Genomic DNA, 229,388 nt, shown 5'->3' with positions numbered 1-229,388 from the left:
GTCCATCCTCGACTCGCTGTCGCTCCTGTACGAGCAACAGCGCGAGGAGTCGCGCGCCCAGGCCGCCTGGCGCCGGGAGGTCAGCGAGCGGCTGGCCGCGCTGGAGCGGACGCGGAAGGAGCCGTCTCCGTAGGCCCCCGCCGGGTGCGGGCGGCCCGCGCGAGCACGCCGCGCAGCTCCGTGGCCTGGGTGTCGAAGTCGCGCACCTGCTCGCGGTGGGGATTGCGGTAGCCGGACAGCCGCTCCGGCGCGCGCAGCAGGGCGCGCAGGGCCGCGCGGAAGCCCTCGGTGTCGCCGATCGGCACGACGTTGCCGTTGACGCCCTCGACGATGTCCTCCACCACGCCGCCCGCCTCGGTGGTGACGACCCAGATGTCGCGCGAGAGCGCCTCGCGCACCGTCATCCCGAAGCTCTCCTTCCACAGCGAGGGCATCACCAGCACGTCGATGTCCCCGAGGAAGTCGTCGATGCCCCGCTGCTCGTAGGGCGGCACGATCTCCACCCGCCCGGCCACCTTCCACTCCGCCGCGTGGATGGACGAGGAGCCCAGCCGCAGCTGGATGTCCGTCATCACCAGCGTGTAGTCGCGCTCGGGAATCCCCGCGAGGATCTCCTGGAGCCAGAAGTAGCCCTTGTGCACGGCGCGGCCGCCCAGGTACGCGATGCGCGGGCCCCCTCGGGTGCTCCGTGCGGGACGCGGACGCGCGGGGCGCAGGACCCCGTTCTTGTTCACGGAGATGCGCTCGGGCGCCACGCCGTTGGCGACGTAGAGGTCGCGCTGGAAGGCGCTCGGCGCGAGCAGGTGCGCGGCGTTGTCGAGCACCCGGCGCAGCGCGTAGGTGCGCTCGGAGGCGAAAGCCGGATCCGGCACGCACTTGGAGCACACCCGCAGGTCGATGCGCTTCTGGCCGCAGTAGACCCCGTCATCGCGCACCATGAACTGCTTCTCGCACAGCCACCACGCGTCGTGCAGGGTGATGACATAGGGGATGCCCTCCTCGTCACAGGCGCTCGCGAGCGAGGCGCTCAGCTTCTGGATGGAGTGGAAGTGCACCACGTCCGGGCGGACGGCGCGGAGCGCCTGGGCGAACAGCTCGCGCATGCGCGCGTTCTCGTGGTCCAGCGCGCGGGGGCCCCCGTGGGGCACCTGCACCGCGATGACGGGCAGCCCCTCGGCCTCGTAGCGCACCACGTCGTACGCGGACAGCTCCGACTTCCAGATGCCCGTGAAGATGGTGACCTCGCACGCCTCGCGCTGGAGCCGCGTGGCGAGCTGCTCGGCGACGATGGTGGCGCCCCCGAAGCTCAGCGGCGCGAACAGCAGGTTGACCGACAGCACCTTGAGCGCGTCCGGAGAAGGCGTGGGCAGTTCGGCCAGCACGGGGCGCAGGCTCCGCGCGGCGAGCGTGTCCGGGTGGTAGCGCGCCAGCACGTTGCGGTGGGCCGCCTCGCCCATCTGGCGGCGCGCCTGGGCGTCCTCGACGAGCCGCGACAGCGCGGCGACCCACTCCGCGCGCGAGTGGGCGATGACCCCGTCCTGGCCCTGGGAAATGACCTCCCGGAACGGCCGGGCGCCCGAGGCGACCGTGGGCACCTTGAAGAGCGAGGCCTCCAGGTACTTGATGTTGCTCTTGGCGTCGTTGAAGACCGTGGGCTCCAGAGGCGCGAGGCTGATCTGCCACGAGGCCAGCGCGCGCAGGTAGTCCTCCACCCGCAGGAAGGGGATGCGGAAGATGCGCTCGGCGAAGCGCTCGAACGCGGGGGGCGGCGTGAGGAAGCCGTGCAGGGCGAGCCGCACCTGGGGGTAGCGCTCCATGACCTCGAGCAGCGCGTCCGCCGCCACCAGGAAGTCCGCGTCATGCGCCCGGGAGCCGCTGCCGTACCCGATGGTCACGGTGTGGGGATCCACGGCGGGGGGCCTGCGCTCCAGCTCGGCCGCCAGGGCCAGGAGGCGCTGGTCCAGGCCGTTCTCGAGGAGGTGGAGGTCTCCGCCCACCACCTTCCGCATGCACTCGGCGAGGGTGGCGGTGCTCGCGATGGCCCGGTCGCACTGGCGCAGGGCCTCGCGATACAGCCGCGCCCCGTTCAACACCTGGGCGGACTCCTCCGGGGGCAACGTCTTGAGGTTTCCGTTCGCCTGGTACGCCTCGACGTCGAAGACGAGGTCATCCACCTCGAAGAAGAGGGACAGCCCGAGCCGCTTCGCCTCCTCGATGAGCCCGACCACCGGAGGCAGCGCCGGGGTCCGGTAGAAGATGACCAGGCCATGCAGTTGCAGCGCCGCGCGGCAGGCGGCGGTGTCCCCCCAGGGCAGCACGGTGACTTCATGGCCCAGGGACTGGAGCAGCTCGGCCTTCTGGTCCACGCGGTAGCGCTTGCACTGGGGCAGCGACAGCTCGGCGATGAGCAGCACCCGGCGGCCCAGGCTCGCGCGGGACACCTGCGTGAGGGGCTGGGACCAGGGCACGTCGGACGCCGCCGCCCGCTCGGGAGCCGGCGCCGCGACGGCCTCGGCGGGGGGACGGGACGGCCGGGGAAGGCCTCGGGTCAGCGCGGACAGCACCCGCTTGCCGCGCTGGTACAGCGCGCCCCGGCGGCTGTCCGGAGGCAGCACCCGCTCGCGCGCCTGCCAATAGCGACGCACGATCTTCCAGCCCATGCTCCCGTGGATGGATTGGATCTCCTCGCGCTGCTCGCGCGCGAGCGTCTCGAGCTCCGCGACCTGCGCGGTCCGGGCCTGGAGGACGGTCTCGCGCCGACCCAGCTCCTTGCGCACCGTCTGGAGCTCGGTGAGCGCGGCGCGCTCGGACAACCGGGCCCCGAGCGCGTGGAAGAAGGTCCGCAGCCGCGCGGCCTCGTCGGGCGAGGCCTCCACGAAGGCCCTCACGCCCTGGGGCATCCGGGCACCCACGGCGAGCAGGCCCAGGCCCGCGCCATCGGGGAAGGCGAAGTGGGGATGACGGACCGAGAGCGCGGTCCACTGCCGTGAGGCCTCGGACCCCGGCACGGAGATGCCGGGGAGCACCACGAGTCCCGAGGCACTCAACCGAGGCAGCCCCACGGACAGGTCCTGGGCCTCCTCGACGTCCAGGAGGTCGATGTCCTGGGGGAGCCGCGCGGTGGTCGCGGAGACGAACGCCTCGCACGCCGTGCCCGTGCCGAGCTCCTCCACGGCCTGGCGCAAGGCGCTGGAGAGCACGCCCTCCCCCGCCCCCAGCGTCACGAGCGACCGCGGTCGGACGAGGTCCACGAGCAGCAGGGCGAAGGGCAGGTGCGCGTTGCCGGCGGGGTCGCTGCTCAGCCGTCGGGGCACCGACAGACAGATCGGATGATCCAGGGGATTCACGGGTCAGGATCTCCAGGGCCGCTTCACCCGGGGCGGCCAGGCGAGTCCATGGTCGCCCCGTTCGAGGGTGAGGTTGGGGTTGTAGAAGGGATCGTCCTGGAACCAGGCCGGCCACCGCGCACGCAGGGCCGCGGCCTCCTGGGGGAAGACGCCCACGGACGTGTCGTGCTGGCGCAGGGTCGCCACCGGGGTCCACAGGACGCGGTAGCCGCGCTCGCGCAGCCGCAGGCACAGGTCCACGTCGTTGTACGCCGAGGGGAAGCGCTCGGCATCGAAGCCGCCCACCGCCTCGAACACGGCGCGGCGCATCACCAGACAGGCGGCGGACACGGCGGAGAACTCCTGCTGCACGCTGCCCCGCTCGACATAGCCCCCCTGCCCCCGGGCGAGTCCCGCGTGGGAGGAGGCGACCGCGCCGCCCACGCCCAGCAGCAGCCCGCCATGGTGGAGGGTGTCATCCGGCGCGAACAGCCGCGCGCCCACGGCGCCCACGTCCTCCACCAGCGCGCGCGCCACCAGGGGCTCCAGCCAGTCCGGGGTGAGGATCTCCACGCTGTCCTGGAGCCACACCCATACCGTGCCCTGGGCGCGCGCCGCCGCCGCGTTGAGGCGGGCCGAGTCCTGTCCCGCCCCCTCCACCTCGATGAGCTCGAACGGCGACCAGGTGCTCCGCGCGAGGCTGTCGTGCAGCGCGCGGGTCCGGACCCCCGCCCGGGAGGACACGATCAGGCTCACGAGCGGACGCGGCTCGGGCAGCGGGTAGACCGAGGCATGCAGCTTGCCACTCTCGCTGGGCGCGTGCTGGATGCGCCCGTCACCGACGCGGGCGTAGTGCTCCGTCAGGGCGCGGCGCGCGGCCCGGGTCGCGTAGTCCTTCTCCCCGAGCGACAGCGCCGTGGATCCGGGGATGGCGCGCCAGTGGTAGAGCACCAGGGGGATGTGCCGGATGTGCGAGGCGGGCACCCGCTCCACCACGCGCAGGGCGAGGTCGTAGTCCTGGCTGCCCTCCACGCCCGTGCGAAAGCCCCCCACCTCGCGCACGAGGGACGTGCGGTAGACGCCCAGGTGGCTGATGAGGTTCTGCGCGCGGAACAGCTCCAGGTTCCAATCCGGCTTGAAGTAGGGATCGAAGCGGCGGCCCTGGGTGTCGAGCTTGTCCTCGTCGCTGTAGAGCACGTCCGCGTCGGGGTGGGCGTTGAGCTCCTCGACGACGCGGTAGAGCGCGTGCTCCGGCAGCAGATCGTCGTGGTCCAACAGGGCGATGAACTCCCCCCGCACGAGCGCGAGCGCCGAGTTGGACGCGGCGGAGATGTGCCCGTTCTCCGGACGCACCACGTAGCGGATGCGGGCGTCCTTCGCGGCGTACTCGGCGAGCACGGCCTTCACGTCGGGGGAGCGCGAGGCGTCGTCCGCGATGCACAGCTCCCAGTTCGGGTAGAGCTGCTGGCGCACGGAGTCCAACGCCTCGCGCAAGAGCGACGCGGGCGTCTCGTACGTGGGCATCACCACGGAGATCAACGGTTGGAGGGACAGGCCTTCCAGCCGACGGCGGATGGCGGCGCGGTCCGTGTCGTCCAGCGTGTCGTACTGGCGGACCCATTCCTCGTAGCTCTCCAGGGGCCGCTCCCCCCGGGACTTCTCGCGCAGGGTGCGGACGACGCCCTCGGGGCCCTGGGTGCGCAGGACGCCCCACCACTTGCGCGCCGCGCGCGTCAACCGCTCCGGGTCGGACGCCAGCCGGGTGAGCATCGGCAGCGCCAGCCGCAGCGAGGCCTCGGCATGCCCCACCTCCCAGACGCTCACGCGCTCCACGGAGAAGCGCAGGGGACGACTGGCCACGCCCAGCCGGAGCGCGTCCACCTGGGCGGGCAGGTGCACCAGGGCCCGCAGCAGGCCGTGTGTCGGGGGCGGCAGTCGGATGACCTCGGCGCTCGTGGCGCCCGTCACGAAGAGCAGCGGCGCCTCCTCCGTCTCCCCTTCTCGCCGCAGGATCAGCTCCAGCCACACCCACCCCGAGGGCAGCGCACGGCGCGAGGAGCGCAGCGCGACGGTGGGCTGGCTTCCGGTGGCTTCCCACGCGAAGTCCGAGGCTCCGGGTCGGGCCACCACGTCGCTCGCGGGCTGGACCTCCAGCACGTGCCGGGTCCGCGAGAGCGTGCGTCCCAGTTCCTGGAGCACCTCCGGGCCACGTGTCATGACGAGCGCTCCGTCCGGGCCAACGCGACGCCCCCCGCCGAGTCCAGGGACAGGTTGGGGTTGTGGAAGGGATCCCGGGCCACCGCGGGCGACGAACGCCCGGCGCCATCGACGCGCGGCAGTCCGCACCACATGAGTCGGGCATAGGGCGTCTGGAGTCCCCGCGGGCCCTCCCGCGTCACGCGCAGGCAGAACGCCACGTCCGCGCCGACCATGGGCAGGCGCTCGTCGAAGCCCCCCACCCGCTCGAACACCTCGCGCCGCACCGTCAGACACGCGCCGTCCACGGCGAGCACGTTCCGGGTCCAGTGCGAGCCCCCCAGGGCCGTGAGTGAGGGATCCGGCAGGCCCGCGAAGGGCGCCACACGCTGGCCCTCGGCGCCGAGCCAGAGCCCTCCACCTTGAAGGCGTCCCGAGCCATCCACGAGGCGGGCCCCCACCACGCCGATGTCCGGCCGCAGGGCTTGCGAGGCCAGCTCCTCGAGCCACCGGGGCTCCAGGGGCCGGTAGCCCGGCTGGAGGAACACCAGCACCTCGCCTCGCGCCGCGCGGGCCAGGTGGTTGGCGGCCACCGTCAGTCCCGGTTCGCGGGCGGGGGCGATCCGCCGCAGCCGCGGCTCCCCATCGGCGACGGCTCCCGCGCACAGCACCACCTCCAGCAGGGGCCAGTCCGTGCGCGCGAGCAGCTCCCGCGCCTCCGTCTCCGTCTCCTCGTCCGCCTCCTCGGAGAGCAGGAGGATCGACACGCGGGGCGGCTCCCTGAGCAGCGGGCGCACGCGGTACACGCCGGGCGCCTGGGTCTCCACGTGGGCCGGTTCCCCCAGACGCCGCAGGTGCTCGAGCACGGCCCGGCGGCCCGCGTCGGACGCGGCGGGCTTGGCGCTGGAGTCGAGGGAGGTCGAGCCCGGCATGGCGCGCCAGTGGTAGAGCACGCGCGGCAGGTGCGCGACGCGCGCGGTGCGCTCCACCAGCCGCAGGATGAGGTCGTGGTCCTGCGCGCCCTCGAAGCCCGTGTGCACGCCGCCCACCTCGCGCACGAGCGAGGCGCGCACCACGAGGAAGTGGCAGAAGTAGTTCACCGAACGCAGCAGGTCCGGCGAGAAGTCCGGCTTGAAGTAGGGGTTGAAGCGCCGGCCCTCGAGGTCGATCTTGTCCTCGTCCGAATAGAGGACGTCCGTGTCCGGGTGGGCCTCCAGGTGGAGGGCGACCTCCGCGAGGGCATGGGGCGCCAGCTCGTCGTCGTGGTCGAGGAAGCCCACGTAGTCCCCCGTGGCGAGCGCCAGGGCGGCGTTGCTCGCCTGGGCGATGCCGCCGTTGCGGACCAGGGGCTCGAAGCGGATGCGCGGCTCGGCGCGGGCGTACGCCTCGGCGATGCGCCGCACCTCGGGGTCGCGCGAGCCATCGTCCACGAGGCACAGCTCCCAGTGCGGATAGGACTGGGCCCGCACGGACTCGATGCACGCGCGCAGCACCTTGGCGGGGGTCTCGTAGGTGGGGGTGATGAGGCTGATCACCGGTCGGCGCGAGAGCGAGGCCACGGCCGCGGCGGCCCGGGCGATGTCCGCGGGCTCCCGCTCGCGCCACCAGGCCTCGTACGCCTCCGCGGAAGGCATCCGCAGCTCCGGCCGCGACTCACCCATGAGGCGGCGCAGGCCGCGCACACAGGCATGGTTGAAGGCGATCTGCCGGCGCAGCATCTCGCGCCAGAGCGGCCGGGAAGCGCGCAGCCACCGAGGCCCCTCGACGGCGGCGAGCACATCGCACCCCGCCTCGAGGGCCCGCAGCCGCTCGCCCCCCAGGGCCTCTCGCGGAGGCCACGCGGTACCCGCGTCCGCCAGCCAGCGCAGCACCTCCAGGTTCCAGCGATGTTGGGCCTGGAGCAATGGGCTCAACCCATGGAGCAGCACCGCCTCGGAGGCGCGCCAGTCCGTGGGATCCGCCAGGGGCGTGAGACGCGCCCAGCCGCTGCCAGCCCACCGGTGCCCGGGCTCGGACAGCAGGGCCGCCAGGGCGGTGTTGAACCGGACCTGGGGCGCGAGCAGCACGTGCGCCAGGGGCCCGAGGGCCTGTCCCACGCCGCGCTTGGCGAGGGTGATGACGGGGCCCAGGCGCGCGCGATGCGACGAGGGAACGTCGAGTCCGCGCACCTCCGCGAGCTGGGACAGCTCGTGCTCTCCTGAATCACTCATCGCCGCCGTCCTTGGGCCGCGGAACGCAGGGCGCCGTGCAACCAGGGCAGGCCCTCGCGCAGCCGGGTGTTGAGTTCATCCACCACGCGGTGCACGCGGCCCCGGCTGAGCGCGCCCTCGGCCCGGGCGTGGGCGAGCGTCTCCACCAGCGTGGACAGGGGCAGGAGCATGCGCATCGAGGGCGCGAGCGCGCGGAGCGCGGGAGGTGTCTCCGACAGGGAGCGGACCTCGCAGGTGGCGATCCCCTCGGCGAGGAACACGGGCGGGAACAGGCCACACAACCGGGGCAGCAGCGCCTCGGGCTCCAGGGACAGCGGCCCCACCCGCGTCCGATCGATCACCAGGGCTTGCAGGAGCTCGGGCTCGGCCAGCAGGTGGGCGGTGTCCGGCCGCTCGCCGAGCGGAAAGGGCCGCTTGCCCTCGATGTAGGGCGGACGTCCGGACAGGCCGGGGCGGCAGGTGGCGCGAAAGGCCCGCGCCAGGGCCCAGCCGGCCGTCCCCTGCCCGAGCGTGTCGAGGAGCCGCGCGTAGTGCCGGGGGTAGACCACGCTGCCCGCGTCCAGGAAGGCGAGGTACTGGCCCCGCGCGCCCGCGAGCGCCTCCCGGGCCGTCCCGTACCGTGTGGTGGTGAGCCCCTCGGGCAGCGGTGTCCCGGAGGAATCACCCACGAGGAGCACCTCCACGGCGGCGTGGTCCTGGCACGCCAGGGAGAACAGCGTCTCGTCCAGGCTGCCCGGGTGCTCGGACCGCGTCGCGTCCACCACGACACTCAAGCGCCCGGGCACGAGCGCCGGAGCCTCCACGCGGGCCTCGGACATGGGGGCCACGGCGTAGAGGAGCAGGTCCGCCTCGGCCGACGCGCTCAACTGGGTGAGGAGCGCGCGCAAGGACTCCTCGGTGTCGCTCGCCAGCCCCGTGCTGCCGGGCGGAGCGGGCCGGGCCTCACGCCCCCGCACCTCGAAGCCCTCCGCGCGCAGGAGCCGCGTCACCTCGACGTCCGAGGGCCCCGCGCGTCCGGGGGCCTGTCCGAGCAAGGTGGCCAGCAGTCCGGCGGCGCCTCCCGCGTTCCAGAAGCCCCACAACACCTCGGCTCGGGGCGCCGCCAGGCGCAGCGTCTCCAGCCACGTCGCGAGCGGCCACGCGGAGTGCGCGGGCAGCACCACGTGCGTGGGCGCGAAGCGCTCCAGGGACGCGCGGGCGTCGGGGGGGAGCGCCTCGGTGGGCCCCTCGGTCAGCACGAGCCGGGGACACGCCCGGGCCTCGAGCGCCGCGACGAGCGCGGGAGTCGACGCCATCAACGCCACCCGGCTGTCCGGCGCCACGCGCGCGAGGACCCAGTCGTGCAGGTGGGTGCTCAACGCCGCGGAGGCGTCACGTCCTGGAGAGGTCTTCACCACCGGGCCTCCGCGAAGTCGAAGAGGTGCTCGAAGTCGGCGATGCGCCGCACGGCGCGATCCACGCGCGCCACGGGCGGCTCCGCGAAGGGCGCGCCGCCCAGCTCGCGGTACTCCCGGAGCCGCGCGCGCATGAAGCGGGCATCGCCATACTTGGCGCCCAGGAGGGCGGCGCTCCGGCGCACGCTCAGCTCCCGGGTGCGGCTCGTCTCGCGTGTCACGGTGTAGTGGTGCACGAGCGCCTCGGGAGCCAGCCGCACGGAGAAGCCCGCGGCCCGCGCGCGCCAGGACAGGTCCACGTCCTCGCAATACATGAAGAAGCGCTCGTCGAAGCCGCCCACCGTGGCGTACAGCTCGCGGGTGATGAGCAGCACGCAGCCGCTGCACCACGGCGTCTCGTGCGTCACGGGGTCGTAGCGCTTGGGGTGCTCATCGGGAAAGAGCCGGGCCTCCACCAGGCCCGTGCGAGGCTGTCGGGACACCTCGGCCACCAGCTCCGCGAGGCCCCGCGGATGGAGCACGCCATCCGGATTCACGCAGACGTAGGCGCGCACCTCGGGCGAGGCGAAGGCCCGCGCCATCATCCGGTTGTGCGCGGCGCCAAAGCCGAGGTTCTCCCCGGAGAAGTGGTAGTCCGCCGTGGGCAGCAGACGCAGGAGGGGCTCGCGCAGCGTGTCGCGCGGCGAGTTGTCCCACCACACGCACGCCAGGGACGGCGTGCCCGGCTGCGCCTGGCAGCGCGCGAGCGAGTCCAGGAGGCGTTGCAGCTCCGAGACCGGATTGTTGTAGAGGACAACCCCCACGCGCAGCGCCCCCGACACGGCGGCGCCTGGGGAAATCTCGGACGCGCCATCGGCGCCCCTGTGGAGCCCGTCCCCAGTGGAGCCAGGCGAGCCAGCGAATGGACACACCGCGTGAGGGGGAGAAGGCGACGCCTGGGGCTCGGGGGACGCGGGACGCTTCATGGACGCGTCCCTCTACTACCACCGGCCGCGAAGCCGCCAGCGTGATGCGGTTCACAGGTGAGCGCGCATGCACCCGCATCGCGTCATGCATGCTCGCCTCCCATGCATCCAGCACGACGAGCGCACGCGGCTCGCTCGCCATCGCGTGCCGAGGGAAACAGCGCATGAGGAAGAGAGAAAAATTCGCGTGGAGGTGCCCGCTTCTCGGGCGACTTGACGCCTCACCAGCGAGAGGGGGTACCTTGATGCGCTACGGGCTTTCGTATAGTTGCCTAGGCCGCCGCCGTCCACATGCCCGTTGACTGGACGGCCCTTCCCAGTTTCGCTCAGGAGTATGCATTTGAACTCCGTCAACCCTCGCCTGAGCATTGGCGTGGTTCTTTATCGGAACAGCCGCAGGCAGCTTCAACAGCTTCTCTGTTCGGTTGAGCTGAACCGTGCCGCCGCTGGCTGTCCGCCCTTCGTGCTGGACTTCATCGACAACTCGCCGGACGCCTCGCTGGAGGCGGTCGTGCGGGAGCTCGCGCCGCAGGCCGGCTATTCGCACTCGGGGAGCAATCTGGGCTTTGGCGCGGGACACAACGTCCTGATGGCGCGGGCATTCCAGGACGCCGACGTCGGCTACTACCTGTGCGTCAATCCCGACTCCGTCCTGCACCCGGACTGCCTCGCGGAGCTGGTGGCCGAGGTGCAGCGGCAGCGGCGGCCCGGGCTGGTGGAGGCGCTCCAGTTTCCGGACGAGCACCCCAAGGTCTACGATCGGCAGACGCACCTGACGCCGTGGTGCAGCGGCTGCGTGCTGCTCATCACCCGCGAGCTGCACGCCGCGGTGGGCGGCTTCGACGAGAACTTCTTCATGTACTGCGAGGATGTGGACCTGTCGTGGCGTGCGCGCGCGAACCGGTTCAGCATCAGCATGGCGCCCAAGGCCCTGGCGCATCACTACGTGGGCAACCGCCCGGACAGCCTCAATGGGCGGCTGATGTTGCTCAAGAGTGGCTCGTACCTCGCGCACAAGTACGGCAACGAGCCGATGCACCGCGCGTGGGTGAACGAGTACCTCAAGAGCGGAGGCGAGCCCTTCATGACGCCCTCCACGCCGGCGCCGACGGCCGAGATGATGAAGGTGGCGGATTTCGCCCACCTGTTCCACATGGCGGAGGTCCGCTGGTGAGTCCCGTGCAAATCGTTCCGGAGCTGAAACGAACCGACGTGCCGGCGGGCCCGTCCGACAGCAACGTGGTGCCCGCCACGCCCTTGCACCGCGCGGTGTTGGAGCAGGTGCGTGAGGGCGCGCGCGTCGCGCTCATCGGCGCGGAGGCGGCGCTGCACCAGGCGCTCGTGCAGCACGGGTGCCCGGTGCTGTCGCTGGGCCTCAAGGAGCTGGCGGCCGCGCTGCCGCAGGGCGGCGCGAGTGGCGCGGCGCAGGAGCTGGGCGCCTTCCGCGCGGACGTGGTGGTGCTCGCGGAGAACTGGGTCGAGACCGGTGAGGCGGAGAGCTTCCTCGCGCAGCTCGTGGCGCTGACGCCACGGGCGGAGCTGGCGGTGCCCTTCTACAACACCGCGTCGGCGAGCGTGCTGATGGCGTCGCTCACGGGACAGGTGCCGCCGCGCGGCCTGACCGAGGAGCAGCTCACGCGCTGGCTCGCCACGGCGGGCGTCCGGGTCCACCAGCGGCGGGTGCTCGAGGCCTCGCGGCTCCAGGGGGCGCTCGCGCGCGACTCGGAGCGGGCGATGCGCAACCTCTTCCTCCAGCTCAACCCCCGCAGCGCGGATCACCAGGTGCTCTACTGGGGACAGCCCACGCAGCGGCCCATCGCCCTGCCCTCGCGCGAGCTGGTGCCCGGCCTCTTGAGCATCGTCATCCGCAACCACTCGCGCGATCGGCTCAAGTTCCTGGACCACGCCATCTTCGCGCTGTCGTGCCAGGAGCACGAGTCGCTGGAGATCGTCATCGCCACCCAGTGCCAGGACGTCCTGGTGGTGGAGGAGCTCAAGGCGCTGCTGGAGAAGTACCGCCCGTTGGGCCGCTTCACCTATCAGGTGGTGCACGAGCCCGCGGACACGGACATCCGCGCGCGGCTCATCAACAAGGGCGTGGCGGCGGCGCGGGGCCAGTACCTCGCGTTCCTGGACGATGACGACGTCGTCTACCCCCAGCACTACGCGGAGCTCATCCAGACGCTGCGCGGTGGCAACGCCGCCTGGGCGGTGGGACGCATCCGCCGGGCCTTCTTCGACACCGGCCCCCGTGGCGAGCTGTTCTGCCGCTACAAGGACGAGTTCCAGCGTGGGGACACGTTCAACCTGGGCAAGCTCGTCCACGACAACTACATCACCTGCCACGCGTACGTGTTGGATCGCCAGCGGCTGGGCAGCTTCCAGATCAGCTTCCCGGAGGAGCTGTCCCTGCACGAGGACTACAGCTTCCTGCTGCGGCTGTGCGCGCTGTTCCGGCCGGTGTTCTCGCAGAAGGTGCCCAGCTGCGAGTACCGGATGCGGGACGATGGCTCAAACTCCATCCTCCATGGCAGCGCCTCGGAGAGCGCGTGGCGCGAGAAGCAGCGCAACTGGACGCTGTCCACGGTGCTCAAGGACGCCACCAAGCGGCACCTGCAGGTGTTGATGACGGAGCAGGAGCTCCAGGACGACCTCGAGCGCGCGCACCAGCAGGCGCAGCAGGTGGGCATGGAGCTCGCCCGGCAGCAGCTGCTCAACGAGGTGCAGGGGCCGCTGCGCTTCCGCATCATCGACAAGGCCAACACGGTGCTCAAGAAGCGCGGCGCGCGGGTGCACGGCGTGCTCAAGACCGTGCTCAAGACGTTCGTCTGACGCCCCGCGCCGCTCCCCGTCCCGCGTGTGGCGCGGTGACGGGGAAGGCCGTCGGGGACGGCGTCAGGACGCGGAGATGCGCGCCCGCTCCGGCTGGGCGTCCTCCACCACCCAGCGGTGCGCCGGGCGGAAGACCCCCTTCTCCCCATGCTCGGACACCACGGAGAAGTGGCACTGGCTCTTGGGCCCGGGCGCCGCGTCTCCCGCCGCCTTCACCTGCACGGCGAGCACGTAGTCCCCACCCAGGAGCTCCAGCCGCTCGAGGATGAAGCGCACCCGGCCCTGGGTGGGCAGGCGCGCGGGCAGCACCACCGCGTCCAGGCGCGTGCTGGTGGCGTAGAGCAGCTTGCCATCCGTGTGCTCGAGCGAGACGTCGAACTCGGCGTCCGCGCACCCCTCGCGGGCCGCGTAGTCGATGAGGACCTCGGCGGACTGGCCCGGCGACACGTGGCGCAGCTCCACGCCCGCCGCGTCCACCAGCCGCACCCCGAGCAGGCTCACCCGGGCCTCCGCGTCCGGGACCGCGCCCGGGGCCGCCGCGGAGGGCACGTCGGGCAGGCGGCCCGTGTCGCCCTTGGCCAGCGCGGGGGGAATGAAGGTGACGTCCGCGGCCTCGGCGAGCGCGATGGCCTGGCGGTACTCGTCGGCGACCTCGGCCGGCGTGCCCACGCGGCGGATGCGGCCGCCATCGATCCACGCCGCCATGTCGCACCAGCGCTCGACGGTGCCCAGGTCGTGCGTCACCAGGACGATCGTCTTTCCGCGCTCCTTGAACTCCGTCATCTTCGCGAGGCTCTTCTTGGCGAAGTGCTGATCCCCCACGGCGAGGATCTCGTCGATGATGAGGATGTCGGGGTCCACGTACGTGGCCACGGAGAAGGCCAGTCGCATGTACATGCCGCTGGAGTAGGTGCGCACCGGCTCGTCGATGAAGTCGCCCAGCTCGCTGAAGGCGATGATGTCATCCATCCGGGCGAGCGCCTCGGCGCGCGTCATGCCGAGGATGATGCCGTTGATGAGGATGTTCTCCCGCCCGGAGAAGTCCGGGTGGAAGCCGGCGCCCAGGTCCAAGAGCGCGGAGATGCGCCCGTTGACATCGATGGTGCCCGTGGTGGGCGAGTAGATGCCGGTGATCAGCTTGAGCAGCGTGCTCTTGCCCGAGCCATTGCGACCGAGGATGCCCACGGTGCGACCGCGGGGGATGGTCAGGTTGATGCCGCGCAAGGCCTCGATGAGGCGCATCTCCCCGGCCTGACGCTGGCCGCGGATCCAGCGCACCAGCTCCGACTTGAAGGTGGTGTACTCGCGACGGATGGTGCTCTTGCGGAAGCTCTTGACGACATCGCGGATGACGATGGCGTTGGGGTTGTCTGCGGCGCTCATGGGGCTAGATGGACTCGGCGAATTCTTCACGGCGGGCTTCGAACACCAGGGAGGCCAACCAGAGGAGGCCAACCGCCCCCACCATCAGCGCCATCAGCGGCCAGGGATTGGGCAACTGGTGCTCGTAGAAGATCGACTGGTAGGACGTCACCAGGATGGCCATGGGGTTGGCCAGCGTCATGACGGCCCGGTAGGGCTCGGGGATCGTCGAGGCCGGGTACAGCACGGGCGTGAGGAAGAAGAACATCATCAGCACGTTGCTCACGATGTGCTGCAGGTCCCGGAAGCGCACGTTGAACGCCGAGACCATGTAGACCACGGCCAGGGTGAAGCACAACTGGCAGGCCATCACCACGGGGAACACCACCACGTGCCAGGTGGGGTACTCGCCGAAGAACAGCCCCAGGCCCACCATCAACGGCAGGGACAGCACGTAGTTGCACAGGTTGGTGACGACCACCGTCGCCGGGAGCACCTGGGCGGGAAAACGCACCTTGGTCATCAGGTCGCGCCGATCACTGATGGCGCTCGCGCCGGCGTTCAGGGAGCTGGAGAACCAGTTCCACGGCAGCAGCCCCACGAACATGAAGTAGGTGTAGTGCGGGAGGTTCTGGCGCATGTAGACGCTGAAGAGCAGCGAGTACACGAGCATCTGGAGCGTGGGGTTGAGGAAGGTCCAGAAGAACCCCAGGACCGAGCCACGGTAGCGTGCCTTGAGCTCGCGCTGGACCAGGCTGAACAGAAGGCCGCGGTACTGGTAGAGCTCACGGAAGTTGCGAAGCATGTTGGCGGCATCCATACCGCAGCGCCACGCTCGGGGCGAGGCCAGCCGTGCGAAGAGCAAGGACCGCCTCCCTTCCTCGCCCTCCCACCACCCGGGGGCCCGCCCGCCAGGACGTCCACGCGCGGAGGCCAAAACAAAAAGGCCCCCTGGTTTCCCAGGGAGCCTTGGTGTGACTTGGAGCGGGAAAAGGGATTTGAACCCTCGACCCTCGCCTTGGCAAGGCGATGCTCTACCGCTGAGCTATTCCCGCATCAGCACGAGTGAAATGGAGCGGGAAAAGGGATTTGAACCCTCGACCCTCGCCTTGGCAAGGCGATGCTCTACCGCTGAGCTATTCCCGCTTCAGAAGAGAGTGAGGTGGAGCGGGAAAAGGGATTTGAACCCTCGACCCTCGCCTTGGCAAGGCGATGCTCTACCGCTGAGCTATTCCCGCGCTCCGTCACTCGTTCCGCCTCTCGCCGGGCCTCGTAGCCCCGTCGAAAGTGAGGCGGGTATACCGTCCGACCCTGGGGGCGTCAAGCCTTCTGTTCATCCCCACCACCCCGCCGCGCGAGCATCGACAGGAAGGCGCGGAAGTAGACCACGGCGCTCCACACGGAGAAGGCCGCCGAGAGGTAGACGAGCACCTGGCCCACCTTGTTGAAGTCCACGGGCGACGCGTAGATGAGCCAGTCCACCGTGTGCTCGTAGTGCACGCACAGCGAGATGATGCCCACGAGTTGCAGGGACGTCTTCCACTTGCCCTCCTGCCCCGCGGCGATGACCATGCCCTCGTTGGCCGCGATGGTGCGCAGGCCGCTGATGATGAACTCGCGCGCGAGCAGCACGACCACGATCCAGGCGGAGATGCGCCCCAGCCGCACCATCATCACCAGGGCCGCCATGGCGATGAGCTTGTCGGCCAGGGGATCCATGAACTTGCCCACCACGGTGATGAGGTTCCAGCGGCGCGCCAGGTAGCCGTCCACCACGTCCGTGATGGAGGCCACGGCGAACACCGCCGCCGCCAGGAGCGACGAGAGCGGATCCGCCGCGTAGAGCAGCCACACGAACAGCGGGATGAGCAGGATGCGCCCGAGCGTCAGGATGTTGGGCAGGTTCCAGAACTCCTGCACGAGCACGCTGGGCTTGCGGTTGGCCCGCTTGCGGGCCCGTTCCCGCACCCGCTCCTCCTTCTTCTGCCGCCTGTGTGCCGCTCGATCCATGACGCCGCTTTCTATCGGACTGGCAAGGTAATGAGGGCAAATCCTTCACCGCTCAGTTGCACGGCGACGCTCGAGGCGGACGCCGCGCCCGGCAGGGGGACGACCTCGGGGGTGACCCGGCCCTGCCACCCCACCAGGTGGTCCATGGGCACCGTCACGGGGAACTCCGCGCTCACCGCCACCGAGCGCAACGCCCCCTGGAAGGCCAGCACCACCCGGCCCTGCCCCCGCAGGTAGACCAGCGCCAGGTCCGGCGCGACGGTGGAGGGCATCTTGCCGTTCTCGAACGCCACCACTTCCTCGAACGCGAAGACGCACTCCTCGCGCACGTAGACGCCCGCGTCCCCCAGGTCCACCCCCAGGAACGAGTGGGCCTCGGGGGACTCGAGGAAGAGCACGCCCCGGCCGCTCACGCGCGTGAACTGGCCCGCGCCGTCGCCGAAGGGCTCGTCCGTGGCGCGCCCCCGGAAGCGCTTGCGCTCCGGCTCGAACTCGAGCTGGCCACTGAAGGCCACCAGCCCCTCCAGGCGCGTGAGCAGCTCGCCCTCCACGAACACCGAGAAGCTGCCCGGACCCAGGCGGAAGCGGTGCGCGGGGTTGGCCCCCGCGAGCGCCAGCGCGGGCGTCAGGTCCGTCAGCAGGGGGATGTCCCGAGCGGGCCGGGGCGCCGGGGCCCGCCGGGGCAACTCCGGCGCGGCGGTGTCCAGGACCGATTCCGGCGGGGGCGGGGCCGGCGGCACGGGCGCGGGCGGAGGCCGGGGGGGAGGCGGGGGCGCCGCTTCCACCGCGTCCTCGTCCCCTTCCTCGTCGAAGCGCAACTCCTCTGAATCGGACGGGTCCGGGGGCGGGGCGGAGGCGGCCGGCATCTCGTCCAGGCCGAACTGCGCGCCCCACTGGCCCTCGCCCGGGGGCGTCTCGCGGCGCGAGGACGGCGCCAGCGCGGGCCGCGACGGCTTGGGCACGCGCTCGCCCGCGATGGCCTTGGCCATCTTCTCCGCGAGCGCGGCGTTGCCCGATTGCAGGAAGTGGTGCCGGGCCCGGCCGTACTCCCCCGCCTGGGCGAGCGCGAGCCCCAGGTAGTTGTGCGCCTTCTTGTGATCCGGCTGCAGATCCGTGGCCGCCTCGAACTCGCGCATGGCGCGCTGCAGGGCGTTGGTCTTGAGGTACACGAGCCCCAGGTTGACGCGCAGGGTGGCGTCCACGGGGTTGTCGCGCACGAGCGCCTCGTAGACCTCGGCGGCCCGATCGAAGTGGCCCAGCTTGAAGTAGGCCAGGCCCAGCAGGTTGCGGCCCTTCTCGTTCCTGGGCTGGAGCTGGTGGGCCCGCTCGAGCAGGACCCGGGCCTCGTTCAGCAGGCCCTGGGCGAGCATCTCCCCGCCCTGGTAGAGCTGCTTGAGGAACTCCTCGTCAACGGGGCTCTTCGGCCCCCGCCCCGTCACGCGCGTCGTCGCCATCGGAATCCGTCTCGCGGGGCTCGTCCTTCGTGAGCCGCTCGCGCTCTTTGTAATGGGTGTAGAGCTGGAGCACCTTGCGCACGTAGGCCTGGGTCTCCGCGTAGGGAGGCACCTGGCCCCCGTACTTGCGCACGGCGTCGGGGCCCGCGTTGTACGCGGCCACCATCTTCACCATGTCGCCCTCGAAGAGGTTGGCCAGCACGCGCAGGTAGCGCACGCCGCCCTCGATGTTGTCCCGGCTGTCGAAGATGTCCCGGACGTACATCTCCGAGGCCGTGGCGGGCATGAGCTGCATGAGCCCGCTGGCGCCCTTGTTGGACAGGGCGTTCGTATTGAAGTTGCTCTCCGCGTGCATGATGGCGCGCACCAGCGCGGAGGGAATCCGGTAGCGCGCCGCGGCGGCGACGATGTGCGACTCCAGCTCCGGGGGCGTGCGCGAGCGGCCACGGGCCGGGGCACTCGGCGGGGGCGCCGCGGAGAAGGTGCCCTTGAGCTTGCTCGCCTTCTTGGAGCCCGGCGGCGGCACGTTCGTGTAGACGATGGTGCCGTCCTTCTCCACGTACCGGTAGATACCACCCTCGGCCCAGGCGCCCAGGGGCGCGAGCAGCACGGCGAACAGGAGCGGGAATGAGAGGACACGCATGGCGGCCATGCAACCTTAGTCCCGCGCCTGAAAGTCCTCAAGAAATCGCCTTGTTTCCAGTACTTACAGCCAGTAAGGCTGTCACACATGCCCCATCGCTTCGACTTCCTCGTCCTGGGCAGTGGTGTGGCGGGTCTCTCCTTCGCCCTCCAGGCGGCCCGTCACGGCTCCGTGGCCGTGCTGTGCAAGCGGGAGCCCCAGGAGAGCAACACCGCGTACGCCCAGGGTGGAATCGCGAGTGTGTTGTCCCCCACGGACTCGTTCGAGGCCCACATCCGGGACACCCTGGAGGCGGGCGCCGGCCTCAACCACCTGGACGCGGTGGAGGTGACGGTGCGCGAGGGGCCCGAGCGCATCCGGGAGCTCGTGACGCTGGGGGCGGACTTCAACCGGCGCGCGAGCGGGGAGTTCGACCTGACGCGCGAGGGCGGCCACTCCGAGCGCCGCATCGTCCACTCCGGTGACATCACCGGCCGCGAGGTGCAGCGCGCGCTGCTGGGCGCGTGTGCCGCCCAGCCGAACATCACCTTCTTTCCCAACACCGCCGCGATCGATCTCATCCTCGATCGGCGCAAGGCGCCGGGGGCGCCGGGCCGCTGCCTGGGCGTGTACGCGCTCATGCCGTCTGGCCGCATCGAGAGCTTCCTGGGCAAGAGCACGGTGCTGGCCACGGGGGGCGCGGGCAAGGTGTACCTGTACACCTCCAACCCGGACGTGGCCACGGGGGACGGCGTGGCCATGGCCCACCGGGCGGGCGCCGCGGTGGCCAACATGGAGTTCTACCAGTTCCACCCCACGTGCCTCTTCCACCCCGAGGCCAAGAGCTTCCTCATCAGCGAGGCGCTCCGGGGCGAGGGCGGCAAGCTGCGGCTGCGCGGGGGGGCGCCGTTCATGGACCGCTACCATCGCCTGGGGGAGCTGGCGCCGCGCGACGTGGTGGCGCTCGCCATCGACGCGGAGCTCAAGCGCACGGGCGACGACTGCGTCTACCTGGACATGACGCACCTGGGCCGCGCCTACCTCATGGAGCGCTTCCCCAACATCTACGCCACCTGCAAGGCCTTCAACATCGACATGGCCGTGCAGCCCATCCCCGTGGTGCCCGCGGCCCACTACATGTGCGGCGGCGTGGTGACGGATCTGCACGGGCGCACCACCCTGCCCGGCCTCTTCGCCATCGGCGAGGTCGCCCATACCGGCCTGCACGGGGCCAACCGGCTCGCGTCCAACTCGCTCCTGGAGGGGCTCGTCTTCGGCCACCGCGCCGCCGCGGCGTGCGCCGAGGAGGTGCGCAGCCTGTCCTCGCCCCCGGAGGATCCGCCGGACTGGGACGAGGGCAGCGCGGTGGCCTCGGACGAGAGCGTCGTCGTCACCCACAACTGGGACGAGATCCGCCGCCTCATGTGGAACTACGTGGGCATCGTCCGCACGGACAAGCGCCTGATGCGCGCGCGCCGCCGGCTGGAGCTGCTGCGCGAGGAGATCCGCGACTACTACTGGCGCTTCAAGGTGACCCAGGACGTGATCGAGCTGCGCAACATCTGCGAGGTGGCCACGCTCATCGTCGACTGCGCCAGCCGCCGCAAGGAGAGCCGCGGCCTGCACTCCACGCTCGACTACCCGGGCCTGGACGACCACGCCCGCCAGGACACCGTGGTCCGCCGCGCCCTGTGAGGACTCCATGACCCTCCGCTCCGTCTGTGTCTTCTGCGGCTCGCGTCCGGGCCAGCGACCCGAGTACCTCGAGACCGCGCGCGTGCTGGGCGCGGAGATCGCCCGGCGCGGGCTCACGCTCGTCTACGGCGGCGCGAACGTGGGCCTGATGGGCGCGGTGGCGGACGCGGCGCTCGCCGGGGGGGGCCCGGTGGTGGGCGTGCTGCCCGAGGCGCTGCGCTCCCGGGAGATCGCCCACCCGGGGCTCACCGAGCTGCACCTGGTGGACTCCCTGCACACGCGCAAGGCGATGATGGCCGCGCGCGCCGATGCCTTCATCGCCCTGCCCGGCGGCGTGGGGACCTTCGAGGAGCTGTTCGAGATCACCACCTGGGCGCAGCTCGGCCTGCACCACAAGCCCATCGGCCTGCTCAACGTGGCGGACTTCTACGGCCCGCTGCTCACGCTCATGCGGCGCGCGGTGGACGAGGGCTTCGTGCCGGAGGCGCGCGCCCAGCCCTTCGTGCACGACACCTCGCCCGTGGCCCTGCTGGAGCGGCTGCTGGTCGCCGGGCAGCCCCTCACGCCCGAGCAGCCCGTCTTGCGGCCCGACCAGCGCTGAGTCAGTGCGCGAACACGCGCATCTCCACCCGGCCGAGCGAGGACGCCAGTCGCAGCACCACGCGCTCCGTGCCGGGGGGAATGACGAGCTTGCCGTCCGCGAGCAGCGTGGGGAAGCGCACGCGGTAGCCCACCCAGAACACGCCCGTGGCGGGGTAGTACGCGCGCATCTCCATGTCCGCCCGGCCCACGCGCTCCACGCTCACCGGGCGGACCGCGCCCGTGGAGGTGACGAGCTCCACGTTCCAGATGGACGAGGGCCGATCGAAGTCGTCGTAGTGGTAGTCGTAGACGTGCACGCCGAGGAAGAACTCGTGCGTGTCACCCGCCTGCGCCAGCTCCTGCGCGAGCCGCGCGGGCACCTCCTCCACGGGCAGCGCCTTGAAGAGCGCCTGGCGCTGGAGCCGCGCCTCGCGGAAGGCCGGCGTCTGCAGGGTCGCCGTGGCGAAGAGCACGGAGTCGAAGCCCTTGTAGATCTCCCCGCCGTCCGTGTAGCGCGCCAGGATGTCCCGGTACGTCTGCTCCTGCAGCTCGTTGCGGAGCACGGGCGCGGACTCTCCCACCCAGGGCGGCGTGGAGACACAGCCCGAGAGCGCCAGCAGCAGCGCCCCGAGCCCCAACCGCGTCCTCATGGAATGAAATCCTCGCGGGTGAACAGCGTGAACAGCCGGTGCCCGGACGCCTCGACCGCCTCGCGTCCACCCTCCAAGCGATCCACCAGGGCGAAGGCGCCCAGCACCGTGAGCCCCTCGAGCCGGGCCCGCTCGATCGCCTTGAGCGTGGAGGCGCCCGTGGTCACCACGTCCTCGAGGATGGCCACCGGCGCGCCGGGAGCCAGGGCCTTCATGCCCTCGATCCACTGGCCCGTGCCATGCCCCTTGGGCTCCTTGCGCACGATGAAGGCGTGCAGGGGCGTCTGGTCCAGATAGCTCGTGAGGCTCACCGCCGAGGCGAGCGGATCCGCCCCCAGCGTGAGGCCGCCCACCGCCACGGCCGTGGGGGCCTCGCGGCGCACGGCCTCGAGCAGCAGCCGGCCGATGAGGTAGTGCCCCTCGGCGAGCAGCGCCGTGCGCTTGCAGTCGATGTAGAAATCCGACTCCTTGCCCGACGAGAGCATCACCGTGCGCCGCTCGAAGGAGCGCTCGGTGAGCAGCCGCAACAACCGATCCCTGTCAGACGACGCCGTGGTCATGGATCACAGTCTTTCCAGCCACGCCACCAGGTCCGAGGAGTAGCGCAGCTGGGTGAGCAATTCCTGCTTGCGCGTCTCGTCGAGGTCCGAGAACACGTCGGCCAGCAGGGCCAGGTCCTGATTGATGTCCACCAGGCGTTGGGTGGCCTCCACGGCGAGCTCGTCCGCGTCGACCTCCTCCTCCACCGTCTCGGGCGCCAGGGCGTCATCCGTGGCCAGCGCCTTGTCCAGCATGTCCCGGGCGATGGGCGTCAGCCGGCCCTCGGCCTCGAGCTTCGCGCGCTGGGCCTCCAGGTCCTCCCGGTCCACCGGCGAGGCATGGATGGCGGAGGCGAGCGCCATGAGCAGCGCGTCCTCGTCGGACAGGTCCGTGTGCAGGCGGGCGAGGACGCGGTCGCGCTTGAGGAAGCGCAGCGCCGCCACACGCCGGAACCCGGAGATGATCTGGAAGCGATCCGGGGGCTTGAAGCGCACGTCCACGGGGGACAACTGTCCCAGGCGCGCCAGATCCGTGGCCAGCGCGGTCAATTCGCCCACGGGACGGATCTGCAAGGACGTGTCCTCGTCGATGCGCTCCAGGGGAATGTGGGCGGGCGCCACGTGACCGCGCCGGGGAACGGGCACGGGCTCGGGGGAGACCACGGGGACGGGCACGGGCTCGGGGGAGACCACGGGCGCGGGTTCGCTCGCGGCGGCCACGGGGGCCTCCGCGGGGGCGGGCGGCTCCGCCGGAACGGACTCTGCGGGCGCACCGGACGGGACGTCCGCGGCCTCTCCGGACGGCGGCTCCGCCTGGGGGCTGGGCTCGCCGTTCACCTCATCGGCTTTGTTCTCGGCGTTCATGGCGTTCACTCGGCACCCCGGGGTGGGCCCGGCGCCGGGCACCCTCGCCCGACGCCTGGCGCCGCGCTAGCGGCCCTTCTTCTTCACCACGACCTTCTTCCGGGCACCCTCGGCCACCGTGGGCGGCAGCGGTGCGGCGGAAGGAGGCCGGGGCGGCTCGGGACGCGTGGGCTCCGCGGCACGGGCCGCGGGGGGCGCCGGAGGAGGCGGCGGGGCCGGACGCGTCGCGGGCGTGCTCGGCGCCGCGGGGGGCGTCGGGCGCGCCGGAGCGGCGGCGGTGGGGCGCGCGGGCGGCGCGACCGGAGCCGCCGGGCGCGTGGCGGGCAGCGCGGGGCGCGCGGGCACGTTGGCCCCCGGACGCACCGTGGGCCGCGTCACGGCCGCCGGCCGGGGCAGCGCGGGGCGCTCGGCGGGCACCCGGCCCGGCTCGACCTCGCCCATGTCCACGCGGCCGCGGAAGCTCGCGCCGTCCACGATGATGACGCGCGGGGCGTGGATGTCGCCCACCATGCGGCCCTCGCGGGTGAGCTCCACGCTCTCGGTGGCGTTGATGTTGCCCACCACCACGCCGCTGATGATGGCGTTTCTCACCGCCACGTTCGCCTTCACCACGCCCGTGGGCTCGACGATCAGGGTGCGGCTGAGCGTGAGCTCACCCTCCACCCGACCGCGCACGGTCAAGTCCTCATCACCCGTCAGCCGACCGCTGATGAGGATGGATTGGCCCACCACGGTGTTGTCCACGGCCCCGGAGGCCAGTTCCTTCACGGTGGCCAAGGATCAGCGCTCCTTCGGGATGTCCATGTCGACGTTGCCCTTGAACGAGGCGCCGTCGGCGATGAGGATGCGCGGGGCCTTGATGTCACCCACCACGCGGCAGTCCGTCTTGAGCTCCACCTTGTCGGTGGCCGCGATGTTGCCGGTGACGCGGCCCGCGATCTCTACGTTCTGCGTCTCGATGTCGGCCTCCACCACGCCACTGCCCTCGACGTAGAGGCTCTCGCGCAGAGAGATCTTGCCCTTCACCGTCCCCTGGATGACGAGATCCTCGTCGCCGGAGATTTCCCCATCGATGACAATGCTCGAACCGATGACCGTATTCGCCATGAGTCGTGTCCACCCCTCCCGAGGCGTGCTGCGGGCCGTGAAGCCCGTTTAGATGTCGTCCGGCCTAGATATCGTCCGGCAGCTTCACGTCCATCTCGATGGAGCCGTTGAACACCGCCCCATCCTCGATGACCACGCGCGGGGCCTTGATGTCCCCGGCGACCTTCGCCGACGCGTTGATGGCCACCCGGCCCGACGCGTCGATGTTGCCACTCGCCTCGCCGTTGATGGTCAGCTCCTCGGCGCGGATGTCCGCCTGCACCTTGCCGGTGCCCTCGATGGTCAGGTGGTTCTTCAGGGCGATCTGCCCCTCCACCCGTCCCTCGATGATGAGATCCCCACCCCCGGTCAGATTGCCCCGGATGATGATGCCCTTGCCGATGATGCCCGTCTGATCGCCCTGTGCCATGCGGTGCCCCTCGGAGGTGCCCTCGCCCATCGAAAACGCGTGCGGTGAGAGTCCAACCTACGTCAGAGATGTTCGGAGATCCAGTTAGAGACGTCCTGGAAGACCTGCTCCTTGCCCAGCTCGTTGAGCGGCTCGTGGCGCATGCCAGGATAGGATTTGTACACCTTGTCGCGAGCGCCCACGGCGTCGAAGAAGGCCCGGCCGTTCTCCACCTTGGCCACGCCGTCCTCCGCCCCGGTGAAGAGGAACAGGGGCAGTTGCAGGCTCGGCGCGAGCGCGAGCACCTTCTCCTGCGCCTGGGTGGACTCGATGAACCAGCGCGGGGTCGCGATCCGATTGTAGAGCGGGTCCTGACGTGCCTCGCGCTGCACGGCCTCGTCCCGGCTGAGCTGCTCGGGGGTGAGCTCCGTGGGGATGGGCGCCCAGGGCACCACGCGCGCGAGCAGCCGCGCCGCCAGCAGCTTCACCTTGGGCGGCGTGAGGGCGAGCTTGAAGTAGGGAGAGGAGAGCACCAGGCCGCTGAGCCCCTCGAGCCCGCCGCGCGCCCGCAGGTGCACGGACATGAGCGCGCCGTGGCTGTGGCCCATGAGGAAGAGCTTGCCGCCCTCGGTGGTGGAGCGCACGCGCTCCCAGAACGCGCTCAAGTCATCCAGGTAGTCGGGCCACGTGGCGCAGTAGCCGCGGCGTCCGTCCGCGCGGCCATGGCCCCGGTAGTCGAGCGCGTGCACCGCGAAGCCCTGGGCCGTGAGCGCCTGGAAGGTCGGGCGGTAGCGGCCCGTGTGGTCGCCATAGCCGTGCACGAACACCACGTGCGCGCGAGGCTGCTCGGGCCGCTCGGACATCCAGTACAGCCGCAGCCCATCCCTGCTGGTGAAGAAGCCCTCGTCGAAGCGCGCCATGGCGACCGAGGACATTAGCGACCCGGAGCACCCGTGGGTAGCATCTTTAGCTTCCGCTCGATGAGCGTGCGCTGATCCCGAGGCTCGGCCGCCTCGGGCGTGCGCGCGAGCACCTCCAGCGCGCGCCTCCAGGCCCCCGCCGCCTCGTCCGGACGCGCGGCGCGCTGGTAGGCGTCACCCAGGTGCTCGAGGATGACGGGCTCCTCGGGCTCCAGCTCCGCCGCGCGCGCCAGGGCCTGCACCGCGCGCGCGTAGTCCCCCCGCCGGTAGTGGATCCACCCCAGGGAGTCGAGGAAGGAGCCCGTGTCCGGACGCAGCGCCAGCGCGCGCCGCACCAGGCGCTCCGCCTCGGCGAAGTCCCGGCCCCGTTGGGCCAGCAGGTACCCGATGAAGTTGAGCGCCGCGGGGTGATCCGGCTCCATCCGCAGCACGCTGCGCATCCAGGTGAGCGCGCCCGCCTCGTCCCCCTGCTCCAACAGCACCGTGGCGAGCACGTAGCGCGGCGCGGGATCCCGGGGCGTGCGCGAGACCGCCTCGCGCAGCACGTCCAGGGCCTGCTCGGCGCGGCCCAGCCGCTTGAGCGTCCCGGCGAGCGCCTCCAGCAGCTCTGGCTGGGCCCCGCGCGCGTTCGCCTCGCGCAACAGGGTCAGGGCCGGCTCGGACTCCCCCGCGCGCTCCAGGGCCCGGGCCAGTTGGATCTCCCGCTCGGTGTCCCCCGGACGCTCGGCCAGGGACGCCCGCAGCAGGGCCAGGGCCCGCGCGTGTTCTCCCGCCTGGGACAGGCAGATGCCCTCCCGGGAGCGGGCGTCGGAGGCGAGCGACGCGGTGTCCGGCACCTCCGCGTAGGCGGCGGCCGCCCGGGCGAAGTGCCGCATCCGCTCGTGGACGAGGCCCGCGGAGAAGGACAGGCGGGCCGAGCCTCCCCTGCCCTCCCGGGCCGCGTCCAGCACCGCCAGGGCGGCGTCGCTGTCATGCGCGGACAGGAACACCAGCGCCACCCGCACCGCCAGGTCCGAGTCGCCCGCCTGGGCGAGCAGCCGGTCGAAGTACGCGCGCGCCCGCACCGAGGAGCCGCCGCGCAGGGCGAGCCGGCCCGCCGACTCCAGCATCGCCGCGTTGTCCGGGTCCCGCTCCAGGGCCCGGGCGAGCGCGTCCTCGGCCTCCTTCAGCGCGCCCGCCTTCTCGTGCAGCCGCGCGAGCACGTTCAGGGACTCCACGTCCCCGGGATCCCGCTCCAGGGCCCGCGACAGCATCCGCCGGGCCCGCTCCGCGTCTCCGCGCTCCGCCAGGGCCAGTCCCAGCTGGCGATAGCCCGAGATCTCCCCCGGCAGGGCCCGGGCGAGCTGCTCCACCACGAGCACCGCCTGGGCGTGGGCCCGCGCGTCCAGGTGGAGCTGCGCGAGCAGCAGATAGGCCTGGGGCTCGCGCGGCTTGAGCCGGATGGCCTGCCGCAGCTGGACCTCGGCGCGCGCGGGCCGCCGCGCCTCCAACAACACGCGCGCGAGCACCATGCGGCCCGGGTAGTAGCGGGGATGCAGCGCCACCACCCGCCGCAGCTCCGCCTCGGCGCGCACCAGGTCCCCCACCAGCGAGTACTCCTCGCCCAGGTGCGTGAGCAGGTAGGGGTTGCCCTCGTCCGTGGCCAGGGCCAGGCGCAGCGCATCCGCCGCCTCGTGGTGCCTGCCCTCCAGGCTGAGCAGCTGCGCCCTCAGGTCGTGCGCGTAGCTGGCGGGAGAGACCTGCTTGTCCGTCACCGCAGCCGCGGCGATGGCCTCGCGCATCGCCGTGCGGTCCACCGGGGCCCGGCGCGGCGCGGACATCGCGGTCGCCGCCCATCCGAGAAGGACCAGCAGCGGCACGGCGCGGGTGTGAAGTCGCGAGGGACGCACACCCATGACTCTACTACGATTTCACGCCCGTCCCGGAGCGCCCAGTCGCTCCAGGATGCGGTCCGCCGACTCGCTGTCGTGGCTCACGTCCGCCACCGCCGAGCGGTAGTCCATGCCCGTCTTCTTCTCGACATCCGGCAGCAGCCGGCTGATGGCGTTGCGTGCCGCTTCAACATTGCACTCCGGCAGGATGACACCGAGCACCCCGTCGCCCAGGTGGCCGAGCAGATCCTGGGTGCGCAGGCGCGCGCGCATCACGTCCGGCAGGCCGAGCAGGGCCTCGTCCATCACGGGGCGATCCGGGCGGAGCACCGCGAGGCTCACCGGTCGGCTGTAGCGTCGGCCCCGGCTCACCTCGTGCTCCAGGCGCAGGAGCAGGCCGCGACGATCATAGAGGCCGGTGATGGGATCGTTGCCGCTGCGGCGCGTGACGGACGAGGTGCGCTCCAGCTCCGGCTCGGCCTTCTTGAGCTTGAGGGCGCGCTCGGTGCGCACGAGCAGCTCCATCGCGTTGAAGGGCTTGCTCATGTAGTCCACGGCCCCGAGGTTGAGCGCGCGCACCTTGTCGGCCACGCCCTGGTGGGCCGAGAGCAGGATGACGGGAATGCCCGCCGTGTCCGAGGAGGACTTGAGGGCCACGGCGGCATCCAGGCCGTCGAGCTTGGGCAGGAACACGTCCATCACCACCAGGTCCGGCTTGCCCGAGCGGGCCCGCGCCAGACCCTCGGCGCCATCGCGCGCCACGTCCACGCGGTAGCGCGAGCGCAGCACCTCCACCAGCACCGCGGCGATCTCCGGCTCGTCCTCCACCACCAGGACCCGTGGCTGCTCGGTCGTGTCCTTGTTGGGCAGGTTCTGCACGGCGCGGCTGACTTCCTGCGCCAGCGGCAGGGTGAAGATGAAGGCGGCGCCCCCCTCCGGCGGAGCCTCGGCCCAGATCTCCCCGCCGTGCAGCTCCACGAACTCCTTGCAGATGGCCAGACCCAGGCCCGTGCCGCCCCCCGCCTTGGCGCCGCTGCGGTAGCGGTCGAACACCAGGGGCAGCTCCTCCGGGGGAATGCCCTTGCCGTCGTCCTGCACCACGATGCGCGCCACGTCGCCGTCCGGCCGCGCCAGCCGCGAGGTGCGCACCACCACCTGACCCGCGTCCTTCGCGTGGTGGATGGCGTTGGTGATGAGGTTCTGCAGCACCTCGTGCAGCTTGAGCTCGTCGCCGATGAGCATCATGCGCTCGGTGGCATCCGCGCGCAGCGACACGCCCCGCTCGGCGGCGAGGATCTCCAACTCCGTGACGCTCTCCTTGCACAGGACCGAGATGTCCAGCACGCGCGGCTCGATGGACAGGCGCGCCACGTCGCCCTTGCCCCGCTCCAGCAGCGACTCCACCAGGCTGAGGATCTTCCGGCCCTGGCGGATCATCGCCTCGGCCGACTGCTTCTGCAGCGCGTCCAGCTCGCCTTCCAGCAGCAGCCGGCCATGGCCCAGCAGCACCTGCAGGGGCGCGCGCAGATCATGGCTGCACACGGCGATGATCTCGTCCTTGAGCCGGTTGAGATCCTTGAGCCGACGGTTGGCCTCGGACAGCTCGCGGTAGCGCTCCACGTACGCGAGCTCCAACTCGTCGCGCTTCCTCTTGAGCGCGGTGTGCATGCGCGCGTTGCGGATGCAGTTGGCCAGCGCCGCGCCCACCGCCTGGGCGAACTCCTGCTCGTCGCGGTTGAAGCCCTCCGAGCCGTGGGAGATGCGCAGGAAGAGCGCGCCGAGCAGCTCGTCATGGCACACCAGGGGCTGCACGAGGATGGAGCGCACCCCGAGCGAGGTGATGGCCGGGCGCACCTCGGCCATGAGCGGATCCTCCTGCGCCTCCTCCACCAGCACCTGCTTGCGCGTCTCCAGGGCGCGGCGCAGCTCGGGATAGCGCGCCAGGTCCATGTCCAGCGACAGGCCCGGGCTCTCCATGGTCGCCACCACGGTCACCGAGGTCGCGTTGCCGTCCTCCACCAGCACCACCGAGCAGCGGTCCGCGTTGATGACCGCGCCCACCTTCTCCACCGCGAGCCGGAGGATCTCCTCCAGCTCGAGCGAGCTCGTGGCGGCCTGGGTGATCTCCAACAGCCGCTGCATGCGGTTGCGCGTGCGCTCCATCAGCCGCCGCTCGCGCAGCGCGGAGTCCAGCCGCGTGGAGAGCTCCTCCAGGCTGCGCACCCAGTCGTCCGCGGGCAGCTTGCGCAGGGACTCCGAGCGCGAGCGCGTCAGGTCCGCCAGCACGCGCAGTTCACGCAGCAGGGGCTCGCGGCGCACGGCCTCGAGCGCCTCGAGGGCCTTCTTGCCAGTGGCCGACACCAGCACGGCGTCCGGCCGGGCCGACTCCGCCAGGCGCGTCAGCTCCTGGAGATCCTCGGTGAGTACCCACTGGTAGCCCACGTGCGACAGGTGGGCGAGCAGCACCTGATTGGCCTCGCGCGCGCCGATCACCAGCACGCAACCGCGCGACCCCGCGAGCTCCGCCCTCAAGGCGTTCCTCCCAAAGTCCGGACCCGCGATCCAAGCGTGTGAATCGACTGGAGATGTTCCCACGAAGCGTCAGCCATCATGCGCGGCCCGAATCATGCCGTCGAAGTGCTTTGGGGGCCAGCCTGTCCGACGTCCATGGGGTCGTTCTGGCTCTTTCCCCCGCTCTCCGTGCGGGCATCCCGGACCCGTCCGACAAGTTGGTTCTCCTCCCGCTCGCCCACCGCCCTACTTTCGGGGTGGGCCCGCGCCAGCCTACCTCACGGAGCCACGCGTCTCGCGCACCCGGAGCGCGGCGCCCCGTTATGATGCCGGGACATGACCGTCCCGGCGTCCGAGGAGAAAGCGAAGCAGCAGGAGAGCCCCGTCGGACACGGCATGGACTGGCTCCTGGGCGGAGGCGAGATGGGCGCGCTCATCCGCTCCATGGACTGGTCGCGCACCCCCCTCGGTCCCGTCGAGCGCTGGCCCCAGAGTCTCCGCACCACGGTGAGCCTCTGTCTGTCCTCCACCTTCCCCATCCTCATCGCCTGGGGCCCCGAGCGCATCCAGATCTACAACGACACCTACCGACCCATTTGCGGTGCAAAGCATCCGCACTCCATGGGCCAGGCCTTCAACGAGTGCTGGGCCTCGGCGCTGCCCGCGGTGGGCTTCGTGGTGGACCGGGCCCAGGCGGGCACCGGCTCCTACCTGGAGAACCTGCCCATGGTGCTCGACCGCCATGGCTACCTCGAGGAGGCCTTCATGACCTTCTCGTTCAGTCCCATCCGGGATGAGTCGGGCAAGGTCGGCGGGCTCTTCCACCCCATCACCGAGACGACCGACCGGATGCTCAGCGCCCGCCGGACCCAGGCGCTGCAACACCTGGCCGCCCGGCTGGGCAATGCGCGCTCCATGCCGGAGCTGGGCGAGCGGCTCACCCAGGTGGGCACCGAGCTGGCGTCCGACCTGCCCTTCCTCCTGCTCTACCAGTTCGACGAGGCGGGCACCCACGCCCAGCTCCTGGGGAGCACGGGGCTCGTGCCGGGCAGCGTGGCCTGCCCCGAGCGCCTCGACCTGGGGCCCGGCGCCATGCCCGTCTGGCCCGTGGACCACGTGCGCGAGAACCGCCAGCGGGAGCGGCTGATGGAGCTCGGCAAGCGCTTCTCCGCCTGGACGTGTGGCCCGCACGAGGAGCCGCCGCACACGGCGATGCTCCTGCCCATCCATCCGGTGGGTGCCCCGGCCCCCACGGGCTGCCTGGTGGCGGGCGTCAGCGTGCGGCGGGCGTTGGACGCGCCGTACCAGACCTTCTACGAGATGCTGGAGACCACGTTCACCAACGCGGTCACCAGCGTGCGCGCCTACGAGGAGGAGCAGAAGCGCGCCGCGGCGCTCGCCGAGCTGGATCGCGCCAAGACGACCTTCTTCTCCAACGTGTCCCACGAGTTCCGCACGCCGCTCACGTTGATGCTCGGCCCGCTGGAGGACTCGCTCACGGACGACGCCGACCCCCTCAGCCCGGGTCAGTCCCAGCGCCAGCAACTCATCCTGCGCAACGGCTCGCGTCTGCTCAAGCTCGTCAACTCCCTGTTGGACTTCTCCCGGATCGAGGCGGGCCGGGTGAAGGCCACCTACCGGCCCACGGATCTCTCGCGCCTCACGGTGGACCTGGCCAGCGCGTTCGAGTCCGCGATGACGCGCGCCGGGCTGCGCTACATCATCACCGTGCCCTCCCTGCCGGAGCCGGTCTACGTGGACCCGGACTTCTGGGAGAAGATCGTCCTCAACCTCATCTCCAACGCCTTCAAGTTCACCCTCCAGGGCGAGGTGGAGGTCCGGCTCACGCGACTGTCCCAGCGCGTGCGGCTCACGGTGCGCGACACCGGCTCGGGCATCCCCGAGTCCGAGCTGCCCCGACTGTTCGAGCGCTTCCACCGCGTGGAGAGCACCCGGGGCCGGACCTACGAGGGCACCGGCATCGGGCTCGCGTTGATCCAGGAGCTCGTGAAGCTGCAGGGGGGCTCCTTCTGGGTGCAGAGCGTGGAGGGCGAGGGCAGCTCCTTCCATGTCGAGGTGCCGCTGGGCCATGCCCACCTGGAGCCCTCGCTCATCGGCGCGGTGAAGCCCCCCACCGCGCCCACCATGACGTCGGCCTTCGTGGAGGAGGCCCTGCGCTGGCTGCCCGATGCACCCGCGGCCGTGCCCCCTGCCGCCCCGGGCGCGGCGCCGCTGCCGCGGGACGCGCGCTCGACCCAGGAGGCCGTGGCGATGCCACAACTCACCCGGCCCACCATCCTCGTCGCCGACGACAACGCGGACATGCGCGGCTACATCAAGTCCCTGCTCGAGCGCGCCAACGACGTGCGGACCGTGGCCGACGGCGAAGCCGCGTACGAGGCGGTGGTGGAGTTCGCCCCCGACCTCATCCTGAGCGACGTGATGATGCCGCGGCTGGATGGCTTCGGCCTGCTCGAGAAACTGCGCGCCGATCCCAGGACGCAGTCCGTGCCCTTCATCCTGCTGTCCGCGCGCGCGGGACCCGAGGCCCGCATCGAGGGGCTCCAGGCCGGCGCGGATGACTACATGGTCAAGCCCTTCAGCGCGCCGGAGCTGCTGGCCCGCATCGACAGCGCCATCCGGCTCGCCCGCGAGCGCACCGCGCGCGAGCGCGCCGCCGACGATCGCGTCAAGCTCGAGCAGCAGCTCATCGGCATCGTCAGCCACGACCTGCGCAGCCCCATCTCCGCCATCCTCATGTCCACGCAGCTGCTGCTGCGCCGGGTGGACCTCGACGAGAAGCTCACCAAGGTGATTGCCCGCATCCAGTCCAGCGCCGAGCGCACCAACCGGATGATCCGCGACCTGCTCGACTTCACGCAGGCCCGGCTGGGCGGCGGCCTGCGGGTGGAGCGGGCCCCGGCCGCCCTCGAGGACATCGTCTGGCATGCCGTGGAGGAGGTGAAGCTCGCCCATCCCGATCGGGCCATCGCCTTCGAGGCGGGGGAGATGCTCATGGGCGAGTGGGACGGGGATCGCATCGCCCAGATGGTCGTCAACCTGGTGACCAACGCGGTGAAGTACGGCACCCCGGGCAGCGAGGTGCGCGTCCACATCGGCCGGGACGCGGACGCCGCCCTGCTGACGGTGCACAACCAGGGCGAGCCCATTCCCCCGGAGCTGCTGCCCCTGCTCTTCGAGCCCCTGCAGCGGGGCGCGCGGGGCGTGGACAAGACGGGCCGGAGCATTGGCCTGGGGCTCTTCATCGTGGATCAGATCGCCCAGGCCCACGGTGGCACGGTCGGTGTGCGGTCGAACGCCCAGCGAGGCACCACGTTCATGGTCCGGCTGCCGCACGGACGCTGACGCGGCGAGCCCTGACAGGAGCGGGGGCTCCTGACCTAGAGTGGACCCCACCATGTCCTCTCGAACCTTCTCCTGGGCCATCCATGCCCCGGCCCTGCTGCTGACCGGGGTCGCGCTCGCGTGCAACACCCCCCCGCCCATCACCGTCCCGGAGCCTCCCCAGGTCTCGCTCCAGCTCGCGGAGACGAACACCGTGGGCACCCGCTTCAAGTTCGCGGTCAGCACCTCCGGCTGCGATCAGGTGCAGCGGCTGGAGATCTTCGACGACGGCCGGTCCATCAAGGCGGTGCCCTACACGAGCACGCCCACCCAGGTGACGCTGAGCACGGACGAGCTGTCCTACCGCAAGGGCATCTCGGCGCCCCTGTCCCTGAGCGCGACCGTGACCTGCGCGGATGGCCGCACCAACTTCTCCCAGGCGCAGCTGGCCACGTTCTTCCCCGTGGAGGAGGTCGTGGAGCCCTCCTCCAGCACCTCTCAGGTGCTCCCGCCCTACTTCGTCGCCGAGGGCACGGGCAACGACGTGACCTTCATCGGCTGCGCCATGCAGGGCAACGTCGGGGTGCTCTACCGGGTGAAGAAGAGCGACCCCAACAACCCGACGCCCCTGGAGCTGGACTTCCCGTGTGACGCGACCACGCTCATCACGGACCGCAAGCCCGCGCTCACGGGCCTGCGCTGGGTGTGGACGCGGGACCAGGGCGTGCTCGCCATCAAGTCGGACTTCTCCCGCGCCTACTCCTACAAGGGGGCGATCAAGAACGTCGTGGTGGGTCCCGACGGCAGCGCCCTCATCTACGACGTCGTGCAGATGCAGCTCGTCAGCCCCGCGGGCACAGAACTCTGGCGCTCGACCATCACGGGGGACGAGAACTTCCTGCCCGGCACCATCGCCGGCGAGCCCATGGTCCGCACGGGAGGCCTCAGCACGGGCACCATCGTGGTGCCCATCAAGGACGACGACGTCAACGCCACCAACGTCCTGGTCGCCGTGCTGGAGTACAAGTCCGGCAAGCTCACCGCGACCTACACGATGGACGCCCTGTCGCTCGACGCGCCCTTCTGGACGGCGTTCGACGACACGGGCTCGGTGCTGTACCTGGGCACGCAGCAGGGGGACTCGGCCGTCGTCCGGGCGTGCGCTCTGGGCAAGTCCAAGCCGTGCGTGGCCTCCGAGCCGGGGACCCGCTTGTGGATCACCACCCAGGTGCTGCAGGGCCCCCCGGCCGCGTTGATTCCCTACAACAACAACGCGCGCCTGGCCGTCGTCAACGCGAACCAGACCTGGTTCCTCGACGTGCGCAACCTGCCGGGCAACAAGGCCACCCAGGGCGGGGTCGTGAACAAGGATCAGGCGTCCCTCAAGCCCAACGGCGCGCTGGTGGCGCGCTTCGTCCAGCCGGGTCCGGGCAACGCCTTCTACCAGTTCAACAGCGCCATCGGCACGGACGCGACGCCGGACCCCTACCCCGTGGAGATCATGGCCACGGAGGAAGCGGAGAAGGGCCTCCTCTTCCGCTACCAGGTGCAGGGCGACAGCCTCTACGGCGCGGTGGACGACTCGGGGGCGCTCTGGATGCGCGTGGGCCGCAAGCTCGTCAAGCCGCTGCCGCTCGCGCGCTACCGGCAGCTGCGCGAGAAGCCCTGAGCCCCCCCGCCCCTCGCCTCACCGGGTGGACGGGGAGCCATCGACGACCGGCGAGGGCCCCGCGAAGGGAAGCCCCTCGGTCTGGGTCGTCAAGGGCCCCTGCCCCGTCCACCCGAGCAATCCCGTGGCGGACTTGATGAGGTAGTGCACCGGCTCGCCACCGCGCTCGGGCACCGACGCGGCCAGCACCTCGATGGTCGTTCCGGGCGCCAGGTTGGCGATCGCCGTCGTGTCCTCGCGGCTGTGGGCGAGCGGAAAGCTCTGCTTCACCCGGGCCAGCTTGCCCACGTAGTAGAGGGGCTGGGGCACGCGCCGCACCGACCACGTCTTGCGGTCCAGCGCGTACTTCTCCGTGCGGTTCCAGAAGCCCATCCAGATCTGCGACAGGACGATGCCGTTGCCCTTCACCTCGCCCAGGGAATGGACCTCGCCCAGGGGCTTGATCGCCTTGCCGTCGAAGCCGAAGAGGAAGATGCGCTTGTCGCCATCGGTGAAGCCGGACGACACGGCCACCTCCTTCCACTTGTCGCCCCCCTCCAAGAGATCCACGACGTCCAGGGCGCCGCCCTGAAGTCCGGTCTCCGGCGAGGCGAAGGTGGCGCCGCCCACCTGGAGCGTGAAGGAGCCCTTGTCCTCGTGCCATTTGAGGGTGACGGCCTCGGGCTTGCCATCCCCGTCCAGGTCCACCTTCCGGTTCATCGCGGGCTCTGCGGCCCAGGCCGGGACGGAGCACAGCACGGCGGAGAACAAGGCCAGGAGTCGGGCTTTCATGGAGGGACCTCGGGACGTGAAGAGGACGGGCCCATGGTAATCACGCCCCGGCGGTGCGTGCGGGGTGCCTTCCCCGCGGATGATGGCGCCCCTACAGTGGATGGCCCATGGGCCCAGGAGAGATGAAGTGGGGGTGACGAATGTGGTGTTCGATTTCGACGGAACGCTGGTCGACTCACGCGCGGTCGCCATCCGCATCTACAACACGATCGCCGAGCGCGAGGGGTATGCCCTCCTGAAGGCCGAGCAGTTGGAGGAGCTCCGCGGCCTGTCCCTGCGCGAGCGGTGCACGCGCATGGGGGTGTCGCCGCTGCGCCTGCCGGGGCTGGTGACCCGGGTGCTCAAGGACTACCGCGGTGTCGTCCACGAACTCGCCCTGCACGAGGGCATCGTCGAGGTGCTCCAGCGGCTGCGCGAGCGGGGGCTGCGCTTGAGCATCCTGTCCACCAACGACGAGGCGAACATCCGCGCCGTCCTCGAGCGGCATGGGCTCGCGGACTGGGTGGCCGGCATCCACAGCAGCAACCGCGTGTTCGGCAAGGCCCGGCTCTTGCGCGGCCTGATGAAGCGCGACGGGCTGTCGCGCGAGGAGCTCGTCTACGTGGGCGACGAGTGCCGGGACGTGGAGGCCTGCAAGGAAGCGGGCGTGAGGGTCATCGCCGTGCGGTGGGGGTATGACGCCCCCGCGCTGCTCGAGCGGGCCGGACCGGATGCGCTCGTGGAGCACCCGGCGGAGCTGCCCGCGTGCCTGGAGCGCCTGGCCGCGTGAGCGGGCCTCAGGCCTTGTCGGCGACGAGCAGGGCCTCGACGTTGCCCGCGGGGCCCGGGACGGTGGAGTCCATGATGCCCCGCACGGCGAGCCCCTGGGCGCGCACGAAGGCGGACACGGCGTCGATGGCCTCCTGGCGCGCGGCCACGTCCCGCACCACGCCGCCCTTGCCCACCCGGTCCGGGCCTACCTCGAACTGCGGCTTCACCAGCGCCACCAGCAAGCCCCCGGCCTTGATGAAGGGCAGCACCGCGGGGAGCACCTGCGTGAGGGAGATGAAGCTCACGTCGATGACCACCACGTCCACGGGCTCGGGCAGATCCTCGGCCGTGAGGTAGCGGGCGTTGACGCGCTCGCGCGAGCGCACGCGCGGGTCCGTGCGCATCTTCTCGTGGAGCTGGCCGTAGCCCACGTCGATGGCATGCACCCGCACGGCGCCCTCCTGCAAGAGGCAGTCGGTGAAGCCCCCGGTGCTCGCGCCGATGTCCGCCGCCACCCGGCCGCGCATGTCCAGGCCGAAGCGCTCGATGGCGGCCTTGAGCTTCAAGCCGCCTCGGGACACGTACGGGAGGACCTCGCCCTTGAGCCGCAGCTCCGCCTCCACCGCCACCAGCGAGCCGGGCTTGTCCACCCGCTGGTCCCCCACCACCACCTGGCCGGCGAGGATGAGCGCCTGGGCCTTGGTGCGCGACTCGGCGAGCCCCCGCTCGACCACGAGCACGTCGAGCCGTTCCTTGCGCGGCTTCATGAGGCCCGCTCCTCGGCGAGCAGCGCCAGGGCCGCCTGGCGGAACCCCGCGGCGTCCAGGCCCAGCTCGGCCCGTTGGACGCGCGCGTCGCCGTGCGGCACGAAGGTGTCCGGCAGGCCCAGCAACGTCACCCGGGCGGACACCCGCCGCGCCGCGAGCAGCTCCAGCACCGCGCCGCCCAGGCCTCCGTGCGTCGTCCCCTCCTCGGCCACCACCAGATGGCCGCACGCGGCGGCCTCCAACACCGCCGCTTCGTCCAGCGGGGACACGACCCGCGCGTCCAGCACGCTCCAGTCCGGCTCCTCCGCGGCGGCCTCCCAGGCCGACAGGGCGAAGGGCCCGAGGGTGATGAACGTCAGGCGGGCCCGGGGCGCCCGCTTCACCCAGCGCGCGCCCGTCACCCGCTCGTGCGAGGCCCCGAGCGACTCGGGCAGGGACTCGGGCAGCGTGCCCCGGGGAAACCGGATGAGGCTGGGGCCGTCCAGGGCCAGGGCGGTGGCGATCATCCCCGGCAGATCCTCCCCCGTCACCGGCGCCAGGAGGGCGAGCCCGGGAACGGGCCGCAGCGAGGCCACGTCGTAGGCGCCCTGGTGCGTGGCGCCATCCGCGCCGACGAGCCCCGCGCGATCCACGGCGAAGAGCACCGGCAGCCCGGGCAGGCACACGTCGTGGATGATCTGATCGTACGCGCGCTGCAGGAAGGTGGAGTAGATGGCGCACACCGGCCGGAGCCCCGTGGCGGCCAGTCCGGCGCAGAAGGTGACGGCGTGCTGCTCGGCGATGCCCACGTCGAAGACGCGCTCGGGGTAGCGCCGCTGCAAGGCCACCAGCGCGCTGCCCTCCAGCATGGCGGGCGTCACCACCACCACGCGGGCGTCGCGGGCCATGAGCGTGTCCAGCTCGCTGGCGAAGGCCTCGCTGAAGGTGCGGTGGCCGCCGCGCGAGCGCACGAGCTTGCCGTCCCGCCACTCGTAGGGCCCCATGGCGTGGCCGCGCGTGCGCAGATCCTCCTCGGCCGGGGGAAAGCCCCGGCCCTTCTGGGTGAGCGCGTGCACCACCACGGGCCGGGACGAGGCCCGCGCCTCGCCGAGCACCCGCAGGAGCGTGCCCAGGTCATGTCCGTCCACGGGCCCGAGGTAGGCGAAGCCCAGGCCCTCGAAGAAGCCCCGGGTCTCGGGCGTGCGCAACAGGGCGGGAATGGCGCCCACGTTGGCCGAGATGGACATCTGGTTGTCGTTGAGCAGCACCACGAGCGGCAGGTGCGTGCCCCCCGTGTTGTTGAGCCCCTCGAAGGTGAGCCCTCCGGTGAGCGAGCCGTCGCCCACCACCGCCACCACGTGGCCGGGCAGGCCGCGCAGGCGCCGGCCCTGGAGCATGCCGAGCCCCGCGGAGACGGCGGTGCTGGCGTGACCGGCGGCCAGGGCGTCGTAGGGGCTCTCGCGCGGATCCAGGAAGGGCGCGATGCCCCCCGCCTGGCGCAGCGAGTCCATGCGCTCGCGCCGCCCGGTGAGCAGCTTGTGGGCGTACGTCTGGTGCCCCACGTCGAAGACGAGCGCGTCCTCGGGCGTGTGGAAGACGCGGTGCAGGGCGACGATGAGCTCCACCGCGCCGAGCGAGGCCCCGAGATGGCCGCCCACGCGGCCACACACGGAGACGATGTCCTCGCGCAGCTCCTCGCACAGGCGGGGCAGCTCGGACTCGGGCAGCGCCCGGACGTCCTGGGGCGACTGGATGCGCGGCAGGAGCCGCTCCGTCACGAGGTGCGCTCCACCGAGTAGCGCGCGAGCGCCGCCAGCGGACCGTCCTTGCCCTCCAGGGGCGCCACCGCGTCGATGGCCTCGGCCACCTTGCGCGCCGCGAGCTGACGGGACTCCTCGAGCCCCAGCACCGCGGGGAAGGTGAAGCGCCCCGCGGCGGCATCCGCGCCCACGGGCTTGCCGAGCGAGGACGCATCCCCCGTGACGTCCAGCACGTCATCGGCGATCTGGAAGGCGAGCCCTACCGCGTCCCCGTAGGTGTCCGCGCGGCGCAGCGCGTCCTCTCCGCCGCCGGCCGCGAGCACGCCCATGCGGCACGCGGCGCGGATGAGCGCGCCGGTCTTCAGCCGGTGCATGCGCGTGAGGTAGTCGATGTGGGCGGGGCGATCCTCGGCGATGTCCAGCATCTGCCCGGCCACCATGCCCCACGAGCCCGAGCCCGCGGCGAGCTCGCGGCAGAGCGCGGCCCGCACCGGCTCGGGACCTCCGGCCACCAGGGCGAAGGCGTCGGTGAGCAACGAGTCGCCGGTGAGGATGGCAATGGCCTCGCCGTAGACCTTGTGGTTGGTGGGGCGGCCCCGGCGCAGGTCGTCGTCATCCATGGCCGGCAGGTCGTCATGCACGAGCGAGTAGGTGTGGATGTACTCGAGCGCGCACGCGCAGTCCTCCACCACGCGCGACACGGTGCTCTGCTTGAGCACGGCCTCGGCGAAGCCCAGGCACAGCACCGGCCGCAGCCGCTTGCCGCCCGCCAGCAGCGAGTAGCGCATGGCCTCGAGCAGGCGCGGGGGCACGTGGGCGGCGACTTCCTCGGTGCGCGAGAGCAGCAGGGCTTCCACGCGCTGCTGCTGCGCGTTCAGGTAGGCGTCCAGATTGAAAGAAATCATGTCAGGGCACGTCGGGTGAGGGCGTGGGAATGAGCTGGCGCAACCGGGCGATGAGCGCGTCCAGATCCAGGGGCTTCACGAAATAGTCCGCGGCGCCCACCTCCGCGCCACGACGCTTGTCCTCCGGCTCCCCTCGCCCACTGATGAAGACGATGGGGATGTCGCGGAAGTCCTCGTTCTTCTTCACGGCCTTGCACAGCTCGAAGCCATCGATCCAGGACATGTTCACGTCCATGAGGATGACATCGGGCCGCTTGAGCTGCAGGGAGGCGATCAGCCGCAGGCCGTTGGCGGCGGCGTTGACCTCGAATTCCGATTCGAGGGCGAGCGTGAGCAGCTCCCGGGTGTCGCGATCATCGTCGACGATGGTGACCTTGGGCTTCGACATGGATGGACCGGGCGACCTCTTCCCAAGACAACACTAGAACGGCACGTCGTCCTCGGGAGGTGCGGCATTCCGGGACGCTGGGGCGCTGCTGCGTGATGGAGCGGCCGGGGCGGCGGTCGCGGGCGTGGGCGGCTTCACCCCGGTCTGCAGGGGCACCACCACGTCCTGACCGTCCTGGCTCAACAACTCCTCGATGCGCTTCTCCGCCGCGTTGAGGAGCTGCTCGCCCCGGCGGACCAGCTTGATGCCCTCCTCGAACGATTTGAGCGAGTCCTCGAGCGAGAGGGTCCCGCCCTCCAGCCGGGCCACCATCTCCTCCAGACGCTGCACCACGTCCCCGTACTGCTCGGGAACGTCCTCCGCCGCCTTGCCCCTGCTGTCCTTCGCCACGGCCAGTCCACCTCGAAAAAAAGAGCCGTGGGACTCTAGTGGAGCACCCCCCTGGGGTGCCAGCACAGAGCGGAGGGACACGTCAGCAATCCGTCGGACCCTTCACCGCGGTGACCGTGGCCTCGATTTCCTCGCATGACTGGAGAGTCCGGGCTCCGGCGCTCGCGAAGCGGATGCCGAGCACGTCTCCCGGGACGACATCCGCCACGGAGCGCACCACGCCCCCGTCGCGCCGTCGCAGGGCCACCGCGTAGCCGCGGGACATGACCTTGAGCGGGCTCAGGGCATCCAGCTGTCCGCCGAGCCGCTGGAAGTGGCCCAGGGCATGCGCGAGGGAGTCCTTCTGCAGCGCCACCAGGCGGGTGCGGTGCTCGGTCAGCCGGGCACGCAGCTCCGCCACCCGGGCCATGGGGGACACCCGCTCCAGCCGCAGCCGGGCCTGCGCCGCCTGGGCGCGCCGGGCCGCCACGTCCGCCCGCAGGGCATCCTTGAGACGCGCGGACAACTGCGCCAGCCGCGCCCGCTGCTCGGCGAGCCGGGCCTGGGGCCGCTGCCGCTGCAGGTGATCGCCATGGGCCTTGAGGGTCTCGCGCCGCTGCCGGAGCACCTGCCGCATGGCGCGCGTCATGGCGTCCTCGGCATCCGCCAGGCGCAGCCGCTCGGTGCTCAGCCGCCGACGGGGATCCACCACCCGCGAGCGCAACAGGCCCAGCTCGCTCCGGGCCTCCAGCACCTGCCGCTCGGCGGCCTTGCGCAGGCGCACCGACCAGGTGGCCAGCGTGTACTCCATGTCCTGGAGCACGGGCGCCAGGCGCTCCGCCGCCGCGCTGGGCGTGGGGGCACGCCAGTCCGCCACGAAGTCCGCGATGGTGAAGTCGATCTCATGCCCGATGGCGGAGACGACCGGCACGGGCGAGGCGAAGATGGCGCGCGCCACGCGCTCCTCGTTGAACGTCCAGAGGTCCTCCTTCGAGCCACCGCCCCGCGTGACGACGATGACGTCCACGTCCGTGCGGGCCAGCTGCTCGATGCCGCGCGCCACGTCCTCCGCCGAGCCCTCGCCCTGCACGCGCGCGTCGCGCAGCAACACCGACAGGCGGGGATGCCGGGCGTGCAGCACGCGCAGGAAGTCCTGCAGGGCCGCGCCCGTCCGGCTCGTCACCACGCCGATGCGCCGGGGCACCAGGGGCAGGGGCCGGGGCGCGCGCTTGCGCTTGTCCCCGATGAGCCCCTCCGCGGCGAGCCGCTCCTTGAGCTGCTCGAAGGCGAGCGCCAGCGCGCCCTCCCCCTCCGGCTCCATCTTGAAGGCGATGAGGCTGTAGCGTCCGGCGGGCGCGTACACGTCCACGCTGCCCTCGACCACCAGCGCCAGACCATCGCGCAGGTGGAAGCGCAGCCGCGCCGCCTGCGAGGCCCACATCTTCACGTCGATCGCCGCCTCGGCGTCCTTGAGCGTGAAGTACAGGTGGCCGCGTGCATTGGCGCCCCGGAAGCCGGACACCTCCCCGCGCACCATCACCCGGGGAAAGCGCGACTCGAGCGTCGCCTTGAGCTGCTGGGTGAGCTCCCCCACGCTCAGCACCGTGCGGGTGGGCGCGGCCCGGACGGGCGCCCCCGGCAGGGGGGCGAGCGCCGAGGACACGTCTGGCAGTTCCGCCGGAGGAAGCGGCGCCGGGCGGGCCGGGACGGGCTCGGGTGGCGCCGGCCTGGCCGCCACGCTCTGGCTTGGCGCCCCGAAGAGATCCCCCTGCTCGGCGGGATTCGCCGGCGGGGACTCGGTGGTGCCTCGCCGCTTCTTCATCGCTGGAGCTTCTCGACCCAGACCTTCGCCTTCTGGTGCAGCTCGTCGTCCGGAGGCGTCATGTTCACGACGTCCCGGAACTTGGGCAGGGCATCCTCGGGCGTGCTGTCCTTGATGGCGTAGGCGCTCCAGTAGACGTCCTTGGCCTTGCCGCGCATCTCGGTGACGATGGCGGTGGCGCCCACGTGGGAGGGATCCGCCTGGAGCGCGCGCTGGGCGTTCTCCATGGCGCGGCCCCACTGGCCGGCCACCTTGGCCGAGGACGCCATCTTGTAGAAGAGGTTGGCGGCGCGCTTGCCCGCGTTGCCGATGAGCTTGCTGCCGCGCCCGTTGGTGATCTTCTTGTCCAGATCCATCAGGCGCGACAGGCCCTTCACGTCCAGCTCCTCCACCTTCTTGTAGAGGTTGCCGAAGTCCGTGAGCGACGTCATGAGCGCCTTGCACTGGGGCGCCTTGGCCGCGCAGGCGTTGGCCATGGCCATGGCGCCGTTGAGGTCCCCATCGCGGTAGCGCTCCACGGCCAGGTCCCAGGGCTTGGCGGCGGGCGTCACCACGGGAGGAGGCGGCGGCGCGTCACGGATGCCGATGAGCCGAGCGGCCTGCTCGTTGATGACCTTGGCGTCGCGGTGGTTGGGGTTGGCCACCAGGATGTCGTCGGTGATGGCCTTGGCCTGATCGATCTGCTTCTGCTCCAGCATGCTCAGCGCGTCGCGGGCGCGCTTGTCGGCCTTGTCCTGGAGCGCGCGGCGCAGTTGCGCCATGCTCTCGAAGAGCTGGGTGTCCCGGCTCACCTTGGCGAGCGAGGTGGCGGCCGGGCCGAGCTGATCCTTCTCCAGCGCCGCCTTGGCCGCGTCGATCGCCGCCTGGTTGGGGATCTCCTTCTCGACGCGCGTGAGATAGTCCTGCAGCTGCGGGTGCTCCGGCTGCGCCTCCTGGAGCTCGAGCAGACGCGTCTTGGCATCCGCCCACTTGCCGTCGCGGATGAGGTTCTTGGCGTCCTGGAACATGCCCTCGATCTGCTCGCGCTCTTCCTGGGCGGCCAGCGCCTTGACCTGCGACGCCTCGGCGTCCTGCTGCTGCTGCACCTTGATGGCGATGAGCAGGCCCACGAGCAGCACGAAGACGCCCGCGGAGATGATCACCAAGCGCTTCTTGCGCTTCTGCGCCTCGGGATCCGGCGCCGCGGCGCGCCCGCGCGCCGAGCGGATGCGCCCCTCGGGCCGGGCCGTGGGACGGCGCGGTGCGATGGCCTCACCCGCCCCCGGAGCCTCGTCCTCGGCGGGTGCCGGCGCGGGCGCCGCGGGCGCGGAGCGGCGCGCCGGACGCGAGGCCGGCGCCGGAGGCGGCATCGGCATCATCATCGTGGCGTTGGAGGCGTCGTTGAACGTCAGCTCCGTGTCGCCCAGCGTCAGCACGCTGCCCGAGGACAGGGGCGTCTCGTCGGTGAGCGGCTCGCCGTTGAGCAGGGTGCCGTTGCCCGAGCCGAGATCATTCGCCGTCCAGCCCCCGCCCAGGCGCCGGATGAGCACGTGCTTGCGCGACACCGAGGTGTCCGGGATGCAGATGGGGTTGTCGTTGGAGCGGCCAATGACGTACTCCCCCTCCTCCAGCCCGAACTCCTGTCCCTCGCAAGGACCCGCCGTGCACACCAGCTTGGTGCCCGAGATGGGCAACGTGTCCGGCGCGGACGGGGCCTTCACGGAAGGGCGCTGCCGTGTGACGCCCGCGGGGGGCCCATCCGACGAGGAAGCCGAGGAAGGACGACGGCGAGTGGGGGGAGAACCGTTCGACATGGGGGGTCACCACTTCAGTGAAGCAACGAAGACGAGCCTAGAGCTCGTATTGGTTGGCTTTCTCGATCGACAGATTGTGGCAGCGATGGGAGGGCGTGGGGAAGGTCCGGTTGATGTCCTCCAATACCAGGGCCGCCCGCGTCATGTCCTTGAACTGGATGTTCCGTTGGAAATCCAGCAACAACTGTCCGCACTTGCGGTCCAGCTCCACCGAGATCTCGGCGAGCATGTGGCGGACGTCATCGTAGAGGTCGGGCTTCTCGTCCAGGGCCTCGAGGGTGATCCACGCCGAGCGGTAGTTCTCCCAGGCGAGCAGCAGGTTCTCCGGTCCCACGACCCGGCGGTCATAGTAGCTGCGGGCCCGACGGGCGGTGGTCCGCGCGGCCTCCAGGAGCTCCTGGGGCGGCAGGTTGGGCACGGGGATGACCTCGATGCGCAGGTTCCAGATGCGCCAGCTGTCCTCGCCGGGGGGGTTGCGCACGTTGTCGAAGAGGACCCGGTTGCCCTCGCCCCGCTTGAGCATGCCGGGGGTGAGGATGAGCTGCACCTCGCGCTCGGCGGTGTTGACGGTATCCGGAGGCACCCAGCCCACGTTCACCGCGTTGACCGCGATGGACACCTCGTCCTTGGAGATGCCGCTCGCGTGGTAGCGGATGACCGCCACAGCGCGCGTGGGAGACACGAAGTCGAACGTGAACTCCTTCTCGTTGGGCTGGTTCCAATCCACGCCCTCGCCCAGACCGAAGGAGTCCTTGAGGACCTTGACCGTGAGGTCCACGGGCTCGTCTCCCTTGAAGCGCTGCTCGATCTTCGGCTTGAAGACGATGACCAGCGCCGCGAGCATGCCCACCAGCAGGCCTCCGACCAGCAGGCCCACGATGCTCTTGCCCTTGGCGGACATGTCGCCCCACCACAGCGACAACTGACCGCCCAGCGTCTCGCCCGCCTCGCGGCGGCGGCGGGCCTTGTCGGAAGCGGACAGGGCGGAGCCCGCGTCCGGAGCGGAGGGCCGCGAGGCCAGGGCCCGCCCGCTGGCCGAGGCCTTCACGGGGGCCGACGACGCGGGCTTGGCCGCCTTGACGGGGGCACGAGGCCCGGAGCGGGCCAGCGCCGCGCTCCCCGGAGGCAGCGTCTCCTTGTCGTGCACGGACTCCGTGGAGCGCGAGGGACGCGCGGGCACCTTGGGCGTGGCCTTGGACGGCGGGCGCTCGGGCGCCATGCGGATGACGGTGGCCTCCGACGCGGGCGGCTCGGCCTTGGGCGGGGGGCGCTCGGGCGCCATGCGGATGACGGTGGCCTCCGACGCGGGCGGCTCGTCCTCGGAGGACGGACGCTCCCCGTGCGCCGGGGCCCGGAACACGGCCGTCCGCTCGGACCTGCCCGCGGACTCGGACTCGGGTGGAATCGAATCGGGGTCCGAGGAAGGCGCCAGCATGTCGTCGTCGGTGCCCATCACCGACGGGGCTTCCTGACGACCACCCCGACGCGGGGGTAGCTTGGTGTCTTTCTCGCTCATGGCCGGCCCTGGAAAAAAAAACGGAGCCCACGTGGGAGCGACGTCCCACGTGAGTCCCTTGACGATGATGCGCGTGTCCGGCGTGCGCCTACGCGGAGGCGGTGATGTCGCCGAACATGAACTGGAACACGATCGGCCCGAAGAGCACCAGGAACACTGTGGGGAAGATGCACGCGATGAGCGGGAAGAGCATCTTCACCGGGGCCTCACCCGCCAGCTTCTCGGCGCGCTGGGTGCGGTCGATGCGCAACTGGGTGGACTGGATGCGCAGCACCTTGCCCAGGCTGGTGCCCATCTTGTCCGCCTGCACGAGCGCGGTGACGAACGTGGTGAGCGACGGCAGATCCACACGGGCGATCATCGCCTTGAGGCACTCCTCGCGCGTCTTGCCCATCTTGAGCTGCTTGAGGACGATCTGGAACTCCTCGCGCAGCGGGCCCACCTTGCCCTTCTCCACCACCTTGGCCAGCGCGCCCGTGAAGTCCAGACCGGCTTCCACCGACAGCGTCAGCAGGTCCAGGCTGTAGGGCAGCGCGCGGGAGATCTGCAGGTGGCGCTTCTTCACCTGGTCGTTCACCCAGATAAGCGGGTAGTACATGCCGAAGAGCGCGAACAGCAGCGACCAGGCCAGGTTCTCCCCCACGAAGTTCACCAGGATGAGGCCCATCAGCAGGCCGACCACCGAGGAGACCTCCTGGAGGGCCATGATGTCCTCGGGCTTGAACGCCTGGGGCTCACCCGCCTTGATGAGCTTGCGGCGCATCTTGGACTCGTAGCCCGGCCACATGATGCGGCGGTTCATGGCGCCCAGCTTGCGGATGGCCACCGAGCCCATGCCCGACATGCCACCGGCCGACTCGTCCTGCACCTCGGCCACGAACTGGGAGAAGTAGTTCTGGTAGATGCCGAAGCCGAAGAAGCCCACCGACGCCACGACCATCAGCGCCGAGCCTCCCATCAACGTTTCCGTCAGGATGTCGCTCACGGAGTGTCCTCAGATGTCGATGTTGACGATGCGCCGGATGATGAAGATGCCCAACAGCTCCATGATGGCGATCACGGTGACGAGCACGTAGCCGAACCAGTGGTCCATCATGGGCTCCATCAGGTCGGGGCGCATGTAGTTGAGCACGAGGCCGAGGATGGCCGGCATGGCCGCCACCACCCAGCCCTGCAGCTTGCCCTGGGAGGTGAGCGCGTCGATCTTGCCCTCGAGCCGGAAGCGCTCGCGGATGACGCTGGAGATGGTCTCGAACATCTCCGCCATGTTGCCGCCCAGCTGCCGGGCGATGTTCGTGGCCACCACGACCAGTTCCAGGTCGTCACTGCCCACGCGGCGGCCCATGTTGATGAGGGCCTCTTCCAGCGGCACGCCGAGCTTCACTTCCTTCACGAACAGCCCGAACTCCTGCGACAGGGGCGGCTGTGCCTCACGCGCCACGTGCTCGATGGCCTGGGGGAACGTGAGACCGGCCTTGAAGGCGTTGGCCATGGCCTGCAGCGCGTCCACCAACTGCACGTTGAACTTCTTGATGCGGCGCTTGCGGTAGTGCTTCACCAGGATGATCGGCAGGAAGAAGCCGAAGATCGTGCTGAGCACGCACAGGATGGGGTTGAAGATGATGTACGACAGGATGCCCAACAAACACATGCTGGCGATGTTGAGCACCAGCAACTGACGGGCATCGATGAAGAGGAACATGTCGCTCAAGTCGTTCATCGACTTGACGACGTAGCGCTCCTGGTACTGCTCGTAGGCCTTCGCCAGCACGGTGAAGATCACCAAGCTGAAGAAGAAGACCGATCCGGTGACGAGGAGGAGGACGATTCCGGCCAACATGGGCGAGGACTTCCTTCAGCGGCGGGGGAAGGACAACGACGCGGACGCGCTCAAGGCGACGACGCCGCGCTCTTCTCGGTCGGGTTGCCCTTGATGATCTGGATGATCTCGCGGCGCTTGGCCTCGAGCACGCGCGTGCGCTCACCCGACAGCAGCGTGGTGATGGTGGCGCGACCCCGCTCCTCGATCATGTCCACGTCGTCCTCGTTGCGCAGCGACAGCGTGAGGCTGCCGAGCTCCGCGGCCAGGGTGAGGATCTCCGCCTCCTCGGGGATGACCATGAGCGTGATGTTGTTGTACTCGCGCTGGTTCTCCGGGATGAGGTTGACGTTGGTGGTGCCCGTCACCTTGCCGGTGGCCAGCACGATGACGTTCTGCAGGAGCGTCACCGCCACGTTCTCGTCCGTCTGCGGGTCGCGGAAGGTGCCGATCACGTCCACGTGATCGTTGGGGCGCACCCAGCCGCCCACGGACGTGGTGTTGCGCGCCTCGATGGCGACCGCGCGGACCTTCTTCTGCACCTTGGTGGACAGGCGCTCGGCGGCCTTGGTCGTCTCGAACTGGCTCCAGAGCAGCGCGTCACCCGTCTGCAGCGCCACCAGCACCTTCTGGCCCACCACGTAGTTGGCCGAGTCGGGCTTGACCACCGAGGACGTCACGAACTGCTCGGGGACCTGTCGCTGGCTGATCATGTCGAAGGTGATGACCGTACCCTCGGGGATGTCCTGGGTGGCCACGACCACTGGCACCAGGTTCCAGCCCCTGCGCACATCGGCTTCCTTCTTCTTGATCGCGGACCACGCGATGAGTCCGGCAAGCAGGCCCAGGCCCAATGCGATGAAAAGAGGAGTCTTGCCCTTCAACATGTCTCGAGGACCTCCAACGGAATGGGGGGCGCCCGGGGCGCGGAAGGCTGGATGTGCAGGACGGCGCTGCAAGCTGGGGGCCCGGGGCACCAGCGGCCCGTGATGTTATCCAGTAGTCAGGGAAAGTGTCAAAGTCATGCCGCCGTGGTTGGCAGCTTGCTTCCGAGTGACGTCTTGTCGTGCCCCCTCGGATGAGGGCAGGATGCGGCTCCCTCTCCCGGCGGCGTCCACCTGACCGATACCCTCTTTCCGAGGGATGTCGCTACATGGAGGTATCCATGAGTGAACATCCCCCCCCGCCCCGGCAATCTGGCCAAGCAGCGGTCGAGTCGGCGCTGGTCCTTCCGTTGATGGTGTTCCTCGGCCTGGGGCTCATCCAGCTCACGATGATGCAACAGGCGAAGCTGATGACGGAGTACGCGGCGTACTCCGCGGCCCGCACCGGCATCGTGTGGAACGGCAACAACGAGCGCATGCACGACGCGGCCATCGTGGCGCTGCTGCCCACCATGGGGCGCACGGACGACATCCTCAACCTGGGCAAGACGTGGGCGATCGCCCAGGCCTACGACCAGGCGATGCAGCTGCTGGCCTGGCCGAACAAGAACTCGGTGGTGCCCGCCACGGTCAACGGCTCCAACCTCTTCGGCCAGGTGCGCGTCGATACGGTGAGCCCCTCCTGGTACTCGCCCATCCAGAGCGTGTGGAAGCTGCGCTCGGGCCACAACTGGAAGGAGCTGGACTTCGACGGCCCGGACACCTACCCCGAGGTGCCGGAGCTCGAGTCGAAGATCGCCAAGTTCTTCAACCTCCCCCTGCCGGACAATGGCGAGGAGGTCTACCGCAAGGCCACCGTGCTGAGCATCCGCGTGCGCTACTGGTACGAGCTGCGGGTGCCCTTCGCCAACTGGATCATCTTCACCGCGTGGTGGGCGGCCAACGCCGGTGTGTCGCTCGGCGGCGCCATCTACAAGCCCACGCTCAACACCCGGGTGAGCATGACCAACCAGCAGGGCGGCATGAACCAGGTGGCCATGGCGCCGGTGCGGGGGCTCGCGCACGAGCGCGGCTACAACACGCTCTACCGCCTGGAGATGACGGTGCTCTGGGGCCTGGCCACCGGCAGCATCCCGCTGCTCTCGAGCGTCATCGGCAAGCGCTACTTCATCCCGCTGACGGCGACGTACAGCATGCGGATGCAGTCCAACTTCTACTACAAGTGGTTGATGCACCTGAACCCGGATTGGGGCCTGTAACATGGTGACTCGCGCATTGCGACGCGGCCTTCGGCGCCAGGAAGGCCAGGCCCTCGTCCTCGCCTGTCTCCTGATGTTCATCCTGAGCATCGCGCTCATGACCACGGTCAACATCGGGCACAGCGTGCACGAGCGCATCCGCCTGCAGAACACGGCGGACGCGGCGGCCTACTCCACGGCCGCCATGGAGGCGCGCGCCTTCAACTTCTACGCCTTCACCAACCGCACCCAGGTGTCGCACTACGTGTCGGCGATGATCTGGCAGTCCACGGACTCGTTCCTGTTCTCCGTGCAGGCCTTCCTCACGGACATCTACGGGTTCATCCGCACCATCGGGCCGTGCTTCCCCAAGGACAGCCGCAGCGGGGTCATCTGGCCGGTCGTCTGCGCCGTGCTCGACAACCTGCCCTACGTGGGCGTGGTCATGAAGGCCCTGGATGCCATCGTCTCGGTGCTCAAGGGCATGCTGCTGGTGCTCAAGCCCATCCTGGACTTCGCCGACCAGATGATCGGCAGGGTGATCATCCCGGCGCACCGGGTGCTCAATTCGGTGATGGCGGGGGCGGCCACCGCGGTGATGTTGTCCACCTCCACCTATGTGCTCGGCACCTCCAACGCCATCATCCAGGCCAATGATCCCAACGTGAACTCCAAGGCGTCGCAGGCCATCACCGGGCTCATCAACCAGTGCCTCTACAGCCGGTCCCACTACGACGAAGCCAACGGCAAGCCGCTGAGTCCCGCCAACCCCATGAGCGCGCTCGACCCCGCGGCGCGCAACGAGGACGACAAGGTGGCGCGCGCCAAGCGCGTCATGGGCGGCATCACCAACGCCACCCGCTACGCCTGCAACAAGGGCGACGTCAGCCTCTGCCCGGAGACGCTCGTCACCGACCGGCGCCTGGGCAAGCTGCTGCCCATCCCGGACTGGCTCAAGCCCATCGAGATCCTGCTCGACGCGATCCCCAAGTGGGGCCAGACGCGCTTTCTCACCTACCGGCTCGGCTACGGCGACATCAACGAGGGCACGAGCAAGTCGAAGGCCAAGGGCTGGAACAAGATCCGCGAGCACCGGGACCTGCCCGACAAGCCCATGGGCATGATCGCCCAGGGTGACGTGTTGGCCTCGGACGATCCGTACTACATCAAGCTGGGACCCTCCTCGCTGGCCGGCGCCATCAAGAATCCGTTCAGCTGCCCCCAGTACCCCGGGCTCCTGGACAAGCGCACCTGGCGCAAGTGCTATGGAGACCCGCGCGAGGATCGCGACAGCACGCTCAAGACGAGCATCTGGGCCATGAGCCGCGGCGACTACCGCAACAAGGGCATCCACTGGCGGGTCGTGTTCCCGGGAGAGGCCAAGAAGAAGCCCGACAAGGACGTGGGCATGTACCAGTTCGACTTCTGCCCCCTGCCGGGCATCGGCTCGTTGTGCTTCCCGAAGATCGACGTGTTCGTGGCCAACACGCACATCGACAAGAACGACAACAACCACCCCTGGGAGGGCATCGTCCCGTTCCCCCACTTCGAGCCGGGTGACTACGCCAACGACTGCGCCGTGGGGGCCTTCGCCAAGGCCAGCACCGGCAACATGGCCTCGCGCGAGCACGACTTCAATCAGCCCTCCACCTGGGTGATGCTCAACAAGAACACCCAGCAGTTGCACAACACCCAGGCCGACGCCACCGGGGCCACCCACAACAGCCCGGGCCTGCTCAACTCCACGGGCAAGGTCTCCTTCTCGCTGGGCGCCGCCGGCACGGAGACGCTGGACCTGGACAACGATCGCAAGAAGTTCTTGGGGTTCGCCGAGGGCATGAACGTCATCTCGCGCGGCCAGACGTACTACCACCGGCCGGGCAACTGGGCCGAGCAGCCCAACTTCTTCAACCCCTACTGGCGGCCTCGTCTCGCGGCCGTGTGGCAGGGCAAGAACTCCCTGCCGCTCATCAACCAGATCTCCAATGCCCTGCCGGCCGCGGTCAAGGACGCGCCCGCCAAGATCATCACCCACTAAGGCCCGCCATGCTCCGCTTCGGTCTTCATCGCACCCGACGTCGCCAGCGCGGCGGTGCCATGGTCGAGTTCGCGCTCGTGGCGCCCATCCTGGTGTCCATCCTCTTCTTCAGCATCTATCTGACCGACATCATCCGGGCCAAGTACAAGCTCCAGGAAGCCAGCCGCTACGTCGCGTGGGAGATGAGCAGCTACACGCTGAGCGACTTCGGCAGCGCGAACCACGATCAGGCCTTCCAGACCGCCCTGGACTCCGCCAAGCAGGAGGCGACCTCGCGCTTCGACGACCTCGACTCGGTCGACGTCGGCAGCAAGTTCGGCACGCTCCTGAGCGCCTCCGCGCCCGAGGTGAAGGTCACCAACCAGGCCGTGGCGGGCATCGACCTGAGCGCCGTCACCAGCGGGGGCGGCAGCGCCGGCCAGCCCCTGAACTACCTGTTGGATCACTTCAAGTTCAACACCAAGGGGCAGGTGGAGGTGGAGCTCACCAGCAGGCTCTCCGCCAACAACCTGATGCCGCGCGGCTACCTGCAGAAGGAGCAGGGCGGCTTCTACACGGTGGACAATTGGGGCGGGCGGGACCTGCGCAACATGTCCATCAAGAACCGCTACACGCTCATCGCCAACGGCTGGCACCTGCCGGACGGCGGTGACGCGGTGATGAGCGACAAGCGCGCGGGCGACCACAAGGGGGGCGGCACCCGGCACGGCATCGCCCTGCAGGTGGATCGCATGAAGTTCCTGGGCGCGGGCAACTTTCTGGCGGACACCAAGCTGGACCGCGTCACGAAGGTGTTCGACTTCGCCTTCCCCGCCTTCTTCGGCACCTTCGTCACGGCGCACAACTACAAGCCCTCGCCCAGCGGCTCGCGCGGCTGCAACAAGGATCAGCACACCGCGTCCGTCGGCCTCAACAACCTGCAGGAGATCCCCGGCCTGGACGACACGGACATCGACAAGAACCAGCGCTGCTTCGACACCGCGCCCTTCCGTGACACCCAGACCTATTCGCGCTCCCTCTACAAGAACATCTTCGAGGCCCGGGGCGAGCACTTCATGGGCTGCAAGAAGGCCATGGCCGACATGCCCAACAGCCGCGGCACCGGTGAAGGCACGGGCCGGGACAAGAACGAGCAGAAGATCACGTGCGAATAAGCGTCCTGTTTCTCGTGCTCCTGGGGCTCTGGGCCCGCCCGGCCCTGGCCGAGCAGGAGCTCGCCGTCTACCCGGGCACCGTCCACACCCGCATCGGCAACGACCTGGTCATCGGCGGCGAGTACCACCGCATGGCCTACTTCACCACCAAGGACTCCATTGCCCAGGTGGCCAGGTACTTCCACGACCTGTGGACCCGCCAGGGCTACCCGGTCGTCGTGGAGGGGGACTTGAAGGACGAGGCCGTGGTGGCGGCCTTCTACACGCGCGAGGGCCTGCAGCGCGCGATCGTGCTGCGCAAGCACATGGGCAAGACCGTGGGCTTCAGCGTGCTCAAGGACATGTGGCTGTACGAGAAGCCGTCGGATGCCCACAAGCCGCCCTTCGTGAAGATGGAGAACTCGCTCTTCAGCTCGGACGTGGGCTCGCGCGACGAGGCGGGCGCCACGCGCAGCCGGACCGAGATCGTGGAGCGCGGAATGGATGCCGTCCGCCAGGAGCTGACCGCGAAGCTGACCGCCCTGGGCTTCAAGCTGGTGCGCGAGTCCGGCGGCAAGCTGGATGGCCAGCGCACCGTGGTGCTCGAGTACGCACGCGGCGCCGAGCAGACGCTCACCACCCTGGTGGAGCTCGACGAGACCCAGGTGGCCGTGTCCCAGTCGTGGGTGGGCACGGATCGTCCCGACGGCATGCCCAACCAGGACGCCGTCCAGCGCAGCCGCGAGGAGGCGGCGCGCGCCAGGCCCCAGGGAAAGAAGCCATGAGGGCGCTGGTGTGCGCGCTGGCCGTGGTGTTGATGGGCGCCGCGCCTCCGCCTCGGATGGGCCGCGAGGGCCGCATGCTCTTCGAGGCCGCGCCGGAGCGGCTCGCCGCCCAGGTGGGCGAGTGGGTGACGTACCAGCTCGACGGCGGTCCCCAGCAGGGCTTCGTGCGCCTGGCCATCGTGGGCGAGGAGAAGGACGCCAAGGGCCGCGACGCGGTGTGGCTGGAGATGGAGTTCGGCAAGCACTGGGAACTCAAGTCCCCCCTGGCCCAGTTCCGCATGTTGGTGACGCGCGACGTGGGCGTGAGCCAGGAAGGCGTGTCCCGGCTGTTCGTCACCCAGGGCTACGAGAAGGTGCAGGAGGTGGATGCCACCGCCCTGCCCTTCTTCTTCAAGCCGGGCGAGGGCGAGGCTCCCGCGTCGCGCGGGCCCGCGCCCGCCGCCGTGGACTCGCTGCCCGCCGGCGCGGACACGACGGTGCTCCGGGGCAAGCCCTCGCGGCTCATGACGCTCGCGGGCACCGTGACGGCCGAGCCCATGGAGGTCCGCTACCGCCAGCTCGTGCTCAAGCGCTACTGGCTCAGCCGGGAGGTGCCCGTGCTGCACCTGGCGAAGATCGAGTTTCCGTCGATCAAATATGCCCTGGAAATGCGAGACTACGGCGTGGACGCCAAGCCCCGCATGGTGCTCCCCGCTCCGACCGACAAGAAGATCACCCTGGAGCCCGGGACGGCCACGCCCGTGCTCCCCTCGCAGCTCTTCCCGGCCACGCCGGACTCCGCTCAGGACAAGGACCCCCGCCCATGAAGACGCCCGTCCGCCGTCCCAGGAAGACCTCTCGCCGTGTCCGCCGAGGACAGGCCATGGTCGAGTACTCCTACATCAACTACGTGCTCGCGATGGGTCTCATGCTGGGCCTGACCATCAACTTCGGCTCCGGTGAGCAGAAGGTGAACATCATCCACGCCTTCATGCGCGCCTATCAGGTCTACTACGACTCGTTCTACTTCGTGCTGAACCTGCCGTTCCCGTGAAGCCCGCGACTCCTCCCGTGGCGGCCGACACCTCGGCGGCGCTGCGGCTCGTGCATGGCATCCTCTTCGGCGGCTTCACCGCCATCACCGTCGTGGTGGGCGCCCCCGAGTTCGAGCAGCTCCTGCGCGCCTTCCAGCAGCCGTTCATCGCGGGCCTGCCGCCCCGCTGGACGGTGATGATGGCGGTGCTCGTGGCGCTCGTCGGCATGGGCGTCATCCTGATCCAGGCGCTCCGCCGACGCAGCGCCCACGTGGCCTGGTCCGCCCTCGTCCTCGGCGCCTTGAGCGTCGTGCTGTGGAGCGATCGCGAGGGGCCCGTCCCCGGACGCAACTCCCACGCCGCCAACCTGAAGATCCTCCAGACGGCGCGAGCCCTGCACGGGCTCCAGGTGCCCGAACTGCAGAGCCGGGGGCACATCGGCGAGGACCTCGAGTCCTGGCGCGCGGCGCTCCAGCAGACCACCCATGGCGAGTTCACGACCGTGTACTCGAACGTGTTCGAGGCCATGCCCTACTCGATCGTCCAGGTGGCCGCGCCCGACACGCTGCCCGAGGAGCTGTCCCCCGGCACCCTGGTGCTCTACGTGATGAAAGGCGGGCTCGCCTACGAGCTGCAGGCCATCGGCATTTCCCCCGAGGGACAGCCCTGGCGGCTCGAACAGTCGACCGATCACGAGCCCGTCGTCTTCCGCGGGGCCTTCAACCCGGAGATCGACATGCGGGCGCCCGCGCCGTAGCGCACGCCTGGGTGGCTACGGGAGCAATTGCTCGTCGATGAGGCGCTGGGCCTGCCGGGCCTCGTTCGAGTCCGGGGCCTCCAACACCACGCGCCCACAGGACTTCATCGCCTGGTCGTGCTGGCCCAACGCGGCCTCCGCCTGGCACAGCCGGAAGAGGATGGACACGTCCCGGGAGCCCGCGGCCACGGCGCTCCGGAGGGAGACGACCTCCCGCTCCCACGCCTTGCGCTGGGGGGCCGCTTCCGCCCGCCCCCGAGACGCTTCCACGGAGGCGCCCGGGGACTTCATCTCCGGAGCGGCGGCGGCGGCGACAGGCGCGGGTGGCGGCGGCGGCGGGGCCTCGGCCATCATCAGGGCGTCGGACGAGTCCTTGTCGCGGGCGGGGAGCGCCGCCGAGGTCTTGCTGGACGCGGGCTGCTGGCGTGCCGCGGCGGTCGGCTCCGCCGCGCGCTTCTTGGCGGGAAAGCCTCCCCCACTGCCATAACCCTCGGCCTCGTCGTCGGACGCCGCGCGGTTCAACCCGAAGAGGCCCTTGGACGGCGCGCCCCGCGAGGGCAGGGCCTTGGCCAGGGGCTCGACGCGCTGCTGCTCGCGAACGCGGTTGTCGTAGCGCGTGTGCCGCTCGCTGACCTCCTCGGAGACCCGAGGCGACTGCGGGGCCGCGGGAGCCGGAGCGGCGGCCATGGCGGACTCGGCCTCGCGCTGCGCGCTGACGGGGACCGCGGGGGCGGCCTGGAGGGACGGGGGCGACAACTCCTGATTCGTCCGGACGACCACGAGGCCCACGACGCCCAGGGTCGCCACGCTCAACGCGGGCGCCAGCAGGCGGCGCCACCAGCGCGGGGTGGGCTCGGCGCCGGTGGCGGAGCGGCGCGCGGACTGCTGCGCGTAGGCCAGCAAGGACTCCAGGCCCGCGTCGGGCGCGGAGACGCGGGGCAGATGGGACATGGTGCCCCGTACGCTCCGGATGTCCCTCAGGGTCGCCGTACAGCGCGAGCACCCTTCGAGGTGCTGCTCCACCAGCACCGCCTCGGCGCGGGGCAGCTCGTCATAGGCGAAGTCCAGCAGACGGTCCTCGTGTGCGTGGGTGCTCTGGGTCTTCATCCCGCCACCGTCTTTCCGTCCTCGGCCAGATCTCCGTCCACACCCAACTCCGCCAGGCGTCGCCGCAGGCCCTCCAGGGCATACCGCATGCGGCTCTTCACCGTGTTCTCGGGCACGCCCGTGACCTCGGCGATCTCCTTGAAGGGAATGCCGTTGTACTCGCGCAGCACGAACACCTCGCGCTGCTCCTCGGGGAGACCCGCCAGCGCCCGCTCCAAGAGGGGCCGCACGCGGACGTTGTAGGCACCCCGCTCGGGACTCGGTCCCTCGTCGGCGAGGGTCGCTCCCAGCTCCCGTCCCTCATCCATCTCGCCACCCGCCGAAGGAGCATCGAGCGAGGCCGTCTGCCGGTAGCTCTCTTTACGCGCGCTGTCCACGCAGAGGTTCCTCGCGATCGTATAGAGCCAGGTGGTGAATTTCGCCCGCGTCTCGTACTCGGGAGCGCTGCGCACCACCTTCAACCACGTTTCTTGAAGGACATCTTCCGCCCGTGCACGGTGTCCGGTGAACCGGAGGATGAAGTTGAAGACCGGCATCCGGTGCCTGTGCACCAGGGTCTCGAACGCACGGACATCTCCCGCCCGGAAGGCGAGCATCAACCGTTCGTCTGAGATTTCCGGTCCCACCACTCCCCCAATCAGGGCCCCGTACCCTCCCGCTTCCCACGAGCGTCTTCAACGAGCCGGGGCCGATTCGGGTCTACGCTTTCGCGAGGCGCGCGTAAGTGGTGAGAATGACAGGGCGTGGAGCGGCTGTCACGCCTCACGCCTCACGGTTTGGAGCCGCGGGCCGAGGCGATCAGAACGGGAATCGCGACGACCGCCACCAGTGCCGCCTGCCATACCAGGACGGGTGGCAGGGGCTTCTGGACATGGATGAACAGGGAGCGGCCGAGCGCCAGGCCCAGCAGCACCCCGGTGAGGGTGCGCACGGCGTTGGAGCCGGACCGAGGGCGGAAGCGACCCACCGCCCAGTCCACCACCGCGGGCAGGGTCAGCCCCAGCACGACGGGAATGTCCCAGGGCCAGGCCAGGGGGGCGCGCAGCTTGAACAGGCCCACCAGCGTGGCCAGCAGGACCGGATAGGTGCCCAGACACCGGGCGCAGACGCGGACCCCTCCGAGCACGTAGGTGCGGTTGTACTCCTCGGCGTGATGGTGGCTGAGCCAGAACACCCTACCCTCCTCCCTTCGGCGGGCGCGCGTCGTCCTCCACGAGGAAGCACGCGGCGGTATGTCCGTTGTCCAGTGTGTACAGCGGGGGGCTCTCCCGTCGGCAGCGCTCCATCGCGTGGGGGCACCGCGGGTGGAAGGCACACCCCGGCGGGGGCGCGAGCGGCGAGGGCACATCCCCCTTGAGGAGGATGCGCGCGCGGGGATGGTCGGGGTCGGGCACCGGCACCGCCGACAGCAGGGCTTGCGTGTAGGGGTGACGAGGCGCGCGGTAGAGGTCCGCCGCGTCCGCCAGCTCCACGATGCGGCCCAGGTACATCACCGCCACGCGGGTGGAGACGTACTCCACGATCTTCAAGTCATGCGCGATGAAGACGTAGGTGAGCTCCAGCTCGCGCTGCAGGTCCACCAGCAGGTTGACGATCTGCGCCTGGATGGAGACGTCCAGCGCGCTGATCGGCTCGTCGGCGATGATGAGGTCGGGCCGCAGGGCGATGGCGCGCGCGATGCCGATGCGCTGGCGCTGGCCTCCGGAGAACTCGTGCGGCTGTCGGTCCAGGGCCTCTCGCGGCAGCCCCATCCACTCCAGCAGCGTGGCGACCTTCTCCTCGCGCTCCCGGCCCCGCTCCAGGCCATGGATGGCGAAGGGCTCGCCCAGGATCTCTCGCACGGACATGCGGGGGTTGAGCGAGGCGTACGGATCCTGGAAGACGAGCTGCATGCGCCGCCGCAAGGGGCGCAGCTCGCGCTGGGACAGGCCCGTCAGCTCCCGGCCCTCGAACTGGATGGAGCCCGCCGTGGGCTCCACGAGCCGCAGCAACGTCCGGCCCAGGGTGCTCTTGCCACAGCCGCTCTCGCCCACCAGCCCGAGCGTCTCGCCCCGCCGCACGTCGAAGCTGACGCCATCCACCGCCTTGACGTGACCCCGCACCCGCCCGAGCAGTCCCCCTCGCACGGGGAAGTGCGTCTTCACGTCCCGGACTCGCAGCAGGGGCTCGTCACTCATGGCGCGGGAACCGGGTTGTGGCAGGCGGCCTCCTGGCCGTCGCGTTTGGACTCCAGGACGGGCTCCACCCGCGCGCAGACGTCCAGCGCGCGCTCGCACCGGTCGCGGAAGCGGCAGCCTCCGGGCCACTGGCCCAGGCTCGGCACCATGCCCGGGATCGTCTTGAGCCGGGGGCGCTGCCCGGGCGCCGCGTCCCCCTGGAGCGAGGGGATGGAGCGCAGCAGGCCCGCCGTGTACGGGTGTGCCGGCTGACGGAACAGGGGACGTACCGGGGCGCGCTCCACCACGCGGCCCGCGTACATCACCACCACCGCGTCACAGCTGCCCGCCACCACGCCCAGGTCGTGCGTGATGAGCATCACCGCCATGCGCCGCTCCTGCTGCAGTCGCTTGAGCAGCTCGAGGATCTGCGCCTGGATGGTGACGTCCAGCGCCGTGGTGGGCTCGTCGGCGATGAGCAGTTCCGGCCCGCTGGCGAGCGCCATGGCGATCATCACCCGCTGGCGCATGCCCCCGGAGAGCTGGTGCGGGTAGCTGTCCACGCGCTGCTCGGGCGCGGAGATGCCCACCTGCCGCAGCATCTCCACCGCGTGCTCGCGCGCCGCCGAGCGCGACAGGCCCAGGTGCAGTCGAGTGCCCTCGGCGATCTGCTCGCCCGCCGTGTAGACGGGGTTGAGCGACGTCATGGGCTCCTGGAAGATCATGGACAGGTGGCGCCCGCGCAGCCGGCGCATGCGCGCCTCCGGCAAGCCGAGCAGCTCCTCGCCCTGGAAGCGGATGCTGCCGCCCTCCACGCGGACCGGCGGATCCGGCACCAGGCGCATCACCGACAGGGCGGTGAGGCTCTTGCCACAGCCGCTCTCCCCCACCACCCCGAGCGTGCCGCCCGGTGGAATGGAGAACGACACGTCGTCCACGGCCCACACCGGGCCCGCCTCCCGCCACAGCCGGGTCTTGAGTCCACGAACATCCAGCAGGGGCTCGGCCATGGGCGCGGCGCTACTTGCGCGACAGCTCCTCGAGGAACTCCTCCTCGCGGATGAGGCGCTTGCGGATGAGCAGCCGGATGAGGCTGGCCACCATGCGCGCGGGCTTCACCTTCTCCGTGTGCAGCTCCGCCTCGGCGCCATCGGCCATGCGCTCGATGTCCTCGAGGACCTTCAGGTCGTCCTCGGAGATGTCGGGCAGCTCCGGACGGGGCGTGGGCTGGGGCGCGCCCTTGGCGGCGCCGCCGAACACGACCACCGGCACGCCGCCCTTCTTGTGCGAGGGGGGCGGCGTCGCGGGCAGCGGCGTCTGCTCGTCGTCGGGCTCGCCCAGGAGTTCGTCGAGCACCTCCTCGCTCTCCTGCGGAGGCGGCGGAGGCGCCGGCGTCGAGGCCCGGCCCTTCTGGGCATGCTTGGGCGTGATGAGGGTGATGGAGTCGTCGTCGTCGGAGAAAGGCGGCGGCGCCGGGGGCTTGGGCTTCAAGGCGGACCTCGTCGAGGAAGGGGTCAGATCCCAGTCCATCAGGGGCAGATCGGATGCGGCTTCGCTCGGGCCCGGGGCCGGCGAAGCATGCCAGTGGCCTCCGGCCACGCTGGCGTTGCCGTGCTCGATTTCCATGGGCTCGCTGGCGTCGTCGTCCAGGTCGACCCCGGCCACCACGCGGCCGCTGACCAGATCCAACACCTGATCCAGGTCATCCTCGGACGCCACGTGCACGCGAATGGGCTTGTTGAGTTGGAAGCTCAGCTCGTCCACGAGCGAGAGATCCGACGGATCGTCCACCGCCACGTGCAGCCGCTCGCTGCGCCCTTCCCGCTCCAGCAGGAAGGGGACGATGCGGTGCTCGACCTGGAAGTCGATGGGCACGAGCGCGCGCACGTCCGCGGGGATGTCCGAGAGTTGGACGAACGGCAGGTTCGCCTGACGCGCCAGGGCCCTGGCCACCTCGGTGGACGAGGCGAAGCCCAGGGTGACGATCACCGAGCCCAACCGCTGGCTGTTGCCGCGGTGGCGCTGCTGACCGAGCGCCGTGCGGATCTGCTCCGGATTGACCGCACCGGATTCGAGGAGCAGCTCACCGATCTTCTTACGCATGCGAGGTCCGAGGGGTGAGGGGACGGCTAACGCTTGACCTTCGCCAGATACTCCTCGCGGGTGAAGACGCCCTTCTCGATGAGCAACTCCACCATGGCCTTGAGGGCCGCGACCTCCTTGCGCTGCACTTCCTCCACGCTGCGCAGGAGCTCCACCGGGCTGCCGCCGCCCGAGCCGCCCCGCACCGTGGGGGTCTCGCGCGAGGGCACGGGCACGGGAGCGGGCGGGGGAGCCGGCGCGGGCGCGGGGGCCGGCACCGGATCCTTCATGTGGCGCACCACGGTGCGGCCGTGCGAGTCCACCACCTTGAAGTTGGTGTCCGCGTCCTCCAGCTCGCTCACCTCATCGTAGAAGCGCGCCATGGCCCGGGCGATGGCCGTGCGGCCCGCCACGTTGGGCACGATGCGGCACTTGGTGATGGCGCGCAGCTCGTCCAACTGCCGCACGTTGAGCGGGTCCGCGATGGCCACCACGAGCGTCTTGCCATCATCGCGCAGCTGCATGGGCAGCAGGGCGAAGTCGCGCGCCGTCTGCACGGGCACCCGGTTGAGCACGTGCTTGGGGATGTCCTTGAGGGCATCCAGGTTCACCGCCGGGATGGCGAGCTGCTTGGACAGCGCCCGCACCAGGATGTCCTCGGACACGAGGTTCATCCGCACCAGGATTTCTCCCAGCTTGCCGCCCCATTTCGCCTGCTCCGCGAGCGCCGCCTTGAGCTGGCCCTCCTGGAGCACGTTCGCCTTGATGAGCAGTTCGCCGAGTTTGATCTGTGCCATGTCGCTAGTCGTGGGAGCCCGAACGGACCCGCCGGTCCGGGCACTGTACCTGAGAATCCAACGGTTGCTGAGTTCTTGATCTGCCCGGTCACGAGCCCGGTGCGGCAGGGGGCAATGCGACCGGAGGCAGTGCCTGCCCCCCCTCGTCCACGTCGACCACGGGCACGCCCTCGGGCGCGGAGAGATCGAAATGAGTGAGATCCGGGGATTGGTCGAGCGTGACAGAGGTGTAGCGCAGGCCCAGGGAGGTCTCGGCCGACTCCGCCACGAGCTTCACCTCGTGGGGGAAGACCCCGTCCCCATGGGGCTCGAAGCGCGCGTAGTCCAGGCCGTAGGCGCGCGTGCCCTGGACGCGGCTGCTCACCACGCGCAGGTAGCGGGGGTGGATGTGCAGCACCTGGGACACGGCGCCCGTGTGGAGGGTGAGCGCGTAGAGGCCCTGCTTCTCGTCGAGCGCGAGCTCCATCCGCTCCGCGGGGATGAAGGGCACCCGACCGAGCATCACGGCGACGAGTTCCTCGCTCGGCAGGGCCACGGGCAGGAAGCGAGAGAGGTTCCGGGGCGTGGCGGGCCCCTGGTAGTGCTTGTTCTCCTGGTACTGCGTCAGCCCGAAGCGCTGGCCGTCGGTCACCAGGGTGGCGATGGGGCGGTTGAAGAAGTCGAACATGTCCACGCGCAGCAGGCCTGGTCGGCTGACGGCCAGGAAGGCCGAGACGGTGCCCGAGCCCTGGGGCGACTCGACGCGGATCTTCCCGTCGCCCTTGAGGGTGCTGGTCGTGTCCTGGGCGGCGCGCGTGAGGCGCAGCAGCTCCTCGGCCTCGGTGATGCGGCCCCGGGGGCCGAAATCCATGCGCTTGGGACAACCTGAACAGATGAGGGCCAGGAAGATTGCGGCGGCGGCGCGGTTCATGGCTTAAGTCTCGCGCCCGGCGAACTCCCTGGCCACTTCCGTATGAGCCTTTCCGACATCCTCCATTACCTGCGCATCGGCGGCTTCACGCTCGCCCTTCTCCTGTTGGCTTCCACGGTGGCGCTGGTGGTGGCCGTCGAGCGGATCATGACCCTCTGGGGCGTGAGCGAGCGCTCGCGGCTGCTGGCGGACACGGTGCACAAGCACCTGCTGCGCGGCGACATCGCGGCGGCCCGCTCCGCCACCGAGCGCTCGGACGCCGCCGTGGCGGACATGTTCCTGGCGGGCTTCACCCGGCTCGAGCGCACGCGCGGCGGAGGCGAGGGCCTGGAGTCGGCGGTGGAGCGCGAGCGGGCCCAGGTGGGCATGCGGCTGCGGCGCAACCTGTGGCTGCTGGCCACCATCGGCTCGCTGACGCCCTTCGTGGGCCTGTTCGGCACCGTGGCCGGCATCATGAAGTCCTTCAAGGACCTGGGCCTGGACGTGGCGGGCGGAGGCACGGGCGGCACCGGCGCGGTGATGACGGGCATCTCCGAGGCGCTGGTGGCCACCGCGGTGGGCATCCTCGTGGCCGTGCAGGCCATGGCCTTCTACAACTATTTCCAGGCGCGGCTGGCGCGGGTGCTCGTGGAGCTGCGCCTGCTCGGGGACGAGTTCGTCGAGCTCTTGCGCGAACGGCCCCTGACGCTGCCCGCGCCCTCCCCCACTCCGCCGCCCGCATCCTCCCCCGCGCAGGACTCCTGAGGACTCTTCCATGGCGATGGGCAAGGCACCCGGGGACGGCGAGGGCGGCGAGGACGTCGGCTTCGCGGAGATCAACATCACCCCGCTCACCGACATCTTCCTCGTGCTGCTCATCATCTTCATGGTGACCAGCTCGGTCATCGTCCAGCAGGCACCCAGCGGCGGGGCCCAACAGGGCCTCAAGGTGAACCTGCCCAAGGGCGGCGCCACGGACGTCACCGCGCGCGCCACGGACCTGTCCGTGGCCATCCTGTCCGACGGGCGCTTCGTGCTCGGCGGCAACGTGGTGAGCGAGGACGAGCTCAAGCGCACCTTCGCCGAGGCCCACCAGAAGGATCCGGACACCGTCGTCATCGTCCAGGCGGACGAGGGCGTGCCCCACGGCACGGTCGTGGTGGTGATGGAGCTCGCCAAGAGCGCCGGCCTGGGCCAGCTCGCCATCGGCGTGCGCGAGAACCCCTGAAAAGAAAAACCCCGCCGGTCTCCCGGCGGGGCTTAGCGGACCCGAGGGGCCGTGTGTCGGACTAGACGGCCCCGAACGCCTCGAGCGAGATGTCCACGGACGAGGTGTCCTCGGTGGCCATCAGGCGCGCGGCCTGCTCCACGTTGGGCAGCACGTTGCGGGCGAACCACAGGGCGCTCCACTTCTTGCCCTCGTAGAAGGCCTTCTCGTCGCCCGTGGCGCTCGCGCCCACGCGCTCGGCGATGACGGCCGCGTCCAGCAGCAGCCAGCCCACCGCCAGCTCGGACATCATGTTGAGGAAGCGGTTGGCCGACAGCGGGATGAGGTTCACCTTCGCGGCATCCTGCGACCAGCCGAGCACCGCCATGGCGCTCGCCATCACGCCCTCCTGCGCCGCGGCGAGCAGCTTGACGGACTCGCCATAGACCTTGTGCTCGCGGTGGGCCTCGATGAACGCGCCCACGTCCGACATGAACTGCTGGAAGTGCGCGCCACCGGCCTGGCCCATCTTGCGGCCCACGAGGTCCATGGCCTGGATGTGGTTGGTGCCCTCGTAGATGGAGAAGATCTTCGAGTCGCGCGTGTACTGCTCCACCGGGTAGTCCTGGCAGTAGCCGGCGCCGCCGTACACCTGGATGGCCTGCGAGCACAGGCGGTAGGACTGATCCGAGCCGTAGGACTTCACGAGCGGGGTGAGCAGCTCCACCTGGCCGCGGTGGTAGGCGGCCTGATCATCGTCCTTGCCCGAGAGCTGGTGCGCCTTGTCCGTGTGCATGGCCAGCTTGATGATGAGCGCGCGGATGCCCTCCACGTGGGCCTTCATGTCCAGCAGCATGCGGCGCACGTCCGCGTGCTCGATGATGGCGGCGCGGGGCGCGGTCGGGTCCTTCCACTTGTTCATGGGGGCGCCCTGCTTGCGGTCCTTCGCGTAGTCGAGCGCGTTGAAGTACGCGGCGCTCGCGAGCGACAGGCCCTGGATGCCCACGGCGATGCGCGCGCCGTTCATCATCTTGAACATCTGGCTCATGCCGACGTTCTCGATGCCGCCCACGAGCTCGCCCACACACGCGTCGTTCTCGCCGAAGTTGAGCACACAGGTGGCCGAGGCGCGGATGCCCATCTTGTGCTCGATGGAGCCCAGGGACACGTCGTTGGAGCCCTCGACGGTGCCGTCCGGCTTGACGCGCAGCTTGGGCACGATGAAGAGCGAGAGGCCCTTGGTGCCGGGCACCGCGCCGTCGATGCGCGCGAGCACCAGGTGCACCACGTTGGCGGACAGATCGTTGTCACCGCCGGAGATGAAGATCTTCGTGCCGCGGATGTTGTAGGTGCCGTCCGCGTTCTTGCGCGCCGTCGTCTTGGCCGCGCCCACGTCCGAGCCCGCCTGCGGCTCGGTGAGGCACATGGTGCCGCTCCAGGCGCCGTTGAGCATGCGCTCGACGTAGAGCTTCTTCTGCTCGGGCGTGCCGCACTCGGCGAGCAGCTCCGCGGCGCCGAAGGACAGGCCGGGGTACATGTTGAACGCGGAGTTGGCGCCCGAGAGGATCTCCTGGATGAGCACCTGCAGCATCATGGGGCCGCCCTGGCCACCGTGCTCCGGGCTCACCGAGACCGTCATGAAGCCCTGCTCGTAGAGCTTGTTCCACGCGTCCTTGAAGCCCTTGGGCGTGATGACGGCGCCGTTCTCCACCCGGCAGCCCTCGCGATCACCCGTGGAGTTGAGGGGCCCGAGCACGTCCTTGGCGAAGCGGTACGTCTCGTTGAGGACGGCCTTGGCCTCGTCCGGGCCCCAGGCGTCGAACGGGGCCTGTCCGACGACCTGGCCGAAGCCGAACTGCTCGAACAGCGTGAAGAAGACTTCGCGGAGGTCGGTCTTGAAGGTGTTGATACCGGCGGACATGGCTCTTCCCCGTACGTGAAGGGCGCCCGGCCGGACGACGTGCGTGAGCCAGGCCCCGAGTGGGATGCGGGGAAGGTTACGTCGATTGATTCTGGAGTCAACCGAGATTGACACCTCGCGTTGGAGGGGTGCCAGAAGACCTCCCCCCCGGGACTACCGCGAGTGAAAAATCCCCTACTTCGAGGCCTTCTTCGTGGCGTCCGGGGCCACGGCCGTCTTGGCGGCGGGCTTGGACGTCGTCTTCTTGCCGGACAGACTGCCGCCCTTGGTGTCGTCCTCCTCGCCCGGGGGCGCGGCGGTGGCGGAGGCCTGCAGGAGGCTCTCGCGCGGCACGTCCACGACGATGGGGGACTGGCCGGAGCGCTGCCGGTTCTCGTCCTCGAGCGAGTAGAAGAGCTGGATGACGGAGCTGCCCTTCATCACCAGCTCGCCCTTCTGGTTCTCCGCCCAGAGGTCCACCTCGACGAAGTAGCGGCCACCCTCGCCGTGCCGGTCGCTCACGCGGCCCTTGCACACGACGGTGTCGCCCGGCCACACCATCTTGATGAAGCGCACGTGGTAGCGGCGCAACTGCCCGCCGCGCGCCCAGTCACTGATGAGCTGGCCGAGCATGCCCATGATGAGCATGCCCGGGGCGTAGACGGACGGCATGCCCACGCTCTTGGCGTACAGCTCGTCCACGTGGACGGGGTTGAAGTCGCCCGAGGCGCCGGCGTAGCGCGACAACTGCACGCGATCGATGGGGGCCTTGGCGAGCGCCGGCAGCTCGTCACCGACACGAATGCCTTCGAAGTACAACTTGCGCGCGGGCATCACGAATTCTCCTTGGCGGCGCGGACGATGAGGGTGCGGCGGGCGCGGAAGACGAGGTTGCCCTCTTCATCGCGGCCCTCGTCCTCGATGACGGCGACATCCATCTTGCCCGCGGGGCCCGTGCGCTCGAGCACCTCGGCCACGCGCGTGGCGACGAAGATGCGGTCGCCGGCGAAGATGGGCCGCTCGTACTCGAACGACTGCTCGGCGTGCAGCAGGCTCTTGATGCCCACGCCCAAAAGCTCGCGCAGGTCCGCCGCGGAGCTGAACGAGGCGGGGAACGTGGGCGGGGCCACCACCGTGGGGTAGCCCGAGGCGCGCGCGTACTCCTCGTCGTAATAGATGGGGTTGTAGTCGCCGAGGGACTCGGCGAAGCGCCGGATGGCGCCCTTCTCCACCTCGTTCAGGAATGGCGGTGAGGCCCGGCCAATCGCATTCTTGTCCAGCATGTCCCTCTCCCTTTAACGACCGGCCGGAAGCTCGAGCACGGTCAAAAGACCGGCCTCGGCGGCCGTTACGCGCGGGGCGGCGTTCACCAGCATGTGTGCGGCTGCCCGGTCGCCAGGCACCCCCCCGCGAATGTCCACGACCAGCTTCGGCTCCGCTTCGATCTCGATGCGGTCGCCGGGATCATCCGCGCCCACCGCGATCGTCAACTCCAACCGGACGCGCTCCTGTCCCTCCTCCAGACCCACCGCGGACTGGAAGATTCCCGCCACCCGTCCCTTCTTCACGGGGAAGGCCCCGCCGGAGATGTCCTCCTCGGCGAACACCGGGACGATCTCCTCCTCGAAGTCGTCACAGTCCAGGCCCAGCCCGAGCGCGCACAAGGCCGCGCTCTCCACCAGCCCCACGTGGCCCAGTTGATCCCGGTCCACCAGGGCGAAGAACTCATCCTCGGTCAGGCCCGCGCCCACCTTGCGCTGCAGCGACTCGCGCCGATCGCGCGCGTCCACCACCCGCGTCACCGTGGCATGACGCACCGGCCCGCACGCCTGGCCCACCGTGGCCACCAGCCGATCCATCACGAAGCCCGGGTTGACGCCCGTGCCCAGCACCGCCACCCCGGCCGCCTGCGCCGCGTCCTCCAGCTTCTGCGCGAGCTCCGGGTACTTGAGGAAGGGGAAGGCGAGCTCCTCGCAGGTGGACACCACCGACATGCCCAGGCCGATGGCCTCGAGCAGCTGATCCATCACCTGCGCGAGGCGGGAGCCCGTGGCATGCAGCAGCACGACACCCTTGCGCCGCCCCACGGCGGCCTCCAGGGTGCCGACGACCTTGCCCTTCACTCCTGCCACCCCCAGCACTTCCGACAAGGGGCGTCCCACCAGTTGGGGGTTGGCGTCGATCGCGCCGAGCAGCTCCACCTCGGGCGACTGTTGGGCGGCCCTGGCGATCTCCTGCCCGATGACTCCCAACCCCATGACCACCACCGGGACCGGCCCTGCGGAGGCTCTAGGCATCGGAGAACTCTCCAAATATCAAGGAGTTACGACCCATATCGCGGGTCCCGCGCACCATAGACCACCCCCAGCCGGACAGGCAAGCGGCTCGTGAGGTGGGCCGCACCCGGGTGTGCAGAAAGGGCAAAAGTTCCAAGGGCTTGTCAAGCAAGCAGGAACACGTGGCGCCCATGCAGAGGGTGTGACCTTTGGGGGGGAAGCCGTGTATAACCGGCACCGTTCTTCAACGTCTGTTCTTCACTCGGTTTGGGAGGCTGTATTCATGGACCGCATCCTCGTGGTGGATGACGATCCGCTCATTCTGGCCGCGCTCTCGCGCATCCTCCAATCGGAGGGTTATGAGGTCATCACGCACACGGATCCCGCCCAGGCCGCCAAGGAGGAGGGCTTCCAGGTCGTGCTGACGGACTTCATGATGCCGCTGCTCAACGGCGTGGAGCTGTTGCGCACCCTGCGCGAGAAGAACCCAAGAGCGGTGCGCCTGATGCTCACGGCGGCGGCGGACTTCCGCACGGCCTCGGAGGCGGTCAACCGCGGCGAGGTGTTCCGACTGCTCGGCAAGCCGTGGTCGCTCAGCGAGCTGACGAGCGCGGTGCGTCAGGCCATCGAGCACTTCCGGCTGGTGGAGTCCAACGAGCGGCTGACCCGGGAGGTGGCGGAAAAGAACGCCGAGCTCACGGCCATCAATCGCGACCTGGAGCGCATGGTGGTCGAGCGCACCAACGGTCTGCTCGACGGCCTCATCAGCGCGCTGGACTACCGCGACACCGAGACCCAGTGGCACTCGCGTCGCGTGTCGCTCTACTCGCGCCGCATCGGCGAGGAGATCGGCCTGACGCCCACCCAGTTGGAGGTGGTGGAGCAGGGCGCGCTCCTGCACGACATCGGGAAGATCGGCGTGAGCGACACCATCCTGCTCAAGCCCGGCCCCCTCTCCCCCGAGGAGTGGGTGGAGATGCGCAAGCATCCCGAGTACGGCTACAAGATCCTCGCGAAGATGCCCTACCTGCACGACGCCTCGCTCATCGTGCTGCACCACCAGGAGCGCTGGGACGGCAAGGGCTACCCGCAGGGGCTCAAGAGCCGGGACATCTCCATCGGCGCGCGCATCTTCGCCATCGCCGACACGGTGGACGCCATCACCTCGGACCGCCCGTACCGCAAGGGCCGGCCCATGTCGGTGGCGCGCGACGAGATCAAGCGCTGCTCGGGCACGCAGTTCGATCCCGAGGTGGCCGAGGCCTTCCTGCGCATCCCCGATGCCGAGTGGCAGCGCATCCGCAAGAAGGTCGAGGACATGGAGAACGCCGAGAACGCCCTCTGGGCGGGCTTCACCCCCGGCAAGGTGCCCAGCCGCGTCGCGAGCTGAGCCCTCCCCCGTCGTTCAAGGCCCATGGCTCAGGGCCAGCTGATCAGGGCGACACCTCGACGTCGATCAAGGTGTCGCCCTCCAGCAGGGCATCCACCACGGCCATGCCGCCCGTCACCTCGCCGAAGGCCGTGTAGCGGCCATCCAGGTGCGGCTGGGGCGCGTGCGTGAAGAAGAACTGGCTGCCGCCCGTGTCCTTGCCCGACAGCGCCATCCCCAGCACGCCCCGACGGTAGGCCCGGCGGGTGATCTCGCAGCGGATGGAGTAGCCCGGGCCCCCTTCCCCATCGCCGCGCGGGTCTCCCCCCTGCGCCACGAAGTCCGGCACCACGCGGTGGAAGCCGAGCCCCCGGAAATACCCCCGCCGCGCGAGCGTCACGAGGTTGCCCGACGTCCTCGGCGCACCTGCGTCCAGCGCCACGGTGAAGTCCCCCTTGCGCGTGCGGAAGGTGAGCGTGGTGCCCGGCGCCGCGGGCTCGGGGGAGAAGACGTCATCGGGCAGCGCCTGGTGCGGGGCCCGCACCGGCTGGCCCGTGAGTGACGTCAGCGCCGCGGCCGCCACACGGCGCACGTGGGCATGCGGATGCGTCAGCCAGGTGCGCAGCGCCGGCTCAGCGTCCTTGCCCGCGAGCGCCACCCAGCCCTGGGCCACGGGCTCGGCCAGATCCGGCTCCCCGGGGACGCGGTCCACGAGCGCGCGGACCTGGGGCAGCGCCCGTGCGTCCTTCAACGCGCCCGCGGTGCTCGCCGCCGACGCCGCCACCACGGCATCCGCCCCCGAGAGCAAGGCGCGCACGGGCTCGGCGGCCTCGGGCACGGGATGGGCCGCCACCACCGCGAGCGCCGCCAGCCGTACCCGCGGCTCCGGATGCGTCAGGTGGCGCACCGCGACCGCCGCGCCCGCCGCCGACGGGGCGCGCGCCACCTCCTGGAGTCCCAGCGCCAGCCGCCACGCCTCGGGGGGCTCGCGCTCGCCACACCGCGGCGTCTCCTCGAGCGTGCCCCGCTGGCGATCCATCGCCGCCGCCAGCCGGCAGTCCAGGTTCAGCAGATCGCCCCGGGCCACGTCGGACGCGGCCCGCGGCAGGGCCTCGCGCAGCGCCCGCCGCAAGGTCGGCCACACCCGACGCCCCGCCTCGGGAAGGCCCTGCTGCGCGAGCGCGAGCAGCGCGTGCCCCGCGGCGGCGTCTCCGCGCGCCACCCGCTCGGCCCGCGGAGCCAGGCGCTCCAGTGAATCCAGGGCCGTGCAGTCGCCCATGCACCGCGCCGCCAGCTTCGCGAGCGCGCGAGACGCCTCGGCCGCCACGCGCGGCACCTCGTCCTCGAGCCGCGCGGCCACCACCGCCGCGTCTTCCGGCCCGCCCAGCTCCCCCAGGCCCTTGACGCACAGGGCCCGGATGTCCGGCGACGCATCCCCCAGCCCACGCCGCAATCCCGGCAGCGCGTCCGCCCGCTTCGCGTTCGCCAGGAGGTAGGCGCCCCCGTAGCGCGAGGTCTCGGGCTGGGCGGCGCGCATCAGTTCGCCGGCCCGCGCGAGGGGCGGCTTGTCCAGGAGGGCCCCCTGGCGCATCGCCACCCCGAGCGCGAGGGCCGCCCGACCCGCGAGCTCTCCCGGGCCATGCGCCAGCCGCGCGCCCAGCCGCGCCACCGCGTCCGGCGTGGCGAGCCGACCCAGCGCCTCGAGCAGCGTGAGCCGCGTGTTCACGTCCGCCTCCGTCGCCTCCGCGGCGAGCAGCGCGCGGGTCATCCGGGCCTTCTCCTCCGGCACGAGCGGCTCCCAGGCGAGGGCCATCACCCCGAGTCCAAACGCGGCCTCCTCACGCACGGACACCGCGGGGGCCTTGAGTGCCTGGACGAACACCTCGAGCGTGGAGGGCTCCTGGATGCGGGCCAGGGCCCGTAGGGCGCGCACGCGCACCTCGGGTGAGCCCTCGGAGGCCAGGGCCACCAGCCGCCCCTCACCCAGCGAGCGGTGATCCTCCCAGCGCGCGATGGACTCGAGGGCGGCGGACTCCCGCTCGGCGGCGGGGATGGAGCGGACACAACCCGGGAGCACGAGACCCCAGAGACACCCGAGGACACGCGCGGCGCGAGGAAGGGACATGGGGTCGGCGCGTAGGCCAATTCCTCGCGAAAATCCAGGGGTTAGGTTTTTCTTGGCGTTTGACTTGCGGTGCGCGCGCACCGGAAGATGGACGGCGCGTTCCCGCTTCAAGGAGCACCGGTCCTGAACTGCCCCGGCTGTAAGACGCAGGTCGCGGATGGCACCGCCATCTGCCCCTCGTGCGATTACATCATCGACTCTTCCTTCATCTCGTCGGACACCTCGGATGGCGAGTCGTCCGGCGCATCGCGCAAGCAGGGCGGCGCACCGAGGACGGCCCGTCCCGCGCGCGCCGGCAGTGGTTCCCGAAGCGCCGCGCCCTCCGCGAGGGCCCGTCCCGCCGCGCCCGAGCCCGACGCGGAGCCCGCGCGGGACGACGCCACCAACATCCGCTCCGCCGAGGAAATCCTGCGCAACGCGCCGCCGCGCGCCGCCCGTCCGGCCTCCGCACCGCGTGCCGCCGCGGGCGCCGCAAGCCGGCCCGCCCCCCGTCGGCAGGCCGATGACGACGAGGCCGACGCTCCCTCCTCGCGCCGCTCGAGCTCCGGCCCGGTGGAAGATCCCGAGCAGGTCGTCGCCGACTTCCGGGAGTTCGTCGGCGAGCTGAGCCGCGCCGATCGCATCGCCTTCTGGAGCGCGCTCGTCGTCGTCTTCTCGTCCGTCATGCCCTGGGTGGAGACGGCCGAGGACGGCGAGAACCTGGGCCTGCTGAGCCTGGGCTTCATCTGCGTGCTGCTGTCGCTCGGCGTGATCGGCGCGCTCACGGTGCGCGCGCGCAAGCTCCTGCCCCAGCTCAACGCGCTCGCCCCGTGGCTGACCCAGTTGTTCATGTCCCTCGTGTGCCTCGTGTGGTGCCTCATCTTCATGAAGCTCTCGTACGACGCCACCGAGGTGCCCTCGCCCATCGGCAACTCCACCATCACCAACTCCGCGCCCGTGTTCGGCGCCTACCTGGGCCTGCTCGGCTCGGTGGGCAGCCTCGTGGGCACCCTGCTCGGCCTGAAGGAGAAGCCGGCTTGACGACCCCGCCGTCCTCCCCGGCCTCCCCCGCCCTGGAGCGACTGCTGGGGGCCCTGGGCGCCACGGTGCTCGGCCAGTCCCACGTGGTGGCGGACCTCGTCACCGCGTTCCTCGCCCGGGGCCACGTCCTGCTGGAGGGCGTGCCCGGCGTGGCCAAGACGCTCACCGCGCGGGGCATGGCCTCGGCGTTGGGCCTGGACTTCACCCGCGTGCAGTTCACCCCGGACCTGATGCCGAGCGACATCCTCGGCACCCACGTCTTCCGACCCCAGGAGGGCGCCTTCCACCTGGTCAAGGGCCCCATCTTCACCGAGGTCCTGGTGGCCGATGAGATCAACCGCACGCCGCCCAAGACCCAGGCCGCGCTCTTGGAGGCCATGGAGGAGCGGCAGGTGACACTCGATGGCACCACGCACCCCCTGCCCGCGCACTTCTTCGTGGTGGCCACGCAGAACCCGCTGGAGCTCGAGGGCACCTATCCCCTGCCCGAGGCCCAGCTCGACCGCTTCCTCATGCGCGTGCGCGTGGGCTACCCCGCGCCCGAGGCCGAGCTGGACATGGTGCGCGCCTTCCACCAGCGCCAGGGCCGCGCCGCCCGGGTGGAGCGCGTGCTCGACACGGCCACGCTGCTGCAACTCCAGGAGCGCGCGGCGAGCGTGGCCTGTGACGAGTCCGTGCTCGCCTACACGGTGCGGCTCATCCGCGAGACGCGCGCCAACCCCCGCGTGCGCCTGGGCGCCTCGCCGCGCTCGGCCCAGGCCCTGCTCGCGGCGGCCAAGGCCCGCGCCACCCTGCACGGCAGCGACTTCGTCACCCCGGACGACGTGAAGGCCGTGTGCCCGAGCGTGCTCAACCACCGCCTGCTGCTCAAGGCCGAGGCCGAGGTGGAGGGCCTCACCGCGGACGACGTGCTGCGCCAGACGTTGGAGCGCGTCCAGGTTCCCCGGTGACGTCCGGCCGGCCCGTCCCCTCGGGACTCGCCGTGGCGCTCGTGGCGCTCGCGCTCGTGCCCGCGGCGCTCGCCGTGGCGGGCCCCGCCTTCCTCGGGCTCGCGCTCGCCCTGGACGTGGCCGTGCTCGCGCTGTGCGTGGCGGACTTCCTCGCCGCGCCGCGCGCCGCGCACGTGGCGGTCCGGCGCGAGGTGGAGCCCGTGCTGTCCTCGGGCCTCGCCAACCCGGTGCGCCTGGTGCTGGAGCTGCGCGGCCCCAAGGCCCTGCGCGGCCTGGTCCGGGACGAGGTGCCGCCGGGCGTGGACGCGCGGGGCCACCAGCAGGCCTTCGCCCTCTCGCCCCAGGCCTCCGAGGCCACGTGCGCCTATACGCTCACGCCCTCGGCGCGGGGCGACCTGCGCCTGGGCGACGTGCACCTGCGCCTCATGGGGCCCCTGGGCCTGTGCGCGCGGCAGGTGCGCGTGGCCGCCGCCCAGGAGGTGAAGGTGTACCCGGACCTCACCGGGCTCACGCGCGAGGCGCTCGCGCTCACCCTCGCGTCGGACGCGCCCGCCGAGCGCACCCTGCGCCGCGCCGCCGAGGGCCGGGAGTTCGAGTCCCTGCGCGAGTACCGCGCGGGGGATGATCTGCGCTCGGTGGACTGGAAGGCCACGGCCCGGCGCGGCCGCACCACCGTGCGGGTGTACCAGCCCGAGCGCAACCAACCCGTGCTCCTGCTGCTCGACTGCGGGCGCCACATGGCGGGCCGGGTGGAGGGCCGCCGCAAGCTGGATCACGCCGTGGACGCGGCCCTGCGCCTGGCCAAGGTGAGCCTGGACGCGGGGGACCAGGTGGGCGTGCTCGCCTTCGCCCGGGACGTGCGCGCCTTCCTCCCGCCGCGCAAGGGCGGCGAGCACCTGCGCCTGCTCACCGCCGCCCTCTACCGCGCCGAGGCCGCGCTCGAGGAGAGCGACTACGGGCGCGCCTACGACTTCGCCTTCGCGCGCTCCTCGCGCCGCTCGCTGGTGGTGCTCTTCACGGACCTGGTGGACCCCGACGCCTCGGGCACCCTGCTCTCGCGCACCCTGGCCCTGCGCCCCCGCCACCTGCCCGTGGTGGCCTCGCTCCTGGACGAGGATCTCCAGCGCGCCGCCACCCACGTGCCCCCCACCCTGTCGGACGCCTACGCGCGCCAGGCCGCGGTGCGCCTGGAGGAAGACTACCAGCGCACCACCCTCACGCTCCGGGACGCGGGCGCACTCGTGGTACGCGCTCCCGCGCGGGGTTTTGGCGCCGCGGCCGTCAATACCTATCTGCATGTAAAAACGCGCGGCCTGCTGTAGCGCCACGCTTCCGACGAAAAAGCGTGCCAAGCGTTCCGAGGCCGATTTTCCGGCCTCCGCGAAGACCCCCTTTACACGCGCGATTGCGTCAACAAAATGGCCGCCCATTCGTGCTACACGCCTGTGTGAGCACGCTCGAACGGACGGAGACAGGCGCTTGGCGGAGGTGAGGGAGTTCAGGGAGCTGCGGGTGGTGGCGGACGCGGCGGCGGTGATCGCCTCGGCGGAGGACGCCCCCAGCGAGGAGTCCGGTCGGCAGGCGTTGACGCCCTTCCACGAGCGGCTGCTCGCGGAGGAGCTCACCATCAAGAGTTCGGACTCGCGCGAGCGGCTGGCCGGGGCGCTCGCCGAGGCGCGCGTGGACCTGAACCCGCACCAGCTCGAGGCGGCGTGCTTCGCCATGGACTCGCTGTCGCGCGGCGGCTGCATGCTCGCGGACGAGGTGGGCCTGGGCAAGACGATCGAGGCGGGCATGGTCATCGCCCAGCTCATGGCCGAGGGCAAGACGCGCATCCTCATCCTCGCCCCGGCGGTGCTGCGCGCGCAGTGGAACAGCGAGCTGCGCGAGAAGTTCGACCTGGAGTCCGTCATGGTCGACGGCCGCACCGTGCGCGCCACGGGCAACTGCTTCGATCAGCCCTACCCCGTCATCTGCTCGCACCCCTTCGCCGCCAACAAGGCCGCGCTGGTGTCGGAGATTCCCTGGGACGTGGTCATCATCGACGAGGCCCACCGCCTCCGCAACGCCTACAAGGCGGGCCACAAGACGGGCCAGGCCCTGCGCGCCTCGCTCCAGGGTCGCCCCAAGCTGCTGCTCACCGCCACGCCCCTGCAGAATGACTTGATGGAGCTGTTCGGCCTGGTGACGCTGCTGGACGAGCAGATCCTCGGCCCCGAGCACGCCTTTCGCAGCCGCTACCGCCTGGAGGGCGAGACCGGGGGCCTGCCCGGGGACGCCGCCAGTGAGCTCAAGGAGCGGCTCGCCCCCGTGGTCCAGCGCACCCTGCGCCGCCAGGTGCGCGAGTACGTGCGCTACACCAACCGCCGCTCCATCGTGGAGGACTTCGCGCCCTCGCCCGAGGAGCACGACCTCTACGAGAAGGTGAGCGAGTACCTGCGCCGCTCCGAGGTCGCCGCGATCGAGCCGGGCAAGAAGACCCTGCTCACGCTGTGCTACCGCAAGCTCCTGGCCTCGAGCACCTACGCCATCGCCCCCACCTTGCGCCGGCTGAGCGAGAACCTCACCAAGCGCCTGGAGGCCGCGCGCCTGGGCCAGCGCGCCCTGGGCTTCTTCGAGCCCGAGGAGGCCCGTCAGTTCGCCGAGGACGGCGAGGACTGGCAGGACGGCTCCTCCTCCTCCGCCGACAAGCCCGTGAGCCTCCGCACGCTCGAGAACGAGATGTGGGAGCTCAAGCAGTACGCGGACCTGGCCGACTCCATCAAGGTGAACGCCAAGGGCGAGGCCCTCACGCGCGCGCTGGATCGCACCTTCAAGGTGATGAAGGGCCAGGGCTGGCCGGAGAAGGCCCTCATCTTCACCGAGTCCAAGCGCACCCAGCAGTACCTGTGCACGCTGCTGTCCCAGAACGGCTACGAGGGGAAGATCTCCCTGCTCTCGGGAGACTCGGGCGGCGGCCCCGAGGAGCGCCGGGCGCTCGTGTACGAGTTCCGCGACAAGACGCAGATCCTCATCTGCACCGAGGCGGGCGCCGAGGGCCTCAACCTCCAGTTCTGCAACCTGGTGGTGAACTACGACCTGCCCTGGAACCCGCAGCGCGTGGAGCAGCGCATCGGCCGCTGCCACCGCTACGGCCAGCAGCGCGACGTGCTCGTCATCAACTTCCTCAACCGCCGCAACGCCGCGGACGCGCGCCTGTACGAGCTCCTGGAGAAGAAGCTCAGCCTGTTCGACGGCGTGTTCGGCGCGTCGGACGAGATCCTCGGCGCGCTGGAGAGCGGCGTGGACTTCGAGCGGCGCATCTTCGACATCTACCAGTCCTGCCGCCACCCCAACGACATCAACGCCGCCTTCGACAAGCTGCGCTCGGACATGGAGGGCCGCATCAGCGAGCGCATGACCGAGGCGCGCTCGGTGCTCATGGAGCGCTTCGACGGCGACGTGCGCCGACGGCTGCGCATCGCGGGCGCGATGACCAAGGAGGCGCTGGAGAAGCGCCAGCAGGGCGCGCGGGCGCTCACGGGCTCGGTGCTCGGCAGCAACGCCTCGGGCCGGCTCCAGGTGGCCAAGGCCGCCTACGCCGTGCGCGACCGCACCCACGACGCCATCAACTACCTGCGCCTGAACGCCGCGGGCCTGCCGGCGAAGATGGCCCGGCTCGCCGGCCAGGAGGGCTGGTGGTTCGTCTACAAGTGCGAGACGACGGGCCTCAAGGCCGAGGAGCGCATGCTGCACCTGGTGCTGCTGCTCGAGCGGGACGGCAAGGGCTTTCGCGCCCTGCCCCTGGCGGACGGCGAGCACTTCATGAAGCTCGTGGGCGAGGAGGAGGCCCGCCTGCGTCCGCCCCCGGTGTCCGTGTCGCTCATGCAGGAGCAGGCCCTCATGGCCGCCAAGGACGAGGTGCTGCGCGCCGCCGAGCGCCGCAACGCCCTGGAGCTGGACGTGGCGCGCGAGCGCGCGGACCGCTACGCCGAGGACTGTCTGCTGGAGTCGCGCGAGGCCGTGGAGCGGGCGCGCGCGCACTGGCAGGAGGCGCGCCGTGAGGTGGGCTCGTACGAGGACCCGTCCGAGCGCATGAAGGCCCGGGCCCACGCCGAGCGCATGGAGCGCGAGTACCGCAAGAAGCTGGCCTCGCTGCGCAACGAGGAGGAGAAGCGCTACGCGGCCAAGGATCGGCAGATCTCCGACCTCATCACCAAGTCCAAGGTCACCGAGAAGCGCTCGCTCATCGCCTCCGCGTACTTCTGGCTCGTCTAGGGTCGGCGCTCTCTCACGCCCGTCCGGACCCGGATGCCCTACGATGTGGGGCGCTGGGACGAACACCCAAGGGACGAGTGATGACCGAGAGCAAGGCGAAGCCCAAGGCCAGGAGCACGTCGGCCGCCCGGAAGACCACGCGGAAGACCGCCACCCCGAGCCGACCCCTGAAGCGCCCCGCGCCCACCACGGCGAAGAAGGCGAGCACGGGGCAAGCCTCCGGAGACGCCGCGTCCCAGCGCATCGACCAGCGCATCCGAGAGCTGGGCGGATGGCGCGGCGAGACCCTGGCCCGCATGCGCGCGCTCATCCAGGAGGCCGTGCCCGAGGTGCTCGAGGAAGTGAAGTGGAGGGGTACCCCGGTCTGGTCCCTTGACGGCATCCTCTGCACCGGCGAGTCGTACACGAAGGCCGTGAAGCTCACGTTCGCCCAGGGCGCCAAGCTCCCGGACCCCTCGGGCCTCTTCAACTCCAGCCTGGAGGGCAACACGCGCCGGGCCATCGACCTCCCCGAGGGCGCCAAGGTCAACGCGCGCGCGTTCAAGGCGCTCGTGAAGGCCGCGGTGGCCCTGAATGCCGCCTCGAAGAAGAAGGCCAGGCCCACGGCGAGCAAGGCCCGGCCGGTGAAGCTCCTGTCGGGTGGCAATCCGCAAATCGCCAAGGGGGATGGCGACGCCCCGGTGCAGGCGTACCTCGCCGCGATGCCGGGCTGGAAGCGTGACGTCGGGCAGAGGCTCGACGCGCTCATCGTGCGGAGCGTGCCCCACGTGCGCAAGGCGGTGAAGTGGAACTCGCCCTTGTACGGCACGGAAGGTGGCTGGTTCCTGGGGCTCCACGTCTTCGCCCGCTACATCAAGGTGAGCTTCTTCCGAGGCGCGTCCCTGCGACCGGTTCCCCCCGGCCCCAGCAAGGATCCGAACACGCGCTACCTCGACCTCCACGAAGACGATGCGTTCGACGAGAAGCAGGTGGCGGCCTGGGTGAAACAGGCCGCCGCATTGCCCGGCGCGAAGCTGTGAGTGCCCTCCGAGATCGAGTGGGCTACTCGAACGTGACCTTCACGTCGTAGGCGCCGCTGGTCCACGAGGTCGCGAGGTACCAGGTGCCAGCGGGCGGGTCGGTATAGGTACAGCCCTGCGAGATGCCCGGACCCGTCGATGAACAGACGTACTTCGTGCTCGACGCGGGCTTGAGGTTCTGGACGTACAGCGCGACCCGCCCCGGGTCGCTCGCCGTCTCCGTGGGACCCCGCGTGGAGAACGTCAGCTTGCGCGCGCCGGTGGGCACTTGAATCCGGAACCCCTGATCGCCGGTCAACTCCGCCACGGCCACGCCATTCATCAACGAGGGATGGGTCGTGTCCGCGTTCCACGAGGTGATGCCCGCGACGACGGTGACCTGCGTTCCCCAGGAGGCGGACGCGGGCGTGCGAGACCTGACCGACACGAGCCGCTGCCCCTTGGGGCCGCCCAGGACGAAGGGATGCGGACAGAGCGTGAAGGGGCCAGACGTCGTGCAGGAGAGGTGGCTGTTGACGCCCACGTCCGCGAAGCGCACATCGGTGGGCGCGTTCACCCCCGCCTGCACATCCACCCGCATCATGTCGCTGCTCGAGGGGATGGTGACGGAGAAGACCTGCGTCTCGTTGGGACCGAGGTAGATGTTGGGCACGGGCGTGCCGAGCGTCAGGGGAATGACTTCCTGGGCGACACCGTGGCGCGCGGTCAGCACCCCGTCCTTGAAGTCCGTCTCGCCCTCGACCCGGATGAGCCACGTTCCGGGGGTCGGGTTCTCGATGACACAGATCTCCAGGTTGGTGGAGGACTGGCTCCGGCAATCCGCCTCGGACAGCGTCGGACGGGCCCCCTGACGGATCGCGAGGTTCGCATTGCCACGACCTCCCGACAGCCCCACCATCAGCCGGTTCTTGCCCGGCGGCACCTCCACCTGGAAGTACTGGACGGAGCCCAGGCTTCCCTTGAGGGCCACCACGTTCTCTCCGTTGCCCAGCGTCCTCACGCCCTCCCCCGGCGTCGTCGCCAGGGTCGTGAGCAGACGGGCATTCGCGAAGCTTTCCGTCCCCCGGACCGCGACGTACCAGGTCCCCGGCAGCGGATGGGCGAACTCGCAATCCTCCTCGTTGTTGGGATGCATGGAGGCACAGTCATAGGTCGTCCCCGGGGCCTCGCCGTGTTTCACATACAGGTCCGCGTTTCCCGTGCCGCCCGTGAGCATCACCCGGAAGTCGCTGAGGCCCGGCGGAACCTCGACCGTCCACACCCGCTCACCGCCCGGCGCTCCACCAAACGGTGGTTCCTCCAGACCCGGCGTCAGACCTGGAAGGGTGGAGCTGGTCGTCGCCCGGACGATGCCGTCGAACGCGGACGCACTGGCCACCAGCACGTACCACGCCCCCTCTTGGGGCTGCTCGATGAGACAGGACTGTCCGGGTGGAGCGTCGTTGTAGGTCCATGCCGTGGCCTTGCAGGTGAACTGGAACGTCGCGGGGGCCTCTCCGTAACGGACGTAAAGCTGCGTCTGGGTGGCGCGCGGGAAGGCATGGTCCACGCGCAAGTGTGTCTGGCCCGCCGGCACGTCGAGCCGCCAGTACCGGAACTCCCGCGGAACGCCCGAGGTGAAGGCCTCGGGAACGCCATCCGTCAGGGCGGCGACGGGCCCTCCCCCATACCCCGCGGTCAGGGAGCCAAAGACAATCCCCGACGTGTAATACACCGTGACGTAGTAGCGCCCGGCCTGGGGGCGGTACAGCGTGCAGGGAGATCTGCAACCGTCGCTGAAGTGGGTCGACCAGGCCCCGTACTTCACCATGGCCCAGTTGTTGTGCTCGGACGCGAGCGTGAAGGTGGCCTCCGTCTGTCCCTCCGGGACATCGACGACGTAGTACAGCCGCTCGGAGCTGTATTGCAGTGACGTGTCCTTCCACAACGCAGACACGGAGGGAACGCCCGCGGAGAAGCTCAGCCCGGAGAAGGTCGTGTAGCCACGCACCAGGATGAACCAGGTGCCCGGTGCCGGAGACGGGAACGTGCAACCCGACCCACACGAGGTGCCCTCCCCTCGCTTGGGTGACACACCCTGCTGGACGAACACCTCGGCGAGGCCCGTCTGTTGTGTCGTCCGGACATTCAGGAAGGGCATGCCCGCGGGAACGCTCAAGGAATAGTATCGGTCTTCCATCGTCCCGCCGGAGAGGCCCGTCACCTGCTGGTGGTTCTGCAGCACCGTCACCGTTCCGCTGCCCGTGCTGGCCACCACGCGGGCCGTCAGGTTCAACCCCGAGAAGACATTCGTCGCCCGGAGCACCACGTACCAGGTGCCCGCCTTGGGATTGTCGATCGTGCAGGAGGCGCCGCCGCTCGTCGGCGCGGTGGCGAGACAATCCACCGCCGCGCTGCCAGGGTACGGATCCGAGGGCTGCACGGACAACGCTCTCACGACGCTCGAGGTCTCCACCGCGAGCCGGGCCTGACCCGTCGGGACGTTGAGGGTGTAATAGAGCAGATCATCCCGAGAGGCGCTGATGCCCGTCACCGTCTGCCCTGACGAAAGCGTCACGGTGGGTTTCACGGTCCCCGTCACCGAGGCCATCAACTGATTGCCCGAGACCTGATTCGACAACAGGACGTAGTAGCGACCGGATCTGGGCTTGAAGATGTCACACGCCGCCCCGACGCAGTCGTGGAGCGTCTCGGTGGGGCGGGCCCCGAACCGGGCCTTCACCAGGCTGTTGCCTGTCACCTGGAACTGAAGCCTGCCCTTGGCCGCCGGGACATCGACGAAGTACATCGTCGGCTTGTTGGTCGTCGCGGACACCACGGTGTTGGGGAACAGCGGCAGGGGCTGGTTGAAATAGACCACCAGCTTCGCGTTCGCATACGCCGAGGATCCCTCGACCCTCACGCTCCAGGTGTCGGCGACCGGTGATGGGACGTTGCACCGTTCCTCGTTGGAAAAGCCGCGGGAACTGCAATCGTAGACAGTGGAGGTGGGAATCTCGCCGCGCCGGATGGCCAGGTGCGCATTGCCGGTTCCGCCCGTCAGCGCGAAGGAGACCTCCGTCAGCCCCGCTGGAACCCTGACCTGGAAGTAGGTCAGCGAAGACGCATCGCCGCTGACGGTGACGGGGACTCCGTCCAACAGCTCCGCTCCCGGAAGCGTGACGACACCGGCCTGGTGGGCTCCGGATTCCAAAGGCTCGGCGGAGGGTCCGAGGGCTTCACCACAGCCCATCAGCAACATCCACAACAGTCCAAGAACGCGGGCATCGTGGCGGCGCGCAGGCATGTCTTCCATCCTGGGACCTTCCGGTCCGGTAGGGACGATGAGACATTTTCACGGAGAGTCTGACATGGAGGCAGGCGCCTCCGCCGACAAGGCGATGCCGAGCTGACCGGCCCAGTACAGCAGCATGATGGGGTAGCCCGCCCAGGCCGTGGGGTGGACGAAGAGTTGGATGGCGAGCCCGCCATCGCTCGTGGCGAACGCCAGGGCGCCGGCCAGCGCCAACCCTTGCGCGCGCGGCGTCAGTCCCGCCCCGCCCCACAGGGCCGCCGCGCGCCACATCATCGTGCAGATGACGACGACATAGGCCGCCACCGGCGGTGCCAGGTCTCCGAGCCGAGGCCAGAGGAACGCCGTCGCCCCCATGGCGAACAGCGCGAAAGGCAGGCCCCGCGCGAGGGCCGGCGCGCGTGTCACCGAGAGGAAGGCGGCCACATAGGAGACATGGGCGAGCAGGAACGCTCCCAGGCCCGGCAGGAACAGGCGGGGAAACTCCAGCAACAGGTCTCCGGCCAACGAGAGCACGAGCCCCCCGAGGACCCGCCGCGCATAGCGCGTGGACGCGGGCCCCAGCCACAGCATCAGGCAGACGATGGGAATGCCCTTGACGCCCAGGCGCAGCGGAGCGTTCGCCAGCGCGATGCCCAACAGGTAGAGCCCTCCTCCCAGGACGCCCGCTGCCATGAGAATCCGGGTCCTGCCCTCCCGCGTCATGCGCATGCGCGCATCCTAGCCACGCGGTCACCGCCTGACGGGGCGATCCGCGTGCTTGACATCCCATAAGCCCAAACTTATGCGTGCACCCATGACCTCTTCCACCCGACACCCCGCCGACCGCCACGACCTGATTCGCGTCCAAGGCGCTCGGGAGAACAACCTGAAGGACGTCAGCCTCGACATCCCCAAGCGGCGGCTGACGGTGTTCACCGGCGTCTCGGGCTCGGGCAAGTCGTCGCTGGTGTTCAGCACCATCGCGGCCGAGTCCCAGCGGCTGATCAACGAGACCTACAGCACGTTCGTGCAGAACTTCATGCCGACGCTGGGCCGGCCCGAGGTCGACGTGCTGGACGGACTGACGACCGCCATCATCGTCGACCAGGAGCGCATGGGCGCCAATTCCCGCTCGACGGTCGGCACGGCCACCGACGCCAACGCGATGCTGCGGGTGCTCTTCAGCCGCCTCGGCCAGCCGTACATCGGCCCGTCCAACGCCTTCTCCTTCAACATCCCGTCGGTGCGCGGGGCCGGGAAGATTTCCATCGAGAAGGGCGAGGGAAAGACCGAGGAGCGCGTCTTCACGTCCGTGGGCGGCATGTGCCCGCGCTGTGAGGGCATGGGCTCGGTCTCCGACATCGACTTGTCGCGGCTCTACGACGACAGCAAGTCCCTCAACGAGGGTGCCCTCACCATTCCCGGCTACACGGCGGATGGCTGGCTCGTGCGCATCTTCGGCGCCTCGGGCTTCGTCGACCCGGACAAGCCGATCCGGGACTACACCCCCCAGGAGCGCCAGGACTTCCTCTACAAAGAGCCGACCAAGGTGAAGGTCGAGAAGATGAACCTCACCTACGAGGGCTTGATCCCGAGGATCCAGAAGTCGTTCCTGACCAAGGACGTCGACGCGATGCAGCCGCACATCCGCGCGTTCGTGGAGCGCGCGGTCACCTTCGCCCCGTGTCCCGAGTGCGGTGGCACCCGGCTGAGCGAGGCCGCCCGCTCCTCCAAGATCAAGGGCATCCACATCGCCGAAGCCTGCGCGATGCAGATCAGCGACCTGGCCGCGTGGGTGCGCGGTCTGGACGCGCCGAACGTCGCGCCCCTGCTGGCCTCGCTGCGGCACACGCTCGACTCGTTCGTGGAGATCGGGCTGGGTTATCTCAGCCTGGACCGGCCGGCGGGCACCCTGTCGGGCGGTGAGGCGCAGCGCACCAAGATGATCCGTCACCTCGGCTCGTCGCTCACCGACGTGACCTATGTCTTCGACGAGCCCACGGTCGGGCTGCACCCCCACGACATCCAGCGGATGAACGATCTGCTGCTGCGGCTGCGCGACAAGGGCAACACCGTTCTCGTGGTCGAGCACAAGCCGGAGTTGATCGCGATCGCCGACCACGTCGTCGACATCGGCCCCGGCGCGGGCACCGCGGGCGGCCAGGTGGTCTTCCAGGGGACCGTCGAGGGCCTGCAAGCCAGCGGCACGCTCACCGGGCGCCACCTGAACGACCGGATCGCCCTGAAGCCCTCGGTGCGCAAGGCCTCGGGGGTGATGAAGGTGCGCGGCGCCCGCTCCCACAACCTCAAGAACGTGGATGTCGACATCCCGCTCGGCGTGCTGGTGGTGGTGACGGGCGTGGCCGGGTCGGGCAAGAGCTCGCTCATCCACGGCTCGGTGGGGACCCAGGAGGGCGTGGTGTCGGTGGATCAGGCGCCCATCCGCGGCTCGCGGCGCAGCAACCCGGCGACGTACACCGACCTGCTGGAGCCCATTCGCAAGGCGTTCGCGAAGGCCAATGGCGTGAAGCCCGCCCTGTTCAGCGCCAACTCCGAGGGCGCCTGTCCGACCTGCAACGGCGCCGGGGTCATCTACACCGACCTGGGCATGATGGCCGGCGTCACCACGGTCTGCGAGGAGTGCGAGGGTCGGCGGTTCCAGGCGTCGGTGCTGGAGTACCGCTTCGGCGGCCTCAACATCGCCGAGGTGCTCGATCTGCCGGTCGCGGACGCGGTCGGCTTCTTCGGCACCGGCGAGGCGCGCACGCCGGCCGCGCACGCGATCCTGCGGCGCATGGCCGACGTGGGACTCGGCTACCTCCGGCTCGGACAACCGCTCACCACGCTGTCGGGCGGAGAGCGGCAGCGGCTCAAGCTCGCCACGCACATGGGCGCCGAGGGCGGTGTCTACGTGCTCGACGAGCCGACCACCGGCCTGCATCTGGCCGACCTCAAGCAACTGCTCGGCCTGTTGGACCGACTGGTCGACTCCGGCAAGTCCGTCATCGTGATCGAGCACAACCAGGCGGTGATGGCGCACGCCGATTGGATCATCGACCTGGGGCCGGGCGCGGGCCACGACGGCGGGCGGATCGTGTTCGAGGGCACCCCGGCCGCGCTGGTGGCGGCGAAGTCGACGCTGACGGGCGAGCACCTGGCGGCCTTCGTCGGCGGCGCGCCGAAGGCCAGCCCCAAGGCCCGCGGACAGCGCACCTGAAATGCTTGTGTGGAGCTTATTTCTGGTATTCAATTTATTCCAGTTTTTGCCCCACCCCTTGAAAGGAAGTGCCATGAAGAAGCTGACGTTCGCCCTGGTCATGACGGGAAGCCTGCTGACGGCGTGTGGCCCCGAGATGGAGGGCGAGAACCTGTCCGGGGAAACGCCGGACATGACTGCGGAGACCGCGGAGACCGCGGAGACCGCGGACACCGACGGCAAGGTGACGGCCATGGCCACGACCTGGCAGACCTACAAGTACATGCACTGCGCGTCGTTCGGTCAGTCCTGTTACAACCTCATCTACTCGAAGGACTACTGCGCCAACTACACGGGCAACAACAACAACGCCCAAGGCGTCGCCTGTTCGGTGCCCGGGACCTACTGCTGGGTCGTCACCCAGGACTGGGCCGTCTCCTACCAGTGCAAGTAGTCAGCTCACCCGCCCTCCCGGCAGCACCTCGAGCTCGACGAGAATCTGGCGCAGCTCGGCGACGTGCTCGGGAGGGAGCGCTCGCAGTGGGGCCCGGAGCGGCCCCACCGTGGTCCCCATCAACTCCAGGGCCGCGGTGATGGCGCGCGGCAGGCCGTGCGCGACGATGAACCGCAGCAACGGCAGCTGGCGATAGAAGCTCCGGCGGGCCCCGGCGAGATCGCCTCGCTGGATGGCCTCGTAGAGCTCGAGGTTGAGCTTCGGGATGATGTGGGGCGCGGCGGTGCACCAGCCGCGCGCCCCCGCGACGAACGCCGCCAGCGCCAACGGATTGCTGCCGTTGTAGAAGGCCACGTCCTCGCCGCACAGCTGGACGAGCCGGTGCATGCGGTTCACGTCGCCGGTGCTCTCCTTCACCATGGTGACGTTGGGAATCTCGAGCAGTCGGGAGATGACGTCGGGGCTCAGGTCGAGGCCCCCCGTGGCGGGGTTGTTGTAGGCGGCGATCGGCGTGGAGATGCCCCGGGCCACCGCGTCGAAGTGGCCGACGATTTCCGCGTCGCTCAGCTTCCAGTAGCTCATGGGGATGATCATCACCGCGCTGGCGCCGAGCTTCTCGGCGTGCCTGGCGTGGTGGAGGGTCCGCTCCGTGGTGAGACTCGACACCCCCACGAGCGTGGGCACGCGTCCCGCGACCCGCTGGATGACCACCTCCGCGACCTGCTCCCGCTCCTCGTCGGAGAGGTACGGCAACACGCCGGTGCTGCCCAGGGGCGCGATCGCGTGGACGCCCGCCTTCACCATGTCATCGACGATCCGGCCGAGCAGGGCCTCGTCGACGCGACCGCTCGTCGTGAACGGCGTGATCGGATAGGCCACGATGCCTTTGAGCGGGGCGTTCACGCGGCACCCCCTTCCGTCTCGTGGTTCTTGTCGAAGAACTCGTCGCCGCGGTCCGGCACCTCCTCGCGCAGCGCCACGCCCCCCATGTTCTGCAACATCGGAGCGTTCTCACACGCCAGGTACCGCGCCCGGCCCTTGCCGGTGTTCACGTGGTTGTGCCACGCCCACACGGGCACGTACACGGCGTCGCCCGCCTTCCAGGGGATCCGCTTCCCACCGACGTACGAGTACCCCTCGCCCTCGAGCACGAACAGGATCGTCTCGTAGGTGTGACGGTGACGGTTGGAGGACTGGCCAGGCTCCAACCAACCAATGGTCATGCTGAGGGCATGCGAGGGCAAGTCCACGAAGAACACCGGATGCTTGCGCGCCTTCGAGTAGTCGCCGTGCTGGCCCGCGCTCTCGACGGCGGGATGGGCGAGCCTGTCTGGCATCACCACCCGGGGTCGGGGCGGGGTCTTGTCGAAGTCGGCGGAATGAAATGTGTCGGCCATTCTTGGCTCCAGGGGTTGGGGCGTGTCGTGACGCGAGTCCGTGTGTAGCCAGAAGCTGGACCCCCCGAATCCTCCAGAATCGAAATGGGCAGGGGTCCAGTTGGTGGAGGCATGGCGGGGCTTGCTTGCCATTGAGCGAGCGCTCGCGTCGCGGCAGCCTGGACCCATGGAACGCTCCAGAAGCACCCGGACCGAGGGTCCAGGGCAGCGCCCGTGGCGGTTCGATTTCGCGCTCGAACACGACGGGACGGTCTCCCGGCAGACCCAGCTCACGCGCGCCATCGTTCGTGAAATCCAGCGCGGGCGGCTTCAACCGGGCGCGATGCTGCCCGGCAGCCGCACGCTGGCCGACCAGCTCGGCGTGAACCGGAAGGTCGTCGTGGCGGCCGTCGAGGAGCTCGTGGGCCAGGGCTGGCTCGAGACCCGTCCGGCCTCGGGGACACGGGTGGCCGCGTCCCTGCCCCGCTCGGCGGTCGCCGACGTGGAACTCCCCCCACCGCGCAAGACGGGCCCGAGCCGCCGGGAGGCGCCGTTCGTCTCCATCACCGATGGCCTGCCCGACCCGCGGCTCGCGCCGCTCACCGAGCTGTCGCGCGCGTACGCCCGGGCGCTCCGCTCCGTTCACCGGACGGCGGTGGGCTACGGAGACCCCGCGGGCGATCCAGGCCTGCGCGAGGTGCTCTCCGGCTTCGTCAACCAGGCGCGCGGCCTCTCCACGACCCGTGACGAGGTGTTCCTCACCCGAGGGGCCCAGGGCGCGCTGGGCCTCTATGCGCTGGCGATGCTCGGCCCCGGCGACGTGGTCGCGGCGGAGGTGCCGGGATACGCGCCCGCGTGGCGCGCGTTCGAGTTCGCGGGAGCCCGGGTCACCCACATCCCCATCGACGGGGATGGCCTGAGAACCGACCTCCTCGAGAAGACGGCGCGACGGCTGGCGGGCAGGTTGAAGGCCGTCTACGTGACGCCGCACCACCAGTACCCCACCTCGGTCGCCCTGGCGCCGGAGCGGCGGATGAAGCTGTTGCAGCTCGCCGAGCGCTTCGACTTCACGGTGCTCGAGGACGACTATGATTACGAGTACCACTTCGAGGGCGAGCCCTTGCTGCCGCTCCATGCGACCGGCGGCTCGCGGCACGTCGTCTACATCGCGTCCCTCTCGAAGCTGTTGGCACCGACGGTCCGGCTCGGCTACCTCGTCGCCTCGGACGCGTGCATTCGCAAGCTGAGGGAGATACGGGCGGTGCTCGAGCGGCAGGGCGACACGGTCCTCGAGCGCGCCATCGTCGAGCTGTTCGAGGACGGGACCATCCAGCGCCACGCGCGGCGGGCACGCCGCACCTACAAGGCCCGCCGGGACCACCTTCACGCGAGGCTGAGCGCCCTGCCCTCCCTGCGCGAGCACTTCGAGTACACGGTGCCCGCGGGGGGACTGGCGCTGTGGTTGAAGCTTCGCCGGGGGAGCGCGGAGGCCCTGGTGGCGCGCGCCCGCGAGGAGCGGCTGCTCATCGCGCCAGGCTCGACCCACCTCCCAGTGGGGCCCTTGGACGCCCTGCGCTTCGGGTTCGCCGCGCACGAGCCGGACGAGCTCTCGCGCATCTGTGACGCGCTCGCGCGCTGTGTCTCGCGGTGAACCCGCGCCTTGACAACTTAGGAGTCCTAACTCAGTATCTTCCCATCATGACCGACCGGCGTCCCCCGTACTTCGACGCGCACACCGAGCCCGTCGCCACGCGCATCGCCACGGGTCTGCACAAGATCGGGCTGGCGATGAAGCAGCAGGCCTGGCAGCAGGCGAACGAGGAGGGCCTCTCCGCGACCCAAGGGCAGATCCTCGCGGCGCTGGTGGGGCATGGCCCGCTCACCGGCACGGAGCTGAGCGAGCGCCTCGGGGTGACGCTGCCGACCATCAGTGACTCCGTGCGCGTGCTCGGCACCAAGCAGCTCGTGACGAAGTCGCCGGATCCGCGTCATCCGCGAGCGAGCCTGCTGACGCCCACGGAGAGGGGGGCCGCGCTGGGCGCCCGCGCGCGGTCCTGGCCGGAGTTCATGGCGGAGGCCGTCGCCGACCTGGCTCCCGAGGAGCAACGCGCGTTCTTCGCCGGGGTCATGAAGATGATCCGCTCGCTGCAGGAGCAGGGGCTCATCCCGCTCAGCGGCATGTGTGTCACCTGCAAGCACTTCCGCCCGAACGTGCGTCCGGGAGCCTCCCCTCACCACTGCGCGCTCGTCGATGCGCCGCTGGCGGGAGAGCAACTTCGCCTCGATTGCCCAGAGCAGGTGCGCGCGGAGGACACCGTGCGCCAGCAAGTCTGGGAGCAGTTCTTGCGGCGCGGCTGACGCCCTACCCGCCCCCCCTGCCTCACCCCGGTTTCCGCGGCCCTGCTGGCCGACGGCGAAAGCGGAGCTTTGCTCCAAGGAGGAACATCCATGAACAACATCCCCGGCTATACCCTCGGCACCCCGTCGCTTCCGCGCTCACCCGTCACGCTCGCCGACTTCGAGCAGATGAAGGCGAGCACGCTCCTCGGAGACGAGGACCTGAAGTCCCTCCGGATGTCGCACGACATCGTGAAGGACCACGTCGAGGAGATCCTCGATGTCTGGTATGGCTTCGTGGGAAGCCAGCCCCACCTGCTCGCCTCGTTCACCGGCAAGACGAATGGAAAGCCCCTCGGGGACTACCTCGGCGCCGTGCGCAAGCGCTTCGGTCAGTGGATCCTCGACACGGCGCGCGCCGAGTACGACCAGAAGTGGCTCGACTACCAGCACGAGGTCGGACTGCGCCATCACCGCGTGCAGAAGAACCAGACGGATGGCGCGCCGTCGACCGACATCGTCCCGTTCCGCAACCTCTTCGCGCTCATCTTCCCGGTGACCTTCACCCTGCGGCCCTTCCTCGCCAAGAAGGGCCACTCGAGCGAGGACGTCGACAAGATGCACGCGGCGTGGCTCAAGTCGTGCCTGCTGCAGGTCACGCTCTGGAGCCACCCCTACGTGAAGGACGGTGACTTCTAATGGCGCCCCAACCCGCCCCCGCGTGGCACACGACGGACTGGCTCAACACCCCGAAGCCCCTCTCGCTCGAGCAGCTTCGCGGACAGGTCGTCCTCCTCCATGCGTTCCAGATGCTCTGCCCCGGATGTGTCTCGCGGAGCATTCCCCAGGCCCAGCGTGTCGCCGAGGCCTTCGCCGGGGCCCCGCTCGTGGTCGTGGGCCTGCACACGGTCTTCGAGCACCACGAGGCGATGAAGCTCGCGTCGCTCAAGGCGTTCGTCCACGAGTACCGCATCCGCTTCCCCGTCGGCGTGGACGCGCCCGACCCCGACGGAGGCGCCATCCCCCGGACGATGAAGGCCTATGCGATGCAGGGGACGCCGACCACGCTGCTTATCGACGCACAAGGCCGGCTGCGGCGCCACGTCTTCGGCGCCCACGACGACCTGCTGCTCGGCGCCGAGATCCAGACCCTGCTGCTCGAGGCCCGTGACGTCTCGCTCGACCGACCGCGTCCCGAGCCGGTGGCGCCGGCCCCGGGCTGCGATGCGCAAGGGTGCGCGCTGCCCACGCGCGGCTGACACGCGTCCCCCCTCTCCAGAATCCTCGGCCTTTCGCGCCGCGACATGATGCCGCACCCGGTCCGTCCCCTAGGGGCCATGCGTACCGGGTGGTATCCCTCGCGAGGAGAGGAGACCTCATGAAGAACTTGGCGGAAGAGTGGACGCGGCGGTTGCTCGTCGATGCGGGCGTGCGCGAGGGCATGCGCGTGCTCGACATCGGTTGTGGCGGAGGCAACGTCACCTTCCTGGCGGCGGAGCTCGTCGGGGCACGGGGGCACGTGGTGGGCCTCGATCGGGACGCGGCGCCACTCGAGGCGGGACGCCAGCGCGCCCGCGAGCTCGGGGTGACGCATGTCGACTTCGTGTGCGCCGACCTGGGCTCACCGTTGGAGGGGCACGGGCCATTCGACGCGGTGATTGGACGGCGCGTGCTGATGTACCAGCCCGACGCGGTGGCCTGCCTCACCCGGCTCGCCGCCGTGCTGGCGCCCGGGGGCCTCATCGTCCTGCAGGAGCATGACGCGACGGCGATGCCCGTGTGTCAGCCGGAATTGCCGCTGCACCGCCAGGTGAGCGGCTGGATGTGGGAGACCGTCGCGCGCGAGGGCGCGGACCTGCGCATGGGCCTGCACCTCGCCCCGGCGCTGGAGAAGGCCGGGTTCACGGTCGAGCGGGTCCGCGCCGAGGCCACCGTCCTCACGCCCACGCAGTCGCACCCCATTGGCCACATCCTGCGCGCCATGCGCGGGCGCATCGTGGAGAAGGGGGTCGCGACCGAGGAGGAACTCGCGCTGGACACGATCGACGCGCGGCTCGCCGAGGAGCTGCGGACGGCCCACGGCACCTGCCTCTGGGAGATGGTGTTCGGCGCCTGGGCGCGAAAGGCCGGCTGAGCTCAGAAGGTGCCGGCCAGGCCCACCGCCGCGCCCCGGGACGAGAAGCTCACCAGGGGCTGGATCGTCCGCGGCTTCCCCCCATGCTCGGTGACCTCGTAGCCGATGATGGCGCCGAGCATCATGAAGGGCATGGGGATGAGGACGGACATGAAGAACGGGCCCAGGTGCTCGTAGCCGATGGAGGCGTTGATCAGCAGGCCCGCCGCGCAGCCCACCAGAGCACCCAGGAAGGGTCCCGCCCACCGCGCTTCGCCGCCCATGAGCTGTCCAGGGATATAGGCCCCCAGGGCCACGGCGCTCCCGAAGGGGACGAAGAAGGCGGCGTAGGTCAGGGACGTGTTGTCCGCGAGCATGCGGGCCCCGCTCGCGGCGATGAGTCCGACGAACGTCCCCACGAACTGGCCCACGAGGACGCCGCCCATCTCCGCCAGGATGCGCAGCACGGCGGGGGGGCGTTCGGACGCGTCCAGCAACCGCGCGGACTCGGGCACGAAGGACTCGCTCGGCGCCTCCGTCGTCTCCGCGGGAACGTCCTCGTCGGCGGGCGCTTGCCCCGCGAGGCTCGGGAGCGGAACGAGCAGCAGCAGGGACAGCAGGGACCACAGGAGAAGGGTCGGGACGACACGCGCTTGAGGGATCATGCCCGGGCCCCTTTGCAATCCATGCGCCGACACACCGTTCCCCTCGGAAACGAGGCCGCCGCGACCTGGGCGTGGCCCGTCCCGCTCCACTCCATGCATGACACGGATGACCCTAGCCCCGACCATCGGTGAAGCACATGCAGTGCGGGAGCGCCACGAGAGCGGAGCAGTCCCACTCGGCCCGGCCGTGCGGATAAGCTCGTGCACACCATGAAGCTCCACCTTTGTCTCCTCTGCGCCGTCCTCCTTGCCCTGCCGGGCTGCTTCATCGTCCGTCATGATGCCCACAGACCTCACAAGGACGACCGGGACCGGCCCGGTTGCCGGCCCAGTGAGTACTGGGATGGGCACCATTGCCGACACAAGGGCAAGGGGAAGGGCGCGCGCAAGCACGACCACTGACGGGTCCGCCCAAGGCCCGGACCCCGCGCATGACCCGGTGAACGCGTCCCCTGGGCCACTCACGTTCTCTGACGCCCTCTCGGGGCACTGTCATCTCAGCCCGCGGGCGCCCTCAATTCCCGGCGGAGGATCTTCCCCACGTTGCTCTTGGGCAGCTCGGCGCGGAACTCGATGAGCTTGGGCCGCTTGTAGCCCGTGAGCTGCTCCCGGCAGAACGCCTGCAATTGCTCCTCGGTGAGCGCCGCGTCCTTCTTCACCACGAAGAGCTTCACCGCCTCGCCCGAGCGCTCGTCGGGCACGCCCACGGCCGCCACCTCCAGCACGCCGGGGTGCGCGGCCACCACGCCCTCGACCTCGTTGGGATAGACGTTGAACCCAGACACGAGGATCATGTCCTTCTTGCGGTCCACGATGCGCAGGAAGCCGCGCTCGTCCATGACCCCGATGTCGCCAGACTTGAGGAAGCCGTCCGCCGTCATCACCCGGACCGTCTCCTCCGGGCGGTTCCAGTAGCCCGCCATCACCTGGGGGCCGCGGATGCAGATCTCCCCGGGCTCGTGCAGCGCCACGTCCCTGCCCTCGTCATCCCGCAGGGCGACCTCGGTGGACGGCAGTGGCATGCCGATGCCTCCGGAGAACTCCGGGGCGGTGACCGGATTGCTCGCCACCCCGGGCGACGTCTCCGTCAGGCCATAGCTCTCGATGAGCGGCACGCCCGTGAGCGCGAACCACTTCTCCGCCACCGCCCGCTGCGCCGCCTCGCCTCCGGTGTTGGCGATGAGCAACTGGGACAAGTCCAGCCGGCCCAGCTCCGGATGGTGGAGGAGCGCGTTGAAGAAGGTGTTCACCGCCGGCAGCACATGCAGGGGCCGCCCCGCCAGTGTCTGGATGATGCCCGCCAGGTCCCTCGGGTTGGGGAGGAGGATGTTCAGCGCGCCCAGCCGCATGCCCAGCAGCGCGCAGTTGTTGAGCGCGTAGATATGGTAGAGCGGCAGCACGCACACGAAGGTCAGGGGTTGATCGGGCCGCTTGCGCAAGGCGGGCCGCAGCCAGGCCTCGGTCTGCGCCAGGCTCGCGAGGAGGTTGCGGTGCAGCAGCATCGCGCCCTTGACCACGCCCGTGGTGCCGCCCGTGTATTGGAGGAAGGCGACGTCCTCTGGCGATACCGGAACGGGCGTGAATGACAGCGATTGGCCCTCGGCCAGCACCCGCTCGAAAGGAATGGCCTCGGGCAGGACGGAGGCACTCCCCGGCGCGCCCGCGGAGACCGTCACCACGTGCCGCACGGCCGTGCGCCCCTGGACCTTCTGGAAGGTGGGGACGAAGGCCTCCAAAATGACGAGCGCCACCGCCCCGCTGTCCTGGAGTTGGTACTCCAGCTCGCGCGGGGTGAAGAGCGGGTTGACGTTCACCACGGTGCAGCCCGCGCGCAGGAGGGCCGCGACCCAGACGGGATAGGCCAGGGTGTTGGGCATCATGAGCGCCACGGCCGCGCCTCGCCCGAGCCCCCGGGCCTGAAGCCACGCCGCCACCTGGCGTGACCGGGCGTCCAGCTCGCCGTAGGTCAGGGATTGGCCCAGGCACTCGAACGCCGGACGCTCGGCGAACTGGTGGAAGGACGCCTCCAGGAACTGGACGAGCGAGGTGGAGCGCGCACCGTCGATCTCAGCGGGAACTTCCGGGGGATAGTGATTGAGCCAGCGCTTCTCCACGTGGGGATCTCCTTGCCACTCCGAGGGCGTCGGATGATGGCACAGGCCGCCTGCTCTCCGAGAGAGCTGGTGAGAATGGCCGGGCCAACGGAAGGAGCGGTCGTTACCTTGCCTTCATGGCCGCCGCTCGACCCGTCCGACCGCCCTGGAAGTCTGGCTTCGTGCTCGTGTGCAAGAAGTGCTCGGGCAACGACAAGATTGATCTGCGCAAGTGGCTCGAGCACAAGCTGCGCGCCGAGGGGCACGAGGATGACGTGCACATCCTCAAGATGAGCTGCATGGACATCTGTCCCAAGGCCCGCGTCATGGCGGTGATTCCGCCGGGCCAGGGGGGCTCCACGGGCGGCTGCTATGCGGTGGATCCCGTGAGCGAGCGGGAAGATTTCTACCAGCAGATCCTGAAGATTCTTCCGGACACCCTGCCGGACACCCACTAAGCCCTTCAGGGTTTCAGCCGGACCTTTTCAACCGCACCCACGTGGCGCCCCATCCGCCATCGGCCTCGGAGGCGGACCGGAACGACTCGACCTCGGGCAATCGGGGGAGCAGCGTCTGGACCGTGCGCCGCAGCGCGCCCGTGCCCTTGCCGTGGATGATGCGGATGTCCAGCACGCCCGCGTCCCGGCACGCCCGCAGGTACTCCGTCACGACGTCCTTCACGTCCTGGGGGCGGAAGAGGTGCAGGTCCAGGGTCCCGTCCAGAGGCAGCGCGACCGGCGCCTCGGGGTCGAAATCGTCGTCGGACCCGTCCCTGTCCTCCTCAACGCCCACGGCGCGCGCGCTCTGACTCGTCGTGACGACGCAGTGCTTCCTGCCGCCGCCGCTCCAGCGCGCTCTGATACTCGCTCTCCAAGGTGGAGACCTCGCTACGCAGGGCGGAAAAATGTTTACGCACGTCTTCCCAGCTATCTCCCGCTCGCACGGTTTGGGCCTGGGACTCGACCCCCGAGCCGGCACCACCGGCCGCTGCCATGCGTACCACCATCGCCGCGACTAGGACCGATTTCATGCTTCTCCCTTGAAGCAAGCCGCGTGCCAATGGTCAGAGCTGTTGAGGGCCCCACGAGCGAAGCGTACCCCGGGACGGAGGGTGATCAAGAGCCCACACCCGGAGTGTTTCGCCTACGCGACATGACGCTCCGCGCAAGCTGCACGGCGGTGAGGGGCGCGCTGCCCTCGGCCTTGTTGTTCAGGGTGATGAAGACCGGCCGGCCCAGGTTGAGCGCGGCGGTGGCCACGCGGGCGAGTCCCTCCCGGGTCCTCGGGTCCTCGTCCACCAGGCGGTCGAAGGGGAAGTAGCGCTTCCTCGCCTCCTCGTAGTCCAGGTTCGGCGGCAGCATCCACCGGGCGACCAGCGCGGGGCCCTGGAGGGCCCGGAGGCGCACCGCCTGCTTCTCCACGGGGGGAAGGTTCTTCCACACGGCCAGCACCGGCGCCGCCCCCACGTCCGCGAGCGCCTGGGCCAGGGCCTCGGTCATCAGGGCCTCGTTGCGCACCTCGACGGCATAGAGCGGCCCCCGGGGCAGCGCCGCGAGGAAGGCGTGCAGCCGCTCGATGAAGGGGGCCGCGCCGCCCAGTTCCTGCACGTCCTGCGGCGGCAGTTGGAAGACGATGGGGCCCGCCTTCTCCCCCAGGCCCTCCACACACGGCGCCACCACGAGGTCCGTGGCGTAGGCGGCGTCCAGGAAGCGCTCGTTGGGCTGACCTCGCACGTCGCCATAACGCGCGTGCAGCGGCCAGCGGGCGAGCGTGCAGGCTTCATGGGCCTTCACGAGGAAGCGGAAGCCCTCGGGCACCTGGGCGGCGTACTCCGCGAAGGTGGTGGCCGGGATGGGGGCGTAGAACGTCCGGTCCACCCCCACGGTGCGCAACACGGGGTGCCGGGCGTAGGCCGCGAGCCCCTCCCGGGACAGGCGCGCGGGCGTGGCCTCCCGGTCGTAGACGAGCCCCGACCAGCCCGGAAAGGTCCAGGAGGACGTGCCCAGGAAGAGGCCCGCGGGCAGCCCCTGCCCCAGCGCCTGGACGTCCTCGGGCTGCCCGGCGGGCCCCACGGGCTCGCCCCGGCTCCGGCGGCCCTTGGGCCCCCCGGGGCTGGGCGCTCCGGTGAAGAGATCGAGTTGGGAAGGATCCTGCTCGGCCATGGCGCGCTCCTCGTGACTCTATTTCTAGAGTACGGCGGAACGGCCAGACTTCCAAGGTTCTCTCGCGGGAAACACGTCGGGACGGGCGCGCGGCGCACGCGTCCCCTGGAGGGCGGGCGGGAGGGCGTGGGGTCAGGCGCCGCCGGAGCGGTCCGCCGCCACGCCGCGCACGGTGTGCACCGCGGCGTCCACCTCGGCGAGGATGCGGCGGGCGTGCGAGAGGAAGGCCTCGCCCGCGGGCAGCAGGCGCATCCCCCGGGCGGTGCGCTCGAAGAGCGGCGCGCCCAGTTCATCCTCGAGCGCCAGGATGTGACGGCTGAGCGGCGGCTGGGACAGGTGGAGCCGGCGCGCGGCACGGCCCACGTGGCCTTCCTCGGCCACCGCGACGAAGGATTGGATGTGCGTGAGGCTCACGCGTCCAAGTCTAACCGCTTCCCGGTCCCCCCGCCTCATGCGCATCCAGCATTGGACGCCGGGCGCGGGGCGCGGCCACCGTGGCGCCATGGGCATTCCATTGATGAAGGACGGAGAGGTCGAGCGGCTGCGCCTGGCGGGCCGGGCGGCGGCCGGGACGCTCGCCTACGTGGCGTCGAGGCTGGCACCGGGCATCACCACGGCGGACATCGACGGGTGGGTGCGCGAGGACACGGCCCGGCGGGGCGGCACCCCGAGCCAGCTCGGCTACAAGGGCTTTCCGGCGGCCGTCTGCACGAGCCGCAACCACGTGGTGTGCCACGGCATCCCCCGCGCGGACGAGCGGGTGGGCCCCGGGGACATCCTCAACGTGGACGTCACCACGTGCCTCCATGGCTTTCATGGCGACACCTCGGCCACGTTCCTCATCGGCGAGGTGTCCGACGAGGCCCGGCACGTGGTGGACGTGGCGCGGCGGTGCCGGGACGCGGGCATCGCCGTGGTGCGCCACGGGGCGAAGCTCGGGGACATCGGCGCCGCCATCCAGGAATTGGCCCAGCAGGAGGGCTGCAGCGTGGTGTCCGAGTTCGGCGGCCATGGCATCGGCCACCAGATGCACGGGCCGCCCCATGTGTCCCACGTGGGCAAGAAGGGCACGGGCATCACCCTGCGCTCGGGCATGGTCATCACCATCGAGCCCATGGTGAACCTGGGCCGCGCGGGCATCCGCCTGCTGCCGGACGGGTGGACGGTCGTCACCGAAGACGGCCGCCTCTCGGCGCAGTTCGAGCACACCGTGCTCATCACCCGCGAGGGGTGCGAGGTGCTCACCCCGACGCCCGAGGACTTCCCGGGCGCGTGAGGTAGAAGGGGCGGCATGGACCTGCGCTTCATCGACCCCGCCCACCCCCTCTATCCCCAGGAGTTGGAGCTGCGCTACCAGGTGCTCCGGGCGCCGCTCGGCATGGATCGCGCCTCGGTGAAGTTCCCCTTCGACGCGCAGAGCCTGCACCTGGTGGCCGTGGAGGGCCCGCCCGAGGCCCTGGAGGTGGTGGGCTGCGTGCTCTTCCACCCCGAGGGCCCCCACACCGGGCGGCTCTTCCAGATGGCCGTGAGCCCCACGCGCCAGCGAGGGGGCCTGGGCGCGCGGCTGGTGCGGCACCTGGAGGAGGCGCTCCGGGCGCGCGGCATCCAGGAGGTGACGATGCACGCGCGCGCCCACGTGGCGGGCTTCTACGGCACGCTCGGCTACGCGGTGTACGGCGAGCCGTTCGTGGAGGTGGGCATCCCCCACGTCCACATGCGGCGGCGCCTGGACGCCGCGCCCTGAGTCACGGCGTGCCCACGAGCTCGCGCACCACCTGCAGCATGCGCGAGAGCGTGAAGGGCTTGGGCACGAAGGCCGTGCACGGCAGGTGCTTCCAGAACGAGGGCGGCGCCGCGCTCATCATCACCACGGGCACCGCGCTCAGCCGCGCGTCCTGGCGCATCGCCGCGAGCAGCTCCGGCCCGTTCATCGACGGCATCATGTAGTCGAGCAGCACCAGCGCGGGCAGCTCCTCCGCCATGCGGTCCAGGGCCTGGCGGCCGTTGAACGCCACCTGGACGCGATAGCCCTCGTCCTGGAGGAGATCCCTCAAGGCCTCGGCCATTCCGAACTCGTCATCGACGATGAGAAGCGGGCCCATGACCTATTGGCCCCGCGGGAGGAACGGAGACCTGGCGACTCCCGTCAGAAGCTGCTGCCCCTCCTCGAGCACGGGCCCCACCTCCAAACCCGTCGATCCGATCAACAGCTCGCGGAAGGACGGATCGTAATCACTGGTGCGCATCTTGAGCACACACACGAAGCGCCGCAGCTGGGCGTTGAGCTCCACGGTGCGCAGGTAGAGGGTGTTCTCGGCCACCATCGACAACCCCTGGAGCGGGAAGCGCAGCTGGGGTCCGAAGGCGGACGGCGTCTCCGCGGAGAACAGCAGGGTCACGTCCCGCTGGCGGCACTCGCTCACCAGCGCCGCGAGGAAGCGCACCACCCGGTCCCGCTGGCTCGCGGCCTTCTGGAGCGCGTCGTACCCATCCAGGAAGAGCCGGCGCACCCGGCGCTCGCGCACGAGCGTCAGCAATTGCGTGCCCAGCTTGTCGAGCAGGTTCTCGGTGGGCGGCCGGAAGCTCACCTCGAACGTGCCCTGCTTCATCAGGGGCAGCAGGTCCACGCCAATGCCGCGGGCCTGCTCGATCATGCGCGTCGGGGAGTCGTAGAAGGCGAAGTAGTGGCTGAGCTCCCCCCGGCGGGCGCCTTCCGCGAGGAAGTTCACGCCCAGCAGCGTCTTGCCTCCACCCGGGGGACCGAACAGGAGCGTGGTGCTCCCCGAGGCCACGCCGCCCTGGAGCATCGTGTCCAGCCCCGGCACGCCGAACGGCCGCCGCAGCGAGGGCGGCTGCTCCTCTCCCCCGATGTCCGCCACCATGCTCTCCAGGCGCGGGTAGACGACGAGCCCATCGGCGGTGATCTCGAAGCCGTGCCGGCCGAGCAGGTGGGGGCCGCCCCGGAACTTGCGCACGTACAGCTCGCGCCGCGTGCGCACGCCCTGGGTGCGCTGCTGCAGCACGATGAGGCCATCCACCATGGTGTGCTCGGCCCGCAGGCCCTTGCCCGCCCCCGTGGTGAGGATGAGCGTGGTGCACTCCAGCAGGTGCGTCACCACCTGGAGGCTGTGGATGAAGCGCTTGAGGGCCTGCGGCGACGACGCCACCTCCTCCGCGGCCACCAGGCCATCGAGCACCAGCAGGGACGCGCCCCGAATCCGGATCTCCTTGCGGATGAGCTCCAGCAGGGCCTCCAGCCCACCGTCCTCCAGCGCGTTGAAGGCGCTCACGTAGGTGACGGTGTCGGGAATGCGGTTGGTGTCGAAGAAAGACAGCGTGTGCATGTTGGAGACGAGCTCCGCGTGCGACTCGGCCAGCAGCGTGACGTACAGCACCCGCTCGCCCTGGCGGATGTGATGGAAGCACGTCTGGTTGGCGAGGATCGTCTTGCCCGCTCCTGGCAGTCCCATGACCATGTACGTCCGGCCCCGGAGGAAGCCCCCGTGGAGCACGGTGTCGAGGCCGGGAATACCCGTGGAGATCCGTTGCCTCGGCCCTGGACCACCTGCAGTCATCGCTCTTTCTCTTTCTGGCTCAACGCGCTGGGACCCCTGGCGCTAGCACAGCTTGCTACCTGGGAACAGGGTGTTGACGAGCCCTGAACACAACAAGGGCATACCCCCCGCGACCCCACCGTCTGATGCCCAACTCGGCGAGGGAGCATCCGCCTCCCACGCCATGGGCACTGGTAAGGCCAAGGGCGAGGAGGAGCCCCCATGTCCGGTCCCTTGAGTGAGTCCGAGTTGGAGCACATCCATGCCTACTGGCGCGCCGCCAACTACCTGTCCGTGGGGCAGATCTACCTGCGCGACAACCCGCTGCTCACCCGGCCCTTGAAGCTCGAGGACATCAAGCCCCGGCTGCTGGGGCACTTCGGCACCACGCCCGGGCTCAACTTCATCTACGTGCACCTCAACCGCGTCATCCGGCGGCACCAGGCGCGGATGATGTACCTCATCGGCCCGGGCCACGGCGCCCCCGGCATCATCGCCAACACCTTCCTGGAAGGCTCCTACACGGAGACCTATCCCAACATCGAGCGCAACGCGGACGGGCTCAAGCGGCTGTTCCGCCAGTTCTCCTGGCCCTACGGCGTGCCCAGCCACAACGCCCCCGAGGTGCCCGGCTCCATCAGCGAGGGAGGGGAGCTGGGCTACTCGCTGCTGCACGCCTACGGGGCGGCGTTCGACAACCCGGACCTCATCGTCGCGTGCGTGGTGGGCGATGGCGAGGCGGAGACGGGTCCGCTCGCGGCCAGCTGGCACTCGAACAAGTTCCTCAACCCCATCACGGATGGCGCGGTGCTGCCCATCCTCCACCTCAACGGCTACAAGATCGCCAACCCCACCCTGCTCGCGCGCATCGAGCCGGACGAGCTCGAGGCGCTCTTTCGCGGCTACGGCTACCACCCTTATGTCCTGGAGGGCAGTGATCCCCAGGACATGCACTCGCGCATGGCCGAGGTGCTCGACACGATCCACCAGGAGATCCGCGACCTCCAACGCCAGGCGCGCGAGCGCAACGACCCGACCCGGCCCCGCTGGCCGATGCTCATCTTGCGCACGCCCAAGGGCTGGACCTGTCCCGCGGTGGTGGACGGCAAGCCGGTGGAGGGCACGTGGCGCGCCCACCAGGTGCCGCTCGACGAGGTGCGCACCAACCCCGAGCACCTGCGGCTCCTGGAGGAGTGGCTGCGCAGCTACCGGCCCGAGGAGCTGTTCGACGAGCGGGGCACCCTGCACGAGCACCTGGCGGAGCTGGCCCCCAAGGGCCGGCTGCGCATGGGCGCCAACGTCCACGCCAACGGGGGCCAGCTGCTGGTGCCGCTCGCCCTGCCCCACTTCCGCGACTACGCGGTGGCCGTGGACACGCCCGGCGCGGGCGAAACGAGCGCCACGAAGGTGCTCGGCGGCTACCTGCGCGACGTCATGCGCGAGAACCTGCCCCAGAAGAACTTCCGCATGTTCGCCCCGGACGAGAACGCCTCCAACCGGCTCCAGGACGTCTACGCCGCGAGCGGCAAGCGGTGGAACGCCCGCTACGAGGACGTGGACGAGTCCCTGTCCGTCGACGGCCGGGTGATGGAGGTCCTCAGCGAGCACCTGTGCCAGGGCTGGCTCGAGGGCTACCTGCTCACCGGCCGACACGGGTTCTTCTCCTGCTACGAGGCGTTCATCCACATCATCGACTCGATGTTCAACCAGCACGCCAAGTGGCTCAAGTCCGCGAAGGACCTGGCCTGGCGCGCGCCCATCGCCTCGATGAACTACCTGCTGAGTTCCCACGTGTGGCGGCAGGATCACAACGGCTTCTCCCACCAGGATCCAGGCTTCATCGACCACGTGGCCAACAAGCGCGCGGACACGGTGCGCATCTACCTGCCCCCGGACGCCAACACCCTCTTGTCCGTGGCGGACCACTGCCTGCGCTCCAAGAACTACGTGAACCTCATCATCGCGGGCAAGCAGTCCGCGCCGGTGTGGCTGGACATGGTGAGCGCGGTGCGCCACTGCTCGCTGGGCATCGGTGTCTGGGATTGGGCCAGTCACGAGGGCGAGGGCGAGCCGGACGTGGTGATGGCCTGCGCGGGCGACGTGCCGACCCTGGAGACCCTGGCGGCGGTGACCGTGCTGCGCGCGTGGGCGCCGGAGCTGACCGTGCGCGTCGTCAACGTGGTGGACCTGTTCACCCTGGAGCCCGTGTCGGGCCATCCGCACGGCCTCAATGACTGCGACTTCGACCGGCTCTTCACCCGGGACCGGCCCGTCATCTTCGCCTTCCACGGCTACCCCACCATCATCCACAAGCTCACCTACAACCGGGCCAACCACGAGAACTTCCACGTCCACGGCTACAAGGAAGAGGGCACCACCACCACGCCCTTCGACATGACCGTGCTCAACGACCTGGACCGCTACGCGCTCGCCTTCGACGCCATCCGCCGGGCCCACAACACGAAGCACCGCGAGGCCGAGGCCGAGCAGCGGCTGTCCGAGGTGCGCCAGCGGCACAAGCTCTACGTCTCCGAGCATGGCGAGGACATGCCGGAGGTGCGCGACTGGAAGTGGACGGCGCGATGATCCTCGTCATCAACAGTGGCTCGTCCTCGCTCAAGTTCGGCCTCTACGACGGCGCGGCGACGCCCGCCCGCCCCGTGTTCAAGGGGGTCGTGCGGGGCATTGGCGGCGCCCAGGGCTCGCTCGACCTCCAGGACGCGAAAGGCCAGGCCGTCGCCCAGGAGTCGGCCCGCTTCGCCACCCAGGAGGACGCCTTCCGGCGCGTCGCGGAGACGCTGGACACATTCGGCCACCCCACGCCGTCCGCGCTGGGCCACCGCGTCGTGCACGGCGGGCCCCACCTGCTCGAGCATCAGGCCCTGACGGACGACGTGCTCCATGTCCTGGAGGAGGCCACCCACTTCGCGCCCCTGCACATCCCCCCGGCGCTCACCCTCATCCGCGATGCGCGCGCGCGCTATCCCGGCGTGCCGCAGTTCGCCTGCTTCGACACGGCCTTCCACCGCACCCTGCCCGAGGAGGCCGCCGTCTATCCCCTGCCCCGCGCGTACCGCGAGCAAGGCGTGCACCGGTACGGCTTCCACGGCCTGTCGTACGAGTCCATCGTGCGGCAGCTCGAACCCCGGGTGCCGGAGCGCACCGTGGTGGCCCACCTGGGCAGTGGCGCGAGCCTCGCCGCACTCCACCAGGGCCGCTCCGTGGACACGTCCATGGGCTTCACCCCCACCGGCGGCATCCCCATGGGCACGCGCTCGGGAGACCTGGACCCCGGCGTGCTGCTGTGGTTGCAGCGCCAGGCCCATCTGGACACCGCCGCCCTGGAGTCCCTGGTCAACCACGACGCGGGCCTGCACGCGCTCTCGGGGGGCACGAGCGACCTGCGCGCGCTCTCCCAGGCGGCCCAGGGGGGAGACGTCCAGGCCCGGCTCGCCCTGGACGTCTTCACGCGCGCCATCGCCAAGACGGTGGGCGCCTACGCGACGGTGCTCGGGGGCATCGACCTGCTCGTGTTCACCGGGGGCATCGGGGAGAACAGCCCCGAGGTGCGCGAGCGGGTCCTCGCCCGGCTCGCCTTCCTGCGCATGGACGTGCGCGTGCTCCCGAGCGACGAGGAGGAGCGGATCGCCCACCACACGCACCGGCTCGCTACTCACTCGGCTCCTCGGTGTTGATGAGCTCCGGCGGCTTCACGGGCTCCAGCGTGCGCACCTGCGCGCGCACCGGCCGCCTGGCGCGCTCGTAGGCCTGGAGCTTCTGGGGCTCGCCCGTGGTCAACGCCCGCTCCACGGCCGCCAGGACCCGCACGTCCAGCCAGCCCTCCTCGCCATCCGGCTCCGGATCCCGGTTCTCCAGCACGCATTGGGAGAAGTACTCCGTCTCCCCGCCGAACTGCTCCGTCGGGCGGTGGCTGCGCTGGTCCTTGTTGCCGCCGATGACGGTCCGGTAGGCGATGCCCTGGTCCGGCCCGTACATGTACGCCGGGGACACCTCCACCGAGCCCTTGTCCCCGACGAGCTCGTAGCGCTGGGACGTGCTGTGGCTGTAGCTCACCACGAACTGGGCGAGCCGCTCCCCCGGGAACTTGAGCGTGACGGACACCACATCGTCGAAGTTCATGTGCCGCTCGGAGATGCGCAGCCCCGTGGCACGCACCTCGATGGGCTCGGCGCCGAAGAGGTTGCGCACGGCGTTGATGGGATAGGGCCCCATGTCCGGCACGGGTCCCGCCCAGTAGCCGCTGTGCGCCCGGTGGTTGGACTCACGCACCATTTGAGAGAACGTCGAGTTGAACAGGCTCACGCGGCCGAACTCCCCGGCCCGCACCCGCTCGATGAGCTCCACCGTGCCCGGCTCGAAGTGCAGCCGGTAGGCGACCATCAACTTCGCGCCCGACTTCTTCGCCGCCGCCCGCATCGCCTGGCAGTCCGCCTCGCTGGTGGCCATGGGCTTCTCCAACAGCACGTGGATGCCCGCCTCGAGCGCGGGAATCACGTAGGGCGTGTGCAGGTGGTTGGGCGTGGCCACGTAGACGGCGTCGCACTCCCCGGAGGCCAGGAGCTTCGCGTAGTCGTCATAGTGATAGCTCTTCAGCCCGTACTTCTTCGCCAGCCGGTCCGCCTTGACCGGGTCCCCCGTCACGAGCGCGGTCATCTCCGAATTCCGCGTCCGCGCGATCCCCGGCATGAAGGCCATCTGGGAGATGGAGCCTCCCCCCACCACCGCGTAACGAACCCTGGGCCCCTTCACCTCGCGCGCCATACCGCCTCCTGGGGAAAAGAACGTTCCACGTCAAAGGTAGGGATGCGCCCCCCCAGGAGAGGCGGGGAGGTGTGTGCCCTTCGCTCGTCCGCTCGAACGCCGCCCCGATATGTCGGCCCGCGCCGGACGTTCCCGGGTCCAAGCGGACATGTCCGCCGGGAGGGCAGCCCAGATGCGGATGTGGAGTGTCGTGCTCGTGGGACTCGTCTCGCTGGCCTGCGGGTGCGCCGCGGGCTTCAAGGAGCTGGAGATTCCGGAGGAGGAGGCCGTCTACGACGCCCCCCTGGAGGAGATCTGGCCCGGGGTCCGCCAGTTCTTCACCGACAACCGACTGTCCTTCCGCGAGGACACGGGCAACTTCCGGCTCCAGACGGAGTGGCGCGAGGAGTTCGGCGGCTCGCGGGTGGCGGGCTTCTGGCACCGCTACCTCGTGGTGGGCCAGCGCGAGACGCCCACCCGCGCCAAGGTGTGGGTCATCCGCGTCACCCGGAGCGCCAACCAGACGCTGTCCCGGGCGGGCCGCGAGCTGGACTGGGGCATCAGCCGGGCCGTGGGCTCGGCGGGTGGCGGGGGCAGCGGCGGCCCCGGGGGCTCGATGCTGAGCATCGAGGATCTGGCGGACAACACGGACAAGCCCGTGGGCGACATCGCCATCATGAACGGCTCGGCCCAGAGCTCGCGCGACCTGGTGATGGAGTGGAAGGTCCACCGGGCGGTGGCGCCCCTGCTCGCGAAGCAGGAGACGGCGGCCCCGAAAACCCAGACCCAGACCCTGTCGCCGCCCGTGCCCCCGCCGTCCCTGGCGGTGGAGTGCGGACAGTCCATCATCGGCCTGTACGCCCAGGCCAAGGCGGGCCACGTGCTGCTGTTGGGGGAGCTGCACGGCACCCAGGAGGTGCCCCGCTTCGTCGCCCAGGCGGCCTGCCAGAGCGCGTCCAATGGCCTGCCGGTGACGGTGGGCCTGGAGCTGCCGGTGGAGCACCAGGAGCGCGTGGCCGCGTTCGTGCGCAGCGCGGGCATGCCGGAGGATCTCGCCCGGCTCATGGAGGCGGACTTCTGGCGCAACCCCTACGCGGACGGGCGGAGCAGCGAGGCCATCGTCAACGTGCTGGAGCAGCTGCGCCGGCTGCGGGCCCAGGGCCAGGACGTGGACGTGTTCGCGTTCGACCACCCGCTGCTCAAGGGTCAGCCCCACGAGGACCGGATGGCCGGGACGGTGCTCGCGCGGCTCCAGGCGGAGCCCCAGCGCCTCTTCCTGGTGGTGACGGGCAACATCCACGCGCGCACCACGCGGGGCGTGCCCTGGGACAAGGACTTCCAGCCCATGGGCGCGCGGGTGGCCCAGGCACACCCCACCGTGGTGGGGCTGGACGTGGCCTACGCGAGCGGCACGGCGTGGATCTGCTCGGTGGAGGGCGCCCGGCAGAAGCTCGCGTGTGGCGAGCGCCCGGCCAAGGGCAAGGACAACGGGGACCGCTTCTTCGTGCACCTGTTCGGCAAGCGCAGCCGGGACGGCTACCACGGCGTCTTCTACGTGGGGCCCATCACCGCCTCCCCCCCGGCGGTGCGGTGACGGGCCCGGGCGCTCAGGGCGCGGTGGCCAGGACGTGGGCGCCCGTCCAGTCGCGGCGCAGCGTGAGCCACGCCCGCCGCGTGCTGGCGTCATACGAGGCGAAGTAGTCCGCGTCCGCCTGGAGCGTCACGCCGTCCAGGGTCAGCCGCGCGGGGACCGCGTCCAGGCCGCGCACGAGGAAGGTGGGGTTCTTGAGCGTGCCCGCGGCGGCGTTGAGCGTCACGGAGAAGGCCCCGCCCGAGGCGGCCTGGAGCTCGTGGACGCCGTACGTGCTGTTGTAGCCGGACAGCGCGTAGTTCACGGTGTCGGTGCGGCCCACGCCGCCCGGCCCCTGGGCCACCACGCTGCCCTGCGTGGCGGTCAGGCGCGAGCCGAGCAGGCGCTCCACCTCGGTCACCTGCGTGTCCACCGTGCCCGCGCTCTGGCGGCCCATCACCATGAACACCGAGTAGCTCTGGTAGGGGTGGCCCACGCCCATGCTCTCGTAGCCGTAGCCGTAGTAGGACGCGCTGCCCACGGCGCCGTACATGAGGCCCCAGGCGAGGCGCTTGCTGCGCGTGGGCTGGGTGTCGCTCATCTCGTACTGGCACAGCTGGTAGGGCCAGTTCCAGTTGGGCGGCATCATCCACGAGCCGAAGACGTCGGACTCGGCGCGGTTCTCCGAGACGTGGCCCCAGTTGTTGTGGAACCAGGTGCCGCCCGTGTTGTGCTGCATCCAGTCGAGCGTCTGCACGATGCCCATCTCCGCGTCGGCCGAGCGCGACCAGGCCCCGGCGTAGGGCACCACGTTGAGCTGCGTGTAGTCCCACTTGCTCTGGGCGGTGAGCGGCTCGTCGCGCGAGAAGAAGCGGCGCTTGTCGCCCCACTTCACGCCATCCACCCAGGCCTGCGTGCCATCCCCGTCCCAGGCGATGTCACCGTAGGGCGTGCGCGAGTCCGCGCTGAAGTTCATGCCCCCGGGGCCCGCGGCGCTGCTGTCGAAGGTGACGGCGTAGACGGGGTGGTCGCGCCCCGTGGCGAAGAACCACTGCACCGTCGTCTTGACCGGGATGCCGCCGATGGGAATCTGCCAGGTGAACTCGTGCACCGCGTGGTGCCGGCCCAGGAAGACCTGGCGGTAGTTGCCCGGGATGTTCGAAGACGTGCGCACCGAGCCATCCCCGCCGTGGCTCACCACATACCCCCAGCCGTTCCACACCCAGCCCGGGCCGGAGCTGGCCCCCGTGCCCGTGGACACCCGCTCCTGCTGGCCCACCCGGTAGCGGAACTGCCGCAGCATGCCGCCGTGGCTGCCGCCCGGGTCCATGCCGGTGTTGCGCGTGAGCACCGCCGCGCGCGGCTCGCCCCGCGCGTCCAGCCACCGGTAGACGTCCGAGTTGTACTGGCCGGGCTGCTCGTTCGCCCAGGTCAGCGGCGCCCAGGTGGCGGCCGCGGGCGGCTCGGGTGGCTCCTCCACCGGCACGATGGGCTCGTCGGTGGGAAGCGGCTCGTTCGTCGGTCCGGGAAAGGGCGGCGGCAGCGGGATGTCCACCGCCAGGCCCGCCGAGGCCGTGGGCGCCGTGGGCGCCTCGGCCCAGGCGGACCCGGCGCAACCCGTCAACACCCACAGCGATACGCGAGCCCAACGGCCAACAACGGGACGACTCATCATGGGGGGTCCTTGTCTGTCTTGGAGCGGCGAACCGAGGGGGAAACGGCACGCGGCGGCACTGCTCACCACGTGACAAGTCAACCACCGCAACCCCGGAAGTCAAAACAAACCAGATTAGGCAATTATTATACATTGGGCGGAAAGCGCCCCCCTCGGGGGTGCCCGCTCGCTCCCTGGATGCGCAAGGTGTGGGGCGACATGCGCGTCTCGACTCCCCTGCCCCTCACCCGGGTGCTGCTCTGGGCCTGCCGAGGCGGCCTGTGTGCCTTCCTCGGGCTCTACACGCTGTGCGCCGTGTTCAACATGCAGCTGGGCTACCAGGGCAACGCCAACAGCGACCTGACGGCCCTGGTGTGGCGCGAGTTCCGGGGGGACGTGCTCCGGCAGGTGGCGCGGCTGCTCACGGCCCACACGGTGCTCGGGCTGCTCGCGGGGCTCCTGTTCGGTCTGGGGGCGTGGGGCGCGCGGGCCGAGCGGCGCGCCCGGGTGTTCCTGGGCGTCTTCGGCGCGAGCCTCGTCCTCGCGCTGCTCGCCTGTCTGGGGGACATCGCCCAGCACCCGCACCTGTATGCCGCCACGCTCTACGAGCGGGCCGCCTGGACGAAGGCCGTGCTGCTGCGCGTCAGCGGCACCGAGCCCGCGCCCTGGCGCGCCGGGGCCTTGCTGCTCGTCGCCTCGGGGCCTGTCCTGGCCTGCTGGCGCGTGCTCGCCCACCGTGACCCCGCGTGGGAGGGACGGCGGCTCGCGCGCCCGTTGGGCGTGATGGTGGTGGGCGCGGTGGTCGCGGGGCTGCTCCTCGCGTGGAATCCCGCCCCCGTCGCGGCGCCGACGCGCTCCCGGCCCAACCTGCTCATCCTCGCCTCGGACGGGCTCCGGCCGGATCACCTCTCGGGCAATGGCTATCCCCGGCCGACGTCGCCGAACATCGATCGGCTGCTGCGCGAGGGCAGCCAGTTCGAGCAGACGCTCATCCAGATTCCGCGCACGGGCCCCTCGTGGACCACGTTGCTCAGCGGCCAGTGGGCGGGCCAGCATCCCATCCGCCACACCATGGTGGGCCCCGAGGCCCGTGCCGCCTCCTTCCCCACGCTCGCCACCGCGCTGGGCGAGGCCGGCTGGCGCACGGCGGTGCTGTCCGACTACGCGGGGGACATCTTCTCGCGCCTGCCCCTGGGCTTCGCGCACGTGGAGGCCCCGGCCTTCAACTTCCCGGACCTCATCCGCCAGCGCATGCTCATCACCCAGGTGACGCTCCTGCCCTGGACGGCGCTCGTGCCCGCCTTCTTCCCCGAGCGTCAGCAGTTCCCCGAGCTCACGGATACGAGCCCGCTCGCGGCGAGCACCCGGCGCGCGCTGGACGACTTCCAGCGGGACGAGGCGCCCTTCGCGCTGCTCGTCTTCGCCTCGGTGACACACTTTCCCTACGCCGCGCCCCACCCGTACGAGGGCCGCTTCCTCGCGCCGGGCGAGCGCGGACCCTGGCGCTTCGGGGCCACGCCCCAGATGGAGCCCGCGCCCGCGCCCCCGACGCCCTCGGACGTGGCGGCCCTGGTGGCCAACTACGACGCGGGCGTGCTCGCCTTCGATGCCTTCGTGGGGCGGACCCTGGAGGAACTGGAGCGGCGGGGGCTCGCGGACAACACGCTGGTGGTCATCCTCTCGGACCACGGCGAGCACCTGGAGGAGAGCGACCGGGGCCTCGGCCATGGCGAGCACCTGTGGGGCTCGGAGGCGCTGCGGGTGCCCTTCATCCTGCGCTGGCCGGGCCAGGTGGCCGAGGGCCGCACGCTCCCCACCCGCGCGCGGGCCATCGACGTGGCGCCCACCGTGCTGGAATTGCTCGGCGTGCCCGCGCCCGCGCGCTTCCAGGGCCGCTCGCTGGCCGCGCAACTCGTGCCGGGCGGCGCGGTGCCGGAGGTGGAGGACCTGCCCGCGCTGCTGGAGACGGACATCTGGTTCTCCGACCGGGATGGCCAGCGCTACCAGGATTACCGCCTGCCCTATCCCTGGCTCTACGAGAGCATGACGGTGGACAAGGGCACGGGGGACATCCACCTCAAGCCCGAGTGGGAGGCGACGGTGGAGAAAGCCAAACACCGGGGCCTCTACCTGGGCCGCTGGAAGCTCTTGGAGTTGCCCACGCCCGGGGGTTTGCGCGTGGAGTTGTATGACGTCCAGGCGGACCCCGAGGAGCGCGACGAGGTCTCCGACCGGCACCCCGAGGTCGTCGCGTCCCTGCGCGCCCGGCTCCACCGCGAGCGCTCGTGGGATAGGGCCGACAGGAATTGAACACGTGAGCTTCCGCCCTCCATGACCCGTCCCTACCCTGCCCACCGGGCCGGAGAGGGACACATATGCGAGGGTTGTGGATCGCACTGGGATTGAGCGCCGTACTGGGTTGCACCCGAAGCACGGTGGAGGAGCCCCGCGCGCCGGACGTCTCGCCACCCCTCGTCACGGAGGCACCGCCAACTCCCGTCACGCCCTCCCCGGAGGCGCCTCCCTCCTCCTGTGCGCCGCACACCTGCGCGTCGGGCAGCGGCCTCTGCGGGGTCGTGTCCGATGGCTGCGGCGGCATGCTCGACTGTGGCGCCTGCGCTCCTCCCGCTACGTGCACTCCCCAGTCGTCCTGCGGTGGACTCGGCAGCAGCCGGTTCTGTGGCCTCGTGACGGACAACTGTGGCGGCACCCTCGACTGTGGCACGTGCTCGGGCTCGCAGAAGTGCGGCGCCGCCGAGGGCTCGCCCAACACGTGTGCCACCCCGCCGGCCCTGGCCTCCTGCACCGGCCTGGCGCCCATCGCGGACCTGGAGCCCATCAGTGGGGGCGTGCGCGGCGTGCGCCAGTGCTACGGCGGCTGGTGCACGAGCAACGGCTACATGGGCCGCGACAGCGTCACCGACCTGTGGGGCTTCGGCGACGACGATGTCTGGGCCGTGGGCAATGGCCTGGCGCTGCACTGGGAGGGCTCGTCGTGGCGCCAGGTGGAGCTGCCCGGCTACCAACGCCTCCAGGCCGTCTGGGGCGCGAACTCGCGGGATGTCTGGGCCGTGGGCGCCGAGGGCGTGGTGTCACGTTGGGACGGGACGCGCTGGCGCCGTCTGGACTTCACCTCGCGGGAGGATCTGACCGGCGTGTCCGGCACCTCCGCCGAGGATGTCTGGCTCGTGGGCCCCAACCTCGCGCTGCACTGGGATGGCCAGACCCTCCGCGAGACGCCCGGCTGGACGCCCGTCGAGCCGGAGTCGCACGCGGACGGCACGCCCTTCACCACCCATGTCTGGGCCCTGGGTCCCCAGGACGCGCTGGCCGCGGGCGGTGATGTCTGCCAGCGCTGGAATGGCCAGACGTGGTCGCGGACGGACTGTGGCGTGAAGGGGGCCCGGGATGTGTGGGCCAGCGGGCCCGACGACATCTGGGTCGTGGGGGGGCTCTACCAGGACTACGGCTCGGTCAGCTCCACCCGCTCGCACTGGGACGGACAGCGCTGGACGGCCCAGCGGACCTTCCAGGGCCTGGGCGACCTGGACTACGAGCACTTCAGCGCGCTCTGGGGCACGGGGCCCACGGACGTCTGGCTCAATGGCGTGCTGCACTTCGATGGCTCGAAGTGGACGCGCGTGTGCCGCACCCGGTCTCCCCATCGCGTCTGGGGCAGCGGCTCGGGCATCCTCTTCGGGTTCTCCGAGGAGCACGGGCTCGTGCGCTTCGATGGGGAGCGCTGGCGGCTCACGGCCTCCACCTGGCTGCGCGTGTCCACGGTCGGCGCGATGGAGGGAGATCGCGCCTGGGGCCTGACGCTCTCCGGCACCCGGCTCGCCTTCGATGGGTCGCGCTGGAGCGCGAGCAGCCAGGGAAGTGAGCCGCGACGCACCTACGGCCGTCCCTTCGGCACATCACCGGAGAACATCTGGAGCATTCAATGGGGCGAGGTGCCGCTCATCCAGTGGAATGGTCAGACGTGGAGCAACGCCCCGCCTATCTCGGACGCCCTCCTGTTCGGCTGGGCCGCGAGCCCCACGGCCGCCTTCGTCGTGGGCGTGCCGCCCCTGGAAAACACCTACTCGGTCTGGCGTTGGGATGGCACGACCTGGACGCGCGGGTTGCTCCCCCACATCCGGCCCACCTACATCCTCCAGGACATCTGGGGCAGCGGCCCGGATGACGTGTGGCTCGTGGGCTGGTATCCGACCAGCAACATTTCCGGCGAAGGCGAGGAGGTCGGCCTCGTCTTGCATTGGGATGGCCAGAGCTGGACGTCCGTGTACGAGCAGGCCGGTCACCACTTCCGGCGCGTGTCGGGCACCTCTCCCTCGAATGTCTGGATCCTGGACGCCCTCGACTCTTCCGACGAGGCGCCCGTGCGGGTCCTGCGGTGGGATGGGCGCACCTTCCAGTCCGCCGGGGAGTTCCCTCACGACTTGCCGGTGGGATTGCTCGCGGGCTCGGGCGCGGCGGACATGTGGATGGCGGTGCCGCAGCAAGAGTATGCCGGCACGCGGCTGTACCACTTCGATGGCCTGCGGTGGACGCCGCGCGCCCTCGTGCCCGGCCGCATCCGCTCCCTGAGCAGCAAGGGCGGCGTCATCTTCGCGGCGACCGAGGACGGCATCCTCTACGACTACCGGCCCTGAGCGCCTCAGAAGTCATACCGGACGCCCAGGCGCCCCTGACGGGGGGCCCGGGCGTCCTCGAGGCCGAGCAGATTGTAGACCTCGAGGGAGAAGGACAGCGCGGCGCGGCTTGGCCGGGCGTACCCCACCACCCACCGCGCATCGACGTCGTGCTCCCAGGGGGTCCGCTCCGCGCCCGTCGGATCGAGCGGCGTGCCCGAGCGGCCCCGATACGCGAGGCCCAGGCTCGTGGACCAGGAGTTCGACAGCTCGAACTCCCGCGCGGCGAGCAGGCGCACCGTGTGCGTGCGGTCCAGGGGCAGGAACCCCGAGGCGTCTCCGGGCAGCGCGTCCGAGACCAACCGAGGCGCGAGGCCTCCGGCTCCGACGTCGGACAGCACGAAGGGCCCCGGGTCATTTCCAGACAGACGCGCCCAGGTATAGCTCGCCCGCAGCAGCCATCCCGACCAGCGCATGAAGAAGGGCCGCTCGAGCCAGAGCGACAGGGCGTCCCGGGTGCGTGACGCCGCGGGCACGCTCGTCGCCAGCCCTTGGCCCGGATTGCCCAGCAGCACGACGCCGTCCGGGCCCCGCACGTGCGCGAGGTCCGTGTCCAGCCAGTGGCGTGAGGCGCTCAAGCCGATCCGGCTCCGGAGCCACAGCTCGTACTCGGCGCCCGCGAGGAGTTCGTGGGACGCGGGCGCCGTGAGCTTCGGGTCGATGACGCCCGACCCGGGCAGGGCCGCGAGCAGTCCGAGCAGCAGCGGCCCCTGATACTTCGCGTAGTGCGCGAACAGCCGCATCCGGCCCTCACGCAGGGGGTCCGCGACGAGCCCCACCCGGGGTGACACCCCCTGCCCCACCGAGAAGGAGGTGCCCTGCTTCCAGGCGTTCACGGACTGCACGTCGTAGCGTGCGCCCGCGTTCACCGTCAGCCCGCGCAGGACATCCATGCTGGCCTGGAGGAAGCCACCCGCGCGAGTGCTGGTGTAGTCCTCCGTGCTCGCGCGGTCGGCGCTCGCCCCGGCTTGAAGCGTCAGGTGGAAGGGCGCCCACCAGGTGGCCTGGATCTGGGCCTGCTGACGTCGCAGCCCGCCCGGGGTCCGCCAGGCGCTCTGCCAGGTCCATCCCAGACTCGCCTCGGTGAACAGATGGCCGCCCAGGTCGAAGCCCCGGTAGCGCAGGGACGAGAGCGTGGTGAGCCCCTCCGCGCCCACCGGCTCCGCGCCACTCGCTCGCGCCGCGCTGGTGACGAGCGAGAGCGAGAGGTGGTGATGGGCGTCGTGGGCGTAGGTGAGCCGGGCGAGGGCCTGCGGGACGGGGGACTCGAGCGCCAGTCCCGGTGAGGAGGTCCAGCCGAGTCCCGGCGCCACCCCGGCGAAGAAGTACAACCGGTCCTTCACGAACGCGCCTCCCAGGGTCGCCCCCAGGTCCATCTGGGACAGGCGTCCCCCGGGAGTCCAAGTCCCGAACACCGAGCCGTGGAGTTCGTTGCTCCCCTCGGGTGTCGTGACCTCGATCACGCCCCCCAGCCCATTGACGCGTCCGGCCTGGTGCCCGCCCGAGAGGATGCGGGGAAGGTCCTGAAGCAGCTCCACGCTCAGAGGCAGTGGGTTGAGGCCCAGCACGGGATCCTGCAGGAAGAGCCCGTCCAGCACGTACGGGTTCTCGAAGAACGAGGCGCCTCGGATGGACACGCCCGCGCTTTCATCCTGAAGGCCCGGTGGCAGCCCCACGAGGCTGTCGAAGGAGCGCACCCGGGCGCCCGGCGCCGTGGGGGGACTCACCGGGAGGAGCCGGTAGAATTCCCTGCCCGCTTCGTCCGCCCAGCCCGTCTCCGTGGAGCCGATGTCGACGACCGGGGGCCCGCAGGGATGGACATAGATATAGGAGAGCTCGGTTTCGACGCGAAGCTCCACGTCCAGGAGGGACGCGGCCTCCGTCACGGCGACGTCGTACCGACTGAGCGGCTTGAAGGCCTCCCCGTCGAAGCGCAGGGTGTAGCGCCCCTCGGGCAGCGCCTCGAAACGGTACACGCCCTGGACGTCCGTGACCCCCACCGCCTCGCCCTGGAGGTTGGGAGACGTCGCGGTCACGACGACGTCCGGAAGGGGCTGCCCGGTCTCCGCGTCGCGCACGGTTCCCGACAGACGCTCCCGCGCCCAGGCCCCCGTCGCCGCGAGCAGCAGTCCGAGCACGAGCGCGCGCATCACTCCTCCATGGGTTCGAAATCCGCCTTGGAGGCGCCACAGTCCGGGCAGATCCAGTCCTCGGGCAGATCCGCGAAGGCGGTCCCGGCGGGAATGCCCGAGGTGGGGTCTCCCTCGGCGGGATCGTAGATGTGGTTGCACGGCAGGCAACGGTACTTGGTCAGGGCCATGGGCCCTCACCCTAGCAAATGCAACCTGGGCTAGGCTGGACCCGCTCCACCCTCCTACCCCCCGGGACTCCCCATGCGCTACACGCGAAAGAACGTCGCCGACCTGCTGCGGACGGTCAGCACGAAGCCCGACGTGTCCGGCTTCTCCTCCTGCCCCAGCTGGGGCTACGTGATCGTCGGCTCCGCCGGCGGCACCGCCTGGCAGAACATCAACAACCCCAACCACCGCATCTGCGAGGACGGCACCACGCCCTCGCCCGAGGATGCCGGTCGCGTCAACGCCGACTGCTCCGTGCGCTGAGGCAATGAACGACCCCCGCCTCGTCCTCCTGCTCAACACGCACATGCCCCAGGTGTTGGGCACGGGCCCCCTCCTCGACGAGCCAGAGAACTGGCTCTTCGAGGCGCTGACGGAGACCTACCTTCCGCTCCTGCGGATGCTGACGCGGTGGGATGCGCGGCGCTTCACCGGCACGTGGGTGATGTCCTTCACCCCGTGCCTGGTGGAGCAGCTGCTCACCTGCGAGGCGCGCTACACCCAGTACCTGCACCTGCTCGGACGCATCGCCACGCGCGAGCTGGAGCGCACCTCGCGGCTGGAGCTGTACAACCGCTTCGAGCGCTACCCCCAGGCGCGCTCCGACGAGGAGCTGGGCCGGATGCACCGCACGGCGGGCATGTACCTGCGGCGCGTGGAAGACAGCCTCGCCTTCCTCCAGGAGCACTCGCTGCGCGACGTGCTCGGGCAGCTCGGGCGCGAGACGCCGCCCGGCGTGCAGCTGTGGACGTCCACGCCCCAGCACAACTTCCTGCCCTTCTTCACGCCCGCCACCGCGGACCGGTTCGTGGCGCGCGGCGTGGAGTCCTTCGCGGACGTCTTCGGCCGCGCTCCGGATGGGCTCTGGCTGCCGGAGTGCGCCTTCCAGCCGGGACTCGAGCGCGTGCTCACGCGCCGGGGGGTGCACCGCACCGCGCTCAGCCTCCAGGGCATTGGTGCCTACCTGCCCAATGATCCGAGCGGCGTGTTCCGCCATGACGCGCTGGAGGTGCTCGTCCACGACTACCGGGTCGCCCTGAACCTGTGGAAGTCGCCCGAGGCCACCTTCCCGTCGCACCCCGTGTACCGGGAGTTCTTCCGGGACCTGGGCCACGACGTGGTGCCCGAGTACTTCGACGAGCTGGGCGTGCCCATTCCCGCCCACAAGCGCGGCCAGGCGTGGACGGGCATCAAGTACCACGCGGTGAGTGGCGCGAACGTGGGGCTGGGCCACAAGGCGCTCTATGACGTGGAGGCCGCGCGCGCCCAGGTCCCCCACCACGTGCGGGCCTTCTGGGAGCTGCTCGACGCGCGGCGCGCGCTGGTGCAGGACGGACGGACGTTCGTGCTGGCGTTCGACACCGAGCTGTTCGGCCACTGGTGGCACGAGGGCATCGACTGGCTCGAGGGCGTGCTCCAGCCCGAGACGACGCCCGCGCTCCCGCCCCCGGCTCCTCCCGAGCCTCCGGCCGTGCCGCGGCTCTACTATTCGACGTGGGGCCGCGACTTCTACAGCGAGCACTGGCTGACGCCGGACAACTGCTGGATGTACGCGCTCATCAAGCAGGTGGAGGCGCACCTGCCGCCGCCCGAGGGGCCCGAGCACCAGGAGACGTGGCGCCTCTTCGAGCTGTTCAGCGGCAGCGACCTGCCCTTCATGATGCCGGATCCCTCCCAGCGCGAGCGCGCCCGGGAGATGTTCCTCGAGCGCTACGCCCAGGTCCTCTCGCGCTTGCCCCCGTTCGAGCCCGGACTGCTCGCCGCCTACCCGGTGGATCCCTTCAAGTGCCTGCTCGTGTACGTGGGCGTGCCGGGGGATGCGCCCGCCCCGCCCTTCGTCCTCCAGCGGCTGTCCCAGGAGGACGCGCGCGCCCAACATCCGCGGGAGATCACCCTGGAGCCCGAGGTCGTCGACGTGGCGGGCCTGCGCGTGTGCTTCCAATACTTCCTGCTGCATCCGCTCGGCCACTACGCGCTGCGCGTGGAGGGAGAGGCGCCCGTGCACACCTTCCGGATGCCGGACTACGGCGTGCCGCTGCTCATCACGCAGGACGGGCAGGCCCTTCCCAAGTACGACACGCAGTCGCTCTACCAGCAGCTCGGGGAGATCTGGGAGGGCGACGAGCGGCTGCCGTTGAAGGCCGCGCCCACCGTGCGCAGCCGCCACGTGTACACGCGCGAGGCGCTGGAGGGGGTGCTCCGGGGACGGCGCGCCGCGGTCTTCAAGTACAACAAGGAAGGCTACGCGCTCTTGCGCTTCCGCGAGCAGGCACTGGCGCCGCCGCGGATCGTCTTCGACGACCAGATGGCGCTCGAGGACGCGGGCACGTACATCCAGGCGGGCCCCACGTCGGTGCCGGTGAGCAACGATCCCGCGGCCATCGCCCGGCACGACTTCGACGCGGTCATCTTCACGAGCTCGCTCAACTTCGAGTCCGAGGTGCCGCACGTGCGCGCCTTGCTGGAAGTGGCGACGCGCCGGGGCCTGCCCGTGGTGTCGCTGTACGACGACATCCTCTATTACGACCTGTTCGAGGGGTTGGACGTCGACCCGGAGCGCTTCTACCGGGTGGCCGTGCCCGAGCAGGACGCGCTCGCCGCGCGGGAGCCGGAGCGCTATCCGCCGCGCAACGTGCTCGGTGTGTTCGGCACGGACACGGTGCAGGGCAAGTTCACCACGCAGCTCTACCTGCGCGAGGCCCTGGCGCGGCACCTGCGCGTGCGCCACCACGCCACCGAGCCCACCGGCATCCTGCTGGGCGCGGACACGGGGTACTCGCGCGTGCTGCACGTGGAGCTGTCCCAGCGGCGGGCCTTCGAGCGGCGGCTGATGGCGGACCTGGCCGAGGGGTGCGATCTGGTGCTCACCGGCGGGCAGAACGGTCTGCTCTACACGCCGCCGGGAGGGACCCGGCGCGACAACGCCTCCACGCTCATCTACGGCACGTTCCTGCCCCGGCTGGTGGTGCTGACCGTGGCGGTGGACACGCCGGCCCAGGACGTCCGGGCCACGTGCGAGTACCTGGACACGCTGGCGCGCGAGCACGGTGTGCCCTGCGAGGTGGTGGGGCTCGCGATGATGGGCGGGCGCAAGCTGCACGGCAGCCGGTGGACCGAGACGTGGTTCCTCGGTGTGCGCGACGAGGTCCTGGACGAGGCCCGGCACCGGCTGGCGCGGGGGACGGGCCTGCGCGTCTACGCCATTCCCGAGGAAGCCGACTCGCTCGCGCGGGCCGTGCTCACCTGTCTGTGATGAAGGCGCCGGGGCTGAGACAATCGCTGGGCGACCTGGTGGCGTTCGTGCGCGTGCTGCGGCCCGCCTGGGGCGCGATGACCCGGGGGGCGGCGCTCGGCCCCGTCATCACCCTGCTCAGCCTCATTCCGCCCTACCTCACCAAGCTGGTGTTCGATCACGTCGCCCCCTCGCGAGACGTGGACCTGCTCCAGGTGCTCGTGGCGGGCATCTTCGCGGCCGCCCTGGCCTCGGTGCTCGCCGAGTCGCTGCTGGGCTTCTACTCGTCCTACCTGAACATCAAGCTGGAGGGCTCGCTCACCCTCCACCTCTTCAACCACGTGCAGCACCTGCCCGACCGCTTCTTCTCCCAGAGGCAGGTGGGGGAGATCGCCAGCCGCTTCGATGACACCCGGGCGGGGCTCGGCCTGGTGGTGGGCCTCGTGCGGCTCGTCTTCTCGCAGGGGGCCTACGTCCTCATCATCCCCCTCACGCTGGCCACCCTGCACTGGAAGCTCGCGCTGGCGGCCCTCGCCCTCTTGCCCCTCACGGTGCTGGTGCCGCTCGTCATCGGACGCGCCATGGGCGAGGCGTGGCAGGACGTGGTGGGCGCCCACACCTCGCTCAACGCGCTGCAACTGGAGGCCCTGCGGCAGAGCCGCACGAGCAAGGTGCTGGGCCTGGAGCCGTTGATGTACCAGCGCGTGGCGGAGCGCACCCAGGCCGTGCTCCGCACGAACCTGCGCGCGCACGGGGTGGATGGCCTGCTGCGGCTCGTGGAGCGCACGGTGGAGGCGGCCCAGCTCGCGCTCTTCACCTGGCTCGGCTGGCGGCTCATCCTCGGGGGGGAGCTGACCCTGGGCGACTACATGGCCTTCATCGCGTACGCCGCGTACCTGCGCGGCCCGGTGATCGAGATCATCTCCTTCGTCACGAGCGTGCAGCAGCGCGGCGTCCACCTCCAGCGCTTCTTCGGCTACCTGGACGAGGCGCCGGAGCAGGATCCGGAGCGCGCGCTGAGGCCCCGGGGGCCCGTGGCGCGGCGGCTCGGTGGCGCGGTGGCGCTGGAGGCCGTGTCCTTCGCCTACGCGCCCGGCGAGGACGTGCTGCGTGGGGTGAGCGCGCGCATCGCGCCCGGCACGGTGGTGACCATCGTCGGGCCGAGCGGCTCGGGCAAGACGACCCTCGCGCGGCTGCTGACGCGTCTGGAGAAGCCCGGCCAGGGCCACGTGCGCTACGACGGGGAGGACGCCTGGGCGCTGGAGCTGTCCGACCTGCGCCGGCAGCTCGCCGTGGTGTGGCAGGACGTGGAGCTGTTCCACGGCACCGTGCGCGAGAACCTGACGCTGGGGCTCGATCGCCTCCCCTCCTCCGAGGAGCTGGAGCAGGCGGTGCGGCTGTGCGGGCTGGAGGCGCTCGTCGCCTCGTGGCCCCAGGGGTACGACACCCCGGTGGCCGAGGGCGGCGCGAGCCTGTCCGGAGGGCAGCGGCAGCGGCTGGCCCTGGCGCGGGCGGTGCTGCGGGACGCCCCCGTGTTGCTGCTCGACGAGGCCACGTCCCAGCTCGACGTGGAGACCGAGGCCTCCGTGGTCCGCGCGGTGCTCGCCCGGGCCCGGGAGCGGGGGCAGACGGTGGTGTTCATCACGCACCGGCTCGCCAACGCGCCGCTCGCCGACGAGGTGTGGATGCTGTCCGGAGGGGAGCTGGTGGGCCAGGGGCCGCACGTGGAGCTGCTCACGCGCTGCGCCCCCTATCAGCGGCTGTTCCGCGCCAGCGAGGGCGAGGCCCATGCCGCCTAGGCCCCGCGCCCCCTTGCGCCTGGTGCCGGATCCCCAGCATCCGGGCGCCTTCGTCGTGCGGCATGTCGGCACCCTCTCGGTGTTGCTCGTGGGCGGATTGCTCACGGGCCTGTGTCTGGTGGGCGCGCTCGTGCGGTTGAACGCGCCCGAGCCGATGTCCCTGGGGCGCTACGTGGCCCGGGAGCTCGGCCTGCTCGCGGGGTGGGAGAAGGCTCCATGAAGAAGGTGGGCATCATCGACAGCGGCGTGGAGGTGGCCTTCCTGCGCGAGCAGGCGCTGCGGCTGGCGGGCGCCGCGAGCTTCACCCTGGACCTGGACTCGGGCGAGCTGGAGACGCGCATCTATGACGCGGACGAGCTGGAGGCCTGGCGGCAGGGCACGTGCGCGCTGGAGGTGGAGGACACCCACGGGCATGGCACCGCCGTCCTGAGCCTCCTGCACGCGCACGCGCGGCCCTGGCCCGACGTGGAGCTGTACGTGGCGCGCATCTTCGGACACCAGGTGCACGCCTCCTCGTTGTGCCTGGTGGAGGCGCTGGACTGGATGCTCGACGACGTGGGGGTGGACCTGCTCAACCTGAGCCTGGGCACGACCGAGGACGGGATGGAGGCGCCGATGCGCGAGGTGATCGACCGCGCGGTGGCCCGGGGCGCCGTCATCGTCTGCTCGGCGGGGGCCCTGCCCACGCTGCCCGCGCGGCTGCCCTCGGTGATGGCGGTGGGCGATCTGGAGCTCATGGACCGGGTGGCCGGCAAGGGCGTGAAGGTCGATCACGTGGTGAGCGAGCGCACGGTGCGGATCTACATGGGCGGCGCCTGGCACGAGGCCCCCATGACGACCAGCTACGCCTGTGCCGTGACCGCGGGAGGCCTGCTGCGCGGGGGGTGAGCCCTTAGCGGGGAAGCACGGCGCTCAGGGGGATGTCCACCTCCACCCGCGCGCCCTCGGCCGGGGAGATCCGCACCGTCCCCCGCCGGCCCTCCGACGTGCGCACCACCAGGTGCAGGGGCTCGGCGGGAACGTCGCTCAGCTCGAAGCGGTCTCCGGAGAACTCCCAGCGGCCCTCTCCGGGCGCGCCGAAGTCGACGCGTTCCTGGAGCGTGAGCGTGAAGCCCCGCACGCCCTCGCCCAGCACCCGGCCCCGCAGCGAGGCCGAGGGCCGCAGCCGCACCCCGAGCTCCCGCGCGTCCGCCGCCAGGACCGACCGCCCACTGACGCGACCGCCCTGGCGCGCGCTCACCGACAGCGGACGCGGACTGGAGGTCAGGTCGACCGCGAAGCGTCCCGCGTCGTCCGTGAGGACAACGCTCCAGGGGGTCTCGGGGGTGTCCCGGGGCGCCACGATGACGCGCGCCCCCGGCGAAGGCGTGCCGTCCGGCTCGAACACGGTGCCGCGCAGGGTGTTCGCCTCGCGCGCCTCGGCCCGGGTCGCGTCCCACACCAGCTCGCTCCGTGCCGTCCGGCCCGCCTCCACCCAAACGGGCGTGGGCGTCCCGGCCGCGCGCCCGTCCTGCACGAGCAGCAACTCATGGGTGCCCGCCGGCAGTTCCAGGTGGAAGTCGCCCGAGGCCGAGACCGTGGCCCAGCCCAGCTCCGCGGCGTGCGCTCCCTCGCCCTGGGACGAGGACGTCACCTCCAGCGCCTTCGGGGGGAGCGCGCCCCGCGAGGCCCGGACCCTGCCCTCGATGGCGCCCGTCGCCGCCAGGGTGAAGTCCGCCCGCGCCACCCTGTCCTCGCGCACGTCCACGGACTGGCTGGCGCCCCGCCAGGACGAGCCCTCCGGACGCGCGGTGACGAGCCGAGGACCCACGGCGAGCCCGTCCAGCCGGTAGTGTCCCGAGGCATCGGCCTGGGACGTCCGGGTCTCGGGCAGCGCCTCCGCCTCCACGAAGGAAACTCCCGTGACGAGGGCGCCAGGCAGGGGCCGCCCCCGCGCATCCCGCACCACGCCCTCCACCGCGCCTTGAGCCTCGAGTTCGAGGCGCAGCGGGAAGCGCTCCCCCTCGCGCACCACCAGCCCGCGCCGCGAGGCCCCCGAGAAGCCCTGCGCATGGGCCCGCACGTCCTGGGCCCCCGGGGCGAGTCCGCCCACCGAGAAGCGCCCCTCGGCGTCCGAGCGCGCCTGGTGGGAGGCGCCCTCGGTGCCATGCGGCGTCACCTCGATCCAGGCGTCCTTCACGGGCGCGCCGCTCCGGGCCGCCACCACCTGCCCCTCGAGCACCGCGCCGGCGCCCAGTTGGATGCGCACGTCCCGTGTCGTGTGCCCCCGCACCGAGACGAGGGGCCGCTCGAGCGCGCCCGCCTCCTCGCCACGCCGGGCGGACAGGACGTGGACCCCGGGCTCCACCTCGACGGAGAAGCCGCCTCCCGCGCCCGTGGAGACCCACTGGGCGGGCGACCCCGTCACATGCACCTCGGCCCCGGCGGCGGGCTGGCCCCGCGCATCCACGACGAAGCCCTCGATGACACACGCCATCGCGAGCGCCACGCGCAGCGGCTCGCGCCGGGGCACCCACACCGCGTCCAGGATCCCACGGACGTACCCCGGGGACTGGGCCTCCACCCGGTAGAGACCCGGCGGCAGCCCCTCCACCTGGAAGTCCCCCCGGGCGTCGCTCGTGGCGTCCACGCGCGCCGCCTCGGGCGCCGAGGCCGCGTCCCAGGGCGCCGCACCGGGCTCCTGGCGGGAGAGGACGAGCGCCACCAGGGGCAGCGGCTCCTCCGTTCCCTCCACCACCGTGCGGCCCCGGAGGACCGGTCCAGAGGCGCGGGACGCGGGCGTCACTTGGGGAGCGGAGACACGCGCCGGGAGAACTCCGGACGAGGCCCTCGGCGCCGCGCGTGGGAGGGGACGGGACGTCTCGGGAGCGGTCCGCGGGCCGGGGTCCTCGCCGGAGCGCACGAACAGCCCCCCGCCGAGCCCCAGCAGCAACAGGGCCCCGAGCCACCCGAGCCGACGTGAGCGGCGCACGCTAGCGCACCCTCCGGCCCGGGCTCAGACCTTGAGCCGGATGGCGCCGGGCAGCAGGCGGATGCGGCAGGGCAGCTTGCCGGGCACCTCGCCATCCATCTCCAGGAACACCTCGTCGTCGCTCTCCGCGTCCAGGGTGTTGCACTGGAGGTAGCGCGTCTTGTTCCAGGTGGTGTGGTCGCCGTTGTAGACGCCCTTGGACTTGATGATGAAGTCGGACAGCCGGTAGTCCTGCCAGAGCGTCAGATCGAAGCGGCCGTCATCGGTGAGGGCACGGGGGGCCACGCACATGCCGCTGCCGAAGTAGCGGCCGTTGGACGCGGCGACCACGGTGATGCCCAGCGTCTCGGGCGCGCCTCCGTCCACGCGCAGCCGCACCTGGCGATCCTTGTACTTGGCCAGGGTCTTCACCGTGCCCCACAGGAAGCTCAGGTTGCCGCCGAACGCCTTGCTGCCCGCGTTCACCTCGTGGGCGATGGTGGCGCTCACGCCGAAGGAGGCGATGTTGGCGAAGTAGCGCGACTCCGTCTGGCCCTGGTGGTTGACGTACTCGGCGTGCCCCACGTCGAAGGGCTCCGTCTTGTCCGAGCTCAAGCGCGCCAGGGCGGACTCCAGGTCCAGCTCCCAGCCGAAGGCCCGCCGGAAGTCGCCGCCCGTGCCCCGGGGAATGAGGCCCAGGGCCGCCTGGGGGTTGATGGCCTTGCCCTCGGCGAAGAAGCCGTTGACGACCTCGTTGACGGTGCCATCGCCGCCCACCGCGACGACACAGTCGTAGCCCGCCTGGAGCGCGTCACGCGTCATGCGCACGGCGTCCATGGCACGCTCGGTGAATCCGAAGCCGAAATCGCCGATCGAGCGGGTCACCTGGCCGGAGATCTCCGCCCATCGCTTGCCCGTCTCACCGCTGGCGCTGCGCGGGTTCACCACGAGAAACGTCTTCATCGGCCCTGGTCCTCCAAAGAAGTCGCATCTTTACAGCGGGAGGCCCGGCACGCACCACTGGGGAGTGCGCACGGTGCGAGGCGATTTTCCCCAGGGTGTGTCTTGTCTTCCGGGGGGGCCCGCCCGGGGGGCGAGCGGGGCCGCCCTCGGGAGGGCCGCTGGCTACTTCTGCGGCAGGGGCGCGGCGCGCACGTGCACCTCGCGCAGCTGCCGCTCGTCCACGTCGCCCGGCGCCCCCGTCATCAGGTCCGTGCCCGTCTTCGTCTTGGGGAACGGGATGACGTCGCGCAGCGACTCCACGCCGGTGAGCAGGAACGCCAGGCGGTCCATGCCCAGCGCCAGTCCACCGTGCGGCGGCGCGCCGAACTTGAGCGCGTCCAGCAGGAAGCCGAACTTCGTGCGCGCCTCCTCCTCGCCGATGCCCAGCGCCTTGAACACCTCGGCCTGGACCTTCGGATCGTGCAGGCGGATGGAGCCGCCGCCGATCTCGAAGCCGTTGAGCACCACGTCATAGCGGTGGCACTTCACGCGGCCCGGCTCGGTGAGCAGGTACTGCACGTCCCCGTCGTGCGGCCGGGTGAAGGCGTGGTGCGCCGCCGCCCACGTCTTGCTGTCCTCGTCGTACTCGAACAGGGGCGGGTTGACGACCCAGAGGAACTTCCACACGCCGCCGCTGCCGTACTCGGGGATGAGGCCGAGCTTCTTGGCCACGTGCACGCGCAGGTTGGCCATGACGGTGTGCACCAGCGACTCGCGGCCGAACTGGAACAAGAGCAGGTCGCCCGTCTTGGCGCCGCACGCCTGGTTGATGGCCTGGCGCAGCGCGGGGGTGATCGTCTTGGACAGCGGGGACTGGGTCCACTCGCCGCCCTCGCCCACCTTGGCGCGCGCGAGCCCCTTGGCGCCGTTCTGCTTGGCGAACTCCTCCAGCTTGTCGCTCTCCGCGCGGCTCATCGGCTTGTCGCCGGGCACCACCATGGCCTTGACGATGCCGCCCTGCTCCACCGCCTCGAAGATCATGGGCACGCCGCCCGCGGCGCCGTGCTCGCGGATGAGCTGCGTGAGCACCACGTGCTCCAGCCCGAAGCGCAGGTCCGGCTTGTCGTTGCCGTACTTGGCCATGGACTCATCGAAGTCCATGCGCATGAAGGGCGTGGGCACGTCGATGCCCAGCACCTCGCCCCACAGCTTCTTGATGAGCCCCTCGACGATGGTGAAGATGTCGTCCTCGGTGACGAAGCTCATCTCCATATCGATCTGGGTGAACTCCGGCTGCCGGTCCAGGCGCAGGTCCTCGTCCCGGAAGCACTTGACGATCTGGAAGTAGCGGTCGAAGCCCGCCACCATGAACAGCTGCTTGTAGAGCTGAGGGCTCTCCGCCAGGGCGTAGAACTTGCCCGGGTTGAGCCGGCTGGGCACCAGGAAGTTGCGCGCGCCGCCCGGGGTGTACTTGCCCATGAAGGGCGTCTCGAGCTCCAGGAAGCGGTGCTCGTTGAGGAAGGAGCGCGTGAGCGCGTTCATCTTCGAGCGGGTGATGAGCGACTGCTGCAGCGGCCGGCGGCGCAGGTCGAGGAAGCGGTACGCCAGGCGCTTCTCCTCGCCCGTGTCGATGTCGTCCTCGATGAGGAAGGGCGTGGGCTCGGAGCGGTTGAAGATGGTCAGGTCGGACGCCTTGATCTCGATCTCTCCCGTCTTGAGCTTGGGATTGACCTGGCTGCCGCGCGAGACGACCTTGCCCTTGATGCCGACGCAGTACTCGAGCCGCAGCTGGCCCGCCGTCTCGTGGGCCTCCTTGGCGATGTCCGGCTCGAAGACGACCTGGGTGAGGCCCTCACGGTCGCGCAGGTCGATGAAGACCGCGCCGCCGTGGTCTCGCCGGTTCTGCACCCAGCCAAAGAGGACGACCTCCTCGCCAATCTGGGCCTTGGTGAGCTGCCCGCAGGTGTGGGTACGCTTGACCTCGGTAATGAACGGGACCGCCATGACACCGCCTGCACAAGGGGGGAAGTGGAAGGGGCGGCACCATAGAGAGCGTGGAAACGACGCGTCAAGGATTCCGAGGACCCCGGGACCTTCCCGGCCCGCGCGGGTCCGCCGCTCTCCCGCTTGCTTCTGACCCCCCCGGTGGCCGTAGTAAGAAGACCGACATGGTCCGAAAGCTGACAGCCACCGCCGCCCTCCTGCTCGTCTCGTGCGCGCCGCAGACGCAGGTGCCCACCAAGGTCCGCGCGTTGGTGCTCTCCAGCAATGGCGAGTACACGCCCACCGAGGTGGAGCTCAAGACGGTCACCGACATCGTCGCCCTGGAGGGCAAGGTGGCCCGCATCGAGGGCAACGCCATCCTCCGGTTGGATCCCACGGACCCCGAGCTCCAGGCGGCCCGGACCGAGGAGGCCCTGGCGCGCGCGATGACCAAGAGCGCGGGCCGCTCCGTCACCGCCAGCTACATCACGGACCCCCAGGGCGTGCTGTGGCCGGCGGACTTCCACACGTGGAACCTCGTCACCACGTACTACAACCTCGAGCGCGCCTGGGACTACTTCACCACCACGCTCGCGGTGCCCCAGGCGGATCTGCCGCAGACGACGGTGCACTACTTCCCGGAGTTCATCCTCGCGGACGTGAGTGATCAGCCGCTCACGGACAACGCGCTCTACTACCCGCCGCTCAAGTCCTTCGTGGTGCTGCCCTTCGACACGCTGCAGAAGGCGCCGCTGGCCACCAACGCCTCCATCCTCACCCACGAGTACGCGCACCTGGTGTTCAACCGCCGCGTGTATGGCGGCAGTGCCGTGCCCACCGCGCTCAACGAGTGGGCCCAGGGTGGCAGCTCCACCCCCGGCCTCAACGTGCTCAAGGCCCTGGACGAGGGCATCGCCGACTACCACGCCTACGTGGCCTCGTGCCCCACGGCCTTCGGGTGCAACACGCGCGTGCTCGCCACGTCCTTCGACGACGCGGCGGTGAACGCGCGCGACCTGTCCCTCAATCAGTGCATGAGCGCGCTGCTCTACCGCAACATCACCCAGTCCAGCGTCAACGTGATCTCCGGGCTCGAGTACCAGCTGGGCACGCTGCTCGCCAACGCGCTCTACCGCTCCACCAAAACCGAGGCCGAGCGCCAGACGCTGGCGCGCGCGCTCGTGGCCGCCTACTCGGACACGAACACCTCGCGGCCCGGCTTCAACCAGCTCGTGTCGGCGTCCATCGGGGACCAGAACCTCTTCACGCTGCCCAAGGCCGCCAAGGCCATCGTCCAGCACATCCCCCCGGGCAACGTCGACCTGCGCCAGCAGGTGTGCACCAACTTCGCCAACGCGCTGCAGATTCCGCTCAGCGCGCTCGTCGGCAACACCGAGTACGACTGCCCCGCCAGCACCACGACCACCGGCGAGTGCCCCGCCCTCCCCCGCGACCCATGACAAACCGCGCCATGCCCTCCAGGCCGCTCTCCCTCCTCGTGGGAGGCCTCGTGCTGGCCTCGCCCGCCTTCGCCCAGGACGAGGACACCCCCTACGCCTACCCGGACGACGAGCCGTCCCAGAGCCGCCGGGGCCGCGCCACGTCCCCCGACGAGGACACGCCCTACGCCTACCCGGACGAGGAGGAGGGGCAGAAGGAGCGCCCCTCGCGCCGCCGCGCGCCCGAGCGCCCCGAGCGGGACATGCACGAGGACTTCCGCCGCGCCGCCGAGGGCGACGAGGAGGAGAAGGACTTCCAGCGGATGGCGAACCTGGATGATCCGAACACGGGCGTGGCCTTCGAGGTGATTGGCGGCGTCATGTTCCTGAGCAGCGCGCGCGGGCAGACCCTGGGCGACGCGCAGCCGGCCTTCGGGGGCCGCTTCACCTGGGAGTACGGGCGGCTGCTCAACAGCGAGCCCCTGCGCGAGGCGCTCTGGTTCGACGTGCGCTACACCTACGCCGGGCAGCGCGAGGGCACGGGCCTCATCGTCGGGGACACCCGGCTGCACTACGCCACCATCGCCCCCGCGTACGAGTTCACCTTCGGGGACAGCTCCGACTACGGCGTCTTCCTGCAGGCCGGCGGCGGCATCGCCTACCAGCACACCGCCATCGAGGCCGGCGGCAAGGTGACGGTCGTGGACGGCGTGAAGTCGCTCATCCAGTACGGCGTGGGCCTGCGCGGCCGCACCCAGCTGTCCGCCGCCACCAACGTGCGGCTGGCCTGGCGCCTGGAGGCCCAGCGCTACCGGCGCGGCTACCAGGACGACACCTTCTTCGGCGCGAGCCTCGGCACCGCCTTCTAGGGCGGCCCCCCGGGGTCATCCCACCTGCACACACCGGGGAAAACTTTTCCCTCCGGGCGGACGTCCTGGGACTTCCGGACGACGCCCTGGCGTCCAACCCCGCGAATCCCCTCACCTTCAGCCGCTGGCACGCGCGCTGCTTCTGGTGGGGGTGGGGTCGACTGGCGCGGTGGGAGGCGGGAGATGACGGGCGTGCAGAAGAAGCAGTTGGATCCGGTGTGCGGCAAGAACCTGGAGGCCCCGGAGGGCCGACCGTCCACGGAGTACAAGAAGCGGCGGTACTTCTTCTGTTCCGAGCGGTGCCGCACGGCTTTCGAGCGTCAGGCGGAGCGCTTCCGGATGAACGACCTGGCGCGCGCCGGGGCCCTGCTCACGCCGGGCCGGGTGCGCTGGGGCATCGCCTGACGGGACTCACGCCGCGATGCGCAGGTCCTTGAGCTTGAGTGACAGGCGGCGCTGACCGCGGAAGGTATCGAAGCTGGCCTGGAAGGCGAGGTCCACGGGCCCCTCGGTGAGGGCCAGGCGGTCCGCCATGCCAAAGCCGATGGCGTCCACGCTGGGCGCATCCACCAGGGCGAGCTTGAGGTGGCCCGAGCCTCCCGTCTTGTGCGGCAGCACGCGGGGGCGCGCCACCTGTCGGCGCAGCACCAGCACGGGCTCGGGGTTGCCCTGGCCAAAAGGACCGAGCCGCTGCAGGGCCTCCACCGCGCGCTCGTCCAGATCCGACACCCCCACCACCGCGTCCACCTTGCAGCGGGGAATCAAATCTTCCGGCGTCAGCCGTTGCAGGGCGATGCGCTCGAAGGCCTCGCGGAAGGCGGGCAGCTGGGGCGCCTCCACGGTGAGGCCCGCGGCGTGCTTGTGGCCACCAAAACGCACGAAGAGGTCCGCGCAGCCGCTCAGGGCGTCGTACAGGTGGAAGGCCTCGATGCTGCGCGCCGAGCCCTTGCCCACCCCATCCTTCACGCCGACCATGACGGTGGGCCGGTGGAAGCGCTCCACCACCCGCGAGGCGACGATGCCGATGACGCCCGGGTGCCAGCCGTCCGCGTAGAGCACGAAGCCGCGGGCGCCCCGCTCGGCGATCTCCTCCGCCTGGGCCAGGGCCTCGGTGAGGATGCTGCTCTCCAGGCCCTGCCGCTCGGCGTTGGCGCGATCCAACATCTGGGCGAGCGGCCGGGCGGCGTCCACGGTGTCCGAGCACAACAGCTGCAGCCCGAGCGAGGCGTCATGCAGTCGGCCCGCGGCGTTGATGCGGGGCCCCAGGCGGTAGCCCACCTGCCCGGCGGTGACGGGGCTGTCGGCGTCCAGGCCGGCCACTTCCTTGAGGGCGCGCACCCCGGGGCGGCGGCCCGCGCTCAGCTCCTGCAGGCCGTGGTGCACGAGGATGCGGTTGGCGCCGGTGAGCGGCACCACGTCCGCCACGGTGGCCATGGCCACCAGGTCCATCAGCGCCTTGAGGTTGGGCTCCTTGCGGGTGGCGAACCAGCCGTCGTCGCGCAGCCGCTTGCGCAGGCCCATGCAGAGGTTGAAGGCCACGCCCGCGGCGCACAGGTGCTTGGTGGGGTACTCACAGCCGGGCTGGTGGGGGTTGAGCACCGCCACGGCCGGAGGCAGCGTGGGGGGCACCGTGTGGTGATCCACCACCACCACGTCCAGGCCCAGGTCCCGCGCCCGGGCGATCTCCGCCACGGAGGTGACGCCGCAGTCGAGCGTCACCAGCACCCGGGTGCCGTCCGCGGCGATCTTCTCCACCGCCTGGAGGTTGAGCCCATACCCCTCGCCGAGCCGGTGGGGGATGTAGGTGGCGGGCCGCACGCCCAGCTCACGCAGGAACAGGGCCAGGAGTGACGTGGAGCACACCCCGTCCACGTCGTAGTCGCCGTAGAGGGTGATGCGCTCCTTCTCGCGCAGGGCCCGCGTGAGCCGGTCCACGGCGGCGCCCATGCCCTTCATCCGGTAGGGGTCGGGCAGGTCGGCCAGCCGGTCGGACAGGAAGGCGGAGGCGGCCTCGGGGGTGCGCAGGCCCCGGTGGGCGAGCACCCGGGCAGAGAGGGGATGCAACCCCAGCTCGGCGGCGAGCAGGGCGGCGGGCTCCGGGTGCACCTCGGGCATCAACCAACGCACGTTCTCGCCTCTCCTTGGGGGCGGTGGGTCATCCCCGCGCATCCACCCCACCAGTCTACCTGGGAAGTCTGTCGAGGCGAGTTCGACGTGCGGCTCGCCCCCCTGCCCCCTCACCGCGGAGGCGAGGCGGGCGCGTGCATGGGATGCCCCAGACACGCGGCGGTTGCGCTTCAACGCCCGAGGCCCCCGGGCCCGTGAGTCTCACGGAGCACCAGGGGCCTCGGGGAACCACGGGAGCGCCCGGTGGGCTCAAGCCGTCTTGGGCTGCTCGATGGGCTTCTTGTGGGCCGAGCGCTCGTCGAGCCAGATGGTGAGCGGGCTCGCGATGTACACCGAGGAGTAGGTGCCCACGAGGATGCCCACGAACATGGCCCAGGCGAAGTCGCGGATCTCCCCCACGCCGAAGATCATCAGACCCACGAGCGACAGCGACGTCACGCCCGAGGTGAGGATGGTGCGCACCAGGGTGTCGTTGATCGCGATGTTGATGACCTCCGGCAGGGCACGGTTGGGGTACTTCACCATGTCCTCGCGGATGCGGTCGTAGATCACGATGGTGTCGTTGACCGAGTAGCCCACCACCGTGAGCAGCGCGGCGATGGACGTGAGGCTGAACTCGGCGCGGGTGACCAGGTAGAAGCCGGCCACCATGATCACGTCGTGGACCATGGAGAGCAGCGCGCCGGGGCCGAACTTGAAGTCGAAGCGGAAGGCCACGTAGATGAGGATGGCGAGCATGGAGAAGAGCAGCGCCTGGAAGCCGCGGTTGCGCAGCTGCTTGCCCACCTGGGGACCCACGTACTCGGTGCGGCGCATCTCGAAGTCCGGCGACTCGGGGTTCTGCACGCCGTGCATCAGCGCGGCGCGGATGCGGTCGGCCATGCCGCTGGCCACCACCTGGTACTCGTAGTCACCGGCCTGGGTCTGGCCCAGGTCGCGCACCTCGTCCACGCCGGTGCCCGTGTCCACCACGGCCTTCTGGATCTGCGCGGGCACGAGCGGCTGCTTGGCGCGCACGCGGATCATGCCGTTGGGCAGGTCGGCGCGGATGGACTCCGGCTCCACCTGACCGAGCTTCACGAGGGCCTCGCGGGCCTTCTCGGCGCTCTCCTGGGTCAGCTGGGTCACACCGCCCAGGCGCACCAGGAAGGAGTTCTCGCTCGACGAGCCGATGCTCTGCACGGACACGTCGTGCAGCTGGCCGGAGGACTCCACGCGCTGGCGCACGTCCGCGGCGCTCACCGGGTGGTTGAACTGCACCTCCACCACGGTGCCACCGGCGAAGTCCACGCCCAGGTTGAAGCCGAAGACGGCGATGCCCACCAGGATGAGCAGGTTGATGACCGTGGAGATGAAGAACGCCGGCTTGCGCTTGCCGATGAAGTCGATGTTCGTCTTGTTCTTGAGGATCTGCATGGCGGCTGTGCCTCGAGGTGTGGCCTAGACGGACACCGTCTGAGCGTTCTTGCCGTGGACGAAGTAGGTCATGATGACGCGCGTCACCAGGATGGACGTGAAGAGCGACGCCAGCAGGCCGATGATGAGCGTGGTGGCGAAGCCGCGCACCGGACCGGTTCCCGTGAAGAACAGGATGAAGCCGGCGATGAGCGCGGTGACGTGGGCGTCGAAGATGGTCCAGAAGGCGCGATCGTAGCCCTGGTCCACCGCGACCCGGGCCGACTTGCCGTGGGACAGCTCCTCTCGGATGCGCTCGTTGATGAGCACGTTGGCATCCACCGCGATGCCCAGCGTGAGCACGAACCCGGCGATGCCCGGCAGCGTGAGCGTGGCGTTGAAGAACGCCAGACCCCCGAGGATGAGCAGGCCGTTGAGCAGGAGCGCCACGTCCGCGATGAGGCCCGCGGAGCGGTAGTAGACCACCATGAAGACGACCACGCAGAGCACGCCCACCGCCGCGGCCAGGCCGCCCTTGCGGATGAGCTCGTCACCCAGCGAGGCGCCCACCTGGCGGATCTCACCGGTGGTGACGGGCGCGGGCAGCGCGCCGGCCTTGAGCGCGAGCGCGAGCGTCTGCGCGTCCGCCAGCCACTGCTCCAGGGGACGGCCCCCCGAGCGGCCCATGGTGATGCGCGCGCGGCCGCCGCCGATGCGCTCGTTGATGCGCGGCGCGGACTGCACGTAGTCGTCCAGCACGATCGCCATGCGCCGGCCCACGCCCTTCTCGGTGAGCAGCTCGAACTGGCGCGCCCCGTTGGCGTCGAAGCTGATGTTCACCTCGGGCTCGTTGAGCTGGCTGAGCGAGGCGTCCGCGCCCGTCAGGCTCTCGCCCGTGAGCGGCGCTTCCTTCTCCACCAGGTAGGTGCGGTAGCTGTCACACACGCCCCGGCGCGTGGCGCTCGCGATGCACTCGAGCAGCACCACGCGGTCCTGGGGGACCTTGCCCTTCACGTAGCCGAGCAGCGCCTCGCGGTTGGCGCCCTCCAGCTGGGGGAAGCCCTCGGCGGTCGTCAGGGTGATGTTGCTGCCCTCGGGGGGCGGCGTGTTCTGGTAGGTCTGACGGAAGAAGTCCGTGGTGTCGTCCACCATGTGGAACTCGAGCTGGGCGGTGGTGCCCACGAGCTCCTTGGCCTGCTCCGGGTTGTTGCGGCCCGGCAGGGAGATCTGGATGGCGTCCGAGCCCAGCTTGCGCACGTCCACCTCGGCCACGCCCCACTTGTCGATGCGCTTGCGGATGACGAGCATCGCCTGGTCCACCGCCTCCTCACGGAAGCGCGTGGTCTGGGAGTCGGCCAGGGCGATGGTCAGCTTGCCGCCGTCGCGCGACACCTTGGAGAAGTCCTGGTTGTTGGAGAGGACCTCCTTCTCGATGGCGTCCATGGTGGCCGGATCCTGCGCCGTCAGCGTCACCTGGAGGCGGTCCGGGTCCGTGCTCACGGACACCTGGCCCAGCTGCTTCTCGTTGACGTAGCGGGCGATCTGGTCCCCGCGGCGCTCGGTGCGCTTCTCGAGGGCCGTCTTGGTGTCCACCCGCATCACCATGTGGATGCCACCCTGCAGGTCCAGCCCCAGGTTGATGCGGTACTTGGCCGGGGGGGCCCAGCGAGGCATGGCCGCGTCGATCGCCGCCAGGTTGTTGCGCTGGCTGCGCTCGACATGGAACAGCGAATAATAGGAGGGAATGAGGAACCAGATGGTCAACAGCGTCACGCCGACCACCAGGCCCAGCCTCCAGTACCAGCCGCGATCCATTACTTCTCCTCCTTCTTGTCTTCGATCTTGGCGGCCGGGGCGCTCTCGCCCCCCGCCGCGTACCGTCCCGCCACCGACGTCTTGAGAACCCGGATGCGCGTGCCCGTGGAGACCTCGAGCGTCACTTCACGCTCGGCCACCACCTGGATGCGCCCGATGAGTCCACCCTGCGTGACGACCTCATCCCCCTTCTTCAGGCTGGAGATGAGCTCGCGGTGCGTTTTGAGCTGCTTCTGCTGCGGGCGGATCATCATGAAGTACATGATGGCGAACAGGCCGATGAAGAACGCGATGTTCCACACGCCGCCGGGTCCACCCGTTGCCTGCGCCAGGACTAGATAGCTGTCAGCCACGAACCGCCTCGTCGCTCGATGAAAATGGAGGGCTCCATCCAGGGCGCTGCCCACTTCCTCCAGTGGACAACAGAAGAGCCGGAAAGCGGGGCCTCTTAGCAGCAGCCCCACACCCCGAGCAAGGAACGACGTGCCGCCGGGACCATTCCGTGCCGCGTCATACCCGCCCGGTCCCCCTCCAACCCCCCGTTTTTCCCCGGCTTGGGGCCTACTTCGACCGCGTGCGCTCGGCTTCCTGGGCCCGCGCCTTCTCGCGGAAGTCCCGGGCGAAGGAGGCGAAGCGGTCCTCGGCGATGGCCTCGCGCACCTGCTTCATCAGGGTGAGGAAGTAGTGCAGGTTGTGCAGGGTGTTGAGCCGCATGGCGAGGATCTCCCCCGCCACGAAGAGGTGGCGCAGGTAGGCGCGGCTGAACGTGCGGCAGGTGTAGCAGGTGCACGCCGGGTCCACCGGCCGGGGATCCTTGGCCCAGGTGGCGTTGCGGATGACGAGCTTGCCCTCGGTGGTGAAGAGCAGGCCGTTGCGCGCGCAGCGCGTGGGCAGCACGCAGTCGAACATGTCCACCCCCTGCTCCACGCAGGTGATGAGGTCCACGGGCGTGCCCACCCCCATGAGGTAGCGCGGCTTGTCCCGGGGCAAGAGCGGCGCCGAGTAGGCGACGCCCTCGTACATGGCCTCGGGCGTCTCCCCCACCGCGTAGCCCCCGAGCGCGTAGCCGGGCAGGTCCACCGCGCACACCTCCTCGGCGTGCGCCTTGCGCAGCTGGGGATCCAGTCCGCCCTGGACGATGCCGAAGAGCGAGGAGCGCTCGCGGCTCCAGGCCTTCACGCACCGGTGCAGCCAGCGCGTGGTGCGCGCCAGGGACTGCTCCAGGTAGGCCCGGCTCTCGGTGGACGGCGGGCACTCGTCGAAGGCCATGATGATGTCCGCGCCGAGCGTCTCCTGGATCTCGATGGAGCGCTCGGGCGTGAGCAGGAGCTTGCGCCCGTCCAGGTGGGACTGGAAGGCGGCGCCCTCCTCGGTGATCTTCCGCTTCTCCGACAGGCTGAACACCTGGAAGCCGCCGCTGTCGGTGAGCATGGGCCGGTCCCAGGACACGAAGCGGTGCAGGCCGCCCATCTCCCCCACCAGGTCGTCTCCCGGCCGGAGCATCAGGTGGTAGGTGTTGCCGAGGATGATCTGCGCGTCGAGCGTGAGCAAGTCATCCGGCCCCACGGCCTTGACGCTGCCCACCGTGCCCACGGGCATGAAGATGGGCGTCTCCACCGGGCCGTGGGGTGTGTGCAGGCGGCCCCGGCGCGCGCGTGTGCCCGAGGCGTCCTCGTGCAAGAGCTCGTAGCGCACCAGGCCCGGTTGGACCCGGGTGTCTCCCTTTTCCCCGCGCGGCTGTCCCATGGTGTCCTCTCCCTACTCCGTCACCAGCATCGCATCGCCGTACGAGAAGAACCGGTAGCCGGCGGCGACCGCCTCCCGGTAGGCCGCCAGGGTGCGCTCGCGCCCGAGCAGCGCGCTCACCAGCACCACCAGCGTCGAGCGCGGCAGGTGGAAGTTGGTGAGCAGCACGTCCACCGCCCGGAAGTCGAAGCCCGGGCGGATGAAGATGTCCGTCTCCCCGGGCCCCTCGCGCAGGGCCCCGGCCTGGGCGTCCCACGCCGACTCGAGCGTGCGCACCACCGTCGTGCCCACCGCCACCACCCGGCGGCCCTCGGCCCTGGCGGCGTTGACGGCGCGCGCCGTGGCCTCGGGCACCGTGTAGCGCTCCGGGTGCATGTGGTGCTTGTCCAGATTCTCCTCGCGCACGGGCAGGAAGGTGCCGGGCCCCACGTCCAGCGTCACCTCCACGCGCGAGATGCCCCGGGCCGCGAGCGCCTGGAAGAGGGCGTCCGTGAAGTGCAGGCCCGCGGTGGGGGCCGCCACCGCGCCGGACGCCCGCGCGTACACCGTCTGGTAGCGCTCGGCGTCGGCGGCCTCGGGGGCCCGGGTGATGTAGGGCGGCAGGGGCAGCCGGCCCGCCTGGTCGAGCATCGCCGCGAGCGACGCGCCCGGCGCCGCCAGGAAGCGCACCCGGTACTCCCCGCCCCCGAGCGCCTCGAGCACCTCGGCGTCCAGGCCGCCCGGAAAGGACACCCGCGCGCCCGGCTTGAGGCCCTTGGAGGCCTGACCCAGGCAGATCCAGTCCAGGGCCTCGGGGGCGCCGCCGAGCGCCTGGGACGTGAGCGTGGAGGCCGCGGGCCGCACCACGAGCAGTTCCACCCGGCCCCCCGTGCCCGTCTTGGTGCCCAGGAGCCGGGCGGGGATGACCCGCGCGTCGTTGACGACGAGCAAGTCCCCCTCGCGCAACAGGCCGGGCAGGTCGGAGAACTGGCGGTGGGACGAGGCGCCCGAGGCGCGGCTCACCACCATGAGGCGCGAGGCGTCGCGGGCCGCGAGCGGCGCCTGGGCGATCTGGGCCTCGGGAAGCGCGAAGTCGTAGTCGGAGAGCTGGGAAGACACGGGCGGAGGCGCTTGTAACAGCCCGGACGCCCCGACGGAACCCGTGTGTGTCGGGGCGCGGGGCTCAGTAGAGCTGCTGCAGCTCGGTGCCCGGGTAGTAGTGCTGGAGGATGTCGCGGTAGGTGCGGCCCTGGTCCGCCAGCGCCTTGGCGCCCCACTGGCACAGGCCGGCGCCGTGGCCGTAGCCCCGGCCGGTGAAGCGCCAGACGCCGCCCGCGCGCTCGGCGTCGAAGTCCAGGCTCTTGAGCTTGGTGTAGCCGAGCTTGCGGCGCAGCGTCACGCCGTCCACCGAGGCCCCCCCCGCCGCCGCGACGCGGTTGACGCGGTGGGTGGCGGTGCGCGACGTGACGCGGAAGCCCTCCGAGGACTGGCCCAGGGCCGCGCGCAGCTCGGCCTCGGACACGGTGGCGCTCCAGCGGCTCGCGGGAAGGCGGCCACACGGGCAGTCCACGGCCTGCAGGTAGGGCAGGTCCCGCTGCAGCGCGTCCCACCCCGTCTCGGTCCGCCCGCCGCACGAGGCGTGGAAGTAGGCCTCGATGGGGGCCAGGTCGTAGGTGAGCACCTCCCCGCGCGTGGCCTCCACGGCCACGCGGGTGCGGGCGTCCTCGCGGTTGACGCCGCCGTACACCTGGTGGAGCACGCTGCTGCCCACGTAGAAGGGCGCCCCGTAGGCCTCCAGCTTCTTCTGCAGGGCGTAGGTGCGCGCCGCCACCGCCTGGGCCTTGAGGGCCTCGGGGGGAAAGGAGACGGGCATCTCCCCGCCCAGCACCGCGGCGAGGTAGTCCTCCAGGGGGATGACGTTGATGAGCTGCAGGCCGTCCTTGTACAGGCGCACCACCACGTCCCCGCGCACCTGCATGTCCCCCGCGCGCAGCGGCGCGGAGCCCGGCACCCCGGCGTCCTCCATGTCCGGCCCGGCGCGAAAGCGCACCGCGGCGCCGATGACGGGCGCGCCATTGAGCTCCAGCTTCGCGCCCCGACGCTTGACCACGACCGCGTCCTGCCCGAGCGCCGAGAAGCGCGCGTCCTCGGTATCCGAGCCGAACGCCAACCCCTGGCCACTCACCCGGACCTCGCCCTGGGCGTCACCCATGGCGATGCGCATGGTCTCCACGGCGGAGGCGGAGAGCGGCGCGAGCAGCAGCAAGAGGAGCGCAACAGGACGCAACATGGCGCCAGTGTAGGGGGGGGCGATCACGGCTCAAGAAATCAGCCGCCGGATGACGGAGAATGCCCGTCCCGTGTCCCCTCCCCCCGACGCCGCCCGCCTGTCGACCGCCGAGGTCACCCCCGTGCTGCGCGCGCTGCCACCCCGCGCCGCCGCCCTGCTCCTGATGCGGCTCGCCCAGGGCCGCCCTCGCGCCGAGTGCGCCGCCTTCTACGGCATCCGGCCCGAGGTCTTCGACATCCACCTGCTGCGCGCCGCGCTGGCGCTCTCCCGCGCCCTGGCCCTGCCCGTCCGGGAACCCGAAACGGACGCGGAGGAGACCCTGTGGGCCCAGGCGCTCGCCGGGTCGCTCGACGAGGCGTCGGCCAGCGCGCCCACGGCCTTGCGGGCCACCGGGGCCCTCTGCGAGCGGCTGAGGGCCCTGGGACCGGAACTGGCCGCGGCGCTCCAGGCCGCCGAACGCGCCGAGGAGGCGTCTCCCGCGAGCAAGCGCGAGGATCTGCTGCGCCGCCTGGCCATCCTCGCCCTGCTCGCCCTCACGGCCTACCTGTACCTCAACCGCCCCGAGGAGCCTCCCGCGCGCGTCCCGACACCCCTCCCCCGGGAACGATGAGGCCGTGCCGTCGGCATGCGAGCCGACGGGCTTGTCCTGGCGGCCCATGTCATCCGCGCCGAGGGTCTCCAGCTTTCGGGGGAAGTCGACACCACGAACGCGGGAGGAGAGGGATCATGCGCAACATCAAGGGTTTGTGCCTCGGGGTGATGACGGCGGCGCTGCTTCTGGGCACCGGCTGCAAGCCGAACCAATCCGTGGCCCCCAACGATCCGGCCATGAACCAGGGGACGGGAGGCTCGGGGATGGGCTCGGGTGACGTCCACTCGGTGCCGCGGGACACGGGGACCCAGGACACCCTGGGCCAGGACACCCGGGAGAAGGACTCGTCGCTGGGGACGGGAACGGGCGGCTCGGGCATGAGCCAGGACACGTCGCCGCTGGGCTCGGACTCCGGCACGGGCGGCGCGGGCGACAGCCGGGGCGTCCCAGGAGGCCAGCAGGGCACGAGCCTGGGGGGCAAGGGCGGCGGGGGTGATTCCGCCGGCATGGGCGGTCAGGACACCCCCATGAATGGCGCGGACATCCAGGGCGACCACAGCACGCGCGAGCCCGCCTCGGGGACGACCGAGGGCAACGACTCGAGCCACCGCAACACGGATCCCGGCGCGGATCAGGGCCTGGGCCGCTGAGTCAGGACGGGGCTCGGGCGGAGGACGCGCCCGGGCCCCGGTGTCCCAGCAACACGGCGAGCCCGAGCAGGGGCAGCCCGGCGCCCACGGCACACACCCCGAGCCACCCGGCGTGGCTCCAGCCGAGGCTGCCGAGCCAGGCCCCGAGCGCGCCGCCCACGAAGTACGTCACCATGTAGACGGTGTTGATGCGGTTGCGCGCCTCGGGACGCAGGGCATAGACGCGCGTCTGGTTGGCGATGTGGTTGGCCTGGGCGCCCAGGTCCAGCAGGATGACCCCCGCGGCCAGACCCCAGAGGCCCCACCCGGCCAGCGCGAACACGGCGAAGGCGAGCACCACGAGCCCGAGCGACACGGCGTTGATGCGCCGAGCCCCGCTTGGGTCCGAGCCCCGATCCGAATAGCGGCCCACCAGGGGCGCGGCGATGGCGCCCACCACGCCCACCACGCCGAACAGCCCGGCGGTCCGCGCGCCATACTGCTGAGGCAGCGTGTGCAGGTGGAGCACCAGGGTGGTCCAGAACGCGCTGAAGGACGCGAAGGAGAGCGCGCCCATCAGGGAGTGCAGGCGGAGCACGGGCTCCTCGCGCACCAGGGGCATCAACGAGCGGAGCAAGGCGCCATAGGGGAGCGGGGACGGCGCGGACTGTCGGGGCAGCGTGAGCCGCAACACGACGGCGAGCCCGGCCATCAGGCCCGCGGCGATCCAGAACACGGCGCGCCAGCCAAAACGCACGCCGAGGAAGCCCGCGGCGGTGCGCGACAAGAGGATGCCGATGAGCAGGCCGCTCATGACCAGGCCCACCACCCGGCCTCGCGCCTCGGGCGGCGCGAGGTGGGCGGCGAACGGCACGAGCAACTGGGGCACCACGGTCGTCACGCCCACCAGCGCGCTGGTGGCCACCAACCAGGGCAGGCTCGGAGCCAGCGCCACGCCCAGCAACGCCAGACACACCAGACAGCACATGACCACGATGGTCCGCCGCCGCTCGAGGCTGTCGCCGAGGGGCACGATGAGCAGCAGGCCCAGGGCGTAGCCCACCTGGGAAACGGTGGGCACCAGGCCCACGGCGTGATCCGAGGCCTGGAACGTACGGCCCATGTCCCCGAGCAGGGGCTGGTGGTAGTAGAGATTGGCGACCGCGAGCCCGCCCGAGATGGCCATGATCCAGACGAGCACGGGACGCAAACGCGAGGAGGAGTCCACGCGCGGGCCTGTAACACCTCGCCCTCCTCTGTGCATTGGATGCGGACAGGCCGTGCTGCTAGCCTGACAGAATGATGCGAACGCTCGCCCGGATGGCTTGGTCCCTGAGCCTGCTGCTGCTGCTGGGCGGCGTGGGCTGGGGGCTGGCGACCCACCCGGCGCCAGCCCTGGAGACAGCGCGGTGGTTGGCCGGGCACGTGATGACCCCGGGGGTGCTCGGGTGGGGAGGCGGGGCGCTGGTGCTCTGGGTGGGCGCGGCGCTCGCCGCCTCCCGTCCCTCGCGCGCCGAGCCCCCTCGCGAGCCTCGGCCCGGGCTGTCGCCCCTGGAAGTGGTGGACGCGAACGTCGCGGTGGCCGTGCGGCAATTGCTCGCGGAGATGACCCTGGTGCTGCGCCGCTACGTGATGCGCGCCGAGCCGGACATGATCGCCTTCCTGGACACCCTGCTCGATGGCGCCATCCGGGTGGGCGCCAGCGACGTGCACGTCCATCCGCTGGAGTCGGGCACCCGCATCGCCTTTCGTGTCCACGGCGTGCTCGAGGAGGTGATGATGCTGCCGCGCGAGCACCATCCCCGCCTCATCAACCGCATCAAGGTCCTCTCCCGGGTCGTGCTCTTTCGCACGGACCGGCCGCAGGACGGCCACTTCGCCATCCAGACGCCCGAGGGGCCCGCGGACATCCGGGTGTCCCTGCTGCCCACCAATCACGGAGAGTCCTCGGCGCTGCGCATCGCGCGCAGCAGCGTGCGGCTGCCCCAACTGTCCTCCCTGGGCATCTCCCCGGAGTTGCTCGCGCCCTTCCAGGGTGTGCTCGCCCGGCCTCAGGGCGTCATCTTCGTGGCGGGCGCCACGGGCAGCGGCAAGACGACGACCCTGTACGCCTCGCTCGGGCACATCAAGCAGACGCGCGGTGACATGACCCGGATCGCCACCATCGAGGATCCGATCGAATACGACGTGCCCCTGTTCTCCCAGACCCAGGTGAACACCGAGCAGGGCTTCACCTTCGCCCAGGGCCTGCGCTCGGTGCTGCGCCAGGATCCCAACGTCATCATGGTGGGGGAGATTCGCGACGCGGAGACGGCGCGCACCGCCATCCAAGCGGGGCTCAGCGGCCACCTGCTGCTCACCACGGTGCACGCGAACTCGGCGGCGGGCGTGTTCAACCGGCTCATCGAGATGGGCGTGGAGCCCTTCCTGCTGGCCTCGGCCTCGGTGGCCAGCGTCTCGCAGCGGCTGGTGCGCTCGCTGTGTCCCCACTGCCGCATCCCCTTCCAGCCCGAGCACGAGGAGCTGTTGCGCTTGCAGTCGGCGGGACTGCCCACGACGGGTCCGTTCCATGGCTCCACGGGCTGCCCCCAGTGCGCGGGCTCGGGCTTCCTGGGGCGCACGGCGCTCTACGAGGTGCTGACGGTGACCCCCGCCATCCGCGACTGCATCAACGGCAAGCTGCCCACGTCCCAGACCCAGGACGTGGCGGTGAGGGAAGGCATGGTGCCCTTGCTCGGCGCGGGACTGGCGCGGGTCCACGAGGGGGCCACGACCCTGCGCGAAGTGCTGCGGGTGGTCGGATGAGCCCCCCCACGAGTCAGGGCGCCCCGGCGGTGCTGCGGCTGGCCTCCGCGGTGTGCGCGGTGGTGGCCGCCGGACTCTTCGTCCTGCGGGTGACCCAGGGGGAAGCGCGGACGGCGTCCCTGGAGGCCGAGGACGACACGCCCGTCCAGGAGTCACGCACCGCGTTCCAGGGGGCCCTGCTGTCGTTGGAGTCGAGCCCCTCGGGCGCCTCCGTCCGGGTGAACGGGGTGGACCAGGGGGAGACGCCCGTGACGGTGGGCCTGGACTGCGTGCCGGGCGGGGCCGTGCGCCTGGAGTTCACGCTGCGCGGCTTCGAGAAGACGACGCATGAGACTCCCTGCCCCCGCGACGCCCTCGTCACGCTGAAGGCGCGGCTGCACAAGGCGGCCGGCGCGCGTGCCGGGAAGCGATGATTCCCGTCCGGGACGGACCTCCTCTACGATGGGGCCGTCCCTCCAGGAGTCTTCCCATGTTCCGCCGTCTGTCCGTCCTGATGTGCTCGGCCTGGCTCGCCACGCCCCTCGCCGTGTCCGCCCAGAACCTGTCGCCCGAGGAGATCGCGCGCATCCAGCTCGACGAGAAGGCGGCGCTCAAGAAGATCGACGCGGCCCACGGAGGCAAGAAGCCCTCGGAGATGAGCAACGCCGAGCGCCGGCAGGTGATCGAGGAGCAGCAGGCCGCGCGCCAGGCGGTGATGGAGCGGCACGGGGTGTCGGACAAGGACTACGCGCGGCAGACCGCGCGGATGGGCCCCAAGCAGAACGAGGCGGTGGCGGCCGCGCAGAAGCAACTGGAGGCCCAGCAGAAGGCGGCGGCGGCCCCGCGGCCCGCGTCCGAGGAGATCATCCCCGTGGAGATTCGCGAGGAGATGGCGCCCGCGGAAGGTGCCGCCGCCGCTCCGGCCGAGGCCACGCCCGAGGGCGACATGGGCGACATCCCAGTGTCACAGGAGGAGGAGGCGGGCACCCCCATCGAGCAGATGGAGCGGGGGCAGCTCGACCCGAACATGCCCCTCGACAAGTCGTGACGCGGAGGCCCTAGCCCCAGCGGCGCTCGCGCCACACCGCGTCGTAGGGGCAGGAGCAGTCCGTCTCCTCGGGCTCGGGGTAGACGTAGCGCTCGCCCTTGTAGTTGCGAAACACGGTCTCCTGGGCGCCCCGCTCCACCACGTAGTCCGGCTGGAGCGTCACCTTGCCGCCGCCGCCGGGGAGATCCACGGCGAGGTGGGGAATGGCGAGCCCCGAGGTGTGGCCCCTCATCTGCCGGAGGATCTCCACGCCCTGGGCGATGGGCGTGCGCAGGTGCTCACAGCCCTCGGCGACGTCCATCTGGTGCAGGTAGTAGGGGCGCACGCGCATGCGCAGCAGCGCATGGGACAGCTCCTGGATGATGCGCGCGTCCGAGTTGAGGCGCCGCATGAGCACGGCCTGGTTCTCCACGGGGACGCCATGGTCCACGAGCCGCTCACAGGCCTCGCGCGCCTCGGGGGTGATTTCCTTGGGGTGGTTGAAGTGGGTGATGACGTAGACGGGCGCGTAGCGGCGCAGCAGCCGGGCCAGCGAGTCCGTGACGCGCATGGGCAGGCACACGGGCACGCGCGTCCCGATGCGGACCATCTCCACGTGGGGGATGTCGTACAGGGGCGCGAGCAACTCCTCCAGGCGCTGCTCGGTCAGCAGGAAGGGATCGCCGCCGGAGATGAGCACGTCACGCACCTCGGGATGGGCGCGGACGTAGTCGAGGCCGCGCCGCATCTGCTCCTTGGTGAGCTCCGCCTCACCGCCCTTGGTGATGCGGCGCCGGGTGCAGTGCCGACAGTAGACGGAGCACGTGTCGAGCGCGAGGAAGAGCACCCGGTCCGGGTACTTGTGGACGATGGCCTCCTCGGGCCGGGTCTTGTCCTCGCCGAGCGGGTCCGCGAGCTCACCGGGCCGCACCCGGGCCTCGGCGCGCACGGGAATGGACTGCATGCGCACGGGACAGAGCGGATGGTCCCGATCGATGAGGGACAGGTAGTAGGGGCTGATGCCCACGCGGAACAGGGAGGAGGTCTCCTGCACGCCGGCGCGCTCGTCGGGCGTGAGGGGGATGTACTTCTCCAACTGGGCGAGGTTGCGCACGGCATGGCGCTGCTGCCAGCGCCAGTCGTTCCACTCCGCGTCGGTGGCGGAGGGGAAGAGGGCCGCGCGGCCCGCCTGGGAGGCGGGCCGCGCGGAAGCGCCCTTGGAGGGCGGTGCATCAAAGGGAGTCATGCCGCTCGGGCCTGGTCACGCCACCACTGCTGGCCCGACTCGGGCAGCGTGTAGATGGGATCGAAGTACTCGTACTTGCGCGAGAGCGCCTGCTCGTCGCCGGCTTCGATGCCGGTGCGGTAGTTCTTGGTCCAGTAGGAGATGCCGCGCTCGCGATCGTACTCCGCCACCTGGTGGACCCAGCGCTTGCCCACGAACGGCACGTCACACACGATGCGCGGCGTGGCGAAGCCGGGCATGTAGCCCATGATGTCGTGCTGGAGCTGCTGCGCCTCGGCCACGCTCATGCGCCAGTGCTCCGAGTTGGGGATCATGTCGCACATGTAGAAGTAGTACGGCAGGATCTTCGCGTGATCGAGCAGGGTGAAGCACAGCTCGAGCAGGTCCTTGGGGGTGCCGTTGATGCCGCGCAGGAGCACGCCCTGGTTGCGCACGTCGCGGAAGCCCATGTCGAGCAGCTTGCGCACGGCCTTGCCCACCAAGGGGGTGAGCTGCCGGGCGTTGTTGACGTGGGTATGGAGGGCCAGGTCCACCCCGCGCTCGTTGGCCTTCTTGGCGAGCCGCTCCAGTCCCTGCAGCACGGAGTCCTGGAGGAAGTGCTGGGGGATGGCCATGAGCCCCTTGCTCGCCAGCCGGATGTCCCGGATGTTCGGGATGTCGAGCAGCGCGCTGATGAAGGGCTCGAGCGCCTGGATGGGCAGGTTGGCGATATCGCCCCCGCTGACGACCACGTCGCGCACGGTGGGCGTGCGACGCAGGTAGTCGAGCATCTGCTCGTAGCGGTCCTTCTGGCCCAGGTGGAAGCGGTGCTTCTGGACCTGGGGCACGTCGTTGCCCACCAGGTCCATGCGCGTGCAGTGGCCGCAGTACTGGGGACAGGTGGGGAGCATCTCCGCCAGCACCTTGGTGGGATAGCGGTGCGTCAGTCCCTCGACGGCCCACATCTCGGCCTCATGGAGGCTGTCCCGGCTGGCCTTGGGGTGGTCGGGCCATTCGGTGTGCCGGTCGTCGAAGGCGGGCAGCATGTAGCGCCGGACGGGGTCGTTCCACAGGTCCGCCTCGTCCATCGTGTTGAGCATCTGCGGCGGCACGAGGATGGACATGGTGGCCCGTTCGCGCTGATCGCGCTCCATGCTGGCCAGGAGATCTTCTGGCAGCAGGGGGCCCAGGGCGGCCTGGAGCTCCTTGAAGTTCTTGACGGTGTGTTTGCGCTGCCAGACCGAGCTCTCCCACTCGGCCTGGGTCACGTCCTTGTAGCCCGGCAGGCGGCGCCAGTCGGGCCCCACGAACTCACGGCGGAGGGGATAGGAGAAGGGTTGCTGCGCGGGACCAACGGAGGCCGCTTTCCCGCGAGGGGGCATCGTCGTCATGGCGGTTTCCTTACCGGAAGCAGGGGTCGGGAACGCTTTTTCCGGTGGGGACACCCTCTTTACCTAATGACGTGAAGAGGGCAATCCACGAGGCATTATTCGATCGGCACGTTGATGAGCTTCTCGAGTCCCCCATCGGTGATCTTCACGGTCTGGGGCTTGCTCTGCTTGCCATCGAGCTTGAAGACGATCGAGTGGTTGCCCACGGGGAGGACGAGCGCGTTGCCGAGGGCCGCGGGGGTTTCCCGGCCCGAGTACTTGCCATCCACCCAGATTTGCGCCCCGTTGGGACGGGAGCTGCAGGCGAGCTTGCCCTTGGCGTTGGACACGGCCACCTTGGGAGCGGGCGGCGGCTTGGGGGCCGGCACGACCTTGGCGACAGGGGCCCGATCCGGGGCCGGCGTGGGCACGGGCGCGGGGGGCGGTGCTTCCTTCTCGAGCTCGAACGGGACCCGGACCTGCTCGGCGCCATCGGAGCGGAACTGCCCCGAGTAGCTCTTGTAGCCCACCCGAGTGGCCTTGAACTCGTAGGTCTTGCCGATGGTGAGGTTGGCCAGCTTGGCCTCGGGCGTCTTGCCGGCGCTCTTGCCATCCACGGCGATCTCGGCGCCTGGCGTGCCAACGAACACGGCGGAGAACAGGGTCGGCTTGGGCGGCTCGACGGCGGACGGCTCCACGGGGGGCGCGGTGCGCGGCTCGCCGGTCGCCACGGCGGTGGGGGCGGGCGTGGGTTTTTCGGGCTCGGGTGCGGGCGTCGTGCCCGTCCCTGTCCCCGTTCCGGTCGAGGTGCCCGTGTCCGAGGGCGCGGCCGCGACCGGAGGCGGAGACGCCGTGCCACCCGCCGGGGTCTCTTCCAGGACGACGGAGACGACCTGCGGGGACTGTCCCTTGGTGATGCGGATCTCCTGCTGCCGGGTCACATGGCCCGGAGCGCTCACGGACACGGAGTGCGTGCCCTCGGTAAGTTGGATGACTTCGTTCGGGGCCTTGAGCATCCCGTCGATGCGCACATCGGCGCCGCGGGAGGGCTGCACGGAGATCATCACCTCGCCCGTGCCGGGACCGGAGAACAGGAGGAAGCCCACGACGGAGACCAGCAGCACCGCGGCCCCCGCTGCGGCCGCGATGACCTTGGGAGAGGGCTTCTTGCGCGGAACGCTCTCCGTACGAGCTGCCTTGGCGCGCGCTGCGGCCGGCTTCTCGGGCGCGGGCGCTGGCTCCTGGTTGAGCAGGATGGGCCCCGTGGCCTCTTCTTCCTGAGGATCCTCCTCGGACTCGAAGCCCTGGTCGCCGTATCCGTCCTCCGCGTCGTCCGCGTAGGCCTGCTGATCCTCGTGCTCGGACCGGTCGTCCGGCTCATCGTCGAGCGCGGGTCTCACCATGGTCGCGTTGGACACCGCATGCCCGACCCGGGTGGAGTCCGCCGAAGCCATCGGGCTCTCGTAGTCCGAAGGCGCCGAGGGCACGGGTCCGATGACCGTGGCGCCGCCGGCGTTCTCGCCCTCATCGCCGATGACCACCCGGGATTTGACGCCGCCACGGGCGCGGGAGGGCTGAGCGGAGCTGGCGGCGGCGTAATCGGTTTCGCCCGTCAGACTGTCATCGACCAACACGCTGGAAGACGGCTCGGAGGGCGGTCCGGCCAGCAGTCCATTCGTCGAGTCGACGATCTGCGTCTTGTCCCCTGCCCCGTCCATCTCCGCGAGCTCCTCCTCGGTGGGCGGAGGCACGTAGCTGGCGCGCGGCGCGGGAGCCGGGGCGGGAGCCGCCGAGCGAGAGGCCGCGGGCATCGCGAGGACGGACTGATTGCGGCGCGGCGCGCGCATCATGTCGCCGGTGACCCCGGAGGTCTCGATGGTATCCGGCCGCTCGACGGACGCGTAGCGCTCCATCTTCTCGGCTTCCCGGAGGATGTCCTCGGCGAAGGCCTCCTTCATGTAGCTGGAGAGGTGCTTGGAGGAGTAGATGGCATCGCCCGCCAGGAGGAACCGCATCAGGTCCTCCTGCAGGTCCGAGGACCACTGATACCGCGTGTCCGCATCGCCAGAGAGGGCCTTCATCAGCACCCGCTCGAGCCCCGTCGGAATGTTCGGATTGAACTGCCGCGGAGTGGGCACGTCGGCATTGCGGACCTTCTCCAGCGTGGAGAAGTCGGATTCACCGACGAACAGCCGCTCGCCTGTGAGCATTTCGTAGAGGATGACGCCCACCGCGAAGACATCGCTGCGGCGATCGATGGGCAAGCCCCGGACCTGCTCCGGGCTCATGTACCCGAACTTCCCCTTGAGGATGCCGGCTTGCGTCTTCTGCGACCGGTTCGCCGCCTTGGCGATACCAAAGTCGATGATCTTCACCTCGCCCTCGTACGAGATGAGGATGTTCTGGGGCGAGATGTCGCGGTGGATGATGTTCAGGTCTTGTCCGCGTGCATCCTTCTTGCGGTGCGCGTAGTCGAGGCCCTCGCAGATCTTCGAGGCGAGAAACACCGCTTGCGCCGTGGGCATGATCTCCTTGCGCCGGCGGTAGCGCTCCAGGAGCGTGCGCAGATCTCGGCCCGGCACGTACTCCATGGCGATGAAGTAGGTGTCCTCGTGCTTCCCCAGTTCGTGGATGTGCACGATGTTGGCATGGTTCAGCTGCACGCTGATCCGCGCTTCATCAATGAACATCGTGATGAACTCGTCGTCCTCCGCCATCGTCGGAAGGATCTTCTTGATGGCGAGGATCCGCTCGAACCCCTCGACGCCGAAGGCCTTGGCCGTGAAGACCTCCGCCATGCCGCCAACGTTGATGCGCTCGAGGAGGAGGTACTTCCCAAATAGGGTCGGCTTCTTCATTGCGTGGGATCGCCCGCGCCCGGGATGGCCACGGTGCCGCTGGAGGGAAAACGGTAGGTGGAAGACCGGACGAGGACGGAACTTTAGACGGAGCGCGAATGGGGAGTCAAACGGCCCCTTGCCCCGATTCCCTAAGAGTTCCAGCCACTTGGGCTCCATTCGCGCTCAAGCGGGCACGAAAATGAAGATGTGCTTCGTCGCAGACACGTGGCGAGACCAAGTGCACTCGCCGGGCGTCCAACGCGGAAGGCGCTTGAGTCCGCAAAAGGAGAAGGCCCCGAGCGTCCACGGTGAAGTGGAGGCGCGGGGCCTTCAAGAGAAAAAAATCCGGCAGCGACCTACTCTCCCGCGCGGTTTCCCGCGGAGTACCATCGGCTCTGGAGGGCTTAACTTCCGTGTTCGGGATGGGAACGGGTGGGACCCCTCCGACATTGCCACCGGAAAACTGGTGTACGTCTCAAGTCCATACGAAGGGTAGGGAAATCAACTTCCGGCTGCGAAGTTCGCAAGTGCCGCTTTCCGGGCCCAGCGCTTCCCTCTCGGGAGCTGCTCGGGGCCTCGAACCTGGCCTCGACTCGTCGGACACCTCCCGGTTACCGGGGGCTCCTGAGAGATTGAGGTAAAGTAAGCCTCTCGACCAATTAGTACCGGTTAGCTCAACGTGTTACCACGCTTACACACCCGGCCTATCAACGTCGTCGTCTTCGACGGGTCTTCTGGGGCTTGCGCCCGGGATACCTGTTCTTGAGGTCGGTTTCCCGCTTAGATGCTTTCAGCGGTTATCCAATCGACACATGGCTACCCAGCGATGCCTCTGGCGAGACAACTGGTACACCAGCGGTGTCTCCAACCCGGTCCTCTCGTACTAAGGTCAGAGCCTCTCAAGTATCCTACGCCCACAGCAGATAGGGACCAAACTGTCTCACGACGTTTTGAACCCAGCTCGCGTACCGCTTTAATTGGCGAACAGCCAAACCCTTGGGACCTGCTCCAGCCCCAGGATGCGATGAGCCGACATCGAGGTGCCAAACCTCCCCGTCGATGTGAACTCTTGGGGGAGATAAGCCTGTTATCCCCGGAGTACCTTTTATCCGTTGAGCGATGGCCCTTCCATTCAGGACCACCGGATCACTATGACCTGCTTTCGCACCTGCTCGACGTGTCCGTCTCGCAGTCAAGCTCCCTTATGCCATTGCACTCGCCGCCCGGTTTCCAATCGGGCTGAGGGAACCATCGCGCGCCTCCGTTACGTTTTGGGAGGCGACCGCCCCAGTCAAACTACCCACCAGACAGTGTTCCAACTCCCGATGAGGGAGCATGGTTAGACACCAGAATCCGACAGGGTGGTATTTCACCGTTGCCTCCACCGAACCTAGCGGCCCGGCTTCAAAGGCTCCCACCTATCCTACACAGTCGAACCCTAGTGTCACTGTCAAGTTGTAGTAAAGGTTCACGGGGTCTTTCCGTCTTGCTGCGGGTAAACTGCATCGGCACAGCTATTTCAATTTCGCTGAGTCCCTCTCCGAGACAGCGCGGAAGTCGTTACTCCATTCGTGCAGGTCGGAACTTACCCGACAAGGAATTTCGCTACCTTAGGACCGTTATAGTTACGGCCGCCGTTTACTGGGGCTTCGGATCATCGCTTCACCTTGCGGCTGACGAATCCCCTTAACCTTCCAGCACCGGGCAGGAGTCAGACCCTATACGTCGGCTTCTTGCCTTCGCAGAGTCCTGTGTTTTTGGTAAACAGTCGCTACCGCCATTTCTCTGCAACCCCTCTGGGCTTCGGCTGTACGCCTACACCTACCAGGGGCCCACCTTCTTCCGAAGTTACGGTGGAAATTTGCCTAGTTCCTTGGAGGAGAGTTCTCTCAAGCGCCTTAGGATTTTCTCCTCACCCACCTGTGTCGGTTTGCGGTACGGACACCCTGTAGACTCCCCGCGGAACTTTTCTTGGAAGCCGAGCATCAGCGACTTGCCCCGTGAGGGGGGCCATGGGGTCTCGGGGATAGCTGCCGCGCCTTTATTCGTACGCGACACCCCTACGCCTTTGGACTGACACAACCACCGGTCAGCTCGCCTAGCTTTCTCCGTCCTTCCTCGGTTCAACGTCTACAAGATGGCGCAGGAATATTAACCTGCTTGCCATCACCTACGCCTTTCGGCCTCGGCTTAGGTCCCGGCTAACCCTGGGAAGATTAACTTGACCCAGGAAACCTTGGGTTTACGGCGAGGGGGTTTCCCACCCCCTTTATCGCTACTCATTTCGGCATCAGCACTCGCAACCGCTCCACCAGCCCTTACGGTCTAGCTTCTCCGCTGTTGCAACGCTCCCCTACCACTGCATGCGCCTGACGCATGCAATCCGAAGCTTCGGCGCTAGTCTTGAGCCCCGTTACATTTTCGGCGCGGCCTGTCTCGACCAGTGAGCTATTACGCTTTCTTTAAAGGATGGCTGCTTCTAAGCCAACCTCCTGGTTGTCAATGACCTGCCACATCCTTTCTAGTGTTCACTTAGACTAGACTTGGGGGCCTTAGCTGTCGGTCTGGGTTATTCCCCTCTTGCCAATGGACGTTATCACCCACTGACTGCTTCCCGAGATAACAAGTACTGGCATTCGGAGTTTGGTACGGTTTGGTAATCTGGTGAGACCCCTAGCCGTTCCAGTGCTCTACCTCCAGTATTGAATTCCTCGAGACGATACCTAAATATCTTTCGGGGAGAACCAGCTATCACGGAGTTTGATTGGCCTTTCACCCCTACACACAGCTCATCCCAGAAATTTTCAACTTTCATGAGTTCGGTCCTCCATGAGGTGTTACCCTCACTTCAACCTGGCCATGTGTAGATCACCCCGCTTCGGGTTATAATGCACGCAACTCTGTCGCCCGTTTCGGACTCGCTTTCGCTCCGGCTCCACCTATCGGCTTAGCCTCGCTACGTACATTAAGTCGCCGAATCATGATGCAAAAGGTACGCCCTCGCACTGGGTTGCCCCGTAGTGCTCGGACTGCTTGTAGACATGCGGTTTCAGGTTCTTTTCATTCCCCTCACCGGGGTTCTTTTCACCTTTCCCTCGCGGTACTAGTTCACTATCGGTCGCCAAGGAGTATTTAGCCTTACCGGATGGTCCCGGCAGATTCAGGCAGGATTGCACGTGTCCCGCCCTACTTGGGTAACCCGCTCAGCCTCCGTCCGTTTTCGCGTACGCGACTCTCACGCTCTCTGGTTCACCTTTCCAGGTGATTCCGCTAACAGACAAAGGTCCTACCGCGGACCCGCAACCCCGATGCCACTTGCGTGACACCGGTTTAGGCTCCTCCCATTTCGCTCGCCGCTACTCTGGGAATCACTCGTTGTTTTCTTCTCCTCAGGGTACTGAGATGTTTCACTTCCCCTGGTTCGCTCCTTCGGCCCTATGTATTCAGGCCGAGGTAACGAGGCTTTCACCTCGCTGGGTTTCCCCATTCGGACATCTCCGGCTCAACGTTCGGTTGGCAACTCCCCGGAGCTTTTCGCAGCCACCCACGTCCTTCATCGCCTCTTGGCACCTAGGCATCCACCGCACGCCCTTAGTAGCTTACTTACCTGAATCCCTCAAAAGCCCGCCTCCCGGCGGCACCCAACAACTCGAGTCCAGGTCCCAGGCCCCGACTCTTCGTCGCGGACCCGGAAAACTTACACTTGCTTGAGTGCATGAGCTTCCGGCCCACCCACTGCTCTCGCAGTCGACGGCCTTCCACTTCATGCTGAACTTCTCAGCAGAAATTGATTTCTACCCTTCGTATGCACTTGTCAAAGAACGCTTCCGACGTGTTTCTTCATCGGACAACCGTGTGGAGCTGGACGGGATCGAACCGACGACTTCTAGCTTGCAAAGCTAGCGCTCTCCCAACTGAGCTACAGCCCCAAACCTTCGTCGTAGGTATCCACTTGCCGGCCTTCCTCGCGTCTCCCAGTGCAACCCCTCTCGGGGGACTGGTGGGCCTAGGTGGACTTGAACCACCGACCTCGCGCTTATCAGGCGCGCGCTCTAGCCAGCTGAGCTATAGGCCCAGTGGATTTCCCTCACAGCGTCCAATTCTTTCAAAGAACCGAGCCTCAGCTCGGCCTCTCAAAACCAGACAGCAAGCCCTCGACAGTATTGCAGAAACGTTGACCTGGTCGACCTCGGCCACCGAAGTGGCTGGTACACCCTGTGGCGCCGAAGCGCTCACCGTGTACCCGGTCTCCTTAGAAAGGAGGTGATCCAGCCGCAGGTTCCCCTACGGCTACCTTGTTACGACTTCACCCCAGTTACCGACCACTCCTTGGGCACCTCTTGGTGAGATGACTTCTGGAGCAATCGACTCCCATGGTGTGACGGGCGGTGTGTACAAGGCCCGGGAACGTATTCACCGCAGCGTGCTGATCTGCGATTACTAGCGATTCCGCCTTCATGGAGTCGAGTTGCAGACTCCAATCTGAACTGAGACCGGTTTTATGCGATTAGCTCCCTCTCGCGAGTTGGCAACGCTTTGTACCGGCCATTGTAGCACGTGTGTAGCCCTGGTCATAAAGGCCATGAGGACTTGACGTCATCCCCACCTTCCTCCGGTTTAACACCGGCAGTCCCTCTAGAGATCCACTTGCGTGGCAACTAAAGGCGAGGGTTGCGCTCGTTGCGGGACTTAACCCAACATCTCACGACACGAGCTGACGACAGCCATGCAGCACCTGTCTCTCGGCTCCCTTGCGGGCACCGCCTCATCTCTGAGGCATTCCGAGGATGTCAAGACCAGGTAAGGTTCTGCGCGTTGCGTCGAATTAAACCACATGCTCCACCGCTTGTGCGGGCCCCCGTCAATTCCTTTGAGTTTTAGTCTTGCGACCGTACTTCCCAGGCGGAGAACTTAATGCGTTAGCTACGGCACCGCGGGGGTCAACACCCACGACACCTAGTTCTCATCGTTTACGGCGTGGACTACCAGGGTATCTAATCCTGTTTGCTACCCACGCTTTCGCGTCTCAGCGTCAGTCACCGTCCAGGTGGCCGCCTTCGCCACCGGTGTTCCTCCCCATATCTACGAATTTCACCTCTACTTGGGGAATTCCGCCACCCTCTCCGGCACTCAAGCTCTGCAGTTTCGAACGCACTTCCTCGGTTGAGCCGAGGGCTTTCACATCCGACTTGCAAAGCCGCCTACACGCGCTTTACGCCCAATAATTCCGAACAACGCTTGCACCCTCTGTATTACCGCGGCTGCTGGCACAGAGTTAGCCGGTGCTTCTTCTCCCGGTACCGTCAAGCCCTTGAGTGTTAGCCAAGGGGTTTTCGTCCCGGTCGAAAGTGCTTTACAATCCAAAGACCTTCATCACACACGCGGCGTTGCTGCGTCAGGCTTTCGCCCATTGCGCAAAATTCCCCACTGCTGCCTCCCGTAGGAGTCTGGACCGTGTCTCAGTTCCAGTGTGGCTGATCGTCCTCTCAGACCAGCTACCCGTCGTTGCCTTGGTGGGCCATTACCCCGCCAACTAGCTGATGGGCCGCGGGCTCATCCAGATGTGATAGCTTGTATACAGAGGCCACCTTTTCCCTCGAGAGCCGAAGCTCCTGGGGGCTTATCCGGTATTAGCCAATCTTTCGACTGGTTATCCCAGACATCCGGGCAGATTACCCACGTGTTACGCACCCGTGCGCCGCTCTACTAGGATTGCTCCATTCGCGCTCGACTTGCATGTGTTAGGCACGCCGCCAGCGTTCGTTCTGAGCCAGGATCAAACTCTCCAATTGAATTTGAAGTGTCGAACCGGCTGAGCCAGGTCCCGGCTAAGGGGTTTCCTGACCTTCGCTGTTCTACGGGCACCCGGCCAATCGACTCCCGCCGACTCGCTTCAGGTGCCCGGGACTACAAGAATTGACTGCGGTTTCCGCAATCTGTCTTCTTTGGGCTTGCTATCTGGTTTTCAAAGACCGAACCGCTTGTCGCGGCCCCTGCGCTGTGCTACCGTCGGCTTCACCGTGTCGGTGCCGCCCACCGTGCTGCGCGGGCTGCCTTCTTTACTTCCGAACCGGCTCGACTGTCAAGCAACCGATGTTGCTTCGTCTCACCGCTTCGCTTCGAAGCCAAACCGCCGAGGCGGCTTTTCTTTCGAAGGGGCGCGGAACCTACTGCCGTTCCGCCTTCCCTGTCAACTCGCTTCGTCGACTCGTTTCTTCTCGCTGCCCGGCGCACTGTCGCTTTCGCGACTTCTTCCGGTTCAGTGGGAGGCGGCTTCTACCACCACCGCGTTTCGAGTCAACTTCGTTCGCTGACTGCTTATTTCGTCTGGGTCCTGCTCGTCCGGAGGTCCCCGTCGCCAGTGCGACTTCGTCCTTCCCGTCCGTGGGGCGCGGCTTCTAGCCCGCCGCCCTCCCGAGTGTCAACCCGCTTCGTCAACCCTCGTTTTCCTTCCACCCGACCTTCTGTCACCTGCGCGACAGTCCGTCTTCCGGAGGGACGCGGCTTCTACCACCACCGCGTTTCGAGTCAACCTCGCTGCGTCGACTCTTTATTTCTTCTGGCCTCGAACGACTTGCCCCCGCCAGTGCGGTGACGCCTGCCCGTTCGAAGGGACGCGGCTTCTACCACCACCGCGTTTCGAGTCAACCCCACTGCGTCGACTCTTTATTTCCTTTGGCCCCGAATGGCTCGTCACCGCCAGCGCGGTGACCCCTGCCCGTTCGAAGGGGCGCGGCTTGTACCACCGCCGCGCTCGAAGTCAACCGCCCGTACACGCAGGACAAGCAGCGGCGCCGACTTCACTTCAAGCAAAGCCAGTGTGCCTCCTTGTTGCTCACGCGCCGGAGGAAGCCCTCCCCTCCTGGCTCGAGCCTCGCTCCGATATCCCCCGCGCCGTGCGTGCCGCCCCCGCGCTAAGTTCCCTTCTATGAGACTGCTCCTCAACATCCTCTGGATCGTCTTCGGAGGGGGCTTCATCATCGCGCTCGAGTACGTGCTTGGCGGCCTGCTGCTTTGCCTCACCCTCGTGGGCATCCCCTTCGGGGTTCAATGCTTCAAGCTCGCCGGCTTGGGCCTCCTTCCTTTTGGAAAGGACATTGTCGACGCGCCTGGTGGTAACCCCATCGGCTGTGTCCTCAACGTCTTCTGGCTCGTCTTCGCCGGGATCTGGATCTTCCTCAGTCACATCGGGCTGGCCCTCGGACTCGCGGTGACCCTCATCGGCATCCCCTTCGCCATCCAGCATATCAAGCTCGCCCTGCTCGCCCTCGCGCCGTTCGGTAAGCTCGTGCGCACGCCGTGATCGCCTCAGAACGCCACGCCAAAGGCCAGCCGGGGGGTTGGGACGATCTGCACTCGAAGCGCCCCCTCCTCTGGTGAGTTCAGGTCCGGAATCGAGCGGTACTGCGCGGAGAACCCTGCGGACAGGGTGATTCGATCGAACAACACCAGGGTCCAGCCCACGCTGCCGCCCAGCCCCAGGCCCAGCCCCTTGGTCCGGACGTGATCCGCGAAGCGCAGCTGGTAGTTCACGCTCAACTCCGGTCCGAAGAAGACCCCGCTCGGCGCCGTCCCCAGCACGAACAGCCTCGTTCCCACCGTACCCGCGAGGCCCAGCGCCCAGGTGCTGGACGTCTGGCCGTACGAGAACTCGGGCGCCAGATAGACGGAGAGGCGGCTTCCCAGCGCTCGTTCGTACTCCATTCCCAATTGAGCATACTTGAGCGCCAACGGGTTGACCGTGAACGTGTTGCGCGCCCCCAGGTCCTCTTCCTCTTCCTCGGGAGGCGGCGTCGGCTCACCCAGGTCCGAGAACCACTTCTTCACCCGCGTCAGGACGTCCGCCGCCTGCGCCTCCCAAGGCGTGAGCACCCACAACACCAGCAGGAGACTCGAGAGGGAACGACGCATGGGATTCTCCTGGGCCAGCGGGGGAGGCAGCCCGCCATCATCGGGGACCCCACGCACCACCTCAAGCGTGCCCTCGTGCCCGTACGTCTGGCACGGACGACCCATACCCGCGGCGCTTCCTCCTGGCGTCGACCCGTTCCCTGGGTAGCCCCTGACCTCTCCCCGTGACCGGGCAGGATCGCCGCCCCGAGGAGTTCAAACAACGACAACCGGAGGTTCCATGGCACGATGGCGGAACATTCCGTCACCCTTGGAGTCCTCCCCAGGCTCCACCACCTCCCGAGGTCTGAAGTCCACGCGCTCGGGAGGAGCCCTCCACGCGACCCATGGCCCAGCAGCCTCCTGCTTCGTCCTCCCTGGCCCGCTCGACGCTCATCCACATGGGCGTGCGCATCGCGTGCATCATCGCCCTGACCACCTTCTTCAGCTACCTGCAGATCTTCAACTCCGCCCGCGACACGGCCCTCGCCCAGTTGCAGCGCAGCGTGTCGGAGCGCGCGCAGCGCGAACAGGCCATCTTCGTTCTCGCGAAGGACAACCACGCCTTCCTCCAGGAGCGACTGAAGGAACGGGTGCGCCTCTGGCGCCAACAAGACCCCCGCGCGGCCTTCGAGCGACTGTTCGCCTCCCTCCCGGATGGAACTGTCCGCAGCAGGCTCGAGGGGTTCGACGGGACCCGCATGCCGTGTCTCTTCATCCCCGCCGGACGGACCCTCGCGCCGGAGCTCCAGCGCTGGTTGCTCGCCTCCTATGAGGTACTGACCCAGTACGCCCCCGCCTTCCATGTGCGCTTCACCGATACGTACATCTCCCTGCCCGGAGGCGCGGTGATGCTGTACTGGCCCGACCGACCGAACTGGTGTCACGAGGCCACGCCCGATTTCGACGTCACCCAGTTCGAGTTCTACACCCTGAGCACGCCCGAGCAGGACCCCGAGCGGCAGACCGTGTGGTCCGGCATCATCGCCGACACCGTCGCGAAGACCTGGACCGTCTCCGCCTCCACTCCCGTGGACATGGACGGGCGACACTTCGCCACCCTCACCCACGACATCCTCATCCAGGAGTTGATGGCGCGCACCATCAACGATCACCTGCCGGATGCCTACAACATGCTCTTCCGCGACGATGGTCAGCTCATCGCCCATCCCGAGTTGAACATGGAAGGCGCGGAGACCAGCTACAACCTGCGCAGCGGCCTCCACCAAACCGCCGCTCCCTTCAGGACCGCCAACTCCAGCGCCCTGCGCCAGCACCTGTTCGCCATCTTCCAGCAGCTGCGCAATACGCCCGCCCCCCACACGACACGCATCCCCGCGTCCGGGGAGTACGCCGCCACCGCCCGCTTCAACGGTCCCGGCTGGACCTTCGTGACCCTCCTGCCCGAGTCCGTCGTGTCGCGCACCGCCCTCGGCTCGGCCCAGTACGTGCTCGTGTTCGGCGTCGCCTCCCTGCTGCTGGAGCTGGGCATCATGTCCTGGGTCCTCCGCCAGAAGATCTCCCAGCCCCTGCTGTCCTTCAGCTCCGCCGCCGACTCGCTCGCCGCGGGGGACTTCAACGTCGGACTGGACCTCACCCGCCGCGATGAGCTGGGCCGCCTGGCCCAGGCCTTCCAACGCATGGCGATCGAACTCCAGCGGCGTGAGGATGCCCTGCGTCAGGCCAACGAGGGGCTCGAACAGCGCGTGGAGCACCGCACCCGGGAACTCCAGGACGTCCACCGCCAGCTCATCGAGACCGCCCGCCAGGTGGGCCGCGCCGAGGTCGCCACCAACGTGCTGCACAACGTGGGCAACGTGCTCAACAGCGTCCATACCTCGGCGCTCATCGCCCGCGAGCGCCTGTCCGGCTTGAAGCTCGAGAGCGTGGAGAAGGTGGTCGTTTTGCTCCAGGAGCATCAGACCCACCTCGCCTCCTTCCTCACCGAGGACGAGCGCGGACGCAATGCCCTGCCCTTCCTCTCCCGACTGGGACGGCACATGCAGGAGGAGCGCGAGGAGATCAACGCCCTGCTCCATGACGTCAGCCGCTACACCGAGCACATCGGCGCCATCGTCAAGCTCCAACAGCGCTACGCCCGCGCCCCCCAACACCTGTTCGAGCCCGTCAACCTGGCGGAGCTCGTCGAGGACGCCCTGCGCATCAACCAGGCCGCGCTCGGCCGCCACTCCGTCCGCGTCCGGCGCGACCTCGAGGCCCTGCCTCCCCTGGTGACCGAGAAGCACAAGGTGTTGATGATCCTCGTCAACCTCATCAGCAACGCCAAGTACGCCCTCGAGTCCATCCCCGAGGAGCAGCGGCTCATCATCATCGGGCTGCGCCGGACCCCCGAGGCCCGCGTCCTGCTGACCGTGCGCGACAACGGCATCGGCATCGCGCCGGAGATGCTCACGCGCATCTTCCAGCATGGCTTCACCACCCGCGAGGAAGGTCACGGCTTCGGCCTGCACTCCAGCGCCCTCGCGGCCCAGGAGATGGGCGGCTCACTCACCGCCAGCAGCGAGGGGCCCGGCCAAGGCGCCACCTTCACCCTCGACCTGCCCGTCCCGTCGGATCCCCTCCCACCGCCCTCCCCCGAGTAAGCCGCCCGGTGCGTCCCCGGCGCCAGGCTGCTAAGAGGCCTGCCATGACGGACACGACCATCATCGACGGGCTGGAGGGCTTGAGGGCCGCCACGGGACGCACGCTCGGCAGCTCCTCGTGGAGCACCCTCACGGACGCGGACATCCTCCGCTTCGCCGAGGCCACCGGCGACTTCCAGTGGATCCACGTGGACCGCGAGCGCTGCGCGCGCGAGTCCCCCTTCGGTGTGCCCATCGCCCACGGCTACTTCAGCGTCTCGCGCATCGCGGGCCTCTTCTTCGAGGCCGTGGAGATCCGCGGCTTCCCGCTCGTCCTCAACTACGGCCTCAACAAGGTCCGCTTCCCCGCGCCCCTCAAGTCCGGGGAGCGCTACCGGTTGACCCTCGAGCTCAAGGAGCTCCGGGACATCGCCAAGGGCGTCGAGGGCCTGCTGCTCGCCACCATCGAGATCGAGGGCTCGCCCAAGCCCGCTTGCGCCGCGGAAGTGCTCTACCGGTTCATGCTCGGCTGAGCCCCCACGCGCCCGGAGCCTAGAGCGGCTCCCGACCATGCACCGGCAGGCTCAGCAGGAACGTCGTTCCCACGCCCACGGTGCTCTGGACCTGGATGCCGCCGCCCATCTTCTGGAGGATGGACAGGCTGATGGACAGGCCCAGCCCCGTGCCCGCGCCCGCCGGCTTGGTGGTGAAGAACGGCTCGAAGATGTGCGGCAGCACGTCCGGTGGAATGCCCGTGCCGGAGTCGGAGATCTCGATCCGGGCCCAGTCCCCGTCCCGTCGGGTGATGACCCGGAGCACCTGATCCTCGGGCTTGCCCGAGCGCATGGCGTGCACCGCGTTGATGACGAGGTTGAGGAACACCTGGCTGAGTCGTCCCTCGCTCGCGGGCACGAGCGGCAGCGCGCTGTCGTAGCGCTTGTCCACCCGCGCCACGTGCTTGAGCTCTCCGTGCGCCATGCGCAGCACCACGTCCAGGCACGCGTGCAGGTCCACCGGCGCCAGCTCCTCTCCCGCCGTGTGCGAGAAGAAGCGCATGTCCCGCACGATGTCCCGGATGCGTCGGCCGCCCGCCAGGGACTCGGCGAGGATGTCCTTCACCTCGGCGAGCATCTCCTCGGCCCGCGCCGGAATGCCTCCCGGCAAGGACTCCAGCACGTGCTCCAGCTCGTCCCGGCTCTCCTGCAGGTACGTGAGGTTGGAGAGCACGTACGCCATGGGGTTGTTGATCTCGTGGGCGATGCCCGCCGCCAGCGCCCCCATCGACGCGAGCCGCTCGTTCTGGATGGATTGCTGCTCGAGCCGCCACTTCTCGGTGACGTCGTGGCCGACCACCAGCAGCCGCCGCGTGTTGCCCGTCACCTGGAGCGAGGCGGCCAGGTCCAGCATCACCCGGCTCCCCGTCACCGTGTCCATGGGCTGGTTCTCCATCCGCACCGTGCCCACCACCCGCAGGTCCCGGAGCGCCCGGCGCAGCGGCTCGCGGTTCTTCTCCGGCGCGAAGGACTCGAAGGCGAGCCCCCGCAGCGCGTCCTCGGAGCCGCCCAACACCCGCTGGGCCACGGGGTTGAGGTCGAGCACGCTGCCTTCCTCGTTCAACAGGAAGACCGCCGCCCCGGAGTTCTGCATGAGGTAGTGGTTGCGCAAGTGCGCCTCGCGCACCTGCGCCTCCAGGCTCGCCACGTGGCGCTCCACGAGCAGCTTGGCGTCCTGCAGCGCCTGCTGCTGCCGCCGCCGCTCGCTGATGTCCGCGAAGATGCCCACCATGCCCACCACCGTGCCATCCGGGTGCTTGAGCGGCACCTTGCTCGTCAGCAGCCAGGACTCCTCGCCCGACGTGCGCGCCAACGGCTCCTCGAAAGAGATCTTGGGCTGACCCGACTCCATGACCTCGAAGTCGTCCCGGCGGTAGGCCTCCGCCTGGGCCCGCGGCATGGACAGCTCCAGGTCCGTCTTCCCCAGCAACGCCTCCTGTGACTCCAGCCCCATGTCCTGCAGGAAGTGGGGGTTGGCACCCAGGTAGGCGCCCTGGCGATCCTTCCAGAAGACCGAGTACGGAATGTGCGTGAGGATGCTGCTCAGCAGCGTGCGCTGCTCGCGCAGTTCACCCTCGATCCGCTGCCGCTCCTCCATTTCCGCCCGCAGCCGCAGGTTGAGGGCCTGCGTGCGCTCATGGGCGCGGGCCAGCTCCTCGTTGTGCGCCTGCATCGCGTGCATGCGCTCGCGCATGCGGACCAGCAGCTCGACCTGACGCGAGAGCCCCAGCAGGCTGCGCCGCTGCAGCGCCGTCAGGGTCCGCGGGCGTTGGTCGATCACACAGAGCGTGCCCAGCGCATAGCCGTCCGTCGTCCGCAGGGGCACCCCCGCGTAGAAGCGGATGAAGGGATGGCCCAGCACGAGCGGATTGGCGGCGAAGCGCGCATCGGCGTGCGCGTCCTCGATGAGGAAGAGCTCGTCGCGCTCGATGGCATGCGCGCAGAAGGAGATGCAGCGGTCCGTCTCGTCCACCCCGGGCAGGCCCACCTTCGCCTTGAACCACTGCCGCTCCTCGGCCACCAGGCTGATGAGCGCGATGGGTGCATCACACGACTCGGCGGCCAGCCGCACGATGTCGTCGTAGTCCGGCTCGGGAAGCGTATCGAGGAGGCCGGTACGCAGGAGCGCCTGGATGCGTTGGCGCTCGTCGCTCGGCGGAACAGGAGGAGTCATAAACGTGGCGAGGGGGGTACGCCTTTGAGACATAGGAACGCAGCCCTTCATCCAGACAATCCGCCGAACCGCGAAAAAGCGTCACCGGGAGTAAGGGATGTACGGGTTGACTAGCCGGACACGCAATTGGACCCGGGGGTCCAGGATGACCTTCTTCCTCTCAAATGCCCACTTTAATTCAGTGCTCGCCAAGGCCGCGTGCGCCGGTCAACGCCAGGGTCCGGCCCCCCACTCCCCGATTTGAATGGAGGATGCAGGAGCGCTCAAGGTGATGGGCCTCGTGGACCCCTCCGGGTCGAAAGGACACCCCCATGAACCGCAGGGAATTCCTCGAAGCCACGCTCGCCTTGATGGTCGCTCCGTCGGCCTTCGCCGCGAGCACGCCCGCCCCCCAGGACATCCCCCGGCGCAAGCTGGGCCGCACCGGTGAGCAGGTGTCGTGCATCGGTCTCGGTGGCGCCCACATCGGCGGACAGAAGGACGAGGCCGAGAGCATCCGCATCATCCGCGGCGCGCTCGACCGGGGCATCACCTTCATGGACAACTGCTGGGACTATCACGAGGGCCAGAGCGAGGTGCGCATGGGCAAGGCGCTCCAGGAGGGCTACCGCGCCAAGGCCTTCTTGATGACAAAGATTGATGGCCGCGACAAGAAGACCGCCGCGGCGCAGATCGACGAGTCGCTCCGGCGCTTGCGCACGGATCACCTGGATCTGCTGCAGCTGCACGAGATCATCCACGAGAACGATCCCCAGCGCTCGTTCGGGCCCGGGGGCGCCCTCGAGGCGATGCAGGAGGCGCAGAAGGCGGGCAAGGCGCGCTTCCTCGGCTTCACCGGCCACAAGTCACCCGCCATGCACCTGGCCATGCTCGAGGCCGGGCAGAAGCACGGCGTGCGCTTCGACGCCGTGCAGATGCCGCTCAACGTGCTGGATGCCCACTACGACAGCTTCGAGAAGCGCGTGCTGCCCGTGCTCGTGCGCGAGGAGATCGGCGTGCTCGGCATGAAGCCCCTGGGCGGCGCCTTCATCCTCAAGAGCAAGACGGTGAGCGCCGTGGACTGCCTGCGCTACGCCCTGTCCCTGCCCGTGAGCGTCACCATCACCGGCATGGACTCGATGGCGCGCCTGGAGCAGGCGCTCAAGGTCGCGCGCGGCTTCCAGCCCCTGTCCGAGAAGCAGATCCAGGCCTTGCTCGCGAAGACCGAAAAGGTGGCGCAGGACGGGGCGCTGGAGAAATACAAGTCGAGCACCCACTTCGATGGCACCACCCAGCACCCCGAGTGGCTGGGGTAATGCCCTCCCCCCTTTCTCTGGAGACACCATGGCCGACGCACGCAAGGGACGTGAGATCCACCTGAAGTCCCGCCCCCAAGGAGAGCCCACGCCGTCCAACTTCGAGTTGGTGGAGGTGGACATCCCCGAGCCCGCCGAGGGGCAGGTGCTCGTGCGCAACCACTTCATGTCCGTGGACCCGTACATGCGCGGGCGCATGAACGACACGAAGTCCTACGTGCCGCCCTACCAGATCGGCCGGCCGCTGGATGGCGGCGCGGTGGGCCAGGTGGTGCGCTCGCGCTCGTCCGCGTTCAAGGAGGGGGACTTCGTGGTGGGCAATGGCGGCTGGCGCGAGTACAGCGTGGGCGACGCCAAGGGCTACACCCCGGTGGACCCCGGCGTGGCGCCCCTTCAGGCGTACCTCGGCGTGCTCGGCATGCCGGGCCAGACCGCGTACGTGGGCCTGCTCGAGATCGGCCAGCCCAAGGCGGGCGAGACGGTGTTCGTGTCCGGCGCGGCCGGCGCGGTGGGCGGGCTGGTGGGGCAGATCGCCAAGGTGAAGGGCTGCCGCACGGTGGGCAGCGCCGGCTCGGCCGAGAAGGTGAAGCACCTGCGCGAGAAGCTCGGGTTCGACGCGGCCTTCAACTACAAGGACGGCCCCGCCGCCCAGGCCCTGGACGCGCTGTGCCCCGAGGGCATCGACGTCTACTTCGACAACGTGGGCGGTGAGCAGCTCGACGCGGCCCTGGGCAAGATGAAGAACTTCGGGCGCATCGCCCTGTGCGGCGCCATCTCCCAGTACAACGCCACCCATCGCCCGCCGGGCCCGAGCAACCTCGTGCTCGCGGTCGGCAAGCGGCTCACCCTGCGCGGCTTCATCGTGTCCGACCACCGCGAGCACTACGCGGACTTCGTGCGGGAGATGTCCGGCTGGCTGCGCGAGGGCAAGGTGACGCTGCAGGAGACAATCGTGGAGGGCGGCCTGGGCAAGGCGCCCGAGGCCTTCATCGGCCTGCTGCGCGGCGACAACACCGGCAAGATGCTGGTGAAGCTGGCCTGAGCGCCCCCGCTCCACGACTGTCAGGCGCCGCCCATCGCACGGCGCTCGCGGACGAGGCCCCGCCGTCCGTGGCGGGGCCCTGGAGGCGTGTCCAACCTGGATTCACGGCGAAAGCCGCGAACCCGTGGTGACAAGAGGTCCCCCATGAAGACGACCGAGACGCAGCTCAAGCGACTGTCCCTGAACAAGCAGACCCTCTGTTTGATGGAGACGCCCGAAGCGCAGCGCGAGGTCGGCGCCCAGGCCTATACCCGCGTGGTGTGTCACAGCTACGTCGGTTGCTAGGCGCCGCCGCCGCCAAAAGGCGCTAGAGTCCGGCGGTCCGCCGCCGCGATGATCCAGCTTCACGCCGTCCACCACCACTTCGGGGAGCGCCCCGTCCTGCAGGGGCTCGAGCTGCACCTGACCGAGCGCCGCGTGGGCGTGGTGGGCGGCAATGGCTCTGGAAAGAGCACCTTCGCGCGGCTGCTCAACGGCCTGCTCGTGCCCGAGCGGGGCCGGGTGCTCGTCGACGGGCTCGACACCCGCACCGACGCGCGCGCCATCCGCCGCCAGGTGGGTTTCGTCTTCCAGAATCCGGACAACCAGATCGTCCTGCCCACGGTGGAGGAGGATCTGGCGTTCGGCTTGAAGAACCTGCGCCTGCCGCCCGCGGAGATCGCGGCCCGGGTCACCGCCGCCCTGCGCCGTCATGATCTCGAGGGGCTGCGCCACCACCCCGCCCACCTGCTCAGCGGGGGCCAGAAGCAGCTGCTCGCCCTGTCCAGCGTGCTCGTCATGGAGCCGCGCTACATCGTCTTCGACGAGCCCACCACCCTCCTGGACCTGCGCAACAAGCGCCGGCTCGCCCAGGCCATCCACGCCCTGCCCCAGACGGCCATCGTCGTGTCGCACGACCTGGAGTTGCTGCACGACTTCGATCGGGTGCTCGTCTTCGAGGCGGGCCGGATCGTCGCCGACGACGTGCCCGCGGTGGCGCTCGACGCCTACGTGCGGAGCATGACGTGACGGCCGGCCTGTACCTGCACCGCGACTCGCCCCTGCACCGCGCGCCCGCGGGCGCCAAGATGCTCGGCCTGCTCGCCGCGAGCCTCGGCCTGCTCGTCTTCCCCTCGCCCCCCGTGCTCGCGCTCGCCCTGGGGGCCACCCTGGGCCTCTTCGCCCTGGCGCGCCTGCCCGCGAGCGCCCCGCTGTCCACGCTCCAGCTGCTCGCCTGGGTGCTGGTGCCCCTGTTCCTGCTCCAGGGCCTCTTGGCCGACTGGGAGCTGGCGGGACGGACCGTGGCGCGGCTCGCCGTGCTGGTGCTGCTCGCCACGCTCGTGTCGCTCACCACGCGGGTGACCGAGCAGTTGGATGCCCTGGGCCGCGCCCTGCGTCCCCTGGCCCGCTTCGGCGTGAGCCCCACCCGCCTCGGGCTGATGCTGTCGCTCACCCTGCGCTTCATCCCCCTGATGGCCACCTGGGTGGGCGAGGTACGCGAGGCCCAGCGCGTGCGGGGCCTGGAGCGCGACCCGCTCGCGCTGCTCGTGCCCCTGCTCGTCAAGACCCTGCGCACCGCGGACGCGCTCGCCGAGGCCATCGACGCGCGCTGCTTCGACGCCGAGGACCCTTCGTGAAGACCCGAGACTTCGTCCATGTCGCCCTGTTCGCCGCCCTCGTGGCCGCGCTCGGGCTGCTGCCGCCCCTGCCCCTGCCCTGGCTGCCCGTGCCCATCACCGCGCAGACGCTGGGGGTGATGCTCGCGGGCTCCACGCTCGGGGCGCGCAAGGCGGGGCTCGCCCTGGGCCTGTTCCACGTGCTCGTGGCCGCGGGCCTGCCCCTGCTCGCGGGCGGCAACGGCGGGCTCGCCGTCTACCCCGGGCCCACCGGCGGCTTCTTCGTGGGGTGGCTGCCCGCGGCCTTCCTCATCGGATGGCTCACCGAGCGCTCCTGGGCGCGCCTCACGGTGCCCCGGGCCTTCGCCATCAACGTGCTGGGGGGCATCGGCGTCATCTACGCCGTGGGCATCCCCTGGCTCGCCGTGGTCGCGGCCCTGCCCGTGTCCAAGGCCGCGCTCGGCTCGCTCGTGTTCGTTCCCGGGGACGTGGTGAAGGCGGCCATCGCCGCCTCCACCGCCGTCACCTTGAAGCGCGCCTGGCCGCTCATTCCCGCCTCGCGGCCCGCCGCGCCCCGCTGAGCTACGGCGCCCGCGGGCCCTGGAGCCAGGGCGGCAGGTGCGGGGCGAACTCGGGGTACTGGGGCCCCGACTCCGCCGGGCTCAGCCGACGGAGGCTGGAGACGCCCGCCCAGCGGCGCACCGCATCGCGCGCCATCGTGCGCTGGGGCTCGGGGAGCTGGGCGATGCTCGCGCCGTGGTTGCCGCCCGGCACCTCGAACAGGTACGAGTCCTGGGCGTTGCCGAGCGAGTAGGCCGCCGCGCTCCAGGGGTCCAGCGTGCCGTAGATGAAGAGCAGCCGCTCGCCCCGGGTGGACACCCAGTCCTGCACGTCCGCCATCGCGTTGGGCTTGAAGACGAGCGGCAGACCCGGCGGCGAGTACACGGGCGCGGTGTCGGTGTTGGGGTACTGGATGAGGCCGCCGAGGAAGGCCTCATAGGGCTGGGGCCAGCCCAGCTCCACCGCCGCCTGGTAGTAGTACGCCGCGTACTGGCCGATGCTGCCGGAGCCCGTGTCCGCGAACGTGCTCAGGCCCACCTCCGCGTCCATCTTGTTGAGCAGCTGCTGGCTGGTGGCCTCCGGACCGGGGAAGGACGAGCACGAGGACGGGTAGTTGTACTGCCAGAAGGCGAAGTAGGTCTCGATGACGGCGTGCTCCAGGGCGCGCTCCAGACCGAGCTGGTTGAAGGTCCGTCCCGTCCGGGCGCCGTAGGCCGCCAGCAGGTCCAGCATCTCCATGCGCCGCTCCAGCACCGTGCGCTGGAAGGTGTGGATGCGCTCGCGGCAGGCGCGCTGGGGCTCGCCGCCCACCGCGTCCTGGAAGGCCGGGAAGCGCTCGTCGTCCTCCCAGGCGATGGGCGCGACGTACGCCACCGTGCCGTCGATGTCCTGGGGATAGAAGCGCCGGAAGAACACCACCGTCTCGCCGCCCTTGCTGCCGCCCGTGGACAGCCACTTGCCGCCGTAGATGGGCTTGAGGGCCTGCACCACCCGGTGGAAGTCGTCCGCGGACTGCTTGATGGTCAGCTGGCTCCAGTCCTCGGGCGAGGGAATGCTCGGCGGGAAGAAGCGGTGCTCGATGGAGATCTGGTTCGAGCCCAGCAGGCGCGTGGGCTCGCTGCGGCCCGTGGACAGGTAATAGCCGCTCGTGGAGAGCACCATCGGCGCCGTGTCCGACGTGTGCCACAGCGCCAGGCGCTGGGTGAAGGACTGGCAGTCCGGACGGGTGTGATCCGCCGGCTGCACGTACGTCATGCTGAAGTAGCGGTACCCCGAGACGCCGCTGGAGCCCTCCGTCACCGTCATGCCCGGGATGGCCCGCAGCCGGACCAGGATGTCCTCCGCCGCGTTCGCGACGACGCGCGCGTCCCCCGTCGACGCCAGGGACTCGTACAAGGACGGACCACACACGCCGCCGCCCCCGTCCGGAGAACCCGTGCCTCCGTCCGTGCCCGCATCGCCCGGCTCGGAGCCGCCATCCCACCCTCCATCCACGCCCCCGTCCGGCTCGGGCTCGCCCGCGTCCACGCCCGCGTCGGCCTCGGGCGGCGGCTCGCCCGCGTCCACGCCCGCGTCGACCTCGGGTTCCGGCTCACCCGCGTCCACGCCCGCGTCGACCTCGGGAGCGGGTCCCCCCGCGTCCGGGACCTCGACCGGCGGATCCTTCATTCCCGAGTCGGGAGACTCGACGCCCGGCTCGGGCCTCGGATTGGGCGCCTCTCCACCGCACGCGGTGAGCGCGAGCCACAGACACAAACCACTGGATACGACGACGCGACGTTTCATCCCCGCCTCGGGCAATCACAGGGGCTCCGAACGAGCCCATCGAGGCGAAAGTACACCACGGAAACGACAGCGCCGTGGCCCCCCACCCGGGGCACCACGGCGCTGTCTTTCTACACGCGCATTGAAACGCTCAGTGGCGGCCCGAGCCTGGCTCCGACAACGCGCGGTGGAGCTCCGCCGTGGTGGTGAGCGGCAGCACCGACGCCGCGGCGACGAAGGCCTTGTTCTTGAGCGAGCCGGCGACGACCTTGTCCGCGCCCGCCATCAGCGCCTCGAAGCCCTGCTTCGCGACGAGCTCCGGGCTGTCCTTCTCCTGCTGGCCCACCCGGGTGTCGTCCATGCCCGCGCGGTGGAAGAAGTTGGTCTCCGTGGGGCCCGGCATGAGCGCCGTGACCGTCACGCCCGTGTCCTTGAGCTCGTTGCGGATGGACTCGGAGAAGGACAGCAGGAAGGCCTTGGAGGCCGAGTACACGGCCTCGAACGGACCGGGCATCGCCGCGGCGATGGACGAGGTGAACAGGACGCGGCCCTCGCCCCGGGCCACCATGTCCTTGATCACCCGCTTGGCCAGGTGCACCGACGAGGTGATGTTCAGGCTGATGAGGTTGAGCTCCGCCTTCAGGTCCGTCTCCCGAGCGAAGTCCCCGCCCACGCCCACGCCGGCGTTGATGGCGATCGCGTCTACTGGACGGCCCGCGTACTGGATGCGCTCGTAGAGCTTCTCCACGCCCTCGAACTCCGCGAGGTCCACCTGCATGCTCTCCACCCGGACGCCCAGCGCCTCGAGCCGCTCCGCCGCCTGGACGATGCCCGCGTCCTCCGCGACCACGAGCAGGTCGAAGCCATGCTGGGCGAACTGCCTCGCCAATTCGTAGCCGATGCCGCTCGAGGCGCCCGTGACGACCGCCAAGCGGCGTGCCTTCGTCTTCTCCACCCGTGCCATGTCCGTCCTCCTCGCCGTTTCGTGAAGTGCCTGACGGATAGGAAGGTTGGGTCTCGGAACAGTCGGATCCAGCGGCATGGGGGCGGCTGACTGGCGGCCTGCCCTCCTCACAAGGCGTCAGCCCGCGGCGAGGCCTCCCGGGGCCATGGGCCGCGAGGACGGGGTGCTCGCGGGCTGGTCGGACGCTTGCCGGAGCAGTTCGATCAGCTGGCGTCGGCCCTCGGGCAGGGGCGCTTCCACCCCGGTGAGCGCCAGGAGCCGCTGCTGGAGCACCTCGCCCGAGGGCGTGCGCCGCGCGCGGTCCTGGTGCAGCAGGTCCATGACGATGGCGTCGAGCGCGGGGGAGAGGCCCGGCACGAGCTCCGAGGGCGCCTTGGGCGTCTGGTGGACGGTGGCCATCATCATCTCGGCCTCGCTGTCGCCGGGGATGGTGCGCGCGCCCGTGAGGGCCTCGTGCAGGGTGAGGCCCAGCGCGAAGAGGTCCGCCCGCCCGTCCAGGGGCTCGCCGCGGATCTGCTCCGGCGCCATGTAGCCCGCCTTGCCCCGCACCGCCTGCGCCTGGGTGAGCGAGGCCCGGCTCGCGGCGCGCGCGATGCCGAAGTCCGACAGCTTCACCTCCCCCACGCGCGACAGGAGGATGTTGGGCGGGTTCAGGTCGCGGTGCACCAGGCCCAGGGGCTCGCCGGTCGTGTCCGCGCGGGCGTGCATGTACCCGAGCGCCCCGGCGATCTCCACGCCGAGGTACGCCACCACCGCGGGGGGCAGCCGCCGGCCCGGCACCCGCCGCAGCAGCGCGCTCAACGTGAGCCCCTGCACGTACTCCATGGTGAGGAAGAGCGTGCCCTGGTGCCGCCCCAGGTCGAGCACCTGGACGATGTTGGGATGGATGAGGAGCGAGCCCAACTCCGCCTCGCGCCGGAACAGGGCGAGGAACTCCTCGTTGTCCATGTAGGCCGGCAGCACGCGCTTGATGGCCACCTGCTTCTCGAAGCCGCCCTCGGGGCTGTACGTGGCGCGGAACACCTCGGCCATGCCGCCCGCGCCCAGCCGCTCGTGCAGGAAGTACTTGCCCATCACGTCCTTCTCGCGAATGGCGCTCAGCGCCGCCTCGGCCTTGCTCACGATGAGCCGGGCGAGCATGGCCGTCAGCGGCCCGTAGGCGAAGAGGAACACACAGCGCAGCGCCACCATGGGCGGTGACAGGGTGTTGAGGGCCTCGGGCGGAAGCCTCGGGTGGACGAGCACCAGGTAGACGGCCAGGTACTCCACCGCGGCGAGCCCCGCGGCGAAGTAGGCCAGGCCCGGGCCCGCCCGGAGCGCGCACACGACGATGAGCGCGCCCCAGATGACCAAGGGCGGCGTGGTGAGCGCGTACTCGGGGCCGTGGAAGACGCCGTCCACGACGAACACGAGCGCCGGGATGGACACGGTGATGGCGCTGTCCACCCACTGGAGCGCCGGATGGAAGCTGCCCCGGCCGAGCGCCCACAACGACAGCCCGTAGTAGAGGGCCAGCACGAAGGTCAGCCCCCCGAGCGTCAGGGACAGCCCCCAGCCAATCACCCCGGCGAGCGCCAGCGCGGCCACACACCCGAGCGAGGCGAGGCCGCACATGAACCGGGCGATGGACATCTCGCGCGGGACGACGTCCTGATCCAGGAACTCCTTCAACAACCGATTGGAGTGCGACGCGGGGGCGAGCACGGAAGCCATGGGCGCGCACTCTATCCGAGCCCTGGGCTACGCTGAGGCGCCATGTCCGACCACCTGCTGGCTCCCGAGGACGTGCGGCGCCGGCTCGAGGGTCGCCTCGAGACCGTGGAGGCCGCGCGCGTCCACTACCGGGCGCTCCAGGGCCGCCTGGAAGAGCGCCAGTGGAGGCGTCAGTTGGGACAGCAACCCGGCCTCCTCGACGAGGTGGCGGCCCGGGAGCCCGACTTCGAGGCCGCCCTGGCCGCCATCCAGCAGCTCGCCCAACGCGAGGACTGGCCCCGCGCGCACCCCGTGCTCGCCACCGTGCGCGAGGTGCTCCGGCGCCGCGACCGGCTGGACGCCCTCCTGGACCAGCGGCTCGAATCGCGCCCCTCGCCCGAGACCCCCACCCCGTCTCGCGGGGCGCGGCTCTCGCGCCTGCGCGCGCTGTGCGTCCGGACCCCCGTCCCGGACCTGGTGCCCGGAGAGATCCTCCTCACCCAGGACCCATCCCCTCCGTTCCGCGTCCCATTCCGTGCTCAGCTCGTGGGCCTGGGTCTCTTCGTGCTGAGCAGCCTGTTCCTGGGCATCTTCGCCGGATTGGTCGTCGGGGTCGTCATGTGCCTGCTGCCCGCCTTCCGTTACCGACGGCCCCGCTCCACCCGCTACTGGCTGACGCCCGAGCGGCTCGTGTGGGAGTCCGCCCCGGGAGAGCGCACGCAGGTGCTCCTGCGCGACATCCCCCCCCATGGGGTCTCCGCCCCCTTCCCGGACACGCTCCTCGTGTCGGGCCCGCACGAGACGTTCGTCCTGGGACTGGATCGCGACACGCAGCGGAGCGTGCTGACGGCGCTGGAGCTGCATCGCCGGGCGCCCCTGTTCGGCCACGCGACCCCCGAGCCCCTGCCCGACGTGGTCTGCTTTCCCGCCACCTTCCAGGCCGGCCGCCTCCGCGCGGGATGCGCGATCCTGCGCCCTGGCTTCCTCGCCTTTCTGCCCGAGGACCGGCTGGGTGACGTGTTCCAGGCGGTGACCGGTGCGCCCCGGACGGGCCTGTCCCTCGATCTGCGCCACGTCGTCGAGGCCCTGCGCCATCTGCCCACCGGCGCCGGGTTCGATGCGTGCCTCGAGCGCGCCGTGGCCCAGGCGGACGGCGTGCTCTGGAGCCCCAACGCGTGCGTGCGCTACGACACCCACCTGCCGGTGTGGAAGCGGCTGCACTTCAAGAACTTCGACGTCCCCGCCAAATCCCTGAGCGGCGCGGTGGACCGGCGCGCTCAAGACGCCGTCGAGCGGATCCTCGCCGCCTGGCCCCGGCGCTGAGCCCCGTCCGTCACGCCGCGCCCGGCACCCGCGCCTCCGCGCGCATGGCCTCCAGGGTCCGCCGGACGCCCTCCTCGTAGGACGTCTTGGGCAACGGGCCCAGCAGCCCGCGCAGCGCCGAGTCGTCCAGGAGCACGGGCTGGGTGAGCAGGTAGTGCATCTCCACGAGCTCGCGCAGGAACGGGTCGCGCAGCCCGAGCAGCCGCAGCATCAGCTTCGAGGCCACCCGGAAGCGCGGCGGCCGGCCCCCCTCGGCGAAGATGCGCTCCACCAGGGCCCGCTGGGTGATGGCGCCCGCCCCCGCCAGGTTCCAGAAGCGGCCATAGGCGCCCGGCGCTTCCGCCAGGGAGAGCACCACCGGCCCCACGTCCGGGATGAAGACGAACTCGTGCGGCGTGTCCAGGGGCCCCACCAGGTTCGCCGTGCCGCCCGACACCGCCGCCTGGAAGGCCGCGTGCAGGAAGCTCTTGTCCACTCCCGGCCCGTAGAAGTCCGGCAGGCGCAGGATGGTGCCCTGGATGCGCCCGGCGGCGTGCTCGGCGAGCACCAGGTCCTCCTGCTCCTTGCGCATCCGCCCCTTGAAGGTGTGCGGCTCGCGCGGGTGCGTCTCGTCCACCGTCGCCGTCCGGGGCCGGCCATACGGGTACACCGTGCCGATGAGCACGAGGCGCTCGACGCCCTCGGCGATGGCCGCGTCCAGCGTGCGCCGCATCAGCACCGGGTGCAGGTGGAACTCGGGGTACGGCACCCCCACGAGGTAGACGAGCGTGTCCACCCCCCGGGCCGCCGCGCGCACCGACGCCGCGTCCTCCGGGTTCCACGTCACCGCCTCCGCCAGCGGATCTCCCCCGAACGTCGCCTTCAACCCGCCGAGCGAGCGGCCCACCACCCGGTAGGGCTGCCCCCGGGCCCGGAGGGCCTCCGCGATGCTCCGACCCACGGCTCCCGCCGCTCCCCACAGCGCCAGCTTGCCCATGTCCGTGCCTCCCGTTTATCGCCGTTCATCTTGTGAACGTTGTTTAGTAAACGCCGTTCAGATAATATGACCCGTTCATCGCGTCAAGGGAGGACGCAGCGCATGGGAAGCACGGAGCGTCGGGAGCGGCAGCGGGCGGAGGTGCGCGCCGCCATCCTCCGCATGGCGCGGGACATGGTGGTGCGCGAGGGCTTCGAGGCGCTGACGATGCGCAAGCTCGCCGAGGCCATCGAGTACTCGCCCGCGGCCATCTACCTGCACTTCGAGAACCGGGACGCCATCGCCCGCGCGCTGTGCCTCCAGGGCTTCGAGGAGCTGCTGGCGCGGCTGGAGCCCGCCACCCGGGAGCCCGTGGCCTCCCGGCGGCTGCGGGCCCTGGCGGACGCGTACGTGGGCTTTGGCCTGGAGCAGCCGGAGACCTACCGGCTGCTGTTCATGACCGACCCGAAGTACACCACCGAGATCTTCCGCAGCGACGCCGACGCCGGAGGCCAGTCTTTCCAGGTGGTCGTGCGGCTCGCCGAGGACCTCCAGGCCCAGGGCGCCGTGTCCACCGCCCTGGCTCCCACCGCCCTGGCGGAGGTGCTGTGGGCCGGCCTGCATGGCGTGGTCAGCCTCAAGCTCACCTGCCCCATCTTCCCCGCCTCCTCCACCGACACCCTGGTGGAGACCTTCACCGCCCTCTGCGCCCGGACACCCGCAACCCCGTAAAACGCGTCTTGTGGGAAAATCCCTGGTTTGCCATGAAGGTGCTTCGCTCGAAGGGAGACACGATGACGACACGGTTGCGGTGGCTTACCCCCTGGATGTCCCTGCTGCTCTCCGGCTGTCTGGCCGCGGAAGAGGAGGCCCCGCCCCCCGAGCCCGCTACCGAGGCGCCCGCGGCGGAGGTGCCCGCCGTCCCGGACGCGGAGCCGGCCCTGGCGTGCACGCAGGTGAGCTTCCCCAAGACGAGCACGTGGATCTGGGATCTGGAGAACAGCGCGCTGCCCACGACCTTGTCCGCCCAGGTCTACGTCGTGGACCTGTTCGGCACGACGAGCACGAAGATCCAGGAGTACAAGAACGCGGGCAAGAAGGTCGTCTGCTACTTCAGCGCGGGCACCTACGAGAACTGGCGCGGCGATGCCAACCAGTTCCCCCAGGACACCTGGTGCACCCCGGGCGAGAACTGCGCGAAGTCCGTCCACATCCTGGGCGACTGGTGCCAGAGCGGCGGGAGCTGTGAGTGGTGGTTGGATCACCGCAAGAGCGCGGTGCGCACGGTGATGGCGGCGCGCCTGCAACTCGCGCGGGACAAGGGCTGTGACGCCGTGGAGCCGGACAACGTCGACGCCTACTCGCACGACTCGGAGATCAACTGCACCGACCAGGCCTGCTGGGGCATCACGGCGAACGATCAGCTCGCCTACAACCGCTGGCTGGCGGACACCGCGCACGCCAAGTGCCTGGGCATCGCGCTCAAGAACGACATCGACCAGGTGGCGCAGCTCGCCTCGTCCTTCGACTTCGCCATCAACGAGGAGTGCCAGCGCTACAAGGAGTGCGGCGTCTACAAGACGAGCTTCCTCGCCCAGAACAAGGCCGTCTTCAACGCCGAGTACCGCGTGGACGCCGGAGGCGACGCCATCAACTGGACCAGTTGCACCGGCACCCAGGCCACGTGCGCCTGCGGAGAGAGTGGCTTCTCCGCGGGCGAGCTGCGCACGCTCGTCTACAAGACGTCCGCCGTGCGCCACGACAACGTGGCCTTCTCCTGCAACTAGCCGCGCGTCAGGCCGCGGCGCTCGACGAGGCGACGGGCTCCTCGTCGAGGTTGGGGCCGAGCCAGCGCGCCGCCTCGTCCACGCTCAGGCCCTTGCGGCGCGCGTAGTCCGCCACCTGGTCGCGGCCGATCTTCCCCAGCCCGAAGTACTTCGCCTCGGGGTGGTTGAAGTAGAAGCCGCTCACGCTGCTCGCCGGCGTCATCGCGTAGCTCTCCGTGAGGGACACGCCCGTGGCGGCCGTGGCGTTGAGCAGCGCGAAGAGCGTGCCCTTCTCCGTGTGCTCCGGACACGCGGGGTAGCCCGGCGCCGGACGGATGCCCCGGTACTGCTCGCGGATGAGCTGCTCGTTGTTCAGGTCCTCGCTCTTGCCGAAGCCACAGAACTCGCGGGCGCGCTTGTGCATCAGCTCCGCCATGGCCTCGGCGAGCCGGTCTCCCAGCGCCTGCACCATGATGGCCGAGTAGTCGTCGTGCTTGGCGCGGAAGGCGTCCGCGAAGGCCTCCACGCCCAGGCCCGCCGTCACCACGAAGCCGCCGCAGTAGTCCAGCCGGCCCGAGTCCTTCGGCGCCACGAAGTCCGCCAGGCACAGGTAGGGCTGCTCGTGGGGCTTCTCCGCCTGCTGGCGCAGCATGCGCAGGTGGCCGAGCACCTTCGAGCGCGACTCGTCCGTGTACAGCTCCACGTCATCCCCCACCGCGTTGCAGGGCCAGAAGCCGAGCACGGCGCGCGCGGTGAAGCGCTTCTCGTCGACGATGCGCTTGAGCAGCGCGCGCGCGTCGTCATAGAGCTTGCGCGCCTCGGCGCCCACCTTCTCGTCGTCCAGGATGCGCGGGAAGGCGCCGTACAGCTCCCAGGCGTTGAAGAAGGGGCCCCAGTCGATGAAGGGCACCACGTCCCTGAGGGGCACGTCCTGGAACACCCGGGTGCCGAGGAACTCGGGCCGGGGGATGTCCACCGAGCCCCAGTCATAGGTGGCCCGGCGCGCCCGCGCCTCCTCGAGCGGCAGGAGCCGGCGCCGCACCCGGCGCGCGGTGAAGTCCTCGCGGGCCTGGCGCTGCTTGTCCCCCACCTCCGCGAGGAAGCGCGGCTTCTGCTCGGGCGACAGGAGGGCGCTCACCACGTTGACCACGCGCGAGGCGTCCAGCACGTGCACGACGCCGGGCCCGTACTCGGGCGCGATCTTCACCGAGGTGTGGGGCTGGCTGGTGGTGGCGCCGCCGATGAGCAGCGGCACCTCGAAGCTCAGGCGCGTCATCTCCCGGGCCACGTTCACCATCTCGTCGAGCGACGGGGTGATGAGGCCCGACAGGCCGATGACGTCCACGCCCTGGTCACGCGCCGTGGCGAGGATCTTCTCGCACGACACCATCACGCCCAGGTCGATGACCTCGTAGTTGTTGCAGGCGAGCACCACGCCCACGATGTTCTTGCCGATGTCGTGCACGTCGCCCTTCACCGTGGCGAGCAGCACCTTGCCCTGCGAGCGCGCGGCCCCACCGGCCGCCACGTGGCGGCGCTTCTCCTCCTCCATGAAGGGCGTGAGCCAGGCCACCGCGCGCTTCATCACCCGCGCGGACTTCACCACCTGCGGCAGGAACATCTTGCCCGCGCCGAACAGGTCGCCCACCACGCGCATGCCGTCCATGAGCGGGCCCTCGATGATGTCCAGGGGCCGCGTGTAGAGCAGCCGCGCCTCCTCGGTGTCCACGTCGATGAAGGCGTCGATGCCCTTGACGAGCGCGTGCGACAGGCGCTCGGCCACCGGCGCCTTGCGCCACGCCAGGTCCTCCTTCAGCTCCACCTTGGAGCCGCCGCCATCGCGCGCCTTCATCTCGTCGGCGAGCGCGATGAGCCGGTCCGTGGCGTCCGCGCGGCGGTTGAGCAGCACGTCCTCCACGCACGCGAGCAGGTCCTTGGGAATCTCCTCGTACACGCCGAGCATGCCGGCGTTGACGATGCCCATGTCCATGCCCGCGAGCACCCCGTGGTACAGGAAGGCCGCGTGGATGGCCTCGCGCACCGGGTTGTTGCCCCGGAAGGAGAAGGAGACGTTGGACACGCCGCCGGACACCTTGGCGTGCGGCAGCGTGGCCTTGATGAGGCGCGTGGCCTCGAAGAAGTCCACCGCGTAGTTGTTGTGCTCCTCGATGCCCGTGGCCACGGTGAGGATGTTGGGATCGAAGATGATGTCTTCCGGCGGGAAGCCCACCCGGTCCACCAAGAGCCGGTAGGCGCGCGTGCAGATGCGCACCTTGTCGTCGCGCGAGGCCGCCTGGCCCTGCTCGTCGAAGGCCATGACCACCGTGGCGGCGCCATAGCGGCGGATGAGCCGCGCGCGGCGCAGGAACTCCTCCTCCCCGTCCTTGAGCGAGATGGAGTTGACGATCCCCTTGCCCTGGATGCACTTGAGGCCCGCCTCGAGCACGCTCCACTTGGAGGAGTCGATCATCAGCGGCACCCGGCAGATCTCCGGCTCGGCGGCGATGAGGTTGAGGAACTTCACCATCGTCGCCTCGCCGTCGATGAGCGCCTCATCCACGTTGATGTCGAGGATGTTGGCGCCCGACTCCACCTGCTGGCGGGCGATGGACAGACAAGCGTCCCAGTCCCCAGCCTTGAGGGCCTTGGCGAACTTCGGAGAGCCGGTGATGTTGGTGCGCTCGCCAACGAGCTGGAAGCGCGTAGCCTGGTTCGTCACGGCGGGGTCTTCTTTCTCCGGATCACGGAACGAGGAGCGGCTCGAGACCACTGAGCCTCAAGGTGTGCGAGGGCGGCTGGGCGGCGCGTCGGGCGAAGGCGCGCACGGAGTCGGCGATGGCGGCGATGTGCTCGGGCGTGGAGCCGCAGCAGCCGCCCACCATGTTCACCCAGCCCTGGCGGGCGAAGTCGCTCACCTGGCGGGCCATGTCCGCGGGCGTCTCGTCGTAGCCGCCGAACGCGTTGGGCAGGCCCGCGTTGGGGTAGCAGGTGACATGGCACTCGGCCACCGCCGACAGCTCCTGCAGGTAGGGCCGCATGTCCTTGGCGCCCAGCGCGCAGTTGATGCCCACGCTGAAGGGCCGGGCGTGCCGGATGGAGTGGTAGAAGGCGGTGATGGTCTGCCCGGACAGCGTGCGCCCCGAGGCGTCCGTGATGGTGACGGACACCATCACCGGCACCCGCACGCCCAGCTCCTCGAAGCAGCTGTCGATGGCGAAGAGCGCCGCCTTGGCGTTGAGCGTGTCGAAGATGGTCTCCACGAGCAGCACGTCCACCCCGGCGCCGAGCATGGCGCGCACCTGCTCGGCGTAGGAGGCCACCACCTCGTCCCAGTTCACCGCGCGGTAGTCCGGGCGGTTGACGTCCGGGGACATGGACAGCGTGCGATTGAGCGGGCCAATGGCTCCCGCCACGAAGCAGCGGCGGCCCGGCGTGGCGGCCTCGGCGGCCACCGCGGCGCGGCGCGCGCACTGTACCGCCGCGGCGTTCAGCTCCGTCACGATGTGGCTCAGCTCGTAGTCCGCCTGGGCGATGGACGTGCTGCTGAACGTGTTGGTCTCCACCATGTCGGCGCCCGCGGCGAAGTAGCGCCCGTGGATCTCCTCGATGATGTCCGGCCGCGTGAGGCACAGCAGATCGTTGTTGCCCTTGAGATCCTTGCCGTGCGCCTGGAACCGAGCGCCCCGGAAGTCCGCCTCGCCGAGCGGGTAGGTCTGGATCATCGAGCCCATGGCGCCATCGAGCACGGCGATGCGCTGGGAGAAGAGCTGCTCGAGTTCCTGGGCGGTGTGCGCGGGTCGGATCATGACGCTCTCGTGCCAGAGGACGACTGGCGAAGGGGAATGGGGACCGCGAGCGACTCGGAAGCGGCGCGCGTGCCCGTGAGGAGGAAGGCCTTGAAGGGCGAGGCCACGTCGCGCGGCGCCGCCACGAGCGTGGGCGCCTCGAGCCCCGCCTCGCGCATCGACTCGCGCAGCGTGTCCGGCTCGAAGCCCAGGTGCTGGTGCCCCAGCCGCGAGCGCACCCACTGCTCGTCGTGCGGCAGGAGCTCCAGCACCACCATGCGCCCGCCAGGCTTGAGCAGGCGCGCGCCCTCGGCCAGCACCCGCTCGCAGGACTCCACGTGGTGCAGGCTCTGCGAGAGCACCACCAGGTCGTACGCCGCGCTCTTGAGCGGCAGCGCCTCCAGGTTGGCCTCCAGGTAGGTGATGTTGTGCAGGCCGAGCCGCTCGGCCTCCGCGCGCGCCTTGCCCAACGCGGACGCGCTGCGGTCGATGGCCGTCACGTGCCGGGCCCAGCGCGCCAGCTCCACCGTCAGCACGCCCGTGCCACAGCCGAAGTCGACCATGTCCAGGGGGGGCAGCAGGCTCGCGAGCGCCGCGGCCCACAGCCGCCAGGACTGGCCGGGCTCGAGCAGCTTCTCGTTGAGCGTGTGCACGTCCTCGCGCCGCCGCAGCAGCTCCGTGAGCCGGGCCAGGTCGCCGTGCTCGTCGGGGGCCTCCTTGGCCAGCCGGATGAGGGGCCAGAGCGGCGCCTTCTCGTCCACCGCCAGCGAGTAGTAGGTGAAGCCGCCCTGGCGCTCCTCGCGGATGAGGTCCAACGCCTTGAGCCGCGTCAGGTGGTGCGACACCGACGACTGCGCCACCCCCACCAGCGACACCACCTCGGACACGTTGAGCCGTGCCTCGCCCACCAGCCGCAGGATGCGCAGCCGCGTGGGGTCTCCCAGGGTCTTGAAGGCTTCGGTCAGCTCCTGCATCTCGACGTATGAATATACGTCGATGCCGCCGGGGCCTCAAGGGGGAACATCAAGGAGAACAAGGGGTTTCCCGCTCGACCCCCCACCCGGGCTTCCCGGGCTGTCACATTTCCCTGGGAGACGACCACGTCGTGGCCCGCCGCGCGGACCGGACGAGCTCCGCGATCTCCCGGGAGGTCAGGCAGGACGGCCGCCGCACGAGCATGAGCAGCAGCTCCGCGTCGGAGATCACGTCGAGGGCGGCCGGGGGGGCCTTCACCGTCAGCTCCGGCTCCACGAACACCAGCAGGCCCCGCACCTCCAGCGCGCGCCGTCCGCTCGCGGCGAGCAGCCGGTCGTGCACGTCGCGCACCCGGGCCTCCAGGTGCTCCAGGTAGTTCTGGGGGAAGGTGTTCACCCGGATCCGCTCGCCCTCCACGCGCACGGGCCCGCTCACCCACCGGGTGTCGAGGACGAAGACGCCGGCCGGGCCGATCACGAGGTGATCCACCGGCGGGCCCTGGGGCCCCACCTTGAGATCATGCAGGGCCGTCCAGCCCTGCGTCTGGAGCGAGTCCAGGAGGCTCGCGACGTACTCCTCGCCCGCGGCGCCCTGGGCCCAGGGCTGCCGCCGCGCCGTCTCCACGAAGGCCCTGTTCGCCGACAGCCGCGCCCCCGCCCCGCGCCGGCCACGCCCCTGCCGCCGTGCCTTCTCGAGTTCCCGCATGCCCCTGGCCTCCCCGGATGTCATCGTCGAACCCACGTGCGACCACCTCACGGCCGCCAGGGTACGGGGCCGGTCTGACGCTTTCCCGACGGACGCGGGTACAGGGGGCGTCCCCCGACGGGAGGCCAACAGGTACCTTGGACGCCACCCATGAGCCCCCACCCCACCGAGTCGCAGGCCGTGCTGCGTGTGCAGCGCAAGAGCCTCCACGCCTGCGCGCTCTTCTTCCTCGTGGGGATCTGCTTCTTCCTGGTGGTGGAGAAGAACGTCACCTGGCCCCTGGTGGCGTTGCAGCTCGGCTGCAGCGCGAGCTTCGCGGCCCTGGCGCACGCCCTGGGCCGGGGCTGGGTGGGCCCGGGGACCACGAAGCTGGGCTCGGTGTTCATCGGCATGGTGGCCGCCACGGCGCTCGTGCACCTGAGCGGGGGCCCGGCGAGCCCCTACTTCCAGGTGTTCGGCGCCCTGCCCTGCCTCATCGCCATGTTCACCCCGGAGGACCGCCTGCCCACGCTGCTCAGCGGGGCGATGACCCTGGGCGCCGTGCTGCTCCTGGACACGCAGGCGGGCCTGCCCCCGCGGCTCATCGTCATGCAGCTCACGGGCTTCACCCTCTTCACCGCCCTGTCCCTGTTCGGCACGCGGACCTACCGGCGCATGGGCGACGCCAAGCGCGAGGCCCAGCAGGAGCGCGTCCAGGCCCTGGAGCGGCTCGCGGAGAGCGAGCGCCTGCGGATGCGCGCCGAGCGCGAGCGCGCGCAGGTGGAGCGGCTGGTGCTCGTGGGGCAGCTCGCCGCGGGCGTGGCGCACGAGGTGAACAACCCCCTGGCCTACGTGAAGGCGAACCTCGCCCACCTGGAGCGCGAGGCGCGCGACGCGGCCCGGCCCCTGGATCGCGCCGAGTTGTGTGAGGTGCTCGCCGAGACGCGCCAGGGCGTCTTGCGCATCCAGCAGATCGTCCTGGACCTCAAGGGCTTCGCGCGCGCGGGCGAGGAGGAAGGCGGCGGGCGGATCGAGGAGGCGCTCCAGGAGGCGCGGCGCCTGGCCTCGGTGCGTCTGGGCGGACGCGGCGAGGTGCGGCTGGCCATGGCCTCCGGGCTTCCCGAGGTGCGGCTGGGGCAGCGGCACCTGGTGCAGGTGGTGCTCAACCTGCTCATCAACGCGATGGACGCGGTGGAGGGCGCCGATGCCACGCGCCTGGCGCGGATCGACATCGGGGCGCGGGTGCTCGGTGACACGGTGCAGTTGGAGGTGGAGGACAACGGGCCGGGCATCGCCTCGGACGTGCTTCCCCGGCTCTTCGACCCCTTCTTCACCACCAAGCCGCCCGGCAAGGGCACGGGGCTGGGATTGGCCCTGTGCCGCGAGTACGTCCTGCGCGTGGGCGGCACACTGCACGCGGAGAACCGCGCCCAGGGCGGTGCCCGCTTCGTCCTACGGCTGCCGCGAGCCCTCGCCGCCCCGGTCCCCAACCGGCCAGCGGAGCGCAACCGGGCGTCCGGGTCGGTCCGGAGTGTTACACCCCTCGCATCATGATGAGGGACGAATCGATGGATGAAACGGGGCGCAAGCCCCGCGAGCCCCGCGACAAGAAGCCGCGCAAGGTCTCCCCGCGCTACCTGGAGAACGCGGCGCTGCACTACCTCAAGCGCTACTCGGCGACGGTGACGCAGCTCAAGCGCGTGCTGATGCGCCGGGTGGACCGTTCGGTGCGCGCGCACGGCGGGGAGCGTGCCGAGGCGGTGGGCTGGGTGGATGCGCTGGTGGAGAAGCTCATGCGCAACGGGCTCATCAACGATCAGGCCTACGCGGAGACCCGGGCCCACTCGCTCCGGGCCTCGGGCCGCAGCTCCCGGGTGATCGCCCAGAAGCTCAAGCTCAAGGGCGTGGCCCCGGACGTGGTGGCGAGCAAGGTGGCCCAGGCCTCCGCCGAGCTGCCCGAGGAGGCCGCCGCGCGCATCTGGGCGCGCAAGAAGCGCCTGGGGCCCTTCCGGCGCGACCTGGCGACCCGGAAGGACCAGCGCCAGAAGGACCTGGCCGCCATGGCCCGCGCGGGCTTCCCCTTCGCCCTGGCCAAGAAGGTCATCGACGGCACGGCCGAGGAGCCCCCGGACGGGCGCGTCTAGCGCTCCCCGGTCAATCCAGACAGTTCCAGACGAGGATTGGGCCGGGACGCTCATTCAGGGAGCGGAGACTATTCGACAGTTGACCAAGAGCGCCCTGAAACGCAAGCCATTCATTGCGGCAAAAACGACACACATCCAGGATGCCTGCCAAACCCTGGCAGGAGAATCCTCTCAGTGCTGAAACCCTGGATGTCCGTACGTGGTGTGGTCGCGTCTCTCGCGTTCTTGAGCGTCTTGGGCTGTGGTCCGTCCTTGGAGGAGGCGCCGGAATCAGGGCAAGCGGTCGGGAGGGTGGACAGCGCGCTCAGCCTCTGCGGAGAGAGCTGCCCGAGCGGTTACTACCCCTCGATCAGCACCTACCAGGCCTCGTGCGGTGGCACCTCCTCCAACTGGCTGACACGGTGTGAGGTCGTCAAGGGCTCCTCCTTGAGCGTGTGCGGCGCGAGCTGCCCGAGCGGTTACTTCGCCTCGATCAATACCTACGACACCTCGTGCGGTGGCGCCTTCGCCAACAGTCGGACCCGGTGTCAGGTCATCACAGGCGCCCCCTTCAGTACATGCGGCGAGAGTTGCCCGAGCGGTTACTACCCCTCGAGCAATCTCTACAACGACTCGTGCGCTGGCGCCTTCGCCAACAGGCAGACCCGGTGTCAGGTCGTCACGGGCTCCTCCTTGCGTGTGTGCGGCACGAGCTGCCCGAGCGGTTACTACCCCTCGAGCAATGCCTACAACTACTCGTGCGGTGGCGCCTTCGCCGACAGGCGGTCCCAGTGTCAGGTCGTCACGGGCTCGAACCTCACCACCTGTGGCACGTCATGTCCGAGCGGGTACTCCGCCTCGGGTTCTGGTTACAGAGCCGCGTGCGGCGACGCCTTCGGCAACACGGCGACCACGTGCCGTCGATTGTGAACCTGCCCTTTCACCCATGAAGGCGTCAGGCACGGCCCGACCCTGGAGAAGACGCCGCGTTCGAGCCTCCCGTCGAGGACGTCGACGGGAGGCCTGGACTCAAGCCTTGGGGGCCGCGACGTGCCCGGCGCGCACGGTGAAGTCGCCGAAGCCCTCGCCCGGCAGCCGCTCCTTGGCGTACGCGGCGAACAACGACTCCAGCGTCTCCAGGATGGCCGCCTCGTCGATGTTCTCGCGGTAGAGCCGGTTGAGCCGCTGGCCCTTCTTGTCGCCGCCGAGGAACAGGTTGTAGCGGCCCGGGGCCTTGCCCACGAGCGCCACCTCGGCCAGGTAGGGCCGGGCGCACCCGTTGGGGCAGCCGGTGATGCGCAGGTGCAGGTTGTCCCGGCCGAGCCCGTGCGCCTCCATGCGCTGCTCCAGCAGGCTCACGAAGTCCGGCAGGTAGCGCTCGGCCTCGGCCATGGCGAGCGCGCACGTGGGCAGCGCCACGCACGCCAGCGCGTTGCGGCGCAGGGGGCTGGCGCTCTGGAAGCCCGCGAGGCCGTGCGCCTTCACCAGCGCCTCGATGGCGGGACGGTCCTCGGGAGCGATGCCCGCGAGGATGAGGTTCTGGTTGGGCGTGAGCCGGAAGTCGCCCTTGAGGACCTTGGCGATTTCCCGCAGACCCGTGAGGTGCCGCTGCTCGCCCCGGTCCGCCACCCGGCCGCTCTCGATGAAGAGCGTCAGGTTCCACTTGCCGTCATGGCCCTCGGTCCAGCCGAAGCGATCGCCATTGTGCTCGAAGGCGAAGGGCCGCGCGGGCTCCAGCGTGAAGCCGAGCCGCTGCTCCAACTCCGCGACGAACCACGCGATGCCCCGGTCCTCGATGGTGTACTTGAGCCGCGCGTGCTTGCGGTTGGTGCGGTCGCCGAAGTCGCGCTGCACCTTCACCACGTTCTCCGCCACCGCGAGCATGCGCTCGGGAGGAACGAAGCCGATCACGTCCGCGAGCCGGGGGAAGGTCGCCTTCTCGCCGTGCGTGGCGCCCATGCCGCCGCCCACCGTGACGTTGAAGCCCACCAGCTCGCCAGCCTCCAGGATGGCGATGAAGCCCAGGTCCTGGGAGAACACGTCCACGTCGTTGAGGGGCGGCACCACCACGGCCGCCTTGAACTTCCGCGGCAGGTACGTGGAGCCGTAGATGGGCTCCTCCTCGCCGCCGGCGACCTTCTCCTCGTCCAGCCAGATCTCGTAGTAGGCGCGCGTCTTGGGCAGCAGGTGCTCGGACAGCTTCTTCGTCCACTCCTGCACCACGGCGTGCGCGCGCGTGTCCACGGGGTTGGGGTTGCACATCACGTTGCGGTTGACGTCGCCGCAGGCCGCGATCGTGTCGAGCAGCGTGGCGTTGATGCCCGCGATGGTGGACTTCAAGTCCCCCTTGAGCACGCCGTGGAACTGGAAGGCCTGGCGCGTGGTGATGCGCAGCGTGCCGTTGGCCAGCGTGGTGGCGAGCTGATCCAGGGCGAGCCACTGCGTGGGGGTGCACACGCCGCCGGGCAGGCGGGTGCGGATCATGAAGCTGTAGGCCGGCTCCAGCTTCTGCAGCCGACGCTCCTCGCGGATGTCCCGGTCGTCCTGCTGGTAGCTGCCGTGGAACTTGATGAGCTGGGTGTCGGCCGGGGCGATGGCGCCGGTGAGGGGGTCCGCGAGGCTCTCCACCAGCGTGCCGCGCAGGTGGCGGCTCTTGGCCTTGATGTGCTCCACCTCGGCCAGCGGAGCCTGGGTCGGGTTCTTGCTCATGGGGTGTCTCTCCCTCAGTAGACGTCGCGCAGGTAGCGCTGCTGCTCGCGCAGCGAATCGAGGTGGGCCCGGGCATCCTCCCGGCTCTTGCCACCGTGGGTCACGTAGATGTCGACGAGCGCCTCGTGCACGTCCGGCGCCATGCGCTGGGCCTCGCCGCACACGTAGAGCGACGCGCCGCCCTCCAGCCACGCATGCACCTCGCGGCCGTGCTCGCGCAGGCGGTGCTGCACGTAGATCTTCTGGCCCTGGTCCCGCGAGAACGCCACGTCCAGCCGGTGGAGCTGCCCCTTCTTCACCGCCTCCTGCCACTCCAACTGGTAGAGGAACTGCGAGCGGAAGTGCTGCTCGCCGAAGAAGAGCCAGTTGCGGCCGCTCGCCCCGGACTCGGCCCGCTCCTGGACGAAGGCGCGGAAGGGCGCCACGCCCGTGCCGGGGCCGATCATCAGGATGTCCCGCGCGCCGTCCGCGGGCAGCCGGAAGCGCTCGTTGGACTCGATGAACACGTCCACCAGGTCCTGCTCGACCGCTCGCGTGGAGAGGAAGGACGAGGCGGCGCCGAAGTGCCGCGAGCCGAAGGCCTCGTAGTCCACGCGGGCCACGGTGAGGTGCACCTCGTCCCCCACCCGCTTCTGGCTGGAGGCGATGGAGTACAGGCGCGGCGTGAGGCGGCGCAGCGCGGCCACCAGCTCCGTCGCGCTCCACGCGCCCGGGTGGGCCCGGAGCAAGTCGATCACCTGGTGGCTCGCGAGCAGCGCGCGCAGGGCCTCGCCGCCCTCGGGCACGAGCAGCGCCTTGAGGGCCGCGTTGCCCGAGCGCTCGGCGTGCTGGGCCAGGAAGGCGCGGCTGAGCCTGGTGATCTCCAGGCCCTCGGAGAGCCAGCGCGCGAGCGGCTGCGTGCGGCCGTCCCGGGTGGCGTCCGAGGCCCCGTCCAGCCTGAGCGTGGTGAGCAGCGCGTCGACCAGCTCCGGCGGGTTGCGGGCCATCACCCCGAGCGCGTCGCCCGGCTCGTAGCGCAGGCCCGAGCCCTCCAGCGACAGCTCCACGTGGCGCACGTCCTTGAGCGCGTCCCGGCCCGTGATGCGCTGGTTGGCCAGCACCAGGGCGGGATAGGGATTGTCACGGCTGAACGTGGGCGGAAGGGACACGGGGTGCAGCGGCGTGACGGACGCGCCCGCGGCGGGCGTGCCCACCTGCTCGCGCGCCCGCGCCAGCGCCTGCTCCAGCCAGGGCGTGGCGGTGGGCTCGAAGTCCAGGTCGCAGTCGGCGCGCGGGACCAGCCGCGCGGCGCCCAGTTGAGCCAGACGCTCGTCGAGGACGCGGCCGACCTCGCAGTACTTCGGGTAGCTCGAGTCGCCGAGCGCCAGCACCGCGAAGCGCAGCGTCTCCAGCGAGGGCGCCCGCTTGCTCATCACGAAGTCGAAGAACCCGCGCGCGTCGTCCGGCGGCTCTCCGTCCCCCTGGGTGCTGATGACCACGTAGAGCAGCCGCTCGTTCTTGAGCTCGCGCACGGGGTACTCGCCCGCGCGGAAGGCACGCACGGCCACGCCCGAGGCCTCCAGCTGCCGCTTGAGCCGCTCCGCGAGCAGGCGGCTGTTGCCCGTCTGGGTGCCATAGACGAGCGTCACCGTCTCTTGGGCCGAGGCCTGGGGTGCCGGGGCCTGGGGCGCGGCGGTGGCGCGCGCGGGCTGGGCGGCGAGCCCGGCGAAGTACCCGCTCAGCCACGTGAGCGACGAGGCATCGAGCCCCTCGACGAGCCGCTGCAACAGCGCGGCCTTCTCGTCACCGATGGGCGTGGCCAGCTTCACGGGGGCGCTCAAGACGTCTTCTCCTGCGCGTCCAGGACGCGCCGCACCTGCTGCTCCACGGCCTCGGAGGGCTCCAGCTCCAACCAGGGGACACCCGCGCCCCGCAGCTGTTGGGCCAGACCCAGCCGCGCCTGGGGCACGGGGGTATAGAGGATGGCGAGCAGGCCCGCGTCGGCCAGGGCGAGCGCGCTCTCCGCGTCGCCGCGCACCGTGACGACATGCCGGCCCTGCTCGAACAGCGTGCGCTCCAGCCGCAGCGCGGCGTCACGCACCTCGGGCGAGCCCGCGAGCAGGAGGACGGCGCCGGACTGGCCCAGCCGCGCGCGCCGCTCCTCGGCGGACACGAGCGAGCGCGCTTCCTGGCCACCCGCCCCGCCCACGCCCCCGAGGATCATCCCCGCGGCCACGGTGTCGTTGGTGAGCGAGTCCACGACGATGAAGGCGCCGGTGCGCCGGTTGTCGGGGTAGGGGTCGCACGCGAGCGGCCGCTTGCACACGAGCCGCACCTTGCCGATCTCGTTGAGCGACAGGGTGCTCGCCTCCACCTCGGACAGGTCCTCCAGCTCCTTGCGCCAGAGCACCTGCTCGATGTGCGCGGGGACGTATTTGGAGGTGTGCTTCACGAGGTAGCGGCGCGAGGTGTCCAGGCGCTCCTCGCCGAACCAGACGAGCATGGCCTCCAGTTCCTGGAGCGCCAGCGGCGGCGGCTGGTGGGCCAGGGCGATGAGATCCCCCCGGCTCACATCCACCTCGTCGGTGAGGCGCAGCGTCACCGACGAGGGCGCGCTGGCCTCGTCGAGCCGGCCCTCGAAGGTGTCGATGGAAGCGACGTGCGTGCGCCGCTGGGACGGGTACACCACCACCTCGTCGCCCAGGCGCACCGAGCCGGAGACGATCTGCCCGGCGAAGCCGCGGTAGTCCAGGTCCGGCCGGAGCACGTACTGCACGGGGAAGCGGAAGGAGGCGTCCTCCTGGCGGCGCTGGTGCGGCAGGGACTCCAGCCACCCGAGCAGCGTCTCGCCGTCGTGCCAGGGGGTGCGGGCGCTCGGCTGGGTGATGTTGTCGCCGCCCCGGGCGCTGATGGGGAAGTAGCGCACCTGCTCGAAGCCGAGCGTGCGCGCGAAGGCCTCGAACTCGGTGGTGAGCCGCTCGGACACCGCGCGGTCGAAGTCCATCAGGTCCATCTTGTTGATGCACACGGCCAGGTAGGGGATGCCCAGCAGCGAGGCCAGGTACGCATGGCGCCGCGTCTGCGGGAGGATGCCCAGGCGCGCGTCCACCAGGATGACGGCGGCGTCGGCCGTGGAGGCCCCGGTGGCCATGTTGCGCGTGTACTGCAGGTGCCCCGGCGTGTCGGCGACGATCACCTTGCGCCGGCGCGTGGAGAAGTAGCGGTAGGCCACATCGATGGTGATGCCCTGCTCGCGCTCGGCGCGCAGGCCGTCGGTGAAGAGCGAGAAGTCGATCTCCCCGCCCGCGCTCGCGCGCTTCACCGCCGCCACCTGATCCTCGAAGAGCCCGTTGCACTCGTAGAGCAGCCGGCCGATGAGCGTGGACTTGCCGTCGTCCACCGAGCCCACCACCACCAGCCGCAACAATTCCTTCTCCGCGTGCTCGGCGAGGAAGCGCTGGACGTCCGTCGTCTCTTGAACCTGCTGGATCTCGGCGCCCATCTTAGAAGTACCCCTCGCGCTTCTTGAGCTCCATCGAGCCTTCCTCGTCGTGATCGATGAGCCGGCCCTGCCGCTCGGACACGCGCGACTCGGTCATCTCGGTGATGATGTCCTCGACCGAGGTGGCCGAGGACTCCACGGCGCCGCTGAGCGGGTAGCAGCCCAGGGTGCGAAAGCGCACGCGCTTGTTCACCGGCGCTTCGCCGGGACGCAGGCGCATGCGCGCGTCATCCACCATGATCCACTGGCCATTGCGGCTCACCACCGGGCGCTCGGCCGCGAAGTACAGCGGCACCACGGGGATGTTCTCCTTGAGGATGTAGTGCCACACGTCCAGCTCCGTCCAGTTGGACAGGGGGAAGACGCGCATGCTCTCGCCCGCGTCGATGCGGCCGTTGTAGAGGCTCCACAGCTCCGGCCGTTGCCGGCGCGGCTCCCACTGGCCGTGGCGGTCGCGGAAGGAATACACCCGCTCCTTGGCCCGGGACTTCTCCTCGTCCCGGCGCGCGCCGCCGAAGGCCGCGTCGAAGCCATGCAGCGCGAGCGCCTCCAGGAGCGACTGCGTCTTCATGGCGTGGGTGTACTTCTGGCTGCCATGGTCGAAGGGGTTGATGCCCTCGGCGAGCGCCTTCTTGTTCTGGTGCACGAGCAGGCGGATGTTGTGGCGCGCCGTGAAGGCGTCACGGAAGGCATACATCTCCCGGAACTTCCACGTGGTGTCCACGTGCAGCAGGGGAAACGGCAGGGGCGCGGGATGGAAGGCCTTGCGCGCCAGGTGCAAGAGCACCTGCGAGTCCTTGCCGATGCTGTAGAGCATCACCGGGTTGGCGAACTCGGCCGCCGTCTCCCGGAGGATGTGAATGCTTTCGGCCTCGAGCACCGACAGGTGCGAGTGCCGTGCCGCCAATGACAGGGATTGACTCATGACCCGCTTCCACCTCGAGAAATCGTTTCAGCCGGCTCGCTCCGGGCCGCGTCCCGGGCGAGCGTGGGCAGTTGGGCCCGCAGGGCGACGACCTCGCCCACCACCAGGAGCGCCGGCGAGCCCACCGCCTCCTGCCGCGCGCGCACGGCGATGTCCGCGAGCGTCGCCTCGATGACCCGCTGGTGCGCCCACGTGCCCGCCTCGACGATCGCCGCGGGCTGGGTGGCCGGACGCCCCGCCGCCATGAGCGCGTGCGTCACGGACTCCAGGCGGCCACTGGCCATGAACAACACCAGCGTCTCCGCCCCGGCCAGGTGCGCCCAGTCCGGCGCGGGTCCGGTGCGGTGCGCGGTGGCGAACGTCACCGAGCCGGACACCCCCCGGTGCGTGACGGGGATGCCCGCGGCGGCCGGCGCGGCCACGCCGCTGGACACCCCAGGGACCACCTCGTAGGGAATGCCCGCCGCCTCCAGGGCCAGGGCCTCCTCGCCGCCGCGGCCGAAGACGAAGGGGTCTCCCCCTTTCAGCCGCACCACCGAGCGACCCAGCCGGGCCTGGGCGATGAGCAGCGCGTGGATCTCCTCCTGCGCCACCGACTCGCCGCCCCCCTCCTTGCCCACGAACAAGAGCCGCGCCCGGGGCCGGGCATGCGACAGGACCTCGGGGTGGATGAGCCGGTCGTACACCACCGTGTCCGCGCCCGCGAGCAGCCGGGCCGCGCGCAGCGTGAGCAGGCCCGGATCTCCCGGCCCCGCCCCCACCAGATACACCGTGCCCTGCGAGGGCTCGCTCATGTCGTCTCTCCCCAATGCTCCGCGATCGCGGCGCGCACCTGGGCCCACGCGGCCCGGCGCTCACCGCGCAGCCACAACACCCCCGCCTCGCCCTCCACCAACTGCTTGAGCAGCCGCATCCGCGCGGCCCCTCGGGGCAGGCGCTTGCGCAGCCACCCGCTCAGGCGCGCCAGCTGCACGTGCCCCGGCTCCACCTGCGCCACGAACCGCTCGCGCAGGAGCCGCGCCAGCGCGGGCGCCTGCCCCGAGCTGGACACCGCCACCACGAGCGGCCCGCGCCGCCCCACCGAGGGCAGCGTGAAGTCACACAGGTCCGGCACGTCCGCCGTGTTCACCCACAGGCCCCGGGCGCGCGCCTCGGCCGCCACCCGGTGGCTCACCTCGGTGTCATCCGTGGCCACGAACACCAGGTGCTGCGCGTCCAGGTCCTCGGGGCTCCAGCGGCGCTCGCGCAATTCCAGACGCCCCGCGTCCGCGAGCTGGCGCAGCCGCGGGCTCACCTCGGGCGCCACCAGCCGGACCCGCGCCCCCGCGTCCACGAGCTGCTGCCCGCGCTCGTCGGCGATCTTCCCCGCCCCCACCAGCAGGACCCGTTTGCCTTCCAACCGCAGACACACGGGAAAGTCGACCGGAGTGCTCATGGCCGCTTCACGTGCAGGCCACATTCCTTGTTGTCCGGGGACTCCCACCACCAGCGTCCCGCGCGCTCGTCTTCATACGGCTTCACCGCGCGCGTGCAGGGCGCGCAGCCAATGGACGGGTAGCCGCGATCGTGCAGCGTGTTGTAGGGCACGCCGTTCGCCTGGATGTAGGCCCAGACGTCCCGGCTCCCCCAGCGCACGAGCGGATTGACCTTGATCAGCCCATGGGCCGCGTCGACCTCCACCGCCCCCACCTCCGTGCGGGTGACGGACTGGTCGCGCCGCATCCCCGTGAGCCACGCCTCGCGGCCCGCGAGCGCCCGGCCCAGGGGCTCCACCTTGCGCAGGGCACAGCAGGCCTTGCGCTCCGCGATGCTCTCCTTGAAGGAGAAGTAGCCCTGGGTGGACTCCAGCGCCTCCACCCGCGCGCGCTCCGGGAAGAACGTCTCGACTTCCAGCCCGTAGCGCCGGCGCACCACGTCCATCACCTCGTACGTCTCCGGCGGCAGGCGTCCCGTGTCCAGCGTGAACAGGCGCACGCTCGGGGCGTGCCGGCGCGCCAGGTCGATGAGCACCATGTCCTCGGCGCCGAAGCTCGAGGCGATGGCCGCGCGGGCGCCGAACCGCCGCTCCACCCAGGCGAGGATCTCCTCCGCGGGGGCTTCCCGCAGCGCGCCCGCGACGGCCTGGAGTTCGTCGGAGGACAAAGCGAAAGCAGCGGCAACGGGGGCGATCGACATGGCTGGCTGGTAGTAGCGCCGGGCAGGGCCGTCCGTCAACATGGACGAACCGCTAATATCACGGATGCCCGCCCGCCTGCTCACGGGTGGGCGGGCGGCGTGCGGGAGGGCTCCATCCCGGAAGCGCGCCGATGATACGACGCCCTCCCCGTCTTCTCCCGCCCCCCGAGGCGCCGCGCGTGGTGCTCGGCCCCCTCCCGGACGAGTTCGGCCCCTCTCCCATGCCCACCCTCTCCGCCCTCGCCATCTACCCCCTCAAGTCCTGCGCGGGCCTTCCGCTCGAGCACGCCACCGTGGAGCCGCGGGGGCTCGCGCATGACCGCCGCTGGATGGCGGTGCGCCCGGACGGCACCTTCCTGACGGGGCGCGAGCAGCCCGCGCTCTTGCGCCTCCACGCGGTGCCCACGCCCGGGGGCCTGCGCCTGTCCGCCCCGGGCCTGGCGCCGCTGGAGGTGCCCCGGCCCGCCGAGGACACCGAGCGCCAGGACGTCACCGTCTGGGGGGACACCTGCTCGGCGGCGCGCGCCGGGCTGGAGGCGGACCGGTGGCTGTCGGACTTCCTGGGCGAGCCGCTGCGGCTGGTGCACGTGGACGCGCGCATGCGGCGCCCGGTGGAGCGGCCCTACGCGGACCCCGGAGACGAGGTGGGCTTCGCCGACGCCTATCCCCTGCTGCTCACCACCGAGGCCTCGCTCGCCGAGCTCAACACGCGCCTGGACACGCCCGTGGGCATGGCGCACTTCCGGCCCAACCTGGTGGTGACGGGCTGCGAGCCCTTCGCCGAGGACCGCTGGAAGCGCGTGCGCATTGGCGGCGTGGAGTTCGCCCTGCGCAAGCCCTGCGCCCGCTGCGTGCTCATCACCGTGGACCCCGAGACGGCGCGGCCTCATCCCCACCAGGAGCCGCTGCGCACGCTCGCCACGTACCGCAAGCGGGGCAACAAGGTGCTCTTCGGGCAGAACGTCCTGCCCCGCGGCGAGGGCACCCTCCGGGTGGGCGACGCCGTCGAGGTGCTCGAGGAAGGCTGAAAGAATGACGGGGTGCGCGCGGCCGGGGCGGCGCCCGGTGCGTGTCGCCCCCTCGGGGCCCGGCCCTGGCATGGCACGTGCTTCTCGCCTGGGGGAGATGTCCGGAACAACGCGGAGTCGTCCGCCTCGCGGACAGGCCCGCCAGGGACAGGAGCCCCCATGTCGATCGCGCAGCGTGGCCGCAACACCGTCCAACTCATGAAGCGGGCGGTGTCGGACTGGAGTGACCACAACATCCCGACGTTCGCCGCGGCGCTGTCCTACTACACCATCTTCTCCATCGCCCCGGTGCTGGTCATCGCGGTGAGCGTGGCGGGCATGGTGTTCGGCGAGGAGGCGGCCCGGGGACAGATGCAGGCGCAGTTGCAGGACCTGGTGGGCCAGAGCGGCGCGGACATCATCGGGCAGATGATGATTAGCGCGCGCAAGCCCAGCACGGGCATCTTCGCGACGGCGCTGGGCCTCATCGCGCTGGTGTTCGGCGCCACGGGCGTGTTCGTGCAGTTGCAGGACGCGCTCAACCACATCTGGGGGGTGCAGCCCGACAAGGAGCGCAGCGGTGTCACCAACTTCCTGCGCATGCGCCTGCTGTCGTTCGCGATGGTGCTGGTGATTGGCTTCCTCCTGCTGGTGTCGCTGGTGGTGAGCGCCGTGCTGGCGGCGCTGGGCGCCTGGTTCGATCACCTGTTGCCGGGCTGGACGGTGGCGTGGCAGGGCGTGAACCTGCTCGTCTCGTTTGGCGTCATCACCGTGCTGTTCGCGATGATGTACAAAATCCTCCCCGACACGCACGTGACCTGGAAGGATGTGTGGCTGGGCGCGGCGGTGACGTCGCTCCTGTTCGGCCTGGGCAAGTTCGGCATCGGGCTGTACCTGGGCCGCAGCGCGGTGGCGTCCAGCTATGGCGCGGCGGGCTCGCTCGCGGTGGTGCTGCTCTGGGTGTACTACTCGGCGCAGATCCTCTTCCTGGGCGCGGAGTTCACCCAGGTGTACGCGCGGCGCCATGGCAGCCGCTCGCCCGAAGGACAAGCACAACAGGTGCCGCCGCCGCGGGACCCGAAGAAGGGTCTGGGCATTCCTCCGCACCGGCCGGTGGAGGCGGGCCGGTAGCGGGCTTGTCCGTTCATGGACCCGCGGGCCGACGGATGAGGCCCGCGCGGTCCAGGAGTTCGCGCACCCGCATGCACAAGGCGACATGCTCGGGATTGTTGGCCGTCAGGGGCTCGGACGAGAGCACGAGCAGCCAACCCGACTCGCCCACCGGCTCGATGCGCACGGGCGCGGGCAGGGGCGGCAGGCGTCCCAGCCGGCGCGACAGGTAGGTCAGCCAGCCGACCCGAACCTCGAAGTCTGACGTCTCCAACTGCTCCACCATCTCCGAGGAGCTGGCCATGGCGAAGTCCGGGTCCCACGCCGTGACCATGCTGGTGAGGATGTCGGCGGGCACGGGCGCCGTCAGGAGCCGCTCCCGGAGAGGACTCGCCCGTGTCGGCTTGAGCAGACAGGAGTTGGGACCGCCCCATGGAGAGGACTTGCCACACGTCAGACTGATGTCCGTGGCGTCCTGCTTCGCATTCCACGCCATCAAACGAAAGCCCATGTCCTCCATCACGGTCTTGTCACCGTCGGTGCGAAGGCTTTTCTCCGAAAAGAGCCGCGCCAGTGCATCCATTTCGGGAGGGATGAGATGGCCCGGCAAGTCGCGAGGGAACCCCCGCCCCGCGCGGTACCACTGGGCGAAGGAGGCATCACACCGCGCGAGCCTCTTGAAGAAGAGTTCCGCGCGCCGGGCACATTCAAGCGCTGTTTCCTGACGCGGGCCCCAGTAGGAGCCCACGTAGTAATGCTCTTGCATGAGGGCTCTCTGGTCTACCGTGTTGGGGTTGTATGGCGGACGGTGACGTGGAGCCATCCTTCGCTCTTGAACTCTCGACGAAGGAATTCCACGACCTTGGCATCGGCGACGTGCCACGTCAGCTGTAGTCTCAGTTGTTCGGCCATACGTGCTTGTTTCCGAGCTTGCTCCATCATCTCGTCGAACTTGCCAGAATTCTTGTACCAGTACTTGGGCGTCCCGTCCGCGTTGAAGAAGGCGCAGTAGCCCGGGCCCTTGGCTTCCAAGAGCTCCGCGCCCAGGAGACCATCGAACTCCACCTCCCCCACCATGTAGACCCACCACGCGGGCCGTCCCGTCACCTGCTCCTGGTAGTCCAGCGAGTCCTTCGAGCGGGTCGTGGGTTTCTTGTACGTCCATTTGCCGGGCACCTTCGCTGGAGCGCTCTCACCCGGCGTCCCCTCCCCCGGACTTCCGCTTCCGCCCACGTGTCCTCGTCCACGCACCGCCATGTGGAGCACGGAGGGCAGGCCCACGGCTCCAGTCGCCCCTTGCATCGCCACGCCCTCCGCCAAAATCAACTCGCCCCTGGCCGTGAGCGTCATGCCGGCCCCCCATCCGCCCAGGCGGCCCCACGTGGCCTCGGCCCCTCCGAACAACAGCAGCACGTGTGTGGACAGGCGCGCCGCTTCGCGAATCTGGTCCTCCCGGGACATGCCGCCATAGCGCGCGAAGTACTCGGGCGAGGAGGAAAGGAGCAGTGCCACGGCGACGGGCAGTTGTGTCAGGTCGTCCAGGGTGCGGATGGGATGGAGCACGGATTGGCCCAAGGCCACCGTCATCTCCCCCAGCGCCTCCCCCGCCCCATCGAGCGCGGCGGTGAGCCAGTCTCGGCCCAGGCCCAGTTCGCCCAGCGGCGGCCCGTCCCCGCGGCGCAGGGCGCGGGTCACCGGGAAGAAGACACCACCGCGCGAGAAGTAGAACTCGCCCACCACCAGCTGGCCCACGCGCCACTCGCGCTCTACCAGGCGCAAGGAGCCCAAACGCTGTACAGGCGTGCCCGTGAGTGCCGTCACCAGGTAGCCATCGGGCCGAACCACCACCAGCGGCCCGAAGCGCTCGGCGCGCCATACCAGGTCGACGTACTCCACACGCTCGCCTCCGGCCCCCACCTCGCTCAACAGCCACGACAACACCCGGCGTGGAGCGAAGCTCTTCTGCGTCACGGGTGTCCGCACCAGTTGAGCCAGCAGGTTTCTTGCCTGCCCGGGTGACAGGGCCGCGCCAACCAGGTGGCGTGTCTCCACATCCAGGCCGCACGCATCCTGGACTCGCTGCAAGACATCCGCTGTTGTTTCCGGCCAACCGCCTGTGCTGCTTATCTCAAACCTAGAGGTGACACCCAGCCGTGAAGACGCCGCCCCATGAAGCAACGAAGTGCCTTCCGTGTGAAGACCATTCGTCAGCCTCTCTTTTGAGAGTCGCATGGAACAACCCACAAAGGGAACAGCCATCAACAGGAGCAAGATGGACGCGACAAGACTCCGAATTGAAAGAAAATCCATTCGGGCAAAGGAGACGACATCCACCTCAAGGCGCGCATTTTCAGAGAAATGACCAAAGGCACCAAACAGCCGGGCCATAAACACGCATCGAAGTGACATATTTGCTCTCCGGTTCGCGAGTACGCATCAAGACCGACAGCCCCTGCTTGGGGTATCATGCCCTCATTTTCGCGAGTGCACGTAACGCTTGAGGATTTCCTCGGTTCAACTGGATCGTAATCCCTTGAAACCACAGGGATTCGCCAGAGCAAGGGGAGCGTTCATGTCCTGTTGTTACAACCGATTTGGATCTACCTCGAGGATGATAGTAATCTACCCAGCGGTACCAGAAGAAAAGGGGGAAGCCCATGTCCGATGACGTGACCAGATATGCAAGGATGAGTAGACTCAACTCCTGGGAAGTGTATCGAGTCCGCACGAAGACAAGTATTTATACGGTCGGACTTCATGAACACGAGGGACGCAAATTCGCTGTCATGCGTGGTGAGTCAAAGAATCTGGGCGGGAAAATCGATGTAAGAGATTCAGACCCCAGGATTGATGGGCGCTCTCTCTTTTCTCTTCCTCCTTCAATGTGGATTGGCAAGAGCCTAGAGATTGGAACCATTGCAACGTCCCGCATTGTTGAAGTCAGTGAAGAACAAGACAAAGACATCATCACAAGCGTCACTCGCGTGACTGCCATAGCGCCTGCGTCTGAACACGAGCCAGAAAAAAGCAAAAAGCCAGCCCCAGAATCTGAATACAAAGAGCCACCCTATCCTGAAAATTATGTTCGGGAGGCACAGATTGCCGCATATCTTTTGCGCAAAGCCTACAATGAGCGGCGTTTGATCGAGGACCTTGAGCGAGACCCGGAGCAACTGGAACGATTCAAAGTAGCACTCGCGGATGTGGCGTTGATGCTACGAGCACTTGGCGGAAAGATGGGTTGATCACGTCCCCTTCCCGCACGAATTCGGCATCACCCGTTAGCAGGCGCTGGGGTTGGACGACGGATGAGGCCCGCTCGGTCCAGGAGTTCGCGCACCCGCGCGCACAAGGCGACATGCTCGGGATTGCTGGCGGTCAGGGGCTCGGGCGAGAGCACGAGCAGCCAGCCCGACTCACCCACCGGCTCGATGCGCACGGGCGCGGGCAGGGGCGGCAGGCGTCCCAGTCGGCGAGACAGGTAGGTCAGCCAGCCCACCCGGACCTCGAAGTCTGACTTCTCCAATTGCTCCACCAGCTCCGAGGAGCTGGCCATGGCGAAGTCTGGGTCCCACGCCGTCACCATGGTGGTGAGGATGTCGGCGGGCACGGGCGCCGTCAGGAGCCGCTCGCGGAAGGGGCTCGCGCGTGTCGGCTTGAGCAGACAGGAATTCGGGCTTCCCCAAGGGGAGTACCCTCCACACGTCAGATGAAGGAAGGAGGCATCCTTCTTTGCATTCCAGAGAATCTGGCCAAAGCCCAGCCGTTCAATGACCGCATGGCTGGCATCGCCGCGGATCCTGCTCTTCAGAAACAGTTCCTCCAATGCCTTCACATCCAGGTCGACGGGGTGGCCTGGCAGACCGCGTGGAACACCGCGTCCCCCGAAGTACCACCGCGACAAGAACGGGTCACATCGCGCCAGCGTTTGAAGGAAGGCTTCCGCGCGGCGCGCACAGTCCAGCGCGCTCTCCTCGCGAGGACCCCAGTAGGCCCCCAGGTAATAATCCTCGAGCATGGGTGTGTTATCGGGTGGGCGGAGCATGACGAACGGTGGTGTTGGACAATCCACGCCTCTTGAATTCCAGGCGGAGAAACTCCGCGACCTTGGCATCCGCGACATACCACGTCAGCGGAAGGCCGATGCGTCTCGCGGTCTCGGACTGAGCGCGTGCCTGGTCCATCATCTCCTTGAACTTGCCGGAGTTCGTGTACCAGTACTTGGGCGTCCCGTCCGCGTTGAAGAAGGCGCAGTAGCCCGGGCCCTTGGCTTCCAAGAGCTCCGCGCCCAGGAGGCCATCGAACTCCACCTCCCCCACCATGTAGACCCACCACGCGGGCCGTCCCGTCACCTGCTCCTGGTATTCCAGCGAGTCCCTCGAGCGGGTCGTGGGTTTCTTGTACGTCCATTTGCCGGGCACCTTCGCCGGAGCGCTCTCGCCCGGCGTCCCATCCCCCGGACTACCGCTTCCGTCCGCGTGTCCTCGTCCACGCCCCGCCATGTGGAGCACGGAGGGCAGGCCCACGGCGCCGGTCGCCCCTTGCACCGCCAGGCCTTCCGCCCAAACCAATTCGCCCCTGGCCGTGAGCGTCACGCCGGCCCCCCATCCGCCCAGGCGGCCCATCGTGGCCTCGGCCCCTCCGAACAGCAGCACCACGTGCGTGGACAGGCGCGCCGCCTCGCGAATCTGGTCCTCCCGGGACATGCCGCCGTAGCGCGCGAAGTACTCGGGCGAGGAGGCGATGAGTACTGCCAAGGCGGTGGGCAACTGCGCCAGGTCTTCCAGGGTGCGGATGGGATGGAGCACGGATTGGCCCAAGGCCACCGTCATCTCCCCCAGCGCCTCCCCCGCCCCATCGAGCGCGGCGGTGAGCCAGTCTCGGCCCAGGCCCAGTTCGCCCAGCGGCGGCCCGTCCCCGCGGCGCAGGGCGCGGGTCACCGGGAAGAAGACACCACCGCGCGAGAAGTAGAACTCGCCCACCACCAGCTGGCCCACGCGCCACTCGCGCTCCACCAGGCGCAAGGAGCCCAAACGCTGTACAGGCGTGCCCGTGAGTGCCGTCACCAGGTAGCCATCGGGCCGAACCACCACCAGCGGCCCGAAGCGCTCGGCGCGCCAGACCAGGTCGCTGTACTCCACGCGCTCACCGCCGGCCCCCACCTCGCTCAACAGCCAGGACAACACCCGGCGCGGAGCGAAGCTCTTCCGCGTCACGGGGGTTCGGACCAGTTGCGCCAGCACGCCTTTCGCCTGTGCGGGCGACAGGGTCGCGCCCGCCAGGTGCCGGGCTTCCGCCTCGAGTCCACCCGCCTCCTGCACACGCTGGAAGACATCCTCACCGTCCCAGTCCGCGACGGCCCCGCTCGGCGGTCCGACATCACCGCGCCCGGCGGAACGAGCGGGCGGACTCCCTCCACGCGTCAGACTCTCGCCCATCTTGACCGTGGCGCACCCGCTCAGCAGCAGGACCCCGAGCAGTGCCCACGGGATTCGAATGGATCGGATGAACACGCTTCGCCTCGTTTCGAGGAACGCCCTTGTCAGGACCGAACAGGCTCCCGCGTCCTGCTACGGTGAGCGGTGCCGCTCGCGGGACTGTGATGCGACTTCCGAACCGAGCCTTTGGAGCTTGACTAGCTGGTCGTGTCCGCCTTCCCCGAGCGGCGCTTCTCCTCTCGTGAGGTGCATGGACATGGATGGGGCGGTGTCGCGCGCGGAGCAGGTCGCCCGGGAAGACCTGGTGATGTTCATCAACGCCTGCTTCTCGTGTACCGGCCAGCGCGAGTTCTACAACGACGCGCGCGGCCAATCCGTCTCCATCGACTTCCTGCACGCCTACATCCTCGGCAACTACCGCCGCCTCTACGCGCGCACGCTCGCCGCGGGCATCAACCATTTCAACCAGGCGCAGATCGTCCTCAACCTGCTGGCCACCGGAAAGCAGACACCCGCCGAGGATCGGCGCGAGGAGGGCGCGCTCATCGCCGCCACCCTGCGCGCCCTCCCCCCCCAGCGCGCCTTCCGCGTCCTGGAGACCCTGCGCGAGCGCCGCGTGAACAACCGCCGCACGCGCGCCATCGTCCGGCAATTCCTGGCGGGCCGCTCGGGGCTGGAGTTCGATGCCATCAAGTATCGCGCCAAGCTGCGCGCCACCGTGGCCCACGCCCACCTGAAGCTGCCCGGCGAGCTCAATCCCTTTCTCTTCCATGGCTGGAAGAAGCGCGTGTTCACCACGCCTCTTCTGGAAACCTTCCGCCGGGCCCACTTCGATCAGCGCGCCGTCTTCGAGCTGCCCTTCACCGTCGCCGAGGGGCTCGCCCACACGCTGCGGATTCCCCGCGAGGAGTTCCTGCGCCGCATCGAGCCGCGGCTGACCGCGGGCGAGCGGCTGCGCTTACAGGACGCGGCCACGCGCGCCGAGGAGCACCTCGCCATCGACCTCGGCCAGGCGCCGCTCACCAAGCTGGCGCTCTACGTGCTCTCGCTCGACGGGGAGACCCGGCGGGCGCGGCGCGACGAGCTGCACGCCGCGCTGGAGCGGGCCGCCGCGCGCACCCTGCGCCGGGCCTCCGTGTCCCTGGGCCGGGTGGCGGCGGTGCTCGACAACAGCTACTCGTCCTCGGGCTCCGCCGAGAAGCATCGTCGGCCCCTGGGCGTGGCGCTCGGAGCGCACTACCTGCTCGCCGCCTCGGCCCGCGAGTACCGGGCCTTCTGGACGTCTCCGCCCGAGGAGCCCCTGCTGGTGCACGCGCGCGGGCAGACCGACCTGGCCACGCCCCTGCTCGATGCCCTGGAGTGGATGCCGGACCTCGTCGTCGTGGTGTCCGATGGCTATGACAATGATCCGCCCAACGCCGTGGCCGAGGTGACACGCGTGTTCCGCACGAAGCTGGACCCCGCGCGCCGCACCACGATCATCCACACCAACCCCGTGTTCGCCTCCGAGCACCTCGCGCCCCGGACGCTCGGCGCCCGGGTGCCCACCGTGGGCGTGCGCGACGCGGAGGACCTGCCCACGGTGCTCGGCTTCGCGCGCTTCGCGGAGGGCGCCGTGCCCCTGGCGGAGCTCGAGACCTACCTCGCCGCGCGGGTGCGGCGCCTGCTGGAGGGCACGCCGTGAAGCCGTCCGACGCGCATGTGCTGCGGCTCCTGCCCACGGGCCTGCGGCTCGCGCCCTCGCAGGTCTGGGGCACCCTGCGGCTGGTCCCCATCCTGCGCGACACCGTGCGCGAGGACCTGCGCTTCCACCGACGCGCCTACGACGACGCCCTGTCCGTGGTGCGCGTGGACGGCCGGCCCGCGTCCGGGCGGGGCCCGCACTACATCTCCTACGTGCCCCATGGCCTGGTGATGGACTGGGACGATCGGGGCGCGGCGGTGACGCTCGGCACGCAACTGGACGCGCCCGAGGGCTCGGTGCTCGCCCGCCGGGGGCCGTTCACCGTGCGGCTGCTGCACCGCATGGCGCGCCGGGAGGACAAGAACCGCCTGCGCCTCCTGCCCCTGCACCTGGCCATGGAGGGCTTCCTGTCCCTGCACTTCGGGGGGCCGGACATCGCCTGGCGCGAGTACTCCCAGGACGCGCTGCGCCACGGCCTCGCGCCGCGCATCGAGGGCTCGGTCCCGGGCGGCGCCCTGCCCGCCTTCGCCGAGGCCCTGCGCATCTTCGAGCTGCACGCGCGGCAGGTGGGCGTGCTCATCTTCCAGGCGGACCTGCTGTTGTCCGTCACGCTCGTGTCCCACCCGGACGACTACCGGCGGCTGCACCGCGCCCTGGTGGAGGACTTCTACGGGGAGCTGATGCTCCAGTACGGCTACCTCGGCCAGGTGCCCCCGCTGGGCCTGGACGTGGACGAGCAAGAGATTGGCTCGGTGCCGGAGCTGCGGGCCGCCATCACCCGCATGCGCGAGCACTGGGCCGACTTCCAGGGCTTCATGGCGGGCGGGCTCTGGGGCGCGGAGGTCCACGCGCGCACCGTCTACCAGGCCGGGCCCTTCCAATTGCGGCGCTTCATCACCTCGCTGCGGCCCTCCGAGGAGAACCACCTGGGCGAGTGCATCCAGCGCGACGACGGCACGCTCGAGTACCTCAAGACGTACCGGCTGTCCTCGGCGCAGACGAAGCGGGCGTACCTGCTGCAACAGCTCTCAGCGGGTGACTGGGAGCTGGAGCGCACGGCGGCCCGGCTGAAGACGACACGCGAGGAGTTGGCGCTGCGGCTGGAGAACGCGGGCTTTGGCCACCTGCTCCGGCCGCACGTGCTCGACGCGGCGAGGCGTCAGCGCAAGTCCTCGCGCTGACGCCCGGCGTCGGGCTCAGGCCTTGGGCGTCTGCTGCTCGGAGGCGGTCGCCTTGGGCGAGGCCACGAACGCATCCAGCTTGCTGGAGATGCGGTCCAGCTCGCGGTTGAGCGCGTCCACCTGGGACTGGCTCGCCACGCCGCCCACCACCTTCACCATACGGCCGCGCAGGTCCGTCAGGCGCAGGCGGACCTCACCGCCCGCCGAGGTGGCCCGCTCCCGCAGGGTCTGCACGGCGGGCAGCTCGCGGCCGCGCGACACCCACGTGGTGAGCGTCTTCTGCGCCTCCTCCTCGAGGAGGATGATCTGCCGCTGGGCCTGCTCCAGCCGACCCTTCACGAAGGTGGCCACCTGGCCCGCCGTCTCGCTCACCACGGTCTCGGCCTTGGCCGCCTCGGCCTTGGCCACCTCGGCCGCCTCGGCCACCTTCTCCGACGCCTTCTGGGCCACGCTCTCCACCGTCTCCGCCGCCCGCTCGGCCACCGCCTCGGCGCGCGCCGTCACCTCGGCCACCTTCTCGGCCACCTTGCCCGCGGCCGTCTCCGCCACGGCCTCCACGCGCCCGGTCGCCTCGGCCACCTTCTCGGCCACCTTGCTCGCGGTCGTCTCCGCCGCGGTCTCCACGCGCTCGGCCGCCTCGGCCACCTGGCCCGCGGCCTTCTGCGCCACGGCCTCCACGCGCTCGGCCGCCGCGCCTACCGTCTCCGCCGCCTTCTGGGCCGCACCTTCCACCGCCTCCACCGCCGGGCTCTGGGCCTCGTGGTACGGGCAGCCGGGGGTCGCGGTCTCCTGCGCGGTCTGGGTCGTCGCCTCGTGGTGCTTGTTCTTGTTCTTCGCCATGGTCGTCGGGCCTCCTGGGTTGGCTGCACGCAGAGGTAACGCATCGCGTCAGCCCCGTCAACCCCTCATGACACACCGCGTGAAAATGGGGCCGCGACGAGTCTCGGGCGAGCGGCCATGCTAGCGCCTTCCCGACCACCCCTGACGAGGAGACATCCTTCCCCATGCGACCGCTGTTCCTCACTGGCGCGAGCCTCGCCGTGCTCGCTTGCGCCGCCTGCGCGACGACCGCCCAGGAGCTCCGAGACCCTCCTCACCCCGCTCCGCACATGACCGCGACCTCGACGCCGTCCCCCTCCCCCCTGCTGGCCCCCTGGACCGGTCCCCACGGAGGGGTGCCGCCCTTCGATCGCATCCGGGCCGACGAGTTCCCCGCCGCGCTGGAGGCGTCCATCGAGGCGTACCGGCGCGACCTGGCGGCGATCGCCGACAACCCGGAGCCGCCCACCTTCGAGAACACGCTCGCGGCGTTCGAGGACGCGGGGCGCGCCTACGACAACGTGGGCACGCTCTACGGCATCTGGGCGAGCTCGCTCAACGGGCCCGAGTTCCAGCCCATCGAGCGCGCCCTGGCGCCGCGCTTCGCCGCCGTGTCGGATGAGATCTACCAGAACGAGAAGCTCTTCCGGCGCATCGAGGCCGTCTACCAGTCGCCGGACCAGGCGAAGCGGACGCCCGAGCAGCAGCGGCTCGCCTGGCACCACTACACGCGCTTCGTGCGCTCGGGGGCCCGGCTGGACGCGGGGGCCAAGAAGCGCCTGGTGGACATCAACCAGCGCCTGGCCTCGCTCTTCACGCAGTTCGGCCAGAACGTGCTCGCCGACGAGGAGGGACAGGTGGTGTGGCTCACCACGGAGGCGGAGCTGGACGGGCTGCCCGAGTCGGTGCGCGCGGGCGCCGCGGCGGCGGCCGAGGCCCGGGGCCAGGCCGGCAAGTGGGCCGTCACCAACACGCGCTCGTCCATGGAGCCCTTCCTCACCTACTCCAAGCGGCGCGAGCTGCGCGAGAAGGTGTGGCGCAACTACGTGAACCGCGGCGACAACGGCGGGGCGCACGACAACAACGCCATCATCACGGAGATCCTCCAGCTGCGCGCCGAGCGGGCGAAGCTCCTGGGCTACGCGACGCACGCCCACTGGCGGCTGGAGAACAGCATGGCGGGCACGCCCGAGCGCGCCCTGACCCTGATGGAGGCGGTGTGGACGCCCGCGGTGGCGCGCGTGCGCGAGGAGGTGGCCGACATGCAGGCCATCGCCAACAAGGAGAGCGCGAAGGGCGCGAAGCTCACCATCGAGCCGTGGGACTACCGCTACTACGCGGAGAAGGTGCGCAAGGCGAAGTACGACCTGGACGAGAACGAGGTGAAGCCCTACCTGCAGCTGGAGAAGCTGCGCGAGGGCATGTTCTGGGTGGCCGGGGAGCTGTTCGGCTTCACCTTCACGCCGGTGACGGACGTGGCGGTGTTCCACCCGGACGTGCGGGTGTGGCAGGTGAAGGACAAGGCGAGCGGCGCGCACGTGGGCCTGTGGTACTTCGATCCGTACGCCCGCCCGGGCAAGCGCTCGGGGGCGTGGATGAACGCGTACCGGGCCCAGGAGAACTTCCGGGGCGAGGTGCCGACGATCGTCTCCAACAACTCCAACTTCGTGAAGGGCAAGCCCGGCGAGCCCGTGCTCATCAGCTGGAGCGACGCGCAGACGCTGTTCCACGAGTTCGGCCACGCCCTGCACGGGCTGAGCTCGCGGGTGCACTACCCCGGGCTGTCCGGTACGGCGGTGGTGCGTGACTACGTGGAGTTCCCCTCGCAGCTGCTCGAGCACTGGCTGAGCACGCCCGAGGTGCTCAACACCTACGCCCTGCACGCCCAGACGGGCAAGCCCATCCCCGCCGCGCTCATCCAGAAGCTGGAGAAGGCGGCGACGTTCAACCAGGGCTTCGGCACGGTGGAGTACCTGTCCAGCGCGCTCATCGACATGAAGCTGCACCTGGCGGGAGCGCAGAAGATCGATCCGGACGCGTTCGAGCGCGACACGTTGAAGGCGCTCGGCATGCCCAAGGAGATCGTCATGCGGCACCGCACGCCGCAGTTCGGGCACGTGTTCGCGGGCGACGGGTACTCGGCGGGCTACTACAGCTACCTGTGGGCGGACACGCTCACGGCGGACGCCTACGAGGCCTTCACCGAGGCCAAGGGCCCGTATGACACGAGCGTGGCCGGGCGGCTCAAGACGCACGTCTTCCAGGTGGGCAACACGGTGGACCCCGCCGAGGGCTACCGCGCCTTCCGGGGCAAGGACGCGGGCATCGACGCGCTGATGCGCAAGCGCGGCTTCCCCGTGCCGGGCACGAAGAAGAACTGAGGGCACGCGGCCCACCGGGAGGCGACGGCGTGGGGGACCCAGCACCCCCACCACTCGCCTCCCGCCTCAGCCCGTCCCCTTGAAGACATGCTCGCGGTGGTAGCGCAGGTAGCTGGGGTGAGGCCACCACTCCTGACGCGAGGGCCGCCGCAGAGGACGCTGGGATTGGACCAGCCCGCTCATCGCCTCAGGCAGCCCGCTGCGCGCCACCAGCAGGCGGTGCTCCTCATCCACCGAGATGAGGCCTCGATCGAAGAGCCAATGCACCGTGCCCGTGAGCGCGAGGCCGTTGCGCACGGAGTCCGGTCCCTCCCGCGCCACGGGTTGGATGTGCGCGGCCTGGACCTCGGGACGGCCCCCTCCGTTGATGAGCCGCAATCCCGTGACCGCGCAGGTATTGTCATAGGCCTCGCGCACGTGCCGACGGAAGGCGTCGTCCCGGAAGGGCCGCGTGATGGTGACGAGCGGCCGCGTCGTGTAGACGATGGGCGGCTCCGCGACGCCCACCGCGGTGTTCTCCCAGGGCTCGAGTTCCCGCGTGAATCCCGCCCGGACAATGGCATCGAATTCGGCGTCGCTCAGCTCACGGACGGAACGGCCAAAAGCTCCCTTGTTCGTACTGCCATCCGCCTTCCTCAATCCCGATTCGTAATAGTGCGCCCCCTCACTGAAGCGCACTGGGCGATCGAACTCGAGGAAGCCCGTGACATGGGCATAGAAATGCCCAGGCTTCGCGTCATCTGGCACCACGTCCCGCACCTGCGCGATGGCGAAGTAAGCCTGACGCCCCGAGGAACTGGTGGGCCCTTTGATGCGCCGAGGTTCATAGTAGAGAACCCAGTCCCCCACGGCGGCTTGCGCCTGACGCAGGTACGTCCGTGGGAAGTGGTAGCGCACCTCGGGCTGGTCGTCGTACGCGGAGCTTTCCGAGGTCGTGAAGATCGCCTTCGCCATGTGCCTTTTGAATTGGAAGGACAGCCGCGCGCCAGGCTAGCGCCACGACCTGGTGGGATGCACGCGGGACCGACCGTGTATCCACCCCGGCGGGTCGTCTTTCCGTCCTACGCGCGGCGCCAACGCACCGCGAGCAGGGCCAGGGACATGACGCTCCCCGCCCCGGCCATGGCGAGCAGGGGGCGCTTCAACTTCTCACTCAGCGCTTCCAGCACCCCCGCGGTCACGTCCCGTGACATCCGGCGCATGGCGCCGTCGTTTTTCGGCGCCTCCCGCCAGGCGCTCATCAGCGCGCCGCTCGCGCCACGAACCGTCGCGGCGGCGGTCCGTTCGGCCAGGGACTCCAGCGCCGAGCCCAGCGCGTCGATGGACTCCGGAGGACTGGAGGCCAGTTCCTCGCGGATGCCCGCGGCCATGCCCCGACCCATCTCGCGCCCCGCCCGGTGGAGCAGTCCCGCGAGTTGTTCCTCGTCCTCCTGGAGCTTGGACTGGATGCCCGTGACGAGCCCTCGGCCCGTCATCGCCGCCACCTCCGAGCCCAGCGGCGCCATCACGCGCAGGTCCTCGGCGAACCGGGGCACCGACGTGTGCAGGCGCTCCACCGCCGCGTCCACGATGGCCTCGGTGATGGCATGGGCCCGCTCGCGTGGCGTGCGAATCTCCTCGGAGCGCGAGTGGGCGAAGTCGATGACGCCGTCGAGCAGCAGGTTGAGCCGCTGGACGAAGCCATGCAGGGGCATGCCGCCGTCCTGCCACTCGGCCTCCAGCACCTCCAACATGCCCTGCATCGCCGAGGCCGCCAGGGTCCGCGTGGCCTCGCTGGGGTCGACCTCCTCGCGCTCGGCCGCCTCGTGCACCAGCCGCCCCAACACGGTCAGCGCATCCTGGACGATGGCGCGCAGCTGGCCGTCAATCTCCGGCGCTTCCTCCCGCAGGCCGTCCGCCGCGCCTCGTACCAGGCCGCTCGCGGCCTCTTGAACCACCACGCGTTCGAGCGACAGGGCGAGATGCCGCAACAGCTCCACGGGTCCGAGGCGCGATTCCTTCGGCATCCACCCACCCGCCTTCCCGGCGACCGCGCGCCGCATGGCAGAAAATGCGTCTTCCCTCAAATTGAGACATGCACGCGGACCGGGCAAGCAACCCCCCCTCACGGCGGCTCGGGCTCGCTCGCCTGCGGACTCCGAGCCGAGGCAAGCCGCGCCTGCCCCGTGGGGCACAGGTCCAGCACGACGCAGCGCGTGCACGCCGGCGAGCGGAAGAAGCAGCAGCGCTGGCCGTGCAGCATCAGCACCTCGTGGTTGTCGTAGACGCGCTGCGCATCCCAGTCCTTGGGCAGCTGCGCCTCCAGCAACGCATGGGCGGGGCCCACGGGCACGTTCTCGGAGATGAGGCCCAGCCGCGCGGCGACCCGGTGGTGGTGGCTGTCCACGGGCAGCGCCGGCATGCGCAGGTCGCTGAAGAGCAGCGTCGCGGCGCTCGTCTTCGGACCCACGCCGGGTAGGGACTCCAGCCAGTCGCGGGCCTCGCGCACGGGCAGCGTCTTGAGGAAGTCCAGGGACAGCGCCCCGTCACGCAGCACGGTGATCCGCTGGAGCACCTGCTGGATGCGCGGCGCCTTCTGCTCGGGCCAGGTGACCGCGGAGATGCAGTCCTGGACCTCGGCGCACGGCGCGTCCCGCACGGCCTCCCACGTGGGAAAGCGCGTCCGGAGCTGACGGAAGGCCGCCCCGCTGGACGCGTTGCGTGTGCGGTGGCTCAACAGCGAGGACACCAATTCGCTGAGCGCGTCGTGCGAGTGGAAGAACGCGATGGGACAGCCGTACTCAGTGCACAGGCGCTCGTGGATGCGCAGCGCCTTGGCGGCGAGTTCGGACAGCAGGTCGGGAAGCAACGGAAGAGATGACATGCGCGGGGCTGACCTCCAAAGTCACCCTTCCAGTCTTCGCATCCCTTCCCCCTCCCGTTAGCCCCAGGTCTCCACCTCCCCGAGCGAGCGGGCCGCCGAGCCCCTTCCTGTCCGCGTGAAGTCCCACCGTCCTCTCGCGCCTTCCTATAATGTCCGCCGCCGCTCTCCCGCCCATGCTGCGCCGGCTCCTTCCCACCCTCCTCGCCCTTGGCTGTGGCCTGCTCGCCCTGTTCTGGGGGCTGTGGAGCCTCCAGCGCCTCTTCATCCAGGAGCGGGCGGACGCACGGGCCCAGCTGCGCATCAGCCGCGAGGCGCTCGAGGAGTACGCCACCCAGTCCCTGCGCCATACCCTCGGCCGCCAGTTGGAGACCGACCTGCCCGCCATCCACGCCGCCATGGGCGATCCGCTGGCGCCCGGCGAGGGCTACTTCCTGCGCTTCCGCGAGCTGCAGTTCCTCCCGCGCGCCACCCGCCCCGTCGAGGGCGCGAGCACCCCCGCCCGGCGGCACTACCGCGCCCTCGTCGAGGCCCTCGACACGGGGACGAGCCCGGACGCGGCCTGGGGCGAGCGGCTCACCCGGCTGCGCGAGGCCCGAGCCGCGCTCGACAAGAATCCGGCCCGCGCCGAGACCCTGGCCACGGAGCTCTTGCGCTACCACGCCGAGCACCCGCTGCCCCTGGAGCGCGAGCTGCCCTTCCTGCTCGTGCTGCTCGAGCGGCTCGCGCACGGCCCGACGACGCCCACCCTCGTGCGCGCGCTCTTGCGCGAGGGCCTGCCCGAGGACTTCGGCGGCATCGCGCGCTCAGCGGGCCTGCAGCGCGACCTGTTGCGCTCACGCTCCCGCCTCACCGCGCCCGACTTCGAGTTCCTCCGGGCGCACACCACGCGGGTGAGCGCCATGCTTGGCGAGCCCTTCGAGGACTTCCTCGCCCGCGCGCGCGAGGCCGACGCCGGCATGCTCGTGCTGCCCGGCGCCATCGTGGGCCCCACGCTCTACGGCGAGCGCTGGTACGTGGAGCCGCGCGAGGACGTGGTGCGGGGCATCGCGGTGGACCTGGACGCGCTGCTCGACGCGCTCTCCCAGGAGCTGCGCGCCAAGGGGCACTTCGGCGTGGAGGGCCGGGTATGGCTCAAGACTCCCGACGCCATGCTCCCCCTGGAGGACCTGCGGCTCGGGGTGTCCGTGCCCCAGTGGACCCGGGCCGAGGAGGCCATCGAGGAGCGCTATGGCCTCAAGACGCTGTTGGTCGGCACCTGTGGCCTGCTCGCGGTGGCCATCGGGGTGATGGCGGTGGTGGCCCAGCGCGGGCGCTACCGCTACATCGAGCTCAAGAGCGACTTCGTGGCCACGGTGTCCCACGAGCTGCGCACGCCCCTGGCCTCCATCCGCCTGATGGCCGAGACGCTGGAGCGCAAGCTCGCCCAGGCGCCTCCCGAGACGCGCGCCTACCCCGAGCGCATCGTCCAGGCGGCCGACGGCCTCGGCTTCCTCGTGGAGAACATCCTGTCCTTCAACCGCATCGACAAGGGCCGCTGGACGCTGCGGCGCAGCCCCGTGCGGTGGGAGGAGCTGGCGAGCATGCTGCGCGCGGACCTCCAGGACGGCGGCGGCGCGGTGCCGGTGCACTTCACCTCGGACACGGGGGACGCGCGGGTGGACGCGGATCCGGCGCTCCTGCGGCTGCTGCTCGCCAACCTCGTGCGCAACGCCCGCGCCTACAACCGCCGCTCTCCGGTGGAGCTGCGCCTGCGCGCCTACGCGTCCCAGGGCGAGGGCCAGGACGTGGTGGTGTTCTTCGAGGACAACGGCATCGGCATCCCCGAGGGCGAGTGGGAGAACGTCTTCCACGATTTCTACCGCCTGGACGCCGAGGGCTCGCTGGCGCACGGCAGTGGCCTCGGCCTGGCGCTGTGCCGCAAGATCATGGCCCTGCATGGGGGCCGCATCAGCATCGAGACGTCCGGCCCCCAGGGCACCACCTTCTGCCTGCGCTTTCCCCCCTCGCCCGCCCCATGAACCCTCCCTCCATCCTCATCGTCGAGGACGACGCCAACCTGCGCCTGGCCCTGGCCGACAACCTGCGCGACGAGGGCTACGAGGTGGCCGTGGCCACCCACGCCCGCGAGGCCGAGCCGCTCCTGGCCGCGCGCGCGTTCGATCTGCTCCTGCTCGACGTGATGCTCCCGGGCGAGGACGGCTATGCCTTCTGCCGGCGGCTGCGCGCCCAGGGCGTGCGCTCCATGGTGATGATGCTGACGGCGCGCTCGCTGGAGGACGACGTCGTGCGGGGCTTCGAGGCGGGGGCGCAGGACTACCTCACCAAGCCCTACCGGCTGCGCGAGCTGCTCGCGCGGGTGGGGGCGCTCGTGCGCCGGGGCGGCGGCGCCCCGCCCCAGGTGTTCGCCTTCGCGGGCTTCCAGATGGACCTGGCCCGGCGGCTGCTCACCCGGGCGGACGGCGCGGGGGTCGAGCTGACGCGCACCGAGTTCGACCTGCTCGCCTTCCTGCTCAAGCACCGCGACCGCGCCCTCACCCGGGGGGAGATCCTCGACGCCGTGTGGGGCCAGGACGTGGTGGTGGATCCCCGGACGGTGGACAACTTCGTGTCCAACCTCAAGCGCAAGCTCGGCTGGACGAGCGCCTCCGCCTTCACCATCCACACCCTCCGGGGGGTGGGCTACCGCCTGGAATTGGAGTCCATGACGAAACCATGACGGAGAGATGGAGGGCCCAAGGCCACCGGTGGGAGGCGACTCTCTAGGTTGTGAGAGGTCAGCCACGGAGGCATCTCACGTGTTCCAGTCCGTCATCCATCCCTCGGGAGTGAGCAGCGTCGGCCGGTTCAGCACCGGCGTCTGGGTTTCCTTGTTCCTTCATGCCGGGGTGTTCGGCGCGCTGGTGGGCGTGTCCCACCAGAAGCCCGCGGACAAGCCCGTGGAGCGGGAGGTCAAGCTCTTCCAGCGGCTGCCGCCCAGGGGGACGCCCACGCCGCCGACGCCCCAGATCGCCCAGCCCCCCGCCCAGCCCAAGCCGAAGCCCAAGCCCCGGCGCGAGCTCGTCCAGCCTCGGGAGGTCAAGCCCCTGCCGCCGGTGGAGCCCAAGCCCGTCGAGCCCGAGCCCGTGCCCGAGGTGGATCCGTCCCTGCCCTACATCCCGGGCAGCCACCCGGACGGGGATCCCAACGCCAAGGCGGACCCCGACATGCCGTTCATCGGGGAGATCCTCCCGAGCAGCGCGCCAGCGGGCACGGGCGAGGACGTGGTGCCGTTCGGTCCGGGCATGACGCCGCCCAAGCTCGTGTCCACGGGCGTGCCGCTCGCCTACACCGACAACGCGCTGAGGGCTCGGGTGCAGGGGGTGGTGGTGGTCCGCTGCGTCATCACCCGCGTGGGCGACGTGGAGAACTGCCGGGTCATCAAGGGCCAGCCCTTCATGGACGAGGCGGTGGTCGACTCCCTGACGAGTCGCCGCTACGCGCCGCTGACCTTCCGGGGACAGCCCGTCAACGTGAGCTACACCTTCAACGTGAACCTGCGCCTGCCGTGAGCCGCGGGGGGCTTCAGCCCTGGGGCGTGCCGTCGCGCCGCGGGGCCTCGGGCAGCCGGAAGGAGACGTCCAGGGCTTCCTGGCTGGAGTGGGGCGCCACGGGGGCCACCGGCCGCACCGTCACCGGCACGGAGATGACACGCTGGTTGCCCGTGTAGTCCGCCGCGCGGACGTACAGCGCGTGGCGCCCGCCGGGCAGGCTCGAGGTGTCGTGCAGGCCCGTGTAGAGCGTCGTGCCGCTCTTGTGGAGCAGCGGCGTCCAGGCCCCCGTGGTGGAGTCGAGTTGGTACTCCACCCGCCGCACCCCCGAGCCCGTGGGGCCGTCGTTCACCTGGACGGCGATCTGCAGCAGTCCGGGGGCCTCCGTGCCCGGGGCGGACTCGAGCACCGAGAGCCGCGGCGCCGAGGAGTACAGGCCCAGGGCGGCCGCCATGAGGTGGGCACCTACCAGGGTCAGCACGCCCAACGAGGGCGCCCAAGTCGTCCAAACCGCGGGCCTGACGTTCCGGGAAGTGGTGGTTGCCATGACTGCCCGATAAAGCCAGAAGCGTGCCGAGCCCCGGACGTTCCATCCTCCCCGAGGGGTCGTTTCCTTCCCCTCCTCCCTTTCTTCCGGGAAAACAGGAGGTTACCCCGTCTCTCCGGGTTCAAGGCCTTTCCTCCCGCCGCCCCCTAGGCGTCTCCCCTCCCGGAAACCGGGAACTTCTTACAGCGCGGCCAGTCGACGCCCGGGAAGGATTTTCCGCGACCCGGGTCCGCCCGGACTAACGAAGGCTCACGGTGACTCGGGTCAGCACCGTCCACGACAGACGGCGCCCGGGCGCCTCGATGGGCGGTCGCTCGTAGCGCAGCAGGTAGCCGGCGGTGCTGAATGCCAGGAAGTCCGTGGCCCACCAGCGCGCCGCCACGGCCCCGCCGCTCGCGCCTCCGGCCTGGACGTCCGCCGCGCCCAGGCCCAGCGACAGCCGCTCCACCCGCCCGGCCACCTCCACGGCGCCGCCGTTCCATCCGCCCCCGGGACCGATGGCGGGACCCCGGGGCCAGGGCCGCTCCTGCCGCAGGCCCCGCAGCATCCAGGACACCTCCAGCGCGGCGCCCTGGGCGCGAATCGTGGGCAGGGGCTCGCGCGGCGTGAGGGGATTGCCGTCCGTGTCGCGCGAACGCCGCTCCCACGCCACGCCGCCCTCGGCCGTCACCTGCAGGGGGCCGTGCCAGAACACCGCGTGCGCCTCGCTCACCAACCGCCCGCCCGACACCGGCACCGGCCGGTAGAAGAGGAAGCCCGTGGCCGTGGTGCCGCTGATGCCGCCGCGATCGAAGGCCTGCTCCGCATGGGCGCCCGCCCCCACGCGCAGGCCCCAGGGCGTGTCCGGGGCCGCGCCACGCGCCGCGCCCCCCAGCAGCGCGTCCACCCGGGCGTCCACCGCGGGCGCGGTGTTGTCATTGCCCAGCGGACTGCGCGAGCCATTGCCCACGCGCAGCCACGTCTCCACCGGCAGGTGCCAGGGCGCCCAGCGCAGCTCGAGCCCCAGGTCCCGCCACGGCCAGAGCGCCCGCACGGGCAGGGACAGCTCCGGAATGGGCAGCGACTCCACGCCGGGCTCCTTCGCCGAGGCGAACAGGGGCGTCTTGCCGTAGCCCAGCCGCACCCAGACGGTGTCGGTGGGCGTGAAGACGACGAGCGCGTCGATGAGCGCGGGCTTCTCCCCCGCCCACTCCACGCTGCCCACCGCGTGCAGCCAGGGCCTCGGCCGGGCGCTCACGCCCACCCGGAAGCGGCCCAGGGAAAAGCCCGTCTCGCCCTCCACCGCGGCGGACGTCACCCGGTAGTCCAGCTCGCCCACCAGCAGCGGCCGGAACCACGGCTCGTCCTCGGCCGCGATGGCCCGGCCCGACCCGAGCGCCAGCACCGCCCCCACGACGCCCCACCCCCACCCCGCGAGCGCGCGCCTCATTCGACGGGGACGATCTGGAGGAAGTGCGTGGTGCCGTTGGACGTGTCGCCGTCGTGGTCCGCGAGGAACAGCCGCCGGTTGTCCGCGTCGAACGCCAGACCGCGCGGCTGCTGGAAGCCCGAGGCCAGCACGCGGATGTCCCCCGAGGGGTTGATGCGGAACACCTGGCCGTGGCGGCTGCCGGTGAGCAGCGCGCCGTCGGGGCCCAGCGCGAGCAGGTCCGGGTTGGGCAGCGTCGCGTAGGTGGTGTAGTCCTGGGGCGAGGCCAGCGGGGCTCGGTACACCTTGCCGGCGAGCTGGTCGCTCACGAAGAGCGCATCGCCCACGGCGAGCACCCCCACGGGCTTCTGCAGCGCGCCGATGACCTCCTGCTCGGTGCCCTCCAGGGTGAGCCGCGCCACCGAGCCCACGTTCACGTTGTTGCGGCGCACGAAAGAGGCGACGTAGAGCTGCCCGTCCTGGGCGAGCGTCAGGCCGATGCGCCGACGCTCCGGATCGAGCCCCGGCACGATGCCCGAGGTGCCATCGGGCCGCACGAAGACGACGTCGCCCGCCTTGCCCCCGCCAAAGCGCACCACGACGAGGGTGCCGTCCGGCAGGCGCACGAGGTCGCCCAGGCCCGCGCCATCCGGGGGCGCCGGCGGCAGGTTCGCCACGAGCGACACGCCCTCCGCGTCGGTCCAGCGCAGGACGCGGTTGTTCTGGTCATCCGCGAGGTAGAGCGTCTTCGAGGCGGCGTCCCAGCGCAGGCCGTTGGCGTCGGCGTCCAGGGCGATGGCCTTGGGACCCCGCTCGATGGCGGCGCCCTCCGGGGGGATGGGGTTCTCACAAGCGCAGACGACGAGCGCGAGCGCGAGCGCGAGCGCGATGGCACGCATGGGCGGGCTCCAGGGGACAGGGGGTGGAGCGCGGCACTCTGCCATCCCGATTGTTCCCTTTGGTTGAAAATTGTAGAAAGCGGTGACCATGGCATCCCCCGCTTCGACCGAGGCCCTGCTCACCACCCACGAGGTGGCGGCGCTGCTGCGCGTGCATCCCAAGCACGTCTACCGGCTGCTCAAACGGGGCCTGCCGGCGCGCCGGGCCGGGGGCAAGTGGCTCTTTCCCCGAGACGAGGTGCTGCGCTGGGCCGAGCGCGCCCCGGGCGCCGCGTCCGCGTCCTCCCCCGCGCCTGCCCCCGAGTCGGCTCCGCCCGCCCCGCTGCTCGCCGCGAATGGCGATCTCGCCGTGGAGGCGCTCCTGTCCGAGTGCTCGGCCCAGGGCCACCCGCTCGTCGGCTTCGTGCTCGCGGATCGCACGCGGGCCCTGGCGCTGGTGGAGTCGGGACAGGTGCTCGCCGCCGGGTGGCACGGGACGCTGCCCGCCCAGCACCGGCGCCTGACGCGGCTGCACCTCGTGCACCGCGAGGTGGGGCTCGTCGCGCCTCCGGGCCGCGCGCCGCCGGTGCTCGAGCGGCTGCCCCGGGCGCGCCTGGCGAGCCGTCCCCCCACCGCGGGCGTGCGCCACCACCTGGACGAGGCCCTGCGGGGCGTGGGGTTGGAGCCCGAGGCCGTGCACCGCCGCGCGACCCTGCTGGCGTCGCACCGGGACGTGGCGTGCGCGGTGGCCCGGGGCGAGGCGGACGTGGGCCTGGCCTCGCGCGCCTGGGCCTCGCGGCTCGGCCTGTCCTTCCGCGCGCTCGGCCACGAGGACTACGGACTCGTCATCCCCACGGAGCGGCTCGGCGAGCCCACCGTGGTGGGGTTGTGTGAAACCGCGCAGGGCGCCGCCTACCGGCGCTCGCTCCGGGGCATCCCCGGCTATGAGCCGGGCGACACCGGCCACCTCCAGCTCCTCGCGGCGCGCGCCGCCGGGGCCTCCTCGGCATCCACCCAGAGGAAGTCATCTCCATGAATCCCATCGTGAAGGGCGCGGTGCTCGTGGGCGCGCTGCTCGTCGTGGGCGCGGGCGTCGTGACGGGCCTGCGCGGGACGCCCCCCGCCGAGGCGCGGCCCCCGTTGACCATCGCCGCGGCGTCGGACCTCAAGTTCGCGCTGGACGAGCTGCTCCAGGACTTCCGGGCGAAGAACCCCGGCGCCGACGTGCGGGTCACCTATGGCTCCTCGGGCAACTTCCTGGCGCAGCTGTCCCAGGGCGCGCCCTTCGATGTCTTCCTGTCCGCGGACGTGACGTACCCGCGCGAGCTCGTCCAACAAGGGCTCGTGGAGGGCGACGTGTTCCTCTACGGCGTGGGCCGGCTGGTGGTGTGGGTGCCCGAGGGCTCGCCGCTGCCGGTGGACACCCAGGGGCTCGAGGCCCTGCGGAGCCCGGCCGCGCGGCGCATCGCCATCGCCAACCCCCAGCACGCCCCCTACGGCCGCGCCGCCCAGGCCGCGCTCGAGAGCCAGGGCCTCTTGCCCGAGCTCCAGGAGCGCCTGGTGCTCGGCGAGAACATCGCGCAGACCGCCCAGTTCGTGCAGAGCGGCAACGCGGACGCGGGGCTCATCGCGCTGGCGCTGGCGCTCGCGCCGGCCATGAAGAAGGCGGGCCACTACGTGGAGGTGCCCCTGGGGGCCTACCCCCGGATGGAGCAGGGCGGCGCGCTGCTCAAGACGGCGAAGGATCCCGCCCTGGCGCGGCGATTCCGTGACACGCTGCTCGGGGCCGAGGGCAAGGCCCTGTTGCGCCGCTACGGCTTCTTCCTGCCCGGGGAGTGAGGACTCGCGTGGACACCGCCGCGTTGGGGTTGAGCCTGAGGCTGGCGGCCTGGACGACGCTCCTCTTGCTCGTGCTGGGCCTGCCCCTGGCGGCGTGGCTCGCCCAGACGCGCTGGCGCTTCAAGTTCCTGGTGGAGGCGCTGGTGGCGCTGCCCCTGGTGCTGCCGCCCACCGTGCTCGGCTTCTACCTGCTCGTGGCCATGGGCCCCCGGGGCGTCTTGGGGCCCGCCTTCGAGGCGCTCGTGGGCCACTCGCTGCCCTTCAGCTTCGCGGGGCTCCTGCTCGGCTCGGTCCTCTACAGCCTGCCCTTCGCCGTACAGCCCTTCACGGTGGCGCTCGCGGGGGTGGACCGGCGGCTCTTGGAGGCCTCGTGGTGCCTGGGCGTGTCGCGCCCGCGCACCTTCCTGCGGGTGGTGCTGCCGCTGGCCTTTCCGGGCATCCTCTCCGGCATGGTGCTCACCTTCGCCCATACCCTGGGCGAGTTCGGCGTGGTGCTCATGGTGGGCGGCAACCTGGAGGGCCGCACGCGCACGGCCTCCATCGCCATCTACGACGCGGTGCAGGCGCTGGACTACGCCGCGGCGGGCCGCACCTCGCTGGTGCTCTTGGGGGTGTCCTTCACGGTGCTGGTGCTCACCTACGGCGCGCGGCGGGCGGGAGGTGCCCCCTGGGGCGTGCGCTCGTAGTCGCGCTGGAGAAGCGCTTTCGCGGCGGCCCCACCGTGCGGGCGGCCCTGGAGTGGGAGGCCGCGCCCGGCCGCGTGCTGGTGCTCTTCGGGCCCTCGGGCGCGGGGAAGAGCACGGTGCTGCGGTGCCTGGCGGGCCTGGAGCGGCCGGACACGGGCCACATCCACTTCCACGGCGAGCCCTGGTGCGACACCCGCGTCCGCGTCCTGCTGCCCCCGCAGGCGCGACGGGTGGGCCTGCTCTTCCAGGACTACGCCCTCTTTCCCCACCTCACCGCCGAGGCCAACGTGCGCTACGGCCTGGAGGGCCTGCCCGAGGCCGAGCGGCGCGAGCGCGTCCAGTCCTTGCTCACGCTGCTGGGCCTGCACGGCCTGGAGCGGCGCCTGCCCCGGGAGCTGTCCGGGGGCCAGCAACAGCGCGTGGCCCTGGCGCGGGCGCTCGCCATCCGACCCCGGCTGCTGCTGCTCGACGAGCCCCTGTCCGCGCTGGACGCCCCCTCGCGCGAGCACCTCCGGGGGGAGCTGCGGCGGCTGCTGCGCGAGCTGGGCGTGCCCACCGTGGTGGTGACGCATGATCGCCTGGAGGCCCTGGCGCTCGGCGACACGCTGGTGGCCATGGAAGGGGGCCGGGTGTGCCAGGTGGGGCCCGTGGCCGACGTGTTCAACCACCCCGCCGAGCTCGCGGTGGCGCGCATGACGGGCATCGAGACGGTGCTGCCCGGCCGGGTGGTGCGGCGCGAGCACGGGCTCGTCGCGGTGGAGACGGGCCCCCGGACGCTGCACGCCGTGGAGCTCGCGCCCGGGGGCGATCAGGTCTTCGTGTGCCTGCGCGCCGAGGACGTCACCCTGGGCGCGCCCGAGGCCGGGTCCGAGCCGCGTGGCGCTTCCTCCGCACGCAACCGCCTGGCCTGCACCGTGGTGTCCCTGTCCCCCGAGGGCGCGCTGGTGCGCGTGGCGCTCGACGCGGGCTTTCCCCTGGTGGCCCGGGTGACCCGGCTGTCCTGCGAGGAGCTGGGCCTCGCCGAGGGGCGGCCCGTCACCGCCAGCTTCAAGGCGCCCGCCGTGCGGCTCGTGCCCCGCCCCTGAGCGCGCCTACAGGCTCTTGCGGCAGAAGGTGCTCAAGGCCAGACACGCATCGCGCAGGTCCGCCAGGCCGAAGTGCTGATCGAACACACACGCGCCCCGCAGCCGCGCCATGCGCGCGCGCAGCCGCGGATTGCTGAAGACGCTGAAGATGATGACGGGCAGCTGGGGCAGGCGCGTGCTCAGCCGCACCAGCGCCGTCATGCCCGCGTCGTCGAGCATGCGTGCGTTGCAGATGATGAGCTCCGGCATCCGGTACTGGCCGAGCAGCAGCCGCTCGAACAAGGGCGCCACCTCCCGGCCATCCTGCACCACCCCACACCCGAAGCGCTCGCGCACGAGCATGTCGCGCACGGCCTGACCGCGCGCCTTGAGGCTCTCGAGCAGCAGCACCTGGCCCGGGTACACCATGAGTTGCCGGCGGGGCTCTCCCCAGAACACCCGCTGCCCCCCCTGCCCGGGCGATTGCTGTTGTGCCTGCTGCTGGGCCCATACCGCGTTGGCGCTCATGTACTCCCCCCCGTCGTGAAGACCCATCTCCCGCTGGGCGGCACGGCCTCGGCCAGCGGACCCGGGATGACTAAGCATCCCGGAATATCCCTACCAGCCCGTGCAGCCTGGAAAGAATGTGCGCGCGTGGCGCCGCGGGGGGCCGTGTCGCGCCCGAGACACGTGCCGGGGCGCGTCACGGCGCTGCGTTCACCGACGGGCGATGACCTCAGCGCGCGGGGAGGGGGGTCGTGCTCGCCAGGACACGCAGGAAGGCCCACCGCTGGCGCAACCACCGCAGGGGCGCCCACAGCGGCGCGCGGCGACGGTTGCCCGGAAGGCCCTCCACGAGCGCCTCCAGCGCGCCGCCGGCCCCCACGAGCACCGCGCCCGGCAACCGCAGCGCGGCCTGCAGGCAGAACAGCTCCTGGGTGGGCGTGGCCAGGCACACCCAGACGAGATCCGGCCGCGTCAGGGCGATGCGCTCGATCACCCGCTCCACCGCGGCGCCCCGGCCCTCGGGGGGCAGATGCGCCGCCGTCACGCCCACCGCGAGCAGACCATGGGTGTCGCGCAGCACGCCCGCGGCGCGCTCGGCCACCTGGGGACGATCCGACACGACCGCCACGCGCCACCCGCGCTCGCGCGCCAGGGTGGCCAGCGGCGGCAACCACTCCGCGCCCGCGCGCGGCTCGGCCAGCGGCGAGCCCAGTCGCTCCGCGGCCCGCACCAGCGCGGGGCTTCCCGCCAGGCACAGGTCCGCGGTGGCGAGCGCCTCGCGCAGGGCCACGTCCCGCTCGGCGCGGACCACGTGCTCCACGTCGGGCAGCATCACCCGTCCGCCCTGCCGCGCGTCCACCAGCCGCGCGATGCGGCCCAGCGTGTCCTCCAGGCGCCCGGCATCCACCGGCACCCGGCCAATACAAATCCGGCGCGCACCGACCGTCAGGCCGCGCTCCTCCGACCCCGGCCCCATCACCCCGCTCATCACCCGCCTCCTCCTGGCGCCCCGTGGGCCGACACAGTGGTGTCTCACCCCGGGTTATGCCAGGGGGCTCTGACGTCCCACGGGGGCGGGGACTGACGCCGGTGACTCCCGGCCGTCCCCGCGCACCCCTGGGCGCCCCGGCCCTTACAGATCCGGCGGCGGCCGCACACCCAGGTGGCAGGCGCGCAGCGCCAGCTGGGTGCGGTTCTCCGCGCCCAGCTTGCGGTAGAGCTGGGTCACGTGGGACTTCACGGTGCGCTCGGCGATCTGCAGGTGGGCGGCGATCTTCAGGTTGTCCGCGCCTCCCGCCACGTACGCCAACACCTCGCGCTCGCGCTGGGTGAGCGTGAGCAACACGCTCGCCGTGGCGGACGGCACCGGTGGGTGCTCGAAGTCATTGCGCAACAGCTGCACCGGAAAGAGCCGCTCGCCGCGCACCAGGGCATTGACCGCGGTGCTCACCGCGTTGGACGTGAGGCTCTGGCGGAAGAGATAACCCGACGCCCCCTCGTCGAAGCACTGCGAGATGAAGTCCTGGGCGTTGGCCGAGGAGAGCACGAGCATGCGCACCTCCAGCCGGCGCTTGCGCGCCTCGCGCAGGAGGTTGAGCCCCTCCATGCCCGAGCACCCCATGCCCGCGTCGCTCGACGGCTCCACGTCGAGAATGGCCACCTGCGGCGGATCCGTGCCGATGCCGTCCAGGAGCGTGCGCACATCGCGCGTCACCCACAGGACGTTGAGGCCTTCACCCTTGAGACCATCGGCCAGGCCCTGCCAGGCCGCCCACGGTCCTTCCAACAATCCAACGCGCACATCCACTTGATTTGCTGCCATGTGAGGGCCCCCCAGCCGTCATGGCGTACTGCCTATTTTTTGGAAATCAATCGACTACCGTCTGGCTCGACGCCCACACCCGGCGACTTCTCAGGAGTCCGTGCGCGTTGTGTTCGCGCGGGTGTTTGGGTCGGCCCGTCTGCATCCAACCATGAACCGTTGTGTGTCTGCTCTTCGCTCCCCCCCACTTCCAGTACCGGAGAAAGGCTCCGGCACCCAGCACCGGCAGCACCCAGGCGCGGCCGACGTTTTCCCACGACTGTCCGAATGTCCATCCCCCACTTTCCTGTCCAGTGCCGGCGTCGCGCCATCTGATGGAGAGTGTGCAGGTGCAGACCCAACGGCGCCTGGAGATGTCCATCAGTGAGCACCCCCCCGCCTCGGGCGACCCGTCCTCGCGGCGCGATCCTCTGTTCTCGGGAAATGAGGAGGCCCGTCCCGCTGGCCGATCCGGCTAGGCTGCCCGGCGCATGCGCCCGTCCCCCTCCGCCCACCTGGATGTCGCCACCCCGGAGCGCGTCTCGCTCTCGCTGCCGGTGGCGGGCCTCGGCTACCGCTGCCTGGCCTACCTCGTGGACCTGCTGCTGCTCTTCTTCTTCTGGGTGGTGGCCTACTTCCTCTTCACGCTGCTGGTGAGCGACGTGCTCGGCTTCTTCCAGGGCCTGTCGGGGCTGGCGCGCACGCTGCTCGTGGTGGGCGTGTTCGCCACGCAGTGGGTGTACTGGACGGCGTGTGAAGTGCTCATGGATGGACAGACGCCCGGCAAGCGCCTGGTGGGCATCCGCGTGGTACGGGCCGATGGCGCCCCGGTGGGCGTGCTCGAGTGCGCGGTGCGCAACCTCGTGCGCCTGGTGGACGCCCTGCCCTTCTTCTACGCGGTGGGCTGCTTGAGCGTGCTCTTCACCCGGCGCCACCAGCGGCTCGGGGATCTGCTGGCCGGCACGCTGCTCGTGCGCGAGGAGCGCATCGACCTGGGCAAGTACGCGCCCGCCTCCGCCCCCGCCCCGTCGTCCGCGCCGCGGCCCGCCACCCCGCGCCGGCTCACCTCCGGGGACACGGAGCTCATCCTGTCCTTCCTCGCGCGGGCCCCCTGGCTCGAGCCCCAGGCGCGGGCGCGGCTGGGGGCGCGGCTGGTGGAGCGCTATGGCGGCCTCGGGGACGCCGAGCGCGCGGCGCTGCTCGCCTCGCCCGGGGACGCCGAGGCCTTCCTGCGCACGTGCGCCCAGGCGGAGCGCTGAGCGTGACCTCCTCCCTGCCCGCGTTCGTGGGCCGCCGCCGGCCGGACTGGGACGCCCTGGGCGCGCTGCTCGCGCGGCAGCGCGCCGGCACGCTGCGCCTGGAGGATCTGCGCTCGCTCGACGTGCTCTACCGGCGCGCGGCGGCGGACCTGGCGCACGCGCAGACGTTCCACGCGGGCACCGACGTCCACCGCTTCCTCAACCAGTTGTGCGCCCAGGCCTACGCCGTCATCTACCAGCCCCCGCGCGAGCGCTGGGCCGCGCTGGGCGCCTTCTTCCGCCACGAATTGCCGCGCACCCTGCGCGCCCACGGGGCCTACGTGGCCACGAGCGCGGGCCTGTTCCTGTTGGGCATCCTGCTGGGCGCGGGCGTGGTGCTCCTGGAGCCGCGGGGCGCCGAGCTGCTCGTGCCCGAGAACCTGCGCGACTCCATCGCGCGCGGGGAGATGTGGACCGACGGCATCCTGTCCGTGGCGCCCCCCAACGCGGTGGCCTCGGCCATCGCCACCAACAACCTCACCGTCACCATCGTCACCTTCGCCTCGGGGCTCTTGCTCGGCCTGGGCACGGTGTTCGTGCTCGTCAACAACGGCGTGCACCTGGGCTCGGTGGCGGCGCTGTGCGCGCGCGAGGGGCTCGGGCCCAAGCTCTTGGACTTCATCGCCGCGCATGGCCCCGTGGAGCTGTCCATCATCGTCATCGCCGGCGGCGCGGGGCTCAGGGTGGGCCAGTCGCTCGTCGACCCGGGCGAGCTGCCCCGGAGCCAGGCGCTCGTGCTGCGCGGGCGCGAGGCCGTGAAGCTCGTGCTCGGCTGCGCGCCCTTCCTCGCCCTCATCGCGCTCGTGGAGGGCTTCGTGTCTCCCGGCGATCTGTTCTCCACGCCCCTCAAGGCCTTGCTGGGCCTCGCCCTGGGCGCGCTCTTCTGGGGCTACCTGCTGCGCGCGGGCCGCGCCTAGGGGGGCAGGAAGGGAATTTCAGCTCCCAGGGATCCGCTGTAGATGGAATTCCCACTTTCGCGGGGCATCCAGTGTCTATTCGCTTTTCTTCCAGGTATGTTTCTGGAGAATTCACGCAGAAGCAGTCCGCCCTGGGACCCTACCCCCCAGATCTAGAAGGCATCTCCCCCGGGGTGCCCCCGTTCGCGAGGACAGAAGGATGAAAGCACTCCGCATCCGATCACTGGCCGTGATGTGCCTGCTCGCGCTGCCCATGACGGCTGGCGCCACCGATCTCCGCTTCGAGCAGGGCTCACTCATCATCCCCGAGCAGATGGCCTACCAGAGCCGATGTGGCGCCGTGGCGTCCTACGGTCTGGTCTACCGGCTGCTGCAGCAGAAGGTGACGATCTACTGGTCGGTCGAGCCCACGAAGACGAGCCACCACCGCTGCAAGAACACCTCCGACGACAAGCGGTACATCGACGGCTGTGATTTCAAGGTGGAGAAGGAGACCGGGCAGCCGGTGTCCCTGCTGAGCAACTCCACGGGCAAGTTCTCCGAGGACTTCACCACCTTCAGCACCACGGGCAACCCGAACAACACGGGTGAGGGTGCGATCAAGGTGGACAAGAAGCAGACGCGCCTGCGCTACATGGGCGGCCCCTTCATCATCGACGCCTCCGAGGCGGCCAAGGCCATCGCGCTCATCAAGGACCACGCGGACTTCAGCCTGTTCCGCGGCCCCGAGGGCAGCGCGACGTGCAACCCCGGCACCGCCTGGAACGTGCGCGTGCACCGCGCCAACAACGCGTTCGTGGCGCCCGTCGCGCGCATCATGAACGAGGTGCCCCCGCCCATCGCGCTGGTGCTCGGCCGCAACACCTCCAACGCGGGCTCGGTGGAGATCCTCCGCGCCTACCTCACCAACGCCGGCCTGAACTTCACGGGCGCCGAGGGCACGTTCGACAAGCACGGCAAGATCTTCGACGTGCTGGATCAGGACAAGGAGCTCGTCTCCAGCGCCGCCTACCCCAAGAGCAAGCTCAACTACGCGCCGGATGCCAGCGCGCCCAACAAGACCTACTACAAGGTCCTCTGGTCGCCGCACTGGCAGGGCGACGTCTCCACGAGCACCAAGCGCTCCAACCTCAAGTCGGCGCTGTCCAACATCGCGCACTTCGTGGACATCGGGAACAGCATCTTCAACGAGTGCGCCTCCATCGAGACGTACGAGAGCAGCTACAAGCCCAACGAGACGGTGCGCGACCTGTACCAGGACAACGAGCCCACGCGCTTCATGTCGGGCGCCCAGAAGAAGCCGGGCCTGCAGACGCTGGACGCCGGCGAGCTGATCCTCCCCAACGGCTTCGCGGTGAACGGACAGGACTGCTCGGACCCGGGCCGCACGGGTGACTGCTACAGCTACAGCAACTACGGCGACCTGTTCAGCCAGAAGGGCGACTTCGAGCTGACCGTGCCGTCCACGAGCACCGTCGAGGCGTTCCGTCCCCGCTCGGGCCAGGACTACGACGAGGGCGCGGTGCGGATGATCAGCACCAAGTCCCCCACCGCGGCCAAGGACGGCTGGGACCTGTACGTGTCGCGCCAGAAGGACAACAACAAGCAGAAGGGCAACGTCATCTACCTGGCGGGCCACACCTTCGCGCAGCTCGCGGGCGGCAACCGCATCGTGCTCAACACGCTGCTCAACCTCGCCTACAAGCCCGAGTCGCTCGAGACGAGCCGCTCGGAGCCCGTGGCCGACCTCACCTATGACAAGGACGGCAAGCTCGACAAGATGAACGTGCTCGCCGGCACCTTCCTGCACACCCCGCCCCAGGCCCTCTACCCCGAGCGCATCAACTTCCGCGCGGAGCAGGCCGCCGACTGGGTCTTCCCCTACATCGAGGGCCGCCTGCGCTCCTACGATGCGAGGGCGATCGACACGGATCGCCAGACCTTCAGCCAGAACGCCACCTGGGAGGCCAGCGTGCTGGTGCCCTCGCCGGGCCAGCGCACCCTCTTCACCGTGCTCGGCGCCAACCAGACCGGCCTCAAGCGCGTGCCCTTCACCGTCGATCAGCTCGGCAACGGCTGCGTGGACGACACCAGCACGGGCAAGATCAAGAAGATGTGCGACCTGCAGGAGGCGATGGGCCTGGACCTCAACTCCACCGGGACCAGCGTGCTGGATCCGACCGGGGCCGGAGAGATCCTCTCCAACATGACGACCCTGTTCAACACGTACAACCACATGAGCAAGCACTTCCTGCAGCGGGTGCGGGGCTACTGTGTGGCGCACGAGGTGAACGACGGCACGCCCTTCGACGTGTTCACGCCCACCGAGAACCAGTGTGACAACCGGCAGTTCGGCGAGGTGCGCTCCACGCTCGGCGGTCTGGATCACGCGAGCGCCGCGGTGGTGGGCCCCAGCCCCTACATCAAGACGGTGCGTCCGGAGGTGGCCTACGTGGGCGGCCTGGACGGCCAGCTGCACGCCATCTACCTGCGCGGCACCCAGGCGGGCATGGCCAGCGTCAAGCCGGGCACCGAGCTGTGGGCGTTCGTCCCCAAGGGGCAGCTCTCGCGCCTGTCCACCAACAACGCCCGCGTGGACATCTCGCCGGTGGTGTCGGACATCTACGCGGACTACGAGGACACCAACAACGACGGCGTGCTCTCCAACGACAAGGAGCGCTCGACGGGCAAGTTCCGCTGGCGCACGGTGCTCGTGTCGGGCTCGGGCCGCCTGGGCGGTGAGCTGTTCGCGCTGGACGTGACGGATCCCCTCAAGCCGCTCGTGCTCTGGGACGTGGTGTCCAAGACGGACAACACCAACACGGGCGACGCGCAGAAGGACACGGCCATCAAGTGGACGGAGCGCTGGAAGGACGGCGACAAGAACCCGCCCCCGCCCTACCTGGATCCGCCCACCAAGAAGACGGGCCCCTTCAACTTCCTGGACCTCGGCGACACGCTGACGGTGAACCTGGTGCCGGTGCGCCGCGGCAACCGCCCGAGCTACCAGGTCGTCGTGGCCACCAACGGCGGCAAGGACGGCGCCCAGCAGTTGCAGGTGTTCGCCCTGGAGGCGGGCACGGGCAAGAAGATCTGGCAGTGGGAGCGCCCCTACGGCGAGGACACCTCCAACTCGCTGCCCGGCGGCACCTCCACGCTGGACGTGGACGGCGACGGCAGCATGGACCGGGTGTACGTGGGTGACATGGAAGGCCGGGTGTGGGAGCTGTCCGCCCACACGGGAGCCAACCTGAACTACTTCAACGTCGGCGGCTCGCCCGTGAGCTACCCGCTCTACAGCACGCAGGATCCGCTGCACCCGGTGAGCACGGTGCCGGCCATCATGCGCCTGCCCTACACGTTCGAGGCCGGCAGCATCTTCAGCGGGCTGGGCGTGGGCAACAAGGCCTCGGGCAAGCTGGCGCTCGTGTTCGGCACGGCCGGCGCCGACTGGGTCCTCGCGCGCAACGACAAGATCAAGGGTCGGATGTACGTGGCGGTGGCGCTGCCCGAGGACCTGGGCATCCGCGACGTGCTCTCCTACGACAAGAGCACCCCGGTGCCCTTCGATCTGCGCAGCCCGCTCGCCAATCGCGGCACCGTCAAGTCCGGCGCGGTGACCTTCCTGACGCTCGAGGAGAAGGAGCGCGCCGTGGGCTCGCCGAAGATCGTCGGCAGCAACATCGTGCTGTCGACCGCCTACGGCACCACGGAGAGCGATCCCTTCAACTCCAACATGCAGGGCCGCACCCACCTGGTGGACCTGAACAAGAGCGGCAAGACGGCGGACAAGGAGATCGCCACGGCGGGCAAGGCGGCCGCGGGCGTGCTCGTGCTGCCCGATGGCACCATCGTCACCCAGACCATGACGGGCATCCAGAGCACGCCGCCCAAGACCGTCGACGTGCCGGTGTCGAGCATCGAAGGCAAGCGCAGCCCGGTGCGCATCGGCTCCTGGCTGGATCTGGGCCGGGCCCTCGCGGAGTAGACCAGCATGGCCAGGCGGACTGCTCCCCGGGGTTTGACGCTCGTCGAGGTGATGGTGGCCATGGTGATCATCGCCGTGGCCACCCTGGCCCTGGTGTCCGCCAACACCATCGCCGCCCGCTACTCCAGCCGCTCCTATCGCCACTACGTGGCGATGCGGCTGGCGCAGCAGCGGCTGGAGGTCCTGGTGATGGGCGACCAGAAGCAGAAGCTGCGCACGGCCGCCGCCGCCGCGGCGCCCGTGGTGGATGGTGCACCGCCGGACTGCCAGGAGAGCGGCAAGCCGGCGGTGCTGTGCACGGATCCGAGCCTGATGGGGTGGGTGGACATCTATGGTCGCCCCTGCCGCCGCACGGGCACGCCCGAGCAGGGCTACCACCCCACCTGCCAGTACCGCCGCTACGTGCGCTACACGCAGGAGGTGAGTAGCAGCTCCGACATCGGAGACACGTGGCGCGTCACCGTCGCGGTCAGCCACGCGACGGATGGCGTGTGTGGCAACTTCCTGGAAGGTAATTCCCAATGCGTCGTCACCAGCGCCGTCCTGACCCGCTAACGTCCCTGGTCCGGAGGCGGCGCCCGCGCCGCGGCCTGACCCTGGTGGAGCTGGTGATGAGCGCCGCGCTCGGCATCATCCTGCTGTCGGCCGCGGTGGCCGTGCTGCTGGCCGCCGGCCGCATGCGGCGCAACCAGCAGCTGCTGTCGGATGCCAACGAGGAGTCCCGCGCCGCCCTGCGCACCCTCTCGCGCGCCCTGGCGGCCACCGGCGTGGGCGGCACCCAGTACGCCTATCTGGATGAATCGGGCAACCGCGTGATGCGCTCCGCGCTCATCTTCCAGAACGGCGTCGCCCCGCTCGGGCCGAAGATGCCCCAGGCCCCCGACACGATCACGCTCCTGCGCTACAAGGCCGACCGGCGCAGCGAGCTGCTGAGCGATCTGACCAACAGCCGGTTCTACGTGACACCGGATCCCCGCCGGGCGACCACGCCCGGCGTGGTGGCGCAACACTTCGAGGAGGGCGACAGCGCCCTCATCACCAACTTCCAGCGCGCCATGCTCGTGCCCGTGGACCGGGCCCAGTTGGACGGCGGAACCCCGCGCGTCGAGGTGCGCACCGGCGGGATGATCCCCGAGACGCTCCAGGAGCAGAACGGCATCCGGATCGACATGGGCGCCAGCGTGTTCCCGGTGCAGATCGTGCGCTACCGGATTGCCTACGTGCCCGCCTCGGAGCAGCACCCCGAGCGCGGCGACCTGGTCATGGACACGCTGCATCCCCGCACGGGCGCCGTGCTGAACACCTCCGTGCTGGCGCGCGACGTGGAGGACTTGCAGGTGCAGTGGGCCTCGGACTCCAACGGCGATGGCATCCACGACGGCTTCAGCGACGTCGGCCCCACGGCCGGCTTCACCGATCCGTACCTGCTCTACGCTCGCGTCAGCCTCTCGGCGCGCACGAGCGCGCCCCTCATCGGGGACAAGGGCGACCTGCAGGCCAAGGGCGAGATGACGCCCTTCGAGCGGGGTCTGGATCTGTCGGGACCCACCGCCCAACCCGAAGCCAGTGGTTTCCGCCGCCGGGTGCTCAGCACCGTGGTACTCCTCAAGAACCTCGCCGCCTCGCGCATCTGACAGGCCGGAGACGCGACATGAAGCCCCAAGCTCCTCGTGGTTCCACCCTGTTGACCGCCCTGGGGATCACCGTGATCCTGGCGCTCATCATCTTTGGCGTGCTCACGTATACCGGCGCGGAGCAGGAGCGCAGCAACCGCTCCGTGCGCGACATCGACGCGCAGACGTGCGCCGAGTCCGCCGCCCAGTACGGCCGCAAGTTCTACGGGCTGCGCTTCGCCGAGTGGGGGGGGCCCAACAGCATCCTCGATCCCGCCCGGGGCTTCAGCAACCCCGGGGCCAAGCGCGAGGACTGGGCCCCCGGCTCCTTCGGGCGGATGGACGGCCAGCCCGTCACCGCCGCCCTGCCCCCCGACTTCCGCGTCACCGTCCGCGACAACGTGGACGACACGCCCAACAACCCCTTCTCGGACAACGATCTGCAGATCGTCCTCCGGGCCGAGTGCCTCATCCCGCGGCTGCAGCTGCGCGACGTGGTGGAGTCCCCGCGCGAGGTGACGGAGGACCCCTTCGGCTGGCACGGCCAGGTGCTCTCGGACACGAGCGAGACCCGGCGCAACAAGGTCCTGGAGGTGGTGCTCATCCACGTGCCCGGCGACAACTACAAGGGGCAGCGCAGCGGCGGCGCCACGGGTGATCAGAACACCACCCAGTGAGGCGCCCGTCCGGGCGTGCCCGGGCGCTCCCTCCCCCCGCCCTACCGGCCGCGCGCGGGCAGCACCGCGGCCCGTACGGGCGGGCGCACCGGCTGGCGCACCTCGGCGCGCTCGCGGTGGCGGAGGATCTTCTCGTAGGCCAGGTTCAGCTCGCGCATCTGCGCCTCCGAACCGCCCCGGTCCGGGTGCCGCTCGAGCGCCAGTTCGCGGAAGCGCGTGCGCACCACCTCCAGCGAATCCCTCGGGGACACGCCCAGCACCTGGTGCGGATCCTGCTCCTCCAGGGCCGCCATCCACGCGTCCAGCTTGCCCTTGGCGGCCAGGAAGCGCTCGTCCGCGGCGCTCGTGTCCTTCACCGGGTGGGTGCGCATCTTCGCGTCCGCCCGGAAGACCTCGGTGTAGGTGCTGGACACCCAGCGTCGGCACGAATCGCAGCGGAAGTACTTGATGCGAGGCCCCGCTTGACTGGTCATCCGCACGCCACAGTGGGTGCACTCGACCTCGACGTTCTCCAGGGTCCGCCAGTTCCAGCTCGTCGCAACCGCCGCGCTCATGGGTGTGCCACCTCGTCCGTGTCAGGCGCTACAGGGTCGTAGCGAGCGCCAAGGTCGCACGATCCGATCCCCTGTCAAGAAATGAGCACGCGAGGGGGCTGGAAAACTCCGCCCCCACGGCGTGTGTCGGCGCTCCGGGTTTCACGCTAGAACCCGGCGGATGCTTGAACGGACCATCGCCTTCCTCGGCGCCGGCAACATGGCCGAGGCGCTCATCAAGGGCCTGTTGCGCGCGGGCACCGCCCGGCCCGAGTCGATCCTCGCCACGGCCCGCCGCCCGGAGCGCCTGGACGCGCTGCGGAGCACCTACGGGGTGCGCACCACCCTGGACAACCTCACCGCGGTGCGCGAGGCGGACGTGGTGGTGCTCGCCGTCAAGCCGCAGGCGCTGGACAAGGTGCTCGTGCAGGTGGCGCCCGCCGCGGGGCCCGAGAAGCTCTTCGTCTCGGTGGCCGCGGGCGTGCCCATCTCCGCCCTGGAGCGGCGGCTGGGCGGGGGCTCGCGCATCATCCGCACCATGCCCAACACGCCCTCGCTCGTGGGCGCGGGGGCCTGTGCCCTGTCGCCCGGGGAGCACGCGAGCGAGGAGGACCTGGCGGTGGCCAGCCGCATCTTCCAGTCCGTGGGCACCACCACCGTGGTGGACGAGAACCTGCTGGACGCCGTGACGGGCCTGTCCGGCAGCGGCCCCGCCTACATCTTCCTCATCATCGAGGCCCTGTCGGACGCGGGCGTGAAGGTGGGCCTGCCGCGCTACACCGCGCTCAAGCTGGCCGCCCAGACGGTGCTGGGCAGCGCGCAGCTGCTCATCGAGACGAGCGCCCACCCCGGCCAGCTCAAGGATCAGGTGACGAGCCCCGGGGGCACGGCGATCGCCGGGCTGCACACCCTGGAGGCGGGCGGGCTGCGCACCACGCTCATCAACGCCGTGGAGGCGGCCACCCGGCGAGCAAGGGAGTTGGGGGAGCAGTTCCTGGAGAAGTCCTAGGGCTGGCCTATACTCGGGCGCATGAAGATCACCCCTCTCGACATCCGCCAGAAGCGCTTCGAGGCGGCCCTGCGGGGCTACGCCAAGGGTGAGGTGGATGCCTTCCTCGAGCTGCTGTCCAGCGAGTTCGAGGAAGTGGTCAAGGAGAACATCG

192 protein-coding genes, 5 tRNA genes and 3 rRNA genes (2 of these 200 running past the window's edge) are annotated in these 229,388 nt (G+C 70.0%); 87 read left to right on the top strand and 113 right to left on the bottom strand.

The genetic code is table 11. The annotated features are described in order from the left end of the window. On the top strand, positions 1–133 hold the 3' end of the coding sequence (locus I3V78_RS19035; protein WP_204489888.1) for a TilS substrate-binding domain-containing protein. The gene continues 323 nt to the left of window position 1, outside the view; the window shows 133 of its 456 coding nt (coding positions 324–456); its start codon lies off the left edge, out of view; it ends in the stop codon at positions 131–133. Here the strand turns inward: I3V78_RS19035 and I3V78_RS19030 are convergent. From I3V78_RS19030 to I3V78_RS19010, 5 genes are read right to left on the bottom strand one after another with little or no spacing between them, the layout of a single operon-like run. Beyond that, the gene (locus I3V78_RS19030; RefSeq protein ID WP_204489887.1) at positions 81–3,347 is read right to left on the bottom strand and encodes a glycosyltransferase; all 3,267 of its coding nucleotides are present in this window, start codon (positions 3,345–3,347) and stop codon (positions 81–83) included. The two genes, I3V78_RS19035 and I3V78_RS19030, sit on opposite strands and share 53 nt — an antisense overlap. A 3-nt stretch (positions 3,348–3,350) precedes the next feature. Continuing rightward, the gene (locus I3V78_RS19025) at positions 3,351–5,543 is read right to left on the bottom strand and encodes a glycosyltransferase family 2 protein (RefSeq protein ID WP_204489886.1); all 2,193 of its coding nucleotides are present in this window, start codon (positions 5,541–5,543) and stop codon (positions 3,351–3,353) included. After that, positions 5,540–7,732, bottom strand: coding sequence for a glycosyltransferase family 2 protein (locus I3V78_RS19020; protein ID WP_204489885.1), 2,193 nt, complete (start codon positions 7,730–7,732; stop codon positions 5,540–5,542). The genes I3V78_RS19025 and I3V78_RS19020 overlap by 4 nt, the downstream gene beginning before the upstream one ends. After that, entirely contained in the window at positions 7,729–9,126 is a 1,398-nt protein-coding gene (locus I3V78_RS19015; protein WP_204489884.1) for a glycosyltransferase family protein, read from the bottom strand. The genes I3V78_RS19020 and I3V78_RS19015 overlap by 4 nt, the downstream gene beginning before the upstream one ends. Next, positions 9,123–9,947 (bottom strand): glycosyltransferase family 2 protein, encoded by an 825-nt coding sequence (locus I3V78_RS19010; protein WP_338023663.1) that lies wholly within the window; start codon positions 9,945–9,947, stop codon positions 9,123–9,125. Before I3V78_RS19010 ends, I3V78_RS19015 begins: the two co-directional genes overlap by 4 nt. 607 nt (positions 9,948–10,554) lie before the next feature. Between I3V78_RS19010 and I3V78_RS19005 the strand changes: the two genes are divergently transcribed. Both I3V78_RS19005 and I3V78_RS19000 read left to right on the top strand, forming a co-directional pair. Next, the gene (locus I3V78_RS19005; protein ID WP_338023662.1) at positions 10,555–11,265 is read left to right on the top strand and encodes a glycosyltransferase family 2 protein; all 711 of its coding nucleotides are present in this window, start codon (positions 10,555–10,557) and stop codon (positions 11,263–11,265) included. Continuing rightward, the gene (locus I3V78_RS19000) at positions 11,262–12,923 is read left to right on the top strand and encodes a glycosyltransferase (RefSeq protein ID WP_204489881.1); all 1,662 of its coding nucleotides are present in this window, start codon (positions 11,262–11,264) and stop codon (positions 12,921–12,923) included. The genes I3V78_RS19005 and I3V78_RS19000 overlap by 4 nt, the downstream gene beginning before the upstream one ends. Positions 12,924–12,986: 63 nt before the next feature. Here I3V78_RS19000 and I3V78_RS18995 read toward each other — a convergent pair whose 3' ends face one another. From I3V78_RS18995 to I3V78_RS18960, 8 genes are all read right to left on the bottom strand, one after another. Then, positions 12,987–14,306, bottom strand: coding sequence for an ABC transporter ATP-binding protein (locus tag I3V78_RS18995; protein ID WP_204489880.1), 1,320 nt, complete (start codon positions 14,304–14,306; stop codon positions 12,987–12,989). A gap of 4 nt (positions 14,307–14,310) precedes the next feature. Continuing rightward, positions 14,311–15,090 (bottom strand): ABC transporter permease, encoded by a 780-nt coding sequence (locus tag I3V78_RS18990; protein ID WP_204489879.1) that lies wholly within the window; start codon positions 15,088–15,090, stop codon positions 14,311–14,313. Between the two features lie 175 nt (positions 15,091–15,265). Then, positions 15,266–15,340, bottom strand: a tRNA-Gly gene (locus I3V78_RS18985). A 16-nt stretch (positions 15,341–15,356) separates the two neighbouring features. Beyond that, positions 15,357–15,431, bottom strand: a tRNA-Gly gene (locus I3V78_RS18980). Between the two features lie 17 nt (positions 15,432–15,448). Further along, positions 15,449–15,523, bottom strand: a tRNA-Gly gene (locus I3V78_RS18975). A gap of 82 nt (positions 15,524–15,605) precedes the next feature. Next, positions 15,606–16,295: a CDP-diacylglycerol--glycerol-3-phosphate 3-phosphatidyltransferase gene (gene pgsA / locus I3V78_RS18970; protein WP_204489878.1), complete on the bottom strand. Its 690-nt coding sequence runs from the start codon at positions 16,293–16,295 to the stop codon at positions 15,606–15,608. A gap of 11 nt (positions 16,296–16,306) precedes the next feature. Continuing rightward, positions 16,307–17,749: a tetratricopeptide repeat protein gene (locus tag I3V78_RS18965; RefSeq protein ID WP_204489877.1), complete on the bottom strand. Its 1,443-nt coding sequence runs from the start codon at positions 17,747–17,749 to the stop codon at positions 16,307–16,309. After that, positions 17,703–18,392 (bottom strand): lytic transglycosylase domain-containing protein, encoded by a 690-nt coding sequence (locus tag I3V78_RS18960; protein ID WP_204489876.1) that lies wholly within the window; start codon positions 18,390–18,392, stop codon positions 17,703–17,705. The genes I3V78_RS18965 and I3V78_RS18960 overlap by 47 nt, the downstream gene beginning before the upstream one ends. 87 nt (positions 18,393–18,479) lie before the next feature. Between I3V78_RS18960 and nadB the strand changes: the two genes are divergently transcribed. Continuing rightward, positions 18,480–20,066, top strand: coding sequence for an L-aspartate oxidase (nadB, locus tag I3V78_RS18955; RefSeq protein WP_204489875.1), 1,587 nt, complete (start codon positions 18,480–18,482; stop codon positions 20,064–20,066). A gap of 7 nt (positions 20,067–20,073) precedes the next feature. After that, complete coding sequence (locus tag I3V78_RS18950; RefSeq protein WP_204489874.1) at positions 20,074–20,667, top strand: LOG family protein; 594 nt, start codon at positions 20,074–20,076, stop codon at positions 20,665–20,667. 1 nt (position 20,668) lies between these two features. Here the strand turns inward: I3V78_RS18950 and I3V78_RS18945 are convergent, their stop codons facing one another. From I3V78_RS18945 to I3V78_RS18905, 9 genes are all read right to left on the bottom strand, one after another. Next, on the bottom strand, positions 20,669–21,298 hold the full coding sequence (locus I3V78_RS18945; protein WP_204489873.1) for a hypothetical protein: 630 nt from the start codon (positions 21,296–21,298) through the stop codon (positions 20,669–20,671). Continuing rightward, positions 21,295–21,858, bottom strand: a complete 564-nt coding sequence (pyrE, locus tag I3V78_RS18940) for an orotate phosphoribosyltransferase (RefSeq protein WP_204489872.1) — start codon at positions 21,856–21,858, stop codon at positions 21,295–21,297. The genes I3V78_RS18945 and pyrE overlap by 4 nt, the downstream gene beginning before the upstream one ends. A 3-nt stretch (positions 21,859–21,861) precedes the next feature. Further along, a complete protein-coding gene (locus I3V78_RS18935; RefSeq protein ID WP_204489871.1) occupies positions 21,862–22,701 on the bottom strand; it encodes a ParB/RepB/Spo0J family partition protein in 840 nt (279 codons plus the stop codon). Between the two features lie 66 nt (positions 22,702–22,767). Further along, entirely contained in the window at positions 22,768–23,478 is a 711-nt protein-coding gene (locus tag I3V78_RS18930) for a bactofilin family protein (RefSeq protein ID WP_204489870.1), read from the bottom strand. Between the two features lie 3 nt (positions 23,479–23,481). Then, positions 23,482–23,808, bottom strand: coding sequence for a bactofilin family protein (locus I3V78_RS18925; RefSeq protein ID WP_095982384.1), 327 nt, complete (start codon positions 23,806–23,808; stop codon positions 23,482–23,484). Between the two features lie 64 nt (positions 23,809–23,872). Next, the gene (gene bacN / locus I3V78_RS18920; RefSeq protein ID WP_204489869.1) at positions 23,873–24,217 is read right to left on the bottom strand and encodes a bactofilin BacN; all 345 of its coding nucleotides are present in this window, start codon (positions 24,215–24,217) and stop codon (positions 23,873–23,875) included. 62 nt (positions 24,218–24,279) lie between these two features. Further along, a complete protein-coding gene (locus I3V78_RS18915; protein ID WP_204496701.1) occupies positions 24,280–25,116 on the bottom strand; it encodes an alpha/beta hydrolase in 837 nt (278 codons plus the stop codon). Positions 25,117–25,130: 14 nt separating this feature from the next. Further along, entirely contained in the window at positions 25,131–27,011 is a 1,881-nt protein-coding gene (locus I3V78_RS18910) for a tetratricopeptide repeat protein (protein ID WP_239576487.1), read from the bottom strand. A gap of 15 nt (positions 27,012–27,026) precedes the next feature. After that, positions 27,027–29,519 carry an ATP-binding protein gene (locus I3V78_RS18905; RefSeq protein ID WP_204489868.1) on the bottom strand — a complete coding sequence of 831 codons (2,493 nt, stop codon included), beginning with the start codon at positions 29,517–29,519 and terminating at the stop codon, positions 27,027–27,029. A 315-nt stretch (positions 29,520–29,834) separates the two neighbouring features. On the opposite strand from I3V78_RS18905, the gene I3V78_RS18900 reads away from it, so the two are divergent. Continuing rightward, positions 29,835–32,864 (top strand): ATP-binding protein, encoded by a 3,030-nt coding sequence (locus I3V78_RS18900; protein ID WP_239576486.1) that lies wholly within the window; start codon positions 29,835–29,837, stop codon positions 32,862–32,864. Positions 32,865–32,916: 52 nt separating this feature from the next. After that, positions 32,917–34,512, top strand: coding sequence for a hypothetical protein (locus I3V78_RS18895; protein WP_204489867.1), 1,596 nt, complete (start codon positions 32,917–32,919; stop codon positions 34,510–34,512). Positions 34,513–34,530: 18 nt separating this feature from the next. Here I3V78_RS18895 and I3V78_RS18890 read toward each other — a convergent pair whose 3' ends face one another. Continuing rightward, positions 34,531–35,283, bottom strand: a complete 753-nt coding sequence (locus I3V78_RS18890; RefSeq protein WP_204489866.1) for a hypothetical protein — start codon at positions 35,281–35,283, stop codon at positions 34,531–34,533. 127 nt (positions 35,284–35,410) lie between these two features. On the opposite strand from I3V78_RS18890, the gene I3V78_RS18885 reads away from it, so the two are divergent. Further along, entirely contained in the window at positions 35,411–36,052 is a 642-nt protein-coding gene (locus I3V78_RS18885) for an HAD hydrolase-like protein (protein WP_338023659.1), read from the top strand. Between the two features lie 7 nt (positions 36,053–36,059). Here I3V78_RS18885 and I3V78_RS18880 read toward each other — a convergent pair whose 3' ends face one another. The 11 genes from I3V78_RS18880 to cpaB form a co-directional block, all read right to left on the bottom strand. After that, positions 36,060–36,800, bottom strand: a complete 741-nt coding sequence (locus tag I3V78_RS18880; RefSeq protein WP_204489864.1) for a TlyA family RNA methyltransferase — start codon at positions 36,798–36,800, stop codon at positions 36,060–36,062. After that, positions 36,797–38,557 carry a 1-deoxy-D-xylulose-5-phosphate synthase gene (locus I3V78_RS18875; protein ID WP_204489863.1) on the bottom strand — a complete coding sequence of 587 codons (1,761 nt, stop codon included), beginning with the start codon at positions 38,555–38,557 and terminating at the stop codon, positions 36,797–36,799. The genes I3V78_RS18880 and I3V78_RS18875 overlap by 4 nt, the downstream gene beginning before the upstream one ends. Further along, on the bottom strand, positions 38,554–39,444 hold the full coding sequence (locus tag I3V78_RS18870; protein ID WP_204489862.1) for a polyprenyl synthetase family protein: 891 nt from the start codon (positions 39,442–39,444) through the stop codon (positions 38,554–38,556). Before I3V78_RS18870 ends, I3V78_RS18875 begins: the two co-directional genes overlap by 4 nt. A gap of 1 nt (position 39,445) precedes the next feature. After that, entirely contained in the window at positions 39,446–39,832 is a 387-nt protein-coding gene (locus I3V78_RS18865; protein ID WP_204489861.1) for a response regulator, read from the bottom strand. A gap of 33 nt (positions 39,833–39,865) precedes the next feature. Then, complete coding sequence (gene xseB, locus I3V78_RS18860) at positions 39,866–40,228, bottom strand: exodeoxyribonuclease VII small subunit (RefSeq protein WP_239578011.1); 363 nt, start codon at positions 40,226–40,228, stop codon at positions 39,866–39,868. A 76-nt stretch (positions 40,229–40,304) separates the two neighbouring features. After that, positions 40,305–42,023 carry an exodeoxyribonuclease VII large subunit gene (gene xseA / locus I3V78_RS18855; RefSeq protein WP_204489859.1) on the bottom strand — a complete coding sequence of 573 codons (1,719 nt, stop codon included), beginning with the start codon at positions 42,021–42,023 and terminating at the stop codon, positions 40,305–40,307. After that, on the bottom strand, positions 42,020–43,723 hold the full coding sequence (locus I3V78_RS18850) for an FHA domain-containing protein (protein WP_338023658.1): 1,704 nt from the start codon (positions 43,721–43,723) through the stop codon (positions 42,020–42,022). The genes xseA and I3V78_RS18850 overlap by 4 nt, the downstream gene beginning before the upstream one ends. A 130-nt stretch (positions 43,724–43,853) precedes the next feature. Continuing rightward, positions 43,854–45,269, bottom strand: a complete 1,416-nt coding sequence (locus I3V78_RS18845) for an FHA domain-containing protein (protein ID WP_204489857.1) — start codon at positions 45,267–45,269, stop codon at positions 43,854–43,856. A gap of 151 nt (positions 45,270–45,420) precedes the next feature. Continuing rightward, complete coding sequence (locus I3V78_RS18840; protein WP_204489856.1) at positions 45,421–46,317, bottom strand: type II secretion system F family protein; 897 nt, start codon at positions 46,315–46,317, stop codon at positions 45,421–45,423. A gap of 9 nt (positions 46,318–46,326) precedes the next feature. Further along, positions 46,327–47,172: a type II secretion system F family protein gene (locus tag I3V78_RS18835; RefSeq protein WP_204489855.1), complete on the bottom strand. Its 846-nt coding sequence runs from the start codon at positions 47,170–47,172 to the stop codon at positions 46,327–46,329. A 50-nt stretch (positions 47,173–47,222) separates the two neighbouring features. Further along, positions 47,223–48,038, bottom strand: coding sequence for a Flp pilus assembly protein CpaB (cpaB, locus tag I3V78_RS18830; RefSeq protein WP_204489854.1), 816 nt, complete (start codon positions 48,036–48,038; stop codon positions 47,223–47,225). A gap of 278 nt (positions 48,039–48,316) precedes the next feature. Between cpaB and I3V78_RS18825 the strand changes: the two genes are divergently transcribed. From I3V78_RS18825 to I3V78_RS18795, 7 genes are read left to right on the top strand one after another with little or no spacing between them, the layout of a single operon-like run. Continuing rightward, the gene (locus tag I3V78_RS18825; protein WP_239576485.1) at positions 48,317–49,294 is read left to right on the top strand and encodes a TadE/TadG family type IV pilus assembly protein; all 978 of its coding nucleotides are present in this window, start codon (positions 48,317–48,319) and stop codon (positions 49,292–49,294) included. A 16-nt stretch (positions 49,295–49,310) separates the two neighbouring features. Then, a complete protein-coding gene (locus I3V78_RS18820) occupies positions 49,311–51,311 on the top strand; it encodes a pilus assembly protein TadG-related protein (protein WP_338023656.1) in 2,001 nt (666 codons plus the stop codon). An 8-nt stretch (positions 51,312–51,319) separates the two neighbouring features. Further along, positions 51,320–52,465, top strand: coding sequence for a TadE/TadG family type IV pilus assembly protein (locus tag I3V78_RS18815; protein WP_204489851.1), 1,146 nt, complete (start codon positions 51,320–51,322; stop codon positions 52,463–52,465). Further along, positions 52,456–53,229: a hypothetical protein gene (locus tag I3V78_RS18810; protein WP_204489850.1), complete on the top strand. Its 774-nt coding sequence runs from the start codon at positions 52,456–52,458 to the stop codon at positions 53,227–53,229. The genes I3V78_RS18815 and I3V78_RS18810 overlap by 10 nt, the downstream gene beginning before the upstream one ends. Further along, positions 53,226–54,035: a hypothetical protein gene (locus I3V78_RS18805; protein WP_204489849.1), complete on the top strand. Its 810-nt coding sequence runs from the start codon at positions 53,226–53,228 to the stop codon at positions 54,033–54,035. The genes I3V78_RS18810 and I3V78_RS18805 overlap by 4 nt, the downstream gene beginning before the upstream one ends. A gap of 56 nt (positions 54,036–54,091) precedes the next feature. Next, a complete protein-coding gene (locus I3V78_RS18800) occupies positions 54,092–54,262 on the top strand; it encodes a hypothetical protein (RefSeq protein WP_239576484.1) in 171 nt (56 codons plus the stop codon). Continuing rightward, on the top strand, positions 54,259–54,999 hold the full coding sequence (locus I3V78_RS18795) for a hypothetical protein (protein WP_204489847.1): 741 nt from the start codon (positions 54,259–54,261) through the stop codon (positions 54,997–54,999). Before I3V78_RS18800 ends, I3V78_RS18795 begins: the two co-directional genes overlap by 4 nt. A gap of 15 nt (positions 55,000–55,014) precedes the next feature. On the opposite strand, the gene I3V78_RS18790 is transcribed toward I3V78_RS18795, so the two are convergent. The 8 genes from I3V78_RS18790 to I3V78_RS18755 all read right to left on the bottom strand — a co-directional run bounded on the left by I3V78_RS18790 (position 55,015) and on the right by I3V78_RS18755 (position 61,991). Next, complete coding sequence (locus I3V78_RS18790; RefSeq protein ID WP_204489846.1) at positions 55,015–56,106, bottom strand: zf-HC2 domain-containing protein; 1,092 nt, start codon at positions 56,104–56,106, stop codon at positions 55,015–55,017. Next, the gene (locus tag I3V78_RS18785) at positions 56,103–56,702 is read right to left on the bottom strand and encodes an RNA polymerase sigma factor (protein ID WP_239576483.1); all 600 of its coding nucleotides are present in this window, start codon (positions 56,700–56,702) and stop codon (positions 56,103–56,105) included. The genes I3V78_RS18790 and I3V78_RS18785 overlap by 4 nt, the downstream gene beginning before the upstream one ends. 173 nt (positions 56,703–56,875) lie before the next feature. After that, positions 56,876–57,280, bottom strand: a complete 405-nt coding sequence (locus I3V78_RS18780; protein WP_204489844.1) for a DUF2085 domain-containing protein — start codon at positions 57,278–57,280, stop codon at positions 56,876–56,878. Between the two features lies 1 nt (position 57,281). After that, positions 57,282–58,283 carry an ABC transporter ATP-binding protein gene (locus I3V78_RS18775; RefSeq protein ID WP_204489843.1) on the bottom strand — a complete coding sequence of 334 codons (1,002 nt, stop codon included), beginning with the start codon at positions 58,281–58,283 and terminating at the stop codon, positions 57,282–57,284. Beyond that, positions 58,280–59,272 (bottom strand): ABC transporter ATP-binding protein, encoded by a 993-nt coding sequence (locus tag I3V78_RS18770; protein ID WP_204489842.1) that lies wholly within the window; start codon positions 59,270–59,272, stop codon positions 58,280–58,282. The genes I3V78_RS18775 and I3V78_RS18770 overlap by 4 nt, the downstream gene beginning before the upstream one ends. Before the next feature lie 10 nt (positions 59,273–59,282). Then, positions 59,283–60,365, bottom strand: coding sequence for a GspE/PulE/PilB domain-containing protein (locus I3V78_RS18765; protein ID WP_204489841.1), 1,083 nt, complete (start codon positions 60,363–60,365; stop codon positions 59,283–59,285). Positions 60,366–60,391: 26 nt separating this feature from the next. Next, positions 60,392–61,141, bottom strand: coding sequence for a cyclic di-GMP-binding domain-containing protein, MshE-related (locus I3V78_RS18760; protein WP_204489840.1), 750 nt, complete (start codon positions 61,139–61,141; stop codon positions 60,392–60,394). Positions 61,142–61,229: 88 nt separating this feature from the next. Beyond that, positions 61,230–61,991, bottom strand: coding sequence for a DUF4292 domain-containing protein (locus I3V78_RS18755; protein ID WP_338023655.1), 762 nt, complete (start codon positions 61,989–61,991; stop codon positions 61,230–61,232). 102 nt (positions 61,992–62,093) lie between these two features. Between I3V78_RS18755 and I3V78_RS18750 the strand changes: the two genes are divergently transcribed. Both I3V78_RS18750 and I3V78_RS18745 read left to right on the top strand, forming a co-directional pair. Beyond that, a complete protein-coding gene (locus tag I3V78_RS18750; RefSeq protein ID WP_204489838.1) occupies positions 62,094–62,795 on the top strand; it encodes a MotA/TolQ/ExbB proton channel family protein in 702 nt (233 codons plus the stop codon). 10 nt (positions 62,796–62,805) lie between these two features. Further along, a complete protein-coding gene (locus tag I3V78_RS18745; RefSeq protein WP_204489837.1) occupies positions 62,806–63,258 on the top strand; it encodes an ExbD/TolR family protein in 453 nt (150 codons plus the stop codon). Between the two features lie 61 nt (positions 63,259–63,319). Here I3V78_RS18745 and I3V78_RS18740 read toward each other — a convergent pair whose 3' ends face one another. The 4 genes from I3V78_RS18740 to I3V78_RS18725 form a co-directional block, all read right to left on the bottom strand. Continuing rightward, the gene (locus I3V78_RS18740) at positions 63,320–65,158 is read right to left on the bottom strand and encodes an acyl-CoA dehydrogenase family protein (protein WP_204489836.1); all 1,839 of its coding nucleotides are present in this window, start codon (positions 65,156–65,158) and stop codon (positions 63,320–63,322) included. Positions 65,159–65,332: 174 nt separating this feature from the next. Continuing rightward, positions 65,333–65,971 (bottom strand): MaoC family dehydratase, encoded by a 639-nt coding sequence (locus I3V78_RS18735; RefSeq protein ID WP_204489835.1) that lies wholly within the window; start codon positions 65,969–65,971, stop codon positions 65,333–65,335. Beyond that, the gene (locus I3V78_RS18730) at positions 65,971–66,420 is read right to left on the bottom strand and encodes a MaoC family dehydratase N-terminal domain-containing protein (protein ID WP_002624318.1); all 450 of its coding nucleotides are present in this window, start codon (positions 66,418–66,420) and stop codon (positions 65,971–65,973) included. Before I3V78_RS18730 ends, I3V78_RS18735 begins: the two co-directional genes overlap by 1 nt. Positions 66,421–66,432: 12 nt before the next feature. Next, positions 66,433–67,434, bottom strand: a complete 1,002-nt coding sequence (locus tag I3V78_RS18725) for an NAD(P)H-dependent amine dehydrogenase family protein (protein ID WP_204489834.1) — start codon at positions 67,432–67,434, stop codon at positions 66,433–66,435. 262 nt (positions 67,435–67,696) lie between these two features. Between I3V78_RS18725 and I3V78_RS18720 the strand changes: the two genes are divergently transcribed. Beyond that, entirely contained in the window at positions 67,697–68,803 is a 1,107-nt protein-coding gene (locus I3V78_RS18720) for an HD domain-containing phosphohydrolase (RefSeq protein WP_204489833.1), read from the top strand. 43 nt (positions 68,804–68,846) lie between these two features. On the opposite strand, the gene I3V78_RS18715 is transcribed toward I3V78_RS18720, so the two are convergent. Beyond that, positions 68,847–70,907, bottom strand: a complete 2,061-nt coding sequence (locus tag I3V78_RS18715; RefSeq protein ID WP_204489832.1) for a peptidylprolyl isomerase — start codon at positions 70,905–70,907, stop codon at positions 68,847–68,849. A 69-nt stretch (positions 70,908–70,976) separates the two neighbouring features. Here I3V78_RS18715 and I3V78_RS18710 point away from each other — a divergent pair, with 69 nt between their 5' ends. From I3V78_RS18710 to I3V78_RS40340, 5 genes are all read left to right on the top strand, one after another. Beyond that, on the top strand, positions 70,977–71,927 hold the full coding sequence (locus I3V78_RS18710) for a hypothetical protein (RefSeq protein WP_204489831.1): 951 nt from the start codon (positions 70,977–70,979) through the stop codon (positions 71,925–71,927). After that, on the top strand, positions 71,924–72,877 hold the full coding sequence (locus I3V78_RS18705; RefSeq protein WP_204489830.1) for an AAA family ATPase: 954 nt from the start codon (positions 71,924–71,926) through the stop codon (positions 72,875–72,877). Before I3V78_RS18710 ends, I3V78_RS18705 begins: the two co-directional genes overlap by 4 nt. Further along, positions 72,874–74,199, top strand: a complete 1,326-nt coding sequence (locus I3V78_RS18700; protein ID WP_204489829.1) for a DUF58 domain-containing protein — start codon at positions 72,874–72,876, stop codon at positions 74,197–74,199. The genes I3V78_RS18705 and I3V78_RS18700 overlap by 4 nt, the downstream gene beginning before the upstream one ends. A gap of 157 nt (positions 74,200–74,356) precedes the next feature. Continuing rightward, positions 74,357–77,134, top strand: a complete 2,778-nt coding sequence (locus tag I3V78_RS18695; RefSeq protein ID WP_204489828.1) for an SNF2-related protein — start codon at positions 74,357–74,359, stop codon at positions 77,132–77,134. Between the two features lie 80 nt (positions 77,135–77,214). Next, positions 77,215–78,153: a DUF1801 domain-containing protein gene (locus tag I3V78_RS40340; RefSeq protein ID WP_204489827.1), complete on the top strand. Its 939-nt coding sequence runs from the start codon at positions 77,215–77,217 to the stop codon at positions 78,151–78,153. A gap of 22 nt (positions 78,154–78,175) precedes the next feature. Here the strand turns inward: I3V78_RS40340 and I3V78_RS18685 are convergent, their stop codons facing one another. After that, a complete protein-coding gene (locus I3V78_RS18685; protein ID WP_204489826.1) occupies positions 78,176–81,439 on the bottom strand; it encodes a PPC domain-containing protein in 3,264 nt (1,087 codons plus the stop codon). 48 nt (positions 81,440–81,487) lie between these two features. Further along, on the bottom strand, positions 81,488–82,120 hold the full coding sequence (locus I3V78_RS18680; RefSeq protein ID WP_239576482.1) for a lysoplasmalogenase: 633 nt from the start codon (positions 82,118–82,120) through the stop codon (positions 81,488–81,490). Positions 82,121–82,241: 121 nt separating this feature from the next. Between I3V78_RS18680 and I3V78_RS18675 the strand changes: the two genes are divergently transcribed. Together I3V78_RS18675 and I3V78_RS18670 are read left to right on the top strand one after the other, a co-directional pair. Then, the gene (locus tag I3V78_RS18675) at positions 82,242–84,644 is read left to right on the top strand and encodes an ATP-binding cassette domain-containing protein (protein ID WP_204489824.1); all 2,403 of its coding nucleotides are present in this window, start codon (positions 82,242–82,244) and stop codon (positions 84,642–84,644) included. Between the two features lie 73 nt (positions 84,645–84,717). Further along, positions 84,718–85,077 (top strand): hypothetical protein, encoded by a 360-nt coding sequence (locus I3V78_RS18670; protein ID WP_204489823.1) that lies wholly within the window; start codon positions 84,718–84,720, stop codon positions 85,075–85,077. Here I3V78_RS18670 and I3V78_RS18665 read toward each other — a convergent pair whose 3' ends face one another. Then, a complete protein-coding gene (locus I3V78_RS18665; RefSeq protein ID WP_204489822.1) occupies positions 85,078–85,980 on the bottom strand; it encodes a dihydrodipicolinate synthase family protein in 903 nt (300 codons plus the stop codon). Then, the gene (locus I3V78_RS18660) at positions 85,977–86,474 is read right to left on the bottom strand and encodes a cupin domain-containing protein (RefSeq protein WP_204489821.1); all 498 of its coding nucleotides are present in this window, start codon (positions 86,472–86,474) and stop codon (positions 85,977–85,979) included. Before I3V78_RS18660 ends, I3V78_RS18665 begins: the two co-directional genes overlap by 4 nt. A gap of 166 nt (positions 86,475–86,640) precedes the next feature. Here I3V78_RS18660 and I3V78_RS18655 point away from each other — a divergent pair, with 166 nt between their 5' ends. The 5 genes from I3V78_RS18655 to I3V78_RS18635 all read left to right on the top strand — a co-directional run bounded on the left by I3V78_RS18655 (position 86,641) and on the right by I3V78_RS18635 (position 90,924). Continuing rightward, entirely contained in the window at positions 86,641–88,104 is a 1,464-nt protein-coding gene (locus tag I3V78_RS18655; RefSeq protein WP_204489820.1) for an aminotransferase-like domain-containing protein, read from the top strand. 47 nt (positions 88,105–88,151) lie between these two features. Next, complete coding sequence (locus tag I3V78_RS18650) at positions 88,152–88,811, top strand: MarR family winged helix-turn-helix transcriptional regulator (protein ID WP_204489819.1); 660 nt, start codon at positions 88,152–88,154, stop codon at positions 88,809–88,811. 90 nt (positions 88,812–88,901) lie between these two features. After that, a complete protein-coding gene (locus I3V78_RS18645; RefSeq protein ID WP_204489818.1) occupies positions 88,902–89,489 on the top strand; it encodes a protoglobin domain-containing protein in 588 nt (195 codons plus the stop codon). Continuing rightward, entirely contained in the window at positions 89,489–90,049 is a 561-nt protein-coding gene (locus tag I3V78_RS18640) for a redoxin domain-containing protein (RefSeq protein WP_204489817.1), read from the top strand. The genes I3V78_RS18645 and I3V78_RS18640 overlap by 1 nt, the downstream gene beginning before the upstream one ends. Before the next feature lie 119 nt (positions 90,050–90,168). Next, complete coding sequence (locus I3V78_RS18635; RefSeq protein WP_204489816.1) at positions 90,169–90,924, top strand: methyltransferase domain-containing protein; 756 nt, start codon at positions 90,169–90,171, stop codon at positions 90,922–90,924. A gap of 2 nt (positions 90,925–90,926) precedes the next feature. On the opposite strand, the gene I3V78_RS18630 is transcribed toward I3V78_RS18635, so the two are convergent. Beyond that, a complete protein-coding gene (locus I3V78_RS18630) occupies positions 90,927–91,568 on the bottom strand; it encodes a hypothetical protein (RefSeq protein WP_204489815.1) in 642 nt (213 codons plus the stop codon). 497 nt (positions 91,569–92,065) lie between these two features. Continuing rightward, positions 92,066–93,682, bottom strand: coding sequence for an AMP-binding protein (locus I3V78_RS18625; RefSeq protein WP_204489814.1), 1,617 nt, complete (start codon positions 93,680–93,682; stop codon positions 92,066–92,068). Between the two features lie 161 nt (positions 93,683–93,843). On the opposite strand from I3V78_RS18625, the gene I3V78_RS18620 reads away from it, so the two are divergent. After that, positions 93,844–94,119 (top strand): (2Fe-2S) ferredoxin domain-containing protein, encoded by a 276-nt coding sequence (locus I3V78_RS18620; protein ID WP_204489813.1) that lies wholly within the window; start codon positions 93,844–93,846, stop codon positions 94,117–94,119. 13 nt (positions 94,120–94,132) lie between these two features. Here I3V78_RS18620 and I3V78_RS18615 read toward each other — a convergent pair whose 3' ends face one another. The 3 genes from I3V78_RS18615 to I3V78_RS18605 form a co-directional block, all read right to left on the bottom strand. Then, the gene (locus I3V78_RS18615; RefSeq protein WP_204489812.1) at positions 94,133–94,453 is read right to left on the bottom strand and encodes a Smr/MutS family protein; all 321 of its coding nucleotides are present in this window, start codon (positions 94,451–94,453) and stop codon (positions 94,133–94,135) included. A 323-nt stretch (positions 94,454–94,776) separates the two neighbouring features. Continuing rightward, on the bottom strand, positions 94,777–95,823 hold the full coding sequence (locus I3V78_RS18610) for a DUF72 domain-containing protein (RefSeq protein ID WP_204489811.1): 1,047 nt from the start codon (positions 95,821–95,823) through the stop codon (positions 94,777–94,779). A gap of 132 nt (positions 95,824–95,955) precedes the next feature. Continuing rightward, positions 95,956–96,237, bottom strand: coding sequence for a LysR family transcriptional regulator (locus I3V78_RS18605; RefSeq protein ID WP_204489810.1), 282 nt, complete (start codon positions 96,235–96,237; stop codon positions 95,956–95,958). 88 nt (positions 96,238–96,325) lie between these two features. Here I3V78_RS18605 and map point away from each other — a divergent pair, with 88 nt between their 5' ends. Together map and I3V78_RS18595 are read left to right on the top strand one after the other, a co-directional pair. Beyond that, complete coding sequence (gene map / locus I3V78_RS18600) at positions 96,326–97,099, top strand: type I methionyl aminopeptidase (RefSeq protein ID WP_204496698.1); 774 nt, start codon at positions 96,326–96,328, stop codon at positions 97,097–97,099. 15 nt (positions 97,100–97,114) lie between these two features. Next, positions 97,115–97,567 carry a GNAT family N-acetyltransferase gene (locus tag I3V78_RS18595; protein WP_204489809.1) on the top strand — a complete coding sequence of 151 codons (453 nt, stop codon included), beginning with the start codon at positions 97,115–97,117 and terminating at the stop codon, positions 97,565–97,567. A gap of 1 nt (position 97,568) precedes the next feature. On the opposite strand, the gene I3V78_RS18590 is transcribed toward I3V78_RS18595, so the two are convergent. Next, complete coding sequence (locus I3V78_RS18590) at positions 97,569–97,925, bottom strand: response regulator (protein WP_204489808.1); 357 nt, start codon at positions 97,923–97,925, stop codon at positions 97,569–97,571. 3 nt (positions 97,926–97,928) lie between these two features. Beyond that, entirely contained in the window at positions 97,929–99,398 is a 1,470-nt protein-coding gene (locus I3V78_RS18585; RefSeq protein ID WP_204489807.1) for a DUF7125 family protein, read from the bottom strand. Positions 99,399–99,599: 201 nt separating this feature from the next. On the opposite strand from I3V78_RS18585, the gene I3V78_RS18580 reads away from it, so the two are divergent. Beyond that, complete coding sequence (locus I3V78_RS18580) at positions 99,600–101,963, top strand: phosphoketolase family protein (protein WP_204489806.1); 2,364 nt, start codon at positions 99,600–99,602, stop codon at positions 101,961–101,963. Next, entirely contained in the window at positions 101,960–103,072 is a 1,113-nt protein-coding gene (locus I3V78_RS18575) for an acetate/propionate family kinase (RefSeq protein ID WP_204489805.1), read from the top strand. The genes I3V78_RS18580 and I3V78_RS18575 overlap by 4 nt, the downstream gene beginning before the upstream one ends. Here I3V78_RS18575 and I3V78_RS18570 read toward each other — a convergent pair. After that, positions 103,047–104,159: a Gfo/Idh/MocA family protein gene (locus I3V78_RS18570; RefSeq protein ID WP_204489804.1), complete on the bottom strand. Its 1,113-nt coding sequence runs from the start codon at positions 104,157–104,159 to the stop codon at positions 103,047–103,049. The two genes, I3V78_RS18575 and I3V78_RS18570, sit on opposite strands and share 26 nt — an antisense overlap. Before the next feature lie 172 nt (positions 104,160–104,331). Here I3V78_RS18570 and I3V78_RS18565 point away from each other — a divergent pair, with 172 nt between their 5' ends. Next, a complete protein-coding gene (locus I3V78_RS18565; protein WP_204489803.1) occupies positions 104,332–105,732 on the top strand; it encodes a TraB/GumN family protein in 1,401 nt (466 codons plus the stop codon). Positions 105,733–105,745: 13 nt separating this feature from the next. Here I3V78_RS18565 and I3V78_RS18560 read toward each other — a convergent pair whose 3' ends face one another. Then, positions 105,746–107,335, bottom strand: a complete 1,590-nt coding sequence (locus I3V78_RS18560; protein WP_204489802.1) for a hypothetical protein — start codon at positions 107,333–107,335, stop codon at positions 105,746–105,748. Positions 107,336–107,581: 246 nt separating this feature from the next. On the opposite strand from I3V78_RS18560, the gene I3V78_RS18555 reads away from it, so the two are divergent. Together I3V78_RS18555 and I3V78_RS18550 are read left to right on the top strand one after the other, a co-directional pair. Then, entirely contained in the window at positions 107,582–109,672 is a 2,091-nt protein-coding gene (locus I3V78_RS18555) for a sulfatase family protein (protein WP_239576479.1), read from the top strand. 377 nt (positions 109,673–110,049) lie between these two features. Continuing rightward, positions 110,050–112,017, top strand: a complete 1,968-nt coding sequence (locus tag I3V78_RS18550; protein WP_204489800.1) for a beta propeller repeat protein — start codon at positions 110,050–110,052, stop codon at positions 112,015–112,017. A gap of 5 nt (positions 112,018–112,022) precedes the next feature. Here the strand turns inward: I3V78_RS18550 and I3V78_RS18545 are convergent, their stop codons facing one another. Then, entirely contained in the window at positions 112,023–114,206 is a 2,184-nt protein-coding gene (locus I3V78_RS18545; RefSeq protein WP_204489799.1) for a TonB-dependent receptor, read from the bottom strand. Further along, positions 114,206–114,376, bottom strand: a complete 171-nt coding sequence (gene rd / locus I3V78_RS18540; RefSeq protein WP_204489798.1) for a rubredoxin — start codon at positions 114,374–114,376, stop codon at positions 114,206–114,208. Before rd ends, I3V78_RS18545 begins: the two co-directional genes overlap by 1 nt. A 73-nt stretch (positions 114,377–114,449) precedes the next feature. Here rd and I3V78_RS18535 point away from each other — a divergent pair, with 73 nt between their 5' ends. The 5 genes from I3V78_RS18535 to I3V78_RS18515 are packed head-to-tail and all read left to right on the top strand — an operon-like array spanning position 114,450 to position 120,332. After that, the gene (locus tag I3V78_RS18535) at positions 114,450–114,677 is read left to right on the top strand and encodes a hypothetical protein (RefSeq protein WP_204489797.1); all 228 of its coding nucleotides are present in this window, start codon (positions 114,450–114,452) and stop codon (positions 114,675–114,677) included. A 4-nt stretch (positions 114,678–114,681) separates the two neighbouring features. Continuing rightward, positions 114,682–117,666: a DUF1611 domain-containing protein gene (locus I3V78_RS18530; RefSeq protein WP_204489796.1), complete on the top strand. Its 2,985-nt coding sequence runs from the start codon at positions 114,682–114,684 to the stop codon at positions 117,664–117,666. After that, positions 117,666–119,444: a peptidase domain-containing ABC transporter gene (locus I3V78_RS18525; protein WP_204489795.1), complete on the top strand. Its 1,779-nt coding sequence runs from the start codon at positions 117,666–117,668 to the stop codon at positions 119,442–119,444. The genes I3V78_RS18530 and I3V78_RS18525 overlap by 1 nt, the downstream gene beginning before the upstream one ends. After that, complete coding sequence (locus I3V78_RS18520; protein WP_204489794.1) at positions 119,434–119,664, top strand: hypothetical protein; 231 nt, start codon at positions 119,434–119,436, stop codon at positions 119,662–119,664. The genes I3V78_RS18525 and I3V78_RS18520 overlap by 11 nt, the downstream gene beginning before the upstream one ends. After that, positions 119,661–120,332: a S8/S53 family peptidase gene (locus tag I3V78_RS18515; protein ID WP_204489793.1), complete on the top strand. Its 672-nt coding sequence runs from the start codon at positions 119,661–119,663 to the stop codon at positions 120,330–120,332. The genes I3V78_RS18520 and I3V78_RS18515 overlap by 4 nt, the downstream gene beginning before the upstream one ends. Positions 120,333–120,336: 4 nt before the next feature. Here I3V78_RS18515 and I3V78_RS18510 read toward each other — a convergent pair whose 3' ends face one another. The 3 genes from I3V78_RS18510 to aspS form a co-directional block, all read right to left on the bottom strand. Next, positions 120,337–122,415, bottom strand: a complete 2,079-nt coding sequence (locus I3V78_RS18510; RefSeq protein WP_204489792.1) for a carboxypeptidase regulatory-like domain-containing protein — start codon at positions 122,413–122,415, stop codon at positions 120,337–120,339. A 24-nt stretch (positions 122,416–122,439) separates the two neighbouring features. Further along, positions 122,440–123,357, bottom strand: a complete 918-nt coding sequence (locus I3V78_RS18505) for a diacylglycerol/lipid kinase family protein (RefSeq protein WP_204489791.1) — start codon at positions 123,355–123,357, stop codon at positions 122,440–122,442. A 162-nt stretch (positions 123,358–123,519) separates the two neighbouring features. After that, on the bottom strand, positions 123,520–125,340 hold the full coding sequence (gene aspS / locus I3V78_RS18500; protein WP_204489790.1) for an aspartate--tRNA ligase: 1,821 nt from the start codon (positions 125,338–125,340) through the stop codon (positions 123,520–123,522). 164 nt (positions 125,341–125,504) lie between these two features. On the opposite strand from aspS, the gene I3V78_RS18495 reads away from it, so the two are divergent. The 3 genes from I3V78_RS18495 to I3V78_RS18485 all read left to right on the top strand — a co-directional run bounded on the left by I3V78_RS18495 (position 125,505) and on the right by I3V78_RS18485 (position 128,032). Then, complete coding sequence (locus I3V78_RS18495) at positions 125,505–126,779, top strand: hypothetical protein (RefSeq protein ID WP_204489789.1); 1,275 nt, start codon at positions 125,505–125,507, stop codon at positions 126,777–126,779. An 11-nt stretch (positions 126,780–126,790) separates the two neighbouring features. Further along, on the top strand, positions 126,791–127,627 hold the full coding sequence (locus tag I3V78_RS18490; RefSeq protein WP_204489788.1) for a hypothetical protein: 837 nt from the start codon (positions 126,791–126,793) through the stop codon (positions 127,625–127,627). Between the two features lie 183 nt (positions 127,628–127,810). Continuing rightward, positions 127,811–128,032 (top strand): YHS domain-containing protein, encoded by a 222-nt coding sequence (locus I3V78_RS18485; RefSeq protein ID WP_204489787.1) that lies wholly within the window; start codon positions 127,811–127,813, stop codon positions 128,030–128,032. A gap of 6 nt (positions 128,033–128,038) precedes the next feature. Here I3V78_RS18485 and recJ read toward each other — a convergent pair whose 3' ends face one another. The 7 genes from recJ to I3V78_RS18450 form a co-directional block, all read right to left on the bottom strand. After that, positions 128,039–129,754: a single-stranded-DNA-specific exonuclease RecJ gene (recJ, locus tag I3V78_RS18480; protein WP_204489786.1), complete on the bottom strand. Its 1,716-nt coding sequence runs from the start codon at positions 129,752–129,754 to the stop codon at positions 128,039–128,041. A 249-nt stretch (positions 129,755–130,003) separates the two neighbouring features. Then, a complete protein-coding gene (gene secF, locus I3V78_RS18475; protein WP_204489785.1) occupies positions 130,004–131,170 on the bottom strand; it encodes a protein translocase subunit SecF in 1,167 nt (388 codons plus the stop codon). Between the two features lie 24 nt (positions 131,171–131,194). Next, entirely contained in the window at positions 131,195–132,964 is a 1,770-nt protein-coding gene (secD, locus tag I3V78_RS18470) for a protein translocase subunit SecD (protein ID WP_204489784.1), read from the bottom strand. After that, complete coding sequence (yajC, locus tag I3V78_RS18465) at positions 132,964–133,317, bottom strand: preprotein translocase subunit YajC (RefSeq protein ID WP_204489783.1); 354 nt, start codon at positions 133,315–133,317, stop codon at positions 132,964–132,966. Before yajC ends, secD begins: the two co-directional genes overlap by 1 nt. Before the next feature lie 208 nt (positions 133,318–133,525). Further along, complete coding sequence (gene tgt, locus I3V78_RS18460; RefSeq protein WP_204489782.1) at positions 133,526–134,710, bottom strand: tRNA guanosine(34) transglycosylase Tgt; 1,185 nt, start codon at positions 134,708–134,710, stop codon at positions 133,526–133,528. Positions 134,711–134,722: 12 nt separating this feature from the next. Continuing rightward, the gene (gene queA / locus I3V78_RS18455) at positions 134,723–135,808 is read right to left on the bottom strand and encodes a tRNA preQ1(34) S-adenosylmethionine ribosyltransferase-isomerase QueA (RefSeq protein WP_204489781.1); all 1,086 of its coding nucleotides are present in this window, start codon (positions 135,806–135,808) and stop codon (positions 134,723–134,725) included. A 64-nt stretch (positions 135,809–135,872) separates the two neighbouring features. Next, a complete protein-coding gene (locus I3V78_RS18450) occupies positions 135,873–136,979 on the bottom strand; it encodes a SpoIID/LytB domain-containing protein (RefSeq protein ID WP_204489780.1) in 1,107 nt (368 codons plus the stop codon). Between the two features lie 70 nt (positions 136,980–137,049). On the opposite strand from I3V78_RS18450, the gene I3V78_RS18445 reads away from it, so the two are divergent. Both I3V78_RS18445 and I3V78_RS18440 read left to right on the top strand, forming a co-directional pair. Beyond that, positions 137,050–137,589 (top strand): hypothetical protein, encoded by a 540-nt coding sequence (locus I3V78_RS18445; protein WP_204489779.1) that lies wholly within the window; start codon positions 137,050–137,052, stop codon positions 137,587–137,589. A 116-nt stretch (positions 137,590–137,705) separates the two neighbouring features. Further along, a complete protein-coding gene (locus tag I3V78_RS18440) occupies positions 137,706–138,221 on the top strand; it encodes a hypothetical protein (protein ID WP_204489778.1) in 516 nt (171 codons plus the stop codon). A gap of 1 nt (position 138,222) precedes the next feature. Here the strand turns inward: I3V78_RS18440 and I3V78_RS18435 are convergent, their stop codons facing one another. Then, positions 138,223–139,386 carry an MFS transporter gene (locus tag I3V78_RS18435; RefSeq protein ID WP_204496697.1) on the bottom strand — a complete coding sequence of 388 codons (1,164 nt, stop codon included), beginning with the start codon at positions 139,384–139,386 and terminating at the stop codon, positions 138,223–138,225. 134 nt (positions 139,387–139,520) lie between these two features. Here I3V78_RS18435 and I3V78_RS18430 point away from each other — a divergent pair, with 134 nt between their 5' ends. Genes I3V78_RS18430 through I3V78_RS18420 form a run of 3 tightly spaced genes read left to right on the top strand, consistent with a single transcriptional unit; the run spans position 139,521 to position 142,032 of the window. Next, positions 139,521–141,005, top strand: a complete 1,485-nt coding sequence (locus I3V78_RS18430) for a GspE/PulE family protein (protein WP_239576478.1) — start codon at positions 139,521–139,523, stop codon at positions 141,003–141,005. Further along, the gene (locus I3V78_RS18425; protein WP_204489777.1) at positions 141,002–141,418 is read left to right on the top strand and encodes a PEGA domain-containing protein; all 417 of its coding nucleotides are present in this window, start codon (positions 141,002–141,004) and stop codon (positions 141,416–141,418) included. Before I3V78_RS18430 ends, I3V78_RS18425 begins: the two co-directional genes overlap by 4 nt. Positions 141,419–141,474: 56 nt before the next feature. Then, positions 141,475–142,032, top strand: coding sequence for a hypothetical protein (locus I3V78_RS18420; RefSeq protein WP_204489776.1), 558 nt, complete (start codon positions 141,475–141,477; stop codon positions 142,030–142,032). Positions 142,033–142,042: 10 nt separating this feature from the next. On the opposite strand, the gene I3V78_RS18415 is transcribed toward I3V78_RS18420, so the two are convergent. The 8 genes from I3V78_RS18415 to I3V78_RS18380 all read right to left on the bottom strand — a co-directional run bounded on the left by I3V78_RS18415 (position 142,043) and on the right by I3V78_RS18380 (position 153,238). Continuing rightward, positions 142,043–143,257 carry a KamA family radical SAM protein gene (locus I3V78_RS18415; protein ID WP_204489775.1) on the bottom strand — a complete coding sequence of 405 codons (1,215 nt, stop codon included), beginning with the start codon at positions 143,255–143,257 and terminating at the stop codon, positions 142,043–142,045. Then, positions 143,254–144,627 carry a KamA family radical SAM protein gene (locus I3V78_RS18410; protein WP_204489774.1) on the bottom strand — a complete coding sequence of 458 codons (1,374 nt, stop codon included), beginning with the start codon at positions 144,625–144,627 and terminating at the stop codon, positions 143,254–143,256. The genes I3V78_RS18415 and I3V78_RS18410 overlap by 4 nt, the downstream gene beginning before the upstream one ends. A 95-nt stretch (positions 144,628–144,722) precedes the next feature. Further along, positions 144,723–147,464 carry a serine/threonine-protein kinase gene (locus tag I3V78_RS18405; protein WP_204489773.1) on the bottom strand — a complete coding sequence of 914 codons (2,742 nt, stop codon included), beginning with the start codon at positions 147,462–147,464 and terminating at the stop codon, positions 144,723–144,725. Positions 147,465–147,789: 325 nt separating this feature from the next. Then, a 5S ribosomal RNA gene (rrf, locus tag I3V78_RS18400) occupies positions 147,790–147,906 on the bottom strand. A 178-nt stretch (positions 147,907–148,084) separates the two neighbouring features. Continuing rightward, positions 148,085–151,051: ribosomal RNA gene (locus tag I3V78_RS18395) — 23S ribosomal RNA — on the bottom strand. A gap of 251 nt (positions 151,052–151,302) precedes the next feature. Then, positions 151,303–151,375: transfer RNA gene (locus tag I3V78_RS18390), tRNA-Ala, on the bottom strand. Positions 151,376–151,444: 69 nt separating this feature from the next. Beyond that, positions 151,445–151,521: transfer RNA gene (locus I3V78_RS18385), tRNA-Ile, on the bottom strand. Positions 151,522–151,702: 181 nt separating this feature from the next. Further along, positions 151,703–153,238, bottom strand: a 16S ribosomal RNA gene (locus I3V78_RS18380). Together the 16S, 23S and 5S rRNA genes with 2 tRNA genes alongside form the textbook arrangement of a ribosomal RNA operon. Positions 153,239–154,374: 1,136 nt before the next feature. Between I3V78_RS18380 and I3V78_RS18375 the strand changes: the two genes are divergently transcribed. Further along, positions 154,375–154,749, top strand: coding sequence for a YccF domain-containing protein (locus I3V78_RS18375; protein WP_204489772.1), 375 nt, complete (start codon positions 154,375–154,377; stop codon positions 154,747–154,749). Between the two features lie 5 nt (positions 154,750–154,754). Here I3V78_RS18375 and I3V78_RS18370 read toward each other — a convergent pair whose 3' ends face one another. Next, positions 154,755–155,357 carry a hypothetical protein gene (locus I3V78_RS18370; protein ID WP_204489771.1) on the bottom strand — a complete coding sequence of 201 codons (603 nt, stop codon included), beginning with the start codon at positions 155,355–155,357 and terminating at the stop codon, positions 154,755–154,757. A gap of 326 nt (positions 155,358–155,683) precedes the next feature. Between I3V78_RS18370 and I3V78_RS18365 the strand changes: the two genes are divergently transcribed. After that, the gene (locus I3V78_RS18365) at positions 155,684–157,939 is read left to right on the top strand and encodes a sensor histidine kinase (protein WP_239576477.1); all 2,256 of its coding nucleotides are present in this window, start codon (positions 155,684–155,686) and stop codon (positions 157,937–157,939) included. A gap of 44 nt (positions 157,940–157,983) precedes the next feature. Beyond that, the gene (locus tag I3V78_RS18360) at positions 157,984–158,451 is read left to right on the top strand and encodes a MaoC family dehydratase (protein WP_204489770.1); all 468 of its coding nucleotides are present in this window, start codon (positions 157,984–157,986) and stop codon (positions 158,449–158,451) included. A 19-nt stretch (positions 158,452–158,470) separates the two neighbouring features. Here the strand turns inward: I3V78_RS18360 and I3V78_RS18355 are convergent, their stop codons facing one another. Beyond that, complete coding sequence (locus I3V78_RS18355) at positions 158,471–160,645, bottom strand: PAS domain-containing protein (RefSeq protein WP_204489769.1); 2,175 nt, start codon at positions 160,643–160,645, stop codon at positions 158,471–158,473. A 311-nt stretch (positions 160,646–160,956) separates the two neighbouring features. On the opposite strand from I3V78_RS18355, the gene I3V78_RS18350 reads away from it, so the two are divergent. The 6 genes from I3V78_RS18350 to I3V78_RS18325 all read left to right on the top strand — a co-directional run bounded on the left by I3V78_RS18350 (position 160,957) and on the right by I3V78_RS18325 (position 165,158). Further along, complete coding sequence (locus I3V78_RS18350) at positions 160,957–161,940, top strand: aldo/keto reductase (protein ID WP_204489768.1); 984 nt, start codon at positions 160,957–160,959, stop codon at positions 161,938–161,940. A gap of 28 nt (positions 161,941–161,968) precedes the next feature. Continuing rightward, entirely contained in the window at positions 161,969–162,982 is a 1,014-nt protein-coding gene (locus tag I3V78_RS18345) for an NADP-dependent oxidoreductase (RefSeq protein WP_204489767.1), read from the top strand. A 144-nt stretch (positions 162,983–163,126) separates the two neighbouring features. After that, complete coding sequence (locus tag I3V78_RS18340) at positions 163,127–163,267, top strand: hypothetical protein (protein ID WP_204489766.1); 141 nt, start codon at positions 163,127–163,129, stop codon at positions 163,265–163,267. A gap of 48 nt (positions 163,268–163,315) precedes the next feature. After that, on the top strand, positions 163,316–163,990 hold the full coding sequence (locus I3V78_RS18335) for an energy-coupling factor ABC transporter ATP-binding protein (RefSeq protein ID WP_204489765.1): 675 nt from the start codon (positions 163,316–163,318) through the stop codon (positions 163,988–163,990). Continuing rightward, positions 163,987–164,598 carry a CbiQ family ECF transporter T component gene (locus I3V78_RS18330; RefSeq protein ID WP_204489764.1) on the top strand — a complete coding sequence of 204 codons (612 nt, stop codon included), beginning with the start codon at positions 163,987–163,989 and terminating at the stop codon, positions 164,596–164,598. Before I3V78_RS18335 ends, I3V78_RS18330 begins: the two co-directional genes overlap by 4 nt. After that, on the top strand, positions 164,595–165,158 hold the full coding sequence (locus I3V78_RS18325; RefSeq protein WP_204489763.1) for a biotin transporter BioY: 564 nt from the start codon (positions 164,595–164,597) through the stop codon (positions 165,156–165,158). The genes I3V78_RS18330 and I3V78_RS18325 overlap by 4 nt, the downstream gene beginning before the upstream one ends. Before the next feature lies 1 nt (position 165,159). On the opposite strand, the gene I3V78_RS18320 is transcribed toward I3V78_RS18325, so the two are convergent. The 3 genes from I3V78_RS18320 to I3V78_RS18310 all read right to left on the bottom strand — a co-directional run bounded on the left by I3V78_RS18320 (position 165,160) and on the right by I3V78_RS18310 (position 169,579). Beyond that, positions 165,160–166,923, bottom strand: a complete 1,764-nt coding sequence (locus I3V78_RS18320) for a S28 family serine protease (protein WP_204489762.1) — start codon at positions 166,921–166,923, stop codon at positions 165,160–165,162. 130 nt (positions 166,924–167,053) lie between these two features. Continuing rightward, complete coding sequence (locus tag I3V78_RS18315) at positions 167,054–167,866, bottom strand: SDR family NAD(P)-dependent oxidoreductase (RefSeq protein ID WP_204489761.1); 813 nt, start codon at positions 167,864–167,866, stop codon at positions 167,054–167,056. A 117-nt stretch (positions 167,867–167,983) separates the two neighbouring features. Further along, positions 167,984–169,579 (bottom strand): serine/threonine-protein kinase, encoded by a 1,596-nt coding sequence (locus tag I3V78_RS18310; RefSeq protein WP_204489760.1) that lies wholly within the window; start codon positions 169,577–169,579, stop codon positions 167,984–167,986. A gap of 42 nt (positions 169,580–169,621) precedes the next feature. On the opposite strand from I3V78_RS18310, the gene I3V78_RS18305 reads away from it, so the two are divergent. Further along, positions 169,622–170,881: a hypothetical protein gene (locus I3V78_RS18305; RefSeq protein ID WP_204489759.1), complete on the top strand. Its 1,260-nt coding sequence runs from the start codon at positions 169,622–169,624 to the stop codon at positions 170,879–170,881. A gap of 10 nt (positions 170,882–170,891) precedes the next feature. On the opposite strand, the gene I3V78_RS18300 is transcribed toward I3V78_RS18305, so the two are convergent. Beyond that, positions 170,892–171,857 carry an NAD-dependent epimerase/dehydratase family protein gene (locus I3V78_RS18300; protein ID WP_204489758.1) on the bottom strand — a complete coding sequence of 322 codons (966 nt, stop codon included), beginning with the start codon at positions 171,855–171,857 and terminating at the stop codon, positions 170,892–170,894. 102 nt (positions 171,858–171,959) lie between these two features. Here I3V78_RS18300 and I3V78_RS18295 point away from each other — a divergent pair, with 102 nt between their 5' ends. Further along, positions 171,960–172,568 (top strand): TetR/AcrR family transcriptional regulator, encoded by a 609-nt coding sequence (locus I3V78_RS18295; RefSeq protein WP_204489757.1) that lies wholly within the window; start codon positions 171,960–171,962, stop codon positions 172,566–172,568. A 62-nt stretch (positions 172,569–172,630) separates the two neighbouring features. Then, positions 172,631–173,623, top strand: a complete 993-nt coding sequence (locus I3V78_RS18290) for an endo alpha-1,4 polygalactosaminidase (protein ID WP_204489756.1) — start codon at positions 172,631–172,633, stop codon at positions 173,621–173,623. A 7-nt stretch (positions 173,624–173,630) separates the two neighbouring features. Here I3V78_RS18290 and metH read toward each other — a convergent pair whose 3' ends face one another. The 4 genes from metH to I3V78_RS18270 all read right to left on the bottom strand — a co-directional run bounded on the left by metH (position 173,631) and on the right by I3V78_RS18270 (position 179,067). Beyond that, positions 173,631–176,321, bottom strand: a complete 2,691-nt coding sequence (gene metH / locus I3V78_RS18285; protein ID WP_204489755.1) for a methionine synthase — start codon at positions 176,319–176,321, stop codon at positions 173,631–173,633. A 22-nt stretch (positions 176,322–176,343) separates the two neighbouring features. Beyond that, positions 176,344–177,408: a homocysteine S-methyltransferase family protein gene (locus tag I3V78_RS18280; RefSeq protein WP_204489754.1), complete on the bottom strand. Its 1,065-nt coding sequence runs from the start codon at positions 177,406–177,408 to the stop codon at positions 176,344–176,346. Next, complete coding sequence (locus I3V78_RS18275; RefSeq protein ID WP_204489753.1) at positions 177,405–178,361, bottom strand: ArsR/SmtB family transcription factor; 957 nt, start codon at positions 178,359–178,361, stop codon at positions 177,405–177,407. The genes I3V78_RS18280 and I3V78_RS18275 overlap by 4 nt, the downstream gene beginning before the upstream one ends. Before the next feature lie 103 nt (positions 178,362–178,464). Then, complete coding sequence (locus I3V78_RS18270; protein ID WP_204489752.1) at positions 178,465–179,067, bottom strand: nuclease-related domain-containing protein; 603 nt, start codon at positions 179,065–179,067, stop codon at positions 178,465–178,467. Positions 179,068–179,217: 150 nt separating this feature from the next. On the opposite strand from I3V78_RS18270, the gene I3V78_RS18265 reads away from it, so the two are divergent. The 3 genes from I3V78_RS18265 to I3V78_RS18255 all read left to right on the top strand — a co-directional run bounded on the left by I3V78_RS18265 (position 179,218) and on the right by I3V78_RS18255 (position 182,099). After that, entirely contained in the window at positions 179,218–180,600 is a 1,383-nt protein-coding gene (locus I3V78_RS18265; protein ID WP_204489751.1) for a sensor histidine kinase, read from the top strand. A 14-nt stretch (positions 180,601–180,614) separates the two neighbouring features. Continuing rightward, positions 180,615–181,190: a regulatory protein RecX gene (locus I3V78_RS18260; RefSeq protein ID WP_204489750.1), complete on the top strand. Its 576-nt coding sequence runs from the start codon at positions 180,615–180,617 to the stop codon at positions 181,188–181,190. A gap of 291 nt (positions 181,191–181,481) precedes the next feature. Beyond that, the gene (locus I3V78_RS18255) at positions 181,482–182,099 is read left to right on the top strand and encodes a hypothetical protein (RefSeq protein WP_204489749.1); all 618 of its coding nucleotides are present in this window, start codon (positions 181,482–181,484) and stop codon (positions 182,097–182,099) included. 99 nt (positions 182,100–182,198) lie between these two features. Here I3V78_RS18255 and cysI read toward each other — a convergent pair whose 3' ends face one another. From cysI to I3V78_RS18220, 7 genes are read right to left on the bottom strand one after another with little or no spacing between them, the layout of a single operon-like run. Further along, complete coding sequence (gene cysI / locus I3V78_RS18250) at positions 182,199–183,878, bottom strand: assimilatory sulfite reductase (NADPH) hemoprotein subunit (protein WP_204489748.1); 1,680 nt, start codon at positions 183,876–183,878, stop codon at positions 182,199–182,201. 14 nt (positions 183,879–183,892) lie between these two features. Continuing rightward, a complete protein-coding gene (locus I3V78_RS18245; protein WP_204489747.1) occupies positions 183,893–185,698 on the bottom strand; it encodes an assimilatory sulfite reductase (NADPH) flavoprotein subunit in 1,806 nt (601 codons plus the stop codon). Continuing rightward, positions 185,695–187,359 (bottom strand): sulfate adenylyltransferase subunit 1, encoded by a 1,665-nt coding sequence (locus I3V78_RS18240; protein ID WP_204489746.1) that lies wholly within the window; start codon positions 187,357–187,359, stop codon positions 185,695–185,697. The genes I3V78_RS18245 and I3V78_RS18240 overlap by 4 nt, the downstream gene beginning before the upstream one ends. A 1-nt stretch (position 187,360) precedes the next feature. Beyond that, entirely contained in the window at positions 187,361–188,284 is a 924-nt protein-coding gene (cysD, locus tag I3V78_RS18235; RefSeq protein WP_204489745.1) for a sulfate adenylyltransferase subunit CysD, read from the bottom strand. Continuing rightward, positions 188,281–189,078, bottom strand: coding sequence for a uroporphyrinogen-III C-methyltransferase (cobA, locus tag I3V78_RS18230; protein WP_204489744.1), 798 nt, complete (start codon positions 189,076–189,078; stop codon positions 188,281–188,283). Before cobA ends, cysD begins: the two co-directional genes overlap by 4 nt. Then, a complete protein-coding gene (locus I3V78_RS18225; RefSeq protein WP_204489743.1) occupies positions 189,075–189,719 on the bottom strand; it encodes a precorrin-2 dehydrogenase/sirohydrochlorin ferrochelatase family protein in 645 nt (214 codons plus the stop codon). The genes cobA and I3V78_RS18225 overlap by 4 nt, the downstream gene beginning before the upstream one ends. Beyond that, positions 189,716–190,501 carry a phosphoadenylyl-sulfate reductase gene (locus tag I3V78_RS18220; RefSeq protein WP_420840422.1) on the bottom strand — a complete coding sequence of 262 codons (786 nt, stop codon included), beginning with the start codon at positions 190,499–190,501 and terminating at the stop codon, positions 189,716–189,718. Before I3V78_RS18220 ends, I3V78_RS18225 begins: the two co-directional genes overlap by 4 nt. 179 nt (positions 190,502–190,680) lie before the next feature. On the opposite strand from I3V78_RS18220, the gene I3V78_RS18215 reads away from it, so the two are divergent. Together I3V78_RS18215 and I3V78_RS18210 are read left to right on the top strand one after the other, a co-directional pair. Then, positions 190,681–191,487: an MOSC domain-containing protein gene (locus I3V78_RS18215; protein ID WP_204489742.1), complete on the top strand. Its 807-nt coding sequence runs from the start codon at positions 190,681–190,683 to the stop codon at positions 191,485–191,487. 159 nt (positions 191,488–191,646) lie between these two features. Further along, a complete protein-coding gene (locus I3V78_RS18210; protein WP_204489741.1) occupies positions 191,647–192,597 on the top strand; it encodes a YihY/virulence factor BrkB family protein in 951 nt (316 codons plus the stop codon). A gap of 13 nt (positions 192,598–192,610) precedes the next feature. Here the strand turns inward: I3V78_RS18210 and I3V78_RS18205 are convergent, their stop codons facing one another. Then, positions 192,611–193,342: an Imm52 family immunity protein gene (locus I3V78_RS18205; protein ID WP_204489740.1), complete on the bottom strand. Its 732-nt coding sequence runs from the start codon at positions 193,340–193,342 to the stop codon at positions 192,611–192,613. Positions 193,343–193,356: 14 nt separating this feature from the next. After that, positions 193,357–194,547, bottom strand: coding sequence for a Tox-REase-5 domain-containing protein (locus tag I3V78_RS18200; RefSeq protein ID WP_338023648.1), 1,191 nt, complete (start codon positions 194,545–194,547; stop codon positions 193,357–193,359). 686 nt (positions 194,548–195,233) lie between these two features. Between I3V78_RS18200 and I3V78_RS18195 the strand changes: the two genes are divergently transcribed. After that, on the top strand, positions 195,234–195,821 hold the full coding sequence (locus I3V78_RS18195; protein ID WP_204489739.1) for a hypothetical protein: 588 nt from the start codon (positions 195,234–195,236) through the stop codon (positions 195,819–195,821). Between the two features lie 29 nt (positions 195,822–195,850). Here the strand turns inward: I3V78_RS18195 and I3V78_RS40165 are convergent, their stop codons facing one another. Further along, positions 195,851–196,594, bottom strand: a complete 744-nt coding sequence (locus I3V78_RS40165) for an Imm52 family immunity protein (protein ID WP_204489738.1) — start codon at positions 196,592–196,594, stop codon at positions 195,851–195,853. Between the two features lie 7 nt (positions 196,595–196,601). Then, positions 196,602–197,897, bottom strand: a complete 1,296-nt coding sequence (locus tag I3V78_RS18185; protein WP_338023647.1) for a Tox-REase-5 domain-containing protein — start codon at positions 197,895–197,897, stop codon at positions 196,602–196,604. Between the two features lie 373 nt (positions 197,898–198,270). Between I3V78_RS18185 and I3V78_RS18180 the strand changes: the two genes are divergently transcribed. Continuing rightward, positions 198,271–199,698 (top strand): hypothetical protein, encoded by a 1,428-nt coding sequence (locus I3V78_RS18180; protein WP_204496691.1) that lies wholly within the window; start codon positions 198,271–198,273, stop codon positions 199,696–199,698. Next, a complete protein-coding gene (locus I3V78_RS18175; protein ID WP_204489737.1) occupies positions 199,695–200,879 on the top strand; it encodes an ARPP-2 domain-containing protein in 1,185 nt (394 codons plus the stop codon). The genes I3V78_RS18180 and I3V78_RS18175 overlap by 4 nt, the downstream gene beginning before the upstream one ends. A 15-nt stretch (positions 200,880–200,894) precedes the next feature. Here I3V78_RS18175 and I3V78_RS18170 read toward each other — a convergent pair whose 3' ends face one another. After that, positions 200,895–201,719 (bottom strand): hypothetical protein, encoded by an 825-nt coding sequence (locus tag I3V78_RS18170; RefSeq protein ID WP_204489736.1) that lies wholly within the window; start codon positions 201,717–201,719, stop codon positions 200,895–200,897. Between the two features lie 164 nt (positions 201,720–201,883). Between I3V78_RS18170 and I3V78_RS18165 the strand changes: the two genes are divergently transcribed. Continuing rightward, positions 201,884–204,079, top strand: coding sequence for a M3 family metallopeptidase (locus I3V78_RS18165; protein WP_204489735.1), 2,196 nt, complete (start codon positions 201,884–201,886; stop codon positions 204,077–204,079). A 66-nt stretch (positions 204,080–204,145) separates the two neighbouring features. Here I3V78_RS18165 and I3V78_RS18160 read toward each other — a convergent pair whose 3' ends face one another. From I3V78_RS18160 to I3V78_RS18150, 3 genes are all read right to left on the bottom strand, one after another. After that, positions 204,146–205,033, bottom strand: coding sequence for an HNH endonuclease (locus tag I3V78_RS18160; protein WP_204489734.1), 888 nt, complete (start codon positions 205,031–205,033; stop codon positions 204,146–204,148). Positions 205,034–205,140: 107 nt separating this feature from the next. After that, a complete protein-coding gene (locus tag I3V78_RS18155; RefSeq protein WP_204489733.1) occupies positions 205,141–206,085 on the bottom strand; it encodes a hypothetical protein in 945 nt (314 codons plus the stop codon). A gap of 98 nt (positions 206,086–206,183) precedes the next feature. Then, on the bottom strand, positions 206,184–206,942 hold the full coding sequence (locus tag I3V78_RS18150) for an endonuclease III domain-containing protein (RefSeq protein WP_204489732.1): 759 nt from the start codon (positions 206,940–206,942) through the stop codon (positions 206,184–206,186). A gap of 173 nt (positions 206,943–207,115) precedes the next feature. On the opposite strand from I3V78_RS18150, the gene I3V78_RS18145 reads away from it, so the two are divergent. The 3 genes from I3V78_RS18145 (at position 207,116) to I3V78_RS40160 (ending at position 210,490) form a co-directional block, all read left to right on the top strand. Further along, entirely contained in the window at positions 207,116–208,960 is a 1,845-nt protein-coding gene (locus I3V78_RS18145) for a sensor histidine kinase (RefSeq protein WP_204496690.1), read from the top strand. Further along, the gene (locus tag I3V78_RS18140) at positions 208,957–209,658 is read left to right on the top strand and encodes a response regulator transcription factor (protein WP_204489731.1); all 702 of its coding nucleotides are present in this window, start codon (positions 208,957–208,959) and stop codon (positions 209,656–209,658) included. Before I3V78_RS18145 ends, I3V78_RS18140 begins: the two co-directional genes overlap by 4 nt. A 79-nt stretch (positions 209,659–209,737) precedes the next feature. After that, complete coding sequence (locus tag I3V78_RS40160) at positions 209,738–210,490, top strand: TonB family protein (RefSeq protein WP_204489730.1); 753 nt, start codon at positions 209,738–209,740, stop codon at positions 210,488–210,490. Positions 210,491–210,503: 13 nt separating this feature from the next. Here I3V78_RS40160 and I3V78_RS18130 read toward each other — a convergent pair whose 3' ends face one another. From I3V78_RS18130 to I3V78_RS18120, 3 genes are all read right to left on the bottom strand, one after another. Further along, positions 210,504–210,923 carry a hypothetical protein gene (locus tag I3V78_RS18130; protein ID WP_204489729.1) on the bottom strand — a complete coding sequence of 140 codons (420 nt, stop codon included), beginning with the start codon at positions 210,921–210,923 and terminating at the stop codon, positions 210,504–210,506. Between the two features lie 331 nt (positions 210,924–211,254). After that, positions 211,255–212,445 (bottom strand): hypothetical protein, encoded by a 1,191-nt coding sequence (locus tag I3V78_RS18125; protein ID WP_239576475.1) that lies wholly within the window; start codon positions 212,443–212,445, stop codon positions 211,255–211,257. Next, entirely contained in the window at positions 212,442–213,323 is an 882-nt protein-coding gene (locus I3V78_RS18120) for an SMP-30/gluconolactonase/LRE family protein (RefSeq protein WP_204489728.1), read from the bottom strand. The genes I3V78_RS18125 and I3V78_RS18120 overlap by 4 nt, the downstream gene beginning before the upstream one ends. A gap of 88 nt (positions 213,324–213,411) precedes the next feature. Between I3V78_RS18120 and I3V78_RS18115 the strand changes: the two genes are divergently transcribed. The 4 genes from I3V78_RS18115 to I3V78_RS18100 are packed head-to-tail and all read left to right on the top strand — an operon-like array spanning position 213,412 to position 216,912. After that, the gene (locus I3V78_RS18115; protein ID WP_204489727.1) at positions 213,412–214,338 is read left to right on the top strand and encodes a helix-turn-helix transcriptional regulator; all 927 of its coding nucleotides are present in this window, start codon (positions 213,412–213,414) and stop codon (positions 214,336–214,338) included. Beyond that, positions 214,335–215,141, top strand: a complete 807-nt coding sequence (modA, locus tag I3V78_RS18110; RefSeq protein WP_204489726.1) for a molybdate ABC transporter substrate-binding protein — start codon at positions 214,335–214,337, stop codon at positions 215,139–215,141. The genes I3V78_RS18115 and modA overlap by 4 nt, the downstream gene beginning before the upstream one ends. Before the next feature lie 8 nt (positions 215,142–215,149). After that, complete coding sequence (gene modB, locus I3V78_RS18105; RefSeq protein ID WP_204489725.1) at positions 215,150–215,827, top strand: molybdate ABC transporter permease subunit; 678 nt, start codon at positions 215,150–215,152, stop codon at positions 215,825–215,827. Positions 215,828–215,862: 35 nt separating this feature from the next. Then, complete coding sequence (locus tag I3V78_RS18100) at positions 215,863–216,912, top strand: ABC transporter ATP-binding protein (protein ID WP_338023645.1); 1,050 nt, start codon at positions 215,863–215,865, stop codon at positions 216,910–216,912. 6 nt (positions 216,913–216,918) lie between these two features. Here the strand turns inward: I3V78_RS18100 and I3V78_RS18095 are convergent, their stop codons facing one another. The 3 genes from I3V78_RS18095 to fruA all read right to left on the bottom strand — a co-directional run bounded on the left by I3V78_RS18095 (position 216,919) and on the right by fruA (position 219,220). After that, positions 216,919–217,419, bottom strand: coding sequence for a hypothetical protein (locus I3V78_RS18095; RefSeq protein WP_204489724.1), 501 nt, complete (start codon positions 217,417–217,419; stop codon positions 216,919–216,921). 208 nt (positions 217,420–217,627) lie between these two features. Continuing rightward, the gene (locus tag I3V78_RS18090; protein WP_204489723.1) at positions 217,628–218,386 is read right to left on the bottom strand and encodes a WecB/TagA/CpsF family glycosyltransferase; all 759 of its coding nucleotides are present in this window, start codon (positions 218,384–218,386) and stop codon (positions 217,628–217,630) included. 144 nt (positions 218,387–218,530) lie between these two features. Beyond that, positions 218,531–219,220, bottom strand: coding sequence for a response regulator transcription factor FruA (fruA, locus tag I3V78_RS18085; protein ID WP_204489722.1), 690 nt, complete (start codon positions 219,218–219,220; stop codon positions 218,531–218,533). A 470-nt stretch (positions 219,221–219,690) separates the two neighbouring features. On the opposite strand from fruA, the gene I3V78_RS18080 reads away from it, so the two are divergent. The 6 genes from I3V78_RS18080 (at position 219,691) to I3V78_RS18055 (ending at position 227,692) form a co-directional block, all read left to right on the top strand. Further along, a complete protein-coding gene (locus tag I3V78_RS18080; protein WP_204489721.1) occupies positions 219,691–220,458 on the top strand; it encodes an RDD family protein in 768 nt (255 codons plus the stop codon). A gap of 2 nt (positions 220,459–220,460) precedes the next feature. Further along, positions 220,461–221,414 (top strand): stage II sporulation protein M, encoded by a 954-nt coding sequence (locus I3V78_RS18075; protein WP_204489720.1) that lies wholly within the window; start codon positions 220,461–220,463, stop codon positions 221,412–221,414. Between the two features lie 199 nt (positions 221,415–221,613). Further along, positions 221,614–225,402, top strand: coding sequence for a pilus assembly protein (locus I3V78_RS18070; protein ID WP_204489719.1), 3,789 nt, complete (start codon positions 221,614–221,616; stop codon positions 225,400–225,402). 6 nt (positions 225,403–225,408) lie between these two features. Continuing rightward, on the top strand, positions 225,409–225,957 hold the full coding sequence (locus tag I3V78_RS18065) for a type IV pilus modification PilV family protein (protein ID WP_204489718.1): 549 nt from the start codon (positions 225,409–225,411) through the stop codon (positions 225,955–225,957). A gap of 56 nt (positions 225,958–226,013) precedes the next feature. Continuing rightward, positions 226,014–227,036: a hypothetical protein gene (locus I3V78_RS18060; RefSeq protein ID WP_204489717.1), complete on the top strand. Its 1,023-nt coding sequence runs from the start codon at positions 226,014–226,016 to the stop codon at positions 227,034–227,036. A 17-nt stretch (positions 227,037–227,053) separates the two neighbouring features. After that, positions 227,054–227,692 (top strand): hypothetical protein, encoded by a 639-nt coding sequence (locus tag I3V78_RS18055; RefSeq protein ID WP_204489716.1) that lies wholly within the window; start codon positions 227,054–227,056, stop codon positions 227,690–227,692. A 41-nt stretch (positions 227,693–227,733) separates the two neighbouring features. Here I3V78_RS18055 and I3V78_RS18050 read toward each other — a convergent pair whose 3' ends face one another. Further along, positions 227,734–228,246: a J domain-containing protein gene (locus tag I3V78_RS18050; RefSeq protein ID WP_204489715.1), complete on the bottom strand. Its 513-nt coding sequence runs from the start codon at positions 228,244–228,246 to the stop codon at positions 227,734–227,736. Between the two features lie 160 nt (positions 228,247–228,406). Here I3V78_RS18050 and proC point away from each other — a divergent pair, with 160 nt between their 5' ends. Both proC and I3V78_RS18040 read left to right on the top strand, forming a co-directional pair. Next, positions 228,407–229,234, top strand: a complete 828-nt coding sequence (proC, locus tag I3V78_RS18045; protein WP_204489714.1) for a pyrroline-5-carboxylate reductase — start codon at positions 228,407–228,409, stop codon at positions 229,232–229,234. Between the two features lie 21 nt (positions 229,235–229,255). Continuing rightward, on the top strand, positions 229,256–229,388 hold the 5' end (the start) of the coding sequence (locus I3V78_RS18040) for a DivIVA domain-containing protein (RefSeq protein WP_204489713.1). 395 nt of this gene lie beyond the right edge of the window; the window shows 133 of its 528 coding nt (coding positions 1–133); the start codon lies at positions 229,256–229,258; its stop codon lies beyond the right edge, outside the window.

This window comes from Archangium primigenium, assembly GCF_016904885.1.
Taxonomy (GTDB): Bacteria; Myxococcota; Myxococcia; order Myxococcales; family Myxococcaceae; genus Cystobacter; species Cystobacter primigenius.
The sequence above is the reverse complement of the archived record's forward strand: the minus strand, read 5'-3'. Positions and strand labels throughout refer to the sequence as shown.

Excerpts from the sequence above, each read along its gene's own strand:
- I3V78_RS40340 (WP_204489827.1), top strand. The coding sequence starts at position 77,215 with ATGACCGAGAGCAAGGCGAAGCCCAAGGCCAGGAGCACGTCGGCCGCC.
- I3V78_RS18910 (WP_239576487.1), bottom strand. The coding sequence starts at position 27,011 with ATGGGTGTGCGTCCCTCGCGACTTCACACCCGCGCCGTGCCGCTGCTG.
- I3V78_RS18915 (WP_204496701.1), bottom strand. The coding sequence starts at position 25,116 with ATGGCGCGCTTCGACGAGGGCTTCTTCACCAGCAGGGATGGGCTGCGG.
- I3V78_RS18545 (WP_204489799.1), bottom strand. The coding sequence starts at position 114,206 with ATGCGCGCGCTCGTGCTCGGACTGCTGCTCGCGGCGACGGGGGCCTGG.
- I3V78_RS18485 (WP_204489787.1), top strand. The coding sequence starts at position 127,811 with ATGACGGGCGTGCAGAAGAAGCAGTTGGATCCGGTGTGCGGCAAGAAC.
- I3V78_RS18775 (WP_204489843.1), bottom strand. The coding sequence starts at position 58,283 with ATGAGTGACGAGCCCCTGCTGCGAGTCCGGGACGTGAAGACGCACTTC.
- I3V78_RS18845 (WP_204489857.1), bottom strand. The coding sequence starts at position 45,269 with ATGGGCACCGACGACGACATGCTGGCGCCTTCCTCGGACCCCGATTCG.
- I3V78_RS40165 (WP_204489738.1), bottom strand. The coding sequence starts at position 196,594 with ATGCTCGAGGATTATTACCTGGGGGCCTACTGGGGTCCTCGCGAGGAG.
- I3V78_RS18365 (WP_239576477.1), top strand. The coding sequence starts at position 155,684 with ATGGCCCAGCAGCCTCCTGCTTCGTCCTCCCTGGCCCGCTCGACGCTC.
- I3V78_RS18520 (WP_204489794.1), top strand. The coding sequence starts at position 119,434 with ATGCCGCCTAGGCCCCGCGCCCCCTTGCGCCTGGTGCCGGATCCCCAG.
- I3V78_RS18715 (WP_204489832.1), bottom strand. The coding sequence starts at position 70,907 with ATGTCCCTTCCTCGCGCCGCGCGTGTCCTCGGGTGTCTCTGGGGTCTC.
- I3V78_RS18145 (WP_204496690.1), top strand. The coding sequence starts at position 207,116 with ATGCTGCGCCGGCTCCTTCCCACCCTCCTCGCCCTTGGCTGTGGCCTG.
- I3V78_RS18355 (WP_204489769.1), bottom strand. The coding sequence starts at position 160,645 with ATGACTCCTCCTGTTCCGCCGAGCGACGAGCGCCAACGCATCCAGGCG.
- I3V78_RS18570 (WP_204489804.1), bottom strand. The coding sequence starts at position 104,159 with ATGGCGCGCGAGGTGAAGGGGCCCAGGGTTCGTTACGCGGTGGTGGGG.
- I3V78_RS18590 (WP_204489808.1), bottom strand. The coding sequence starts at position 97,925 with ATGGGCCCGCTTCTCATCGTCGATGACGAGTTCGGAATGGCCGAGGCC.
- aspS (WP_204489790.1), bottom strand. The coding sequence starts at position 125,340 with ATGGCGGTCCCGTTCATTACCGAGGTCAAGCGTACCCACACCTGCGGG.
- I3V78_RS18350 (WP_204489768.1), top strand. The coding sequence starts at position 160,957 with ATGAACCGCAGGGAATTCCTCGAAGCCACGCTCGCCTTGATGGTCGCT.
- I3V78_RS18680 (WP_239576482.1), bottom strand. The coding sequence starts at position 82,120 with ATGGCAGCGGGCGTCCTGGGAGGAGGGCTCTACCTGTTGGGCATCGCG.
- cobA (WP_204489744.1), bottom strand. The coding sequence starts at position 189,078 with ATGAGCGAGCCCTCGCAGGGCACGGTGTATCTGGTGGGGGCGGGGCCG.
- I3V78_RS18995 (WP_204489880.1), bottom strand. The coding sequence starts at position 14,306 with ATGAGCGCCGCAGACAACCCCAACGCCATCGTCATCCGCGATGTCGTC.
- I3V78_RS18140 (WP_204489731.1), top strand. The coding sequence starts at position 208,957 with ATGAACCCTCCCTCCATCCTCATCGTCGAGGACGACGCCAACCTGCGC.
- I3V78_RS18745 (WP_204489837.1), top strand. The coding sequence starts at position 62,806 with ATGGCGATGGGCAAGGCACCCGGGGACGGCGAGGGCGGCGAGGACGTC.
- proC (WP_204489714.1), top strand. The coding sequence starts at position 228,407 with ATGCTTGAACGGACCATCGCCTTCCTCGGCGCCGGCAACATGGCCGAG.
- I3V78_RS18210 (WP_204489741.1), top strand. The coding sequence starts at position 191,647 with ATGTCGATCGCGCAGCGTGGCCGCAACACCGTCCAACTCATGAAGCGG.
- I3V78_RS18515 (WP_204489793.1), top strand. The coding sequence starts at position 119,661 with ATGAAGAAGGTGGGCATCATCGACAGCGGCGTGGAGGTGGCCTTCCTG.
- I3V78_RS19020 (WP_204489885.1), bottom strand. The coding sequence starts at position 7,732 with ATGAGTGATTCAGGAGAGCACGAGCTGTCCCAGCTCGCGGAGGTGCGC.
- I3V78_RS18125 (WP_239576475.1), bottom strand. The coding sequence starts at position 212,445 with ATGAGGCGCGCGCTCGCGGGGTGGGGGTGGGGCGTCGTGGGGGCGGTG.
- I3V78_RS18150 (WP_204489732.1), bottom strand. The coding sequence starts at position 206,942 with ATGTCATCTCTTCCGTTGCTTCCCGACCTGCTGTCCGAACTCGCCGCC.
- I3V78_RS18530 (WP_204489796.1), top strand. The coding sequence starts at position 114,682 with ATGAACGACCCCCGCCTCGTCCTCCTGCTCAACACGCACATGCCCCAG.
- I3V78_RS18580 (WP_204489806.1), top strand. The coding sequence starts at position 99,600 with ATGTCCGGTCCCTTGAGTGAGTCCGAGTTGGAGCACATCCATGCCTAC.
- I3V78_RS18890 (WP_204489866.1), bottom strand. The coding sequence starts at position 35,283 with ATGAAAGCCCGACTCCTGGCCTTGTTCTCCGCCGTGCTGTGCTCCGTC.
- I3V78_RS18815 (WP_204489851.1), top strand. The coding sequence starts at position 51,320 with ATGCTCCGCTTCGGTCTTCATCGCACCCGACGTCGCCAGCGCGGCGGT.
- I3V78_RS18435 (WP_204496697.1), bottom strand. The coding sequence starts at position 139,386 with ATGGCCATCTCGGGCGGGCTCGCGGTCGCCAATCTCTACTACCACCAG.
- I3V78_RS18825 (WP_239576485.1), top strand. The coding sequence starts at position 48,317 with ATGAGTGAACATCCCCCCCCGCCCCGGCAATCTGGCCAAGCAGCGGTC.
- I3V78_RS18305 (WP_204489759.1), top strand. The coding sequence starts at position 169,622 with ATGTCCGACCACCTGCTGGCTCCCGAGGACGTGCGGCGCCGGCTCGAG.
- I3V78_RS19025 (WP_204489886.1), bottom strand. The coding sequence starts at position 5,543 with ATGACACGTGGCCCGGAGGTGCTCCAGGAACTGGGACGCACGCTCTCG.
- I3V78_RS18770 (WP_204489842.1), bottom strand. The coding sequence starts at position 59,272 with ATGGCCGAGCCCCTGCTGGATGTTCGTGGACTCAAGACCCGGCTGTGG.
- I3V78_RS18335 (WP_204489765.1), top strand. The coding sequence starts at position 163,316 with ATGATCCAGCTTCACGCCGTCCACCACCACTTCGGGGAGCGCCCCGTC.
- rd (WP_204489798.1), bottom strand. The coding sequence starts at position 114,376 with ATGGCCCTGACCAAGTACCGTTGCCTGCCGTGCAACCACATCTACGAT.
- I3V78_RS18270 (WP_204489752.1), bottom strand. The coding sequence starts at position 179,067 with ATGCGGGAACTCGAGAAGGCACGGCGGCAGGGGCGTGGCCGGCGCGGG.
- secD (WP_204489784.1), bottom strand. The coding sequence starts at position 132,964 with ATGGATCGCGGCTGGTACTGGAGGCTGGGCCTGGTGGTCGGCGTGACG.
- I3V78_RS18195 (WP_204489739.1), top strand. The coding sequence starts at position 195,234 with ATGTCCGATGACGTGACCAGATATGCAAGGATGAGTAGACTCAACTCC.
- I3V78_RS18725 (WP_204489834.1), bottom strand. The coding sequence starts at position 67,434 with ATGCCTAGAGCCTCCGCAGGGCCGGTCCCGGTGGTGGTCATGGGGTTG.
- I3V78_RS18525 (WP_204489795.1), top strand. The coding sequence starts at position 117,666 with ATGAAGGCGCCGGGGCTGAGACAATCGCTGGGCGACCTGGTGGCGTTC.
- I3V78_RS18490 (WP_204489788.1), top strand. The coding sequence starts at position 126,791 with ATGCCCTCCAGGCCGCTCTCCCTCCTCGTGGGAGGCCTCGTGCTGGCC.
- I3V78_RS18765 (WP_204489841.1), bottom strand. The coding sequence starts at position 60,365 with ATGCGTAAGAAGATCGGTGAGCTGCTCCTCGAATCCGGTGCGGTCAAT.
- I3V78_RS18265 (WP_204489751.1), top strand. The coding sequence starts at position 179,218 with ATGAGCCCCCACCCCACCGAGTCGCAGGCCGTGCTGCGTGTGCAGCGC.
- I3V78_RS18095 (WP_204489724.1), bottom strand. The coding sequence starts at position 217,419 with ATGAGCGCCAACGCGGTATGGGCCCAGCAGCAGGCACAACAGCAATCG.
- I3V78_RS18720 (WP_204489833.1), top strand. The coding sequence starts at position 67,697 with ATGGACCGCATCCTCGTGGTGGATGACGATCCGCTCATTCTGGCCGCG.
- I3V78_RS18870 (WP_204489862.1), bottom strand. The coding sequence starts at position 39,444 with ATGATTTCTTTCAATCTGGACGCCTACCTGAACGCGCAGCAGCAGCGC.
- I3V78_RS18750 (WP_204489838.1), top strand. The coding sequence starts at position 62,094 with ATGAGCCTTTCCGACATCCTCCATTACCTGCGCATCGGCGGCTTCACG.
- I3V78_RS18575 (WP_204489805.1), top strand. The coding sequence starts at position 101,960 with ATGATCCTCGTCATCAACAGTGGCTCGTCCTCGCTCAAGTTCGGCCTC.
- I3V78_RS18505 (WP_204489791.1), bottom strand. The coding sequence starts at position 123,357 with ATGAAGACGTTTCTCGTGGTGAACCCGCGCAGCGCCAGCGGTGAGACG.
- I3V78_RS18275 (WP_204489753.1), bottom strand. The coding sequence starts at position 178,361 with ATGCAGGAGCTGACCGAAGCCTTCAAGACCCTGGGAGACCCCACGCGG.
- xseA (WP_204489859.1), bottom strand. The coding sequence starts at position 42,023 with ATGAAGAAGCGGCGAGGCACCACCGAGTCCCCGCCGGCGAATCCCGCC.
- I3V78_RS18935 (WP_204489871.1), bottom strand. The coding sequence starts at position 22,701 with ATGAACGCCGAGAACAAAGCCGATGAGGTGAACGGCGAGCCCAGCCCC.
- I3V78_RS18565 (WP_204489803.1), top strand. The coding sequence starts at position 104,332 with ATGCGGATGTGGAGTGTCGTGCTCGTGGGACTCGTCTCGCTGGCCTGC.
- I3V78_RS18415 (WP_204489775.1), bottom strand. The coding sequence starts at position 143,257 with ATGACTCCCTTTGATGCACCGCCCTCCAAGGGCGCTTCCGCGCGGCCC.
- I3V78_RS18760 (WP_204489840.1), bottom strand. The coding sequence starts at position 61,141 with ATGGCACAGATCAAACTCGGCGAACTGCTCATCAAGGCGAACGTGCTC.
- I3V78_RS18165 (WP_204489735.1), top strand. The coding sequence starts at position 201,884 with ATGCGACCGCTGTTCCTCACTGGCGCGAGCCTCGCCGTGCTCGCTTGC.
- I3V78_RS18610 (WP_204489811.1), bottom strand. The coding sequence starts at position 95,823 with ATGGCCGAGCAGGATCCTTCCCAACTCGATCTCTTCACCGGAGCGCCC.
- I3V78_RS18650 (WP_204489819.1), top strand. The coding sequence starts at position 88,152 with ATGACCGACCGGCGTCCCCCGTACTTCGACGCGCACACCGAGCCCGTC.
- I3V78_RS18405 (WP_204489773.1), bottom strand. The coding sequence starts at position 147,464 with ATGAAGAAGCCGACCCTATTTGGGAAGTACCTCCTCCTCGAGCGCATC.
- I3V78_RS18675 (WP_204489824.1), top strand. The coding sequence starts at position 82,242 with ATGACCTCTTCCACCCGACACCCCGCCGACCGCCACGACCTGATTCGC.
- cysI (WP_204489748.1), bottom strand. The coding sequence starts at position 183,878 with ATGAGCAAGAACCCGACCCAGGCTCCGCTGGCCGAGGTGGAGCACATC.
- I3V78_RS18060 (WP_204489717.1), top strand. The coding sequence starts at position 226,014 with ATGAGCGCCGCGCTCGGCATCATCCTGCTGTCGGCCGCGGTGGCCGTG.
- I3V78_RS18050 (WP_204489715.1), bottom strand. The coding sequence starts at position 228,246 with ATGAGCGCGGCGGTTGCGACGAGCTGGAACTGGCGGACCCTGGAGAAC.
- modA (WP_204489726.1), top strand. The coding sequence starts at position 214,335 with ATGAATCCCATCGTGAAGGGCGCGGTGCTCGTGGGCGCGCTGCTCGTC.
- I3V78_RS18280 (WP_204489754.1), bottom strand. The coding sequence starts at position 177,408 with ATGATCCGACCCGCGCACACCGCCCAGGAACTCGAGCAGCTCTTCTCC.
- I3V78_RS18730 (WP_002624318.1), bottom strand. The coding sequence starts at position 66,420 with ATGCTGGACAAGAATGCGATTGGCCGGGCCTCACCGCCATTCCTGAAC.
- I3V78_RS18670 (WP_204489823.1), top strand. The coding sequence starts at position 84,718 with ATGAAGAAGCTGACGTTCGCCCTGGTCATGACGGGAAGCCTGCTGACG.
- I3V78_RS18370 (WP_204489771.1), bottom strand. The coding sequence starts at position 155,357 with ATGCGTCGTTCCCTCTCGAGTCTCCTGCTGGTGTTGTGGGTGCTCACG.
- I3V78_RS18495 (WP_204489789.1), top strand. The coding sequence starts at position 125,505 with ATGGTCCGAAAGCTGACAGCCACCGCCGCCCTCCTGCTCGTCTCGTGC.
- I3V78_RS18945 (WP_204489873.1), bottom strand. The coding sequence starts at position 21,298 with ATGAGGACGCGGTTGGGGCTCGGGGCGCTGCTGCTGGCGCTCTCGGGC.
- I3V78_RS18240 (WP_204489746.1), bottom strand. The coding sequence starts at position 187,359 with ATGGGCGCCGAGATCCAGCAGGTTCAAGAGACGACGGACGTCCAGCGC.
- I3V78_RS18555 (WP_239576479.1), top strand. The coding sequence starts at position 107,582 with ATGCGCGTCTCGACTCCCCTGCCCCTCACCCGGGTGCTGCTCTGGGCC.
- I3V78_RS18635 (WP_204489816.1), top strand. The coding sequence starts at position 90,169 with ATGAAGAACTTGGCGGAAGAGTGGACGCGGCGGTTGCTCGTCGATGCG.
- map (WP_204496698.1), top strand. The coding sequence starts at position 96,326 with ATGGGCATTCCATTGATGAAGGACGGAGAGGTCGAGCGGCTGCGCCTG.
- I3V78_RS18420 (WP_204489776.1), top strand. The coding sequence starts at position 141,475 with ATGTTCCGCCGTCTGTCCGTCCTGATGTGCTCGGCCTGGCTCGCCACG.
- I3V78_RS18950 (WP_204489874.1), top strand. The coding sequence starts at position 20,074 with ATGACCCTCCGCTCCGTCTGTGTCTTCTGCGGCTCGCGTCCGGGCCAG.
- I3V78_RS18225 (WP_204489743.1), bottom strand. The coding sequence starts at position 189,719 with ATGAGCACTCCGGTCGACTTTCCCGTGTGTCTGCGGTTGGAAGGCAAA.
- bacN (WP_204489869.1), bottom strand. The coding sequence starts at position 24,217 with ATGGCACAGGGCGATCAGACGGGCATCATCGGCAAGGGCATCATCATC.
- nadB (WP_204489875.1), top strand. The coding sequence starts at position 18,480 with ATGCCCCATCGCTTCGACTTCCTCGTCCTGGGCAGTGGTGTGGCGGGT.
- I3V78_RS18300 (WP_204489758.1), bottom strand. The coding sequence starts at position 171,857 with ATGGGCAAGCTGGCGCTGTGGGGAGCGGCGGGAGCCGTGGGTCGGAGC.
- I3V78_RS18130 (WP_204489729.1), bottom strand. The coding sequence starts at position 210,923 with ATGGCGGCCGCCCTGGGCCTGTACTCCTCGGCGCCGCGGCTCTCGGTG.
- I3V78_RS18755 (WP_338023655.1), bottom strand. The coding sequence starts at position 61,991 with ATGGATTTCGGCCCCCGGGGCCGCATCACCGAGGCCGAGGAGCTGCTG.
- I3V78_RS18645 (WP_204489818.1), top strand. The coding sequence starts at position 88,902 with ATGAACAACATCCCCGGCTATACCCTCGGCACCCCGTCGCTTCCGCGC.
- I3V78_RS18800 (WP_239576484.1), top strand. The coding sequence starts at position 54,092 with ATGGTCGAGTACTCCTACATCAACTACGTGCTCGCGATGGGTCTCATG.
- I3V78_RS18065 (WP_204489718.1), top strand. The coding sequence starts at position 225,409 with ATGGCCAGGCGGACTGCTCCCCGGGGTTTGACGCTCGTCGAGGTGATG.
- I3V78_RS18440 (WP_204489778.1), top strand. The coding sequence starts at position 137,706 with ATGCGCAACATCAAGGGTTTGTGCCTCGGGGTGATGACGGCGGCGCTG.
- I3V78_RS18595 (WP_204489809.1), top strand. The coding sequence starts at position 97,115 with ATGGACCTGCGCTTCATCGACCCCGCCCACCCCCTCTATCCCCAGGAG.
- I3V78_RS18155 (WP_204489733.1), bottom strand. The coding sequence starts at position 206,085 with ATGCCGAAGGAATCGCGCCTCGGACCCGTGGAGCTGTTGCGGCATCTC.
- I3V78_RS18685 (WP_204489826.1), bottom strand. The coding sequence starts at position 81,439 with ATGCCTGCGCGCCGCCACGATGCCCGCGTTCTTGGACTGTTGTGGATG.
- pyrE (WP_204489872.1), bottom strand. The coding sequence starts at position 21,858 with ATGACCACGGCGTCGTCTGACAGGGATCGGTTGTTGCGGCTGCTCACC.
- I3V78_RS18080 (WP_204489721.1), top strand. The coding sequence starts at position 219,691 with ATGCGCCCGTCCCCCTCCGCCCACCTGGATGTCGCCACCCCGGAGCGC.
- I3V78_RS18640 (WP_204489817.1), top strand. The coding sequence starts at position 89,489 with ATGGCGCCCCAACCCGCCCCCGCGTGGCACACGACGGACTGGCTCAAC.
- I3V78_RS18115 (WP_204489727.1), top strand. The coding sequence starts at position 213,412 with ATGGCATCCCCCGCTTCGACCGAGGCCCTGCTCACCACCCACGAGGTG.
- I3V78_RS18215 (WP_204489742.1), top strand. The coding sequence starts at position 190,681 with ATGCCCACCCTCTCCGCCCTCGCCATCTACCCCCTCAAGTCCTGCGCG.
- I3V78_RS18535 (WP_204489797.1), top strand. The coding sequence starts at position 114,450 with ATGCGCTACACGCGAAAGAACGTCGCCGACCTGCTGCGGACGGTCAGC.
- I3V78_RS18260 (WP_204489750.1), top strand. The coding sequence starts at position 180,615 with ATGGATGAAACGGGGCGCAAGCCCCGCGAGCCCCGCGACAAGAAGCCG.
- I3V78_RS18835 (WP_204489855.1), bottom strand. The coding sequence starts at position 47,172 with ATGTTGGCCGGAATCGTCCTCCTCCTCGTCACCGGATCGGTCTTCTTC.
- I3V78_RS18585 (WP_204489807.1), bottom strand. The coding sequence starts at position 99,398 with ATGACTGCAGGTGGTCCAGGGCCGAGGCAACGGATCTCCACGGGTATT.
- I3V78_RS18785 (WP_239576483.1), bottom strand. The coding sequence starts at position 56,702 with ATGCTCGCCTTCCGGGCGGGAGATGTCCGTGCGTTCGAGACCCTGGTG.
- I3V78_RS18880 (WP_204489864.1), bottom strand. The coding sequence starts at position 36,800 with ATGAAGCCGCGCAAGGAACGGCTCGACGTGCTCGTGGTCGAGCGGGGG.
- I3V78_RS18895 (WP_204489867.1), top strand. The coding sequence starts at position 32,917 with ATGTCCTCTCGAACCTTCTCCTGGGCCATCCATGCCCCGGCCCTGCTG.
- I3V78_RS18090 (WP_204489723.1), bottom strand. The coding sequence starts at position 218,386 with ATGAGCGGGGTGATGGGGCCGGGGTCGGAGGAGCGCGGCCTGACGGTC.
- cysD (WP_204489745.1), bottom strand. The coding sequence starts at position 188,284 with ATGAGTCAATCCCTGTCATTGGCGGCACGGCACTCGCACCTGTCGGTG.
- I3V78_RS18450 (WP_204489780.1), bottom strand. The coding sequence starts at position 136,979 with ATGTTGCGTCCTGTTGCGCTCCTCTTGCTGCTGCTCGCGCCGCTCTCC.
- I3V78_RS18865 (WP_204489861.1), bottom strand. The coding sequence starts at position 39,832 with ATGTCGAAGCCCAAGGTCACCATCGTCGACGATGATCGCGACACCCGG.
- fruA (WP_204489722.1), bottom strand. The coding sequence starts at position 219,220 with ATGGCAGCAAATCAAGTGGATGTGCGCGTTGGATTGTTGGAAGGACCG.
- I3V78_RS18925 (WP_095982384.1), bottom strand. The coding sequence starts at position 23,808 with ATGGCGAATACGGTCATCGGTTCGAGCATTGTCATCGATGGGGAAATC.
- I3V78_RS18170 (WP_204489736.1), bottom strand. The coding sequence starts at position 201,719 with ATGGCGAAGAACAAGAACAAGCACCACGAGGCGACGACCCAGACCGCG.
- I3V78_RS18360 (WP_204489770.1), top strand. The coding sequence starts at position 157,984 with ATGACGGACACGACCATCATCGACGGGCTGGAGGGCTTGAGGGCCGCC.
- secF (WP_204489785.1), bottom strand. The coding sequence starts at position 131,170 with ATGCAGATCCTCAAGAACAAGACGAACATCGACTTCATCGGCAAGCGC.
- I3V78_RS18315 (WP_204489761.1), bottom strand. The coding sequence starts at position 167,866 with ATGGCACGGGTGGAGAAGACGAAGGCACGCCGCTTGGCGGTCGTCACG.
- I3V78_RS18320 (WP_204489762.1), bottom strand. The coding sequence starts at position 166,923 with ATGAAACGTCGCGTCGTCGTATCCAGTGGTTTGTGTCTGTGGCTCGCG.
- I3V78_RS18340 (WP_204489766.1), top strand. The coding sequence starts at position 163,127 with ATGAAGACGACCGAGACGCAGCTCAAGCGACTGTCCCTGAACAAGCAG.
- I3V78_RS18220 (WP_420840422.1), bottom strand. The coding sequence starts at position 190,501 with ATGTTGACGGACGGCCCTGCCCGGCGCTACTACCAGCCAGCCATGTCG.
- I3V78_RS18310 (WP_204489760.1), bottom strand. The coding sequence starts at position 169,579 with ATGGCTTCCGTGCTCGCCCCCGCGTCGCACTCCAATCGGTTGTTGAAG.
- tgt (WP_204489782.1), bottom strand. The coding sequence starts at position 134,710 with ATGGGACAGCCGCGCGGGGAAAAGGGAGACACCCGGGTCCAACCGGGC.
- I3V78_RS18205 (WP_204489740.1), bottom strand. The coding sequence starts at position 193,342 with ATGCAAGAGCATTACTACGTGGGCTCCTACTGGGGCCCGCGTCAGGAA.
- I3V78_RS18965 (WP_204489877.1), bottom strand. The coding sequence starts at position 17,749 with ATGGCGACGACGCGCGTGACGGGGCGGGGGCCGAAGAGCCCCGTTGAC.
- I3V78_RS18660 (WP_204489821.1), bottom strand. The coding sequence starts at position 86,474 with ATGGCCGACACATTTCATTCCGCCGACTTCGACAAGACCCCGCCCCGA.
- I3V78_RS18900 (WP_239576486.1), top strand. The coding sequence starts at position 29,835 with ATGACCGTCCCGGCGTCCGAGGAGAAAGCGAAGCAGCAGGAGAGCCCC.
- I3V78_RS18425 (WP_204489777.1), top strand. The coding sequence starts at position 141,002 with ATGAGCCCCCCCACGAGTCAGGGCGCCCCGGCGGTGCTGCGGCTGGCC.
- I3V78_RS18790 (WP_204489846.1), bottom strand. The coding sequence starts at position 56,106 with ATGAAGACCCAGAGCACCCACGCACACGAGGACCGTCTGCTGGACTTC.
- I3V78_RS18735 (WP_204489835.1), bottom strand. The coding sequence starts at position 65,971 with ATGCCCGCGCGCAAGTTGTACTTCGAAGGCATTCGTGTCGGTGACGAG.
- I3V78_RS18345 (WP_204489767.1), top strand. The coding sequence starts at position 161,969 with ATGGCCGACGCACGCAAGGGACGTGAGATCCACCTGAAGTCCCGCCCC.
- I3V78_RS18055 (WP_204489716.1), top strand. The coding sequence starts at position 227,054 with ATGAAGCCCCAAGCTCCTCGTGGTTCCACCCTGTTGACCGCCCTGGGG.
- I3V78_RS18805 (WP_204489849.1), top strand. The coding sequence starts at position 53,226 with ATGAGGGCGCTGGTGTGCGCGCTGGCCGTGGTGTTGATGGGCGCCGCG.
- I3V78_RS18655 (WP_204489820.1), top strand. The coding sequence starts at position 86,641 with ATGGAACGCTCCAGAAGCACCCGGACCGAGGGTCCAGGGCAGCGCCCG.
- pgsA (WP_204489878.1), bottom strand. The coding sequence starts at position 16,295 with ATGGATCGAGCGGCACACAGGCGGCAGAAGAAGGAGGAGCGGGTGCGG.
- cpaB (WP_204489854.1), bottom strand. The coding sequence starts at position 48,038 with ATGTTGAAGGGCAAGACTCCTCTTTTCATCGCATTGGGCCTGGGCCTG.
- I3V78_RS18180 (WP_204496691.1), top strand. The coding sequence starts at position 198,271 with ATGGATGGGGCGGTGTCGCGCGCGGAGCAGGTCGCCCGGGAAGACCTG.
- I3V78_RS18410 (WP_204489774.1), bottom strand. The coding sequence starts at position 144,627 with ATGACGACGATGCCCCCTCGCGGGAAAGCGGCCTCCGTTGGTCCCGCG.
- I3V78_RS18990 (WP_204489879.1), bottom strand. The coding sequence starts at position 15,090 with ATGCTTCGCAACTTCCGTGAGCTCTACCAGTACCGCGGCCTTCTGTTC.
- I3V78_RS18960 (WP_204489876.1), bottom strand. The coding sequence starts at position 18,392 with ATGCGTGTCCTCTCATTCCCGCTCCTGTTCGCCGTGCTGCTCGCGCCC.
- I3V78_RS18290 (WP_204489756.1), top strand. The coding sequence starts at position 172,631 with ATGACGACACGGTTGCGGTGGCTTACCCCCTGGATGTCCCTGCTGCTC.
- I3V78_RS18070 (WP_204489719.1), top strand. The coding sequence starts at position 221,614 with ATGAAAGCACTCCGCATCCGATCACTGGCCGTGATGTGCCTGCTCGCG.
- I3V78_RS18740 (WP_204489836.1), bottom strand. The coding sequence starts at position 65,158 with ATGTCCGCCGGTATCAACACCTTCAAGACCGACCTCCGCGAAGTCTTC.
- I3V78_RS18375 (WP_204489772.1), top strand. The coding sequence starts at position 154,375 with ATGAGACTGCTCCTCAACATCCTCTGGATCGTCTTCGGAGGGGGCTTC.
- I3V78_RS18120 (WP_204489728.1), bottom strand. The coding sequence starts at position 213,323 with ATGCGTGCCATCGCGCTCGCGCTCGCGCTCGCGCTCGTCGTCTGCGCT.
- I3V78_RS18430 (WP_239576478.1), top strand. The coding sequence starts at position 139,521 with ATGGCTTGGTCCCTGAGCCTGCTGCTGCTGCTGGGCGGCGTGGGCTGG.
- I3V78_RS18160 (WP_204489734.1), bottom strand. The coding sequence starts at position 205,033 with ATGGCGAAGGCGATCTTCACGACCTCGGAAAGCTCCGCGTACGACGAC.
- I3V78_RS18295 (WP_204489757.1), top strand. The coding sequence starts at position 171,960 with ATGGGAAGCACGGAGCGTCGGGAGCGGCAGCGGGCGGAGGTGCGCGCC.
- I3V78_RS18630 (WP_204489815.1), bottom strand. The coding sequence starts at position 91,568 with ATGATCCCTCAAGCGCGTGTCGTCCCGACCCTTCTCCTGTGGTCCCTG.